General features: G+C 47.4%; 179 protein-coding genes, 3 tRNA genes and 1 riboswitch (2 of these 183 only partly in view). Of the genes, 75 read left to right on the top strand and 107 right to left on the bottom strand.

Annotation, left to right across the window (positions count from 1 at the left end):
* The 6 genes from KW844_RS01175 to gltB form a co-directional block, all read right to left on the bottom strand.
* Positions 1 to 1,280, bottom strand: partial view of a BamA/TamA family outer membrane protein gene (locus tag KW844_RS01175; protein ID WP_218374878.1) — the 5' portion only. 1,027 nt of this gene lie to the left of the window's left edge; the window shows 1,280 of its 2,307 coding nt (coding positions 1-1,280); it begins with the start codon at positions 1,278 to 1,280; its stop codon lies beyond the left edge, outside the window.
* Positions 1,281 to 1,482: 202 nt separating this feature from the next.
* Positions 1,483 to 6,531, bottom strand: a complete 5,049-nt coding sequence (locus tag KW844_RS29360; protein ID WP_218374877.1) for a translocation/assembly module TamB domain-containing protein — start codon at positions 6,529 to 6,531, stop codon at positions 1,483 to 1,485.
* 209 nt (positions 6,532 to 6,740) lie between these two features.
* Entirely contained in the window at positions 6,741 to 7,361 is a 621-nt protein-coding gene (locus KW844_RS01165) for a hypothetical protein (RefSeq protein WP_218374876.1), read from the bottom strand.
* 48 nt (positions 7,362 to 7,409) lie between these two features.
* On the bottom strand, positions 7,410 to 7,547 hold the full coding sequence (locus KW844_RS01160; RefSeq protein WP_218374875.1) for a hypothetical protein: 138 nt from the start codon (positions 7,545 to 7,547) through the stop codon (positions 7,410 to 7,412).
* 243 nt (positions 7,548 to 7,790) lie between these two features.
* A complete protein-coding gene (locus KW844_RS01155; protein WP_218375188.1) occupies positions 7,791 to 9,266 on the bottom strand; it encodes a glutamate synthase subunit beta in 1,476 nt (491 codons plus the stop codon).
* 62 nt (positions 9,267 to 9,328) lie between these two features.
* The gene (gene gltB / locus KW844_RS01150; RefSeq protein WP_218374874.1) at positions 9,329 to 13,858 is read right to left on the bottom strand and encodes a glutamate synthase large subunit; all 4,530 of its coding nucleotides are present in this window, start codon (positions 13,856 to 13,858) and stop codon (positions 9,329 to 9,331) included.
* A 503-nt stretch (positions 13,859 to 14,361) separates the two neighbouring features.
* Here gltB and KW844_RS01145 point away from each other — a divergent pair.
* A complete protein-coding gene (locus tag KW844_RS01145; protein WP_218374873.1) occupies positions 14,362 to 15,432 on the top strand; it encodes a hypothetical protein in 1,071 nt (356 codons plus the stop codon).
* Between the two features lie 23 nt (positions 15,433 to 15,455).
* On the opposite strand, the gene KW844_RS01140 is transcribed toward KW844_RS01145, so the two are convergent.
* The 3 genes from KW844_RS01140 to KW844_RS01130 form a co-directional block, all read right to left on the bottom strand.
* Positions 15,456 to 16,994 (bottom strand): glycoside hydrolase family 10 protein, encoded by a 1,539-nt coding sequence (locus KW844_RS01140; protein ID WP_218374872.1) that lies wholly within the window; start codon positions 16,992 to 16,994, stop codon positions 15,456 to 15,458.
* A gap of 83 nt (positions 16,995 to 17,077) precedes the next feature.
* Entirely contained in the window at positions 17,078 to 18,610 is a 1,533-nt protein-coding gene (locus KW844_RS01135; RefSeq protein ID WP_218374871.1) for a mechanosensitive ion channel family protein, read from the bottom strand.
* A gap of 145 nt (positions 18,611 to 18,755) precedes the next feature.
* Entirely contained in the window at positions 18,756 to 19,208 is a 453-nt protein-coding gene (locus KW844_RS01130; RefSeq protein ID WP_218374870.1) for a methylglyoxal synthase, read from the bottom strand.
* A 174-nt stretch (positions 19,209 to 19,382) separates the two neighbouring features.
* On the opposite strand from KW844_RS01130, the gene KW844_RS01125 reads away from it, so the two are divergent.
* The 4 genes from KW844_RS01125 to KW844_RS01110 all read left to right on the top strand — a co-directional run bounded on the left by KW844_RS01125 (position 19,383) and on the right by KW844_RS01110 (position 22,962).
* Positions 19,383 to 19,979, top strand: coding sequence for a NifU family protein (locus tag KW844_RS01125; protein ID WP_073082557.1), 597 nt, complete (start codon positions 19,383 to 19,385; stop codon positions 19,977 to 19,979).
* A 95-nt stretch (positions 19,980 to 20,074) separates the two neighbouring features.
* Complete coding sequence (locus KW844_RS01120) at positions 20,075 to 21,760, top strand: PNGase F N-terminal domain-containing protein (RefSeq protein WP_255578091.1); 1,686 nt, start codon at positions 20,075 to 20,077, stop codon at positions 21,758 to 21,760.
* Between the two features lie 57 nt (positions 21,761 to 21,817).
* Complete coding sequence (pnuC, locus tag KW844_RS01115) at positions 21,818 to 22,444, top strand: nicotinamide riboside transporter PnuC (RefSeq protein WP_218374869.1); 627 nt, start codon at positions 21,818 to 21,820, stop codon at positions 22,442 to 22,444.
* On the top strand, positions 22,441 to 22,962 hold the full coding sequence (locus tag KW844_RS01110) for an AAA family ATPase (protein ID WP_218374868.1): 522 nt from the start codon (positions 22,441 to 22,443) through the stop codon (positions 22,960 to 22,962). The genes pnuC and KW844_RS01110 overlap by 4 nt, the downstream gene beginning before the upstream one ends.
* Here the strand turns inward: KW844_RS01110 and mtgA are convergent, their stop codons facing one another.
* Entirely contained in the window at positions 22,963 to 23,697 is a 735-nt protein-coding gene (gene mtgA / locus KW844_RS01105) for a monofunctional biosynthetic peptidoglycan transglycosylase (RefSeq protein WP_218374867.1), read from the bottom strand.
* Between the two features lie 71 nt (positions 23,698 to 23,768).
* On the opposite strand from mtgA, the gene KW844_RS01100 reads away from it, so the two are divergent.
* A complete protein-coding gene (locus KW844_RS01100; RefSeq protein WP_218374866.1) occupies positions 23,769 to 24,386 on the top strand; it encodes an L-threonylcarbamoyladenylate synthase in 618 nt (205 codons plus the stop codon).
* 99 nt (positions 24,387 to 24,485) lie between these two features.
* Positions 24,486 to 24,758, top strand: a complete 273-nt coding sequence (locus KW844_RS01095) for a hypothetical protein (RefSeq protein ID WP_218374865.1) — start codon at positions 24,486 to 24,488, stop codon at positions 24,756 to 24,758.
* 118 nt (positions 24,759 to 24,876) lie between these two features.
* On the opposite strand, the gene KW844_RS01090 is transcribed toward KW844_RS01095, so the two are convergent.
* The 3 genes from KW844_RS01090 to polA all read right to left on the bottom strand — a co-directional run bounded on the left by KW844_RS01090 (position 24,877) and on the right by polA (position 29,619).
* Positions 24,877 to 26,022 (bottom strand): aminopeptidase C, encoded by a 1,146-nt coding sequence (locus tag KW844_RS01090; protein ID WP_218374864.1) that lies wholly within the window; start codon positions 26,020 to 26,022, stop codon positions 24,877 to 24,879.
* Between the two features lie 98 nt (positions 26,023 to 26,120).
* Complete coding sequence (locus tag KW844_RS01085) at positions 26,121 to 26,666, bottom strand: GNAT family N-acetyltransferase (RefSeq protein WP_218374863.1); 546 nt, start codon at positions 26,664 to 26,666, stop codon at positions 26,121 to 26,123.
* A 133-nt stretch (positions 26,667 to 26,799) separates the two neighbouring features.
* A complete protein-coding gene (polA, locus tag KW844_RS01080) occupies positions 26,800 to 29,619 on the bottom strand; it encodes a DNA polymerase I (RefSeq protein ID WP_218374862.1) in 2,820 nt (939 codons plus the stop codon).
* 113 nt (positions 29,620 to 29,732) lie between these two features.
* Between polA and KW844_RS01075 the strand changes: the two genes are divergently transcribed.
* Positions 29,733 to 30,062: an arsenate reductase family protein gene (locus KW844_RS01075; RefSeq protein ID WP_073082539.1), complete on the top strand. Its 330-nt coding sequence runs from the start codon at positions 29,733 to 29,735 to the stop codon at positions 30,060 to 30,062.
* A gap of 82 nt (positions 30,063 to 30,144) precedes the next feature.
* On the opposite strand, the gene KW844_RS01070 is transcribed toward KW844_RS01075, so the two are convergent.
* A complete protein-coding gene (locus KW844_RS01070; protein ID WP_218374861.1) occupies positions 30,145 to 31,239 on the bottom strand; it encodes a glycosyltransferase in 1,095 nt (364 codons plus the stop codon).
* Positions 31,240 to 31,575: 336 nt separating this feature from the next.
* Here KW844_RS01070 and KW844_RS01065 point away from each other — a divergent pair, with 336 nt between their 5' ends.
* Positions 31,576 to 31,824, top strand: coding sequence for a hypothetical protein (locus tag KW844_RS01065; protein WP_218374860.1), 249 nt, complete (start codon positions 31,576 to 31,578; stop codon positions 31,822 to 31,824).
* Between the two features lie 117 nt (positions 31,825 to 31,941).
* On the top strand, positions 31,942 to 33,081 hold the full coding sequence (locus tag KW844_RS01060; RefSeq protein ID WP_218374859.1) for a formimidoylglutamase: 1,140 nt from the start codon (positions 31,942 to 31,944) through the stop codon (positions 33,079 to 33,081).
* Between the two features lie 73 nt (positions 33,082 to 33,154).
* Here KW844_RS01060 and KW844_RS01055 read toward each other — a convergent pair whose 3' ends face one another.
* The 6 genes from KW844_RS01055 to KW844_RS01030 form a co-directional block, all read right to left on the bottom strand.
* Entirely contained in the window at positions 33,155 to 33,568 is a 414-nt protein-coding gene (locus KW844_RS01055) for a lysozyme inhibitor LprI family protein (RefSeq protein ID WP_218374858.1), read from the bottom strand.
* A 66-nt stretch (positions 33,569 to 33,634) separates the two neighbouring features.
* The gene (locus tag KW844_RS01050; RefSeq protein ID WP_218374857.1) at positions 33,635 to 34,030 is read right to left on the bottom strand and encodes a lysozyme inhibitor LprI family protein; all 396 of its coding nucleotides are present in this window, start codon (positions 34,028 to 34,030) and stop codon (positions 33,635 to 33,637) included.
* 12 nt (positions 34,031 to 34,042) lie between these two features.
* Positions 34,043 to 35,323 (bottom strand): pitrilysin family protein, encoded by a 1,281-nt coding sequence (locus KW844_RS01045; RefSeq protein WP_218374856.1) that lies wholly within the window; start codon positions 35,321 to 35,323, stop codon positions 34,043 to 34,045.
* A gap of 42 nt (positions 35,324 to 35,365) precedes the next feature.
* Entirely contained in the window at positions 35,366 to 36,532 is a 1,167-nt protein-coding gene (locus KW844_RS01040) for a M16 family metallopeptidase (RefSeq protein ID WP_370626437.1), read from the bottom strand.
* Positions 36,533 to 36,666: 134 nt separating this feature from the next.
* Positions 36,667 to 37,590, bottom strand: coding sequence for an aspartyl protease family protein (locus KW844_RS01035; RefSeq protein WP_218374854.1), 924 nt, complete (start codon positions 37,588 to 37,590; stop codon positions 36,667 to 36,669).
* 13 nt (positions 37,591 to 37,603) lie between these two features.
* Positions 37,604 to 38,851: an aspartyl protease family protein gene (locus tag KW844_RS01030; RefSeq protein ID WP_218374853.1), complete on the bottom strand. Its 1,248-nt coding sequence runs from the start codon at positions 38,849 to 38,851 to the stop codon at positions 37,604 to 37,606.
* Between the two features lie 172 nt (positions 38,852 to 39,023).
* On the opposite strand from KW844_RS01030, the gene mqnC reads away from it, so the two are divergent.
* The 3 genes from mqnC (at position 39,024) to KW844_RS01015 (ending at position 41,736) form a co-directional block, all read left to right on the top strand.
* Positions 39,024 to 40,148: a cyclic dehypoxanthinyl futalosine synthase gene (gene mqnC, locus KW844_RS01025; RefSeq protein ID WP_218374852.1), complete on the top strand. Its 1,125-nt coding sequence runs from the start codon at positions 39,024 to 39,026 to the stop codon at positions 40,146 to 40,148.
* Between the two features lie 332 nt (positions 40,149 to 40,480).
* Positions 40,481 to 41,104 carry a hypothetical protein gene (locus KW844_RS01020; RefSeq protein ID WP_218374851.1) on the top strand — a complete coding sequence of 208 codons (624 nt, stop codon included), beginning with the start codon at positions 40,481 to 40,483 and terminating at the stop codon, positions 41,102 to 41,104.
* 89 nt (positions 41,105 to 41,193) lie between these two features.
* On the top strand, positions 41,194 to 41,736 hold the full coding sequence (locus tag KW844_RS01015) for a GNAT family N-acetyltransferase (protein ID WP_218374850.1): 543 nt from the start codon (positions 41,194 to 41,196) through the stop codon (positions 41,734 to 41,736).
* On the opposite strand, the gene KW844_RS01010 is transcribed toward KW844_RS01015, so the two are convergent.
* A complete protein-coding gene (locus KW844_RS01010) occupies positions 41,730 to 43,184 on the bottom strand; it encodes an amino acid permease (protein WP_218374849.1) in 1,455 nt (484 codons plus the stop codon). The genes KW844_RS01015 and KW844_RS01010 overlap by 7 nt on opposite strands.
* Positions 43,185 to 43,321: 137 nt before the next feature.
* Positions 43,322 to 44,218 carry a hydroxypyruvate isomerase family protein gene (locus KW844_RS01005; RefSeq protein WP_218374848.1) on the bottom strand — a complete coding sequence of 299 codons (897 nt, stop codon included), beginning with the start codon at positions 44,216 to 44,218 and terminating at the stop codon, positions 43,322 to 43,324.
* A gap of 175 nt (positions 44,219 to 44,393) precedes the next feature.
* Here KW844_RS01005 and KW844_RS01000 point away from each other — a divergent pair, with 175 nt between their 5' ends.
* Positions 44,394 to 44,684, top strand: a complete 291-nt coding sequence (locus tag KW844_RS01000; RefSeq protein ID WP_218374847.1) for a hypothetical protein — start codon at positions 44,394 to 44,396, stop codon at positions 44,682 to 44,684.
* 47 nt (positions 44,685 to 44,731) lie between these two features.
* Here KW844_RS01000 and KW844_RS00995 read toward each other — a convergent pair whose 3' ends face one another.
* From KW844_RS00995 to KW844_RS00985, 3 genes are all read right to left on the bottom strand, one after another.
* Positions 44,732 to 46,501, bottom strand: a complete 1,770-nt coding sequence (locus KW844_RS00995; RefSeq protein ID WP_218374846.1) for a carboxypeptidase-like regulatory domain-containing protein — start codon at positions 46,499 to 46,501, stop codon at positions 44,732 to 44,734.
* Positions 46,502 to 46,617: 116 nt separating this feature from the next.
* On the bottom strand, positions 46,618 to 49,533 hold the full coding sequence (locus KW844_RS00990) for an outer membrane beta-barrel family protein (protein WP_218374845.1): 2,916 nt from the start codon (positions 49,531 to 49,533) through the stop codon (positions 46,618 to 46,620).
* Between the two features lie 41 nt (positions 49,534 to 49,574).
* Positions 49,575 to 50,405: a GLPGLI family protein gene (locus KW844_RS00985; protein WP_218374844.1), complete on the bottom strand. Its 831-nt coding sequence runs from the start codon at positions 50,403 to 50,405 to the stop codon at positions 49,575 to 49,577.
* A gap of 141 nt (positions 50,406 to 50,546) precedes the next feature.
* Between KW844_RS00985 and KW844_RS00980 the strand changes: the two genes are divergently transcribed.
* Together KW844_RS00980 and KW844_RS00975 are read left to right on the top strand one after the other, a co-directional pair.
* The gene (locus KW844_RS00980; protein WP_218374843.1) at positions 50,547 to 51,968 is read left to right on the top strand and encodes a sensor histidine kinase KdpD; all 1,422 of its coding nucleotides are present in this window, start codon (positions 50,547 to 50,549) and stop codon (positions 51,966 to 51,968) included.
* Between the two features lie 2 nt (positions 51,969 to 51,970).
* On the top strand, positions 51,971 to 52,654 hold the full coding sequence (locus KW844_RS00975) for a response regulator transcription factor (protein WP_218374842.1): 684 nt from the start codon (positions 51,971 to 51,973) through the stop codon (positions 52,652 to 52,654).
* Here KW844_RS00975 and KW844_RS00970 read toward each other — a convergent pair.
* Positions 52,651 to 53,457, bottom strand: a complete 807-nt coding sequence (locus KW844_RS00970; RefSeq protein ID WP_218374841.1) for a sensor histidine kinase — start codon at positions 53,455 to 53,457, stop codon at positions 52,651 to 52,653. The genes KW844_RS00975 and KW844_RS00970 overlap by 4 nt on opposite strands.
* 134 nt (positions 53,458 to 53,591) lie before the next feature.
* Between KW844_RS00970 and pheS the strand changes: the two genes are divergently transcribed.
* Genes pheS through KW844_RS00955 form a run of 3 tightly spaced genes read left to right on the top strand, consistent with a single transcriptional unit; the run spans position 53,592 to position 56,518 of the window.
* A complete protein-coding gene (gene pheS, locus KW844_RS00965; RefSeq protein WP_218374840.1) occupies positions 53,592 to 54,620 on the top strand; it encodes a phenylalanine--tRNA ligase subunit alpha in 1,029 nt (342 codons plus the stop codon).
* 9 nt (positions 54,621 to 54,629) lie between these two features.
* Positions 54,630 to 55,478 (top strand): 3-hydroxyacyl-CoA dehydrogenase NAD-binding domain-containing protein, encoded by an 849-nt coding sequence (locus tag KW844_RS00960; RefSeq protein WP_218374839.1) that lies wholly within the window; start codon positions 54,630 to 54,632, stop codon positions 55,476 to 55,478.
* Between the two features lie 56 nt (positions 55,479 to 55,534).
* On the top strand, positions 55,535 to 56,518 hold the full coding sequence (locus KW844_RS00955; RefSeq protein WP_218374838.1) for an NAD-dependent epimerase/dehydratase family protein: 984 nt from the start codon (positions 55,535 to 55,537) through the stop codon (positions 56,516 to 56,518).
* Here the strand turns inward: KW844_RS00955 and KW844_RS00950 are convergent.
* The 13 genes from KW844_RS00950 to KW844_RS00890 all read right to left on the bottom strand — a co-directional run bounded on the left by KW844_RS00950 (position 56,504) and on the right by KW844_RS00890 (position 70,171).
* Entirely contained in the window at positions 56,504 to 57,178 is a 675-nt protein-coding gene (locus KW844_RS00950; RefSeq protein ID WP_218374837.1) for a hypothetical protein, read from the bottom strand. The two genes, KW844_RS00955 and KW844_RS00950, sit on opposite strands and share 15 nt — an antisense overlap.
* A 70-nt stretch (positions 57,179 to 57,248) precedes the next feature.
* On the bottom strand, positions 57,249 to 58,196 hold the full coding sequence (locus tag KW844_RS00945) for a UDP-3-O-(3-hydroxymyristoyl)glucosamine N-acyltransferase (RefSeq protein ID WP_218374836.1): 948 nt from the start codon (positions 58,194 to 58,196) through the stop codon (positions 57,249 to 57,251).
* 485 nt (positions 58,197 to 58,681) lie between these two features.
* A complete protein-coding gene (gene hemN / locus KW844_RS00940) occupies positions 58,682 to 60,040 on the bottom strand; it encodes an oxygen-independent coproporphyrinogen III oxidase (RefSeq protein ID WP_218374835.1) in 1,359 nt (452 codons plus the stop codon).
* Between the two features lie 3 nt (positions 60,041 to 60,043).
* On the bottom strand, positions 60,044 to 60,754 hold the full coding sequence (locus KW844_RS00935; protein ID WP_218374834.1) for a sulfite exporter TauE/SafE family protein: 711 nt from the start codon (positions 60,752 to 60,754) through the stop codon (positions 60,044 to 60,046).
* A 5-nt stretch (positions 60,755 to 60,759) separates the two neighbouring features.
* Positions 60,760 to 61,197, bottom strand: a complete 438-nt coding sequence (locus KW844_RS00930) for a FixH family protein (RefSeq protein ID WP_218374833.1) — start codon at positions 61,195 to 61,197, stop codon at positions 60,760 to 60,762.
* Positions 61,198 to 61,228: 31 nt separating this feature from the next.
* Positions 61,229 to 62,617: a cytochrome c oxidase accessory protein CcoG gene (ccoG, locus tag KW844_RS00925; protein ID WP_218374832.1), complete on the bottom strand. Its 1,389-nt coding sequence runs from the start codon at positions 62,615 to 62,617 to the stop codon at positions 61,229 to 61,231.
* A 3-nt stretch (positions 62,618 to 62,620) separates the two neighbouring features.
* Positions 62,621 to 63,688: a cbb3-type cytochrome c oxidase N-terminal domain-containing protein gene (locus KW844_RS00920; protein ID WP_218374831.1), complete on the bottom strand. Its 1,068-nt coding sequence runs from the start codon at positions 63,686 to 63,688 to the stop codon at positions 62,621 to 62,623.
* A gap of 8 nt (positions 63,689 to 63,696) precedes the next feature.
* Positions 63,697 to 63,867 (bottom strand): CcoQ/FixQ family Cbb3-type cytochrome c oxidase assembly chaperone, encoded by a 171-nt coding sequence (locus KW844_RS00915; RefSeq protein WP_218374830.1) that lies wholly within the window; start codon positions 63,865 to 63,867, stop codon positions 63,697 to 63,699.
* 11 nt (positions 63,868 to 63,878) lie between these two features.
* Positions 63,879 to 66,029, bottom strand: a complete 2,151-nt coding sequence (gene ccoN, locus KW844_RS00910; RefSeq protein ID WP_218374829.1) for a cytochrome-c oxidase, cbb3-type subunit I — start codon at positions 66,027 to 66,029, stop codon at positions 63,879 to 63,881.
* A 31-nt stretch (positions 66,030 to 66,060) separates the two neighbouring features.
* Positions 66,061 to 66,219, bottom strand: coding sequence for a cbb3-type cytochrome oxidase assembly protein CcoS (ccoS, locus tag KW844_RS00905; protein ID WP_218374828.1), 159 nt, complete (start codon positions 66,217 to 66,219; stop codon positions 66,061 to 66,063).
* A 194-nt stretch (positions 66,220 to 66,413) separates the two neighbouring features.
* Positions 66,414 to 68,816 carry a heavy metal translocating P-type ATPase metal-binding domain-containing protein gene (locus tag KW844_RS00900; protein WP_218374827.1) on the bottom strand — a complete coding sequence of 801 codons (2,403 nt, stop codon included), beginning with the start codon at positions 68,814 to 68,816 and terminating at the stop codon, positions 66,414 to 66,416.
* A complete protein-coding gene (locus KW844_RS00895) occupies positions 68,816 to 69,370 on the bottom strand; it encodes a hypothetical protein (RefSeq protein WP_218374826.1) in 555 nt (184 codons plus the stop codon). The genes KW844_RS00900 and KW844_RS00895 overlap by 1 nt, the downstream gene beginning before the upstream one ends.
* A gap of 93 nt (positions 69,371 to 69,463) precedes the next feature.
* A complete protein-coding gene (locus tag KW844_RS00890; protein ID WP_218374825.1) occupies positions 69,464 to 70,171 on the bottom strand; it encodes a Crp/Fnr family transcriptional regulator in 708 nt (235 codons plus the stop codon).
* Position 70,172: 1 nt separating this feature from the next.
* Here KW844_RS00890 and KW844_RS00885 point away from each other — a divergent pair, with 1 nt between their 5' ends.
* The 7 genes from KW844_RS00885 (at position 70,173) to KW844_RS00855 (ending at position 75,931) form a co-directional block, all read left to right on the top strand.
* Positions 70,173 to 70,817: a pseudouridine synthase gene (locus KW844_RS00885; protein ID WP_255578089.1), complete on the top strand. Its 645-nt coding sequence runs from the start codon at positions 70,173 to 70,175 to the stop codon at positions 70,815 to 70,817.
* Positions 70,818 to 70,873: 56 nt separating this feature from the next.
* Positions 70,874 to 71,749: a YicC/YloC family endoribonuclease gene (locus tag KW844_RS00880; RefSeq protein WP_218374824.1), complete on the top strand. Its 876-nt coding sequence runs from the start codon at positions 70,874 to 70,876 to the stop codon at positions 71,747 to 71,749.
* 15 nt (positions 71,750 to 71,764) lie between these two features.
* Complete coding sequence (locus KW844_RS00875; RefSeq protein ID WP_218374823.1) at positions 71,765 to 72,253, top strand: gliding motility lipoprotein GldH; 489 nt, start codon at positions 71,765 to 71,767, stop codon at positions 72,251 to 72,253.
* Positions 72,253 to 73,272, top strand: coding sequence for a sensor histidine kinase KdpD (locus KW844_RS00870; RefSeq protein WP_218374822.1), 1,020 nt, complete (start codon positions 72,253 to 72,255; stop codon positions 73,270 to 73,272). The genes KW844_RS00875 and KW844_RS00870 overlap by 1 nt, the downstream gene beginning before the upstream one ends.
* Before the next feature lie 63 nt (positions 73,273 to 73,335).
* Entirely contained in the window at positions 73,336 to 74,046 is a 711-nt protein-coding gene (locus KW844_RS00865; RefSeq protein WP_073082445.1) for a response regulator transcription factor, read from the top strand.
* Between the two features lie 226 nt (positions 74,047 to 74,272).
* Complete coding sequence (locus tag KW844_RS00860; RefSeq protein ID WP_218374821.1) at positions 74,273 to 75,082, top strand: histidine kinase; 810 nt, start codon at positions 74,273 to 74,275, stop codon at positions 75,080 to 75,082.
* A gap of 102 nt (positions 75,083 to 75,184) precedes the next feature.
* On the top strand, positions 75,185 to 75,931 hold the full coding sequence (locus KW844_RS00855; protein ID WP_218374820.1) for a LytTR family DNA-binding domain-containing protein: 747 nt from the start codon (positions 75,185 to 75,187) through the stop codon (positions 75,929 to 75,931).
* 3 nt (positions 75,932 to 75,934) lie between these two features.
* On the opposite strand, the gene KW844_RS00850 is transcribed toward KW844_RS00855, so the two are convergent.
* From KW844_RS00850 to KW844_RS00840, 3 genes are all read right to left on the bottom strand, one after another.
* A complete protein-coding gene (locus KW844_RS00850; RefSeq protein ID WP_218374819.1) occupies positions 75,935 to 76,702 on the bottom strand; it encodes a tetratricopeptide repeat protein in 768 nt (255 codons plus the stop codon).
* Positions 76,703 to 76,735: 33 nt separating this feature from the next.
* Positions 76,736 to 78,652: a BatD family protein gene (locus tag KW844_RS00845; protein WP_218374818.1), complete on the bottom strand. Its 1,917-nt coding sequence runs from the start codon at positions 78,650 to 78,652 to the stop codon at positions 76,736 to 76,738.
* A gap of 106 nt (positions 78,653 to 78,758) precedes the next feature.
* Entirely contained in the window at positions 78,759 to 79,460 is a 702-nt protein-coding gene (locus tag KW844_RS00840) for an SDR family oxidoreductase (RefSeq protein ID WP_218374817.1), read from the bottom strand.
* 62 nt (positions 79,461 to 79,522) lie between these two features.
* On the opposite strand from KW844_RS00840, the gene KW844_RS00835 reads away from it, so the two are divergent.
* Positions 79,523 to 80,218: a YjjG family noncanonical pyrimidine nucleotidase gene (locus KW844_RS00835; protein ID WP_218374816.1), complete on the top strand. Its 696-nt coding sequence runs from the start codon at positions 79,523 to 79,525 to the stop codon at positions 80,216 to 80,218.
* Between the two features lie 92 nt (positions 80,219 to 80,310).
* Here KW844_RS00835 and KW844_RS00830 read toward each other — a convergent pair whose 3' ends face one another.
* From KW844_RS00830 to KW844_RS00810, 5 genes are all read right to left on the bottom strand, one after another.
* A complete protein-coding gene (locus tag KW844_RS00830; RefSeq protein ID WP_218374815.1) occupies positions 80,311 to 80,526 on the bottom strand; it encodes a hypothetical protein in 216 nt (71 codons plus the stop codon).
* 7 nt (positions 80,527 to 80,533) lie between these two features.
* Complete coding sequence (locus KW844_RS00825; protein ID WP_218374814.1) at positions 80,534 to 81,184, bottom strand: phosphatidylserine decarboxylase family protein; 651 nt, start codon at positions 81,182 to 81,184, stop codon at positions 80,534 to 80,536.
* Positions 81,185 to 81,270: 86 nt separating this feature from the next.
* Positions 81,271 to 82,152: a phosphatidate cytidylyltransferase gene (locus tag KW844_RS00820; protein ID WP_218374813.1), complete on the bottom strand. Its 882-nt coding sequence runs from the start codon at positions 82,150 to 82,152 to the stop codon at positions 81,271 to 81,273.
* Between the two features lie 75 nt (positions 82,153 to 82,227).
* Complete coding sequence (locus tag KW844_RS00815; RefSeq protein ID WP_218374812.1) at positions 82,228 to 82,503, bottom strand: DUF2007 domain-containing protein; 276 nt, start codon at positions 82,501 to 82,503, stop codon at positions 82,228 to 82,230.
* A gap of 46 nt (positions 82,504 to 82,549) precedes the next feature.
* Positions 82,550 to 83,461, bottom strand: coding sequence for a CPBP family intramembrane glutamic endopeptidase (locus tag KW844_RS00810; RefSeq protein ID WP_218374811.1), 912 nt, complete (start codon positions 83,459 to 83,461; stop codon positions 82,550 to 82,552).
* Between the two features lie 148 nt (positions 83,462 to 83,609).
* Here KW844_RS00810 and dusB point away from each other — a divergent pair, with 148 nt between their 5' ends.
* Positions 83,610 to 84,677, top strand: a complete 1,068-nt coding sequence (gene dusB / locus KW844_RS00805; protein WP_218374810.1) for a tRNA dihydrouridine synthase DusB — start codon at positions 83,610 to 83,612, stop codon at positions 84,675 to 84,677.
* Positions 84,678 to 84,719: 42 nt separating this feature from the next.
* Positions 84,720 to 85,289, top strand: a complete 570-nt coding sequence (locus KW844_RS00800) for an NUMOD4 domain-containing protein (protein ID WP_218374809.1) — start codon at positions 84,720 to 84,722, stop codon at positions 85,287 to 85,289.
* Positions 85,290 to 85,374: 85 nt separating this feature from the next.
* Here KW844_RS00800 and KW844_RS00795 read toward each other — a convergent pair whose 3' ends face one another.
* Entirely contained in the window at positions 85,375 to 88,689 is a 3,315-nt protein-coding gene (locus tag KW844_RS00795; RefSeq protein WP_218374808.1) for a DEAD/DEAH box helicase, read from the bottom strand.
* An 86-nt stretch (positions 88,690 to 88,775) separates the two neighbouring features.
* On the opposite strand from KW844_RS00795, the gene proC reads away from it, so the two are divergent.
* Positions 88,776 to 89,573 (top strand): pyrroline-5-carboxylate reductase, encoded by a 798-nt coding sequence (gene proC / locus KW844_RS00790; protein ID WP_218374807.1) that lies wholly within the window; start codon positions 88,776 to 88,778, stop codon positions 89,571 to 89,573.
* Here the strand turns inward: proC and KW844_RS00785 are convergent.
* The 6 genes from KW844_RS00785 to KW844_RS00760 form a co-directional block, all read right to left on the bottom strand.
* Positions 89,570 to 90,064: a histidine phosphatase family protein gene (locus KW844_RS00785; protein WP_218374806.1), complete on the bottom strand. Its 495-nt coding sequence runs from the start codon at positions 90,062 to 90,064 to the stop codon at positions 89,570 to 89,572. The two genes, proC and KW844_RS00785, sit on opposite strands and share 4 nt — an antisense overlap.
* 238 nt (positions 90,065 to 90,302) lie before the next feature.
* Positions 90,303 to 92,030, bottom strand: a complete 1,728-nt coding sequence (locus tag KW844_RS00780; protein ID WP_255578086.1) for an amidophosphoribosyltransferase — start codon at positions 92,028 to 92,030, stop codon at positions 90,303 to 90,305.
* 257 nt (positions 92,031 to 92,287) lie between these two features.
* Complete coding sequence (locus KW844_RS00775; RefSeq protein ID WP_218374804.1) at positions 92,288 to 93,670, bottom strand: peptidylprolyl isomerase; 1,383 nt, start codon at positions 93,668 to 93,670, stop codon at positions 92,288 to 92,290.
* Between the two features lie 165 nt (positions 93,671 to 93,835).
* Entirely contained in the window at positions 93,836 to 97,504 is a 3,669-nt protein-coding gene (gene infB, locus KW844_RS00770) for a translation initiation factor IF-2 (RefSeq protein ID WP_370626436.1), read from the bottom strand.
* A gap of 91 nt (positions 97,505 to 97,595) precedes the next feature.
* Entirely contained in the window at positions 97,596 to 98,843 is a 1,248-nt protein-coding gene (gene nusA / locus KW844_RS00765) for a transcription termination factor NusA (protein WP_218374803.1), read from the bottom strand.
* 16 nt (positions 98,844 to 98,859) lie between these two features.
* The gene (locus KW844_RS00760) at positions 98,860 to 99,324 is read right to left on the bottom strand and encodes a ribosome maturation factor (RefSeq protein ID WP_255578085.1); all 465 of its coding nucleotides are present in this window, start codon (positions 99,322 to 99,324) and stop codon (positions 98,860 to 98,862) included.
* A gap of 275 nt (positions 99,325 to 99,599) precedes the next feature.
* On the opposite strand from KW844_RS00760, the gene KW844_RS00755 reads away from it, so the two are divergent.
* Positions 99,600 to 99,857 (top strand): DUF4834 family protein, encoded by a 258-nt coding sequence (locus KW844_RS00755; protein WP_218374801.1) that lies wholly within the window; start codon positions 99,600 to 99,602, stop codon positions 99,855 to 99,857.
* A 38-nt stretch (positions 99,858 to 99,895) separates the two neighbouring features.
* On the opposite strand, the gene KW844_RS00750 is transcribed toward KW844_RS00755, so the two are convergent.
* Complete coding sequence (locus KW844_RS00750) at positions 99,896 to 100,558, bottom strand: HAD family phosphatase (RefSeq protein WP_218374800.1); 663 nt, start codon at positions 100,556 to 100,558, stop codon at positions 99,896 to 99,898.
* A gap of 104 nt (positions 100,559 to 100,662) precedes the next feature.
* Here KW844_RS00750 and KW844_RS00745 point away from each other — a divergent pair.
* The 9 genes from KW844_RS00745 to KW844_RS00705 all read left to right on the top strand — a co-directional run bounded on the left by KW844_RS00745 (position 100,663) and on the right by KW844_RS00705 (position 112,363).
* Positions 100,663 to 100,736 (top strand) — tRNA-Ile (locus tag KW844_RS00745).
* A gap of 157 nt (positions 100,737 to 100,893) precedes the next feature.
* Complete coding sequence (locus KW844_RS00740) at positions 100,894 to 101,247, top strand: transposase (RefSeq protein WP_370626435.1); 354 nt, start codon at positions 100,894 to 100,896, stop codon at positions 101,245 to 101,247.
* Between the two features lie 350 nt (positions 101,248 to 101,597).
* Positions 101,598 to 102,290, top strand: a complete 693-nt coding sequence (locus KW844_RS00735; protein ID WP_218374799.1) for a hypothetical protein — start codon at positions 101,598 to 101,600, stop codon at positions 102,288 to 102,290.
* Positions 102,291 to 102,385: 95 nt separating this feature from the next.
* Positions 102,386 to 102,976 carry an RNA polymerase sigma factor gene (locus tag KW844_RS00730; RefSeq protein WP_218374798.1) on the top strand — a complete coding sequence of 197 codons (591 nt, stop codon included), beginning with the start codon at positions 102,386 to 102,388 and terminating at the stop codon, positions 102,974 to 102,976.
* 72 nt (positions 102,977 to 103,048) lie between these two features.
* Positions 103,049 to 104,236: a FecR family protein gene (locus KW844_RS00725; protein WP_218374797.1), complete on the top strand. Its 1,188-nt coding sequence runs from the start codon at positions 103,049 to 103,051 to the stop codon at positions 104,234 to 104,236.
* A 244-nt stretch (positions 104,237 to 104,480) separates the two neighbouring features.
* Entirely contained in the window at positions 104,481 to 108,233 is a 3,753-nt protein-coding gene (locus KW844_RS00720) for a SusC/RagA family TonB-linked outer membrane protein (protein WP_255578083.1), read from the top strand.
* 11 nt (positions 108,234 to 108,244) lie between these two features.
* Positions 108,245 to 109,696, top strand: coding sequence for a RagB/SusD family nutrient uptake outer membrane protein (locus KW844_RS00715; RefSeq protein ID WP_218374796.1), 1,452 nt, complete (start codon positions 108,245 to 108,247; stop codon positions 109,694 to 109,696).
* A 13-nt stretch (positions 109,697 to 109,709) separates the two neighbouring features.
* Entirely contained in the window at positions 109,710 to 111,041 is a 1,332-nt protein-coding gene (locus tag KW844_RS00710) for a putative zinc-binding metallopeptidase (protein ID WP_218374795.1), read from the top strand.
* Positions 111,042 to 111,046: 5 nt separating this feature from the next.
* Complete coding sequence (locus KW844_RS00705) at positions 111,047 to 112,363, top strand: DUF4302 domain-containing protein (RefSeq protein WP_218374794.1); 1,317 nt, start codon at positions 111,047 to 111,049, stop codon at positions 112,361 to 112,363.
* Between the two features lie 46 nt (positions 112,364 to 112,409).
* Here KW844_RS00705 and KW844_RS00700 read toward each other — a convergent pair whose 3' ends face one another.
* The 10 genes from KW844_RS00700 to KW844_RS00655 form a co-directional block, all read right to left on the bottom strand.
* Entirely contained in the window at positions 112,410 to 113,387 is a 978-nt protein-coding gene (locus KW844_RS00700; RefSeq protein WP_218374793.1) for an MBL fold metallo-hydrolase, read from the bottom strand.
* 150 nt (positions 113,388 to 113,537) lie between these two features.
* Positions 113,538 to 116,009: a TIM-barrel domain-containing protein gene (locus tag KW844_RS00695; protein ID WP_255578082.1), complete on the bottom strand. Its 2,472-nt coding sequence runs from the start codon at positions 116,007 to 116,009 to the stop codon at positions 113,538 to 113,540.
* A gap of 97 nt (positions 116,010 to 116,106) precedes the next feature.
* A complete protein-coding gene (locus tag KW844_RS00690; RefSeq protein ID WP_218374792.1) occupies positions 116,107 to 117,657 on the bottom strand; it encodes a RagB/SusD family nutrient uptake outer membrane protein in 1,551 nt (516 codons plus the stop codon).
* Positions 117,658 to 117,686: 29 nt separating this feature from the next.
* Positions 117,687 to 120,641 carry a SusC/RagA family TonB-linked outer membrane protein gene (locus KW844_RS00685; protein ID WP_218374791.1) on the bottom strand — a complete coding sequence of 985 codons (2,955 nt, stop codon included), beginning with the start codon at positions 120,639 to 120,641 and terminating at the stop codon, positions 117,687 to 117,689.
* A gap of 392 nt (positions 120,642 to 121,033) precedes the next feature.
* Positions 121,034 to 122,635: a DUF6377 domain-containing protein gene (locus KW844_RS00680; protein ID WP_218374790.1), complete on the bottom strand. Its 1,602-nt coding sequence runs from the start codon at positions 122,633 to 122,635 to the stop codon at positions 121,034 to 121,036.
* A 51-nt stretch (positions 122,636 to 122,686) separates the two neighbouring features.
* On the bottom strand, positions 122,687 to 123,151 hold the full coding sequence (locus tag KW844_RS00675; protein ID WP_218374789.1) for a copper resistance protein NlpE: 465 nt from the start codon (positions 123,149 to 123,151) through the stop codon (positions 122,687 to 122,689).
* Between the two features lie 43 nt (positions 123,152 to 123,194).
* The gene (locus tag KW844_RS00670; RefSeq protein ID WP_218374788.1) at positions 123,195 to 124,340 is read right to left on the bottom strand and encodes an esterase-like activity of phytase family protein; all 1,146 of its coding nucleotides are present in this window, start codon (positions 124,338 to 124,340) and stop codon (positions 123,195 to 123,197) included.
* Between the two features lie 90 nt (positions 124,341 to 124,430).
* Positions 124,431 to 125,255 carry a ferritin-like domain-containing protein gene (locus KW844_RS00665; protein WP_218374787.1) on the bottom strand — a complete coding sequence of 275 codons (825 nt, stop codon included), beginning with the start codon at positions 125,253 to 125,255 and terminating at the stop codon, positions 124,431 to 124,433.
* 18 nt (positions 125,256 to 125,273) lie between these two features.
* Complete coding sequence (locus KW844_RS00660; RefSeq protein WP_218374786.1) at positions 125,274 to 125,975, bottom strand: ferritin-like domain-containing protein; 702 nt, start codon at positions 125,973 to 125,975, stop codon at positions 125,274 to 125,276.
* Positions 125,976 to 126,177: 202 nt separating this feature from the next.
* Entirely contained in the window at positions 126,178 to 126,330 is a 153-nt protein-coding gene (locus KW844_RS00655; protein WP_218374785.1) for a lmo0937 family membrane protein, read from the bottom strand.
* Positions 126,331 to 126,586: 256 nt separating this feature from the next.
* Here KW844_RS00655 and KW844_RS00650 point away from each other — a divergent pair, with 256 nt between their 5' ends.
* Positions 126,587 to 127,048 carry a PA2169 family four-helix-bundle protein gene (locus KW844_RS00650; RefSeq protein ID WP_218374784.1) on the top strand — a complete coding sequence of 154 codons (462 nt, stop codon included), beginning with the start codon at positions 126,587 to 126,589 and terminating at the stop codon, positions 127,046 to 127,048.
* 400 nt (positions 127,049 to 127,448) lie between these two features.
* Here the strand turns inward: KW844_RS00650 and thiH are convergent, their stop codons facing one another.
* The 7 genes from thiH to thiS form a co-directional block, all read right to left on the bottom strand.
* Positions 127,449 to 128,555: a 2-iminoacetate synthase ThiH gene (thiH, locus tag KW844_RS00645; protein WP_218374783.1), complete on the bottom strand. Its 1,107-nt coding sequence runs from the start codon at positions 128,553 to 128,555 to the stop codon at positions 127,449 to 127,451.
* Between the two features lie 17 nt (positions 128,556 to 128,572).
* Positions 128,573 to 129,346, bottom strand: a complete 774-nt coding sequence (locus KW844_RS00640) for a thiazole synthase (protein ID WP_218374782.1) — start codon at positions 129,344 to 129,346, stop codon at positions 128,573 to 128,575.
* Positions 129,334 to 129,978 (bottom strand): thiamine phosphate synthase, encoded by a 645-nt coding sequence (thiE, locus tag KW844_RS00635; protein WP_218374781.1) that lies wholly within the window; start codon positions 129,976 to 129,978, stop codon positions 129,334 to 129,336. Before thiE ends, KW844_RS00640 begins: the two co-directional genes overlap by 13 nt.
* Positions 129,975 to 130,751 carry a hydroxymethylpyrimidine/phosphomethylpyrimidine kinase gene (locus KW844_RS00630; protein ID WP_255578080.1) on the bottom strand — a complete coding sequence of 259 codons (777 nt, stop codon included), beginning with the start codon at positions 130,749 to 130,751 and terminating at the stop codon, positions 129,975 to 129,977. Before KW844_RS00630 ends, thiE begins: the two co-directional genes overlap by 4 nt.
* Entirely contained in the window at positions 130,742 to 131,359 is a 618-nt protein-coding gene (locus KW844_RS00625) for a thiamine phosphate synthase (RefSeq protein WP_218374780.1), read from the bottom strand. The genes KW844_RS00630 and KW844_RS00625 overlap by 10 nt, the downstream gene beginning before the upstream one ends.
* A complete protein-coding gene (thiC, locus tag KW844_RS00620; RefSeq protein ID WP_218374779.1) occupies positions 131,356 to 133,212 on the bottom strand; it encodes a phosphomethylpyrimidine synthase ThiC in 1,857 nt (618 codons plus the stop codon). The genes KW844_RS00625 and thiC overlap by 4 nt, the downstream gene beginning before the upstream one ends.
* A 78-nt stretch (positions 133,213 to 133,290) precedes the next feature.
* Complete coding sequence (gene thiS / locus KW844_RS00615) at positions 133,291 to 133,494, bottom strand: sulfur carrier protein ThiS (protein ID WP_218374778.1); 204 nt, start codon at positions 133,492 to 133,494, stop codon at positions 133,291 to 133,293.
* A gap of 56 nt (positions 133,495 to 133,550) precedes the next feature.
* A riboswitch (TPP riboswitch) is annotated at positions 133,551 to 133,652 on the bottom strand.
* Positions 133,653 to 133,722: 70 nt separating this feature from the next.
* Between thiS and KW844_RS00610 the strand changes: the two genes are divergently transcribed.
* A complete protein-coding gene (locus tag KW844_RS00610; RefSeq protein ID WP_218374777.1) occupies positions 133,723 to 134,202 on the top strand; it encodes a lipocalin family protein in 480 nt (159 codons plus the stop codon).
* 13 nt (positions 134,203 to 134,215) lie between these two features.
* On the opposite strand, the gene KW844_RS00605 is transcribed toward KW844_RS00610, so the two are convergent.
* From KW844_RS00605 to dnaN, 3 genes are all read right to left on the bottom strand, one after another.
* On the bottom strand, positions 134,216 to 134,467 hold the full coding sequence (locus KW844_RS00605; RefSeq protein ID WP_218374776.1) for a hypothetical protein: 252 nt from the start codon (positions 134,465 to 134,467) through the stop codon (positions 134,216 to 134,218).
* 20 nt (positions 134,468 to 134,487) lie between these two features.
* Positions 134,488 to 135,285, bottom strand: coding sequence for a sterol desaturase family protein (locus tag KW844_RS00600; RefSeq protein WP_218374775.1), 798 nt, complete (start codon positions 135,283 to 135,285; stop codon positions 134,488 to 134,490).
* Between the two features lie 369 nt (positions 135,286 to 135,654).
* A complete protein-coding gene (gene dnaN, locus KW844_RS00595) occupies positions 135,655 to 136,773 on the bottom strand; it encodes a DNA polymerase III subunit beta (RefSeq protein WP_218374774.1) in 1,119 nt (372 codons plus the stop codon).
* A gap of 383 nt (positions 136,774 to 137,156) precedes the next feature.
* Here dnaN and KW844_RS00590 point away from each other — a divergent pair, with 383 nt between their 5' ends.
* From KW844_RS00590 to KW844_RS00565, 6 genes are all read left to right on the top strand, one after another.
* Positions 137,157 to 138,416 carry a pyridoxal phosphate-dependent aminotransferase gene (locus KW844_RS00590; RefSeq protein ID WP_218374773.1) on the top strand — a complete coding sequence of 420 codons (1,260 nt, stop codon included), beginning with the start codon at positions 137,157 to 137,159 and terminating at the stop codon, positions 138,414 to 138,416.
* 685 nt (positions 138,417 to 139,101) lie between these two features.
* Positions 139,102 to 139,707, top strand: coding sequence for a TetR/AcrR family transcriptional regulator (locus tag KW844_RS00585; protein ID WP_218374772.1), 606 nt, complete (start codon positions 139,102 to 139,104; stop codon positions 139,705 to 139,707).
* Positions 139,708 to 139,716: 9 nt separating this feature from the next.
* Positions 139,717 to 140,331 (top strand): TetR/AcrR family transcriptional regulator, encoded by a 615-nt coding sequence (locus KW844_RS00580; RefSeq protein ID WP_218374771.1) that lies wholly within the window; start codon positions 139,717 to 139,719, stop codon positions 140,329 to 140,331.
* Between the two features lie 28 nt (positions 140,332 to 140,359).
* On the top strand, positions 140,360 to 141,715 hold the full coding sequence (locus KW844_RS00575) for a TolC family protein (RefSeq protein WP_218374770.1): 1,356 nt from the start codon (positions 140,360 to 140,362) through the stop codon (positions 141,713 to 141,715).
* 60 nt (positions 141,716 to 141,775) lie between these two features.
* Positions 141,776 to 142,846 (top strand): efflux RND transporter periplasmic adaptor subunit, encoded by a 1,071-nt coding sequence (locus tag KW844_RS00570; RefSeq protein WP_218374769.1) that lies wholly within the window; start codon positions 141,776 to 141,778, stop codon positions 142,844 to 142,846.
* A gap of 37 nt (positions 142,847 to 142,883) precedes the next feature.
* On the top strand, positions 142,884 to 146,066 hold the full coding sequence (locus KW844_RS00565; RefSeq protein ID WP_218374768.1) for an efflux RND transporter permease subunit: 3,183 nt from the start codon (positions 142,884 to 142,886) through the stop codon (positions 146,064 to 146,066).
* A gap of 222 nt (positions 146,067 to 146,288) precedes the next feature.
* Here the strand turns inward: KW844_RS00565 and KW844_RS00560 are convergent, their stop codons facing one another.
* The 7 genes from KW844_RS00560 to KW844_RS00530 form a co-directional block, all read right to left on the bottom strand.
* Complete coding sequence (locus KW844_RS00560; RefSeq protein WP_218374767.1) at positions 146,289 to 147,203, bottom strand: glycosyltransferase family 2 protein; 915 nt, start codon at positions 147,201 to 147,203, stop codon at positions 146,289 to 146,291.
* Between the two features lie 200 nt (positions 147,204 to 147,403).
* A complete protein-coding gene (locus KW844_RS00555; protein WP_218374766.1) occupies positions 147,404 to 148,819 on the bottom strand; it encodes a nicotinate phosphoribosyltransferase in 1,416 nt (471 codons plus the stop codon).
* An 11-nt stretch (positions 148,820 to 148,830) separates the two neighbouring features.
* Complete coding sequence (locus tag KW844_RS00550) at positions 148,831 to 149,742, bottom strand: NUDIX domain-containing protein (protein WP_218374765.1); 912 nt, start codon at positions 149,740 to 149,742, stop codon at positions 148,831 to 148,833.
* Positions 149,743 to 149,838: 96 nt separating this feature from the next.
* The gene (locus KW844_RS00545; RefSeq protein WP_073082263.1) at positions 149,839 to 150,525 is read right to left on the bottom strand and encodes an NUDIX domain-containing protein; all 687 of its coding nucleotides are present in this window, start codon (positions 150,523 to 150,525) and stop codon (positions 149,839 to 149,841) included.
* A gap of 11 nt (positions 150,526 to 150,536) precedes the next feature.
* A complete protein-coding gene (locus KW844_RS00540; RefSeq protein ID WP_218374764.1) occupies positions 150,537 to 150,941 on the bottom strand; it encodes a hypothetical protein in 405 nt (134 codons plus the stop codon).
* 11 nt (positions 150,942 to 150,952) lie between these two features.
* Complete coding sequence (locus KW844_RS00535) at positions 150,953 to 151,348, bottom strand: nuclear transport factor 2 family protein (protein WP_218374763.1); 396 nt, start codon at positions 151,346 to 151,348, stop codon at positions 150,953 to 150,955.
* 114 nt (positions 151,349 to 151,462) lie between these two features.
* A complete protein-coding gene (locus KW844_RS00530; RefSeq protein ID WP_218374762.1) occupies positions 151,463 to 152,818 on the bottom strand; it encodes a M20/M25/M40 family metallo-hydrolase in 1,356 nt (451 codons plus the stop codon).
* 202 nt (positions 152,819 to 153,020) lie between these two features.
* Here KW844_RS00530 and gcvT point away from each other — a divergent pair, with 202 nt between their 5' ends.
* The 5 genes from gcvT to KW844_RS00505 all read left to right on the top strand — a co-directional run bounded on the left by gcvT (position 153,021) and on the right by KW844_RS00505 (position 159,945).
* Positions 153,021 to 154,103, top strand: coding sequence for a glycine cleavage system aminomethyltransferase GcvT (gene gcvT / locus KW844_RS00525; RefSeq protein WP_218374761.1), 1,083 nt, complete (start codon positions 153,021 to 153,023; stop codon positions 154,101 to 154,103).
* A gap of 109 nt (positions 154,104 to 154,212) precedes the next feature.
* Positions 154,213 to 154,686 carry an SRPBCC family protein gene (locus tag KW844_RS00520; protein ID WP_218374760.1) on the top strand — a complete coding sequence of 158 codons (474 nt, stop codon included), beginning with the start codon at positions 154,213 to 154,215 and terminating at the stop codon, positions 154,684 to 154,686.
* A 16-nt stretch (positions 154,687 to 154,702) separates the two neighbouring features.
* The gene (locus KW844_RS00515; RefSeq protein ID WP_218374759.1) at positions 154,703 to 155,431 is read left to right on the top strand and encodes a 2-phosphosulfolactate phosphatase; all 729 of its coding nucleotides are present in this window, start codon (positions 154,703 to 154,705) and stop codon (positions 155,429 to 155,431) included.
* Between the two features lie 156 nt (positions 155,432 to 155,587).
* Positions 155,588 to 155,761 (top strand): hypothetical protein, encoded by a 174-nt coding sequence (locus KW844_RS00510; RefSeq protein ID WP_218374758.1) that lies wholly within the window; start codon positions 155,588 to 155,590, stop codon positions 155,759 to 155,761.
* Between the two features lie 446 nt (positions 155,762 to 156,207).
* A complete protein-coding gene (locus KW844_RS00505; protein WP_218374757.1) occupies positions 156,208 to 159,945 on the top strand; it encodes a DEAD/DEAH box helicase in 3,738 nt (1,245 codons plus the stop codon).
* A gap of 48 nt (positions 159,946 to 159,993) precedes the next feature.
* Here KW844_RS00505 and KW844_RS00500 read toward each other — a convergent pair whose 3' ends face one another.
* Together KW844_RS00500 and KW844_RS00495 are read right to left on the bottom strand one after the other, a co-directional pair.
* Positions 159,994 to 160,530, bottom strand: coding sequence for a metalloprotease family protein (locus tag KW844_RS00500; protein WP_218374756.1), 537 nt, complete (start codon positions 160,528 to 160,530; stop codon positions 159,994 to 159,996).
* Positions 160,531 to 160,540: 10 nt separating this feature from the next.
* Positions 160,541 to 161,440 carry a hypothetical protein gene (locus tag KW844_RS00495; RefSeq protein WP_218374755.1) on the bottom strand — a complete coding sequence of 300 codons (900 nt, stop codon included), beginning with the start codon at positions 161,438 to 161,440 and terminating at the stop codon, positions 160,541 to 160,543.
* A gap of 419 nt (positions 161,441 to 161,859) precedes the next feature.
* Here KW844_RS00495 and KW844_RS00490 point away from each other — a divergent pair, with 419 nt between their 5' ends.
* The 7 genes from KW844_RS00490 to KW844_RS00460 all read left to right on the top strand — a co-directional run bounded on the left by KW844_RS00490 (position 161,860) and on the right by KW844_RS00460 (position 170,657).
* The gene (locus KW844_RS00490) at positions 161,860 to 162,201 is read left to right on the top strand and encodes a hypothetical protein (protein WP_218374754.1); all 342 of its coding nucleotides are present in this window, start codon (positions 161,860 to 161,862) and stop codon (positions 162,199 to 162,201) included.
* Between the two features lie 193 nt (positions 162,202 to 162,394).
* Positions 162,395 to 164,113: a potassium-transporting ATPase subunit KdpA gene (gene kdpA, locus KW844_RS00485; protein WP_218374753.1), complete on the top strand. Its 1,719-nt coding sequence runs from the start codon at positions 162,395 to 162,397 to the stop codon at positions 164,111 to 164,113.
* A 20-nt stretch (positions 164,114 to 164,133) separates the two neighbouring features.
* Positions 164,134 to 166,167: a potassium-transporting ATPase subunit KdpB gene (kdpB, locus tag KW844_RS00480; RefSeq protein WP_218374752.1), complete on the top strand. Its 2,034-nt coding sequence runs from the start codon at positions 164,134 to 164,136 to the stop codon at positions 166,165 to 166,167.
* A gap of 18 nt (positions 166,168 to 166,185) precedes the next feature.
* A complete protein-coding gene (locus tag KW844_RS00475) occupies positions 166,186 to 166,749 on the top strand; it encodes a K(+)-transporting ATPase subunit C (protein WP_218374751.1) in 564 nt (187 codons plus the stop codon).
* Positions 166,750 to 166,755: 6 nt separating this feature from the next.
* Entirely contained in the window at positions 166,756 to 167,823 is a 1,068-nt protein-coding gene (locus tag KW844_RS00470; RefSeq protein ID WP_218374750.1) for a porin, read from the top strand.
* Between the two features lie 9 nt (positions 167,824 to 167,832).
* Positions 167,833 to 168,957, top strand: coding sequence for a sensor protein KdpD (locus KW844_RS00465; RefSeq protein WP_218374749.1), 1,125 nt, complete (start codon positions 167,833 to 167,835; stop codon positions 168,955 to 168,957).
* Positions 168,954 to 170,657 carry an ATP-binding protein gene (locus KW844_RS00460; protein WP_218374748.1) on the top strand — a complete coding sequence of 568 codons (1,704 nt, stop codon included), beginning with the start codon at positions 168,954 to 168,956 and terminating at the stop codon, positions 170,655 to 170,657. The genes KW844_RS00465 and KW844_RS00460 overlap by 4 nt, the downstream gene beginning before the upstream one ends.
* On the opposite strand, the gene KW844_RS00455 is transcribed toward KW844_RS00460, so the two are convergent.
* Positions 170,633 to 173,239, bottom strand: coding sequence for a PAS domain-containing hybrid sensor histidine kinase/response regulator (locus tag KW844_RS00455; protein WP_218374747.1), 2,607 nt, complete (start codon positions 173,237 to 173,239; stop codon positions 170,633 to 170,635). The genes KW844_RS00460 and KW844_RS00455 overlap by 25 nt on opposite strands.
* Positions 173,240 to 173,534: 295 nt before the next feature.
* On the opposite strand from KW844_RS00455, the gene KW844_RS00450 reads away from it, so the two are divergent.
* Positions 173,535 to 174,236 (top strand): porin family protein, encoded by a 702-nt coding sequence (locus KW844_RS00450; protein WP_218374746.1) that lies wholly within the window; start codon positions 173,535 to 173,537, stop codon positions 174,234 to 174,236.
* A 227-nt stretch (positions 174,237 to 174,463) separates the two neighbouring features.
* Here the strand turns inward: KW844_RS00450 and KW844_RS00445 are convergent, their stop codons facing one another.
* Together KW844_RS00445 and KW844_RS00440 are read right to left on the bottom strand one after the other, a co-directional pair.
* Entirely contained in the window at positions 174,464 to 175,240 is a 777-nt protein-coding gene (locus KW844_RS00445) for an enoyl-CoA hydratase-related protein (protein ID WP_218374745.1), read from the bottom strand.
* Between the two features lie 31 nt (positions 175,241 to 175,271).
* The gene (locus tag KW844_RS00440) at positions 175,272 to 177,260 is read right to left on the bottom strand and encodes a S9 family peptidase (protein ID WP_255578071.1); all 1,989 of its coding nucleotides are present in this window, start codon (positions 177,258 to 177,260) and stop codon (positions 175,272 to 175,274) included.
* 155 nt (positions 177,261 to 177,415) lie between these two features.
* On the opposite strand from KW844_RS00440, the gene KW844_RS00435 reads away from it, so the two are divergent.
* Both KW844_RS00435 and KW844_RS00430 read left to right on the top strand, forming a co-directional pair.
* Positions 177,416 to 178,489 (top strand): carbohydrate-binding family 9-like protein, encoded by a 1,074-nt coding sequence (locus KW844_RS00435; protein ID WP_218374743.1) that lies wholly within the window; start codon positions 177,416 to 177,418, stop codon positions 178,487 to 178,489.
* A gap of 5 nt (positions 178,490 to 178,494) precedes the next feature.
* Positions 178,495 to 179,574, top strand: a complete 1,080-nt coding sequence (locus tag KW844_RS00430) for a family 10 glycosylhydrolase (RefSeq protein ID WP_218374742.1) — start codon at positions 178,495 to 178,497, stop codon at positions 179,572 to 179,574.
* 146 nt (positions 179,575 to 179,720) lie between these two features.
* Here KW844_RS00430 and KW844_RS00425 read toward each other — a convergent pair whose 3' ends face one another.
* Together KW844_RS00425 and KW844_RS00420 are read right to left on the bottom strand one after the other, a co-directional pair.
* The gene (locus tag KW844_RS00425) at positions 179,721 to 181,970 is read right to left on the bottom strand and encodes a GH92 family glycosyl hydrolase (protein ID WP_218374741.1); all 2,250 of its coding nucleotides are present in this window, start codon (positions 181,968 to 181,970) and stop codon (positions 179,721 to 179,723) included.
* A 98-nt stretch (positions 181,971 to 182,068) separates the two neighbouring features.
* Positions 182,069 to 183,283: a glycosyltransferase family 87 protein gene (locus tag KW844_RS00420; protein ID WP_218374740.1), complete on the bottom strand. Its 1,215-nt coding sequence runs from the start codon at positions 183,281 to 183,283 to the stop codon at positions 182,069 to 182,071.
* A gap of 318 nt (positions 183,284 to 183,601) precedes the next feature.
* Here KW844_RS00420 and KW844_RS00415 point away from each other — a divergent pair, with 318 nt between their 5' ends.
* The 4 genes from KW844_RS00415 (at position 183,602) to KW844_RS00400 (ending at position 192,996) form a co-directional block, all read left to right on the top strand.
* Positions 183,602 to 185,086 (top strand): aspartyl protease family protein, encoded by a 1,485-nt coding sequence (locus KW844_RS00415; protein ID WP_218374739.1) that lies wholly within the window; start codon positions 183,602 to 183,604, stop codon positions 185,084 to 185,086.
* Positions 185,087 to 185,102: 16 nt separating this feature from the next.
* Positions 185,103 to 186,926, top strand: coding sequence for an ABC transporter ATP-binding protein (locus KW844_RS00410; RefSeq protein WP_255578070.1), 1,824 nt, complete (start codon positions 185,103 to 185,105; stop codon positions 186,924 to 186,926).
* 843 nt (positions 186,927 to 187,769) lie between these two features.
* On the top strand, positions 187,770 to 191,441 hold the full coding sequence (gene purL / locus KW844_RS00405; RefSeq protein WP_218374738.1) for a phosphoribosylformylglycinamidine synthase: 3,672 nt from the start codon (positions 187,770 to 187,772) through the stop codon (positions 191,439 to 191,441).
* A gap of 211 nt (positions 191,442 to 191,652) precedes the next feature.
* Positions 191,653 to 192,996, top strand: coding sequence for a glycoside hydrolase family 27 protein (locus KW844_RS00400; protein ID WP_218374737.1), 1,344 nt, complete (start codon positions 191,653 to 191,655; stop codon positions 192,994 to 192,996).
* 4 nt (positions 192,997 to 193,000) lie between these two features.
* Here KW844_RS00400 and KW844_RS00395 read toward each other — a convergent pair whose 3' ends face one another.
* On the bottom strand, positions 193,001 to 193,582 hold the full coding sequence (locus KW844_RS00395; protein WP_218374736.1) for a hypothetical protein: 582 nt from the start codon (positions 193,580 to 193,582) through the stop codon (positions 193,001 to 193,003).
* A gap of 129 nt (positions 193,583 to 193,711) precedes the next feature.
* Between KW844_RS00395 and cysC the strand changes: the two genes are divergently transcribed.
* Positions 193,712 to 194,260, top strand: a complete 549-nt coding sequence (gene cysC / locus KW844_RS00390) for an adenylyl-sulfate kinase (protein ID WP_218374735.1) — start codon at positions 193,712 to 193,714, stop codon at positions 194,258 to 194,260.
* On the opposite strand, the gene KW844_RS00385 is transcribed toward cysC, so the two are convergent.
* The 11 genes from KW844_RS00385 to KW844_RS00335 form a co-directional block, all read right to left on the bottom strand.
* Positions 194,194 to 195,126, bottom strand: coding sequence for a hypothetical protein (locus KW844_RS00385; protein WP_218374734.1), 933 nt, complete (start codon positions 195,124 to 195,126; stop codon positions 194,194 to 194,196). The genes cysC and KW844_RS00385 overlap by 67 nt on opposite strands.
* 217 nt (positions 195,127 to 195,343) lie before the next feature.
* Positions 195,344 to 195,417: transfer RNA gene (locus KW844_RS00380), tRNA-Asn, on the bottom strand.
* Positions 195,418 to 195,598: 181 nt separating this feature from the next.
* On the bottom strand, positions 195,599 to 196,660 hold the full coding sequence (locus KW844_RS00375) for a glycosyltransferase family 2 protein (protein WP_218374733.1): 1,062 nt from the start codon (positions 196,658 to 196,660) through the stop codon (positions 195,599 to 195,601).
* A gap of 205 nt (positions 196,661 to 196,865) precedes the next feature.
* Complete coding sequence (locus KW844_RS00370; RefSeq protein WP_218374732.1) at positions 196,866 to 197,300, bottom strand: hypothetical protein; 435 nt, start codon at positions 197,298 to 197,300, stop codon at positions 196,866 to 196,868.
* Between the two features lie 593 nt (positions 197,301 to 197,893).
* Entirely contained in the window at positions 197,894 to 198,775 is an 882-nt protein-coding gene (locus KW844_RS00365; RefSeq protein WP_218374731.1) for an ATP-binding protein, read from the bottom strand.
* A 79-nt stretch (positions 198,776 to 198,854) separates the two neighbouring features.
* Positions 198,855 to 199,553, bottom strand: coding sequence for an ATP-binding protein (locus tag KW844_RS00360; RefSeq protein ID WP_218374730.1), 699 nt, complete (start codon positions 199,551 to 199,553; stop codon positions 198,855 to 198,857).
* 139 nt (positions 199,554 to 199,692) lie between these two features.
* A tRNA-Asn gene (locus KW844_RS00355) sits at positions 199,693 to 199,766 on the bottom strand.
* Positions 199,767 to 199,882: 116 nt separating this feature from the next.
* Positions 199,883 to 201,484, bottom strand: coding sequence for a glycosyltransferase family 39 protein (locus KW844_RS00350; RefSeq protein ID WP_218374729.1), 1,602 nt, complete (start codon positions 201,482 to 201,484; stop codon positions 199,883 to 199,885).
* Positions 201,485 to 201,555: 71 nt separating this feature from the next.
* Complete coding sequence (locus tag KW844_RS00345; protein WP_218374728.1) at positions 201,556 to 201,900, bottom strand: Rieske 2Fe-2S domain-containing protein; 345 nt, start codon at positions 201,898 to 201,900, stop codon at positions 201,556 to 201,558.
* Positions 201,900 to 203,090 carry a GTPase HflX gene (gene hflX, locus KW844_RS00340; protein WP_218374727.1) on the bottom strand — a complete coding sequence of 397 codons (1,191 nt, stop codon included), beginning with the start codon at positions 203,088 to 203,090 and terminating at the stop codon, positions 201,900 to 201,902. Before hflX ends, KW844_RS00345 begins: the two co-directional genes overlap by 1 nt.
* A gap of 52 nt (positions 203,091 to 203,142) precedes the next feature.
* Positions 203,143 to 205,185, bottom strand: a complete 2,043-nt coding sequence (locus tag KW844_RS00335; protein WP_218374726.1) for a M13 family metallopeptidase — start codon at positions 205,183 to 205,185, stop codon at positions 203,143 to 203,145.
* Between the two features lie 134 nt (positions 205,186 to 205,319).
* Here KW844_RS00335 and KW844_RS00330 point away from each other — a divergent pair, with 134 nt between their 5' ends.
* From KW844_RS00330 to KW844_RS00320, 3 genes are all read left to right on the top strand, one after another.
* Positions 205,320 to 206,507 (top strand): DUF5009 domain-containing protein, encoded by a 1,188-nt coding sequence (locus KW844_RS00330; protein ID WP_218374725.1) that lies wholly within the window; start codon positions 205,320 to 205,322, stop codon positions 206,505 to 206,507.
* A 276-nt stretch (positions 206,508 to 206,783) separates the two neighbouring features.
* Complete coding sequence (locus tag KW844_RS00325) at positions 206,784 to 207,011, top strand: hypothetical protein (RefSeq protein WP_218374724.1); 228 nt, start codon at positions 206,784 to 206,786, stop codon at positions 207,009 to 207,011.
* The gene (locus KW844_RS00320; protein WP_218374723.1) at positions 206,968 to 207,291 is read left to right on the top strand and encodes a hypothetical protein; all 324 of its coding nucleotides are present in this window, start codon (positions 206,968 to 206,970) and stop codon (positions 207,289 to 207,291) included. Before KW844_RS00325 ends, KW844_RS00320 begins: the two co-directional genes overlap by 44 nt.
* Before the next feature lie 7 nt (positions 207,292 to 207,298).
* Here KW844_RS00320 and KW844_RS00315 read toward each other — a convergent pair whose 3' ends face one another.
* Genes KW844_RS00315 through KW844_RS00295 form a run of 5 tightly spaced genes read right to left on the bottom strand, consistent with a single transcriptional unit; the run spans position 207,299 to position 215,213 of the window.
* Positions 207,299 to 209,179, bottom strand: a complete 1,881-nt coding sequence (locus KW844_RS00315; RefSeq protein ID WP_218374722.1) for a monovalent cation:proton antiporter-2 (CPA2) family protein — start codon at positions 209,177 to 209,179, stop codon at positions 207,299 to 207,301.
* 1 nt (position 209,180) lies between these two features.
* On the bottom strand, positions 209,181 to 209,786 hold the full coding sequence (locus KW844_RS00310) for an NAD(P)H-dependent oxidoreductase (RefSeq protein ID WP_218374721.1): 606 nt from the start codon (positions 209,784 to 209,786) through the stop codon (positions 209,181 to 209,183).
* Positions 209,787 to 209,809: 23 nt separating this feature from the next.
* A complete protein-coding gene (locus KW844_RS00305) occupies positions 209,810 to 211,660 on the bottom strand; it encodes a chloride channel protein (protein WP_218374720.1) in 1,851 nt (616 codons plus the stop codon).
* A gap of 17 nt (positions 211,661 to 211,677) precedes the next feature.
* Positions 211,678 to 212,586 (bottom strand): transglutaminase-like domain-containing protein, encoded by a 909-nt coding sequence (locus KW844_RS00300; RefSeq protein ID WP_218374719.1) that lies wholly within the window; start codon positions 212,584 to 212,586, stop codon positions 211,678 to 211,680.
* Between the two features lie 26 nt (positions 212,587 to 212,612).
* Positions 212,613 to 215,213, bottom strand: coding sequence for an NACHT domain-containing NTPase (locus KW844_RS00295; RefSeq protein ID WP_218374718.1), 2,601 nt, complete (start codon positions 215,211 to 215,213; stop codon positions 212,613 to 212,615).
* Positions 215,214 to 215,806: 593 nt separating this feature from the next.
* Between KW844_RS00295 and KW844_RS00290 the strand changes: the two genes are divergently transcribed.
* From KW844_RS00290 to KW844_RS00280, 3 genes are all read left to right on the top strand, one after another.
* Positions 215,807 to 225,523, top strand: a complete 9,717-nt coding sequence (locus KW844_RS00290; RefSeq protein ID WP_218374717.1) for a gliding motility-associated C-terminal domain-containing protein — start codon at positions 215,807 to 215,809, stop codon at positions 225,521 to 225,523.
* An 84-nt stretch (positions 225,524 to 225,607) separates the two neighbouring features.
* A complete protein-coding gene (locus tag KW844_RS00285) occupies positions 225,608 to 226,615 on the top strand; it encodes a PorP/SprF family type IX secretion system membrane protein (protein WP_218374716.1) in 1,008 nt (335 codons plus the stop codon).
* 59 nt (positions 226,616 to 226,674) lie between these two features.
* Positions 226,675 to 228,729, top strand: a complete 2,055-nt coding sequence (locus KW844_RS00280; protein ID WP_218374715.1) for an OmpA family protein — start codon at positions 226,675 to 226,677, stop codon at positions 228,727 to 228,729.
* A 163-nt stretch (positions 228,730 to 228,892) separates the two neighbouring features.
* Here KW844_RS00280 and KW844_RS00275 read toward each other — a convergent pair whose 3' ends face one another.
* Positions 228,893 to 229,402 (bottom strand): hypothetical protein, encoded by a 510-nt coding sequence (locus KW844_RS00275; protein ID WP_218374714.1) that lies wholly within the window; start codon positions 229,400 to 229,402, stop codon positions 228,893 to 228,895.
* Positions 229,403 to 229,882: 480 nt separating this feature from the next.
* On the opposite strand from KW844_RS00275, the gene KW844_RS00270 reads away from it, so the two are divergent.
* Positions 229,883 to 230,686, top strand: partial view of a PfkB family carbohydrate kinase gene (locus KW844_RS00270; protein ID WP_218374713.1) — the 5' portion only. Its footprint extends 120 nt past the window's final position; the window shows 804 of its 924 coding nt (coding positions 1-804); it begins with the start codon at positions 229,883 to 229,885; the stop codon falls past the right edge of the window.

Raw genomic sequence — 230,686 nt, 5'->3', positions numbered from 1 at the left:
AATGGCGTCCAGAAACGCGGAATAGTTACCGCCACTTCTGCCCCTAAAGAATAAGAGTTGGACCCACCGGAGCTTTTATTACCGGTTTGCCATTCCAGACCACCACTGATACCAATTTCCAGGAGGTTTGCAGCGTGCAGCCAGTTTCTGTTTTTAGCAGTTACCGAAATTTGCGAACCAACAAAACCATTGGACTTGGAAGTGCCACGGAGCTCTGTTTGTAAGGATCTCCGCTGATAAGGCGTCAGGTAAAATCTTGCATCCAGGTAGCCGGTATCTGAAGAGGAAGTAGCGTAGTAATTACCGTAGGTATTGTAAAATCCGCGACCAGTAGTATCTCTCCTGTTGGAGGAAGTGCTGTCGTTTCTTCTTCTGCCGGTGGTATCACCATAAGCCACCTGGTTACCATAAGTGCGGTTACTGCTATCCCTGATAGTACCATCAGGATTAGCCGGCGCATTAGGATTGCCCATTTCAAAATTGTGCCTGGAAGTATCCCGTACCACTCTGAACTGGCCTTTCACGAACTTAAATACACCGAGGTTAATCAATCGTTGCAGCGTGATATCGTGTGAACTAAGCCGGTACACACTATCCGGGCGAAGGAACACGGATTTGTCGAACACAAATGGTTTAAACCGCTTAGCGGAATCAATCACATAAATGCCTTTATAGTTAACAGGCGTACCGGTAGTAGCGGTTGAGTCATTCTCCAGGCTATAGTCCGGATACAAAATAACATCATGCAGTTTATAAGGCCGCAAAGCCGTTATAGGAGTAGTATTTTTGACTTTTACATAGAGATCTACCTTTCCGTTTTCTGTACTATCCGCCTGTACAATCAGGTAATCAGGTGTAAAATAGTAATAACCTTTTTCTTTAAGAATGGCGTGTATGCGGTTACGTTCTGCTTTGATAGAGTCCAGGGAATAAGATTTCCCTACGATCAGTGAGCTCTCTCCTGCTGTAGCAGCAATGCTTTTACCAATATTAGAGCTGTCGGTTATAAAGGTTACTTTTTTGATGGTATAACGATGGTGCGGTTCTGCGTTATATTGTAAAGATGCCTTCTTACTACCCTTATTTTTTACTTCAGATGTAACCACAGCCTGGAAATATCCATTGTCTACCAGGTATTGTTCAAGTACATCCGAGGTGTATTCAGGTTTAGCCTGGCTTAGCAGTACAGGGGGCTCCCCCCATTTTTTTCTAAGGAGATAGTTAAGGCCTTTTCCTTTCGGTTCTTTTCCGAGATTGTACAACCAAAGTTTAATCGGCATACCGAGGAAACGCCTGTTAGGCTTAGGTCTTATCCTGCTGTTCAAACCGTCGGAAAGATAAGAATAGTCCTTCGGCTTATTTTTTCCTTTCCAGCTTGCGCTGCCGCCTGTATACAATCTGTCGCCCTCAGGCACAGTGCGAGTTGTGCTACAGCCGCTTATTACCAGGATGGCAATAAAACAAATACAGGTGATGATATGACTATTTCTTTTCCGCATTATCTTTTTTCTTGTCGGCACGCAATTTTTTCTTTTCTGTTTTGGATTTGGAACGTTGCAGTATTTCTCTGAATTCATCGTAATCCATTACCAACATAAATGCCACACCTGTTTCCACCAGCTGCCCTTCGATAACGGACTGGCTGTCGTTACGCTGGTATACCCTGATACGGTAGCGACCATCCTTGGATAGTTTGTATTCTACAGATATATCACCAATCAGTGAGCTGGCACTTTGCTGGTTGCCGGTAAGCATAATATTAGAGCCCACAGATACCGTGAGGCGATCATTAAACAGATTTTTAGAGGCACCGATGTTCAGGTTCGTTTGTTCCTGGGCGCTACCTGTGGAGTAATCTTCTTTGCTTTGCAGGTCAAAATTCAGGTCCACACCTTTGATCAGGTTGCCTGCAAAATTATTGAGTTGTTGGGAGAGAATTTTACTCACACTGTTGCGCGCTGCCTGTCCTACGCCACCGCCACTATTGTCCAGTGTATTCATCGGATCATCCGGAATAAAGGTGCCGAGTACCAGTAGGCCCATTACCTGCTTATTCAATTCAGATGGTACCTGGTTAATTTGTTTGATGCGGTTATATACGGAGCCATCGAAGTCGTTCCGCTCTTTCTCCGGCATATCCAGGCGGAAGCTGATATCAGGTTTTTTCAGGTTGCCTTTTATCATCAGGTACACTTCAAACGGAATACGTTGTTTATAGGTATTACGTTTTTGTGCATCCATATTGCCCAGCTGGTCCTGCACGAGATCAATGGCAGGTGCATTCACCGTGTATTTGGCGGTAATGTCCAGGTCGGCGTTCATAGCGTCGCCATTGAAGGTGATCACACTACCTTTCTGAATATCGAAGGAACGTTTAATCAGCTGGTTGAGCGACATCTCATATTTTCCCTCCTCAATTTCATAACGACCGGTGAGGCTCATTTTGCTGCTGGGGTCGAGCGTAGCGTTGATACTGGCAGTACCTTTTGCTTGTACGAAGTCGCCGTTCTGCTCATCTATCACAATTTTTATGGTAGACGCAGGTGTTATTTCTGCTACGCCGCTGAAGTTAATTCCCTTGAGCCTCGGATTTTGGTATTTGATGCTATCCTGGCGGCGCAGTAATGCAGAATCTACCGGGTTGCTCATATCCACAAACTCCACAACTCCTTCCCTGTCGGCCACGCCAGGCTCTTCCTGTGGCAGAATAACGGTAATGCTGGATTTATCGCGGAGTTTAACGGTAGCGTCTATACGTGGCAGATCGAGGTTACCACGAATCTGGATTTTACTGTCGATAAAAGCAGGGCCCCATACCCACTGTTCTTTATTCTGTTGCGGACCAAGGGCCATGAAGTTTTCCGCATTTACATTGAGATTAAAGTTGAATCGGGAGTAATCGCGGGTATTAATTCGGCCGTTCATCACCATCTCATTATTCAGGCTATCTGCAATTACCACGTTATTAAAAGCAATTCCTTTTTCATCGATGAGGATATCTTCGTCTGGCAGGTGGAGGTTAGCGCCGAGGAAGCTCACTACGCCACCGGCATTATTAAAATGCATGTTACCCAGTATTTTGGGAGATGCGGTGGTTCCAGTGATATCAAATTTCCCGGAAATAGCGCCATACATGCTGCTCATGCTACCCATGGTGAATGGCTCCAGCGCTTTCATGTTCAGGTTGCCGATATCGATATGCGCATTGATGGTGCTATCGTAAGTGCCGGTTACGTTCATGTTATTGTCGGCACCGGCGAGGGTAGCATCCAGTTTATATTGATTTGGTGCCGGGTTATTTACCGTAGCATCCAGGGTGCCTAGTGGCGTACTTTTAACTACGAGACTATCGATTTTCAGCTTCGCATCTATGACCGGACTTTTGTCCCAGTTGCGCACATTGGCGTCCGCATTCAGCAGGCCGTTTGCCAGCAGCGTATCCGTTGCCACCAGGGCGGTAAGTGTGGATAACTGGAAGTCCTGTATTTTAAGCTGTAGCGCCGGTGTGGTAGCCGTGTCCTGCCGGGTAAGCAGGTGTATGGACTGATTTCCGTTTGACAGGCGGATATTGGCCGAATCAGGCATACTGTTTTTCAGGCGTACGATATTGTTTTCATCCACTACCCATTCTTGCCTGTTCAGTATGAGTCCTGGTTTCAGCGAAAGCTCCAGCACATTATCAGGCAGGAAGTTCACGAGTCCGCCGAGTTTATATTTAGTTTTATAGGCCCTGTCGCGCAGCACCATATCGAAGTTCACGAGGCCGGTATCCGCGTGGGCAGCAATTTCTGTATGATACAGCGGGAATGTAGGATGGTATAAATGCGCCAGTGAAGCGTTTGCCTGCAAGGCGGTGTCCAGTATGCTGGCCGTTATTAACAGGCTGTCGACCCGGAGGGAATCGTATACAATTTTAGGTGCATCCGCGTGGATTTTCAGCAGACTGCTGTCGCTGTTGAAATGTCCGTGGAGGATCATTGGTTCATCTATACGGAGGCCGGGGGCCAGTGATTCCAGGCTGCGTGGCCAGGTGAGGGAGGCGTACCAGCTCAGCAGCTGGCCAGGAGGCGGTACGATAATTTTCCCTGAATCGGCTGGCTCCAGTGGTTTCGCGATCACGTTCGCAAAAGCGGTTCCTATCTTCCTGTAATCAAATTGCCCCCATGTGTTAATTATTCCAAGTGGCGTACGCAGGTCGATGTATTGCAGGCTATCATAGCGCGCCACAATAGAAACAGTGTCCAGCGGGATCACTTTATCTTCTGTCTGTATCTGCCATTGGGTAAGGAAGGCGCTACCCACAATTTGCTGTGGTGTGATGGTAGGGAAATCGGCCTGAAGTTTACCGATGAGGGTAAGTGGATCGGCATACCAGTTTGTGGTAAACAGATCTGCTTTTACCAGGTCCACATCCGCTTTTATATTGTGGATGGTAGAATCTCCGAGAGCCCCGCTTACCGCAAAGGTGGCGGTAATACTGGTATCCTGGCTTTCGCCGGAGGCGGAAAATTCTCCTTTATCAATGGAGCCTTGTACGTTTACATCGTGGTACGTGTAGCCGTTATAGGTAGCATCGTATAGTGTGGCGTCCGCATTGGCTACCATACCGGTGATCGTATAGCCCTGACCGGTAGCGGAGAGTTTACCGTTGATCCACCCGTAGGTGGTATCCAACAGCAGTTTACCGGGATGTACATGCAGGTAGGGTACATTAATGGTGTAGCTGCTGCGTACACTATCCATGATATTCACCAGCCGTGCTTTCACTTCTGCATTGGCGTAGTCGCTTTTCAGTTTCAGGTTGGTGTTCATGTTTTGCATGCCACCCAGGAAAGAGCCGGTAATGAGCATATTTTCAGGCAGGCGTGGCGTATCCGGCAAGGTGCCCGGAGGCAGCCAGGAGCGCAGCGGTTTATTTCCGGATTGAATGTAGAGGCTGGGCAGGTTGGCACTGAGTTTATCCACATCTGTGGCGTGACTCACCTGACCGTTTTCCAGTTTAATGATGTTGCCACCATGGTCGTTGGCATAAAAGCTTTTTATGTTCAGCTGCCCGAGGGTACCTTTTAGTATAGCCGATAACGTTAGGTCTTTATTCCACAGTGGGGCAAAGTTTTTGTTTTTCCTTGCGTCGGGTACAAATCCGAGCCATTCGCCCAGTGCTACACGAACGGAATCGAGTTCAGCGTCGATACCGATCTTGTCTATGTCTTTGGATACATCGGACCAGGAAGGAACGGTAACGGCTATACGTTTACGCAGTACGCTTTTATTGGTTTGCACCAGGAAGTTTTTCAGCACCAGGCTTTGTGGGGTGAATAAAACATCCATGTTGGCCTTCTTAATTGTGAAGCCGGACCAGTCGCGGGCGGTGAGTGATTTTAGGACGGCGCTGATGCTGTCGGGCTGATATCTCACGTTAGCAACCCTGGTAGATACATTGGTGAGCAGCATATGGTTATAATCCGGGTCCGGGCCAGCCGCTTTTGGTGGCGGGGCTCCGTTATCGTATCTGACAGCGAGTTTTTCCAGGTTGATGGTGGTAGCTACCAGCTTCCACGGGCTGCTGGAGGTATCTACGGGGGCGGGTGTGGTATCTTTGCCAGGCATCAGTAATACCATGCCGGAGGTGCCTCCTATTTTCAGCTCTCCTACCTGAATGCGGGTGCTGTCCTGGTCCAAGCTGGAGTTGGACAGCAGGAGGTGGCCTACTTTCCAGGCGGTGTTAATGCCGATGCCATCGCTGCTGAATTGGAAGGAGCTGTTGGTAATGCTTAGTTTTTTAAGCAGCAGGTGCATGGAGGCGGTACTGGTATCTGCCGGCTGTGGCGGTGGTGCAGCGGCCGCTACTTTAGCGGGAATGTAATATTGGCGGAAATAACCTTTGAGGCCATCTACTTTAATATTTCTGAAAGAATACAGGCCATCGTCGAGGAGGAGGTCGTCCGGGTCGAGGTGTATTTCTTCCCAAACGAGCACCGCGTCCATTCCACCGGGAGTATCATCAAAACGCACGGTGAAGTTGGTCAGGGAAATATCTTTCAGGAGGAACTGCAACGTTGTACCGCTGGAGTTATCCAGTGTGTCGGGTGTTTGTTTGGGAGATACAAATGCGTCTATGGCAAACTGGAAGTTAAAGGTAGAATCGTTTACATGGTAAGCATTTACCAGTACGGAGTCCCATTGGAGCTTATCGATCTTTACCTCGTTATTCAGCAGGGAAAGCAGGTTGTAGTGTACTTTCAGGGAGCGGGAATAGAAGAGCGCCTTATTGGTGGTATCTGCCACAAATACGTCTCTGAGTTCCAGGTACTGCCATCCTCTGGCTCTGAGGTAGCCAATTTTAACGCGGGTATTTAATTTTTTCTGGAGATAGGATTCCCCTTGCTGACGGAGATAATTCTGTACCCCGTCGATCTGAAGCAAAAGCAGCACCATAACGGGCAGTAAGAGCACCGCTACAATTATCCATAATATCCATTTCCACCAGGGGCGGCTGTGATGTTCTCCGGTTTCTGCAGGTTCTGTCACGTGATTTTTTCGGGTATGTTAATTACAGAATTAAAACGCACAAAGGCGTTTATAGTTTACTCCAAAACAGGATTGTGTCATGCAAAGTCAGGGCCACCTAAAGGCCCATACAAATTTCATACCTGGGGCACAGGGTTATGACGCTAGCTGCAAGAATACGTTAAATACGGTAACGGGCATACTTTTTTTCTGTAATTATGGCCAGGAGTCTATATAACGGGGTGGTTCCGCTGGTTGAACCGGCGCACATAATAGAGTAGTTTATCCTTCTTTTCTTTATCTGTCCGGAATTCCTGTAGTAGTTCGGGGTCCTGCGGAAGTATATATTTTTTGAGGTTATAGGCGGATAATTCGAGGATTTCGCCGGTGGTAATGTTGATCACTTTGTAGAGCTGCACGGACACGTTCATGGGGCCGGTGGTCATGGCCGTGGGATTGTAGCTACGGGCGGCGGGCTGCATACGTTGCTGGTAGTAGATGCAGTAGTAACCGGTTTCGATGATTTTATTAAGGCCATTATCGTGCACGTAGAGGTTTTGGCCATCGCAGTAGCCCCAGTAATCTTTGACCTTGCGCTCCCCTGCTCCATCACGGATGACGAGCTGGTTTTTATCCGCCAGCAGGTACATTTGTGCGGCGCTGCTGCGGTCTTTGATCACGAGGTTGCCGTTTTCGGAGGGAGCGTTAGTCTGAAATTCCCGGAAGGAATGGTAAAGCCCCTGTTGATAAGTATTGGCATAAATAATCAGGGGAGATGGCGTTTGTTGCTGCGCTATGGTTACACAGCAGTTCATCATCATACACCAGATACACAGCAGTTTTTTCATCATATGTTTACGTCTTGAGCCGGAAGCATTCCGGCTCTACAGCTGCAGGCATTACCGTTTCACCGTTGCAAGCATGGCGGTTTTACGGCTGTAAGCATTGCCGTTTTGCGGCTGCAGGCATAGCTGCATTACCACTCCCGGTATGGCGATATTACCGCTGTAAGCATGGCGTTTCGCAGCTGCGGTCATTGCAGTTTAATAAATCGACGTAAAGGTATTTTTTCTGTGTGCCGGCGAAACGGGAAATAGCTGAATAGCCTTATTGTTTCTGCTAAGGCAGCTATTACATCTCCCGATATAAAAATAAAAGGCCGGGTAAAAACCCGGCCCGACTGAAGGTTACAACAAAATCTAAACCTGCTTATGAGAAAAGTTAAACAGCCGAAGCTGTAATATGATTCGGACAGGTTGATTATCAACGATAATCGCCTGTTACAAAGCCATGGCTTGTAACGAATGGTCTTTACTTTCCAGCTGGGAGGCTCCCATCAGGAACTCATCTACTTTTCTCGCACACTCGCGACCTTCGCTAATGGCCCATACCACCAGTGACTGACCACGGCGCATATCGCCGGCGGTGAACACCTTAGGGATGGATGTCAGGTATTGCTTTTCAGAGGCTCTGACATTACCTCTTTCGTCTCTTTCAACTTCTAGTTGCTCCAGCATGCCCACGTGTTGTGGGTGAACGAAGCCCATTGCCAGGAAAGCGAGTTCGCAGGGAACATCTCTTTCGGAGCCTGGTACTTCGGTGAATTTAGCCGGGCGACCATCCGGGCTGAGGGACCATTGCAGGTCTACCAGGCGGAGGGCTTTCAGGTGGCCGTTTTCATCACCGATGAACTCTTTGGTAGCGATGGCCCAGTGTCTGTCAGCACCTTCTTCATGGGAAGTCGATGTTTTCAGCACCATTGGATAAGTAGGCCAAGGCATATAATCTGTGCGTTCGCCCGGAGGCTTAGGCAATAATTCCAGCTGAGTGATGCTGATAGCGCCGTGACGGTTGCTGGTTCCCACACAATCGGAACCGGTATCACCACCACCGATTACTACAACATTTTTGCCAGTAGCTAATATATCGGCGCCTTCAACGCTGAGCTCAGCCACACGCTTGTTTTGCTGCTTCAGGAAGTCCATTGCATAATGTACTCCTTTCAGTTCGCGGCCAGGAATGTTGAGGTCGCGTGGAATTGTTGACCCACCGGCCAGGACCACTGCGTTGAATTCTCTCAACAGATCGTTGGCATTAACGGTAACGCCTATATTAGTATTACACTGGAAGGTGATGCCTTCCTCTTCCATCACTTTGATACGGCGGTCGATCACCCATTTTTCCAGTTTAAAGTCCGGAATACCGTAGCGGAGGAGGCCTCCTGGTTTATCGTCGCGTTCAAACACGGTTACCTGGTGACCGGCGTAGTTCAGCTGTGCTGCGGCTGCAAGGCCTGCGGGGCCGGAGCCTACTACGGCTACTTTTTTACCGGTGCGCACTCTTGGGGCTTTGGCTTGCACCAGGCCTTTTTCGAATGCGATTTCGATAATATTTTTTTCTATCTCTTCAATAGCTACCGGTGGCTGATTGATACCCAGTACGCAGGCGCTTTCGCAAGGTGCAGGGCAGATACGGCCGGTGAATTCCGGAAAGTTATTGGTAGATGTCAGTACTTCGTATGCTTCCTGCCAGTCCTGGCGGTATACAGCATCGTTAAACTCTGGAATCACGTTACCCAGCGGGCATCCGCTGTGGCAGAAAGGCACGCCGCAGTTCATGCAGCGGGCTGCCTGCTGATTCAGTTTCTGTTCAGCAAAACGCTCCACAAACTCGTTGTAGTGTTTTATTCTTTCCCGCGGATCTGATTTCCCGGGCAGCTCGCGTGTAAATTCCAGGAATCCTGTAGGTTTACCCATAATAGCCTCCACAAAGTCCCTTTAACAGCAAGGGATATTTTGATGATGAATGTTAATTGTTACTAGTGGCCTACTTTCTGACCTAATGCTTTGCCTGCTTTCAGTGCTGCCTTGTATTCTTTAGGGAACACTTTTACGAAGTGGCGCAGTTGGTTATCCCAGTCTTTCAGGATAAACTTGGCAACGGTGCTGTTCGTATAGGCGTGATGTTTAGTAATCAGGTCCTGCAGTGCTGCTACATCTTCCTGATCCAGTGGATCGAGGTCGATCATATCGCGGTTGCAGTGGTTGGCGAAGTTGCCTTTCACATCGTATACGAAGGCAATACCGCCTGACATACCTGCACCAAAGTTGCGGCCGGTTTCGCCGAGGATAACTGCGCGGCCACCGGTCATGTATTCGCAGCCGTGGTCGCCCACGCCTTCGGTTACAACGGTAGCACCGGAGTTACGTACGCAGAAGCGTTCGCCTGCTTTACCACGGATGTAGGCTTCCCCGGAGGTAGCGCCGTAGAAGCACACGTTACCGGCGATGATGTTGTCTTCCGCCTTGAAGCCTGCTTCTCCGCTTGGATAAAGGATCAGTTTGGCGCCAGACAAGCCTTTTCCGAAGTAGTCATTGGCTTCACCTTCCAGCTCCAGCGTCAGACCTTTGGTGGTGAATGCACCAAAGCTCTGACCAGCGGAACCTGTAAATTTGAAGTGAAGGGTATCTTCCGGAAGACCTTCGCTTTTGTAGCGTTTAGTGATTTCGTTTGATAAAATGGTACCGATAGTACGGTCAGTATTTCTAACATTGAACTGGTGGTAAACGCGGGCTTTCTTTTCCAGTGCAGGCTGTGCTACTTTGAGCAGCTGCCAGTCGAGCACTTCGCGTAAACCGTGATCCTGTTCTTCCTGTTTGTACAGCCCTGTTTCGGCAGCAGCTGGTTCTTTGTACAGGATTGGGCTCAGGTCCAGTTTCTGTGTTTTCCAGTTGTTGATGTCTTCGCGCATCTGCAGGCTGTCTACTTGTCCTACCATTTCATTAACGGTACGGTATCCGAGGTCGGCCATGATTTCGCGGAGTTCTTCCACGAGGTAGTTGAACAGGTTTACCACGTGCTGCGGATCGCCGGTGAAGCGTTTGCGCAGCTCAGGATCTTGTGTGGCAACTCCCACCGGGCAGGTGTTTACATGGCATTTACGCATCATGATACAGCCTTCTACCACCAGTGCGGCGGTAGCTACACCCCATTCTTCTGCACCCAGCAGGGTAGCGATAGCGATGTCGCGGCCGGTTTTCAGCTGACCATCGGTTTGCAGCACCACGCGGCTGCGGAGTTTATTTTTTACGAGGGTTTGGTGAGATTCAGCCAGACCGAGTTCCCAAGGCAGCCCTGCATGTTTGATAGAGCTGATTGGTGATGCACCGGTACCGCCGTCGAAGCCGGATACCAGTACTACATCGGCGTGTGCTTTGGCCACACCGGCAGCGATGGTACCAACGCCTGCTTTGGATACCAGCTTCACACTGATACGGGCGGCGCGGTTGGCATTTTTCAGGTCAAAGATGAGCTGAGCCAGATCCTCAATAGAGTAAATATCGTGGTGTGGAGGTGGAGAGATCAGACCTACACCTGGGGTGGAGTGTCTTACTTTCGCGATCCAGTCGTCTACCTTATGACCAGGCAGCTGACCACCTTCCCCAGGTTTAGCGCCCTGTGCCATCTTGATCTGCAGTTCATCTGCATTGGTCAGATAGTAGCTGGTTACGCCAAAGCGGGCACTTGCCACCTGCTTGATAGCAGAGCGCATAGAGTCACCGTTAGGCAGTTGCTCGTAACGGATTTCATCTTCTCCCCCTTCACCGGTGTTGCTTTTACCGCCAATGCGGTTCATAGCGATAGCGAGTGTGGAGTGCGCTTCGTGGGAAATAGATCCAAAGCTCATAGCACCGGTAGCGAAACGTTTCATGATGCTGGACGCAGGTTCTACTTCATCAATGGAAATAGAAGGGCGTGTACGCTTGAACGTGAACATGCTACGGAGGGTAGCTGCTTTTTCGCTCTGGTCGTTTACGGCTTTGGAATATTTTTTAAACGTGCTGTAATCGCCCATACGGGTAGCCAATTGCAGCAGGTGAATGGTATTTGGATTGAAGAGGTGGAACTCTCCTTTGCGTTTCCACTGGTATACACCACCTTCAGTGAGGCGCTGTACCGGTGTTTCTTTGCGGCCATAGCCCATCCAGTGTTTTGCCAGTGTTTCACGGGCAATATCATCTGTAGTGAGGCCCTGGATGCGGGAAACGGCGCCGGTGAAGTATTTATCCACCACGTTCTGGCTGATACCGAGGATTTCGAATATCTGCGCACCCTGGTAAGATTGCAGGGTAGAGATACCCATTTTAGAGAATACTTTCAGCAAGCCATCGCAAACAGCTTTGATGTAGTTTTTCTTCAGTTTATCTGTATCCTGGTCGGTGTCCAGTTTACCGTTGATTTTCAGGTCACGGATGGTGCTCAGTGCCAGGTATGGGTTGATGGCGGTAGCGCCAAAGCCCAGCAGGCAGGCAAAGTGATGCACTTCCCACACGTCACCGGCTTCTACGATCAGTCCTACCTGGCCACGGTAACCCTTGCGGATCAGGTGGTGGTGTACTGCGGAGGCGGCCATCAGTGAAGGGATAGCGGCGTGCTCGGAGTCGATGGCACGGTCAGAGAGGATGATTACCTCGAAACCGTCTTCCACGGCGTCTACCGCGTAGCGGCAAAGGCGTGCAAGTCCTTTCTCCATGGAGCCTGGCTTACCATCTGCTTTGAAGTAGGTTTGCAGGGTTTTAGCCTGGAACAAACCGGTATCAATGCTGCGGATTTTTTCCAGCTCAAAGTTGTTGAGGATAGGATGACGCAGTGCCAGACCGTGGCAGTGCAGCGGATCTTCGTCGAGCAGGTTACCGTTGTTGCCCACGAAAGTGGCGAGCGACATTACCAGTCTTTCCCTGATAGGATCGATTGGCGGGTTGGTTACCTGTGCGAACAGCTGTTTGAAATAGCTGCTGAGGTGCTGCGGCTGATTGCTGAGTACGGCCAGTGGTGCATCTGTACCCATGGAGCCTACCGGCTCTTTACCATCGATGGCCATAGGCGCGATGATGGTGTTCATGTCTTCGGTGGAGTAACCGAAAGCACGCTGGTATTTAAAGATCTGCTCATGTTCCAGGTGAGAGAAAGTTACACGTGGTTCAGGCAGTTCTTCGAGGCGGATTTTATATTTATTCAGCCATTCGCCGTAAGGTTGCTGAGAGCAGATTTGCTGTTTCAGTTCCTCATCGCCGATGATGCGGCCCTGGTCCATGTCCACGATGAACATTTTACCAGGCTGCAGGCGGCCTTTTTCTTTAATGTTTTTTGGATCAATAGGCAGTACCCCTGCTTCAGAAGCCATGATCACGCGGTCGTCTTTGGTAACCACGAAGCGGCTTGGGCGCAGACCGTTACGGTCGAGGGTAGCACCGATGATTTTACCATCTGTGAAGGAGATAGACGCAGGACCGTCCCATGGTTCCATCAGAGAGGCGTGATATTCATAGAATGCTTTCTTCAGCGGGTCCATGTCTTCGTTGCCGTCCCATGCTTCCGGAACGAGCATCATCATTACATGCGGCAGGGAGCGACCGGAAAGTGTCAGCAGCTCTATCACGTTATCCAGGCTGGCGGAGTCGGACTGGCCGTCTTCCACGATAGGCAGGAGCATTTCCAGTTCTTCTTTGGAGAAGTATTTGGAAACGAAATCTCTTTCGCCGGCGCGGAGCCAGTTGAGGTTACCTTTCAGGGTATTGATTTCACCGTTGTGGGCAATATATCTGAAAGGATGCGCGAGGCTCCAGCTTGGGAATGTATTGGTTGCAAAACGGGAGTGGATCAGCGCGAACGCGGATACCATTTTCTCATCAGACAGGTCAGGGTAGTAATGACGTACCTGGTAGGTAGTCAGCTGGCCTTTATATACAATGGTCTGATAAGAAAGGGAAGCGATATAAAATAAAGCCTTTTCCTTAGGGATGGAATTGCGAACAGTTTTAGAGATGTAGTTGCGCAATACAAACAGCTTACGTTCAAAAGCGGTGGCATCACTAATATGATAAGGGCAGGCGATAAATACCTGCTCAACTTCAGGTTCTACAGAAAGGGCGGTTTCACCGATACCATCGGGACGCACAGGCACCTTGCGGTAGCCAAGAATTTCCAGGCCCAGCTTTTCAGCAGCGCGTTGGAGGATTTCACGGCACTCTTCGCGCCAACGTGGTTCCTTAGGGAAGAAAACCATCCCTACACCGTATTTTCCGAATTCTGGTAAGCGGATACCCAGTTTCAAACACTCATCATAAAAAAACTCATGTGGCATCTGAAGCAGAATCCCTGCACCATCTCCAGTGTTTTGCTCACAGCCGCAGGCACCGCGGTGCTCCATGTTTTCAAGCATGGTCAGCGCATCACTGATGATCTGGTGGGATTTACGCCCTTTAATATGAGCGGTAAAACCTGTTCCGCAGGCATCATGTTCGAATTCAGGACGGTATAAACCTTGCGTTTGCTTCACTTCATCCATTGATTTGATATATTTAATTCTTAGGCACACTTCCCCCATTGACTTGCGCCGTGGGTGATGGTGTACGATATTTTTCGGGAACGGTTTAAAGATACTAAAGGAATGCGACTTTTTTTATACAAACATTTGTTATAGGGCTAAAATTTAGAAAAATTGAAAATAAAACCCGATGTGGTTTGAATTTTTTGAAAAAATGGAGTTGCGCAAAGCCCCCTGGAGCCAGCTGAAGCAGGGGTAAAGCTAAAATCTGAATATTTTTTTAGCAACCAAATGCTAATAATCGACCAGAAATGAGCAAAATATCATACAGTGGCGGGTTTGAGAAATACAAACTTATCTAGTAGTATGTGTGAAAATAATAATAGGTAGATAATAATATATGTATGTGCCGTAGGTATCACGCTCGTTGTGCCGTTTTCCGGAAGTAGCATAACAACATTCATTTCTCTTGATATCTTTGTAACGAAACGCCAACATCTCCCTATATCTATAATAATATAACTATGCCTGTTAAAATGAAATTAGTGGCCTTGCCTGCCCTGCTACTTTTTGCAGTCGCCACCTTTGCGCAGGACACCATGTATTCCGATACAGTAAGCGTATCTAAAAAAACAATCAAGCTCAGCGACAGTAAAAGAACGCTCAATGCAGTGTCTTCAAAAGGTATTAGCAGTATACAGGTCGTGCAATTCCTCTGGGACAGCTCACACATTGGCTATGCGCAGAAAGGAATCGGTAACAGCGTGGTAGTGGCGGAACCGGATCAGCCAGTTACGGCTTACCTGCAAAACCATATCAACAGCGCTTATAGCCATATATTCGAGCCAAATGGTGTACGCGTGTTAATGGTGGTAGAAGCACTGCGGATCGCTGAAAAAACAGGTATGTCGAGCGAGAAAGCGTACATCCGCTTTAAAGGAACCACCTATGGCACACTTGATGGCAGTAAATACCTGGAACTGGCCACCGCAGATATTGTAAGAAACAATGGCGGCCTGGACGTTACCCATAAACACAAAACCAATATCGCCAAAGCTATAGAGGAACTGATGGAAAGCACCCTGGCAAACGTTGATGATGCAATAGCCCAAAATACAGCTGCATTCACAATAGAAGGAATCTTTAACAGCTATACGGCCAAAAGAAACATCCCGGCACTGAAAGATTCCCTGCAAGATGGAGTTTATATGACCTTTTCGGAATTCAAAGCCAATAAACCTAGCATAGCTGAATTTGATGTGACCGAAAAGAAAAGAAAAATATTGGTAGTGGGGAAAGGTGGAAATACGATCAACTGCTGGGGCTTCGTGAAAAATGGAGCCATAGCCAGGCACATCGGCTATACCGTGGTGCCAATATCGCGCTACCAGGATGGTTATATCGTAACCAAATACCTCTCCAACGCGCGAGGCAGAAATGCGGCCGTTCTATGGTCTTCCATCGGCGGAGGTATCATTGCAGGCAGTATCGTAAACAGTACCGTGAATCTCGTTCCTGCGGATGCATTTCGCTCGTTATCACCTGCGCCCGCCGGCACTGCCATAGACATGGAAACCGGTGCATTCATTTTCTAAATGCACCGGCAAAATCGTTGTGGTTAAGGCTCGAACTCAAACATCGTTTTGACGCCGGGCCTTACCCTTAGCGGTTCGCTGGCCAGGCTCTCGTTTTGCAGCCGATCCAGCGCAGTTACTACATACGTATAACCTCTCCCCTTCACATACGACAAGTCCCTGAACTCAGGATCCGGCGCCTGCTGTACAATCGCGATGATTTTCGTAGGGTCGGTGAGGTTAATTACCTCGTTTTCTGCAAACCGGTATAGTACATATTGTTTCGTATGGGCCAGTGTATCATTATCGGACCAGTGAATTTCCAATCCCCAGCTGCGCTCAAAGGCATCCACGAAATAAGGGGCCTCTGGTGCTGTATTCGGCAGCCACGGCATGGTAGGAATCAATGCCGGATACCTGTACAGGTGATTGCGCAGCGTATCCTCAATGCCCAGCGGGTTACCGGCAAATGATTTGGCACTGTAAAAGAAACTTCCCTGCACGGTGTTGAGTGTCCGTGCTTCTTCTATCTGCAAAGGAATTTCATTCGGATTGCGCCAGATGCTGTTGCTGTTAATTTTATACACGCCATGGCCGATATACACATGCTTATCATATCCATGCTGGCTCCACCAGTTGAGCAGAATTTCATAGGCAACCAGGCGGTGCCCTCTTTCCCAGTATAGCTGTGGTGTTACATAATCTATCCAGCCTTTCTTCAGCCACTTCACCACGTCGGCATAGAGATCGTCATAGTTGGACATACCCCCACGGGTATACGAACCTTCCGGATCGCGGTCGCGGTTGCGCCAAACGCCAAACGGACTGATACCAAATTTTACATAGGGTTTTTCTTCCTTGATCGCCTTGCTCAGCATTTCGATGATGAGGTCCACATTGTGGCGGCGCCAGTCGTCCCTGTTCATATTGCCACCATAGGTGCGATAGGAGTTGTTATCCGGAAACTCTTTACCAGGCGCACGATACGGATAAAAATAATCATCAAAGTGGATGGCGTCCACATCATAGCGTTTTACCACATCACGGATGATATTGGTAACATATTCCCGTACTTCAGGCAGTGCAGGATCAAAATATTTTTTACCATCGTAGTTGAGGAACCATTGCGGATTACGGCGGGTGATATGTTCAGCGCTCACGCTGCTGCGACTAACGTTGAAGACTGCACGATAAGGGTTAAACCAGGCATGGAATTCCATGCCGCGTTTGTGCGTTTCCTCAATCATAAAAGCGAGCGGATCGTAATATGGATAAGGCGGCCGGCCCTGGGTGCCGGTGAGGTATTCAGACCAGGGTTCGTAAGGCGACATATAAAACGCATCTGCTACCGGGCGAACCTGTACCACCACTGCGTTCAAGCCATTTCTGCGGGCCTGTTCCAACAGGTTAATGAATTCCTGCTTTTGTTGATCAGAGCTGAGCCCACGCCGGGATGGCCAGTCGATATTTTCTACCGTGGCTATCCACACCGCCCTCATTTCCCTTTTGGGTGGCAATTGTGCCCATACCTGCTGCATCAGGCCTATCCATAAGATTGCGCCAGCTATTAATTGCTTCAACATCTTCGTCTGTTAAATCCGTGAAATGCGAAAATAGGAAAACGTATGCGGAGAGTGTTTAATTATTTGATTAGCAGTTTTTTTGCTTAATCTTTCCCGGTAATGTTCACATTAAAAGGTGGGGCCTGATAGTCCTTCGGCAGCTGGTCCGCACTCACGGTGGAGTGGTTGCCATCGCGGTGTGCGTAATAGTTTGGTGACATGATCTCTACCCCTGCTTCATTAAACGCAATGTGTATCTGCCGGTGTAGTTCAGAGTAAATCACCGCCATTTTCCCAGGCTGGTCGGTGTATACGTTGATTTCATAGGCAACGGCAAAATCGTTTAAAGCAGTCTGGAGTACAAACGGTGCCTTGTCTTTTATTACACCGTCCGTAACCATGGCGGCTTTTATCAGCAGTTCATGCACGATGTTCCAGGGTACCTCATAGCCAATGGTAACGGTGGTATGGAGAATCAGGCCCAGGTCCTGCGAGGAAGTAGAGTAATTGATGGTATGCCCGTTTAGAATACTGGCATTGGGTACGGTAATCTCTTCATTTTTGATGGTCCGTAAACGCGTTACCAGCAGGCTTTTTTCGATGACGTCCCCGGTGATTTCTCCCAGCCTGATACGGTCGCCGATCCGGAATGGCCGCATGTAGGTAATTACGAAACCCGCAATGATATTGGAAATAGCTGAAGAAGATCCCAGTGAAAACAGGATGCCCAGGAATACGGATACCCCCTGAAACACTTTGGAGTCCGAGCCCGGCAGGTATGGGAAAATGATCACGAACATGAATGCATACAGGAGGAACTTGATGCCACTGGCCGTGGGCCTTGCCCAGTCCGCATAAAAGCCTTTGATCACCAGGTTGCCGTTAGCCACTTCTTTTGACAGGAATCCCACCAGTCGCACCAGTCCCCGGGTGATCAGGTATATCACCAGTATAGTTAATAATTTGGGAAGATAGGCAAGTGTTTGTGTCAGTATGGCTTTTAGCGGGTCGAGTGTCCAGTGCAGGAGTGTATCTGCCAGCCCTTCTGTCCAGGGGAAAATGCTGAATATGATGGGAAGGGTGAGGTATAATATAAGGAGAATAACGGCTATGCGGATGATACGCAGTATCGTAAAGGCAAATGCCAGTTGCCGGGAAGGGTTCATGAGGGCGTACCCGCTGACGTGCAGGCCTTTGAACAAACTTTCCTTCCGTTTCACCAGCCGCAGCTTTATCTTCCGGAAAATGAAATTGATAAGGATCACGATGCCTGTAAAGGCGATGAGTACCGCTGCCAGCCATAAAAAGCGGTGTAGTAGTGCTTTCCAGCCAAACTCCTGCTGGTAGTTGCTAACGGCGCTGCCTATACGGGCGGTGTTATACCTGGCGATGGAGTCTTTGCTGAGATGCAGTACTGCAGAGTCTTTGGCTGTTACCGAGAACAGAATTACGTCTCCATAACTCACATCCAGGTTGGCTTCATTGGGAGATATAAACAGGGAATCGGGGCTGAACAGCGGATTTTCCGCCAGCCGCTTTATTTTCCGCTCAATCTGAGCGACGCGTTCGGCGGGCACAAGGGGCCCGATCTGATTATAGATGAAAAACAGGGTGTCGCCAAAGGGTTTGACCGGCACACCCGATTTCAAATGAACTGTGGAGTCTGACTGTGCGAAGCTATTGAGTAGCAGACAGCAACAAATAATGGAGCATAACAATCGCATTCCGAACCTTTCTATTAAAATACGGAAAATAATTGATGTTAGCTGCCATTGGCTGCTGTTATACCTTTCTGGCGAGATATTGCTTATAATCCGGCAGGATTACTTCGTAGTCCTGGTGCATCAGCGGCGACGTAAGCAGGAAGTCAGCGGTAGAACGATTGTTTGCAATCGGGATATTCCACACCACGCCCAGGCGTAGCAGGGCCTTAATATCCGGGTCATGTGGGAGTGCTTCCATCGGGTCCCAGAAGAAAATGATCACATCCAGTGCGCCTTCGGCCACCAGTGCGCCAATTTGCTGGTCGCCCCCGAGCGGACCGCTCAGCAGTTTACGAACAGAAACGTCCAGCGCCTCCTCTATCAGCTTGCCGGTGGTTCCGGTAGCATACAGCTCATGGCGACTGAGCACAGTTTTGTTGTAGGTAGCCCACTCAATCAGCTCTGCTTTTTTGTGGTCGTGTGCGATTAACGCGATGCGTTTGCGTGCTTTAAGCGTTTTAACTGTTTGCATATGTACCACAAAAGTAATATAGGATGTGGAATAAATAAATCACGATTATTTTTAATATTAATAGAGAAATCATTTTTCCCTATAATGATATTGTAAAATTCGATCCCTAAACAGGAATTCCATCGGGGAAAACTCCCCTAAAAAGGTTACCTTTGTTGCGTAAAATTGGATACAATGATTAAAACAGGAAATCCCATTATCAGCATATACACAGAAATGACGCCTAACCCGGAAACAATGAAGTTTGTGGCAAACAAACTGTTGTATCCAGGCAAAAGCATTGATTTTCCGGATGAAGCCAGTGCCAAACCATCCCCGCTTGCAGTGGAGCTGTTCAGCTTCCCTTTCATCAGAGGTGTGTTTATCATGGCTAACTTTATCACTTTAACAAAAACTCCGGAAACGGATTGGAACGATATTATCCCTACAGTAAAAGCTTTCCTGAAAGAATACCTGGAGGATAACCGTCCTGTTGTGAATGAGGATGAAGTGGTGGTGACCAAAACTTCCGCCACCAATACGGTAAGTGCAGATGACAGCGATGTGGTAAAACGTATTAAGGAATTACTTGAAAACTATGTGAAACCAGCAGTAGAAATGGATGGCGGCGCTATCCAGTTTAAAGACTACAGCGAAGGTACGGTTACACTGATGTTACAAGGTTCCTGCTCAGGCTGCCCTTCTTCCATGATTACGCTCAAAGCCGGCATCGAAGGCATGATGAAGCGTATGATTCCGGAAGTGAAGGAAGTAGTGGCAGAAGCAGAATAAGCCATAGTTGAGTGAATGATAGTGTTAAATGAAAGCACAGTCTTAGTGGCTGTGCTTTTTTCTTTTATACCCGATCCAAAAAAGCAATGAAAAAAATGAAAGGACTACTCGCCTTTATTTGCCTCGCTGCCGCCCTGCCAACTGCGGCCCAAAAGAAAAAAACCGATAGTACTGTTGCCGTTATCACCTACGGATTTGTGAACAATGGAAAGTCATCCGGCGGTGAAGGGCTGCGCATGGTGGTGGACCACAACCAGGTACACATCCTGCCTGGCGGAAAAGCACAAAAAGAACAGCAATACCTGGACTACCACGATCAAACCACCCTGCAGGTGCTTTCCCTGGCCAACGGTGATGTATACACGCTGCAAAAACCGTTCGGCGAGCATCCGCAACCGGAGCTGCTCCCCGATACTGCCACCATCCTCGGCATCCCCTGTAAAAAAGCGAAACTCTTTGTGCGCTCTAACACCATTGAAGTATGGTATACCAACGCACTCAAAATAAAAGGTACCCCCACCCTAAGCTATGGCCCGGGCCTGGGCCTGGTGCTGCGTATCATCAGAAACGGTAACAGCGAAACCGTTGCACGCAAAATCGAATATCGCAAAGTAACGCCGGAAGAACTGGCGTGGCCGGCCAACAAAGGCAATGTGGTGAACGATGCAGCGTATATGCGTGCCGTGATCGACAGTCGCTACACCACCCTGCCGGTATTTGAGCAGGAGCAGATCAGCTGGGGCAACAACACCCCTAACCCGGAAGGCGAACAGCTCAACAAAACGTACCATTACGCCGGCGGCACCATCATCCTCAAAAAAGTGAAACTGCCGGAATGGAAAAAAGGCTACAACCTGTTTGCCGAGCTGGTACAGTACTCCAACGGCGATGCCTACGACCGTACCGGCTCCGTATTCATGGTGCCTGTAGGTACGGATACCACCTTCCTCGACGGGCTTAAAAAAGGTGCTGCCGCGCTTCCACTCTATCATGCACGCAACGGAAAGGCTTATCAGGGTATGGTGAAAACAGCCTCCTTTACGCCACCGCTGGAAGTCATCCGCTTCTTCACTCCTTTCGGCGTACGCCAGTTTAACAACCAGGTACAGATTCAGGGGTACCACTGGGCGGATTCCGTAATATACAAGCAGGATATCACCGAGCTCTCCAGCGCCCTGCAGGGAGAAGTATGGCTGGGTGTTTATATCGGTAACTACGACAAAGGCGGCCATAAAGTAAGCCTGTCCTTTAAGTACTACCCTGGCTATGATGAGGAAGAGCAGGGCGCCGGTACCAACTTTGTAATGCCGGTGTTCAATACTACCAACGTAATGGAGATGGCTGGCCAGGAATACGCTACCCTGTTTGATAAAGATTCGCTGACCGTAACGGTGGATATCCCTGCAGGTGTTAAAAAGCTGCAGCTGCGTTACCTCACCACCGGCCATGGCGGCTGGGGCGGCGGCGATGAGTTCAACCCCAGGCAGAACGAAATTTTTGTGGATAACCAACGGGTATATCATTTCATTCCATGGCGCACGGATTGTGCTACCTACCGATATTCCAATCCGGCTTCCGGCAACTTTGGCAACGGATTGTCGTCGTCAGACCTGAGCCGTTCCAACTGGTGCCCTGGAACGCTTACCACACCTGTGTTTATCAATCTTCCGGATGTAACGCCGGGCAGGCATACTTTCAAAGTAGCCATCCCGCAAGGTTTGCCGGCAGGTACCAGCCAGAGCTTCTGGAACGTTTCCGGTACCCTGCTCGGAGAAAAATAATTGCAGTATGGAAGCCGTATCCGTGCGGCTTCCATATTTTCGTTTTAATTTTAACCCATGAACGAAATATACCAGGGCCTGCTGAATGGGTTTCATGAGATGACCACCTTAGAGATCATTGCTGTTTTTTTTGCAGTGTTGTCTGTCATCTTCCAAAAGAAAAATAATATTCTCGTATACCCCACCGGGTTAGTCAGCACTGGTATTTACGTTTATCTGCTCTCCCATTCCCATTTTAAATTATATGCAGAAGCAACGCTGAACGCTTATTATTTCATTATGAGCGTGTATGGCTGGATTTATTGGGCACGCCGCAGTGGTCAGTCGCAGGAGCCGGTGACGATCACCTTCAGTTCCCCGCGCACCATGGGCATCGCCATTGGTATCGCAGCAGTTGGCTGGGCGATATTTTATTTCCTGCTATCCCATTATTCCGATTCTACCACGCCCACGATGGATGGTTTTGTATCCGCTACCGCCTGCGCCGGCATGTGGTTGCTGGCTAAGCGTAAGGTGGAAAACTGGATATTGCTCAATATTTCCAACCTCGTAGCCATCCCGCTGTTATTCTATAAACATTTGTACCTGACCTCGTTCCTGACCATTTTCCTATTCATCATCGCGATATTCGGCTATTTCAGCTGGAGAAAGGAAGGGCTGGCAAATGAAAGCGCACAAGCATGAAAAAAGTAGTTGTAATAGGGCCTGAGTCGACCGGCAAAAGTACTTTAAGTGAGATGCTGGCCACGCGCTTCCACACCGTATGGGCGCCGGAATACGCACGCGAATACATTGAATACCTGGAACGCCCCTACGAAAAGGATGACCTGTTAAAAATCGCCGAAGGGCAGGTGGCGCTGGAACAGCAGCAGCTGGCAAAAGCGACGGATGTGCTGATCTGCGATACGGACCTGTATGTAATCAAAGTTTGGAGTGAGCACAAGTATGGCGACTGCGACAACCGCATCCTGGCGATGATTGCGCAGCAGCAGTGTGATTTATATCTCCTCACTAATATTGACCTCGCCTGGGAAAATGATCCGCAGCGGGAGCACCCTGAGCCGGAGATGCGCAGTTACTTTTACAATGTATACCGGGATATTGTAGTGCAATCGGGCGTACCGTTTGTGGATATCAGCGGCAGTTATGCACAGCGGGAAATTACCGCAGCAGCCGCTGTGGACAAGCTCCTGCGGGGATAGTTACTTTTCTTTTTTCGTGGTTTCGATACCTGTCACCAGTTCAGCGATATCCGGGTCCGGTGCAATATTGCGCATCTGGATAAGGATTTTACGCTGGCGATAGGCGGTAGTCCTGGAAGGAGGCACCACCGTGTATTTGACCGGGTTAGGCAGCGCCGCGGTAATCATGGCAGCTTCTTCCCGGTTCAGGTTAGCCGCTGGTTTATGGTAGTATTCCTGTGCGGCGGATTCAAAGCCGAAGATGCCCTCGCCGGTTTCAGCCACGTTGAGGTATACTTCCAGGATGCGCTGTTTACCCCAGATTTTTTCAATCATAAAAGTAAAATAGACCTCCAGGCCTTTGCGGACCCAACTTCTCCCCTGCCATAAAAAAACATTTTTTGCCACTTGCTGACTAATGGTGCTGGCGCCACGAATTTTCTTACTCTTGGCGTTGTGCTTCATGGCCTTTTCTATGGATTTGAAATCGAACCCGTCGTGGTCGGTGAACAGCTGATCCTCGCTGGCAATCACGGCCAGCTTGGCGTGCTGGGAAATCTCATCGTAGCTGGCCCAGCTTTTATGCAGCTTTTTGTCTGTTCCCCACAGGCTAAACCAACTGGAGATTTGCGTAAGGGTAATAGGGGGATTCACCCACTTCGTTAAAATGATATAGGCAAATTGGGCAATAATTAATACTAATAACACTCTCTTCACTCTCCTCCACATTCTCGGAACAATTCCTTTAAGCTTCATCCAAGTAGGTTTAGAAAAATCGGCCGAAAGTTAGGAAGATAATTTGACATCCATTTTCGTTAAATTTGAATATGCTTTTACAAGTTCACCCTGATAACCCGAATCCCCGCAACATCAAAACGATTGTTGAATGCCTGAAAGACGGCGGTGTGATTATCTATCCCACCGATACCGTGTACGGGCTGGGTTGTGACATTACGCAGCAAAAGGCCATTGAGCGGGTAGCGCGCATCAAGCAGATTGATCCTAAAAAGGCTAATTTTTCCTTCATCTGTTACGATCTGAGTCATTTATCGGACTACGCAAAAAGTGTGGATACGCCCGTTTTTCGTATGCTGAAAAAGGCTTTGCCCGGGCCATATACTTTTATTTTGCCGGCCAGTAAGCTGGTGCCCAAGTTGTTAAAAACCAAGAAAGATACAGTTGGTATCAGGGTGCCGGATAATAATATTTGTCGCACAATTGTGAAGGAGCTGGATAATCCGATCATGAGTACTACGCTGCCGATCGACTACTACGTGGAAGAATATACGGACCCGGAAGTGATTTATGAGAAGTTTGGGAAGCTGGTGGATATTGTGGTAGATGGCGGCCCTGGCGGGATGGGATTTTCCACGGTAGTGGATTGTACCAGCGGTGAGCCGGAGTTGATTCGTGAGGGGATCGGAAGTTTTGAGGCGATAGCATAACCTTTTATTTTGGAGGGATCGGGAGCCTTCGGCCCCCGATCCCTCCAGATCTTCCACAGCCGAAGGCTGTGGAAGATCTGGAGAAAAAAAAATTGTAAAATGAAGAGACTGACATTCCTACTCGTGCTGGCGGCCTTTGGACCTGTTGCCTTTGGCCAGGAGTTCAAATTAAAACCTGTTCACATCATACCGCCGCCGAAGCAAACAACGGAAAAGAAGGTGGCGCCGCTGGCTCCTAACCTCTATTACAATCAATGTTTCGGGTTTTTCTGCAAGCAGGAATGGAAGGTGCAGCAACGCACCGGGCTGCCGGTAAAAATCCGGCTGGGCGACTACTCAACTACGCAACGCATTGAATATAAGCATTATTGACTAAGTCAACTATTATTGATTGACGGTGTCAATTATCTGAAATGGCATAAAAAAATCCCGCCGGAGCGGGACTTTTTTATGGGAAATATCTTACTCAAACAAAGCCGGTATAAGGACCTTATTTAATTCCCAGCTTCTTTGCGATATCTGCAGGCAGTGCTTTTTTGTTAACCATGTAGCAGGTAGTTTTGTACTGGAAGTAAGGCAGGGAAGCATAGAAGTAGCCCTGACCGAAATTATCAGTACCCCATGAATTTTTCACACGGAAGTATTTTTTACCTGTCTGGTCTTTTACCAGTCCTACGATATGCATACCGTGGTCGTCCTGGGTTTCGAAGTTATCGAAAGCTTCCTGACGTACTTCGGCAGTGATATTTTTTTCCTGGATAGGTTGCAGGAATGCGTTTTTCTTTTCGTCGGCAGACATATCAGCAAAGTCCTTATCCGGAACGATAGCCAGGCCTTCTCTGAAGTTGAAACCTTTTTCGCTCACGTCAGCAGCCCATGCGAGGGTGTAACCGTTGGTGAGGGCGTTTTCAGCGATGGTGGTGAAATCTGCCAGGTTTACGTTGTATACTTTTTCCCAGTTCCAGTTATCCGGTACTTCCAGAACGAACTGTGAGTTGTATGGGTGGTGGGTAAAGGAAGAGATGTAGATATAATCGTCGGCATTAAGGCCCAGTTCTTTGGCAAAAGCCTGCGGCGTGTATTGTTTACCGTTATACTCAAATTTAGCAGGAGCTTCGCCCATGTAAGCGTTCAGCACACCATCGTAGGCTTTTTTCCAATCCGGATTGATAGTACCGTTAGCGGCGCCGATTTTAGTTACCAGGCCTTCCAGCAGGCTAACCATTTCAGCGTGGTTGTAAGTTTTCTGACGGTTGCCATCGTATGCACTCTGAGGAACCAGACCGAATTCGCGGAGGCAGAGAATATCATCAGGGAATCCGCCACCTTCACCGAAGTTGGCTTTACCGTGCATGCGAACGTAGTTAGCAGCTTTTAAAGGATACATGTTGCGTACTACGTACATTTCGCTCAGGTTTACACCTTTGCCTTTACCAGCGCGCAGTGCTTCAGACTCCAGGAAGGACATGCCGGAAAAAGACCAGCAGGTACCAGTGCGACCCTGGTTTTGAACGTCAAAAGCATCCATGTTTTTAATGGTGGTAAACTCTAATTTGCTACCCTGTATGTTGGTGGTGGTTTGTGCAAATGCAGCCGTAGAGCAAAGCATTACGGCGCCTAACATCCAATTCTTCATGTGGTTAGATTCGTTGTAATTTTTGTAACAAAGGGCCAAATATAAGGGAAACAGCCTTCTTTGCCGACTAAAAGTTTGATGAGCGGATAGGGAACCTGCTATGCATTTACTACCCCTTGTTGTGCTTTTTCGAACTGTTCCCGGGTGATTTTCCACTCCCACAATTCCTCGTTGTCCTTGTTCCTGATAGCTCCCACGAATGACATTCCTACTTTTTGTAATATCTTAACAGAGGCATTGTATTCTTCTTCCGTGTGGGCAATCACGTTGGTCACATAAGAGTGACCAAAGGCAAAATTGAGGAGTGCCTGGGCCATTTCGGTGCCGTATCCTTTTTCGCGGTGGTCGGGGCTGATCTCATAGGCTATTTCCACTGTACCATCGGCACTGGGTTTGCCTTTGAAGCCCCCCGCTCCTATCAGCTCCCTGCTGTCTTTAAGGATTACCATATAAAAGAACCAACCCAACAGGGTGGGGTCGTTCCGTAATTTATCATAAGTAACCAATATCACTTCCGGAAACTCAATCCAGTTGTCCGCTATCGTAATATCCAGTTGGCTCGCAAGTACATCACTACCCTGTAAAAACAGTTCGAAATGGTGTAGTGTGCACGGCATCAATTGCAGGTGCTTAGTAAGAATCATGTTGGTAACGAGTAAATGCTTTGGGAATATACAAATTAGGTTTTTGGGATTTAAAATGCAATAAGGGGACAGAATGTACAGCATCGTGCGATACACAGTAACATCCTATCCCCTTAAAAAATGAATTACAGTATTAATGCGCTTCCAGCCAGTTGTTGCCGATTCCCATTTCGGCTTCCACCGGTACAGCCAGTGGCAGGGCGTTACGCATACAATCCAAAATAATAGGTTTAATAATCTCCAGTTCCGACTTATGTGCATCAAATACCAATTCGTCATGCACCTGCAGGATCATTTTTGATTGCAGGTTATGTGCTTTGAAAGCCTTGTGAACGGCTATCATAGCCAGCTTGATCATATCGGCTGCAGTACCTTGTATGGGCATATTGATGGCATTTCGTTCAGCGAAACCCCGCACCACCGCATTGGAGGAATTGATATCCTTGAGCCAGCGTTTACGCCCAAGTATTGTTTCCACATAGCCTTTTTGCTGCGCTGATTTCACCTGGTCCTCCATGTATTTTTTGATGGATGGATATTGGGCGAAATAGTTATCGATCAGCGTTTTGGCTTCACTGCGGGGAATACCCAGGTTTTCGGACAAACCAAAGGCGCTCACGCCATAGATGATGCCGAAGTTGACGCTCTTCGCATTGCGGCGCATATCCGAGGTCACTTCCTCCAAAGGTACGTTGTAGACTTTTGCAGCCGTTGCAGCGTGAATATCGGTGCCGCTACGAAACGCTTCCATCATCTGCTCATCCTTGCTGATGGCGGCAATGATGCGCAATTCGATCTGTGAGTAGTCGGCCGATAACAGTACGAACTCTTCATTCCTTGGAATGAAAGCCTTGCGTATTTCACGGCCACGGTCCGTACGGATTGGTATATTCTGCAGGTTAGGGTTATTGGAACTTAAACGACCGGTTACTGCCACTGCCTGGTTATAGGAAGTGTGTATGCGGTTGGTACGTTTATTCAGCAATAACGGTAACGCATCTACGTAGGTGGATTTCAGTTTGCTCAGCTCGCGGAAGATAAGGATATCTTCTACGATCTGGTGCTTGGAAGACAGCTTCTGGAGCACATCTTCGCCGGTGGCGTATTGGCCGGTACGGGTTTTCTTTGCTTTAGGATCGAGTTGTAATTTTTCAAACAGTACTTCACCCAGTTGTTTTGGGGAGGCGAGTTTAAAACGCACACCTGCCTGTTCATATACACTCTCCTCTGCCCTCCTGATCTCTGTTTCCAGCTCTGCGGAGTAGTCGGCCAGGGCCTTTGTATCAATGGCGATACCTTCGTACTCCATATCCGTCAGCACTTTCGTGAGTGGGTTTTCCACTTCGTAAAATACTTTTTCTACTGCTTTTGCCGGCAGCATAGGGAGGAATACCTCTTTCAGCTGTAAGGTCACATCTGCATCTTCTGCTGCGTAGTTGGCTACTTTTTCCACTTCTACATCACGCATGCTCAGCTGGTTTTTGCCTTTTCCAATCAACGTTTCTATGGAAACAGGTTCGTAGCCGAGGTATTGTGCGCTGAGGTAATCCATACTGCGGCGTCCTTCCGGCTCCACGAGGTAGTGGGCCAGCATGGTATCAAATACAGGGCCTTTGATGGCAAAACCATACCATTTGAGCATGATCATATCATACTTCAGGTTTTGACCTATGAAGGTGATGGCTTCGTTCTCAAAGAGGGGCCTGAATTCTTCCAGGATGCTGATCACGCCTGCTTTATCAGCCGGCAGGGGGATGTAGTATGCTTCCCCGGATTTGAAGGAGAAGCTCATGCCTACCAGGTCGGCCTCATTCGGATCTTTGCCGGTTGTTTCCGTATCAAAGGAAAGCTGCGGCTGCTGTTGCAGTTGGGCTATCAGTGCGCTGCGTTTTTCAGCTGTATCGGTGAGGTGGTAGGTATGTGGAGTATTGTTGATATTTTTTTCCGGATTAATGAAGCTGCTGCTGCCTTCCTGTTCTGCTGGGGCAGCTGCTTCTTCGGTGGCCGTCACACTGCCAAACAGGTCGGTTTGTACTACCCCTGGTTTTGTCACTGGCGCGGCGGCACCGGAAGCTGCAAAAGAATCTCCCAGTATACGTTTGCCGAGTGTTTTAAATTCCAGTTCGGTAAAAATTTCCACGAGTACGTCGCGGTTATATTCCTTGAGGCAAAAATCCTCTTCGTGGAAGGAAACCGGAACATCGGTGATGATGGTCGCCAGCTGTTTGGACAGCAGTGCGTTTTCGCGGCCTGCCTTTATTTTTTCGGCCATTTTACCGCCGATGGCATCTGCATTTTCCAATACATTTTCCAGTGTTTCGTATTGTGCCAGCAGCTTCATGGCTGTTTTTTCGCCTACGCCGGCAATGCCGGGAATGTTATCCACAGCATCACCCATGAGGCCAAGGATGTCAATTACCTGGGACACATCTTTGATCTGCCATTTATCACATACTTCCTTAGGGCCCATAATTTCTTCCTTACTGCCCATGTATGGTGGTTTGTAGATGTAGATGTTGTCTCTTACCAGCTGCCCATAATCTTTATCCGGCGTTACCATGTACACGGTGTAACCTGCATCAGCGGCCTGCCAGGCCAGGGTGCCTATCACGTCATCGGCCTCATAGCCGTCTACCTCCAGCAGTGGAATATTGAATCCCTGCAGGATGCGGCGGATATCAGGCAGTGCGTCCAGCAGGTCTTCCGGCGCATCTTCGCGATTGGCTTTATAGTCGGTGAAAGTAGTATGACGTTCAGTGGGGGCATGCGTATCAAAAGCCACTGCCAGGTGCGTCGGCTTTTCTTTATTGATGAGATCCAGTAATGTTGTAGTGAATCCGAACTGCGCATTGGTGTTACGCCCGGTGCTGGTCATGCGTGGATTTCTGATCAGGGCGTAATACGCCCTGTAGATCAATGCCATGGCATCCAGTAAAAATAATTTCTTTTGCATCGCTAAACCTACAAGAATTAATTTGAATGTACAAAATTAAGGGATGCCTGTGAGTATTCCCTTTACAGAATATCTGAGCGGAAAATTTACATTTGCTACCAGAAAAAACTGATATGAAAAAGATATACCATCTTTCCACCTGTGGTACCTGTAAAAAGATCCTCGAAGAAACGCAGGCTGCTGCCCGGGGCTTCGTATTACAAGATATAAAAAAGGAAAAAATAACGGATGCCCAGTTAAAAGAAATGAAAGAACTAGCAGGAAGTTATGAGGCGCTTTTTAGTCGCAGGTCACAGAAGTACCGCCCAATGGGACTTCACGAAAAAGAACTGACGGAAAAAGATTATCACGATTTGATTTTGGAAGAGTATTCTTTCCTGAAGCGTCCGGTTGCGATTGCGGACGGAAAGATATACATCGGGGCGGATGTGAAGAATTTGTAGCCATTCGAATTTAAGGGATCGCCTTCGGCGATCCCTTAAATTCGAAAAAGCTCCGGCCTTTGGCCGGAGCTTTTTCGATAAACTATAATGATTTGATAAAGTCCTGAACTACCGCTTTGTACCGCGTCATATCCTGTTGTTGGAATGACTTAAACGGAAACTTCGCTGCATCCTCCAGGGCCGTTTTCAACTGAAATTTTTCTTGCGGGAGAGAATAGAAGTAGCCTTTTTCCATGAGGTACTCGCCCAGGTACACCTGCTCCGATTGGCCGGGGGTAGGCACCAGTATTGCTTTTTTATCCAATTTCACCAGGTCCATCAGGGTAGTATAGCCGGAGCGACTCAACACCATCTCCGAGGCTAGCATGGCTTTGTTTAACTCCGTGGCGTTCAGGTGGTTAACCTGTGTGATGCCGGGGGCAATTTCTACCTGTTGCGGTGTGCCTGGTTTACCACTTACAATCAGTGCGGTGAGCGAGAGGTCTTTTATCTGCGAGAGCACCATTTTTTCCAGGTTCGAGCGTTGCGGTTCCGGACCGGATATCAGTACCAGCAGGTCATATTTTTTCTGCACATTTTCCTGCGGTTCAAAACGGCTCAAACAGCCGAGGTACGTAGTTTTGGTGGCGGGTAAGGTGGCAGGGTGCGCCAGTTCTCCGGACAGGTTATTATCTCCCTGGATATCAGGAATCCAACAAGCGCTGTATTTGCGGATATAACTGTAGTTGATGCGCTGTAAAGTGCGCTCAATCCAGCCCCCGAAAGGGGTCTTGATAAGCAACTGGTGTGTAATGAAAACGGTAGGGACAGACTTGTGATATAATCCGAAGCGATTGTCGGAAATCACAGCGTTTATCTGGTGTTCCTTTACGATCTTTTGCAGCCAGCGTTGCTCGTTTTTGATAGCCCCGATAATTTTCGGAATCTGCTGCATAATTTTCACACCAAAAAACTTGCCTTTCTGTGCGTACTGTATGCGATATCCGGGCAAAGGAAAGATGGTGATGTCAGGAAATTCCTGTTGCAAAAGTGCCGCATGTTTGCCTTCCGCAGCAATAAAAACTTTGCATCCTGCGTTAAGCATTTCATGGATCAGGGGAATATCCCTGGTAGCATGTCCAAGGCCCCAATCCAGGGGAACAACAAGAATTTTTTTAGGAGAGAGGTTTGTGGACAAATATTTGGATTTTTTTTGCGAATTTAGCTTAAATTACAAAAGGGCATTGTTAAGAAAAGGTAAAGTCTGAGCTAGGAATAAACAATTTAGATTAAGCATATAATCAACAGTATGAATAAGATAAAATGGGTGGTAATTATTCTTCTTTGTGGAAGTTTGGCGATGGAGAGTTGCAAGGTGTTTAAGAAAAATGATTGCGGTTGTCCCACCATGAACAAAAAAAGAATGCATTAATACCCACGTTTTGAGCAAAACGGCCACGATTAACCTTATCTTTTGGGTTATCCCATGAATACCTGACCAAACAATATTTTCGGGGAATTTCAAATTTTTTTCATGAAACCTGTAGATAGAGATTTACTGATCCTGCTACACGAAGATAGGTACACTGAGCAGCAAATTCAATCTGCCGTTAGACAGATTAGTGAGATGCTGACGCTCATCGAAACGATGGATTATCTCTGTGCCGTGATGGAAGTAGCCAACTGCAATAAAAGCAAAGTAACCAACAAGAGACCTGTGCTGGAAAAAGCCATCTCCCGTAAGGCCCACAAACCTTTCGAATTCATTATCCACAAGAACTGATTGTTGCCAACGCTGTATATTGTGCCTGTGCATTTTATGCCCATACTTTCGTGTTTTGCTTTGAGGTTAAATTAAAATTCTTGTTGTACGTTTGCCATCATTAATTCCTATAAACTGATGGCTGATTTTTCGCACCTTCAGGATTTTTTGAATCCTATTTCCAAAGACTATCTTAATGACGACCAGGAATACGACGCATTCCAGGTAGGTGGCGTGATTGATGCCTATCAGGCAAATCATATTCCTGATATTGACAGCGCAGATATTATTCTGCTGGGTGTGGGAGAAGAGAGAGGCAGCTATTCGGGCAATACCGGCACCAACGGGCCGGATATGATCCGTCGTGAATTTTACCGGCTGTATAACTGGCATCGCGATATTAAACTCGCTGATGTAGGCAACCTCCGTTCCGGCGCCTTTCTGGCAGATGCATATGCCGCCATGAAAGCCGTAGTGGGCGATCTCATACAAGCCAGTAAAACGGTAATTATCCTGGGCGGCTCCCATGATCTCACCTATGCCCAATATAAGGCCTACGCCTCACAACAACTGATCATAGAAGCTACCGTAGCCGATGCGCTGATCGACCTGAAAGAAGACTCGACCATCCGCAGCGAACGCTTCCTGATGGATATTCTTACCGAACAGCCTAATTACCTCCGCCACTATAACCACCTCGGCTTCCAAAGCTATTTCGTACATCCGAGGATGTTAGAAACGCTGGATAAACTGCGGTTCGACTGCTACCGCCTGGGACGTATCCGGGAAAATATGGAAGAAGCTGAACCCGTGCTGCGGCATTCGGATCTTTTCAGCCTGGATATCAACATCATCCGCCATACCGATGCGCCGGCCAATCACCTCTCCCCCAACGGTTTCAGTGGAGAGGAAAGCTGCCTCCTGGCACGCTATGCCGGTATGAGCAGCCGACTCACCAGCTTCGGCATTTATGGCTACCGTGCAGAAAAGGACAAGGAAAACCTTACCGCCCGGCAGATATCACAAATGATCTGGTATTTCATGGATGGCAGAGCCGTGAAGAATAAGGAAGCATTGCTGGAACACCGCGACGCTTTCTGGGAATTTCATATAGCCTTCTCCGATATAGATACCGTGTTTCTGAAAAGCAAGAAAACAGGCCGCTGGTGGATGCAGCTGCCGGACAGGGAGTTTGTGCCCTGTGCGTATAACGACTATCTGCTGGCGAGTAATAATGAAATTCCGGAGCGGTGGTTACGGCACCAGGAGCGGTTTTAGCCCGTTTTATTGATGGGCCGTTGGCCCATCAATAAAACGGTTTTCCGTCCGGCGAAGTCGGACGGAAAACCGTTTAGCCAAGTGGATAATCTCTATATAATTCCAATAATCTTTCCTTCAGAAATGCTGCCTTGTTATCCGTTGAAATCATGTCATCATCCAGCCCCTGCATGGTGCTTTTATGCAGCTTTTCCACACGCTCATCTATCTTTTTGAAATAAGCTTCTTTCTTTTCTTCCCAGGCTATCTGATCCAATTGTAACTTATTAACAGAGCTGGCATTCAAATGACCGTATAAATGCTGAATAGTAGCAGATAAGGCGCTGTCTATCGCCTGATAATAAACGGTGGCACAGCTGTACATGTTGGAACCTTGGGCAATGCAGCGTTGGTAGCGCTCCTCAATGAGGTCTACGGGGTCCTTATGCTGTTGCGCATAAGCCGTTATACTGCCAAAGATGGCAAGGATAGCAAGTAGGTGTCGCATAGGGATAGTGGATAAATATGCGGCAAACCTACGAAATATATATGGATTTTAAATAATTCGTGAGGACTACTGCTTCACGCCTATTGATCCCGTACAGGTTTCTCCTGCGGGAAGTCCGTTTAGCCATACCCGTAGTGACTCTATACGCTGAGTGGTTAGCAGGGTGAGATAATTGGATTTGCACACCGGAAACATGCTGCCATAGCTTTTAGCAGCTTCCGGAAACATGGCTTTCAGCTGGGCATCCCTGAACTGTACCCACAGCCGTTGTGCATCACGGAGATTGTCGAGGAACTTTTTATTGGCGGCATATTCCTTTTGAATAGCCTGGTAGATATCATTCAGCTCTTTGTCGGCCTGCCGGTAGGCTTCCGTCGCTTTCTTATTCATCTCTGCCTGTGACTGTGCAAAGCCTTTGCTGGTGGCAGCGAGCAGCAACAGGCAGATGATGAAATATTTCATAAAGTGTGGCAATTAGATAACCACCAGCTCAAAGAAGTCTGCAGGCGTGAAATATTGTTTGGCAACATGCTGCAGCTCATCTGCTGTAATGGTCTTGATCGTTTGAATGTTATTGTAGAAATAATTTTCGTCCAGATCGTTGAGGATGAGGTTTTTCCAGCGTTGAATAATCTGGAAGGCACCATCCAGATCGCCCAGTATAGAACCGATCATGTAATTGCGTACCAGGTCCAGTTCTTCCTGTGGAACGGGCACATTTTGCAAGGTTTGCAGCTCTTTGTAAATCTCTTCAATGGCGGACTCACATACATCCCTGCCGGCTTCGGTCTGGATGTTGATAGCGCTCACCTGGCGGAAATTATAGAGTTGCGAGTAGATACCGTAGGTATAACCTTTCTCTTCTCTGATATTACTCATCAAACGGGAGCCAAAATAACCGCCCAAAATGGTGTTGAGTACCAGCATTTTAGGGAAGTCGGGATGGTAGCGGTTCGGGAACGGACGCGCTACGCGCACGGCACCCTGTACCCCGTTTTCATCGTTGAAGATCCTGAACTTTTTCTCTTCGGCAGGCTGAATAGGCAGGTCCAGTCGATGCAGGTGCGACTCCCCGTTCCATTTAGTGCTGCCAAGAAACTGGTTCAGCAACGGGATCATATTTTCCGGCAGGTTGCCGGCAACAAATATTTTACAGTTGTTGTACGTGTAGTGCTTTTTGTAGAATCCTTCCAGTGCTTCGGTTTGCAGGGCATCATAGCCCATCATGGTGCTCACGCGGCCATAAGGATGGAACTCCCCAAACAGGTACTGATCAATGAAGCGATTGGCTACAAAATCGCATTTCTGCAGGTTTACAGCCAGTTTCTGCTTTTGGTTTTGTGCATATACACTGAGTTCTTCTTCGCGGAAAACAGGGTCTAAAATCACCTCTGTGAGCACCGGCAGCAACTGCTCAATATGTTTGGTGAGGCAGTGCAGGGTGTAGGTGGCGTTTTCGTGGAAGGTATTGCGGTTCAGATAGGCACCGTAATACTCAATACTTTCATTGATTTCGAGGGCCGTATGCTTGCTGGTACCGGTTTTCATGAGAAAGTTGGTGGCCAGTGCCAGCATACTCTGGTTTTCGTACCAGGTGCCTGCCGGGAATACCAGTTCCAGCTGTAAAGTCTCCTGTTCGTCGGACTTCACAACGTACACGGGTATACCGTTATCGAGTGTAAATTTTTCGTATGGTTTGAGCTTCAGATCAAACTCCACAGCATCTTTTATGGCAGGAGGAATACTTCTGTTCATCTTTTGAATTTTTGGGCCGTTGCTTTAAAACACTTATCAGTATTAGTTTTCGGCGTAATAGTATATGGTGTTGGAGTTCTTTTCGTCAAACAGTAGTTTGGCTTCCTGATGCAGTTCTTCAGCAGTCACTCTTTCGTAGTTGCTAAATTCCTTGTTCATCATGCCGGCATCGCCCAGCAGTTCGTAGAAAGCGAGGTTGGTGGACCGGTTGAGCAAACTCATATCTTCAAACGCGAGCAGACTTTCCACCCTGTTTTTTACTTTCTGCAGTTCTCTTTCCGGAATCACTTCGTTTTGCAGTTTCTCCAGTTCCTGCTGGATGGCTTTCTCTGCGTCTTTCATCTTGACGCCTTTCACGAGCTTGCCTTCGATGGTGAGCAGTCCTGCGTCGAGACTACCAAAATGGTAGCACTCCACATTGGAGAACAATTTCTTCTCCTTTACCAATACCTGATGTAAGCGGGAAGAGCCGCCGCTGCTGAGGATATCAGAGAGCAGATCTGCTGCATAATAGCGCTTGTCAGATCTTGGCTGCATGTGATAGCATTTGTAGATAGCATCCAGCGGCACATTGGCTTTTACTTCCAGTTTATGCGCTTCCGTTTGCTCCGGCTCCAGCGGCAGGTTACGGTTGTATTTTTCGCCGGATGGGATGTCTCCAAACCATTTCTCAGCAAGGGTTTTCACCTGTTCCAGGGTGATGTTGCCTCCTACGGAGAGAATAGCGTTCACCGGGCGGTAGTATTTAAAAAAGAAAGCCTTCACATCTTCCAGTTTCGCATTTTCTATATGCGATAATTCCTTGCCGATGGTCATCCAGCGGTAAGGGTGCGTGGAGTATGCCAGCGCTCTCATTTTATGCCATACATCACCGTAAGGTTTGTTGATGTAATGTTCCTTGAATTCTTCCGATACTACTTTACGTTGCACGTCCAGGCTTTTTTCGCCGAAAGCGAGTGACAGCATGCGGTCGCTCTCCAGCCAAAAGGCTGTTTCGATGTTTTCTGCCGGAAGGGTGATATAGTAGTTGGTGAGATCGCTGGTAGTGTAGGCATTATTTTCGCCGCCGGCCATTTGCAGCGGTTCATCGTACTCCGGAATGTTGACAGACCCGCCAAACATCAGGTGCTCGAAAAGGTGTGCAAATCCTGTTTGTTCGGGGTTCTCGTCTCTTGCTCCTACGTCATACAATACGTTCAGAACAGCCATGGGCGTTGTATGGTCCTCGTGCACAATTACCCGGAGCCCGTTCGCTAAAGTAAATTTATTATAATGAGTCATAAGCCAATTGATGTTGTGGATATTAGTAAAGATAATCTCTTCTCGTCAACGATGCGTCAACGCTACTCAATAAACAATTCTTTCTTGTTGTAATTGATGGTGAGGGTAAATTGTTTCCATACGGAATAGCCAATTGCGCCTGCAATTTCAACGAATGCGCCTACGTCATCCACATCTTTGCTATAGCTGACGGGTACATTGTTCAGCTTTTTGCCGGCCATTTGCAGCTCACTCACGGTGCTGTTGATATAGTACAGCACTTTCACCATGTCCTGCACCTTATCCGTGTTGATAGTGGGCAGCAGGGTATTTAGTTTATACTTTTCCACATAGGGCCAGTTAAAGAGTACGCCGTAGTCGCCCCCGCTGGTAACGTGGTATTTTCCCATTAACGTAGCGCCGTTCGGAAGCCTGATTACAGCGTCTATCACAGGTGTGGTGAAGTTAAGGGTAAAGTGCAGCAGTTGCCCCGCGGTGTTTACTTTCGTTTTGCCGTTGGGGTAGAGGGTTAGCTGCTTGTTGCGATAGTCGATTTTTACGATGTAAGCCTTCATAAGGGCTACGCCAATCACGCCGTCAACGGTGGTGGTTTCATTGCCCATATCGCGGAGGTCTTCCAGGTAGGCCGTTACAAATGGCATCCTTAATTCCTTGATATATAGTGCATTGATGGTAACCACCGGCACCTGTATCATGCCGTTGTTTACCCCACTCATAAAAGCCTGACGACCGCTGTTCAATTTCATTTTTTCTGCGGTACGTATATTCATCACCGTAATTTCCGCGCCACTGTCGAAGATAAACTGCAGGGTGTCGGTGCTACCGGATACGGTAACAGGGAATACGATATGGTTATTCACCAGCCTGAAGGGGATAACCGCCGCAGGTTTGGTATTGTCAGGTTCCGCCGTTGTGTTGTTTTTGCGTTGCGCGCTTACTTGGGTACAGGCAGCGATCGCAAATAATGTCCAAAAGAGTCGCCACATGCCACAAATAACGTTAAAGAATACTTTTTATTGGTAATTTTTTAACTGCCAGTTCATTATCTCTTTTGATCAGCACAAATGCTCGGGTGCCAATGGCCTTTAAGAGTTCGCGAAAGAGCTGGAGGTTATTGCCCATATTGTTGTTGATGCCGAGGATGATATCTCCTTTTTGCAGACCTGCTTTTTCAGCGGGCGAGCCTTTGATGATGTCGGTTACTTCTACCTGTCCGTTGATCAGGTATATCACCAGGCCGGTATAGGAGTAGTCAAATATATCCCTGTAGTGGGTATTGGGTAAGAGATATATTTCTTTTTTGGCGTAGTTAAGCGTAAGGTTAAAACGCCGCAGCAGGTCGTTTCCTATCATGCCGCCCAGGTAGGGGTACGACGTGACATTGTACGTATCATCAAACAGATAGGTAGGAACGTTACGGAAGCTATAGGTGCCTATACGAAATTCCTGGATGGTGGTGAGCGACATGGTCATTCTGCCACCAAGGCCCTGGGCCTCGGTTTGGATTACTTTTGCCCTGCGCTTTTTATCTGCCAGCAGGTTACTGTCTTTTACAAACTGGTTGGACAGCAGCAGGCACATACCCGCACCGGTATCAAAGAAAAAGCGGTTGCTGGTGCTGGTCCTTCCGTTTTTCACAGGGGCGTATACCAGCGGAATTTGTGTCAGGCTGGGTTTTAGTAACATGCCGCCACGGGGGTAATTAAATTTTCCCCTTGTGAAGATGCCGATTTCCTCTTTGTCGTAGTCCACCGTCACTATATATCTGCTTAAAAGACTATACCCGATAATACCATCCACCTGGAGGCCGTACACCTGGCTGATCAGCTCATAATCGTTGACGTGGAAATCCAGGCTATCCACTTCCAGCCCCGGCAACAGCAGGGACTTATTTTCTGCAAATGATACCTGTTTGGAGCCGGCGAGACCTTTCACCACCTTATCGGAGGGTACCAGCTTGAGTCCTAGTCGTACACAGGTGGCTGTATCCAGGGAGATGCCGGCGCTGCCGGTGTCGAGAATAAACTGAAGGGTATCAGGGTAGCCTTTGAGTACCGCCTGTATGATGACCACGCCGCCATAATACTGCTTAAACTTAAAGCGGGTGATGAGTACGGAATTGATGGTGGTATCAACTTCAGTAAATAGCGTACGGGGATTGTCAGCATATAACGTGGTGGCGGTGGCTTGCTGGCAAAAAAATGTTCCGAGGAACAGGGTAATGCTGAACAGAAATAGCTTAAACATGTCGGGGGCGATGTAGGTATCGTATTTATATAAATTTAACGTTTAAAAGCTTTCGTATAAAATATTTTTATTACGGACGGTATTATAATTACTTGCGCAATCAATCGCATTAGATATATGCATTTACACTACCTTTGTTCCGGTTTAGCCGTCAACTTTTAAGGAAAGCATAATGGAACTACAGGATTTATACAAAAAGGCGCAACAATTTGAATTCCTGACAGCAGAGGAAGGAGTATTCATGTTTGAAAATGCGCCGTTGGCAGAGCTGATGCAAATCGCCAACGAGCTGCGCAAGATACAGGTGCCTCATGGTAAAGTGACCTGGCAGATAGACAGAAACGTTAATACCACCAACGTATGTACTGCCAACTGCAAGTTTTGTAATTTTTACCGTATTCCGGGGCATGCAGAAGCCTATATTACCGGCATTGATGAGTATAAGCGTAAAATAGAGGAAACCCTGAAATATGGTGGCGATCAGCTGCTGTTACAGGGAGGCCACCATCCTGAACTGGGACTCAGCTTTTACGTGGATCTGTTCAAGCAACTGAAGCAGCTCTACCCTACCCTTCGTTTGCACACCCTCGGACCACCCGAGGTAGCACATATCACCAAGCTGGAAAAAAGTACCCACATCGAAGTGCTGAAAGCACTGCAGGAAGCGGGTATGGACAGCCTTCCGGGCGCCGGCGCTGAAATCCTGAACGACCGTGTACGCCGCCTGATCTCTAAAGGTAAGTGTGGTGCACAGGAATGGCTGGATGTTATGCGTGCTGCCCATAAACTGAATATTGCCTCTTCTGCCACCATGATGTTTGGCCACGTAGAAACAGTGCTGGAGCGTTTCGAGCACCTGGTGGATATCCGTCAGGTACAGAGCGAAAAGCCGGAAGGGCACTATGGCTTCACTGCCTTCATCCCATGGACTTTCCAGGACGTGGATACCCTGCTGGCCCGTATCCGGGGTGTACATAACATGACCACTTCCGAAGAATATATCCGTATGATCGCGATGAGCCGCATCATGCTGCCTAATGTGAAAAACATCCAGGCATCGTGGCTCACCGTAGGTAAGCAGGTGGCCCAACTGTGCCTGCACGCCGGCGCCAACGATTTCGGATCTATCATGATTGAAGAAAACGTAGTAAGTGCTGCCGGTGCCCCTCACCGCTTCACCTACAAATCCATGCAGGACGCTATCCGCGAAGCAGGCTTTGAGCCGCAGCTGCGTACACAGTTGTACCAGTTCAGGGATATTCCGGCAAGTATTGAAGAGCAGGTAATAAATTACTAAAATATCGCAGGTTGGTAGGCTCCACGTCTGGCGTGGTACTCTTCCAAAAAGAAAAGGTTGTGCCTGTGGCGCGACCTTTTCTTTTTGGAAGAGTACTCAGAAGCAATATACAGGCGCGGAAAACCGGGTAATCGCGGCTTGGTTCCATCGCCTGCCTGAGAAGATGAATTTTTTGAGTCAGCCCTGGAAAACAACACCAAACAATCAAATAAATTGTTCATTAGCAATACATTAACAACCCTAAAAGTATTGTTAAAACCCAGTCTCCCATGTTACAAAACAGCCTCTTCTCCGTCTAACAGGTACACACATACTAAATCAAAGGAGGGTATATGAAAAAGCTGGGTTTAATGATCGCCGCCATTGCCATTTTTGCAACGGCTTGTACAAGCACAAAAGTTACTTCTTCCTGGAGGGCGAATGACGCGCAAAAAATTCAGAAAGACCAGAAGGTAATGGTGATTGCCCTGGTGCCTGAAAAAGACCGCACACTCCGCAGCCAGATGGAAAGCTATACAGTAGCAGAGTTGAGGAAGAAAGGATATAACGCGGTGTCTGCATTCCAGGAATATGGTCCGCAGGGATTTGGTAAACTGGGTGAAAAACAGGTGGTAAATAAGCTGAAAAGCAGCGGTGCCAGCCAGGTTCTCACCATAGTAATGCTGGAAAAAGGTAAAGAACGGCAGTTTGTTCCGGGCTCCATGTATTCCCCATACGGATACTATGGTTTCTGGCCTTACTACTCCTGGTATAACAGGATGTACGCCCCTGGCTATGTGGCCGTAAATACCAGGTACCAGTGGGAAGGTAACCTGTATGATTTGCAGAGCGGACAAATGTTGTATTCCGTTCAGTCAAGGTCATTCGATCCGCCAACCACCGAAAGAATGGCTGTGCTCTACGCACAACAGGTAGTGAAAGATATGGCTAAACAACAGCTGCTGGCCAGCAACTAAGAAATTTGTGCACGTGCAAAAAGGCGGGAACAGAACCAGTCAGTTCCCGCTTTTTTTTGTAAGTTAGCCCCCTTTATTCCTTTCCCGCTATGATAGAGATACCAGTTAACGATGATATACACCTGAAACAATTGCAGCCCACGGATGCGTCTGCGCTCTATCACCAGCTTGATATCTCCCGCAAACAACTCAGAAAATTTTTACCCTGGGTAGATTACAACACTAAGGAAGAACATAGCCTGCGTTTTATTGAAATGATGCAGCGCAAGGCCGAAGAGCAGGACGCCGTTGCTTTCGGCATCTGGTACCGTAATGAGTTTTGTGGCGTGATAGATATCCACAGCTGGGATCAGGAGCTCCATATTGCTGAAATAGGCTACTGGCTGGGCGCCGCCTATCAGGGCAAAGGTATTGCTACCACCGCTGCCAGGGCCGTAGTAAGTTTTGCTTTTAAGCAATTACATCTCAATAAAATAGAAATCCGGTTCGTCATGCAAAACGAGCGCAGTGGCCAGATTCCGATTAAACTGGGCTTCTGTAAAGAAGGGGTACTCCGCTCCAGTGCCAGGCTGCATGGGCAGTTTGTGGACATGGTAGTGATGGGTATCCTCCGGGAAGACTGGCCTTACTGATTCAGCGTAGCTCTGACACGACTTCTTTTCTTCCCGTACGCATAGTAAATCACCATGCCCAGCGCCATCCAGATAATGAGGCGCAGCCAGGTATCCAGCGGCAGCGACACCATCATGGCCAGGCAGGAAATAATGCCCAGGATGGGTACCAGTGGCACCAATGGTGTTCGGAAGGCCCGCGGTGCATCCGGCATGGTATACCGCATAATCCATACGCCGGCACAAACCATGACGAAGGCCAGTAGCGTACCTATGCTTGTCATCTCCCCCACTACCTTCAAAGGCACAAAAGCGGCAAACACACTGATGAAAATACAGAAGAGGATATTGGATTTCCACGGGGTGCGGTAGCGCGGGTGGATGTCGGAGAAAATTTTTGGCAGCAGCCCGTCTTTAGACATGGCGTAAAACACGCGGCTCTGGCCCAGTAAATCCACTAGGATCACCGACGTGTAACCAACTATAATAGCCAGCAATATTGCCTGCCCCAGCCAGATATACGGCGTGTGTGCGATGGCGATAGCTACCGGGGCGCCGCTGTCTTTAAATTCCTTGTAGGGCGCCAGGCCGGTCATTACATGGGCAAATAAAATAAAGAGTACGGTACATATGGCGAGAGAGCCAAGAATCCCTATGGGCATGTTTCTGCGTGGATTCTTTGTTTCCTGCGCCGCAGTACTGATGATATCGAAGCCCAGGAAGACGAAAAATACAATCCCTGCCCCTCTGAATATGCCTGATATGCCGAAGTCACCAAAGGAACCCGTGTTGGCAGGGATATACGGGACATGGTTGGCCGGGTTAATATACTTCCATCCCAAAGCAATGAACACCAGTACCACACCCACTTTCAGCGATACTACTATCGCGTTCCAGATGGCGGAACCTTTGGTGCCCCTGATCAGTATAAGCGACATCAATACCACTACCAGAGCGGCTGGCAGGTTCATGATACCGGATAGTGTTTCGCCGTTTTGAGCCACAAATGTTTCGAAGGGTGAATGCAGCCACCTTTCCGGGAGGTAGATGCCATAGTTATGCAGAAACGTTACCAGGTAATTGGACCAGCTGATGGATACCGTTGCCGCCCCTACGGAAAACTCCAGGACGAGGTCCCAGCCAATGATCCAGGCAAACAGCTCCCCCATGGTCGTATAGGCGTAGGTGTAAGCTGAACCGGCTACGGGGATCATGGACGCAAATTCGGCATAACATAACCCTGCAAAGGCGCAGCCGATGGCGGCTACAACAAACGATAGCGTTACCGCAGGGCCGGCGTGGTTAGCCGCGGCAATGCCAGTCAGGGAAAACAGGCCGGCACCGATGATCACCCCCAGCCCCAGCATGGTGAGCTGGAAGGCGTTGAGTGTGCGTTTCAGCGTTTTGGAGCTGTCGTCTTCCGATTCGGCCAGCAGCCAGGCCAGCGGCTTTTTGTAGTACTGTTTCATTATTACCCTACTTGATTTGTGGACTAATTGGCGGCAAAGGTAAGGGGCCGTATATAACAAACAAAATAAACATCCGTTTGAGCAGCGTGGTTCAAACGGATGTTATTGGTATTTAAAGAGATGTAGTGTTATCAGGGTTAGCCGATATCGCAGATATGTACGGCATTTTTAAGAGAAGCCAGTTTATCGGTCTGCTTTGGTATGAACTCCTGTGCTACAAAGCCGGTGTAACCGGTAGCGTAGATGGCTTTCATAATAGCAGGATAATAAAGCTCCTGGGTTTCATCGATCTCATTACGACCAGGAACGCCACCGGTATGGTAATGCGCGATGTATTGGTGATGATCCTGGATATTGCGGATCACATCCCCTTCCATGATCTGCATGTGATAGATGTCGTACAGCAGCTTGAAATTTTCCGAACCGAGGGATTTGCATAGTGCCACCCCCCATGCGGTGTGGTCGCACTGATAATCCGGGTGGTTCACCTTACTGTTGAGCAGCTCCATCACCAGGGTCACGTTTTTCTTTTCGGCGTAACCGATGATGCGCTTGAGGCCTTTGGTGCAGTTCTCGATGCCTTTTTGGTCGGAAAGACCATTACGGTTACCGGAAAAGCAAATCAGGTTTTTAAAGCCTGCTTTGGCGGTGGCGTCAATGTATTCTTTGAAGTAAGCCTCCAGTTTTTCGTGGTATTCCGGGTTGTTGAAACCACGGGTAATACCCCATTCCGGGCCGTTGCTGGCCACCATGGCGCAGGTAAGACCATGCTTTTTCAGCACATCAAAATCTTTGGGATTTACCAGGTCGATGGAGGTAATTCCTATTTGATTGGCAGCCTGGCAGAGTTCATCCAGGGAGATGTCGTTATAGCACCATTGGCAAACGGAGTGGTTGATTTTTCCTTTCAGTTTTTCTTCCATAACGTTTTCATGTGCCGATACTCTGTTGGCCAGGGAAGGGATAATAGTGGAAGCAACCGCCATGGTGGCTACTTTCTTTATCATATCGCGGCGTGAGTTATGTTGTGGCATATTAAGTGTTTAAAATACGATTAAAAATAGGGGAAATAAATCGTAAATGCAACTAGGTATATACAGGCGGAAAATTACAGACTGTATCACTGAAACGCCCTAAAACCGTAACTTTGTTAAAGATTACCAATTCTGGTAAGTTATTTGTTTATGTATTGAAAAGCGGAGGTTGAATATGGATAAAAAGTATACCCCCAAATTATGGATTTGCGTGGCGCTGGATCTCCTGGGATGCGCCAGTTATGCAGTCCCCATGTTAGGCGAAGTAGCCGATATTATTTGGGCCCCGGTAGCTGCCATTATTTTTTACCGCCTCTTCGGCGGCACCTTAGGTTCCTTTGGCAGTATGTTTACCTTCATAGAAGAGCTTTTTCCGGGAACAGATTTCATCCCTACTTTCACATTATCCTGGGTGATCAGGCGCATATTTGTTGCGCAGCACCGCAGTAGTGTGGTTTCCAGGTAAAACCGCATTAAAGGAGGAAAGGCGCGCCAACCGGTGCGCCTTTCCTGTTAATTGTTCCTTTTTACTTTGAACGATCCGTTAATGGGTGGTGCTGGATTGGTGCTTGTACTATCCCTGTAATCACGAAGAGAACCGGAGATGCTACCAACCACAAACTGACCGGGGTTTCCTGTTTGAGAGATCTTGACAGTAACCGTACCTGAAAAATAGCTGTTGAGCGTTTGCATGGAAGCCATTACGGAATACGCACCTACAGCAATGGAACTCAGTTGCCAATTGATGGCTCCATCAGGGCTGCGTTTATCCGAAAAAGAAAAATTAAATGGCTCGCCTGGTGCATCCTGGTATAGCAGCAATGTATCGGTAACACTGTTAAAAGAGTAGGTTTTCCCATTAAAAGTGTATTCAATCGTTCCCACCTGTGCATTTTCGCATGCGGTTAAGTCGGCAATATAGTCCCCGGGAGTAATATTCATCCTGCTGGTAGCTTGTTTGCTATTGTCCAAATCCACCGCGGTAATGGCTATATTACTGCTGGCCTGATCACACCTTAAAATGGTAGCCTGATACTTCCCGTCTTTCACCGTACTACCGTATTTAATACTATCCAGCACAACAGCTACTGCGCCGTTTTTTACCGGTGTATTATTGCAGGTAAATAGATTTCCGGAGAGATGTATATAGCTATTTGCGGGCAGCGGTGCAGCGATAATGCCCAGATCGGAGGTGGAATTAAACGGACCGATCTCTTTGGAAAAATAGGCTTTACCACAATCATTATGCAGTATCAGCGTGACTTTTTCATTTGCAGGTATCATGCCGGATACGGTGCCCTGGAAGTCCGTATGGCCGTAGCCTTCGGACTTATTGCTCCTTACAATTTTTACCGGGCTGTTTGCAATAGGCGAGCCGTTCTGATCTTTCAGTATCGCTTTAAATTCTATGATAGGAAACTGCGCATCACAGTTCCAAAATGAAAAATGTTTCACTTTTCCAACGTAGTTGTCGCCCGATTTGATGGCCAGGCCTTCCTCTTTCCAAAGGCCGTCTTTTTCATCTAAATGCCAAAGCGGAATAGTAGCGGGAGCCGAAGCGCGCAAGCTGGCAGGAATCGACATTTTAATATCCACCGTCTTTTGGCCATCCAGGTGCAGCACCTCTCCGGCTTCACTTTGTATTTCTACCGCCATCATACCAAAGGACTGCAATCCTACCTGTCGGTTTGCAGCATTGATGCCACGCAAATCACTTGGCAGCATTTTGGCAAAGTCACTATTTTCAGGATTGATGGGAGCATAAAGGAGAGATACGCTGCCACTAAAGGGTTTGTTTTTGCTGTCGAGTACCATGCCTGGCCCGAAAGTGAACTGCGCATTGCTGGTCGTTACAGTACCTCCGGTGCTGGCTTCAAAAGTTCCTGCCGGCTCCTTGGGTAGTAACTTGATTGTTACAAACTGCACCTGATCTTTTCCTGTTACCACGATGGTGCGAAGGCCATTAAAATATCCAGGTTTCTTTACGGTTACTACCGCCGCATCTTCCAGCATTTTTGCAGTGGCTATCAGGAAAGTGCCGGCACTATTGGTGGTGGCATTACCATTGCCGCAGGTAACAATAGCTCCCGCCACAGGATCATTGTTTTCATCCATTACTATACCCTGAACGCCGGCAGTCACCTGCTTGGTCGAAATGGGTGATTGCTGATTAGCCGGAGGATCATCCGGAGTGAGGTCATAATCCCGGGGAATGCTGGATTTGTCGCAGCTTACGGAGAGTATCAGGACAAACGCGAGGGAGAAGCGTAAATACTTTCTCATGATTTTGAGGTTGAAAAAATGTGATGATCAGGTAAGAAAAACCCCAAAATAACAAAACCTGTCAGGATTAGTTCACTGACAGGTTTTCTGAAAATATATTGTTATGGTTTAAAGTACTAGAATCGGCCACCAGGGCGACCTCCGCCCGTGCCTCCCCCGCCTGGTCCCTGGAACATACGCATGTTACGTTCCATACCTCTTTCCATCTGACGTTGTTTGTCGTTGCCATTACGATTGTTGGAACCGCCAAACCTGTTCAGGAAATAGGTTACGCTTACCATGAAATACTGCTGTAATACATTGGAACGGGTATCTCTGATAAAGTTATCTGTAACAGAGCGGGATACCGATGCATATTGTTTCAGCAGGTCAAAGCCCTGCACCTTCAGCAGCAGCTGCTTTTTAGGCAGGAAGTATTTGGCTACGTTCGCATTCCACAGCGTAGACCCGATGTTGTTACCATCAGATAAGCCAGTGCTCATGATGTAATTGATATCAGTACCTAACATGAAACCCAGGGGCAGCGTAACGTTTACATCTGCGTTGAGAGAGTAGTTCAGGTAGTTTGCATTGGAAGATTTAGTGAGAGAATAACGGATAATGTTATACGAAATGCTACCACCTGCGGACAGATCCAGCCACTCCTTGTACATGTAGTTTACGCTGGCGTTTTGTGACAGGTTGATGGAGTTGCTGAAATTCTTCTGCATATCGTTAAACGACACATCCTTGTTATAGGAGATGTTGGTGCCGGTATTCAGGTTCTGACCGGGTGTTTTTGATAGCGGAATGGAGTTGTGCATGCTGGCCCCGATAGTATAATAGCCGTTTACGTTTACCGGTGTACTGATAGTTTTACCTGTTACGGAATCATAGCGGTTGGCATTGATGATTTTATTACTTCCGAAATTAGAGTTCATCTGCACGAACATGCCCGTGAAATTCTGGAAGTTGAAAGTGTTATAGTTTACGCTGATATTATTGTTGTACGCTGGTTTCAGATTAGGGTTACCCTGCTGAATGTACAACGCATCACTGTTATCCGGTACCGGTTGCAGCTGTTGAACCGTTGGCTGCGTGGTTTGACCGTTATAGTTTATTTTCAGGCGTTTGTTTTTAGAGAAGGTGTAATTGAAATACGCGTTCGGTGCAAAGTTGACCGTACGTTGGGTAATGGTGCTATCTCTTTTTGTTCTGAAGGAGTAGGTATTGTTATCAAGATGATTGAATACTACATCCAGACCAATGCTGTAGTCATACTTGAGTTTTACTGTTCGTATAGCCAGCCCCGTGCTTTGGTTGATGGTACTGTTATCGAATATGTTACTCAGTGAATCGTTGCGGTGGTTGTATTCGTCTTTGTTGGTATCGTAGTCGTAGGTGAAGCGTTCCGCATTGCTTTTGTAATGCGTGATCCCGTAGTTTACTTCCAGGAAGTTATCCTTGAATAAAGGCTCGGAATAGGTAGCTTTTAACGACATGTTTTTACTGTTGCTGTTGTTGGTGTTACGCTGGTTATAAGCAGAATCTCTGCGGTTGCCGTTATTGTAGAACACCGTATTGGAGATTACCGTTGATATCTGGTCATTGGTGTTATCGTTATAACCCAGGTTGATACTGAAGGCGCGACCTTTCTTTTTAAACCGCTGGCGGTACAGGAGCTGGCCTCCGAAGGTGGAGGTATTGCCCTGGCCATCATTTCTGGTGATACCGCTGTTGATCGTGTCTTTGTTGTTATTCGCCAGTGTGGTGTAATCGTTGAAAGAGGTGCTGTTGGCATTTGTCAGCGAGTACGTAGGCGTAAACACGATGGAATGGAATGAGTCGATATTATATTCCAATCTTACGTTGAAGCGGTTATTGGCATTCTCAGTGTTAGAGGCGCTGTTAGTATACTGGTAGTTGGAATAGCTGGGCTGAATGTTTTGCTGGGTGGTACTTTGCAGTACGTTTACTTTGTTATCATTGAAGAAGTAGCTGCCATTCAGTGTTAGTTTATCCGTATACGTTTGGTTGAAGTTTACGCCGGCATTCCAGTTGCTGGTGATACCCGCGGGTACGCTGGTGCTGGCACCGCCGCCAAAGCCACCACCGCCTCCGCGGCCGCCGCCACTTATTCTCATACCACCGCCGCCACCACCACGGCCACCGCCCCCGAAGCTCATCTGGCCCATGGGACTGAATCCGAGGTTATTAACGTTGTTGCCTCCACCGAGTACAGACATCTGCTGGTTTTCCCGGAATCGGTTTACGTTGGCGGTAAGGCCATATCGGTCGTCCGTACCATAACCGGCGGTACCGCGGCCGAATACGCCTTTACGTTTATCTTTTTTGATAACGATGTTGATAGCTTTTTCTGTTTGCCCGTCATCGATTTGGGTAAATTCAGCCTGATCGGATTTTTTGTCAATCACCTGTACCTTATCGATGATATTGGCGGGCAGGTTTTTGGTAGCGAGTTTAGGGTCGCTGCCAAAAAACGGTTTACCGTCTACCAGTACTTTGGTAACGGTTTGTCCTTGTGCGGTGATAGCGCCGTCTTTATCTACTGTTACGCCGGGTAATTTCTTGAGGAGGTCTTCTACTACTGAGTTTTCTCTGGTTTTAAATGCGTCGGCATTAAACTCGAGGGTATCTTTTTTGATGACGATAGGTGGCTTTTCTTCGAGGATTTCTACTCCTTTCAGGTCTACGCCGGTATGTTCCATGGCGAGGTTGCCAAGGGCAATGACTTTATTTTCAGGGGTAATGTTGATAGGTTTATAAACGGATTTATAACCCATAAAGCTCAGGAACAGGCGATAGGAACCTTCGGCGATGCCGGAGAACTCAAAGTTTCCTTTATCATCGGAAACTGCAGTGTTGGCAACAGAGGAGTCTTTAGCGTGCAATAGAACGACGGTGGCAGCGGGCAACGCTTCTTTGGTTGTCTGGTCGGTTAGTTGGCCTTTAATCTTTCCTTGTGACGACTGAGCCTGGGCGCCTAAAACGCCCAAACTCAATACCAGCAAGATGCTTAGAATTTTCTTCATATAGTGATATAACAGGAAAGGTGGAAAGTTATTAATGTTTTTTAGTTCTGTTGTTGCCGCTTACGTAATTTTTCCATCTCTGTCCTGCGAATCTCTCTCAGTTGTTCCGGGGTTACTTTCTGTGCATCTGCGGGCACTGAAAGGTCTGTATCCGTAACGGGTTTCAAGGAAACTTTCTTGGCGGTAAACGAACGGGAACTACTTTCTGCGGATAATACCACTCCATTGCTTTCGGGCAGCAGGCCGTTTATCGGCGAGTAGCTAAAAGGCAATTCTGTGGTATACCACACCGTATAAGTATCATCTTTCAGCTTTACAGTGGCCTTTTTGCAGGTGTAACCGGCGATCTTTTTGGTTTTATCACTTCGTTCTGCATTTGGGGCAATTACATAATCTTCCTCTGATAGATACGTTTTCTTTTCGTCTACGGATGTTGAAAACAGTGTTTCGTACTTTTTATTTTGAAGATCCACCAACTGGCCGCCACCAAAGCCCCTCTGAGGGCCAAATCCGCCAGGCCCTCCCGGGCCACTGCCTGGTCGGCCTTCGCCACCCGGACCATCAGGGCGCTGCCGGCGTTGGCGGGTGCTGTCTCCATCCTGGTTTCTTCTGCCGCCGAAGCCCTGGCCGCCGAAATCCGGACGATCGGTAGTTAATTTGCCTATACCGTTATTGAAGGTGAAATGTTGCTGCAGGGTAATTACATCCGGCACGTCTGCCCCTTCCCCATTGCCGCCCTGAAAGCGCGCCATGCGGGATGCGTCTATCCGCTGGGTAACCTCATAGTCTATAACGCCTGATTGCTGCGCAAACAGGGCAGAGGAAACCGGCAGCAGGGCTGCCGCCATGATCAGTCGTGACATCAGATTCATAATCGCTAATTTTTATATGCAAAATTCTTTATTCGTCCAGTCAATTTGCGTTAAAAAGCATTATTTACTGTTAATTATTGTTAAGGTTTTAGCCGCTTTCCCGGCGGATTAGATAGCTTTGTTATAACTCAAAGTCAATTAATGCGCCAACGTATACGAATTATTCTCACCCTCATGATCGTCTGCATCCTTGGAATTTTTCTTTTTCAGGGATACTGGCTGTATAATTCATATAAGCTAAATCAGGACCAATTCGATAAGGAGATTAACGACGCATTAAGAAATGCTGTCTTTAATCAGAACTTCCAGGACGTCCGCCGCTACATCAGGTACTATGGGAAGGACAAGGACTCACTGAAAAAGCCCATCAAAGGGTATGTAATGCAGTTGGAAGAGATAGGAATGCCGAGGGATAGCAGACCTCCTTCCAAAAACAGGATGCAGCGTCATGACAGCCTTCCACCCCGTATCTACGCTGATACGCTGGCCCGGCAGGTGTCGGAATACCTGGTTACCAACCATTACAACGACAGCGCTGCACTGGTGAAACTGGATTCTATATTCAAGGCTGAATTAAGCAGCCGCCAGATTATTTCCAAATATACACTGGATACCTTCCATATGAGCTTCAGTGGATTTGAAAGGGGCAGCTTCAGAGATAGCATCAGACGCCGCGAGTCAGGCCAAACCCGTAAGGTTCCGTTTAATCCGGGGACTAATCTTTTCGTGCAGGCTACCTTTGAATCACCACTGGAATTTATCATCCAGAAAATGCTCGGTATCCTCGTGGCTTCCGTGATACTGCTTGTGCTCACTATCCTCTCTTTCGTTTATATGCTGCGTACTATTCTGAAGCAAAAGCGATTGTCAGAAGTGAAAAATGATTTCATCAACAACATGACCCATGAGCTCAAAACACCCGTAGCTACAGTGTCAGCAGCTGTTGAAGCCTTGCAGAATTTTAATGCTCTGAACGATCCTCAGAAAACACAACGGTATCTCGACATATCAAAACATGAACTGCAACGGCTCTCAGACCTGGTTGAAAAAGTATTGCATATCGCCGCCGAAGAAAAGGAAGAAATAGAACTCTTCCGCGAAGACACCGACCTGAATGATATCATCGATAGCATCCTGTCTAATCATCAGATTAAGTCCGCTCCTCTTCAGCTACGATATGACAACAATCTAAAACGCGAAACTGTTTACGTCGATAAATCTCATATCTCCAATGCCATCAATAACCTGATTGATAACGCGATTAAATACTCAGGTGATGCACCTGTCGTACACATCCGCGTATGGGAAGAAAAAGGCATGCTCAAAATCCGTGTAAAAGACAATGGTATTGGTATTCCCAGGGTTTATCAGGATAGTATCTGGGACAAATTTTTCCGCGTACCTACCGGAAACCTTCACAACGTAAAAGGTTTTGGCCTTGGCCTCAGCTATGTAAAGAAAATTGTGGAACTGCATGGCGGCACCATCAGTGTTCACAGCGAGCCGGACAAAGGAAGTGAGTTTACCATCACCATTCCGGCATCTAAATCTGCAATAAAATAAATATGGCAAAAGTATTACTGATCGAAGATGAATGGCAGCTCGGACAAATTGTGAAAGATAGTCTGGAAATGCGTGGCTTCCACATGCTATACGCTTCCGACGGCAAAGAAGGACTGCAGCTGTTTAACCAGGAGCATCCGGATGTGGTGGTGCTCGATATCATGATGCCGCATATGGATGGCTTTACGGTAACCTCAGAAATCAGGAAAGTGGATAAGTATACCCCTATCATCTTCCTGACAGCAAAATCACAAACTGCGGATGTGGTTAAGGGCTTTGAGCTGGGAGGTAATGATTACCTGAAAAAGCCTTTCAGCATGGATGAACTCATTGTTCGTATCAAGGCTTTATTGAAGCGTTTCGACGATCAGCCGGTTCGCAACCTGGAAGAAGGTGCGGTTGCTATCGGTCAGTATATGTTTAACTACGCCAAACAAACACTTACCCGTAATAACAGCACTGAATTTATTTCGCACCGGGAGGCTGAAATCCTGCGTCGTTTGTATGATCACCGCAATGAAGTGATGGAACGGAAAGCAGTGCTGCTGGACCTTTGGGGCGACGATAACTTTTTCAATGCCCGTAGTATGGACGTGTTTATTACAAAGCTGCGCCGCTATCTGAAAGATGATACAAAAGTCTCGATTGTAAACATCAGGGGTGTGGGATATAAACTGATTTTTTAGGCGGTCAGCGCCTCCTGCATGGCCGCGCCGACTTCAAAAGTAATACTTACCCTGGTACCTTCCGGGGTATTGCTGGCGTCAGCCAGGTCTTCTATTTCGATATTACATTTCGAGTTAAAGGTGTTCCTGTAAAGCTCTATCCGTTCCAGGCATATTTCCATGCCTTTGGACTGGTGTGGCGCGCCTGCTTTCAGGTCCACGTTACAGCGCAGGGCTGCCAGGTTACGGCCAATCCCATTATCTTCCACTACACAGTGTAACAGGTTGTTGTCCAATTGTTTCCATCGTATGGCTACATGTCTGCTGCCTTCTTCTTTGGCCATGAGTCCGTGCCAGATGGCATTTTCAAGGAAAGGTTGTATCAGCATGCCTGGCACCAGTGTGTCGGCCGGGCTGATGGCCGGATCGGTAAACAACGTATAGTCGAAGGCTTCGTTGGTTCGGAGCCTTTCAAGCTTCAGGTAATGTTCCAATATTTCTATTTCTTCTCTCAGGGAGATGAGATTGCGCCCGGAGAGCATCAGCACCATGCGCAGCAGTTTCGCAAAGCCGGAGATATACTCTTTGGCTCTGGCATTTTCGCCGGTGATTACGGCGCTGTGGATACCGTTGAGGCAATTGAATACAAAGTGCGGATTTATCTGGGATTTGAGAGATGTCAGTTTCATATCTGCCAGTTGCCGGCGTAACAGGGAATGTTCTGCTGTGAGGAAATTGCTTCGGCTGGAGGCTGCTTCCAGGTTCACCCGGAGTTGTTTCAGGTGATGGCGGCTCCGGAAATATAGCACGAAAAATACAACCATAGCGGCTGTAGTGGATAAAAGCAGAAGGGTATAGCGCTCGGCAGACATATGGTAATTTGCGAATGAAAATATACGACTTTTCGCGTGTTTTAACACTTTGCGGAAAATGTCCTAAACACTTATCTTTGTTGTTTATGGAACAGTTAGTACAGCAAATAGCCACTCACAAGGAAGAAATATTGGGCTTCACCCCTGCCTCCGCAGCGGACCTGGAGCAATACCGTATAAAATTTTTGGGTACAAAAGGCATTGTCAAAGCCCTTTTCGGGGAAATGAAGCAGGTGCCGAATGACCGTAAAAAAGAATTCGGTCAGATCTTAAATGACTTTAAGCAGCTGGCTGAGTCCAGGTACGAGCAGTTTGCCGACCTTAAAGAAACCGCTGGTGCTGTAGCTGACGACGTGGATTTCACCCTGCCTGCCGAACCGCATCGCCTGGGTACCCGCCATCCTATCAGCCTGGTACGCAACAAAATCATTCATATCTTCGAAAGACTGGGCTTCAGCATTGCTGAAGGTCCGGAAATCGAGGACGACTGGCATAACTTCACGGCATTGAACCTGCCGGAAAACCACCCTGCACGTGATATGCAGGATACGTTCTTTATCAGTAAAAATCCGGACTGGCTGCTCCGCACCCAAACTTCCTCTGCGCAGGTACGCGTAATGGAAGAGGGCAAGCTGCCTATCCGTATCATCAGCCCGGGCCGTGTGTACAGAAACGAAACTATTTCTGCACGTGCGCACTGCTTCTTCCACCAGGTGGAGGGGCTGTATATAGACGAAAATGTATCTTTCGCGGACCTGAAGCAAACGCTGTATCACTTCGTGAAAGAGATGTTCGGAGAAAACACCGGCATCCGTTTCCGTCCTTCCTACTTCCCATTCACTGAGCCTAGCGCTGAAATGGATATTTCCTGCTTCATCTGCGGCGGCACCGGTTGTAATGTGTGCAAGCATACCGGCTGGGTAGAAATCCTCGGCTGTGGCATGGTGCACCCTAAAGTACTGGCCAACTGCGGTATTGATCCGGAAAAATACACCGGCTTCGCTTTTGGTATGGGTATCGAACGCATTACCATGCTCAAATACCAGATCAAAGACCTCCGTCTCTTCTCCGAAAACGATACCCGTTTCCTGGAGCAGTTTCAGGGGACAGTATAAAGTACAAATATGATTCAAACCATCGCAGTATGCGGCGCCGGCACTATGGGCGCCGGCATTGCTCAGGTAGCCGCTTCCAGCGGTTTTTCCACTATCTTATTTGACATCGCTCCCACGATGCTGGACAGGGCCAAAGCTCAGATTGAAAAGAGCCTGGCCCTGGCTGTTGACAAGGGCCGGATTACCCCCGAAATCAAGGCAGAAACCCTGCAAAAACTCCGTTTCACCAGCAATATCGAGGAATGTATAGCCGATGTGATTATCGAGGCAATTATCGAGAAAACAGAAGCAAAGGTTTCCCTCTTTAATCAGCTGGCAGAAGGCAACCATGCAGATACCATCTTTGCCACCAATACCTCTTCCCTGTCGGTGTCGGCTATCGCAGCCGCCATCAGCGTCAACCCTTCCCGCGTGGTAGGCATGCATTTCTTTAATCCCGCCCACGCCATGAAGCTGGTGGAGGTGATTTCAGGTGCGCAAACTTCCGAAACAGCCGCAGGCACCATCTACACATTGGCAAAACAAATGGGTAAAACACCGGTGAAGGTGAAAGACTCACCCGGATTTATCGTAAACAGAGTAGCACGGCACTACTATCTCGAAGCAATGAAAATTGCAGAAGAAGGAACGGCCGATTTCAGCAGCATTGATCAGCTCCTGGAAGCTGCCGGGTTCAGAATGGGACCGTTTGCCCTGATGGACCTCATCGGCAACGATATCAACCTGGCCGTATCCCAATCCCTCTACAACGCTTTTGAACAGGCACCCCGCTTTAAACCGAATCACCTGCAGGAACAGCGGGTAAAAGACGGGAAGCTGGGCAGGAAAACCGGCATTGGTTTCTACCGGTACGAATAATATCCAAACAAACAGCCTATTTTTGAGCCTGCGATTGTAAAAAAGAAACACTTCACATGATTTTAGTAACCGGCGGAACTGGTCTTTTAGGTAGTCAACTTATTCGTTCACTTGTGGAAGCAGGAAAGCCTGTACGCGCACTATACCGGAAACAGCCGGCTGCGGCGCTGCACGATATCCAACACAAAATAGAATGGGTAAAATGCGATATCCTGGACGTAATCGAGCTGGAAGAAGTGATGGAAGGTATCGAACAGGTGTACCACTGCGCAGGTGTTGTCTCTTTTACTCCCGGTAATAACAATCTGCGACTGGTGAATGTAACCGGTACCGCCAACGTGGTCAACCTGGCCCTCGATGCCGGCGTGAAAAAACTGGTGCACGTGAGCTCTGTAGCCGCACTCGGCCGCGTGAAAGAAGGCATTCATATCTCAGAAGAAAGTGAATGGGAACAAAGTAAAAACAACTCTAAATACAGCGTCAGCAAATATGAAGGGGAAATGGAAGTATGGAGAGGTATCGCCGAAGGGCTGCCTGCCGTTATTGTAAACCCTTCCATTATTCTCGGTGCCGGTAATTGGGAAGAAGGTTCCAGCGCACTCTTTAAAAATGCATATAAAGAATTCCCTTACTATACTACTGGTGTAAACGGTTTTGTAGATGTACGCGATGTGGTGAAAGCCATGATGCTGCTGATGGACAGCCCTATCACCGAAGAACGATTTATCCTTTCTGCGGAAAACTGGACCTATCAGAAGCTGTTTACCACCATGGCCAAAGCCATGAATAAAAAACCACCCATGAAGGAAGCTACACCCTTCATGACAGGCCTGGTGTGGAGAGTGGAAAAACTGAAACACCTGTTTGGCGGCAAATCCCCGTTGATCACCAAAGAAACGGCACATACCGCACAGATGAAAGTCTACTACAAAAACGATAAAATCCAGGAATGTTTACCGGGTTTCACCTTCCGTCCGCTGGCTACCACGGTGGAAGAGCTGAGCAGGCAGTTTCTGAAGGATAAATCAGCGCAGCAGTAGCGCACCGATGGCGGCCGCCAGCACCTGCACGGTTGCCGTATCCACCCCTTTACGTACCCATACCTGTGGTACATCGCCGGGAATCACCGCGGCAACAGATTTCTTACCGATCTTGAATACATAACAGAGGCGCTCGTACGAATTGGCGGGCCCAAAACGGTTATTGGCAGTAATACGGATTTGCGCTGCTGCGGTGCGCAGGATGCCGACGGGTTTGTCCGCATTCAGTTCCATGTAGGTAGCTGATTTTACTATCAGCTCCCAGCGGCTGAGTACCTCGTTTGCAGGTATATCAAACAGTGCGTAATACAAGGTGGCCTTGTCCGACGCTATAGCCAGGAAATCAGGAAGGTTGCTGTTCAGGAAGGCAATATGTGTCACTTCTGCTGTTTGTACGGTAATAGTGCTGCCGTTACCGCTTACATCAAAATGAAATGCCTTACCCGGTGTTTTGATGGTGGGCGCCAGTGCGGGGGCTATCCCGTTTTTCCGTGAGGAGGTAGTATAATCACCATAGGTGATGGTTTTTGCGGTAAACCATCCATCGTCTATGGATACACGCCATTGGTTAACGGAGTCGTACAGGTCGTCTTTGGGAAAACGCTGGGCCGCTGCGGTACCTGTAATGAGCAGCAATAATATAGCGATCAGAGAGCGCATAGCATAGCTTTAAAAAGACAGAGGAGCACTAATTATGCTCCTCTGCGAATGTAATATTTTGTGGCTGATATCAGGAAAGGTGTTTGACCTTTTCCCAGATTTCCGGGATACGTTTGATCCAGGCCAATTCTTTTTTCTTGGTGCGGGCTTCTTCCACCGGAGAGCCAAAGTAAACTTTACCTCCTTCGATGGAGCTGGGTACACCACTTTGTGCGAGCACAATAGCGTTTTTACCGATTACCAGGTCTTTGGATACACCTACCTGACCCCAGAGTATCACATTGTCCTCAATGAGTGCTTTACCACCAATACCTACCTGTGCAGCAAACAGGCAGTTTTTACCGATGATGGTGCCATGACCGATGTGGATCATGTTATCCAGCTTGGTACCTTGTCCGATGATGGTATCACCGCTCACACCTTTGTCGATGGTGCAGCCGGCGCCGATTTCCACATCATTTTCCAGGATCACCCTTCCGCAGCTTTCCAGTTTGTCGTACATCACTTCCCTGTCTGCCCTCTTCTTGAAATAAAATGCATCTGCACCAATCACTGTTCCTGCCTGGATGATCACATTATCTCCAATCACCGTATGGTCGTAAATAGTCACATTTGGATGGATGATACAGTTACGTCCGATGCGCACATGATTGCCAATGAATACGTTAGGTTGGATTACAGTTCCTTCTCCTATTAGGGCAGTATCACTGATCGCTTTGGATGCCGGCTCAAACGGACGATAAAACTTCACCAGTTTCACGTATGCACTGAACGGGTCGTTTACCACAAGCAATGCTTTTCCTTGCGGACAATCCACTTTTTTGTTAATGATGATGATGGTAGCTGCAGAATTCAGACTCGCTGAATAGTATTTTTCAAAGTCTACGAAGGAGATATCTCCTGGAGTAACTTTATGTATCTCGTTGATGCCGGTGGCCATCAACTGGCTGTTACCAACCAGCTCCGCGCCTATCATGTTTGCGATCTCCGTTACGGCAACAGGTGCTTCGAACTTCATATGAACTGAATTATAGAATATGTTTTAAAGAGAAACAAAGGTAGTAAATCGGAGATTGTAATGTAGTTTTTCAGACAGGAAGTTGAAGATGCATTCTGTTGTTATCCACAATTATTTTAGTAGTGTGAATAAAATTTTTTGTAAATTTTTTCTTTTGTCATGAAATTATTTTTAATATTGTGTAGGGAATTTTGTTTCCCTGTACTTACTAACCCATTCACATAATAAGAAAGTCTGATTGTCTACACGGTCAGACTTTTTTTATTCCCTCTGAAACACGCTGCAGCACTACGTTTCAAGTTAAAGTCATTTTACACTTCATATTTTGCTCACGAATAATGCACTCAATTTTCCTCTTCTTAGTAAAGTTGAACCTGCCGGTGGATAACTATTAAAATTTGATTTTTGGGGAGATATGGATGCCAGACAGCCCGATTTTTTTCTTATTCTGAAAAATCGGGCTTATCCGGGAGTATATATCTGGTTTATATAGCGCTGCTGAAGAGTTGAGATGCAGGGAGTTTACGCCATAATCTTGCATCGAAAGCCATGCAAATGTTTCTGATGAACGTTCTGCCATGTGGCGTTACAGCCACCTTACCAGGAAGTACATTTACCAGTCCGTCCTTCTCCAGTTCCTGCAATCTTTCTATACCATCCACAATGGCATCGCACTGTGTATCCGCTTTATGCCAGCTGGTAGAAAAGTTACACATCAGATCATGGATGTGACCACGGATCAGTAAGTCTTCCTGGTTAAGCAAGTGTCCTCTTACCACCGGAAACTCTCCTTTGTTCACTTTCTCCTGGTAAGCGACGGTGTTCTTTTCATTCTGTACGTAGGCATACCAGTTATCTCCAATGGAAGATGCGCCCAGGCCCACCAGCAAAGAAGTATGCAACACGGTATAACCCATGAAGTTACGGTGCAGTGTGCCGTTATTCCGCGCGTGATACAGCTCATCATCCGGCAACGCAAAATGGTCCATCCCGATCTCCGTATATCCTGCTTCCACAAATAATTCCTTACCGGTTTCATACAGCCGGCGCTTCTCTCCCTCCTTAGGTAAATCTGCCTCATCATATTTACGCTGCCCCACTCCTTTGATCCAGGGAACATGTGCATAACTGTAGAAAGAAATCCTGTCAGGGCGCAGCATCATCACTTTCTTAATTGTGTCTGTTACACTCGCTACAGTTTGCAGCGGCAGTCCGTAGATCAGATCGAAGTTCACAGAAATAAAACCTATCTCTCTGGCCTGCTGCATCACTGCTGCTACGGTTTCAAAATCCTGCACCCGATTAATGACCTCCTGCACAGCAGGATCAAAGTCCTGAATGCCCAGGCTGATTCTCCGAAAACCAAGTTGATGCAGCAACTGTAAATGCGCGCTGGTAGTATTGCCGGGATGACCTTCAAAACTGAGGGCTGCATCCGGCAGTAGTTCTGCCTGTTCAAACAATCCGTTCATCAGTTGCCCCAGGTGCTCCGCACTGAAAAATGTAGGAGTGCCGCCTCCCAGATGTACCTCCCTGATTTTAGGCTTGCCGCCAAAAGCAGCTGTGTATAATTTCCACTCTTTCAGTAAAGTGGAGATATAAGGTTCTTCTACGCTGTGGTTCACCGTAATATGCTTGTTACAGCCACAGTAGGTACAGAGTTTTTCACAGAAAGGAAGATGTATATAAATGCTGATGCCTTCTTTGTCGTTCGACTCGTTGAATGACCGCTGAAGCAAAGCCTTCCATTGGTCCAGGTTAAAGCCTGCTTCATCCCAGTAGGGAACGGTAGGGTAACTGGTATATCGTGGCGCTGCCACATTGTATTTCTGTAGTAGGCTCATGGTTCAAGGTTTATGACAGTGAATAAATTCAGTGGGTGCCTGTTCGTTTAACTGCGGACTGATGTAAGGAATTCCCAGGTTCATGCCGCGCATGATCAGCATAATCGCCATTATAGCCACCATCAGGGGTATCATTTTGCGCATCTTGTTGCGGATGCTTATACTGAGCAGATGTCCGAACCAGGTGGCTGCTACCATCGCAGGCAAGGTTCCGGCGCCGAATGCTGTCATGAAAAGCATTCCCTTTTCTACAGTGCCCGTAGATGCAGCGCCGGCGATTCCCATGTATACTAACCCGCAGGGTAACAAACCATTCAGCACACCTATTGTGAAAAGCGTATGAAATCGTTGCGCTACGAGTAATTTTCCCAGGTAAGACTTTATAGCCTCCGTAAAAATTCCGGGGGCGGATAAACGAAGTTTACGATGGGTACTGATGTATTGCAATAAAAGACCGGATAACAGGAGCAGGCCCGCCGTAACGGACAGCCATTGCTGAAACCCTGCCAGGGACACCTGTTGGCCGAGCCAGCCGAAAAACAGCCCTAAAACAGCGTAGGTGAATATCCTCCCGGCATTATATAGCAGGATCCCTCCCATCTTCCTACCACCCTCCAGGTGCCTTACCGGAAGGGTAAGCGCAATAGGTCCGCACATTCCCACACAATGGAAACTTCCGGCAAAGCCTATGAGGAAAGCAGTGAATGTAAACATGGCGATTAATTGATGTGTAAAACCTGTTCGTGGTAATAAGGCTTGCTATTCATTTCCCAGCTCACCTTTACGCGGTAATTACCACGGATAAATTTTTCTCTCCCAACTACCTGAGTGCCAGTGCCGTCAGGCTGTAGCGGCACACTAAAATCCTTGCCGGCATCGGAAGGTCTGTAAAAATTTACCGTACCTGTCAGCCGTGTGCCCACTAACTCCTGCGGCACCTGAATGGTTACCTCCGCTGCGGGCTGGGTGATTTTTACGAGAGACGAAAGACTACCGGCATTGTTACGGCCTTCGATTACTTCCTGGTATTTCAGTTCTTCGCTGTAGTAATCTTTGGTGACCATGTCGATTTTAGTACGCATACTTTTGGTCACCAGTGTGAGGATGCCTACGGCAAACAACACAAAAACGATAATGATGCTATGTCCCCAGTTCATGATAAATAATTGAAATTGTGTATATTAGCTATTACTCCATTGGTCCTGAAAACGTGGTGGTAATAGTGGCTATTTTTTGCTGCTGTTGATAAAGCCCCACTTTGATCTTCGATTTCCTGCCATGCACTTCCGTACGGGGCAGCACGATAAAGAATGTCCCTTCTCCCTGTCCTTCCTCTTTTACGGCTATATTTTCTTTTCCAATCATTTCTATTTTGCCGGACTCATTTTCCAGCTGGAGATGGAGTGGTATTTCCACAGAGGTTTTGTTAATAAGTTTAATGCGATAGAGGTTGGAGATACTGTCGGTGCCTCGTTCCTGGTACAGCATGCCGGCGGTGCGGATAATGGTGCCCGTTACCGGCTTACGGCTGCCAGGCATAAAGCTGATGGCGCAAAGTATGAGCACCAGGAGGGTGCTGTATACTTTCATGCGCGGTGTAAAGTGCAGTGGCTCTTTTTGGGCAATGCCGTTTTCAGAGGCATAACGGATAAGTCCACGGGGACGCCCTGTTTTCTCCATCATAAAATCACAGGCATCAATACAGGCGGTACAACTAACACATTCCATCTGTGTACCGTTTCGTATATCTATCCCCGTTGGACAAACCCTTACGCACTGCATGCAATCAATACAGTCGCCCTTATCATGATTCCCGTTTTTGGTGTATTTACTGCGGGGTTCTCCCCTGTTGTAGTCGTAGGCTACCACTACCGAGTTTTTATCCAGCAAAACGCCTTGCAGGCGTCCGTACGGGCATATAATGGTGCATACCTGCTCCCGCAGGAACGCATATACGCCGTAAAACACGCCAGAGAACACCAGGATGGCCACAAAGCCGCCTGTATGTGCTGCGAAAGGGCCGGTAATTATTTTTCCCAGTGCTTTGGCACCAATGATATAAGCCAGGAAAATGTTGGCAATAATGAAAGAGATGGCATAGAATACCATATGCTTCGCGGATTTGCGGAGGATCTTCTCAGTATTCCATGGTGCTTTGGCGAGCTGCTGTTGTTTGGCGGCGCTGCCTTCTATCCAATACTCTATTCTGCGGAACATCATTTCCATGAAAATGGTTTGCGGGCATGCCCAACCGCAGAACAGGCGCCCGAAGGCCATGGTAAAAAGTACAATGAACAATATAAAAGCCAGCATGGCGAGCCCGAAGATGAAGAAATCCTGCGGCCAGAAAATGACGCCGAAGAGGATGAACTTTCCTTCCAGCACGTTGAGCATAAACAAGGGCCTGCCATTTATGGAAATAAACGGCAGGCTGAAAAATGCAATGAAATAGAAAATGCTGAGTAAAGTGCGGATGTTATAGAAACGGCCTTCGGGCTGTTTCGCAAAAATCCACTTGCGTTTTCCTTGTTTATCAACTGTGGCTATGCTATCTCTGAATGTCGTACTGTCTTCCATCTGCTACTGTGCTTTTTCGCCTTGTGGTGCTTTCGGATTAGGAGGATTGGAGCCCTGGATAGATTCGATGTAGCTGGCCAGCATTGCTATCTGCCTTGGGGAAAAGTCTTCCTGCCAGGCTTTCATCCCCTTTTCAGGAACACCGTATTTAATGGTTTTAAACACCTCGTTTATTTTCCCGCCGTGCAGCCAGTATTCGTCGGTAAGGTTAGGTCCTACCACGCCCTGGCCCTGTGGCCCATGGCATGGTGCGCAGCTGCTCACAAACAGCTTTTGGCCACCTGCCAGCTCATCAGCGGAAGTGAGTAAAGTGACCGTATTTTCGTCTACGTTATTGGCAGCATTTTTCAGGAACTCGGCTTTGGCGGCAGCGGCCTCCTGTTCGGCCATGGCCAGCTCTTCGAGCTGGGTAGGTGCGGTGCCGGATACATACCCTCTCCATAGGTACACCACCCCAAAGGCGATACAGAAATAGAACGCCCAGTTCCACCATGGCGGAGTAGGATTATTCAGCTCCCGGATACCATCGTACTCATGTCCCATGTCCTGCTCGGCTTCAGAGGCTTCATCCAGGGTTCTGGTATTATTGAGCTTCTCAAACCAGTTCACCCGTGGCTTGCCCGGCACGGGCGCTTTCTTAGGTTTACGCTTGCGCTGAATGCCTACGAGGTGCTTCAGTGTATAAAGCAGGCTAAGGATTACGAGGATTTCCAAAAGGATTACGGTAACGAGTGTCCACAGGGAGGATTTGGACAGTAGTCCGCTGGTAGGTGCTTCCACCAGGGCGTCGGCAGCATGTGCCTGTAAAGCACCGGACATAGCCAGTAATATCACGCCAATGGTGATCATGGCTTTGCCTGCATCTTTTTTCATTCTTTCCCGGAAGATGTCCATGGCGCCTATCACTGCATTGCCGAGTACTGCGATCGCTATCAGCAGGAAGCCGGCAATGATCAGCAGCACCAGCGCTACCGGATCAGCAAGCTCGGAAGGTTGCGGCTTTCCGTTGGCCAGTGCCGGCACGCTCATAAGCGTACCGGCCGTAAATATAATGAGTGGTCTGAAGTTCATGATGGTGATTAATTTTCTTCTTTGTCCAGTGGAATACGACTTACATGATCCATCATTCTCTTGTCGGAGCTGAATGCCAGAAAGGCCGCTGCCACAAAGAAAATGGAGAATATCAACAGGGATGCAAGCGGGTAAATGCTTACCCCGGTGATGGATTGCAGATAGTTGATGAATTTCATGATTACTGGTTTTAAAAGTCAGTGGATTCAGTGGTAGCAGTAGCCTTTGGCTTAGGCGCATCTTTGATGTCTTTGCCAAGGCGCTGCAGATAAGCGATCAGCGCTACGATCTCCCGATCCTTGCCAACCGGCAGCTTATCATTTTTCAGATTGACAACTATACCATTTGCCTGTGCCTCCAGATCTGCGTTGGCTTTGGTTTCATAACCATTCGGGTATGGTACGCCCAGCTTACGCATTACGTTGATCATGGCTGGCGTTTTGCTCTTGTCGATGCGGTCCTCAAACAACCATGGATAGGCTGGCATGATAGAGCCGGGCGACATAGAAGTAGGGTCCAGCATGTGGTTGAAATGCCAGGAGTCAGGATACTTACCACCCAGGCGTGCCAGGTCCGGACCTGTGCGTTTGGAACCCCATTGGAACGGATGGTCGTACACAAACTCACCTGCTTTGGAATACTCCCCGTAGCGCGCTACTTCATCGCGGAATGGGCGGATCATCTGGGAGTGACAGGTATAGCAACCTTCTCTCAGATAAATATCGCGTCCATGCAATTCCAGGGGGGTATAAGGTTTCACGCTGGTGATGGTGGGAATGTTACTTTTTACGAGGAAGGTAGGCACCATTTCGAGCAGGCCACCAATACCTACTACTATCAGACTGAATACTACCATTTGCACCGGCCGGCGTTCGATCCAGTTGTGCCAGTGTGATTTTCCATGTGTGGTAATTTCTTTCGGTAACGGTGCGGCTTCGGTGGCTTCGTTGGCCACAAAGTTTCCGCGACGGATTGTTTTGGTCAGGTTCACCATCATCAGGATCACACCACTCACATAAAACAGGCCACCTACTGCGCGCAGTGCATACATAGGAAGGATAGCGCTTACTGTTTCCAGGAACTGGTATTTTAAAGTACCCTCTTCGGTAAACTGTTTCCACATCATGCTCTGGGTAAATGCAGCCCAGTAGAGCGGAATAGCATAGAAGATAATACCGAGTGTGCCCAGCCAGAAATGTGTGTTAGCCCATTTGCGACTGTATAACTGCGTAGAAAATATTCTTGGGATCATCCAGTACAGGATACCGAAGGTGAGGAATCCGTTCCAGCCCAGTGCACCTACGTGTACGTGTGCAATGGTCCAGTCGGTATAGTGGCTGATCGCATTCACATTTTTCAGGGATAACATAGGCCCTTCGAATGTAGCCATACCATAGCAGGTAAGGGCCACTACAAAAAACTTAAGGATAGCATCTTCCCTAACCCTATCCCATGCTCCACGAAGGGTAAGTAAACCATTCAGCATACCACCCCATGATGGTGCAATCAGCATGATAGAGAAAACGGTACCGAGTGACTGTGCCCATTCCGGTAATGCAGTATATAACAGGTGGTGAGGTCCCGCCCAGATATAAATAAAGATCAGTGACCAGAAGTGTATGATAGACCAGCGGTAGGAATATACCGGCCTGTTGGCGGCTTTAGGTACAAAGTAGTACATCAGTCCCAGGTAAGGCGTGGTAAGGAAGAAAGCCACGGCATTGTGACCATACCACCACTGTACCAGTGCGTCCTGCACACCTGCATACCAGCTGTAGCTTTTAAATAACGCGATCGGATACTCGAAGGAGTTGATAATATGCAGCATTGCAATGGCCACCCATGTACCTATATAGAACCAGATCGCAACGTAGAGATGTGCTTCGCGGCGTTTCAGAATAGTACCCAGCATGTTGGCCCCAAACACCACCCAGATAAGGGTAATAGCGATATCAAAAGGCCATTCCAGTTCGGCATATTCTTTACCTGTAGTGTAACCGAGGAATAAGGTGAGCGCACCACCGGCAATGATGGCCTGCCAGCCCCAGAAGTGAATTTTACTCAGCAGGTCGCTGTACATCCTGGCTTTACACAACCGCTGCAGCGAGTAGTAAACACCCATAAAAATACCGTTACCCACAAAAGCAAATACAACAGCGTTGGTGTGTACCGGGCGCAAACGACCAAAAGTGGTGGGAGCATAACCGAGGTTAAGGTCTGGAATAACCAGCTCTGTGGCAGCCCACAGCCCGGCCAGCATGCCTATAAGGCCCCAGAATACACAGGCGTAGGCAAACCATTTGACCGTTCGGTTGTCGTAGTAGAAACGTTCTAAAGACATAAGTATGATGGATTGAGATGCGGAATTACGTTTAGTCGTTGTTGTTAGTGTTTTTTTCTTCAAACAGGATACGGTGTGCGGGAGAAAAATCATCTTCAAACTGGCCGTGCTTCACAGACCAGATAAACGCGGCCAAAAATCCGAGGGCGACGGTAAGACTCGCTCCCAGTAAGAGTATGATGACGCCCATAGCAACAGTAGTTTGGTGATAGTAAGCTTCCGAAGCGACAAGGGTTACCCGTTGCCCCGCAAACGGTTGTTTGCGGGGCCCATTTCAACTACGGGCATTAATACTAGCGCTTTGGAGTTATTACTATGTATATGTTTCGTGTCGTTAGCAAAGGTAATTTTGGTGGGGAGGTAGTACAATGATATTGCTCAATCTCAAACATGATTTTTATCAGAAAGTCTTTTGCCATAGATTTCACTCATACTGTAAGTAAGCAGAATAATGCTGATAGAGCTGGCCGGCATCAGGATAGCCGCTACCAGTGGGGATAATATGCCTTGTACCGCAAAATAGAGTCCGGTAATATTATAGGCGAGCGACATAATAAAGCTGATGATAACAATGTGCTTGTTGGCCTTACATAAACGTATAAACGCCGGTAACATTTTGAGTTGCTGTGCTTCAATAATGCCGTCGCTGGCGGGTGTAAAATTGTTGGTGCTTTCTGCTACGGAGATGCCAATATCACTTTGCCGCAGTGCGCCGGCATCATTGAGGCCATCCCCTATCATCAGCACTTTTTCACCGTGCTGCTGTAATTGAATAATATAGTCGAGCTTGTCCGCCGGCTTTTGCTCAAAATGCAGTGTGGCACTGTTTCCCATGAGTATGCGTAAGCTGGCTGCCTCCCGTGTATTATCGCCGGAAAGCACGGATAGGTTGTAATAGTTGCGGATATTTTCCAGCATGCTGCGTATGCCTGGGCGGTAGCCGTTGCGGACAGTAAATAATCCTACCGGCTTTTCATTTATTCCTACATAAACAATGCTGCCGTCGTGATTTTCTTTTGGTTGAATGCCTACAAATTCGGCACTGCCCATGCGGATGTATTGGTTTTCTATCCATCCGGAGATGCCATTGCCTTCGGATTCTTTAAACTCGCGTACTGTATAACTGCTGCTGTTGCCACAGTAATTATTAATAGCGTTGCTTAACGGATGGGTGGAATGAGCCGCCAGACTGCTGATCATCATTTCCTGAATGGGGCTGAGGGTACTGCCAAAGTAGCGTACCTCCGTGCCTGACTTGCCGGTAAGCGTACCGGTTTTATCAAAAACGATATGCGTGGTATTCGCCAGATTTTCAATGGATTGCGCGTTGCGCAGGTACAGCTTGTGCCTGGAGAGAATACGTAAAATATGGCCGTTGGTAAATGAGGAGGCCAGCAGTAAAGCGCAGGGGCAGGCGATAATTAAAATAGCCGTTACTGATGGCCATATACGTGCCGGATCATTTACGGCCCACACAGCTGCTGTTACTACTGCAATGAGGAGTACCACCCAGGTAAAATACTGGCTGAGCAGGTGTACAAACGAAGTGCTGCTGTCATTTTTCTTTTGCAGTTCGTCACGGTTCCAGAGGCTGGTGAGGTAGCTCTGTGCTACCTCTTTAATGGTGAGTACTTCAATGTTGCCACCCATCTGCCTGCCCCCGGCGTACACGATTTCCCCGACGGACTTTTTCACTGGCGCAGCCTCGCCGGTAACAAAGCTGTAATCAATTAACGCTTCGCCGCGGGAAATAATGCCGTCAGCCGGAATCAGCTCCTGGTGATGAATCAGCAGGGTGTCGTTGGTGTGGATATCCGGCAAAGTAGTAGGTACGGGAGTGCCTTCCTTTATAACGGAAACGGCTATGGGAAAATAGGACGTATAGTCGCGATCAAATGATAATCCCTGGTAAGTTTTTTCCTGTAAAATGCGACCGATGAGCATGAAGAATACGATGCCCGTCATGGAATCGAAATAGCCGGAGTTGCCGGCGGCCACTTCTGTTAAGCTGCGGATAAATGTTACTACGATTGCCAGCACTATAGGGACGTCGATATTGAGGAAGCCGTGTTTAAGGCCACCCCAGGCGGATTTATAAAATGCCTGTGCGCTGTAAAAGAATACAGGCAGGGACAGTGCCAGGTTCATGTACTGAAACATCCGGTTCATGGCCACATCTGTATGCCCGGAACCGGAAAAATATTCCGGAAAACTAAGCAGCATAATATTACCAAAGCAAAATCCGGCTACGCCCAGCTGGTACACCAGTTTACGTTGCACCTTTGGTTTTTTCTCCTTCATATCATTCAGGGAGATGTAAGGTTCGTAACCGATGGATGTCAGCACTTCCGCTACGGCGCGAAGGCTGGTAGTTTTAATCCCGTAAATGATACGAGCTTCTTTTTTACTAAAGTTAACGGTTACACGTTGTACACCATGGTTCAGCTTATGCAGATTTTCCAGCAGCCAAAGGCAGCTGCTGCAGTGGATTTGGGGCAGGTAGAAAGTAACGTGTACCTGCTCTTCATCTTTGAACTGGATAAGGTGTTGCTGTACCTTTTCATCTTCCAGAAAAGCAAATTTATCTCTCCTTACCTGCATTCGCTGGTTAACGCCAGGCTGAGCGTTCAGGTCATAATATTCGCAGAGGTTGTTCTGGTGCAGTATCTCATACACGAGTTTACAACCTTCGCAGCAAAAAATTTTTTCTGCCATCATCACCGGGTTGTTGTGGCATTCTTCGCCGCAGTGGAAGCAGGCGACCTGTGTTTGCATGGTATCGGACATCAGTCAATGCTTGAAGAGTGAGGCAAATCGTCCTGCTGAATCAGTATGGTACCGGGTTTGGTAACGGCGGGATACAGTATGTTCTGGGTCACGTACATCCATTGGTGTACGAGTTGTTCCAGTACGTACATATCGCCTATACAGATTTTATAAGCGTTGCTCCAGGTGGGCTGCAGCTGATAGTTGCCGGTTACCTGACGCAGCTTTTGCAGCAGCAGGGTTATTTTCTGGTAAGAGGACCGGATGGTTTGGTAAGTGGTGGGTTGTATGCATCGGGGATCTTCCTTGTTTTCGCTGGCTTTTTCTATTACGGGAAAGAGTATGGTGCTTTCCTTGCGGATAACCTGGAATATTTCAGCCTGCAAACGGGAAAACAGGAGATGTTGGATATTTGCTGCTGCCGGTGCTTTTCTGTCATCCTGCAGGTCGTGCAGAAAGTAGGATATCACCTGGTCGGCGGTTTGTTCTACCGGCGTATGAAATTTATGGACAGTGACCTCGCATAGTTCTGCGGGGCATAGTTCATGAAAGTTTATAATGGCAAAAGGCAGCATCAGTACGGATGTATTTTTGATGCAACAAATTTACCGGGAGCCGGAGGGGCATCCAATGACTTGTGTCAAGCTGAAAAATGATTTTTATCAGGATTAGTCGTGCAGGTTCGCGGTGCGGATAATCTCCGGCATGTCGAGCAGGCGGATTTTTTTACCTTCCAGTTCGATCATACCATCTTTTTTGAATTCGGAGAGGAGTCGGATAGCGGATTCGGTGGCAGTGCCAACGAGGTTAGCAATTTCTTCGCGGGAGAGTCGTACGCTGAGGGTATGACCATCTTCTTCGAGGCCGTAGGTTTCCTTAATAAACAGCAGTGTTTCGGCGAGGCGTTCGCGTACCGGCTTCTGGGCCAGGTGGGTGATTTTGAGTTCTGCTTTGCGCAGCTCGCTGGACAGGATGCGCATCATCTCAAAAGAGAGGGACGCATCTGATTGCAGTATGTTGAGAAACAGGTCTTTAGGAATAAAGCAGATGGAGGAATCTTCCAGGGCGGTAGCGGTGGCGGTGTAGCGTTCGTTACTGAGCAGTGCTTTGTAACCCATGATATCACCGGCTTTAACGAGGCGTACGATTTGTTCGCGGCCATCGTCGCCACTGTGCGACAGTTTGATCTTACCGTCGTTGATACAGTAAACGCCGAATGGGTAGGCGCCTTCGTGGAAAATAACCTGACCTTTTTTATAGGATGAGCACACCTTTGCCGCATCAATCTGTTCAAGATTGTTTTGGTCCGCTTTGCAGAATATAGACGAGAAGCGGTCTTTACAGTTTTGGCATGATGGATTTAACGGTATACTCATAATGAATTGTGCAAATGTACTAATTTACGGCTCCTTAACCAAAGCAAAAGCAGTTGTGGCGCTTCATTATTATGTAATTTATAAACCATACGAAGTACTGACCCGGTTTACTCCCGAAGGTAATAAGGCTTGTCTGGCAGATTTCTTTAAAGTACCTTCAGATGTATATCCTGTGGGGCGCCTTGATTATGACAGTGAGGGGCTATTATTGCTTACGAACGATAAAGCATTGAATCACCGGTTGTTATCTCCTAAATACCAGCACGAAAGAGAGTATTGGGTGCAGGTGGACGGTGCCGTAACGGAAGAGGCAGCCAGGAAACTGGCGCAGGGAGTACAAATAAATGTGGATGGTAAAATGTACCTCACGAGAAAATGCAAAGCTGAAATTTTTGAAGAGGAACCTGTTTTACCACCACGAAATCCACCGATCCGTTTTCGTAAGAGTATTCCTGCTCCCTGGCTGCGGATGACGTTGCATGAGGGAAAGAACAGGCAGGTAAGAAAAATGACGGCAGCTGTAGGCTTTCCTACGTTGAGGCTTGTACGTTATAGAATGGAAGGGCTAACGATTGCCGGTATGAACGCCGGGGATATGGTGGAATTAAGCCGTGAAGAGGTTTACCGGAAGCTAAAACTGCTGTGATGCTTTTTGGCTTTCTGGTCTTATTTAACTAGGTTTGTTGCCTACAAATTTCTATTATGCTGAAATCAATGACTGGCTTCGGAAGGGCGGAGAGCACAAGAGGCGAAACAACTATTGTGGTGGAGATCAAATCGCTCAATGGAAAACAGTTTGAGGTGAATCTGAAATTTTCTCCTTTGCTGAAACCCTATGAGTTTGATATCCGCTCCCAGATGCAGCAGGTGCTGCAGCGTGGAACGCTGGATGCTACCGTCAACGTACGTCAGAATGGCGCTACAAGGCCTGTGGTGATCAACACCGACCTGGCGAAGTACTACTACCAGTCCATCACTATGCTGGCTAACCAGCTGGAACTGCCGCAGGGCGACATGCTCAACATCCTCATGAAACTGCCCGAGGTAGTAACCCCTGCCACGGAGCAAATCACCGAGGGAGAATGGAGAGATGTGGAAGAAGTATTACAGGCTGCCTTGCAGGACCTGGATTTGCACCGTCAGGACGAAGGCATCATGCTGGAAGCCGACCTGATTCAGCGTATTGAAAATATCGAAACCTATATGGGCAAGGTGAAAGAGCTGGACCCGCTCCGTAAGGATCGTATCCGCCAGCGCCTCGAAGGCCTGCTCGCCGAACATGTAGGAAAAGAAAATGTAGACAGCAACAGACTGGAGCAGGAACTTATCTTCTATTTGGAAAAACTCGATATCTCCGAAGAACTCTCCCGTCTGGAAAACCATTGCCGTTATTTCAAAGAAATTTTGAAAGAAGCAGATCCTGCCAAAGGTAAAAAACTCGGCTTCGTGCTGCAGGAAGTAGGCAGGGAAATCAATACCACCGGCTCCAAAGCCAATGACGCCGGTATACAGCAATGGGTAGTGCTGATGAAAGACGAACTGGAAAAAGCCAAAGAACAAGTATTAAACGTTTTATAGCAAGGCGTAAACCTTATGAAGAGACTACTCCTGGTAACCGCAGGCCTTTTAATACTGGCTGCAGCCTGCAAGCCGCCTAAACTGGACGTCTACGAAAAAAACCTGGAAATCCCGGGGCATGACTGGACCTACGACTATAAACCAGCGTTCGAAGTTAAACTGGAACCGGAAGATACTGCCTGGCTGTACAACATATACGTAAACGTACGCCACTCGGCCCCCTACCCTTACAGTAACCTCTGGATCATGGTAGGTACACAATACCCGGGTGACAGCATCCCTGCCCGGCAACGCGTGGAACTGCCACTGGCAGATCCTTCCGGAAAATGGCTCGGCAGCGGTATCGATGATATATTTGAGCATAGAGTGCCTATTCAGCAAAATGCTATTTTCAGTAAACCAGGCACCTATAAAATCACTTTTGAACAAAACATGCGGCAAAATCCGCTTCCCCATGTAATGAATGTTGGTTTGCGGATAGAGAAAGCCGGTAAACGGCCTTGATGAAAAAAATTTATAATAAAATGCAGGAAGGAAAATCAGTATCCTTCCTTTACTTTTTAGTACTGTTCTATACAGTTGCTGCACTGGTATGGTGGGGAATACTCCTCTTGCGCCAAAGCCACCAGATCACCGGTTTTGAAGTGCAAAACCTCGCCCTCCGCATCGATAGCCTGCAAAAACCAGTGGAATTCCAGCTGGAACTTCAGCGTATCGAAAAAGACGAAAAAATGCGCTTCATCAAATATCTCGGCGAAGGCCTCACCTTCCTCGGCATATTACTGGTAGGCGCCGGATTCGTATACCGCGCCATCTGGAAGTACATGAAACTGAGCCGCCAGCAGCAAAACTTTATGATGGCAGTGACGCATGAACTTAAATCACCCATCGCTGCTGCCAAGCTAAACCTGGAGACTATACGCCGGCACAGCAGCCTCGACGAAGAAAAAAGAACGCGGCTTATCGATAATACCATCCGGGAAACCAATCGCCTCGACCAGCTATGTAACAACATCCTGCTGGCAGCGCAACTGGAAACCCACCGCTATCAGCTGTTTAAAGAACCCCTCAACGTTTCCCAGCTGATGGAGTCAGATATTAAAGAAATTGGCGGACGAATTGGCACTCACAATATTCAGGCAAGCATTTTGCCAGGGGTATGGATGGAAGGTGACAAGCTGATGCTGCACATCGTACTGAGCAACCTGGTGGAAAACGCTGCCAAATATGCACCCAAAAACACCGCTATCCAGGTAAAACTGTTCGAATCCAATCATCAGCTCAAACTACAGGTAGTGGATGAAGGTCCTGGTATCCCTGACGAAGAAAAAGAAAGAATCTTCCTCAAGTTTTACCGCGTAGGCAATGAAAATACCCGCAAAGCCAAAGGCTCCGGTCTCGGACTGTTCCTGACAGCTAAAATTGTAGAACAACACAACGGTTTCATACAAGTGCGCAATAATAAACCTACCGGCGCCTGCTTTGAAATAACATGGGCTGATTATTCCATACAAACGGCGTAAATTTAAACCGGATTAAATGACAGCCTTTAATCCATCATTTGACTTACAATCAAATATTAACACATGAAGGAAGCTACAAAAGCATCAATACTACTGGTTGAAGACGAAGAAAATCTCCAGGAGGCGCTTAAGCTGAACCTGGAGCTGGAAGGCTATGAAGTTACTGCCGTTGACAATGGGACCGCTGCCCTCAAAGCAGTCAAAAATGAATATTTTGACCTGATCATACTCGATATCATGCTGCCAGAAATGGACGGCATCGCTGTGTGCGAAAATATCCGCATCCAGAACAACGAAGTACCCATCCTGTTCCTCAGCGCCAAAAATAGCAGTGCCGACAGAGTACTGGGCCTTAAAAAAGGTGGGGACGACTACATGACCAAGCCCTTCAACCTCGAAGAACTGCTGCTGCGTGTAGAGAAACTGATCGTAAAAAATAAAAAAATCCAGGATAAAGACAGCGTACCAAACGTATACCGCTTCGGTAATAACACCATCGACTTCGCCGCACAGGAATGTATCGGCAAAGATGGTAAGCACTATGAGCTCAGTAAAAAAGAAGCCATGCTGCTCAAACTCCTCATCGAAAACAAAGGAGAAGTTGTTACCCGCGAAAAAATCCTGCAGGTAGTCTGGGGATATAACGTATACCCTACCACCCGTACCATCGATAACTTTATCCTCAACTTCAGGAAATACTTTGAAGAAGACAGCCGCAACTCCAAATACTTCCATTCAGTACGTGGAGTAGGTTATAAATTCACTGAAGCATAATTCATTACATAGCAAAGCATTAGATGCTTTGTAGCCAACGCAAAAAGAGAAAGAGCCACCCGCCCTTTCTCTTTTTGCGTTTTGGCCAGGCTTCTGGCCCCCTCGAAACACAAGCTAAATAGCCAAACACCAAATTTCCTCCAAATCTCGCCGCTTTCCTGTTATTTTCTGCCTTGTACAAAATGACACTTTCTCCTAGCAGTGATTTACACGATATTTAATTATCGTGGCATATATAACTTTAGCATTGGTTTTTGCTGCAGTCTGGCCGTACTGGGTATTCTTCGTGGTTAGCCTCATTACGATCCTGCTTTTTTTCTTCATAAGAGAGAAAAGAATACGCCGTGCCGCCAAAGAAGCGCTGCACCGGCAGCAGGCCATGATCAACCTGGAACTCAATGCCTTCCAGGCACAGCTGGACCCGCACTTTATCTTCAACAGCCTGAATGCTATTCACCATTATATTCTGGCCACCAGCACAGATATGGCCTCCCTCTACCTCACCCGCTTTTCGAAACTGATGCGGCTCATGATGGGAAATTTTAAGAAAGAATGGATTACTCTCCAGGAAGACCTCGACGCCCTGGAACTCTACCTTCAGCTGGAACAACTGCGGTTTGAGCAGCAGTTTACCTACCGCCTGGTGCTGGAGCCGGAAGTAGAACCCATGCACACACTTATTCCTCCTCTGATTATACAACCCTATGTGCAATATGCCATCTGGCACCGGCTGCTGGTACGCCCGCAGAAAAGCGGTGGACAGCTGGATATCATCATCGGGCTTAAGGGCGAAAGGCTTTACATTAAAGTTGAAGACAACGGTAACCCCACCGCTTCCCTGCTGGATGATACCGCTGCGCGACTCGCCAATGGCATCGATATCGCCTCCGAACGCCTGTACCTCATGAGTGAGCGTTACCATATGAAAGCCAGCATTTCTGCCCAGCCCATCCTCGACAGTGCCAGCCACCCCTGCGGAAACCGGCTCGTCATCAGCATGGAGCACAACCCCGCCCGACAGGAGCTAACAGGCTGAATGCTTGTACAGCAGCAAAAAAAAGCGTAATTTTTCATTGTCAAACAGAGGTATTTCACCCTCTCTTTGTTTTTATACCATCTATCAACTATTTCTACCTTCATGCGCGCCATCATTGTGGACGACGAGAAGCACAGCCGAGACGTACTTCGTATTCTTCTTGAAAAAAACTGCCCGGACATAACGGTAATGGCTACATGCAATAATGGCGAAGCCGCCCTGGACGCAATTGCAATGTACGACCCTCAGTTGCTGTTTCTTGATATTGAAATGCCCGGACTGGACGGATTCCAGGTACTGGAAGCCACTAAACGCGGCTCCTTCGCTGTGATCTTTACCACCGCGTACGACCACTATGCGGTCCAGGCCATACGGCACAGCGCACTTGATTATCTCCTTAAACCAATAGATGCCGCAGAACTAAAAGAAGCAGTGATAAAGGCCACCGAACGCACAGGGCAACCGGTTACCAAAAAGGTGGATAACCTCGTGGAAATGCTGCAGCAGCATATAAAACAGTCGGAGCGACTGGCACTGCCCACCACAGAAGGCCTGCGCATGGTGATTGCCCATGATATCCTCTATTGCGAATCCAACGGCGCCAATACCAATGTTTACCTGCGTTCACAAGAAAAGCCTTTTCCCGTAACCCGCACCATGAAGGAAATGGAAGAAGTTCTGGAAGATAAAGCCTTCTTTCGCGTGCATAACAGCTTCCTCGTCAACCTCTCCTTTATGGATAAATACATCAAAGGCGATGGCGGTGAAATTATCATGTGCGACGGGCACAGAGTCCCCGTTTCCCGCCAGAAAAAGCAGGACTTCCTGTTACGGATAGAGAAAATGTAATGATTACAAACGCTTGATGGCAGCGCAGGACACCCAGCCGTTTTTGCCGTCGTTGAGCTCTACCTTGCAGTATTCGCTGGTAGCATCCACCAGTTTCACTTTCATGCCTTCATGGAGTTCAAACAGCTCTTTGCTGTTATCATCCGGCGCGGCTTTTACTTTGACGGTGCCTGTCAGCACAATACCACTGTTGTGGTTATTGGCAATGCTGTAGGTGTCTATCGCCATTAGCAGGTACACCAAAAACAGCACGCCGAACAGGTAGTTGGCCCATTGGAGATATTTGTTGTGGAGGCCCGGAATCTGGGAGTTTATAATAAGAGATGCGATGAGTATCCATATGAAAATGACCGCGCCCACCGCCCAGCCGTTGGAGCTGTGGAGGTGTTGCAGCTGGAGCCACCAGCGCTGGAAAAATACCAGCGGGAGATCCCCCACATAACCGTTTACCTTTTGATTGGCCACACTCAGATTATGTTTGATGGCAGCATCTTCCGGCGAAAGTTGCAGGGCTTTTTCATAGTTATAGACTGCCTGCCCCGTTTTGCCAGCCTTATACCATGCATTGCCTGCATTGAGGTACAAAGGGCGCGCGGTGTAGCCGGCATCTATTAGTTGCTGATAGATATTGGCTGCTTCCGTAAACTTGCTTTGGCGATAGAGGTTATTGGCTTCGTCAAAGCGTACTTGTGGATTCACGTCCTGTGCAATGGCCGGTGTGAAGCAGGCCATCATCAGGAGGCCTGCTGCCAGGAAAATCGATTTGAACATTCTGCAATAGAACATTTGCCTGGTGGTTAAAAATTAATTCTTCAGTGCGTCTTCCAGGTTGGTAATGATGCTGACAGCTTTTTCATACGTGCCCTGCATCCGGCGGTTATCCTGGCCGGGGGCATACAATGCAACCTCACAATTGTCTATCAGCTCAAACAGCTCAGAAGTATTGCTGCCATTGATACTACGGGCAGTCAGTTTCTCCTGTACCAGTTGCTTGCTAAGGTCAGCAAATGGTATTTTGAGCTTATGGCTTAAATAGCCCCATACGGCCCTGGAGGTTTCTTCGTAGAAAGCCTTGTCCTTCCCTTCTTTGAGGTAACGGGCGGCCAGTTCCAGGCGTTTGAGTGCTACCTTGTTTGCAAAGCGGTGTTTAAGCACAGCTGCATTGGTGGTGTTATAATCCTTGCGGCGTTTGTAGAATACTGCGCCAGCATAGATCAGCACCGGTATCAGCAGCAGTAGGTAGAACCAGACGCTGCTTACAAACCAGGTATGTTTTTTCACCCATGGCATAATGCCGGACTCAATGCCAACCAGCTCATTTCTACCTACGCTGTAATCCTGCTTTTCGGATTTAACTTTTTTTCCTTGTGTGATATTAATAGGGAAAGATGCAGATTTTATCGTTTTATACGCGTTCGCGGAAGGATCGAAGTAGGAGAACTCCACCGGAGGAATCACATGTTCCCCGGCTTCTGTAGGCATGAGTACAAACTCAAAGGTACGGCTGCCGGACAGTGGATTACTGTTCTTTTCAATATTGTCGGTTACTTTCGGATCATAAGCCTCAAATCCGGAGGTAACATCTATTTTAGGATTATTGAGCAGGTTTACGTTACCCTGGCCGCTGATCGTCACTTTGAGGGTGAGCGCTTCGTCGGTGGAAAGCTTGCTCTTATTTACCTCAGCAGTCATGTTGAAGCGGCCTACTGCGCCATTGAAGCTGGTAGGGCGGCCATCTACCGGCAATGGTTTTACGGTAATCTTTACCGGGTTACACTGGGTCTTGTATGGTACATCTTCATACTCTACATCAGGGCGATTAAAGAAATCGTCAAAGAAAGGATCTCTGAAGGAAGGATCGTTAAAGAATTCATCGAACGGATCTTTGCCCCGGCGCTTGTTTTGCACCAGCTTTACCAGGCGCACCTGGTTATCCACTTCCACGGGTTCCAGTTCCAGGTTGCCGGATTGTAGCGGGAACAGCAGTGTTTTACGGATGGTAAACACCTTAAACAGCTGGCCATTCACCATTTCTTCGGTGGCCTGCGGCGGGTTGGGAAGTTCTATATCTTTTGCAGAAAAGCCTTTGAAGGCCGGTACTTTTGTTACACTGGAATTGGTGGGCAGGCGGGTATACAGTTTATACGTGGCCGTAAGCTGGTCGCCCTCGTAGAGATTGGTTTTATCCACATCTACTTTCACAAATATGTTCTTGCGGAGTTTTTCGTTGATGTTCTCCCCTTTCTTCAGCACACCGTCTACCGATTCATCGCGGCCACCACGTGGGCCATAGCCTCCGGCGGAAGGTGGTTGTTGCGGTGCCTGTTGCTGGGAGGCGCTGGCGCCTCTGCGCACTTCAATCAGTACGGGATTGGATTTCACCACATTCCCGTTTACCCTGGCCTGCGCGCCGGCAATGGTAAAACTGCCCACACGTTTAGCCTGGAGTACGTATATAAGCGCGATGTATTCGGATCTGCGACCGTTCATGATGGACTGACCCATACTTTGACTAGGGCCTTGCAGCAAGTCAAAATCTTTGAAATCAGGCGGGTTAAAGCTGGTTACATTCACCCCGTTCTCTATCATGAATTGAATCTGAAATGGCTCGTCCAGCGCTACAGGATTACTGCTCACAGTGGTAGTAAAGCGGAAATCCTGCGCAAATGCGCAGTTCACCAGCCCTACTAAAAACAATAAGGAGAAAAGAAACTTTCTCATACTAAATCTGACCATCATAATTACGTCAACAAATTTAACCTAACCCGCCATGGATGCGGTAGAAGCGCCGTTAAAAGTTAGTTAAAAAATTATGAATATGTGATTGTTAAATATCTCCTAAAACTGGCCGTAGTACGATGTCTTCGACTACCGTTTGCTTTGCGAGGGTATAGGCCGTCCACACAACAGTGGCGATATCTTCAGGAGGCATCATTCTGTCGGGCGGCGCTTCAAAGCCATCCCAGGAGGCGGTGAGGGTAGCGCCGGGGCTGATACTGGTCACCCTTACGCCGTAAGGTTTCATTTCTTCACGCAGGTTGCGGCTAAAGCCCAGCAATGCGTGTTTGGTAATGCTATAGGAGCCGCCATTGGCGTAGGCTTTATGGCTGGCCACCGAGCAGAGATTAAAAATATGTCCGTTACGGTGATGCATCATTTCCGGCAGCAATGCCCTGGTGAGGTGGTAAGCGCTATACAGGTTTACCGCCATCAGCTGTTCGAGGAGGCCTTCGGCTTCTTCGTACAGGGCGCCTGGGGTAAATATGCCGGCATTATTAACCAGGATATCCACATGACCAAAGGTATTTTTAACGGTTTCGGCAAAACGCAGCACCTGGGCTTTATCGCCCATATCCACCTGCTCTGCCAGCACGGTTACTGCGCTGTTCTGAGCCTGTATACCGGCTTTAGCATCTGCTAGGGCCGCGGAATGGCGGGCACATATGGCTACATTAAATCCTTCTTTAGCTAATCTTTCAGCTACTGCCCTGCCAATACCCTTACTGGCGCCGGTTATTACTGCATTCATGGTTATGTCCTGTATTAAGGCGGTAAAATAGTAAAAATTGTATTTCGTAACTTTGCGCGATCATGAAATATAAACATCTTTTCTTTGACCTGGATCATACACTCTGGGACTTTGAAACCAACGAACAGGAAACACTGCTTGAATTGTACGAGCAGCATGCTTTGGAAAGTAGAGGGGTGCCATCATTTCAGGAGTTTTCCGTTGCTTATGTCGACATTAACGAACGCCTCTGGGACCGCTTCAGAAAAGGCTTTATCAACCGTAAGGAGCTTCGGTATAAACGATTTAACATGACTTTGCTGGCTTTTAAAATCGGTGATGAAAAGCTGAATGCAGCGCTGTCTGACCAGTTCCTGGAAATTTTGCCAACTAAAAAAAGGCTCTTCCCGCACACGGTGGAGGTGCTGGACTACCTGGCGGGCAAAAATTATCCTATGCATATGATCACCAATGGGTTTGAGGAGACGCAATTGCTGAAGATGAAAAATTCAGGGATAGATAAATATTTTACACATATCATCACCTCCGAACTGGCTGGTAGCCTCAAGCCGTACCGCGAAATTTTCGATTTTGCCATGGCCAGGGCGGTAACGTCGGCCCCGGAGAGTATTATGGTGGGCGATGCGATGGAACTCGATATTAAAGGAGCGCACGGTGTAGGAATGGATCAGATCTATTTTAACCCGGCAAAGCCTCCGGTGGACTTCACGCCTACTTATACGGTGAATTCACTGGCTGAGATAATGGATATTCTTTAGAGAAAGTACGCCTGGATGCTAAACGAAAAAAGAATCGCTACCAGCGATTCTTTTTTCGTTTTACTCCCTTTGGGAGCTAATATGGTAATGGCTTATTTAGTAGTCTTTTTTCCTGCCTTCACACGCATAGCAGCGGTTTTGGAAGGTTGTTTACAACAGCTTTTCGCCGTTCCTTTGCTTTGACAGGAGGGGTCCTCCTTTTGTGCTGTTTTGGCTTCCTTTGCAGGAGCTTTCTTAGTATTGTCTTGCGCAAATGCGGTACCTGCAAGGAGCAGGGAGGCGATAGCCAGTGTAAATAACTTTTTCATAGCCCGATTAGATTTTTGCAATTACTGTTTGGCCGCCTTTTACAACCTGTTCCAGTTGTACGGTGACTTCTGTTCCTAAAGGTAAGTAAAGATCCACCCTTGACCCAAATTTAATGAAGCCCATTTCTTCGTTCTGGCTTACCTGCATACCTGGTTTGAGATAGTTTACGATACGACGTGCCAGGGCACCGGCGATCTGGCGGATCAGGATATCGGTTTTGCCGTTGCCGATTACCACAGAATGTCTTTCATTTTCAGTGGAAGACTTCGGATGCCATGCCACCAGGTATTTACCAGGGTGGTATTGGGAGAGTTTAACGGCACCGCTGATAGGATTTCTATTTACGTGAACGTTGGCAGGGCTCATGAAAACGGATACCTGCAGGCGTTTGTCTTTGAAATATTCAGGCTCGTATACTTCCTCAATCACCACTACTTTACCATCGCATGGGGACACCACCAGGTTATCGCCTTCAGTATTTTTTCTGGTAGGTAACCTGAAAAAGGATACGATGAACAGGAAAAATACGACGGAAATGGCCAGGAGGCTCCAGGTGAGCGCTGGTGAGTCGAACCAGTAAAATACTGCTCCGTTAATAACTAACAGTACCAGGAACACAAGGGAAATGGTAGCAAATCCTTCACGATGGATCTTCATTGTTTTCTATTTGTTTGTCGGTTTATTGGTTTAATCGCAGAGCAAAGTTAGTTCAATTCAAAAAATTCAGCATACGAATTTCTGTTTTACAGCATAAATGACTGTACATAGATCCAGGCAAAGGGTGCTGCCAGGAGCATGGAATCGAACCGGTCGAGGAACCCACCGTGGCCGGGCATGATGTTGCCGGAATCCTTTACGCCCGCCATGCGCTTGAGTTTGGACTCGATGAGGTCGCCAATGGTTCCAAACACGGCGGCGATCCCTGCCAGTACCAGCCAGTGCTGTAAGGCAAGGTAGCTGCTACCCCAGAAATGCCCGTATACGCCGGCGGCGGCTACTGCCAGGATCATCCCTCCCAGTGTACCTTCTATGGTTTTTTTAGGGGAGATGGCCGGTGCAAACGGGGTACGGCCAATCAGTGAACCTACGATGTAGGCCATGGTATCATTGATCCAGATGAAAATGATCAGCAGCAAAGGAATCAGCCAGCCGGGGGCGGTGCCCACCTGGTCGGCGGTGTAGTGTATATCAATCGCATTCAGGCGGATATTTACCAGCAGACTGAATGGAATCGTAACATACAGCAGTCCCAGGGCGGAGTAGCCGATATTTTTCAGAGAAAAATCTTTGCTGAACAGGATTTCGCCTAACGGGAGTACCATCAGAAAGATAATGGCGAGCCACCATCCGATAAAGCCGGCATTTATGTCTCCCAAAATAAAATTACTACCGGTAAAAGCCAGCATAATGGCGCAACTGGCAATGGAAACGCCATAGCGGTGCAAACCGGAGGTATTGGCAAAATCAGCATCGATCAGCCTGATCAGTTTGAAATATTCCTGCAGGGCGAAGAAGTTCACCAGGAAAAACAGCAGGAAAAAAGTAAAGGGACTCCACAGGATACCACCCAGCATCACTGCTACAAAAACCAGTGCTGACGCGGTGCGGGTAAAAAATGTTTTCATTATCGAAATTGCTGTTAGTTGATTTTAGAGCCGCAAAAGTCTGCAAAAATTTGAGCAAATGCCAGACCGGGCTCTTTATTCATGGTCTTCCGCCTTGTTACCTTCCTCTTCATCCAGCTCATACGGATCTCCTGTAGGCAGATTATTGTGCTGTGAAACCAGTGAATTTGCCGTTTCTGCCTGCTCATCGGGCACGTACAGCTCTACCTGACCAGGGATGGTAAAGGTATAAGAGGAAGATTGTTTGTTGAGAATAACCGCGTCAATCCCGTTTTCGATCAACATGCCTTTCACGATTTCTGTTTCGTATGGTCGGTCGCTTGCGAATACTTTAGTCCAGCCTTTTTCCATGTTACAGTTATTTTGTTAGTAAGTTAAGTTACTATTTTTCTGCCGTTTAGCGTTGTGTGTCGGCCTGCTCCACTTCCAGCGGTTCCGGCGAACGCTTCATCAGTGCCCATATCAGCCCTACTGTTACTAAAGCGCTGGCCACGCCCAGGTACCAGGTTACCCCCTGCTCTACGGCCGGGTCGGTTTTAGTATAGCCGTGCTGGAAAAGGTAGTACTGGATCACGAGCATGCCGTTATTGATCAGGTGGGCCAGGATGGCCAGCCAGAGGTTGCCCGTTACCAGGAAAATGGTGCCGAGGATAAACCCAAGGGCTATACGAGGTAATACCGCCTGCATTTCAAAGTGCATGGCCGCAAAAATGATCGCTGTTACCAGTACGCCTGTCCATCGTAAGCGGGTGAGGTTGATGAAAATCCGTTGAAACACGCCTCTGAAGAATACTTCTTCCGCAATGGCCGGTACGATGGCCATGAGGACCAGGTTCATTACCAGGTCCGTGATGGTGGGCATCTGCAGCAATGCCTTTGTCATTTGTTCATTGCGCTGCTGCGCCTCAAGGGCTGCCTTCGGCAGGTCCCAGTGCAGGTTCCATTCTGCCAGCACGCCCACAAAAGGCAGGCAGCAGTAGAACAGCACAATGGTGAGTATGACCTGTATCCAGGAGGCCTTGGTTCTCAGGCCCAGGTAGCGCATTGGCTCCGGATGCCAGAGATAGGCAAAGATGGCCGCTGGTAAAAGATATGTTAAAGTTGAGTAGAAAAACTGTAACCATTGCTGCATCCGCAGAAACTTAGGATCAGTAAGCACTCCCACGGATATATCATACGCCGTATAGCCGGTAAGTTTAGGAGTGACCAGGGCCGTCAGCAGCAGGAAAACCCCTATGGAGCCTGCATAAAAGCCGAGAATGGTGATGAACTGTAGTAAAGGAGGGTGCTGCTTAAGGTAGCCTCTCATAATTAAATACTGTATTAAAATGCGTAAATTTACAGCGTGAAATTAAGCATTGCAGCAACAGTATCACAAACTACTGCGCTGCATTTAGCAAAAATATATAAGTTAATACAATAATACCTGGTGCCTTGTTGGCCGTGGTTCTTACTTTATGGTGAAGATAGGAAATATAGAACTGGGAGAATTTCCCCTTTTGCTGGCGCCCATGGAAGATGTGAGCGATCCGCCTTTTCGTGCAGTATGCAAGGATGGCGGGGCAGATCTCATGTACACGGAATTCATTTCTTCCGAAGGCCTCATCCGCGACGCTATCAAGAGCCGTAAGAAACTGGACATTTTCGAATACGAGCGCCCGGTGGGCATCCAGATCTTCGGTGGTGATGAAGAACCATTGGCAATGGCCGCACAAATTGTAGAGGCTACCAATCCGGATCTGCTGGACATCAACTTCGGCTGCCCCGTGAAAAAGGTGACCTGCAAAGGTGCCGGCGCCGGTATCCTCAAAGATATTCCCAAAATGGTGAAGCTCACCGCTGCCGTAGTAAAAGCAACCAGGCTGCCGGTAACCGTGAAAACCCGCCTCGGCTGGGACGATAACACCAAAAATATTGAAGAGGTAGCAGAACGCCTGCAGGACGTAGGCATTAAAGCCCTCACCATCCACGGCCGTACCCGCGTACAGATGTACAAAGGCCACGCCGACTGGACCCTCATCGGAAAAGTTAAAAATAACCCGCGCATCAACATTCCTATATTTGGTAACGGTGACATATGCACGCCGGAACAAGTAATTGCTGCACGCGCCAAATACGGCGTGGACGGCGTTATGATCGGACGCGCCGCCATCGGGTATCCATGGATTTTCCGCGAGATAAAGCATTTTATGCAAACCGGCGAACATTTACCCCTTCCATCTGTTTTGGAAAGAGTACAGGTTTGTAAAAGACACCTGGAACAATCTGTAGCCTGGAAAGGTGATATCGTTGGCATCCTCGAAATGCGCCGCCATTACACAAATTATCTCAAAGGGTTACCTCACATCAAAGAATTCAGACAACAATTAGTAACTTTAAAGTCGCAAGCTGAAATAGAAGAGGTATTAGACGCGATCGTAGTACAATACAAAGATCATATTTTTGAAAGGACAACTCCCCAATGGGCCGCAAACGAGCATTTACCGGCCTCTGATGAAATGGCCGGATGTAACGTTTACGGTTAAACGATGACCCCGGAAATACAATAAATCATAAATTACTTTCACATGACCACAATTAAAAATCTGAAAAATGAAGTCTGGAAAGACTTACAGATTAAAAACAAATCTGCCCTGCGTAAGAAATATGCGGTTTCTAACATGGGAAGAGTGATCAGCTATCATGAAAGTATTGAAGATGGTAAGCTTCTCACGGGTTCTACCGTGGAAGGCTATACGGTTTTGAATGTAAAACCGGCAGATACCTATCAATCACTCTACCTGCACAGAGAAGTAGCCAAGCTCTTCAACAAAAGGCCAGGGCGTACGCACAGGTATGTGATCCACCTCGACTACGATAAGAAAAACAATAAAGCCAGCAACCTGGAATGGGCTACCAAAGAAGAAATGGAAGGCCATCAGCAGAACAGCCCGGCTAAAAAGGCATATAAAGAAAAACAAAGGAACAGGCTGAAAGGTCTGAAACTGAACGTGACCAAAGTGAAGAGCATCAAACGCCTGCTAAACAAACCTGGTAAAAAAACCATGAAGCAGATAGCAGAACAGTTTGATATCAGCGAAATGCAGCTCTACCGTATTAAAAGCGGTGAAAACTGGTCGCACGTTACATTGGATTAATGCCTGGTTTGCCAGGAATGATCTATATATGATGTTGTCTGACATAGGCCATACGTACGTGTGGCCTTTGTTATCTCCTATATTTTCAGGTACTGGCCACCGCTCCTGCCTCTACCCTGACCATCTCCCCCAATACCCGCCTGTAATGGGCACTCTCCTGCAACACCGGTTCATAGCCCATCATGATCACCTGTTTTCGTGCACGGGATAACGTTACCAATAGCTTCCGATCCACCTCTATCTGCTCAGTATTCCATTGAAACTGGCCAAGGCACTGCAACGTATGTACCTGCCCGATATGATATACTGCCAACGAAACAATAATAATATCGTTTTCAGAACCCTGGAAACGCTCCACGGTGTCAATATTTACGGCCTGCAGGTCCTTATCATCTGCAATCAACTCCCTTATCAGGCTGATCTGCGTGCGCCAGGGTGTTACCACGCCCACCGTATCCTTGTTGAATGCAGGGCCATACTGTTGCCGCAGGTATCGCAGTAAATCCACTACCCTGGCGGCTTCGGTGCTGTTCATTTTAGAAGTAGGCTCGTATGGGCTGGGTATAAATACTTTTCTGCCGAGAGATAAAAGCCGGTCCCACTGGGTATTGCCATCGGGGTGGGTAAAATCTTCCTGCTGCTCCGTGCGACCAGCAGTCAGCTGCCCTGCATAATATGGGTTGACCATGCTGGCAATGCTTTCGTGCATGCGGAAATGCGTATTCAGCATGCCCCAGGCATGCTGCCAGTTATGCTGTTTGCATTGGCGCATCAGTCGCTCAAAAATAGAACAGCGGAGGTCCGAAATGCCTACCTGTAGCAGATCTTCCTGCTTCGTTTCGCAGAAAAAACTTTCCTGTGCCACCACCGGCGGCAGCTGATTCTGATCCCCGATAAGTATGAACTTACGGAAAGGCATCAGTAGTCCTAACAATTGCGGCTCTGTGAGCTGTGAGGCCTCATCGGCGATCAGCACATCCATAGGAATGCCCATGGTGATGAGCAAATCCAGCCTGGTAGCCATTGTAGCCACCGTGCCTACAAAAATGCGATGGCTGGTGATGTACTGTTTTGCATCATCCAGGGAACCATTCATGCACAGCTCTTTCAACTGCACCGCTGATGCCGTATTGCGACCGCCCATGCGCAGATAGGAAATATTTTTTGCATCCAGCTTCAGGGAAATTTCTTCCACCGCCTTATTGGTAAAGGCTACAATCACCACGTGGTTATTTCTTTTTACCAGTTCATCCGCAATGGTGGTGAGCATGGCCGAGGTTTTGCCTGTACCCGGCGGCCCTTGCAGGAGGTAGTAATCTTCCGCCTGGATGGCGTTGCGGACAATCTCTTCCTGGTTGCAGTTGAACATCGCCGGCAGCGGAACTTCCAGCTCGCGGCTGCGCGGTGTTCTGAGTCCCAACAGCGTTTCTGCCTTGTTGCGGTACTGCGGCGCCAGCATGTAAAACAGTGATGACGCGGCAATCCAGTAGTTGGACTCATAGATATCATGCTCGATGATCCATTCGTCGTGCTGCCGGAAGAAATCGAGGGTCATTTGCCTGTTATTCAGGGAGAAGATAAGGTAGTCCTTGCCCAGTTCATCGATACGGCCCTTGAGCAGCTGCTGCTGTAATGGCTTCAGCTCCGCCCCGGTTCTGGCGTAGATGATAGCGGTATCTCCTACCCTGAAATTGTGACTAACGGTGGCGACTATATCAAAAGTAACCGAGCTGGCGTTGCTGTTAAATTCGCGGAATTGCAGCCCGGGAATGATATTAAACCGGTCAGCCTTTTCTTCTTCCTGCTGCAGCCATAGGGCGGCAAACCCGTCGGCATCGTCTTCCCGGTGCACTTCGGAGAACATGCCGCATTTGGCTTGTAAAAACTCCCGGAGGATGAAGGAGAGGAATGTTTTATAGTAGATTTTAGTGATGTCGGGTGCCTCGTTCCAGGCTTTTTCAAAACCCATGAAAGGCTCCATGCTGAAGGATGGCAGCCCAACGGCGGAGGTGCTGTTGATATCCGATAAAACATCATATTCACCGGCAGCGAGCCGCAGTATCATGGCCACTACTTCATTGCGGAGTTGCAGCAGGGCGTTTTCGCCGGCATGGGTGCTGCTCACATTTCGAAGTGGCTCCGCTTGGGCGGCAGAATACAGGATGGCACTACTCCCCTTACGTTTACGGCCAAACGCAGACCGCAGTAGGAGGTTATAGCCGATTACCTGCATTTCATGGTTTTTCCAGGTATTAAAATCCGGGGCTTTACCACTTTTCAGCTCAAAAATTTCTTTCCTGGCGGGATCGGTTTCGTCTTCTGCCATGAGGTCGAGTCGCCCCTGGATACCGTAGTTGGACGAGAAGAAGGTGGGTTCAATACGTACCGGCTTATCCTGGAGATCGCGCACCGTTTGTTGGAGGTTGCCCCAGTGCGACTGCCGGATATCCCGGAACATTTCGTTAATCTTATCGCGGCCATAGGCCGCGGCTTGTAGCACATTATCCGCCACAGCCTCCTTGAAGGAAGTTTTGAAGTCGATTTCTTTATTGCGCAGCATTTCATCCAGCAGGGCATTCACGAGGTTTCCCTTGAATGCGGCAGGGCTGGAGGTTTGTGGCACCAGCTTCTTCACCAGATACAGGAGTTTATTGGTTCCTTTATGGTTAAAGCATTCTGCCAGGTCGCTGATGTCGATCAGCAGGTCTGGTTCCAGTACCAGCTGACTTTCGGTGGTGGTTGTATATAACGGTGTTTGGTGTTCTTCTGTTTCTTCCTGGCGGCAGTGGATGACGTGGAGGGAATCGTATGGGCGAAGCTGCCCGTGCATTACCATTACGGTGGCGGAATCCAGGCCATCGAGTGATAATTCAAAGTCGCCCTGTTCATCATTTTTTACCAGCAGTACGCAGGAATATTTTCCCTGGTGGTTGGTGGCGAGTGGACCCACGGCAGTGATCATACATTTCAGGGAAACGATGCTGGCGGGGCGGTTGCGGATATTACGGGAGAGAGATTTGTCTCCGGCGTCGTAATAGGTTTCGGAGAGGCGCAGTGGTACTACTGCTGAATAGAACCATGCTACCGACTCCGCGAGGGCTTTGATGCAGAGGGTGTGTTCTTCTCCCTGTAAAGGAAAAATAGTACGTGTAGCCCTGGCAGTTAGTATCCGCAACGCGGTCAGTTGCTGCTGGATATCGGCGGGCACTATTTCTTTATCGAAATAGAACTGCATCCTGGCAAAGAGGTTGCCAAAAGAGCGATGCTCCTGGCGGGTAAGATCACGGAAAAGGCTTTCCAGGATGAGCTTATAGAGCCGGAGCTTATCGGTTGGCTGCGGGGTATTTGCTGCTTCCTGGATACGTGCGAAAAATGCGGTTGCTTTTTGTGAAGTGCCCATTTATGCAAGATAATGCAATGCTGACTTTTTGCATCAATGGCGCATTTGTTTTACCTTTCTGAGGATTTATAATGTAAACCTTTTTTATGTCAGCCAAGAAGATAGCCATTATAGGTGGTGGTAATCTGGGATCGGCCATTGCCCAGGGATTGCTGAAGAGCGGTTTTTCACAGGCCGGAGATATTACCATTACCAAGCGTAATACTGATACCCTGGTAGCCCTGAAAGAAGCGGGTGTGCAGGTGGAAAAGGATAATGCGGTTGCCATCCGAGGTGCGGAGGTGATTATTGTGGCCCTTAAACCCTATAACGTGCGTGAGGTACTACAGGAGTACAGCGCAATATTTGACCCCGCCAAACAGATTTTAATCAGCGTGGTAACCGGTGTAAGCATTGATGACCTGGAACGTATTGTTCCCGGCATGGCCGTGGTGCGTGCGATGCCCAATACCGCCATTGCCATACAGGAATCCATGACCTGTTTGAGTTTCAAGCATGCTACCCCGGCGCAAACGAATTTCGTTACCGATATGTTTAATCAGCTGGGTGCAGCCGTTACCATCGATGAAAAGCTGATGGATGCTGCAACGGTGTTAGGTGCATGTGGTATTGCCTATGCGCTTCGTTTTATCCGGGCTAATATCCAGGGAGGTATTGAAATCGGCTTTGACGCGCGTACGGCCAGCCTGATTGCAGCGCAGACTGTGAAAGGTGCTGCTGAGTTGCTGATCCGGGGGAACACCCATCCGGAGGCAGAAATCGACAAGGTAACAACCCCTAAAGGCTGCACTATTGCGGGATTGAATGAAATGGAACACCAGGGCTTCAGTTCTTCGCTGATCAAGGGTATTACTGCTTCTTACGACAAGATTGTAAAAGGTTAATCTTTCCGGGGGTAATCGAAGAACAGGAATGTTTTTTTAGCGCGATCGAATTCCTGCCAGGAGTCCGTATTGGCTTGTATTGCGAATACGCCGGCAGTGGGTACGTTATCGATCCTTATCTCTTCTGTGAGATAATTAGCGAAGTCTGTTATGCCGGGGTTGTGTGCGAAAATGGCTACGGCGTTGAAATCATCATCTATTTTAGTGATTACTTTGAGGAATGTGGAAGCATAGCAGAGGTAGAGCTCATCTTCCAGGAGGATGGCCTGTTTAGGGTAATGCCATACGTCGGCCATTAGTTTGGCGGTTGTACGGGTTCTCTTTGCGGGACTGGCAATGATCAATTCTGGAACTACACCTTTGTCCAGGAGTCTTTGGGCCATTTCCGGGGCGTTATCTTTTCCCCTTTTGTTGAGTGGCCGGTCAAAGTCGTCTGTGTTTGGATCGTTCCAGCTTGACTTTGCGTGTCGGATGAGTAGCAATGTTTTCATGGGCTGAAAACTTACGTAAATACTTATTTTAAAGAAAGTTAATAGGAACGGGGCAAATAGGAATCGTTGTGTGATTCATTTAAGATAAAATTAACATAGAAATACGGAAAATGTTGTTTTCCAAGGGATTTTATATGTTAATGGGGCCTTCGGTGTTATTCGTCGGGGGCAGGGGCAAAAAAAGGAGCACCGGTTTGGTGCTCCTGTTGTATCTCTCTAAAAAAAATTAATTCAATTCTTAGTAGCCTCTTTCGTTTTTACCTTCCATGAAGTTCATGAAAGCTTTATTTACTACGCGGTTACCACCTGGTGTAGGGTAGTTACCGGTGAAGTACCAGTCGCCCAGGTTATTAGGGCAGGCTTCGTGTAGGCTTTCGATGGATTGGTAGATTACTTCGATTTCGGCATTGATACCGCCAGGGTTGAGGATCTGAGCGATTTTCGCGGAGATCTCTTCCGGTGTGAAGAGTTTGTACACATTTTTCACCACGTTTTGTGCGTGGAGGGTATTGGTACGTTCCAACTCTTTACAGAGGCCATAGGCTTCCTGGAGGATGTGTTCCTTGCCTTGTTCTTTCAGCAGTGCGATGGCGGCCTGGAAGGCAACGAAATCGCCCATTTTACTCATATCGATACCATAGCAGTCAGGGTATCTGATTTGTGGTGCGGAGGAAACGATGATGATCTTTTTAGGACCGAGGCGATCCAGCATTTTCACGATACTTTCTTTGAGGGTGGTACCGCGAACGATGGAGTCATCGATCACTACGAGGGTATCCACACCCGGACGAACCGTACCATAGGTAATGTCGTACACGTGTTGTACCATTTCGTTACGGCTGGAATCCTCTGTGATGAAGGTTCTCATCTTCACATCCTTGATCGCGATTTTGTCGATACGGATACGGCGGTTCACCATTTCGGAGAGCTTTTCCGGATCTACTTCGTTACCCCAGGAGAGGATACGCTCGATCTTGATTTTGTTGAGGTAGTCTTCCAGTCCTTTCAGCAGGCCGTAGAAGGCTACTTCTGCTGTATTTGGTATAAAGGAGAAGATAGTATTTCTCAGGTCGTTGTCGATGGCTTTCAGTACGGTACCTGAAAGATTACGGCCGAGGGAAGTACGTTCTTTATAAATTTTTTCGTCGTTACCTCTGGAGAAGTAGATTCTTTCGAAGCTACAGGCTTTTCTTTCTTTTGGTTCGATAATTTTCTCGATGGCGTATTCACCGTTTGGTTTAACGATGAGGGCGTGGCCTGGCATCAATTCCAGTACTTCGTTTTCGCCAACGTTGAAAGTGGTGCGGATAGCAGCTCTTTCGGAGGCGGCTACGATTACGTCTTCATTTACGTAGTAGTAAGAAGGACGGATACCGTTTGGATCGCGGATTACGAAGGCGTCACCTGTGCCGATAAGGCCGGCAGCGTGGTAACCACCATCGAATAAGGAGAATGCCTGTTGGAGGATATGCTTGATGTCGAGGCCGTTGCGGCGTTCTTCGTCTTCTTTGGAGAGGAAGTGGTGCACGGTTTCGAGCATGGCAGCGAGGTCGCTGTTTTTGTGTACTTCGCCTGGGTTAACGTCGGTGAATTTGAAGAGTTCATCTGCGTTTACCAGGTTAAAGTTACCTGCCATAGCGAGGTTGCGGGCAGGGATGGTATTGTATCTTACAAAAGGGTGGCAGAGTTCCACATTGTTTTTACCCTGCGTTGCGTAGCGAAGGTGACCCATGAGGAGTTCGCCGAGGAACTTGATATGACCTTTCATCAGTCCCGGATACTTGGTGATCTCGGGTTGATACTTTTCGATTTCCTGAATTTCGTCCCTGATTTTGCTGAAAACGTCGCCGATGGCTTGTGGAGCGCTACTGCGTACGCGGTGCATAAAGGGGACACCTGGTTCAGTGTCTAATTTTACAGCAGCTACACCAGCGCCATCCTGGCCCCTGTTGTGCTGCTTTTCCATGAGCAGATATAATTTGTTCAGCCCATAGAAAACAGTTCCATACTTCTGTTGGTAATATGAGAACGGTTTTCTCAATCTTATAAATGCCAGTCCGCATTCATGCTTGATCGCATCACTCATGCCTGAAAATTGAAGATGCAAAGTTACGGCAATTAAAACTAATTCGCGTCATCTTAGCGTAACTACGGGATGAGTGGAAATGAAAAGCGGCGCGGAGATCATCTCCGCGCCGCTTTTCTAAAAAGTTAAAAGTGGTTTTACTGTTTGGCGAGCTGTGCCATCCACTGGTTAATATGCTCACAGTTTTTGTACTCAGGATCTACGTGTACATAGAACGTAGGGATCTTTTCCAGGAGCCATTTATTGATTGCTTCAGCCTGCTTGATCATGAGGCAGCGTTGCTGAATGCGTGCGTAGTCGTCGTTGAGGTTTTCCCTGTGCGGCTGTGTACGTGTTTTCAGGTACACGATGCGTACGGCGGTATGGCCTTGTTCATCCACGAAAGTGGTTGGTTTGGAGATGCTGCCTGGCTTCAGGGTGTCGAGCATCATTACGATTTCTTTTTCGGAAGGATCTTCCAGTTGATCGACCGTGATCAGGGTACCTTCGCCTGTTTTGGACTGCAGCATACCGCCTGTGAATTTAGCGGAAGGATCATCGCTATAGTCACTTACTGCCTGGGCAAAAGTGGTTTTATTGGCGAGGATCTGGCTGCGTACAGAATCCAGCTTTTCGGTGGCTTTCGCCAGGTCGGATTTGGTTACTGCTGCCCGGATGAGGATATGCTGAACGGTGATGTTATCGCCCTGACGTTTCAGCATCTGGATGATGTGGTAACCGTGAGCGGATTTAACCGGGTTGGAGATCTCCCCTTCTTTCAAACGGAAGGCGGCGGCCATAAAGTCCGGGTCCCAGGTATTTTTATCGTTACGGTTCATCGGGTAGATGCCTTTATTATCTTTTACGCCCGGATCTTCGGAGTAAAGGATGGCGAGTGAGCTGAAGTCTGCTTCTTTATTGATTACCCGTTTTTTGAAGTCCTGCAGTCGCTCGATGGCATAGTTATCCATTTCGCGGGTCGCTTTAGGAGTGATTACTACCTGGCCGATTTCCAGTTCAGATTCATAGAATTTGAGGCTGTCTTTAGGAATGGCGTCGAAGAATCGTTTTACTTCGGAAGGGGTTGCCTTCACCTGTTCGATTACTTTATTGCGCATGGCTTGTGCCAGCAGATTTTCTTTAATAGGTGTGCGGAAGCGTTCGCGGAGCTGGTAAACGGTGTAGCCGGTTACTTCCTTCATTTTTTCTTTGGAGCCGTAGAGCTGTTCGAAGTAGCGGATACGGTTTTCCATCTGGCCTTCGATGTCGCCATCGCTTACCGGGAGGGAGTCGCGTTCTGCCTGAAGTACCATTACCTTCTGGGAGATGAGCATTTCCAGGGTATTGCAGGAGGCGTTGGGAGGTAATACACCGTCAATGGTGTTGCGCTGCTGATCTGCGAGTGCACCTTCCATATCCGATTGCAGGATTATTTTGTCCCCTACTATACCAATTATTTTATCTGCTACAAGTTTCTGCTGCGCTGAAACAGCTTGCAGGATGGTAAGTGATATAGCAGATAATACCAGAAGTTTCTTCATACTAAATTCGTAAAGTTCAAAAATAACCAAATAAAGATCAGTCCCCTACTAAATTTCGATGGATTTAACAAAAGTTTAGATCAGGCCGGGAAAAAAGCGGACTGATCTAAAAAAAAGTGCAGCGAAGTGGACCTCGCTGCACTTTAAGATTATGGAAAAGAGTTCTTATAAAGTTCTCTTAACTTCTACTTCTTCGAAGCCTTCGACGATATCGCCTGGGCGGATATCGCTGTAGTTACGCAGACTCAGACCGCATTCCATGTTGGAGGCTACTTCCTTCACGTCTTCTTTATAACGTTTCAGGGAGCCGAGGTCTCCTGTGTGGACTACGATACCATCGCGAACGAGGTTCACGCGGGTATTTCTTGTCAGCTTGCCATCGAGTACGAAGCAACCAGCCACTGTAACCTTGTCGAATTTGTAGGTTTCGCGTACTTCGACGTTGCACACCACTTTCTTTTCGATTTTTGGTTCCAGCATCCCTTCCATTGCGGATTTGATCTCTTCGATCGCATCGTAGATGATGGAGTAGTTGCGGATTTCGATGTTTTCTTTCTCGGCGAGTTTGGCTGCCTGAGAAGACGGACGTACCTGGAAACCGAGGATGATAGCATCGGATGCGGTAGCGAGGAGAACATCGGATTCGGTGATCTGACCCACTGCTTTGTGTACGATACTGATAACGATTTCTTCGGTAGACAGTTTCTGGAGGGAGTCGGACAGCGCTTCCACGGAACCATCAAAGTCGGCTTTGATGATGAGGTTGAGCTGTTTGAAGTTACCCAGTGCCAGACGGCGACCGATTTCATCCAGGGTGATATGTTTCTTGGTACGGATACCCTGTTCGCGAACGATCTGAGCGCGGCGGTTGGCCACTTCTTTGGCTTCAGATTCGTTTTCGTACATTCTGAATTTCTCACCTGCCTGAGGGGCACCGTTCAAGCCGAGCACCTGTACTGGCATGGAAGGACCAGCTTCGTCCATTTTCTGACCACGTTCGTTGAACATGGCTTTAATTTTACCGTAGAAGGAGCCGGACACGATGGTATCGCCCTGACGGAGGGTACCATTTTGTACCAGGAGGGAGGCAACGTAACCGCGACCTTTATCCAGGGAAGCTTCTACGATTGAACCGGAGCCTTCGCGGTTAGGGTTGGCTTTCAGTTCGAGCAGTTCAGCTTCCAGGAGGATTTTCTCCAGGAGTACATCGATGTTCAGACCGTTTTTAGCGGATATTTCCTGGCTTTGATATTTACCACCCCAGTCTTCTACCAGGAGGTTCATACCAGCGAGTTGTTCTTTAATTTTCTCAGGGTTGGCACCGTCTTTATCAATTTTGTTGATTGCAAAGACCATTGGGAGGCCAGCTGCCTGTGAGTGGGAGATTGCTTCACGTGTTTGAGGCATGATAGCATCATCTGCTGCCACTACGATTACGGCGATATCCGCTGCTTTGGCACCACGGGCACGCATGGCGGTAAACGCTTCGTGACCTGGCGTATCGAGGAAGGTGATTTTTTTACCACCTGCGGTTGTCACCTGGTAGGCACCGATGTGCTGGGTGATACCGCCGGCCTCACCAGCTACTACGTTTGCGTTACGGATATAGTCGAGCAGGGAAGTTTTACCGTGGTCAACGTGACCCATGATGGTAACGATTGGAGCGCGGGGTTCCAGATCTTCCGGTGCGTCTGTTACTTCTTCTTCTTCAGATTCTTCTGCTGCGTCCAGGCCTATGAATTCTACTTCGAATCCAAATTCGCCGGATACCAGCTCGATTACTTCTGCGTCGAGGCGTTGGTTAATGGAAACCATGATACCGAGTCCCATACATTTTGAGATGACTTCGGCGAAGCTAACATCCATCAGGTTAGCGAGTTCGCTAACGGAGATGAATTCGGTAACCTGGAGTTTGTTGTTCTCCAAGTTTTGGTTAGCTCTTTCATTGGCTCTCTCTTCGCGTTTTTCACGGCGGTGTTTAGCTTTTACGCCCTTACCGCGGGTGTTGCCGGAGAGTTTGGCCATTGTTTCCTTAATCTTATTCTGGATTTCGTTTTTGTCGATTTCCTTTTCTTCAGCGGTACGTTTATCAGGACCGCTGTTGCCGTGGCGGTTATAGCCACCACCCTGACCAGGGCGGTTGAAGTTACCTCTGTTCTGGCCACCACCTTGCTGACCACCTGGGCGGTTGTATCCACCACCACCTTGCTGGCCACCTGGGCGATTGTATCCACCACCTTGCTGACCACCAGGACGGTTTTGTCCGCCGCTGTGTTGTCCGCCTGGGCGGTTTTGACCACCTGTGTGCTGACCACCAGGACGGTTTTGTCCGCCACCGTGTTGACCACCCTGGCGGTTTTGACCACCGTGTTGGTTGCGGTCGCCGTGTTGACCACCTGGACGATTTTGTCCGCCACCGTGTTGGTTGCGGTCGCCGTGTGGGCGTTCATGGCGTGGGTGATCACCTGTACCTGTGCCACCTTCCTTGTTTTCGCCACCTTTGAAGTCGCGCGGTTGGATAGGTTCAGGTTTCTTTTCAACGATGATGCGCTTACGTTTGCGTTTATCGTCGCGATCTTTGTTGAAGTTGCTTTTATTATTGTCTCTTCTGTCGGATTGCACCGGCAGTTCGATTTTGCCAATTACTTTAGGGCCGGTTAATTTTTCGGCCTGAATGTTTTCGATAACGGCACTGGCTTGCTCATCTGCATTATTTTGTGCAGCAGGAGCTTGGGCGGGCGGCTCGTTATTGGCGGGTTGTTCCTTAACAACAGGTTGTTTGACAGGAATAACCGTAGGTTTGGTTGCAGCAGCCGGTTTTGCCTCTTGTAATACTTCTTCCACTTTGTTAACTAAAGGTTTATCTTCAACCGGTGCGGCTTTTTCCGTTTTGTCTTTCGTCGTATCGGTTTTATCTGTTTTTGCTGATTGCGCAGGTTGAGGAGCCTTAGCAGGTGCAGCTTCGGGAGCTTTTTCTGCGGGTTTCTCTGTGCTGGCTGCCGGTTTTTCCGGTTGCACCTGAGCTGGAGCGGCTGGTTTTTCAGCGGCGGGAGCTTTAGGTGGTTCGGGTTGAGCGGCAGGCTCTTGTGCTGCAGGTTTTTCAGCGGCGGGTTGTTCCTTAGGCTGAGTTGCTGCTGGTTTTGTTTCCGGAGCTTCTTGTTTAGGCTGCTCTTTCTGGGCGGGTTTTTTACCGCCGCGGTTGAGTGCATCGAGGTCGATCGTAGTGATGACGCGCGGGCCGTTAATTTTAGGAGCTTCGGTTTTAACCACTTCCGGTTCGGCAGGCGGGGCCTGAGTTTTAGGCGCTTCCGCTACAGGGGGAGGTGGTGCAACGGGCGGTTCAACCTTTTCTTTTTCCTTAACCGGCGGGTTTTCCTGAACGGGAGCTTTAGGTTCCGGTTTAGGGGTTTCCTTCACTGGTTCCGGCTTAGGTTCGGGTTTAGGTGCTTCTGCTACTGGAGCAGTTGGCTCTTTTTCTTCTTTAGGAGTGTTCTTTTTAGCCACAGCTTCCGCTTCCTCGTTTCCTTTCTCTTTCTCTGCTTCTTTCTTCTTCGCTTCTAACACGCTTCCTTTGGGCAGGGCTATCTGATCGCTTTTGCGTTTGTTAGCCTTGTCCTGTTGGAACTCCGACTGCAGCGCTTGGTACATAACAGCCGTGAGGCGGGCATTTGGCGAACCAAAGCCGCCAATATCGAAGCCTTTATTGGAAAGAAAGTCGATAAGTGTTTCTTTACCAATATTAAACTCTTTGGCTGCGGCCAGCAATCGTGGTGTGTTGTTTGTTGTTTCAGGCATATCGTAATTCGGGCCTCCCCTGTTTCCCGTTTCTTCCAAACGGGCTGTTTTTTTACGTTTAAACAATAACTCGAAAAAATCAATTCCCCTTCTAATAAGCCCTTTACCTGGGAAGGGTTCTGGCTGGGCTTTATTCTTTGTCAAACTCTTCCTGTAATATTCTTCTTACATCCTGCACTGTCTCTTCTTCAAGATCCGAGCGGCGGACCAGTTCTTCTGTGGTCAGCTCCAATACGCTGCGGGCAGTATCACAACCTATGCGCTTCAGTTCATCTATGATCCATTCTTCGATTTCGTCTGAGAATTCTTCCAGATCAATATCAAATTCGGCTTGTTCCTGTTGTTCATCGCGGAATACGTCAATTTCGAATCCGGTGAGTTCGCAGGCGAGTTTGATATTAACGCCTTTTTTACCGATGGCCAGGGATACCTGATCTGGGTTCAGGTAAACGGAGGCGTATTTATTTTCCATATCTACTTCCATGCGGCTGATTCTGGCAGGTGTGAGCGAGCGTTGAATCAGGAGTTGGATGTTGGTAGTATAGTTAATGATGTCAATGTTTTCGTTTCTGAGCTCACGAACGATACCATGGATGCGGCTACCTTTCATACCCACGCAGGCACCTACCGGGTCGATACGGTCGTCATAAGATTCAACGGCCACTTTAGCTCTTTCACCTGGTTCGCGAACGATTTTCTTAATAACGATCAGGCCATCAAAGATCTCAGGAACTTCAATTTCCAGCAATTTAGCCAGGAAGGATGGATGTGTCCGGGAAAGAATGATGAGTGGGGCATTATTCTTCATTTCTACCTTTTTCACCACCGCTCTAACGTTCTCCCCTTTCTTGAAATAATCGGTGGGGATTTGTTCGGCTTTAGGCAAAATTAATTCATTCCCTTCATCATCAAGCAATAAAACTTCTTTTTTCCAAACCTGGTATACTTCACCGGTTACAATTTCGCCGGCTTTATCAGCATATTTCTTTACGAGAATATTCTTTTTGAGGTCGCCGATGCGTGCCGACAGCGTTTGTTTTGCTGCGAGGATGGCGCGGCGTCCGAAGTCCAGGATCTCTACTTCTTCGAAGAGTTCCTCTCCGATTTCGAGATCCTTTTCAATGGCAGTAGCCTCTGTGAATGCGATTTGAGCATTATCATCTTCCACTTCTCCATCTTCCACTACGGTACGTCGGCGAAATATTTCAAGGTCTCCTTTTTCTGTATTTACAATGACGTCAAAGTTCTCATCAGAGCCATACTTTTTCCTCAGCAGGGTTTTGAAAACATCTTCCAAAACCTTCATCAGCGTAGGGCGGTCAATGTTTTCCGCCTCCTTAAACTCCGTGAATGACTCAATCAGGTTAATACTAGCCATGTTTATTTATTATATTTTAGAACACAATGCACACTTTCGTATGCTTGATTTCATTGAATTTTATTTCGGTAGATATTTTTTCTTTTTTCTTTCCAACCAGCTCTTCGATGGTAAAACCTTCCTCAGATACTGCGGTCAGGGTTCCTTCTTTAGAAGTACCGTCCGGGAAAGTGGCTTCCACTTTTCGACCAATATTTTTTAGATATTGTCTGTGCAGTTTCAGGGGTTCATCCAGTCCGGGGGAGGAAACTTCCAGGGAGAAGTCACCATCCGGGAAAAGGGCTTTTTCCTCCAGCTGTGCATAAAGGGCGCGGTTAAAAGAGACCAGTTTGTCGACCGGCACACCTTTATCCCCATCCAAAAAGAGCTTAATATTATTTGTGGGCTTAATTCTGATATCTACCAGAAAATTATCGGGATCGTTTGCCAGCAGGCCTTCTGCCAACTCCCTTATTGCTGTTATCACGAGTTCGTTTGCCATACAAAAAGCGCGAAGGGGCCGATATCTCGTCCCCTTCGTTTGAATCATTTTTCCTACGCAAAATTAGGGTTTTATATTGGATAAAGAAACAAAATCTCTTTTTCCAGTAATATTTTTCTGATAAGATTAGTTGTATGTTGATTTTGTGTTATGCGTTTGGCAGTTAAAGTAATGGTTACAAGGAGCTGAAAGTCGTATTATGAACGTTAAAGAAAACTTAAAATGCCGGGAGGATTTAATGGTCGGGAAAGATTATCTGCTACCTTTGCACCATTATGTTGAAGACGCTAATATATCTTTTTCTTGCCTGGTTGCTTTACAAGCTGGTGTTTGACTTCATCATACCTATTTACCGCTCTACGAAGGTGGTAAGGAGGCAAATGTCGGACATGCAAGAAGCAATGCGCCAGCAATATGAGCAGCAACAGGCTGCGCAGCAGGGATACAGTTCGCAGCAGAAGCAGCCTCCGGTATCCCGTCCGGAATCCAAGCCCGATAAAGGCGATTACATTGATTTTGAAGAAATTAAATAAAAAAACCTCACGTCTCCGTGAGGTTTTTCTTTTATAAGTTATACCGCGAGCGGCTTGAAAATATCCAGAATGGTTTTCGGCGCTTCGAGGTGGATAGTATGAATACCCACTTTTTTAGCCCCTTCTATATTAGGTAAGGTATCATCGATAAATACCGTCTCCCCTGCTTTTAGTCCATTTTCGTCCAGCACTACCTGGTAGATCTCCGTTCCGGGCTTCCGGTATCCCATAAGGTGGGAGTAATAGGCTTTGTCGAAAAATTCCGCCAGCGAAGGGATGCCACGGGTATCCATCAGTATTTTATTGAAGTAGTCGAGATGGATAGCATTGGTATTACTAAGGAGATATAAATTATACTGCTGCCTTAACTGCTGCAGTAATTGGAGTCGCTGCAGAGGGAAATCCAGCAGCATGGCGTTCCAGGCGGCTATGATCTGCTCATCGGTGACGCTTTCCGGGAGGTGTTTATGCATTTCAGCCAGGAACTCCTCGTTGGTGACATGGCCGGTTTCGAGGTCGTTGAACAGGTTGGAGCCTTTGAACTGGGAATATAGCTCATGGAAATTTTCAGCACCGAGACTTACAAAAGCGTCGTTGGTTTTTTTGTAGTCGATGTTTAGGATAACTCCACCCAAATCGAAGATGATATTTTTAATTCCCTGCATATGTGCGTATTTACTACAAAGAAACACGTTTTTCATAAAGTATAGGCGTTTGAGTTACACTGCAAAATATTTTTTAGGTTAATTGAATAAAATAATTAATTTTGCCGTCCCTCGAAAGAGGGTTTGCGTTCTTCGGAACAGCTCCTATAGCTCAGTTGGTTAGAGCACCTGACTCATAATCAGGGGGTCACAGGATCATGCCCTGTTGGGAGCACGCTTCTATAAAGGCTTTCAGCGTTTTGTACGCTGGAAGCCTTTATCGTTTGATACATGTTTTGATACACGTTTTTAATGGTAGAGTCGGATCAAGTTGAATACCTGGGGGATTGTTGTAAAAATCGTTGTTTTGCAGTTTAACTAGACAGGAAACAGTGGATAAGAATTTGAATCTTCTCTTAGAAGCCCTTCTACCAGAGGGGATTTTGTATTATTTCGAACTTACAGATGCTTCACAAACCGAAGCAGAGATTAGTATTTACTTAGAAGAAAAGAATATCGCTCCAGCCGAGCATCAACACAAAAAACTGCATGCAAAAGACTTTTTGCCCCCCGTTGCAGTTCAGGACTTCCCTATCCGCAGAAAGAAGGTTACACTCTTTGTGAAGCGGCGCCGCTGGGAGGTTGTAGGAACAAATGAGATAGTAACAAGAGATTGGGAAATTGTGAAAAAGGGAACGCGGATGACTATGGAGTTCGCGGCTTTTTTAAAAGGATTACTTAGATAATCATCCAATAAGCCCAGTACAGCTAGGTAAATTCTTCCATGTTGATGGTAAGCAGCTGGGACAGCAATACAAGCATCACCTTAGCAACTTTAATAACTGGGATCAAAAAGAACATGCCTGTGAATGGATGCTATTCCAACGGAACATAGGCCCAGCCTTGAGCATAGACGAAACTGCATTCTCTAGCGGGGAGCTTTATACCATTGTCACCAATAAGCAGGCAAAGGGCCGTAAAGGCTCTATAGTAGCGATGATAAAAGGAACCGCCTCCGATTTTCTGAAGCAGATTTTAAACAAAATACCGAAGCGTCTTCGGCAATGTGGGTTTTCAATGTTATTTTGATATCATTATGGCTGCATCCATTGTAAAATATCCTGTTATCATGAAATATACGACCTTCCTATTGGCGGTTCTATTGTTCAGCTGCACCGCCGCCCCACGCATATCTGGTGAATATGCGCACTACTCAATGCCTTGGATAGAATTGAATTTCAATCCGAAGGATAGTACTTTTACCTATATCAATAGAACAAAGTGGGGCATCATTGATTATGCTAACGGTAATTGGACCCAACAGGGAAGATTTGTTTTAATAGATGCCTACAATCACAACGATATCCACAAAGTGCCGATTGTCAGCAAGCTGGTTGCCACCCCTGACAGCGATAGGGACAGCATCATTATTAAAAACAGCTCCTGGCCAGGTAATGATCCCTTAATCAATAAAACGCTTTTTATCAATGACTCTCTGCAAATAGGTATTAGTCTGGACACGGCCTTTTCGGTAGGTGTAGTCGTCAACAAGCTATTTTTATTATTCGAGGAAAACAGGGAATATGAGGCAGCACATCCTCTTCATATTCATCACCTATACTCAGACACCTTGAATATAAATAGCCCAGGTCATAAGCAGGTGCACATAACCTTCGATGGGTCAGCCTGCGATTTTTTCAGAAAACAGATGAAAGATACGTTGATAATCAAGGATGAGGCAACCCTTAAATTTGGAACTGAAGAACTCCGCCGAACCCGGAAAAAATAATCCCTTCCCCCTCCCCCATTGCTCCCCCCAAAAAAAATCCTTAGCTTTAGCTCAGGCCTGAACCGCCATTGTCCGGAAATTGTAGTATCGCCATTTTGTCAACTGAAGAATTATATAACGAACCACACCTTATACTCCTCGTATCACAAGGAAACCGTGAAGCATTCACCCAGCTGTATTCCCGCCACCTGGATGCTGTAACGCAATATATCCGCCTGTTTACCAACTCGGAAGACGAAGCCGATGAGGTCATTCAGGACGTTTTCGTACGCATATGGGAACAACGGGACAAACTCAGCACAGTCACCGCATTTAAAAGCTATGTAGCTAAGGCTGCCCGCAACCGCCTGCTCGACCACCTACGCCACCTTGCCGTCAGAAAAGCCGCTATCATCGACCTGCAAACAACCGCTACAGCCGAAACACCAGAGGATGTATGGCATTACCGCTACATTTATGAAAAAGTACAACAACAAATTACCGCCCTCCCTGCCCAATGCCAGCACGTATTCCGCCTCAGCGTGGAAAAAGGCATGTCCCTGGACGAAATAGCCGCCGAACTGCGTATATCCAAGTCCGGCGTAAAAAACCAGCTCTATAAAGCCCAAAAGCTGGTCCGGCAATGCTTTGAGGAAACTGACAACCACCTTTTCCTCGTTCTCCTCCTTACAATCCCATTTTTCTAAAAAATTTTTTTTGGACCGACGTGTCCTTTCGATTCCTTCAAACGTCCTTATACCGGATACACATTCCAGGTTATGACGAAGGAACAATTAAACGCTTTTTTAAAAGACTACACCGCCGGTAATTACTCAGAGCAGGATTACCTCGCCTTCCGCCATTGGCTTGATAACGCCGCTATGGAGGAAAAGCTGGCTGTACTCGATAAATATAGCGATCAGTTCCCTGACCTCGCCGCCCAGCCATCGGCCGATGCACGTCGTGTCGCCATGATTGAAGCCGCCCTGGATGAATCCACAATCGAAGCACTGCGTAAACCTGCGAGAGTACTTAATATCAGAAGATGGAGCGCCGCCGCGGCAGCTGTACTGTTGCTGGGCACCGGCGCCTGGTGGTTACATAAAGAAAGCAAATCTAAACCTGCTACTGTAGCTCAACATGTAAATGTTGCCCCAGGAAAAGCCGGTGCCATTCTTACGCTCGGCGATGGATCACAATTGGTACTCGACTCCGCCGGTAACGGCGTAATCGCCATACAGAATGGTGTCAATATCGTGCTCGACAGCGGCAAAATCGGTTACGGAAAGGATCAGCTCAACGGGGAACCACAGGTAAATACCCTGTCCACGCCCATCGGGCGACAGTTTAAAGTAGTACTGCCGGATGGTACCCTGGTATGGCTCAACGCCGCCAGCTCCATTCAATACCCTACCTACTTCGCCGGGAACAACCGCGAAGTAACCGTTACCGGTGAGGTATATTTGCAGGTAGCAACCGATCAAAACCACCCTTTCCGTGTCACCATCATGAGCGATGGTCACAACGAAGGAACGGTAGATGTATTGGGTACGGACTTTAACATCAACGCCTACCCGAATGAAAATGCTACCAAAGTCACGCTCATCAGCGGCGCCGTAATGGTGTCCGCAGGTAGCCCCGCACAAAAAGAAACACTACGGCCCGACCAACAGGCCGCCATACACGAAAATAGTAAGATCACCATCCAGCACGTAAACACAGATAATGTAACCGCCTGGAAAAATGGGTACTTCGATTTCGATGAAAACGACCTGACCATGCTCATGCGCCAGCTTACCCGCTGGTACGGCATAGAAACAGAAATTGGAAAAAATGTTCCTGTAGATATTCAATTCGGAGGTAAGATCAGCCGGAACCTGATGCTCTCCGAAGTAATCAAAGTCTTAAACCAGGCAGGTGTGCACTGCTACCTGACCAATGAAAGAAAGCTTATGGTAATGCCTTAATGAACGATGTTATTTGTTTTTAGTCTGGCAGATACACTGCAGTCAACCAAAATGAGTAAACGCGATGTAAATAGCGTCACCTCTCAATGCTATTATTTAACAAGTAAATAGGACGAAAGTAAACAGACCGTCAAAGAAAAACCGGAAGTGTTACGACCACCTCCGGTAAGTGATTTGACTGCCGTTGGCTGAATGAAACCAATTTTTTAAACAACCATTTAAACAGATCAAACTAATGCAATTTATGCAAAAAAATGCTAATTGTAGTTGGTATGCTATGCCCGGAAATGTAGCACCGGACGGCTTCCAGAAAGGATCGGCCATCGCCGCCGATACCCCGGAAGCAGTGCTGGCAGAACGGCATATTCCACAAAAGGGTATGGGTACCAGCCTAAAAAAACTGCTGATTACAATGAAATTAACAGCATTGATTATCCTGGTATCTATCATGCAGGTTGCAGCTGAAGTGAAAGCGCAGCATGTCACATTTACCGGCCAGCGAGTGAGCCTCCAGCGTGTACTTTCTGCCATAGAAAAACAAACCGGATACCTCGTATTCTATAAAAAAGAAGTGCTCCAGCGCTCCCACGATATCTCTGTGAATGCACAGGATGTTCCGCTGAGCGACTTCATGGAACTGGTCCTTAAAGACCAGCCGCTGGACTATGAAATGGTGTCAAAAACCATCATCCTAAAACTAAAGGAAACACCAACCGACAAAGTAAATGCCGTCGCCTTTCAACAGGAAAAGCGCACCGGCCGGGTTACCGATAAAAAAGGAAATCCCCTCATCGGCGTTTCCGTACAAATTAAAGGACAGTCCAAAGGCGTTATCACCGACGCCGACGGCCGATTTTCCATATCCGCCAACGCATCAGACGTACTGGTATTTAACTTTATGGGATTCAAGTCCCAGTCGTTACCGGTAGCAGACCGTGCCAGCTTCAACATCGTTCTGGAAGACAACGTTTCCGGCCTCGGTGAAGTGGTAATTACCGGTTACCAAAACGTAGCCAAAAAACTCTTTACCGGCTCTGTAACCAATATCTCCGGCGCTGACGTGAAACAGGATGGTATCCTCGACGTTAGCCGTATGCTGGAAGGTAAAGTAGCCGGCGTATCCGTACAAAACGTATCCGGTACCTTTGGCGCCGCTCCTAAAATCCGTGTAAGAGGCGCCACCTCTATCACCGGTGAAAACAAGCCTTTATGGGTGGTAGATAACGTAGTACTGGAAGATATCGTAAACATCAGTAACGACCAGCTCTCCAGCGGCGACGCCCTCACGCTGATCAGCTCCTCCGTTGCCGGTATCAACGCGGATGATATCGAGTCATTTACTATTTTGAAAGATGCTGCCGCCACCGCGCAATACGGTGCCCGTGCCATGAACGGCGTAGTCGTGATCACTACCAAAAAAGGTCGTGCAGGCTCCACCCAGGTAAACTACAGCGGTAACTTCTCCACTTTCCTCAAACCAGACTACAGCACGTTCAATATTATGAACTCTGCTGACCAGATGTCGGTTTACGCGGAAATGTACCGCAAAGGGAACCTGACCTCTAACATCGCCAATGATAACACTGGTGGCGTATATGCCAAGATGTACCGACTGCTGAAAGAGTATGATCCGGCAACAGGTAAGTTTGCCCTGGAAAACACACCGGAAGCAAGAACCGCTTTCCTCGAACGATACGCTAAAGCAAATACGGACTGGTTTGGGTTGTTGTTTAAGAACTCTTTCGTACAGGAACACTCGCTAAGTATCTCCTCCGGTACCGAAAAATCCCAACATTATATCTCCCTGGGATATTATAACGATAATGGCTGGTCCATTGCCGACCGCGTAAGCAGATATACCGCCAACCTCCGTGGTACATACAATATCACGAACCGCCTCACCGCTAACGTGATCGTGAACGGATCTATCCGGCAACAGCGCGCACCTGGTACACAAGGCCGCTCCAGCAACGTAGTAGAAGGTGTATACACACGCGACTTTGATATCAACCCATACAGCTTTGCACTGAATACCAGCCGTACGCTTACCGCCTACGACGAAAATGGTGAACTGGAATATTTCAACAGAAACTACGCTCCTTTCAACATCATTCACGAGCTGGAAAACAACTACATCAACCTGGACATGCTGGATACAAAAATCCAGGGCGAGCTGGGGTATAAAATTTCGGAAGACTTCAACTTCAAAACACTCGGTGCTGTCCGTTTCGTAAAAACGACACGGGAAAATATTATTACCGAACATTCCAACATGGCAGAAGCATACAGATATATGCCCAATGCTACCGTAGCTCAAAACAACAGATTCCTCTACCTCGATCCGGACCATCCGGAAATCACTGTAAAAGTGCCTACCCTCCCATACGGCGGTTTCTACAATCTTAACGAGGATAAACTTGTGAACTACTATGTAAGAAACCAGCTTGAGTATAAGCACACTTTCCAGGAAAAACACCTGGTATCTGCGTTCGCAGGTCAGGAGCTTAAATACACCGATCGTCAGAATACGTTTAACAACGGGTTCGGCTACCAATACGATAAAGGTGGCACCCCATTCACTGACTACCGTATCGTAAAAATGTTCCTCGAAAGCGGCAACAACTATTATGGAATGCAAAAACAATATGACAGATACCTGTCGGTTTTTGGTAACGCCAGTTATTCCTACGATGGTAAGTATGTGTTTAACGGAACGGTGCGTTACGATGGCTCCAACCGCATGGGTAAATCCAGACAGGCACGCTGGTTGCCTACCTGGACGGTAAGTGGTGCGTGGAATCTGGATCAGGAAGATTTCCTGAAGGATAACCGCAATATCGCATTCCTGAAATTACGCGGATCGTATGGACTGACCGCCAGCATTGGTAGTGCTACCAACTCCACCGTGGTATTTGAAAACAGCTCTACTATCCGTCCCCGCCAGACAGAACTGGAACCAAGAATTCAGATAGATAATCTTGAAAACTCTGAGCTTACCTGGGAAAAACAATATGAAGGTAATATCGGTGTGGATGCAGGTTTCTGGGGTGATAAGCTGAGCGTTTCCGCAGATATTTATCAGCGTAATGGTTTTGATCTCATCAGTAATATGCGTACCTCCGGTATTGGTGGTGAAGGTACCAAGATGGCCAACTATGCAGATATGAAATCACGCGGTGCGGAATTGACTATTGGCGGTCGCGTGATTAAAACAAAACGTTTTAACTGGTCCACCAACCTGACTTTTGGCTATAACAAAAACGAGATCACCAACCTGAAAAGTAAACCACGCATCTATGACCTCATCATTCCTGAAGGCGGAGCAACAGAAGGACATGCCGTTCGTGGCCTGTACTCTGTTAACTTCCAGGGGCTGATGGCTGGCGGTATGCCATACTTCCTTGATGAAAACGGTAAGCTGTCCACCGGTGTATATGTACAAAGCACCAACAGGGATTACCTGATTTATGAAGGTACAGTAGATCCTACCATCACCGGTGGCTGGAATAATACCTTTAGCTACAAAGGGTTTGTGCTGAACTTCTTCTTCTCCTACCAGGCAGGAAATAAAATCAGGTTGAACAACGAATTTGCGCTCAACTACTCTGACGCAAACGCAATGCCGAAGGAATTCCTTGACAGATGGACCTTACCACAGGATGAAAAAGTAACGAATATACCATCCATCGCGGATTATTTAACACGCGCCTACATAGGATCCTATTATCCCTATACTGTTTATAACTACACCTCTAACCGGGTAGCTGACGGAAGTTTTGTAAGGCTGAAACAATTATCCCTGGCTTATAATATTCCCGCAAGCGTAGCTAAACTGATCCGCGCCAACAACATTGGTGTGAAACTCCAGGGTAATAACCTCTGGCTCGCATATGCGGATAAAAAACTGAAAGGTCAGGACCCTGAGTTCGTTACTTCCGGTGGTGTAGCAATGCCGTTGCCACGACAATTTACATTCTCCCTGAAAGTTGGATTTTAATTGTAAAAATTATGAAGAGAAATTACCTATATATAGCAATGCTCGCTTTGGTAGCCGGTACCAGCTGTAGTAAATACCTGGAGCATGCACCTGATCAAAGAGCAGAATTAAACACCCCTGAAAAGGTGGCTGAATTGCTTACTTCCGCCTATCCCCGGGCCAACTACTTTGCTATGGCGGAAGCAAGGTCTGATAATCAAATGGACGTTAGTGTTACTGGCGTTCAAAATCCCGTAAACTCGGATTCTTATTTTTGGAGAGATGTAACTTCCACCAGCCAGGACGGCGCCACGTACTACTGGAACGCCTGCTACGCTGCAATTGCGGCCGCTAACCAGGCCCTGGAGGTTTGCAATAGTGCTGCTAATCCAAAAGAATACGAAGGGTCTAAAGGCGAGGCGTTGTTAGCCAGAGCTTACGCGCACTTCATGCTGGTAACCTTGTATTCAAAAGCCTATGATCCTGTAACCGCTGCTACAGATCCCGGTGTTCCTTATGTTACCGTACCGGAGAGCGTGGTAATTAAACAATACGATCGTAAAACCGTGGCTTATGTGTATGAGATGATCGAGAAGGATATTACCGAAGGTATGCCGCTGATCAACGACAAATACGTAGTGCCGGCATATCACTTTACCAGAAGAGCAGCCCACGGCTTCGCTTCCAGGTTCTACCTGTGGAAAAGAGACTGGGCAAAGGTGGTTGAAGAAGCCAATGCAGCATTCCCGAATAATGACTTTGCCGCAAACGTAAGACCATGGCTGAACTACCAGGGTGCTACGGTTACCACCAACGACCTGCAGGCATTTTACACCAATGCCACCAACCCGGGTAACCTGTTGCTGGGTGAAACAGTGTCTTCCTTCGGTCAGTACTATCCCCGCTATCAGTATGCGATGACACAGCCAAGGCTCAACCAGATCATTGCACCTATGGGCGTAGGATGGAGCGCACTGAAAACATATAGCAACAGCTCTACTTTTTATTTCGTAATGAAATACCTGTCGTACTTCAAACGCACTAACCTGAACGCCACTACGGGTACGTATTATACCATGGTGCCGTTACTGACAACAGAAGAGGTGCTGCTGAACAGAGCAGAGGCTTTGCTGATGAGCGACAAATACCCTGAAGCACTGGATGACATGAACACCATGGTGAAAACGCGTATTAATAACTTCAACGCCACCACGCAAAGTGTTACCGATGCCAAAATCCTTAAATACTATGAAACAAGAACTGCCGAGAAAAGAGAAGCCTATCGCATGGCACTCCTCGATATCAAACGTGCAGAATTTGTGAGTGAAGGAATGAGATGGCTGGATATTCTCCGCCTGCAAATGCCGGTAACACATACCACCTCCAAAGGGGAAGTATTTGAACTGGCTGCGGACGACAAGAGAAAATTGTTGCAATTGCCGGAAGAAGTAACCTTATCCGGTATTCCTCTTAATCCCCGTTAATCTGATTGATCGTATGAAAAAATATTGCTTATCTATATTAGCATTTGCTGCCATCTGCCTGGTTTCCTGTAAAAAGGAAGATGATTTAAACAAGCCTTTGGTAGGCCTTGGTGGTGATACCTGGGCAAAAACACCACTTGATAACTGGTTGTATAGCATCTTTACACAACCCTACAACCTGGAAGTAAAATACAGGTGGGATGGCTCGGAGCTGGACCCGTCAAAAGTGCTGGTACCACCGGATACCAGCAGGGTAAGACCACTGATGGAAATAGTAAACTCCGCATGGATTGAGCCTTATGTGGCTGAAAAAGGTGCTGACTTTATTAAACTTTATTCTCCCAAACAATATATGCTGGTTGGAAGTGTGGAGTATAATACCGGCGGAACGGTAAAGCTGGGTGAAGCAGAAGGTGGCTTCCGGGTAACCCTGTATAATGTGAATAACTTTGTGAAATCCAACCGGGCCAATGTTCAACAGGTGCTGAAAACGATTCACCATGAGTTTACACACATTCTGCACCAAACAGTAGAAATCCCGAAAGAATATCCACTGCTTACAGGTGGTGGCTATACCTCCGACTGGAATAACCAGACCCTCACGGAGGCACTGCAGCTGGGCTTTATTTCCCAGTATTCAAGAGCCGCTCCTAATGAGGACTTCGCGGAAATGGTTTCTATTATGCTTACGCAAGGTCGCGGCGGGTATGAAACCCTGTTGCGCACTACCGGTACCAACTTAGCCATCATTCGTAAAAAAGAATCGATCGTAGTAGGATACTTCAAGCAAACCTGGGGTATTGACTTTACAGCGCTGCAAACCAAAGTGCAGAAGGATCTGAACAGCTACTCCAAGGCGGCGTCATTTTCTCACATCGGCTTCAGTAAAGCTTTTTCAACTGTTACTATCAACCCCGCGCAGGTTGGAGGACAGTCGGATAAATTCAATACCGCCTGGGAAACATCCAAAGCCAGCTTTGCAAAGGCCAGCAGTACTGCCCTATACGCCCTGGAAAGTATCAATGTGGTATTCAACACGGCTACTACCATGCAGTTGAAAGTAAATTTCCGCGCTACAGCAGGTGCTAACCTGGGAACACTTTACACAGGCACCTATACTTACAATGTAACAGCGAATGCAACGGCTGAAACCTATGCATTTGCATACGCCAGCGCGGATGCCAATGGTACCAGCCTGGCCGCATCAGCAAAGCCGCTGACTGATTACTTTACCGGCACCTTCCTGACGAAGTACTTCTACGACAGTAACTTAAAAGCTGAATACGGCGGAGTGCAAAAATCAGATGATGCCAACTCATTTACATTCGGAATATTAAACCTGTAATGAACATGATTAAAAAATTAGCGCTATATACTATACTTTCCGCACTGGCCTTTTCAGCCTGTAAAAAATCGGATGATCCTTTTATGGAGGACCCGGATAAACGACTGATCGCCCGTTTGGCAGAGAATGAACAGCTGCTTACCAGCGCTGAATTTGGTTGGAAAGCAACGATCTATCCGATAGGTGGAAAAGGATTCAGTTATTACTTTAAATTCGGGAAAGACAATTCAGTGGAAATGATGGGAGACTTTGATGCCACTACGGCCACCACTCCCAAATCATCCACTTATCGCTTAAAGGCGCTCCAATGGCCTACCCTGATTTTTGATACTTACAACTACATCCATCTGCCAAATGATCCTGCTCCCGGAGTGAGTGGTGGTACAGCTGGAGCGGGACTACAGTCAGATTTCCAGTTTGTTATGGATAAGATGGTTGGAGATACCTTCTTCCTGGTAGGGATCGATCGTTCTAACCTGATGACGATGGTGAGACTGACCAGCGCGGAACAAAAAGAAATCCTGGCAGGAAAAGTAGCAGAGAGTATGAGTAATGTAAATGCTTATGCTGCTGCGGTACGTTTTCCAACTATTACTTTTAAAGATGGGAAACTGATGGACCTGTCTATTGCTCCGGCTACACGTCGTGTACGTATCGGCTATATGCTGGATGAAACCAATGTATTCAGCAAAACAAGGGCTTTTGCATATACCAGCAAAGGAATCATCCTGGATGAAGCGGTATCATACAATGGCTTTGATATCAGGGAACTGATATGGGATGCGGAGAAGAAAAATTACTATGTAAAAAGTGGGGAAACTACCTATTACCTGGGAGCAGGTGCTACACCGGCAGTACCGTTGGCAGCTGTGTTTGGCGGTGGTAAGGACTATACCGCCATCGACTATACGCCGGCTACCCTCAAAGGTACTATTGGCACTGACTTTGACGCGGCATTTACAGCCAGTTCCAACCTGTTCAAAGGTGCCAGCGGTACCCTGAATACAGTAAAGGTGATACTCAACAGTGATAATACCTATACGCTTCGCGTAAACTATGTGACATCCGCGGCATTTGTGGCGAACCTGACATTTACCATCGTTAAAAATCCGGACGGCTCATTTAAACTGGTATTCAACTCACAGGATGGAAATGCCACCACCAGAGCATCGCTCATCCTGCCACTCAAAACGTATTTTGAAAGCAGCAGCTTCAAAATACGATGGGTGACCAATACTATTCCAGGTTCTGTACTTACTCTCGGAGGGCTTGCGAAAGCCAACGACGATACACAGTTTTTCTATGGTGTTGTAGGCAATTAAAATTCAATAAAAAGTAAAAGCTCTCAGGTTTTCCTGAGAGCTTTTTTTATGCGGGAAAAGCATACGTTTCTGCTACCCATTCAAACCCATTATCCTTTTTTCGCGCATGACCAATTCCAGGCCATGGCAGGTGATAGGCGAATATCGGTGTAGCCGATGTCGTTAGCCTTGCCAATACTTTTTTACGGGTGGCTGCTGCTAACTGTAAATCTGTGTCTCCATTAAAACCCCACTCCGGATGCGGAAACAGCAGCACATCAGAATGTATAAGATCTGCTACGTGTACAATGGAATTACCACCTGAATATATATGTGTGATAGCATGCCCTGGCGTATGGCCCGGAGCTATTTCCAGCTTGATGCAATCGTGCAGCACCAGCCCGTCTTCAAATAAATGCAGTTTAGGTTTTATGGTAGTTAATACCTGCTGGGTGGCTTTGGTAAATACTTTCAGCAGCGCTTTATCCTCAAAGGCAGACTTACTGAAATCCTGCTGATCAGCCATCCAAAAGTCATGCTCAATGCGGGAAATATAATATTCCGCATTCGGGAAGTTCAGGGAACCATCTTCTTTCAGCACACCACCAATATGATCAGGGTGGCCATGGGAAATGATGATAGTGGAGATGTCGGTGGCTTGTATGCCGGCGTCTGCAAGGGAGTTTAGCAGCCAACCGGAATTTTTACCGAAGGCATTACCAGTGCCGGTGTCAATCAATATTATCTGATCCTGCTTTTTTACGAGCAGCATATTCATGCCAAGGTCCACATGATCTGTGGGGCGGAAACTCTTTTGCAGCAATTCATTCACCTGCTTAGCCGCCACACCCGGTGCAAAGTTGGGCTGTACTTTATCCATGTGGATAAACCCATCCGTAACGGTAATCAATTCAAGCTCTCCCAGCTGAAACTTATGAAAGGGGCGCGCAACGGGCGTTGCAACCGAGGCCAGCAAACTTTTAAGTGGTAAGGAGGCTCCCACGCCTGCCAGTATCATATTTCGGATTAACGATCTTCTGTTCATCTATATGCAATTTTCACCAAAGGTATTGGCATCGCCTGGCTGCAACAAGTAGTTACTAAAAAGAAAGCTACTTACTAAGAGGGTACTGATACTGATTATCAGCCAGATAAAGTAAGGGCCTCCCTGAAAGCAGGGAGGCCGTATCCCTACTTATAAATCCACGTTAATAAGCTGATTGGAATTGGCAATGGTTAACTGCTGTACCGGACAACTATCAGCGGGAACAAATGATCCCTGGGGATCAAATCTGGAAATGGGCGACAGGAAGGAAAAGGAAAACTGCTGTAATGGCTGCGCGGTTCCATTTACTTTCAGCTCCTGCTTTTGTTCAAAGCCATGGAGCATCAGTTTAATGTACCGGAACTGGCTGGCCATACTTCCTGAAGGTGCTTCCAGCGTCAGCTTTGCGGCCGACGGCTGATAGGTGATACTACGCTTGTAGAAACCGCCTTTTTCATAATCGAAGCTTTCTCCATCATCTTCATAATACACGAAAGTGTTCGCGTCCGAACCCTTGTAAATATGAAGCGAAAGCGTGTCTGTGGGCTTTTCCGATGTACTTTGTACAAGGGATTGCATAGGGAATATGCTGCTGCCCTTTACATATACGGGCAATGATTTGTTATTCAGTTCAATAGTACTTTCCTGGTTACCTGCTACCGGTTCATCGTTGTACAACTTGTACCAGTTGCCGGCAGGTATAAATACTTTACCAAAGGCAGCAGTGCTTTCGAAAGGTGCGATCATAAAGGCATCCCCAAAAAGATACTGGTTCTGGTAACGCGTCTCATAAACCCGCGGTTCGAAGGTGTTATCCATAGCCAATGTGCGCATAATGGGAACGCCTACACTAGATGACTCATATATCTTGCTATAGATATATGGGAGAAGACGATAACGCAGGTTGATATAATTACGGGAGATTTCAAGCACCTCTTCCCCAAAGGCCCACGGCTCGGCCGATTTGGTATTTACCTGCGTGTGATTGCGATAATAGGGAATGAATGCGCCAATCTGCATCCAACGGGTATACAGCGCTACAGAAGGGTTGCCGGAAAAACCACCGATGTCCATACCGGCAAAGCTGAATCCACCAAGGCCCAGACTATTCAGCAGTCGCACGCCAAGCAGCATGTGATCATCTTCTGAGCGGTTATCGCCCGTCCAGATGGCGGTAAAGCGCTGCGCACCTGCATATGCCGCGCGGGTGAGCAAAAACGGACGCTTCTTCATTTCTTCGCGGGCGCCTTCGTAGCTGGCTTTGGCCATGGCCAGGCCGTACACGTTGTGTGCCTGCATATGCGTAACGGGCTTGCCTTCGAAGCTGAACAACACATTATCCGGCATTTTCTGGCCCCAGGTAGCGATTTCATTCATGTCGTTCCATATACCCTCCACACCTGTACGGATATACGATTTCAGCTGTCCTTTCCACCAGTCGCGCCCTTTCACGGAAGTGAAGTCAGGGAAGTGACACCAGCCCGGCCATACCTGGCCGGTATAATAGCCGCCATCAGGGTATTTGACAAAGATGTCGGCCTGCTTGCCGCTTTCGTAGGCGTGGTAACCGTTTTCAACCTTAATTCCCGGGTCTACGATTACGGTCAGGTGCAGGCCTTGATCTTTGAGTTTTTTAGCTAACCCCTGCGGATCAGGGAAACGTTCCCTGTTCCAGGTGAACAGCTTGTAAGCATCCATGTAATGGATGTCGAGGGTGATGCCATCGGCCGGTACTTTCTTTTCGCGAAGGGTTTGTGCTATCCGCATTACTTCCGTATCGGGATAGTAGCTATACCTGTTTTGCTGGTAGCCCAGGCTCCAGCGGGGAGGCAGGGGCATACGCCCGGTAAGCGCAGTATATTCAGACACTATATCAGCCATACGGGTATGGTAGATGAAAAAGTAGTTCATCTCTCCTCCCCTGGCGCCAAATGAGCTAAAGCGGTTGTTGCTGGCGCCAAAATTGAAATCACTTTGAAAACTATTGTCGAAAAAAATACCATAGTTCAACCGGTGGTGAACACCTATATAAAAAGGGATAGTAGCATAAATCGGATCTTTGTCTACCCGATAGGCAAATACATCTGAGTTCCAGTTCGTATAGGCTTCCCCTTTACGATCCAGGTTGCCGGTTTTTTCGCCCAGGCCCAGGAATCGCTCCCCGTCCTGCATGTGTTTGTAGGTAGTTACCTGGTCATTGATCCAGGAGGTGGTGAGGCCCGGCTCGTCCTGGTTGATCACTTCTCCGGCAGGCGTTAAAAATGAAATGGCAAAAGGTGCTTTGCTGATCTTCACCTGCAGGGAGTCGGTCGTAATATTTATCTCCTGGTTATTTTGTGAGATGCGGGCGCCGCTGGTTTGCGGTTGCCCTATTACTGCATAGGAAAAATCGGCCGGCAACGGGTCCTTATCCATTCTCACTCTTACCATCGACGGGCTATACACCGTAACCACAGCATGTGCATTGTCCAGCGTGATGTTTACCTGTTGGCCGCTGATGGCGGCATTTTTTACATTTCCGGCGGTTCGTACAGGCTGTTGAGCCGCAGCCTGCAAACCGGCCAGAAAGAGCATGCCTACGGCTATATGCCTGCTTTTTTGCAGCACGTTCACATTATACATTGGCAATAAGATTAGTAGAAGGAAATTAGTCAGGACCCAGGGCCCTGACTAATTTCCGGACAACAGGGTGCCCTGCTGTCCGGAAAGAGGAAGAAGGTTAATATCCCGGGTTTTGCGTGAGGTTTTTATTCACTGCCAGATCACTGGTTGGAATCGGGAACAACAGGTTTCTTTTATTATCTGTTGTTTTCAGCTGCCATGGCTCCAGGTATTTGCCGAAACGGATCAAATCCTGTCTGCGCCAGCCTTCCCAATATAATTCACGACCTCTTTCATCAAGTAGGTTAGCAAGGGTAAGGGAACCAAAAGCGGTAGCACCTCTTTTTGTCCGGATCTCATTTACGATTGTTAAGCCTGCATTGCTGCCGGTGCGGAGCAGTGCTTCTGCTTTCATCAGCAGTACATCTGCATACCGGAAGAAAACGTAGTCGTTGCTGGCTTCCTGGCCATCTTTACTGCTGGCAGAAGAAAGGAAATCAGGAGGATACTTGATTACGCGGATACCGGTTACTTCCAGGTTAGCACCCGTTTCTTTGATCGCTACTTCCCTGGTAAATGCCAGCGGGTTTCCTTTTCTGTCTTTAATGGCAACGCCGTTCTGATCGTACTGCTGGCCAACGAGGAAGCCTACACGTAATCCGGAAATATCCGTAACGCCGGTATAGCTGCCACCTCTGCGGGTATCAGTACTTTCAAATTTATCGTAGAAGTCAGACAGCGTAGCAAAGCCATTCCATCCGCTTGGATTCATATTGTAGTGCAGGGTAAATTTCCAGCGTGCAAAGGCGCTGTTACCGGCACGTATGGTGCTGAAACCCGCACCGTTCCGCTGTGTAAAGATGTTCTCTGTGGATTTAACATCGTTATCACGCGCAAAGTTATCGAAGTAGTTATCTGCAATTTTATATCCGCCTGTACCATTGATGATCTGATCAGCATAGGTGATTACCTGCTGCATATCGCCGGCATCGAAGGTGGGGGCTTCTCTGTTGATAAAGGTGCCTTTGTTCAGGTAGCATTTCATTAACAGGAAACGTGCAGCATCTTTATTAGCAACATAAGCGGCGGTGGTAGGTCTGTCAGGCAGGTTGGGCAGTATCTCCTTCAACTCTGCGATGATGAAGTCCACCGCTTCAGCAGCTTTCAGCACCTTTGGCGCCTGGAGTAAACTTTCTTCCGGCGTACGGAAAGGCACTTGCCCCCAGAGGTCTACGGTAGTAAACATGGACAAGGCTCTCAGGAAGCGGGCTTCAGCCGCCTGGCTGTCGCTGGGGCGGAAATTGAGCACGTTAGTGGCAGAAAACTGCAATTGCAACAGGCTGGAAAATGCGCTCTGGATATGCGCATGGTCTGCGTTCCAGGTATGTTCATGGAGTGCACGCCATACACCGTTATCGTCCCAGTCGCCGGCACGGGTAGGCCCTACGGCTTCATCCGTGCTATGCACCATCATGCCCCAGGTATTGGAAAAATCCTGATATGGCATCTGCAATCCATCATAAGCATTTTTTAGCAGGGAAGGCACGGTGATTACGGAATCGGCCTGCTGCTTGGTTAGCGTAGATCCCAGCTCTTCTTTCAAGCTGCAGGAGCCCATACCCAAAGTAATAGCAACTGCCAGCGAGGTTCGGAATATATTCTTAGTCATGTTTTTCAGTTTTGTGGTGAATGGGTGGTTTACAGGGAGAAGGACAAGCTGAACATTACACTTCTGGCTGTTGGATATGGTGAATATTCAATACCAAAAGAGCTAATGCCATTCACGCTTTTATCGGTGTTTACTTCCGGATCAAATCCTGAGTATTTAGTGATTACAAACAGGTTCTGACCAGTTACCGTAAGGGTGGTACCTCTAAATATTTTCGCTACGTCGCCAAAGTTGTAACCAACGGATATGTTATCCAGTTTCAGGAAGTTACCGTTTTCAAGATAGCGGGAAGATACTGTGATCGGGTTTGACAGTGATTCGCCGTTACCCAGCAGTGCTTTTGCAATATTCCTGGACCCCAGGTTGCCGATAGGTAATACCGTGTTGGCGGTGTTGTTATACACCTGGTAACCGAAAGCACCATGAGAGCTGAGTCTGAAGGACAGGTTTTTATACTCCAGTGAAGTATTGATACCCAGCATGGTTTTAGGGTTAGGGTTGGTCAGGTAATACAGTTTGTCACCATTATCTGCATAGGTTGCCTGGCCTTTATCATCAAAGCCCTGGAATTTACGCATATAGAAGGTGTTGAGTGCATAGCCATTGGCCAAACGCTGTGAGGTAGCACCAGATACGCCCTGTCCGCTGATGGAGCCTGTAAGTACCGGAGGACCGTCGTAGTTTTTCAGCTCGTTGGTCAGGAAGGTACCGTTAACACCTATTGTCCAGATCAGGTTTTTCTTGCGGATAACGTCGCCGCGTACACTGAACTCCAAACCTTTGTTCAGCACATTGCCCGGCATGTTGATCCAGTAGGAAGATGCCGGTGCCGGCTGTATAGCAGGGAAGCTAAACAGGAGGTTGGTCGTGTTTTTATTGAAGTAGTCGATGGTACCGGTAATTCTGTTATCCACTATGCCGAAATCAATACCTACGTTGAGCTGTTTGGAAGTTTCCCATTTCAGGCCGGGATTGGCTACGTTGCCAAGGCCGGAAGCGCCGCCAGAGTTGAGCATATATTGCTCTTCGGAAGCACCTGCGGGAAATTCCTGGTTACCGGTCATACCCCATCCTGCACGTAGTGCCAGCGTTTGGAACAGTTTGCCGCCTTTCATGAAATTCTCATTGTTGATGTTCCATTTAGCAGCGAAAGATGGGAACGTACCATAATGGTTGGAGCTACCAAACTTGCTGGAGCCATCCATTCTTACGGTAGCATTCAGCAGGTATTTATCATAGAAGTTCATTTCTGCCCTTGCAAAATAAGATTGCAGTTTGCTGGTTGGGTTTTTAAATGAGCTCATGAAGGTGTTAGCCTGTGTAGGCGACTGCAGCTGATGCACGTAATCAATGGCATAGGTAGGGAAGCCCAGGGCGCCCAGGTTCATACCTTCATAATCAAATTCCTGGTATTCATAACCCACCAGTGCTCTCAGGTTGAAAGCGGAGGTTACCTGTTTGGAATAGGTAAGGGTAGAGTTAAAGAGCTGTGTATTCAGTTCGCTGTTGCCATAATAAGCCTGTCCGAGGTCCTGCACACCTGCAATATTGATGAAGGAGGCGATTTGTGACTTACGGATACCCACCTGGTGGTTGATACTGTACATTGCCCGTAACTCCAGGTTGTCATTGAATTTGAAATATGGCGACACGCTTCCTAATACATAAGTAATGTTAGCGTTGTCATCATATGCTTCTGACATAGCCAATGGGTTGATGGAGCTGCCGGCGCCTAACAGGTAAAAGGAACCATCGGCATTGCGCAGGGGCATGGTAGGGTTCCATTGGAGGGCCTGACCAATAAGGCTTCCTGTAAAGCCGGCGTCATTACTGATTGGTGCCAGTGTTTCCAGGGTTTGGGCAGTCATCACGTTATAGTCAACACCCAGTTGATTTTTGGATAAGAAGGTATTTTGTCCGTTGAGGGTTGCTGTGATTTTTTTCAGGCCTGTTTTACGGATAATACCCTGTTGATCCTGATAACCAAAGGAGGCGCGATAGCGGCTGGTTTCGCTGCCACCGCTGAGGGCCACATGGAAATTCTGTGATACACCGGTGCGAAGGATAGATTCCATCCCATCAGAGTTGGAACCATAGTCGCCGGCGTTGAGGTTATAGTCTTTCAGTGCAGAGCGATATTCATCTGCATTCAGCACTTCCAGCTTTTTCATGATATTGCTTACACCGGCGCTGTAGTTAAAGTCTAACCGGGCAGGACCTGCAGAACCTTTTCTGGTATTAATCATGATCACACCGTTGGAACCACGTGAACCGTAGATGGCAGTAGCGGATGCATCTTTTAATACGTCCATGGAAGCGATGTCGAGTCCGTTGATGAAGTTCATCGGGTTGGCATCCGGTGTTTGACCGAGGCCGGCGGCGTTAACGGCGGGGCGTGCCACGCGGCCATCCAATGGTACTCCGTCAATTACGTACAGCGGCTGGTTACCTGCGCGTGGGGAGCTAAGACCCCTGATGCGTACGGTAGAGGCAGCGCCAGGTGCGCCACTGTTGTTGAGGATCATAAGGCCGGATACTTTACCCTGGATCAGCTGATCCGGAGCGGTGGTAATACCACCGTTAAATTCGGCCGACTTAATAGAGGCTACCGCACCTGTGAGGTCCTTTTTACGGGTGGTACCATAACCAACCACCACTACATCGGACAAGGTGGAGCTTTCAGGTTGCAGGCTGATATCAGCCGATGCTTTACCGGCGGTGCTTACTTCCTGTGTTTTATAGCCTACGAAAGAAATAACGAGTGTGGCATTGGCCGGTATGCTGGCCAGCTTGTAATTACCTTCAGGATCTGTTGCGGTTCCTGATTTGGTGCCTTTAACGGCAATGGTAGCACCTGGGATGGGTGAGCCTTTTTCGTCCGTAACCTTTCCGGTAAAGCTTTTGTTTTGGGCAAACGCTACGGTTTGCACCAACACCGCAAACACCGCAATAAAGAGGTGACGAAGGAGTCGTGATTTGGTCATAAAATGGAATTTTGATTCAGTAATGAAACAAGTACTGTGACGTGGATTTCTAATAAGGTGAACGAAATAGAGTTTTTTTAATGACTGAACATGATGAAGCTGACAAAAGGCCGTCGCCTTATTTTTTACGTGGATTCATATCATCAGGCTCAAACTGTAATGGAATGTTTTTAACGTGGTGAATAAATAGAGCTCAGTTTTCCTTTTGTTATTTGGTTGTTGAATTTATTCCTAAGATCAAAGTAATATATCCCTGATCAGGCTAACAATTTATAAAGACAAAATATAGAAAATATTGACCACAAAATCTATATTATTTTAGTTAACTATCTATAAATCAATCTTATAAAAAAGAATATTATTTTTGAAAATATCGATTACGTCAGCCGGTTTTATAGCGCTTTTATGGCCATTATACGCTCTTCAAAGGCCTCGTTCGGTATCAGCGACCGCTTCTTGATTTTGGTTTTATAGGCGTAAATCGTATTCACAGAGTATTCCAATATACGGGCAATTTGCTCATTGTCGGTGATGCCTATACGTATCAGTGCAAAAATGCGTAAATCAGTATTTAACAGCTCATTTTCCTTTAATTGTACTTTGTTGTCAGCGTCAAATAGTTTGTTGAACTCGTCAACAAAATGGGGGAAGATCCGCAGGAAAACCCGGTCAAAATTGGTAAAGAGCTCATCACGCTCCTGCCGCACATTGATGGAGTTGATCAAAAACCGGAAATCAGTAGCGCTTTTGCTCTCTGCCAGTTTCTGCTCCAGCAGCTGCTTGATTTTTTCAATCTTCCCGATGTATTTGGCGTTACTGTGAAAGAAGTAGCCAATGTATTCTTCCTTGATCTTGTTGGCTTCTTCCAGCTGGTTATTGGCTTCCTGCTGTCGCATATGCGCCTTCGTGATGGCTAATTGCGCCTGTTTCAGCTTCCTGATCTGGCGGAATACGATGATCGTCATGGCTACCAGCGCCAGGAACAGCAGGGTAACAATGGCCGCATAAATAATTAAGGAACGGTTTTGCTGCTCGGCGGTGTTGATACGCTCTTCTTCAATGATCGGTAATATATTACTTACCATCACTTTCCTTTGCCGGGCGCCGTAAAAAACGGCCTCGGTCATGGCACGTTCAATATACCGCGATGCGGTTTTTATATCTCCCAACTCAAACAGAAAAGTAGCCAGCGTATAGGCTGCCATCGTTTCCTTCGTGGAAGTGCGTATATCCGCAATAGCGGAGCGGGCCATCAGGTAAATGGCCGTATCCCGTTGCTGGTTTTTCTGGTACATGGACCCAAGGCTGCAGGCAGCCACAGCCACCTGCCGCTCGGTAATTGCCGGATCGTTCAGGTTGGGGAAAGTGGCGAGCGCACCGAGGATATCGCCACGCTTATACAGTTGCTCGGCTTTATGAAACAGGTATTCAAACCCGGTGGAGTCCATCAGCTGTAAGGCGGAATCCATGGCCGCAATGGCCTGCCGCATATATTCCGGACTAAAAAAACGGTCCTGATTATAGGCAGCCATATCGGAATAAAAGCGGCTTTTTAATTTATAGTATTCTACCCGCAGGTCGTCGGGCTTGCCGTTGATATCTACCGTACTGATGTAACCGGATGCTTCCATAAACATCCCGGAGGATAGCAGAATAAATCCCAGTTTAACCTTGGCATTGGCAATGCGCACAGGATCGTTGAGCTGGTGGCCCAGCTGCTGCATTTTACTGCCGTACGAAAACGCAGAATCAAAGTTGAAGATTTTATAGGCCTCGTACAGTTCCTGGTAATAATTATAGGTCAGCTCCGGACTACCCTGCGGCCTCTGGCGCCTGATACTGTCAATTTTTTTGATCTTGATAGAATCGTAGGCGGCGGCACGTTCAATCGTTTGATTCAGGGCTTGCAGTATACTGTCCGTATACGGTTTGCCCTTAGCATGGGCTGCCAGCGATAACAAAGTGAAGAACAAACCACCGAAAATACGCCTCATAGAGTTGGTCAATAATTTTGCAGGATGATGAGGCTCAATTTAAGGCAAATTTTATTGTTTCTTCAGGGTATAATTCAGGTTGCTCTGGATATTTTTTTGTTCCCCGTCGAGCATGCGTAATTCGTCCGCGCTCACTTTCTGGAAATAGCGTTGCAGGTTTTTGTCCTTGTCGGGGTTGAGTACTATCACTTCTGCATTAGGATCGCTGGCACTGCCTTTTATCACGGTATAGGCGCCTTCTGAGTTAAAGTCCTGGTCCCCGTTTTTAGTGGCCTGATAGGTTTCGGTGAGTTTAAACCGCCTGTTGCCATCGGTTTCGGTTTCGTTGATGGATAGTTTGGTGAGTATGCCGCCGCAGTCGGCGCAGGGCAAGGTGCCGGTGTAGGTGACCCATTGGCCTTCTGTGGTGCCGCCGGCGATGATGGTAGAATCAGCAGTGCTTTTTTGGGTATTGGCCTGGTTGCAGGCGGTAGTCAGGAGGAATAGTAAGGCTGTTACCAGTGTCAGGTATTTCATAATCAGAGGTTTTACACTAGTAACAGCAATTGTGCCTGCTTGTTTATGGAATGACCTCAAAAACAAAAAACTGGCTTTCTTCGGCTGCCGAAAAGTTATTGTCGGCCGCAAATACCAGGCTCGGATGTCCGTTTGGTAATATCGGTCCGAAAGTAACACCTTCAATATTATCGATATAGGTTTGCAGGCTTTCGAAATTGTACAGCAGCTGCTTTTTTACCGGTGTATAATTTTTATTTTCAGAGAGAGAATTAATCCCGCTTACGTCTGTGGCCGCGGTGAGGTCGGCAGTGTATAGTTTGATGGTGCAATCCTTTACGCCTACAGAAAAGGACCGTTCCAGTACCAGCAGTTTATCAGCGCCGAGGTACATAATATCGGCGATACCATTAATCCGGAAGCTGTCTTTTGATACCGGCGGATAGGCCACGGGGTCCAGCTGATAGGCGTATTGTGCCAGCGGTTGCCGCGAGGCTACGTCGTACCGGAGGATGCGGGTAACCGCATTATGAACATTTACATCCGCGCGTGGACCATCTTCATACCGGGGCTCTTCCAGGCTCACGAACATCTGTTTGTTATCGGCAGAAAAAGCGAGGCCTTCGAAGCCGCCATTCCTTCTGGGGCCTTTGTTGCCGGCTTGCATCCGGAATATTTGCGGTAGAGTAAAAGTATCTACGTACTGGCCGTTGCGCTGCATGATGGTAAGGCTGGGATTTGCCAGGATAGTATCATTTGCGTTTACGATGCGCTCTCCTTCGCTGCTCCACACCATAAAATCATGGGCAGGATTATAGCGCAGTGCTTCCGGATCAGGGGTGCGTGCCGGGTTCGTGAACTTATTCGGATATGGTTTACCATCTCCCTGTAATAAAGTGGTAACATGGGTAATGCGTACACTATCGAATGAATGCTGGCTGAAGTAAAGTTTAGCCGTGTAAAAGCGTGCGGGGTTCAGGTCCGAGCGATCATCGCAGATCAGGTAATACTGCTGCCGCTTTGCGTCGTAATCAATACCGGAAAGGCCGCCGGTAGTGGTGCCTTCAAACGGCATATTATGTGGAAGTACCTGTTTGCCTATCAGGCGCAGCTGACCAATAGCCGGAGGCGTTTTCACCATTTTACGGGAAGTGCTGCAGGAAAAGAAAGTGAGTGCGGCGAGCAGGCAAAAAAGCAGGTTCTTTTTCATGGCGGCAATTTACTCCATTCCTGTTTAATTACGATAGGCCGGTGCGGAAGCACCAGCCTTAACTCCTATTGACCAACTATTATAAGCGTACTACGCTTTAATAAATAATTTAGCGATGGCTTCTACTTCCATCCTGGAGAGTGGTTCGTCAAAGGCTTCCGTAGCAGCATCGGAACTGATTTTAGCTGTGGTCGCGATATTTACGGTAGCCTGCACGCCATTGTCTTCGCCGGCATACACGGCAGCCGCTGCGGCCACTGGAATGAAGGAGGTGTTTTGTGTGATCCATGGTTTCAGTGCAGGATCATTCAATCGCTTACTGCGTACCATACGTACATGTGCCGCATGCCTGGCTTCCACCGCGTGTATACCCAATGCGGCGGTGAGCACGGCGCCTTGTTTCAGCAATACACCGGCCTGACCTTTATAGGCGCGTACACCGGTATCCTCAAAGGCTTGTGATAAGGCGAGGAAAGTATCGTATTTGGTAAACACATCTGCAAATGTGCCACCTGCGGTGAAGTCGAAAGTGGGTTTAGCCACCGGCGTAGCGCCGGCCCCCAGCAGTGCCGATTTCAAAAATTCGACATGCGCTACTTCATGGCCTTTGATAGTATTAAAGGCAGCGGCATCTTCTCCGGGAATCAAGCCGGCAACGGCTACTCCTTTGGTGTAGAACTCCGCTTCCAGGTATTCGAGGGTGAGTGCAAAGTTGAGGGTGGAGTATACATCTGCGCTGCTGCTGATAGCATATGCTTTGTTAAACATGCTGCCAAGTGCCAGCGGAATGGCTGCCAGCGCTATTTTCCCGCTGATGTTGGTGAAGCGTTTCATCGCATCGCGGCGTGTATCCAGCTTGTCGTATACTTCCGGATCTACTTTTTCTATTTGTTGAAGAATATTCAGAAAGTCCATGGTGTCAGTTTTTTGAGATTACTTAGGCAATGTGTTGGTATCGATTTGTGTTTTGATATACGCGCCTGCGGCGGCAAATACGGCAGCAGGTGTCATTGACAGGTTGATGCCGTTGGCATCCACAATATCGCTGCCGGAGGAGAAGGAGCCGGGTGTAACAAGGTCGCGCAGATAGGCGGCGTGCCTGGCTTCCACACTTACAATCTTCCCTGCCAGTGCCAGGTACTTTTCATCTGCAATAAAGTTGCCTGCACCGTTATAAGCCGCCACGCCGAGGTCTTCGAATGTTTGTGCTGTTTTAAGCACTACATCTCTCTTAGTAAAATCTATTTTACTGAAATCAATGGTTAATGTAGGAATGGCCGCAGTGGCGAGAGCTGCTTTAAAAAATTCGCGGTGCCCGATTTCATGATCGCGGATATCTGTTAATAATTTCAGTTCACCTGTGGAAATACCGCTGTATGGCGTAGCCACAACCTGTGTATAGAATGCCGCTTCCAGCTGTTCTAACGCGTACGCATAATTGAGTACGGCAAAGTCGCCACTACCCAAACTCACCCCCATGGATGGGCTTGAATCCTTGTCCTTACTACAGGATGCTATGCCAATGGTGGTGAGCAAGCCTGCGCCCAAGCTGAGTTTTTGCAGGAACTGTCGTCGCTGCGGATGGGCAATACTTTCTTTATCCCCTTGATGGGAACGGGTTTTCGACAATTGCATACAAAAATTATTTAGGTGTGATGAATGGGATTGAATGGCTTTGCGCAATGCCTGATGATTAGCACTTACGGAGTACCGGAGATTTTGGTTTGGTCTTTTAAATTTTTTTAGGGAGACATTAATTCTCTCCATAAAAAAAGTCCTTTAAACGCTTATTGGTAAAGCATTTAAAGGACTTTTAAAATGAGGGTTTGGGAATATATTAGACAGCCCTGCCTCTGATGATGTTGATCAATATGGCAATGATGGCCAGAACAAGCAAGACGTGTATGATAGAACCTGCTGAATAAACGAAAAATCCGAGTAGCCATCCTATTACCAGTATTACGGCGATTAAATACAATAAGCTGTTCATATGTCACAATTTTGATTCGTTAATACCAATGGAAAATGCGTGCCAATCTGCATCGTATTCATTTTAAAATATTAATGGCTCATCGGAATGGTAAATTGTGGATGGGGTTCCACCATGCGTGAAAAAAAAGGACAGTGGCAAGCCGTGCAGTGTCATACACAAACCCATTATTATAAGGCGTTTGCGCGAAATGGTCGCATTTTTGGAAGCTATTCCATAGCAAACAAATATTCGTGACCATAAAACTTTATTGATTATGCAACAGCAGGAAAATCTTAAAACGCTCTTGAATGATTTAGTGAAAATCAATAACGACCGGGTAGCAGGATACCAGAAGGCTTTCGACGCTACGGATGATGCAGACCTTCAGATATTATTCAAACGCCTGCAGCAGGAAAGCGAAGGGTACTCCAGCCAGTTAAATGCAGAATTGCTGAAACTGGGCGACGAGCCGCAAACTGATTCCACCGTGTCCGGTAAACTCTACCGTACCTGGATGGATTTGAAAATCGCATTTACCGGCGAAGACCGTTATGCCATATTATCTTCCTGTGAATATGGGGAAGACGCTATTAAAAAAGCATACGAAGATGCCCTGAAGTCAGATACCTCCATGCCGTACACACTGAGGGAACTGATCGCTTCACAGGCAGCTTCACTGCGTAAAGCACACGATACCATCAAGGCTGGCAGAGACGTTGAAAAAATCAATCACTAGCCTGATCGTTTTGTGCAGCAATATGCAAGCTGTTCTTTTTGTTCATTCCTTGTGTTTGCATGGTTGTTCAGAATTACCGTACTACATTTGATTACACGGTATTCCAATCATACTTATTTTCATAAGTAATATGGCAACTACGGGATTTTAGGTACAGGGCTGCTTCTACGACGTAGAGGCAGCCTTTCTTTTGCTGGTGATTTTTCAGATCAATCTGATATTTTTATTCAGAAAGCCCGGGTTTTGTTCATTTTGATAGGGCGCTGTTCAGTTTGTTCATTCCAGATAATTATTGTAGAGCTTACTTATATTTACACAGATTGAGAGAAGTCTTATGTAATATATTTTAGACCATCTATGAAAAGCAAAAAGAGGGCGGTTTCTTCCACCCTCTTTCTTTTTATGACAGAACGGAGTCCCAGTCCTTCCAAACAGCCTCATAGCCTTGTTGTTGCAGCATTGCAGCTATCTCCGCGGCGGAACGCTCATCGGAAATTTCAAACTGCTCCAGCGACTGCCGGTCCACCACATACCCACCCGGATTGGTTTTACTGCCGGCACTCATCGCCGTAACTCCCAGCTTTACCAGGTGGTTACGAAATGCCTCTTCTTCCCTTGTGGAAATACTAAGCTCTATCTCCTGGTTCAGCAGGCGGTAAGCGCAAATGAGCTGTACCAGCTCCCGGTTGTTCATCTCTACCTTTGGCGCCAGCCCGCCACTAAAGGGCCGCAGGCGGGGAAAGGAAATGCTGTACTTCGTTTGCCAGTAAGTTTTTTCCAGGTATTGCAAATGCAAGGCGGTGAAAAAGCTATCGGTACGCCAGTCCTCCAACCCTATCAGCACCCCCAGTCCCATTTTGTGAATGCCCGCTTTCCCCAGCCTGTCCGGCGTTTCCAGCCGGTACCAGAAATTCGATTTCTTTCCTTTGGGATGGTGCAGTTTATAATCGGCCTGGTGATACGTTTCCTGGTACACCAGCACGCCGTAAAGTCCCAGCGGAATAAGCTCCCGGTATTCGGCCTCCTCCAACGGCTGCACTTCCATGGAAATGTTGGAAAAATGCGGCCGTACCAGTGCCAGCGCCTTGCGGAAATAGTCGATTCCTACCATCTGCTGCGCCTCCCCTGTTACCAGCAGCAGGTGATCGAAGCCCATGGCTTTGATGGCGGTGATTTCCTGCAGCATTTCCCCTGTGCTCAGTGTTTTACGGGCAATTTTATTGTTGAGACTAAAGCCACAATAAGTGCAGATGTTCTGGCATTCGTTGGACAGGTACATGGGGATATAGAGCTGCATAGTGTTGCCGAAGCGCTGCAACGTGAGCTGGTGGCTCAGGCGCGCCATATCCTCCAGGTAAGGCGCCGCGGCCGGACTAATCAGCGCCGCAAAATCGTGGAGGGTACGGCGGGTAGCGGATAAGGCGTTTTCCACGTCCCTGGGCGTTTTCTGGTAAATGCTGGCCTTTACTTCGTCCCAGTTGTACTGGTTGAATATTTCAGTAAACATAATTTTCTCTTTAATGGTCAAAGCTCATCCAGGAAGGCAGTGAGCGGACTGGAAGCCATGGCCTGCCTGGAAACCGCGGCCAGTCCTGATTCGTAGGCCTGCCGCCCTGCTTCCACTGCCAGCTTAAAGGCCAGCCCCATTTTTACCGGGTCTTTAGCCACGGCAATGGCGGTGTTTACCAATACGGCATCGGCACCCATTTCCATGGCCTGCGCCGCATGGGAAGGGGCGCCAATACCTGCATCCACAATCACAGGCACCTTGCTCTGCTGGATAATGATTTCCAGAAAATCGAAAGTTTTAAGGCCTTTGTTGCTGCCTATGGGAGACCCTAACGGCATCACCGCAGCGGTGCCGGCATTTTCCAGGCGCTTACACAACACAGGGTCAGCGTGGATATAAGGCAACACCACAAAGCCCAGGCGTGCCAGTTCCTCCGTAGCCTGTAAAGTTTCTATTGGGTCCGGCAGCAGGTAACGCGGGTCGGGATGGATTTCCAGCTTGATCCAGTTTGTTTCCAGGGCCTCCCGGGCTAACTGTGCCGCATACACGGCTTCTTTTGCCGTACGCACACCGGAGGTATTAGGCAGCAGATTTAAATGCGGATGCTGAAGATGGGTAAGGATATCATCAGTTTTCTGTTGTATATCCACACGCTTGAGGGCTACCGTCACCAGTTCAGAGCCGGATGCCAGCAAGGACTCTTCCATCAATAGTGCGGAAGAAAACTTTCCGGTACCGGTGAACAGGCGGGATCGAAACTGCTTGTCGGCTATGGTTAATGGTTGCATGCGAATGAAGTATTTAAACGGTTATAAAGTAGTTCCACGAGCATGGCTTTGTCAGGAGCACCGGTTATCAGGCCGCTTACTGCAATACCGTGTACACCTGCGCGGAGGAGCGCTGTAATATCTTCCGTAACTACACCACCAATAGCAATGACGGGGATTTGTATACCCAGGCCGGATAATTTTTGCATCACCGCCTGGTAGCCGGTCAGACTCAGAATAGGACTGAGTTTTTTCTTGGTTGGTGTAAACCGGTAAGGTCCCAGGCCTACGTAGTCCGCCCCTTCCGACTGATGTTTGACAATGTGCTCCCAGGTGTTGGATGTTCCACCCACAATCATCTTGTCGCCTACGATAGCCCTGGCTTCGGCCACGGTATTGTCTTCCAGCCCTACATGCACGCCATCAGCCCCTGCGGCCACGGCTACTGTGGGGTGATCGTTGATGATGAGGGTAACATTATAGGGGGACGTGAGCCGGCGTGCCGCCACTGCATGTGGCAACAATTCTTCGGCAGTTAAGTCTTTAATGCGGAGCTGCACCCAGGTGCAGCCTGCATCACAGGCGCTGCTGATGTTTTGCAGATGATCCGCAGGCGTAACGCCCTGTGAGATATATTGTAATCTGTTGATCATGTGATGGAATAATTTAAAGCTGCATGAAATCCTAACGGAGACACATTGCTGGAAAGGAAATTTTCCGTGTATGCTTTAGCGTTAGTGCATGCGGTAATTAATGACTGCCCATTCGCAAGGTTGGCAGTGATAGCAGCAGATAATACACACCCAGAGCCGTGTTTGGCAGTAATGGCCGTTGTTTGCGGTAGTATTTTTTGAGGAGATGGCAGATACAGGGTATCCACGCCTGCCTGTAACGGATGGTGGCCACCCTTGAGCAGCACATGGCAACAAGTGGCGATGGCTTCCGCTGCTGCTTCCCCGGTATCATAGCCGGCGAGCAGTTTCGCTTCGTCATAGTTGGGGGTGAGCAGGTAGATGGCTTCCAGGACCTGCTTCCAGCCCTCCCAGTGTACAATGCCATGGAAGTTGAATCCTGCCGTGGCTTTCAGTACCGGGTCCAGTATGATGCGGATAGTGGGTTGCAGTTGCCGCAGCTGATGCACCAGTGATGTTAAAGTGTAAACATCCTGCACGATACCGATTTTACAATAGGTGACAGGATAGGTTTGAAGCAGCGGTTTTACCTGCGCTATAATCTGGTATAACGGTATCCATTCTACGCTGTGGAACTGGGTACCTGTTTGTACGGTGATAGCGCTGCAAACACCCAGGCCATAAGTACAATGCTGTTCAAAGGTTTTGACGTCCGCCAGCAAGCCTGCGCCCCCACTGGGGTCCAGGCCTGCTATGCTGAGTACAAATGGTCGCTCCGATTGTATTATTTCCATGCTTGCCTATGTTTTAATACGGCCTCCTGCCAGCAGTGCTGCAATAGTAAAAATTTCGGGACAGCCTGCTGTGGCTGTTGCCAGATGGAGCCCAGCACCGCAGCGCCGCTGAAGTTGCGGGCCGGCAGTTCACCTATGTTGTGTACATCAATTCCTCCTAATGCTAATATGGGTGCTCCTGATTCAGGAGCAGGTCCTGTAAACGTGGCCTGGTAATCAGGCTTGGAGATGCTGTTGTAGACAGGGCTGAGCAGCAGGTAATCGAACAGGATTCCTGCCTCCTCCAACTCGCTTTGGCTATGCACACCTGTACTGCTGGCGGGATGGTTCCTGACCCAGTTATGTAATTGCTGTGGCGAGAGGGCCGCTCTGGCGTTACCGCTCCAGTGTACACCTGCCAGCTGGTAGGTATTGTAGATCCAGCAGTTATCGCGCACGAGTAATTGCGGATATATTTTTGGATCGATCTTATCCAATAGCTGGCAGTATTGCGTGGCATCCCAGTTTGGTTTGCGCAGCAATATGCGGCTGGCGCCGGCGGCGGCGAGTTCCTGTATCAGCAGGGCCTCGCCGGGCACAGCTTCCGGAGCGGTAATCACCCAGATCATGCTTCGTTGTTTAAAGTGGAATATATTTCTGAGCCGGCGGCTTTAAAGGTAGCTGCCTGGTGTTGCATGCCAGCGCTGATGGCCTCACTTTCTTCCAGACCTTTGGCGGCAGCAAACTCGCGTACTTCCTGAGTTATTTTCATGGAGCAGAAGTGTGGTCCGCACATAGAGCAGAAGTGTGCGATTTTAGCTCCTTCTGCCGGCAGCGTTTCATCATGATAGGAACGTGCTGTTTCGGGATCGAGGGAGAGGTTGAACTGATCTTCCCATCTGAACTCGAAACGTGCTTTGGAGAGGGCGTTGTCGCGCACTTGCGCGCCGGGATGTCCTTTGGCGAGGTCGGCAGCGTGTGCGGCAATTTTATAGGTGATCACTCCCTGGCGTACATCTTCTTTATTGGGCAGGCCCAGGTGTTCTTTTGGTGTAACGTAGCAGAGCATGGCACATCCGAACCAGCCTATCATGGCGGCGCCTATGCCGGAGGTGATATGGTCATAGCCGGGTGCGATGTCAGTAGTAAGGGGTCCTAATGTATAGAACGGTGCTTCCTGGCAGCACTCCAGCTGCTTATCCATGTTTTCTTTGATGAGCTGCATGGGTACGTGTCCGGGGCCTTCAATCATCACCTGTACATCATGTTTCCAGGCAATTTTGGTGAGCTCGCCCAGCGTTTCCAGTTCTGCGAATTGAGCAGCGTCATTGGCATCAGCGATGCTGCCGGGGCGTAGTCCGTCACCGAGGGAGAAAGAAACATCGTAGGCTTTCATGATCTCGCAGATTTCCTCAAAGTGTGTGTAGAGGAAGTTTTCTTTGTGGTGTGCGAGGCACCATTTAGCCATAATGGAGCCGCCTCTGGATACGATGCCGGTGGTACGTTTAGCCGTTAGCGGTACATAACGCAGCAGTACGCCGGCGTGGATGGTGAAGTAGTCCACTCCTTGCTCTGCCTGCTCTATGAGCGTATCACGAAAGAGTTCCCAAGTGAGGTCTTCCGCTTTGCCGTTTACTTTTTCCAGTGCCTGGTAGATAGGAACGGTGCCGATAGGCACGGGTGAATTCCGGATGATCCATTCGCGGGTGGCATGAATATTTTTTCCGGTGCTGAGGTCCATGATGGTATCAGCGCCCCAGCGGCAGGCCCACACGGCTTTTTCTACTTCTTCGGCGATGCTGGAGGTAACGGCGCTGTTGCCGATGTTGGCGTTAATTTTCACGAGGAAGTTACGGCCAATGATCATGGGTTCACTTTCCGGGTGATTGATATTGGCGGGGATGATGGCGCGGCCTGCGGCGATTTCATCGCGTACAAATTCCGGGGTAATCAATTTTTTAGGGGTGCGTGCGCCGAAGCTGTTGCCGGTATGTTGCTGGCGTTCATCATCGGAAACGGCTTCCAGCAGCTGGTTTTCGCGGATGGCGATGTATTCCATTTCCGGTGTGATGATACCTTTTTTAGCGTAGTAGAGTTGTGTAACGTTGGTGCCGGGCCTGGCTTTGCGTGGTTTGATGTTGTGGGTCATGCCGGGCAGCTGTGCGGTGCTGAGGCTTTGTGCGTAGGTGCTGGAGTTGCCTTCCAGCTGTAGTGTGTCGTTACGGTCGGCGATCCACTGTTCGCGGAGGCGTGGTATACCGTGGTTGACGTCTATTTCAACGGAAGGATCGGTGTAGGGGCCGCTGGTGTCATACACCACTACAGGTGTGTTGGGGGTAGTGATGTCTTTACTGTTATATTGACGTGTAGGCGTGAGCGTTATTTTGCGCATGGCTACCTGCACCGGATGTAGTTTTCCGGGCACATAAATTTTTTCAGACGCGGGAAATGGAGCCCGGCTTACAGGTGTTTGTGGTTGCATAAATAGCTTAATTTAAAGTCAATAGGATGCCTGTCCGTTAGGTAATAACGGAAGTGGTTATACGAAATAATTGATTAGTTATCCGCCTTGTGTAGCGCGGATGATGGTGATGTTGTCGGCGGCGGACAATGCCTGGTGATCCCAGCTGGTTTTGGGTATGACCTGGTTATTGACGGCGATGGCGATGCCTTTGTGACTGGATAATTGAATAAACTGAAGCAATGCAGCAATGGTAGTACCAGGCTGCACCGCGTAAAGTTTATTGTTGACAAGTACTTCCATGATGATGGAAATTAAAATGGTGAACAATAAACTTTAGAGGATGCGTGGTAAATGAAGAGGAAGTTATTACTTTTTCCTACGGCAGTATGAACTGCTTCAGGTACCGAGGGTATCATCTCAGCTTATGCCCTAAGGCATAAACACCCCTAAAGTGATTGTAAATGTAGTAATTATTTCTAAATTTCAATATTGAGTTGGTAATTCTGTTAACTATTGTATTTTTAGTCCATGTTGAACGTATTTCAGAAAGCAGGGCTGCTGATGTTGATGATGGGAATGGTTGCGTGTGGCAATAGTGGAAAGGAGGAAGAGACGTATGTGCACGACAGCAGTTTATTGAGTATTGCAGACAGCAGTAATGCGATCGTTTCCGACAGCACTACCGCTGTTGCAGATACGCTGCATATTGATACAGCGAAGCTCATAGGAAAGTGGATACAGCCCGTACAGGGCCTGGATAAAGAGATGCAGGGTTTTCAACTTAAGAAGAATGGCGTAGCCAGGTCCATCAACATGTATACTTTGGTATACGAGCGATGGCAGGTGCTGCGTGACACGCTTTTGTTATGGAATCATTCCGATGGTGTCAGAGATATTACTACCATTGTGGATACAACTATTATCAGGGAGCTTACGGATACTTCACTGGTATTATTTCCTGTTAAGGCAGCTGAGGGATATACGGAACGATATCGCCGCAGCAAATAACCCCTTTTTTTTATCAGCCATAGATCTGCCATAAGCCCACCAGGCATCCTACAACGGCCATGAATATACCGGCAGTAGCAAGTTGCATATCCTGGATACTTTTTCTGCCTGCGTAGAGGGATGCAAATCCCAGTACGATAGCGGCTGCGCCCAGTACTACGGCATTAGCAGGCGTTTTAGTGATAAATGCGAATGCGGCAGACATTACCCCGATGATGAGCGAACTGATACAGGCGGTTTTTGTCAGCGTTGTTGAGTGTTGCATATATGTTGTTTTAAAGATTGCTATTGTTTGTCCCACGGCAATTTCAGCAGTGGTCCTATCTGTTGATATTTATTATCCTCGTATTCATCCAGTCCGTATTTGATGGAAGTGGTGTCCGGTATGATTTTGAACGTACCAAACAGCCGGTCCCATATGGAAAATATATTGCTGTAATTAGAGTCCGTTTCCGGTTGGAGGTGGCTATGGTGGACCTTATGCATATCCGGTGAGACGATAATCCAGCTGAGGCCATTATCCAGCCATTTGGGCAGGTGTATATTGGCATGATTAAACTGCGACATCAGTACCGAGAGGGATTGGTAAAACATCACCATCCAGAACGGTACGCCAGCCACCAGTACGGCAATCAGTAGCGCGGCAATGCGAAAGAGGTTTTCTACCGGGTGGTGACGGAGTGCGGTGGTGGCGTCAATCTCTTTATCGGTATGATGGATTTTGTGAAACTGCCACATCCATGCGGTTTTGTGCTGCACGAGGTGCACGAGGTAGGCGCCTATGAAGTCGAGCAGTAACAAGGCGAGGATGGTATGTAGCCACAAAGGCAGATTAAACACATATAAGAGGCCGAATTTTGCCTTGGTAGTCCATATGCTGGCACTAACAATAGCAAAGGCGAAAGCGGTGTTTAAAACGGCTGTGGTGAGGGTAAGGAAGAGGTTGGTACCTGCATGGCGGTATTTGTTTCCCCGGAAGGAGAAGCGTGGTATGATTCCTTCCAGCATCCACAGGAGCAGCAGGCCACCAAGCATGATAGCGATGCGCCAGGGCGTAGGAATATGTTCAAAAAAAGTCACCATATGCAGGTGTATATAGGTATCAAATGAATATTAGCGGACTAAACTGGCCAACAACAAAACCTGCTCTGCATGGGATATGGGAAAAACTATGGGATTATAACGGATGGAACCCTCTTTCATCGTAAGTGCAACGTGTATGCGCCATCGTTATCCAGGGCTGATGATTACAAACGTGGTATTGATTCTTATAAACTGCTTAACTGTCTTATTTTCCTGTTGAAAAATTACGACTATTTGTGGAGTATACAAAGGGCTGCCGGCGGAGTTGGGTAAACAAAAAAGCAACCTCTTTGTGAGAGATTGCTTTATGTATTATCATTATGCTTCAAGCAAAAAACTTTTAGCAAAATATTAATGCGTGTATGCTTATTAGTTATTCAGCATGAGTGGCATTACCAGCATGAGGAGGTCTTCATTTTCTTCTTTTTCGGAAGGTTTGAGGATACCTGCTTTAGTAGCGGTGGCCAGTTCGATGCTGATTTCATCACCTTCGGCGGCGCCGAGCATTTCGATGAGGAATTTGGCGTTGAAGGCGATTTGCATATCGTCGCCGGAGTACTGGCAGTTCATGCGTTCGTTACCTTCGAAGGAGAAGTCAACGTCTTGCGCGGAGAGTTGCAGTTCACTACCGGTGATATTGAGTGCTACCTGGTTGGTGGATTTGTTGGCGAATACCCCTACGCGTTTGAGGGCGTTTTGGAAGTCGCTTTTCACCAGGGTGAGGCGGTAAGGATTGTCCTTAGGGATTACCACTTTATAGTCCGGGAATCTGGCGTCGATGAGGCGGCAGATCATTTGGGCCCCTTCGTGTTGTACGAAGAAGTGGTTCTGGCTGTAGGAAACTTTGATTTCAGAATCGTTATCCGGCAGCAGGGATTTGAGCAGGTTCAGCGGCTTTTTAGGGACGATGAAGGTGTCGGCCTGCGGGCATTTAACGTCTGTTCTTACGTATTTCACGAGGCGATGAGCGTCGGTAGCTACGAAAGTGAGGCTGTTGGGAGCCAGTTCAAAGAAAACACCTGTCATAGCCGGACGGAGGTCGTCGTTGCTGACAGCGAACAGGGTTTTGTTGATAGCGGTTACCAGGCCGGTGGCGGACATGGTAAAGGAGGTGGTGTCGTCTGCAGCCGGTTCTTTAGGGAAGTTCTCCGGGTTTTCGCCCATTACTTTGTACTTACCGTTGTCAGACGTGATTTCCACAGCGTAGGAGTTCAGATCGATGTGAAAGGTCAGCGGCTGATCAGGCAGGTTCTTCAGGGAGTCCATCAGAATTTTGGCCGGAATACATACTTTTCCGTTCTCTTTCGCTTCCACCTCCAGCTTCACCCGCATAACAGTTTCCAGGTCTGTGGCAACTACAGTCAGTTCGTTCTTATCAATCAGGAACAGGAAGTCCTCCAGTATCGGTAATACCGTATTGGAATTGATAACACCGCTGATCTGTTGTAATTGTTTTAGTAAAGTAGAGGAAGAAACAATAAATTTCATGATCTAAAAAGTTTGCTTGTCATTCGTTGGTTATGTAAACACCTTCCTGAAACATTCATGCGGGTTCACATGATACCTGAATTAAAGGTGTAAAAGTACTGTAAACAAAGATAGAAAGTTTTGTCAATCAGCCTAATTTCGTCACATCTTATACCCATTAATCCCCTCTTTTTTCACACTTTTCCAGATCGCTGCACACATTATGGGATAGTGTAATATTGGATGTTTGGTGCGAAAATCTCGCCTTAATTAGATATCACAACGATTTTTCGGCTGTTTGTTGAAGAATATGAAAAGAATCAATTGTTTCTTTTAAATTATATGCAAATGGGTTAGTTTTGCCGCGCGAAAAAAAATTCCAAAACCAACAAAAATAGCAGGTTATGAAACTGTCTCATTTAGCCGAAACACTGATAGGTTCCGAAATCATCAAACTGGCAGCTGAAATTAAGGAGAAGCAGGCCAAGGGCGAGAAGATTTACAACTTTACCATCGGCGACTTTGATCCAAAGGTTTTTCCCATCCCGGTTGAGTTTGAACAGGAAATCATAACTGCCTATAAGGAACACCTGACTAACTACCCTCCGGCGGATGGTATCCTGGAGCTGAGAACAGCAGTAGGTGATTTTATCGGACAGCGTGAGGGACTGCAATATGATCCTGCCAGGGAAATCGTGATTTCCTGCGGAGGCCGTCCTATCATTTACGCTACTTTCAGAACGATTGTAGACCGTGGTGAGAAAGTAATTTACGCCACTCCTTCCTGGAACAACAATCACTACACCCACTTCCTGGAAGCGGAGCACGTAGTATTGCAAACCACTCCTGAAAACTTCTTCATGCCTACGGCTGCGGAACTGAAGCCGCTCCTGAAAGGTGCTACCCTCCTGGCGCTCTGCTCTCCGCAGAACCCTACCGGTACTGCCTTTGGTAAGCAACAGCTGGAGGAAATCTGTGACCTGGTACTGGCCGAAAACAAAAGCAGAGGTGCTGATGAAAAGCCGCTCTACGTTATGTTTGACCAGATGTATTGGGTGCTGACCTTCGGTGATACACACCACCATAACCCGGTTTCCCTCCGTCCTGAAATGAAGGATTACACCATCTTCATCGACGGTATGAGCAAAGCCTTTGCCGCTACCGGCGTACGCGTTGGTTGGGCGTTAGGACCAGCTCACGTGATCGGTAAAATGAAATCTATCCTCTCCCACGTAGGTGCATGGAGCCCAATGGCTGAGCAAAAAGCCGCTGCCCGCTACCTCGTGCAAACAGAGAATGTGGATAAATACCTGGCTCATTTCAAAGCTGAGATCGAAGAGCGCCTCGTAAATATTTACAATGGCTTTGATAAACTGAAAAAAGCAGGTTATCAGGTAGATGCCATTGCCCCACAGGCTGCGATTTACCTGACCATCAAATTTGACCTGGTGGGTAAAACAACCGCAGAGGGCACCGTACTGGCAGATCAGGCGGCTGTTACTTCTTACATCCTCAACGAAGCTAAACTGGCACTGGTGCCATTCTCTGCTTTCGGTGCTGATAAAAATGCGCCATGGTACCGCCTCAGCGTTGGTACTTGCGTGAAAGAAGAAATCCCGGCTATGTTCGAAAAACTCGAAGCTGCACTGGCGAAACTGAAATAAGTATATTTAAATAATCCTTTTCCATTTAGGGGGTACAGGGCGTTTGCTTTGTACCCCCTTTTGTTTTGATTGGGGGTAAAGGGATTACACCTTCATTATTATATTTCACTTAGGGTCCAGGGTGTTTATGTTGTATTCACTTTTTATAGTGGGAGTTATAAGAGGGTGTATCAAAAGTACCATACACCCTCTTTTTATTCGGGTACCTGATGGAGGCATGTCGTCATTTAGACAACTCTCAGGCGCTTAATTTATTTTTGATTCATCCTCGGAAGGGAGGGTGCTTCGCACGCCTGGCCCCGGTCGGGTTTTGCTGGTTTTTGTAGCAGCTACTTTAGTTGGGTTGACCTCTTTGATAGGCGGTGGGCTACCCTGCCAAGCCTGGGGTATACCTTTTAACAAGGGCTGGCTTAGCCCCCCACTTTTTCTGGTTGACCCCATTCGGTAGCTTCCTGAACCTCCTTTCTCTCCTGTGTGTTTACCGGCACCCGCCGGCAAACACACGTCCAGCAGATGCCTTCGGCATCCGGTGGACGTAAAAAAGAAACTCCGTAAACCATCCCGGTTTTTGACTTCCTGACTTTTAAGTTCAAAAAGTTAAATACTTGTTAAACAGAATTTCCCCTTTTCTTATTAAAAAAAACTGTCTAATTTTGACCTTGAAACTAAAAAAGTCAAAAAGTTAATGCAAGCAGAGAACAAGGACGAAATGCGGGATAAGATCCTCGAGGCGGCTTTGAAGCGCTTTACCATTTATGGCGCCGGTAAAACCACCATGAACGAGATCGCCGACGACCTTCGCTGTTCTAAAGCATCCCTCTATTATTATTTTCCTGATAAAAACGGGATGCACCAGGCCGTACTGGAAAGAATTGGCGAAACCTACTTCCAGGAAATGGAGAAAGAAGCCAAAACCGCCAAATCGGCCAGCAAAGCATTGTACCAGCTGATCGAAATACGCAGGAACTTCGTGATGAAATTCTGTCGTCTCGAATTATTCAAACTGCTCAACGATAGCAACAGCCGCGTGCAGGAACAAATGATCGCCGCCAAAAAACGCGATATCGAACTCCATGCGGAAATAATAAAATACGGGGTAACCACCGGCGAATTCAAAGTCAAAAACCCGCATAAAACTGCCGAAATACTCGTGCAGGCCATGATGGGACTACGATTCACCGTGCCGGATGTTGTCACCGCCAACAATGACCTCGACGACGCCATCTTTGAGGAAATCATCGAACAACAAAAACTATTACTCGAAATTTTTATAAAAGGCATAAAAGCATAAACGGAAACCATGGTAGTGAGAGAAAGGATAATGGACGCCGCCAGGAAAATGTTCAGGTCTTATGGCGTCAAAGGTGTAACCATGTTTGATATAGCACGCGACTGCGGCATATCCAAAAAAACACTGTACGAGCATTTTGAAGATAAACAGTCCCTGATCAGCGAATCCATGCGCGAACTGCTGGACGATCATATCAGGTTCAATGCCACTAACCAGACCGATTCCGCCAATGCCATCGAGGAACATATGCACCAAATGCAGTTCATACGTTCCAAAGCCAGGACACTCAATCCTGTTATGCTTTACGAAATCGAAAAATATCATCCGGATACCTGGAAGGAAGTAGTGAGTTTTAAGACAGATCGTATCCTGTACAGCATAAAAGAAAATCTCAGACGTGGTATCACCGAAGGTCTGTACCGCAAAAACCTGGATATCGATATTGTTGCCCGCATGCGCCAGCTACAGCTGGAAGCAGCTTTCGATCCATCGCACTATCCGGCAGACCAATACGAAATTCACAACGTAATGGATGAAGTAACCACCCACTATATCATGGGCATTACCTCATCACAAGGCCAACAGGTAGCATACCAATATCTGCATTTTAAAGAAGAAGTTTAAAAAACACTACAAGGCTAATCTAAACAGTATGAAGCGATTAAAGTTGTCGCTTATCCTCCTGGTGGGGATAGGTGTATCTCATTGCTATGCCCAGGCACCACTCACGCTACCGGAAGCATTGAAATTTGCCATCAATAACAACCAGGGCCTCGCCAGAACTAAAATGGAAGAGGAAATGGGTAAGTTCAAAACTGACGAAGTGCGCGCCCAGGCACTCCCGCAAATAAATGGTAATGCCAATTATACAGATAACTTACAACTGGCTAAATCCATCCTGCCAGGAGATGTTATCGGCCAGCCCGGAAAAAATTTGGCAGTAGCCTTTGGTGTTAAATACAGCACCAGCGCAGGTGCTGAACTCAACCAACAATTATACAACCAAAGCGTTTTTACCGGCCTCAAAGCCGCTAAAGCGGGTGAGGATTATTATAAACTGCAAACACAGCAGTCCACCGAAGACCTGATCTATAACGTTTCCCAGCTCTATTATCAACTGCTGATCACCCAGGAAAATATCAAAAGCCTGGACTCCAATGTGCAGAAATTATCAGCACTGGTAACCGTTACCAAATCCCAGTTCGATAACGGCCTCGCCAAAAAAATCGACCTGGACAGAATCAAGGTAAACCTGACCAACTATCAGACACAACGCATTCAACTGATCAACCAGTACGCCATGCAAACCAACAACCTGAAAAGAGTGATGGGCATGCCACTGGAATCAGCCTTCGTAATACCTTCCGCTTCCCTGAAAGATATCGAAAACAACGCGGCGCAAGTGCTGCAACATGAAGATATCAGCCTGGAAGACAGAACCGAAATGAAAGTGCTGAAGAAACAGGAAGAACTGCAACTGTTCCAGAAAAAAGCATATCAGGCAGAGAATTATCCAACCCTCTCCCTCTTCGGAAGATACTCCTACAACGGGATGAGTAACCACTGGCTATACGAAAAAGGAGATGCCAACAGTACCCTCTGGTACGGTACCTCCGCCATAGGCCTCACCCTGCGTGTGCCCATCTTCGATGGTTTTGGCCGCCGCTCCAAAGTGAGCCAGGCAAACGTGGCTATCCGTCAGCTGAAATATACCATGGACGAAACTAAACTCGCCCTCAATATTCAGTACGAAAATTCCAAGCTGACCATGCGCACCAACATCACCGCCATTCAAACCCAGAAAGAGAATATGGAACTGGCCAACGAAGTATACTATTCCACACAGAATAACTATAGCCTCGGCCTGGCTGGCCTTACCGACCTGCTCAACGCAGAAACCTCTCTGACGGACGCCCAGAACAGCTATAACGCAGCACTCCTGCAATATAAACTGGCCGAACTGGATATGATCAAGAGTAAAGGCAACCTGAAATCTCTTCTAAACTAAACGTATAAACGAAAATTACCTGCTGTAAAGCAAGAAATAAAACAATCAAACATTTTGCAGATGAAAAAAATTATTATCTGGGGACTGGTTACTGTAGGAGCTGTGGTACTGATAATGTGGAAACTGAACGCCAATAAAAAAGCGAACGAAGCCAAAATTGAATTCGTAAAACAAAGCAACATAGGTGATATTCCTGTACTGGTACAGAAAGTATCCCGCAATGATTTTGCCGGCGGCTTCCTGGCCAACGGTAACTTCACGCCTATCCGCGAACTCTCCTACCTCGCCGAAACCTCCGGCCGTATCACCAAACTGCTGGTAGACGAAGGTAGCGTAGTGAAACAGGGGCAGGCCATCGCTTACCTCGACGGTGAAATCATCAGCACCGACCTGGAGTCCGCAAAAGCCAATCTGCAACAGTTGAAAGTAGATAAAGACCGCTATGAAGCTGCCTTTAAAACCGGTGGTGTTACCCAGAAACAGGTAGACGACGCACGGCTGCAGTACGACCTGGCTAAAACCCGCTATGATGCAGCCAGCCGCCGCGTAAGAGACACCTACGTGAAAGCACCTATCTCCGGTGTGATCAATAAAAAATATATCGAGCAAGGTGCCTACCTCTCACCAGGTAACAAAATGTTTGATATCGTAGACGTTACCCGTCTGAAACTCGCCGTAGCCGTGCCTGAAACACAGGTAGTTGGACTTAAAAAAGGCCAGAAAGTAGAAGTGACTTCTTCCGTATTCCCGGAAACGAAATACAATGCCGTGATCACCTTCATCGCAGCTAAAGGCGATAACTCCCTCAACTACCCGGTAGAAATGGAAGTGACGAACGTATCCGGCAAAGAACTGAAAGCGGGCATGTATGGCACTGCGCATTTTACATCTCCCGAAACAGATCAAACCATATTCATTGCACGCACAGCCTTTATTGGTGGTGTAAACAGCAACGAAGTATATGTAATGGATAACAACGTAGCCAAAAAACGTAAAGTTGTTGCCGGCCGCATCATCGGTGACCAGGTGGAAATCCGTGAAGGCCTCAGCGACGGTGAAACCGTTATCACCAGCGGCCAGATCAACCTGACCGAAGGTGCAAAAGTAGCGGTACAGCAGGCTGCCAAATAAAACATGCGTAACAGGTGACTGATCAAATTCTTGGAACATGAAGATTACTGAAGTATCGATAAAACGGCCTACCATAGTGGTGGTGGTATTTACCATCCTCACCCTGCTGGGTATCATGAGCTATAAAGCGCTGAACTATGAGCTCCTGCCTAAGTTCAGCTCCCCGATCGTAACCATCGCCACGGTATACCCGGGCGCCTCCCCTAACGAGGTGGAAAGTACGATCACCAAAAAAATTGAAGATGCGGTGGCATCCATGGAAAAAGTAAAGAAGATCATTTCTAAATCTTCTGAAAGCCTTTCCGTTATTACTGTTGAGCTGAATAACGATGCCAACGTGGACATCGCCCTGCAGGACGCACAACGTAAGGTAAACGCCATCCTGGCCGATCTGCCAGGTGATGCCAAACCACCTTCGCTGAATAAATTTTCTATCGACGACCTGCCGATCATGACGCTGTCTGCCACCGCCAACATGGACGACAAAGCATTCTACGATCTGATGGACAAGAAGATACAACCTATCCTCTCCCGACTGCCAGGCGTAGCCCAGGTATCCCTCATCGGTGGCCAGGAACGTGAAATCCAGGTAAACGTAGATCCTAAGAAATTACAGGCATTTGGTATGTCCATCATGGAACTCCGCCAGCTGATCACCAATGCCAACATGGACTTTCCTACTGGTAAAGTAAAAACCGCCGACCAGCAGATCCTTATCCGCCTGGCCGGTAAATATAAAAACGTAGATCAGCTGCGTAACCTCGTGGTAAAAACTACAGACGACGGTACACAGGTACGCCTGCTCGATGTGGCAGATGTACAGGATTCACAGAAAGATGCTGAACGTATTGCCCGCGTAGACGGTATCAACGCAATCGCCCTCCAGGTACAGAAACAAACCGATGCCAACGCAGTAACGGTATCTGAAGAAATGAAAAAGTCGATTGATAAAATCCAGAAAGAATATGCAGCCAACAAACTGCAGATCCTGGTGGCAAACGACTCTTCTGAGTTTACACTGGAATCAGCCAACTCCGTAATTCATGACCTTATCCTTGCGGTAGTGCTCGTGGCAATAGTAATGCTGTTGTTCCTCCACAGTATCCGCAGTGCACTGTTCGTAATGATTTCCATCCCGGCTTCACTGGTGGCTACTTTCATCGGTATGAAACTGATGGGTTTCTCCCTCAACCTCATGTCGCTGCTGGGGCTGTCGCTGGTAGTAGGTATCCTCGTGGATGATGCGATTGTGGTACTGGAAAATATATACCGACACATGGAGATGGGTAAAAACCGCGTACGCGCTGCGTTTGAAGGTGTAAAGGAAATCGGATTTACCGTAACCTCCATTACCCTCGTAATCGTGGTGGTGTTCCTGCCAATCTCTTTAACCAATGAGCTGGTATCTAAAATCCTGCGTGAGTTCTGCGTGGTGGTAATGATTTCCACGATGCTGTCGTTGCTGTCATCGTTTATGATTGTACCGCTGCTCTCTTCCCGCTACGGAAAGCTGGAGCATATTACCGGTAAGAACGTATTCGAAAAATTCATTCTCTGGTTTGAAAAACAATTAGGCAAATTCACCAACTGGATGACGGGCCTGCTTCGCTGGTCGTTGGGCCATAAACGTTATGCGTTAGGTTTCTCCATTGTGTTGCTGATACTGTCTTTCATGCTGGTAGGTAAAGGTTACATCGGTGGTGAGTTTATCCCTAAGGGCGACCGTGGTCAGTTTATCGTGATGCTGGAAATGCCAAAAGATGCATCTGTTCAGCAGTCTAACCTGAACACACGTACGGCGGAAGCATATCTGAATAAGAAAAGTGAAATTACCCGCTTGATTACCACCGTAGGTCAGACTTCTGAAGATGGTTTCGGTACTTCACAGTCCACCGCGTACAAAGCAGAGATCACCGTAATGATGGTACCTGCGGAAATGAGAACTGACGGTTCTGACATCTATGCAGCAAAAATTAAAAAAGAACTGAAAGCCTTACTGCCGGGTGTGAAAGTAAAAACCACGGATGTGAGCATCCTCGGTACTGCTGAACGTGCACCGGTAGAACTGGTGGTGATGGGTTCTGAACTGGACAGTGTAATGGCCTTTGCGAAAAAAGCGATGGACACGCTCAAAACCGTGCCTGGTGCGAGTGAAGTGAAACTGTCGGTGGAAGAAGGTAACCCGGAAATCAACGTACAGGTAGACCGTGATAAGATGGCTGCGCTGGGCCTTACCCTCGATAATGTGGGTGGTACTATGCAAACTGCCTTCAGCGGAACTGCAGACGATTCTAAAGTGAAATTCCGTCAGGGAGATTATGAATATGACATCAATATCCGCTTCGATGATTTCAACAGAAAGAATCTGGAAGACGTTGCGAATATTCAGTTCAGAAATAATAAAGGACAACTCATTAAATTATCGCAATTTGCAGCCGTAACCGAAGGTTCCGGACCGAGCCACCTCGAGCGACGTGATAAAAACACCTCTGTTTCTGTACAGTCGCAGGTAATGGGACGTCCTTCCGGTACTGTTACACAGGATTTCCAGGCTAAGCTGGAAAAAATGAAACGACCAGCAGGTGTTAGCTACCTGTTTGGTGGTGATGCGGAAAACCAGGGCGATTCCAACAGCACCTTAGGTGTGGCACTGTTGATTTCCATTGTGATGGTATACCTGATCATGGTGGCGCTGTACGACAACTATATTTATCCATTCGTAGTATTATTCTCCATTCCGTTAGCGGTTATCGGTGCATTGCTGGCATTGGCACTGACCAATAATACGCTCAATATCTTCACTATCCTGGGTATGATCATGTTGATTGGTCTGGTGGCGAAGAATGCGATCATATTGGTGGACTTTACCAACCAGATGAAGGAACAGGGCCAGAGCACCTTTGATGCGCTGATTCATGCGAACAACGCACGTCTTCGCCCGATCCTGATGACTACCATTGCAATGGTGATCGGTATGTTGCCGATTGCGCTGGCAACAGGTGGTGTGGCCTCCATCAATAACGGTCTGGCATGGGTAATTATCGGTGGTTTGATCAGCTCCATGTTCCTGACGCTGATTGTGGTACCGGTGATTTATATGATTGTGGATAAGATCATGGCCCGATTCGGTATTGGCAAGCTCTCCAAGAAACGTTACATCCGTCAGCGGATGGTCGCTTCTTACGATGAAGTGCCTTTAAACGAAGCACATATGAACTAAAATGCAGGCTGGTTGATTATACCAGTATGCTCGATAATATTTAAGTCTTGTTACTAACAGTGTAACAGTTGTAGGTTTAGGTAATAGCCGGAATAATCTTATTCCGGCTTGTTTTTTTATACCCACTTTCAATTTGGGGCCTTTGGCCCCAAATTGAAAGTGGGTCATTCCCGTCGCCATTGGCGACGGGAATGACCCACTCAAAAAATGGCTTGCTATTTACTAGCTAATCAGTTTATAATTCTTGTACTCTCCAATTCTCCAGCCAGTGATTTTTTCAATCTCGTGCAATACACGATGTCTTGGTTTGAATCTGCCGCGGGAAGGATCGTATTTAAACTCCCAGTTTTGTTTAGCGATTACCTCGTTCATTACCGCCGGATGTGTACCCTCAAATGGTGCGAGGATATCAATTACACCGTGGAAATCGAATGCTTCGGCTTCTTTACTGAACTCAGGAGAAGCGGAGCCCTGTGAATAGTAGCTGCCGAACTTTTTCAGCTTACCGCTCAGCAGGTAAGGGTTACGGCAATACGAATAGTGATAAACGCGGGCATCCAGCATTTTTACTTTCAGCTTGGTACCATTTTTCCGTTCGTCTTCCATGTAAGCGGCCTCGGAATCGTAGAGGCGGAAGCCCTGGGAGTCGCGATAGCTAAATACTTTTTGGTCGTTGCGGGTAATGCGTATTTCCTTGCTGTGCCATTTACGGGTAGGCCCGATATGTTTATAGTCTCCAATGAAATGATAGAAAGGAAACAGGAAGCCATCCACTTTTTTATCGTGGAGATGCTCCTGCATAGCCTGTCTGATTTCAGGAATATCTTTTTCGTGTATTACCTCATCCGATTGGATATGAAAAGCCCAGTCCGCATCCGGAGCAATGGCTTTCAGGCCGATATTAGCCTGCTGTGCAAAGATTTTTCCACCTTTGGTCATGGCAGGGTCCCATTCCGTATCGATGATGCGGATTTTAGGTGAGCCAATGGCCGCAATGGCTTCACGGGTGCCATCGTCGCTTTTGCCGACTACGGCAATGAATTCGTCTACTAAGGGTAATACCGAAGTGATAGATTGAATCACCGGGTAACCGTACGTAAAGCTGTTACGCATGTACGAAAATCCACTTACTTTCATAGGATGACAGTTTTAGAATATTTTAGTCGCATGTTGATATCTAAAGTTTGTTGCTATTGGCATAGCGCCCACATTGTAGGCCGTGACAGTTGTAATCTTTCCAAAATTAACTAAAAAAGCAGCAATAAGGTAGCAGATAAGGTTAAACGAGGCGGGCCGCTCCATTGGAAGCGGCCCGCCTGGTACTTTTAAGGAAACTGTTAAAATTTCGCGTTATGCCTCACCTCGTCAAAGGTAATATTGGTGGTGAGGTGCCCGTTTTCGAAAACGGTGATCAGCTGGTCTTCCAGTTCCGGACGTTCGTCCTGGCGCATGGTAACCAACTGGCCGTTTTCCGCTACCAGTTTGAGTTTGCCGGCTTTTGATTTTTTGAAAGATGTGCGCAGGTTGCCTTGTGCGTCCAGCTCCACCGGGCTTTTCTGTACATCAATGTGCTGGCCGTTTACCTGTGCGTAGGAGCATTTGAGTGCAAACTCCTGTGTATCACGGTTTACGCGTTGTAATAGTGCGCCGCCCATGCCCAGTACCAGGTTTTCGGCGCTGATGCCGGCTGTGTCAAGTGCGGCAAATATGCCGGGGATGGAGCTGTAGCTGATACCGTCGCCCTGTATTACGCGTACCTGCGGTGGCAATACTTTGTATCCTTTTTCATTCACGGTGTATCCGAATTTGTTCATCAGGATGTCGAATACGCGGAGCAGGGTTTGCACGGGGTCGCCGCTGTCGGGGCGGATTACGAGGGTACCTTTCCGGGCCAGGATCTGATCTCTTAGTTCAGTGCCCCAGTATTGTTCGCAGGCCCGGAAGATGTTGTAAGAGTCTGATACGCAGGCGATAGTTCCGGTTGGGAAGGTGTTGAGTACATGTTTGAAAATTTCCAGTTCACCTTCTTCGCCGAGCAGGGTACAAATGCTATGTTCAGTAGCGGGGATGGAAAGGCCGGGGGCGGTTTTTGCCTGGTAGTATCTCTTAGCGTAGGTAGATCCGGCGATGGTATCGCTTCCGGAGAAGCTTACCAGGTGGGCGCTGCCACCGATGCCGGCACTTTCTACAGAGCTGGCGCCGCGGAAACCGAAGTCGTTCAGTACGAAGTCGATACCGGCGAAAGCTGCTGCAGAGGCAGTTTTCTCGTAATATTGTTTCACTATTTTTTTAATCTCCCGGGATACAGAAGCCACGGTACAAGGGTACCAGACCTGCATCAGCAGTGTTTCCAGGAAGTTGGTGAGCCAGTAGCATTCCGGGTCAGTATTTTCGATGGTCATGAGTACGTTCCTAACGGGAACGACTGTACCTTCTTTTACGGCTTTGATGCGTATAGGCAGCTTGCCACCGTGTTGGTTGATGATGTATTCGAAGCGGCTGCGGTCAAAAATATCGTCGCGACCAAACACCTCCAGTAGTTCTGTGCTGGCTTCATCCAGTTTTTCTTTGGTGATCACTACACCTTCCAGGTATTCTTTCAGGAAATATTGTAGTCCATAGAAAACGGTTTCGTCGAATTTGCCTCCTCTGCTTTCCATGTATGAATAGATGTATTCAGTACCGGGAATGTAGAATTTATGGTGGGAGTACTTATAGGCGTCTGCGAGGAGGAGAAGATTTTCTTTTGTCATGGCCGGTGTATTTAAGCTTGGATAAAGTATTTATTGAACAGTTGCTGTAGTAATGGTATATGCGTATCCGTTATGGTGCCGTCTTCAATCAGCTGGGGAATGTCTTTTACGGTAATCCACCGGAGTGCTTCGAGGTCGTCGCCTGCGGCAGGTTCGCCATAAACGAGGTTGGTAGCGAACAGCGTGGTGATGATTTTATTGGTTTCGTTGCGGTAGCGCCAGTCGTTTACCCGGAGGGAGGTAACGTATTCCATTGCGCTCACTTCAAAGTCGCCGCACTCTTCCTGTAGCTCCCGCCTGGCGGCTATTTCGAAAGATTCATCCGTAGGGTCAGAGAACCCGCCGGGGAGGCGCCATTCGCTTTCGTTTGGCTTTTTGCCGAGGAGCAGTTCCTGGTGGTTGTTCCTGAATACGGCGATGTCTACGGTGGCGTATACAGAAGGGAAAAGGCCGTAGGTATTATAGATGATGCCGGCTCTGAATTCTTCCGTATCAAATACCTTATCGGAGATGGCCTCCCGCAGGGCGGTGGCGTTGTAGTCCTTCACCGGGGCGAGGGCTACTGTTTTATATTTGCCGCTGTAGGCGTTGATAAAGCTATCGCGACTACCATACAACAGGAATGATTCGTGTGGGAAGTTGGTGCGGAGCAGGTCATCCAGTTTGTTGGACCAAACTTTATCGGATTTCTGGTCGCTGATCGGGAGAACGATTATTTCCGGGAACAGCTGTTTGATCATCCGTTCGCGGGTGTAATAGTCCAGCGGATTTTTGCGGCTGCCTTTAACGGGGCTTACGCCTAATACAATCAGTACACGGTTGTGGTGTTCCTTTACCTGTCTGATTATTTCCAGGTGACCTTCGTGTAAGGAGGGTGTCTGAAACCTGGCGATAATAACTCCTGTGGGCTTTGTTACTTGCATCTTCGAGCTATTTTGTGTAATTGTTACACAAATATAATAAGGTATTTGAATCTACCAAAATAATTTTTGTAAAAAATACACAAAATAGACTTCGGGTTATATTTCGAAGGCCATTCCGTCTTTTTTCAGCTGGAAGTATTTTTCTTCATTGAAGCTGAAAAGCTTTGCCGGGCGGCCCTGCGACACTTGTTTCTGCTTCTCGTTATGTGCGATGAGGATGCCCAGGTGATTTATTTTTTTCTGGAAGTTGCGGCGATCGATGGGCCTGTCGAGCAGTGTTTCGTACAGCTTTTCGAGGTCGGCGATCGGGAATTTTTTATCCAGCAGCTCAAATCCGATGGGCTCGTACCTGATTTTGTTTCGGAGTCGCCCTACGGCCAGGTTAATAATGGTAGCATGGTCAAAGGCGAGGTCTGGCAGGTCCTTGATATTGAACCAGGAGGCGTCTTCTGCATCGGAGCTGGCGGCCAGCTTGAAATTGGTGGGATTTACCAGTCCGAAATAGGCGATGGACACTACGCGGCCGCGGGGATCGCGGTTGGGCATGCCGAAAGTATATAATTGTTCGAGGTAGTTGATATTCACACCGGCTTCGGTGAGGAGTTCTCTGGTAACGGCATGCTCGAGGGATTCTTCGTCGCGTACGAAGCCTCCGGGCAGCGCCCAGCTGTGCAGGAAAGGTTCGATGGTACGTTTGATCAGCAGGACCACGATACCTTCCTTGGGTATATATCCGAATACAACTGCGTCTACGGTAAGTTTTATTTGCTGTCTGATGGCCAATGTTAACCGGATTATTTATTAAGGTAATGATCTAATTGAGCAGTTCCTTTGTGGAGATTTATAAACAGCGGGTTTTTAGCCGGATCGAAAACGATGATGGTATTCATTTCCCAGATATCCTGCGGAGCAGGCAGTTCGATCATCACTTCCTGGTTGTTGCTTCTGACAAACAGGAGGCTGTCTTTTCCGGCCATATGAGGTTTGAATCCCTGTTGCTGCAGGTATTCAGTGATTTGTTGTTTGAGGGCCATTACGGAGTCGGTCAGCGGACCCGGGGCTGGCTTATGTTCGCGGTAGATGTAGCTTTTTTCAGTGATCACGTCATACCTGGATCTGTCTGTAGTGCCTTCGCGCTGAGGGTTACAAGCAAACAGCAGTCCGGCTGCCAGGGCCAAAAGCGATAATATCTTTCCCATATCTTCCAATGTTAATGTTCGTAGCAATCATAATTCCGCTGGCGGTATATTTTACCGTCGCGGAATTCAATTATAGTGCAAATAAACGCTTTCATGGTCTGACCGCGGCGAAATTTTCCTGCGTCCACACCAATTTCTCCTCTCCATTCGGCCTCCACTACCAGTGTATTCCCGTTTTCAAAGGCCTTGAGCACGCTGTAGTGCTGGGTTTTGAGAATGAGCCGGGTAGTGGCCATACTTTCCAGTATGATGTCGAAATTCCTTTGTTTAATATCACGCGACATCTGATTGGGGTATTCAGTTTGAATGATATTTGGATGAAAGATGCTGGCAAATTCAGCCGCGTCCACTGAAAAGTTCTCCAGCAGCTGAAAGTACCGGTATACTACCGCCAGTTTTTCGTCCATTCAGGAATTTGATTACGAATTACAAATTACGCAATACTGCCCAGCTATGGTATAGTCGGACAGAAACGAATTGCGAATTTATAAAATTCGTTAGTATATCAGCATCAGCTTTGATTATTTGATGGCTGCGGTGGTAGGTTCCGGGGTAGCGGTAAAGGCCAGTTTTTCCAGGTTATCGGTTTTTTCCATCAGTTCAAATACCAGTTTCATCACGGTGAGGGTGCCTTCGTAATTGATTTTATCTGCGCTGTCTTCCGGCAGGTGGAAATCATCCAGCCCGGTAAAGAAAAACAATACAGGGATCTGTTTCCGGTAAAAGGAAGTATGATCTGAGTTCCCTACCCCGCTGGCTTCATACACTACTTTAGTTTCCTTGTCAGCGTTTTCCAGCAGTTTTGACCAGGAAGGGCTGGTGCCCATGCCGGCAATCTGCAGGCCATGGGATGGATTGAGGCGGCCTATCATATCCAGGTTGAGCATGTAGTTAGCCTGACTCAGGTTTATCGGAGGATGGCTTGCCAGGTATCTGGAGCCGCTGAGCGACTGCTCATTGCCCGAAAAGGCCACAAACAGGTAGTTGGTATTTTTTAATTTGGAGGCTTTCACCTGCCTGGCCAGCTCCAGCAGTGCTGCAATACCGCTGGCATTGTCATTGGCGCCATGGTAGAGCATCTTGCCTTTGGTGACGCCGTTGTTATCCTCTCCGTAGCCCAGGTGGTCGTAATGTGCCCCGATGATCACCGTGCGTGCGGCTTTATTATCTACATAACCAATTACGTTGGTACCGGTTCTCTTAACCGGTTTGAGGGCTACGTTAAGCTGAATAAGGAAGCTGTTGGCCTCTTCATCGGCCAGTATTTTGCTGATCTCTTTGCTCACCCATACTGCCGGGATGGCCGCTGCTGTTTCATTGGTTTCCAGCCAGCTGTTTATTTCGGGGAGAGATTCAGTGCCGTTAAAAAATATGATGCCCGTAGCGCCCGCCTTCCCAGCTTCGGCGGTTTCGCGCTGGTACATCTCCCGGCGCGACGCGTACTTCGCGGTGTCCAGCTCTGCCACATTGATCAGCCAGATGTTATCCGGTTCGTTTGCCTGGGGCAGCACCTCTCCTTTTGCCGCTTTGATAGCCGTAAATGGCAGCGGCACATATTGGGTACCCGCGGCAAGTGCTTTGTGATTAAGCTCAAAGCTGCAGGTGGCCGCAGGTTCGCGACCTTCCTTTACAGAAAAGGTTTGCAGAAATCCTTCCGTTCCCATGGGGAGCAGGCCTATCTGCTGCATCTGACTCTGGATGTATTCAGCAGCCAGTTTTTCGCCGGGAGCGCCGGTAAGGCGGCCTTCCAGCTTGTCGCTGCTTAAATAGCTGATGTGCTGTTGCAGGTTTGTCAGGGTTTTTCGGTCGCTCTTTTTCTGTGCGCTTACTAACACGGTAGTAACTACCAATGGTAAAAGCCAGGTGATCTTTTTCACAGCAAACTGGTTTTGGGTGTGAAGGCAAAATTACGAATTACCTCCTTGCAATAAAGAAATTCATGCCAGTTCTTTTTTACTATCCATTGTATATTAGCTAATTATAATATAACCCTTCGGTCTGTTAATCGTCATTCGTAGAACGGGGTTTGCTGTTGGTATAAGTCAAAGTGCTATTTTTGCCGCGTTTTAAAAAATAAGTATGAAAAACACGCCTTTTACAGAAAAACACATTGCGCTGGGTGCGAAAATGGCTCCATTCGCAGGTTACAACATGCCAATATCCTATACAGGGATCAACGACGAACACCAGGCCGTACGCACCAATGCAGGAGTTTTTGATGTGAGCCACATGGGCGAGTTCATGCTGAAAGGGGAAAACGCACTGGACCTGATTCAGCGTGTAACCTCCAACGATGCCTCCAAACTCACTGCAGGTAAAGCGCAGTACAGCTGCCTCCCTAACGACGATGGCGGTATCGTAGATGACCTGCTGGTGTATTGCATTGAGCCAAACAACGTGTATATGTTGGTGGTAAACGCCAGCAACATTGAAAAAGACTGGAACAGAATCAGCCAGTTCAACACGAAGAATGTGGAAATGCACAATATTTCCGATAAAACCTGTCTCCTCGCCATCCAGGGGCCTAATGCTACCAGCATGCTGCAGCCGCTGACCGAGATTGACCTGGTAAACCTGAAATATTACACTTTCGCTAAAGGCGAATTTGCAGGTGTGCCTAATGTACTGATCAGCGCTACCGGTTACACCGGCGCCGGTGGTATTGAAATATACTTTGAAGATGCAGACGGTGCGGCCAATAAAATCTGGGATGCACTGTTTTCATTGGGTAAAGGTCTGAAACCAATCGGCCTGGGTGCGCGTGATACCCTCCGCCTGGAAATGGGCTTCTGCCTCTATGGTAATGATATTGACGACCGCACTTCCCCTATGGAAGCAGGTTTGGGCTGGATCACCAAATTCACTAAAGATTTCCCTTCCCGCGCTATTTTCGAAGCTCAGAAAGCTAACGGAGTGGCACAGAAACTGGTAGGTTTTGAAATGGTGGACAAAGGTATTCCCCGTCACGACTACGAAATTAAAGACGCTGCCGGCAATGTGATTGGCCGTGTAACTTCCGGTACCCAATCCCCTAGCCTGCAAAAAGCTATCGGCCTCGGATACGTTAAAACCTCCCATGCAGCGCTGGATGGAGAGATCTTTATCGCCGTACGTGATAAGCTCCTGAAAGCAAAAGTGGTGAAGGTTCCTTTCCTGGGATAAGCATAAAATTGTTGTACCGGCGAATTGAAATATGAATAGCCGGTTAATATTATTAATTTCGGTGCCTGGAATTTCCGGGTACCGGAATTTTTGTAATTACACCATATCTATGCCCACTATTCATCTGACGACCGTCATCCACGCACCGCGGGAACGGGTCTTTGACCTTAGCCGTAGTATAGGACTCCATAAAAAGAGTATGGAGCGCACAAGGGAAGAGCCGATTAAAGGTAAAACCAGCGGACTTATTTCCTATGGAGAATCCGTGACCTGGCAGGCCAAACACCTGGGGAAACTCAGGCAGCTGACCACCAAGATCACCGCCATGGATAAGAATGTTCACTTCACCGACGAAATGGAGGAGGGAGATTTTACATTTATGAAGCATGATCACTATTATAAGGAGATCGGCAACGGCACCGTCATGATTGACCTGATGGAGTTTGGCACGCCTTACGGCTGGCTGGGCAGAATGGTGGAGCGTTTTTACCTGGTGAACTATATGACGAAGCTGTTATGCCTTCGCAACGATACTATTAAGGAGTATGCGGAATCTGACAAGTGGCGGGTGATCCTTGATTAATGCTAAATGCAATTGAATGACAGAAAGTAACAAACCGAGTCTGGAAGTATGTTTATCCCCGGCTCTGCTGCATCTGTATGATGTAAAAAACAGCATCGTAGTAATTATTGACGTACTGCGTGCTACCTCCACGATTTGCACGGCCCTGTACAATGGGGCGTCCCGGGTGATTCCGGTAGCTACCGTGGAAGAGTGTGTGAATATTGGTCGCGCTATTGGCGGCATCACCGCCGGCGAGCGCGATGGAAAAGTGGCGGAAGGCCTGGTACATGGCAACTCCCCTTTTGAGTATCCCCGCGACTTTATTGAAGGAAAAACATTGGTACTCACTACTACCAACGGTACTAAACTGCTGCACATGGCCAAAGATGCCATCCAGATTGTTACCGGTTCTTTCCCTAATATCAGCGCTGTTTGCGACTACCTGATAGCCCAGGGACAAAATGTAATTCTTGGCTGCGCCGCCTGGAAAGACAGGGTAAACCTCGAAGATACCCTCTTTGCCGGCGCCGTGGTAAGCAGGATTAAAGCGCATTTTGATGTCAACTGCGACTCCGCACTCGCTGCCGAAACCATGTATGAAGCAGCAAAAGGCGATGTGTTTACTTTTATGAAACAGGCATCCCACTACCAGCGACTGGCTAAATACGGGCTGGAAAAAGATATTCAGTACTGCCTCACTCCTGACAGCGCGAACGTGCTGCCGTTGTTTAAAAACGGGGAGTTGGTAGCGGAAGAGTTTTAGTAGGGTGCCTCCGGCACCCTTTTTATTTTTGGAGAAGCAGGCCACCAGATTGTGTTCCCAGAGGACTATCCCTAAAATGTGCATCTACTGCCATGATGGATTAATATCTTCCTAAGCAGGTTTTAAAAAACACCATGGTCATCCGGTACATCTTCCATGAACACAGGACCTGCTGCCATGATGGATTATCATCTTCCTAAACAGGTTTTAAAAAAACCACAGTCCTCCGGTACATCTTCCATGATCACAGCACCTACAGCCATGATGGATTATCATCTTCCTAAACAGGTTTTAAAAAAACACGGTCCTCTGGTACTTCTTCCAAGATAACAGCACCCTGCTGCCACGATGGATTAATATCTTCCTAAGCAGGGGTTAAAAAGCACCACCGTCCTCCGGCACATCTTCCATGATAACAGCACCTGCAGTCAGCATGCAGCATGACCTTAAGAACCATTTCCCACAAAGGAAAAACCGGCGATAGCCACCCGCGCGCAGCGCGGAATAACACCGGCAAAACCGAAGGTTTTGCCTCCCCAAACTCAAAAACTAAAGATTTTTATACAATTCTTTACATTGGAAATCAACCTTTTTAAAATTCATTTTTTTACTTATTTTTAAATAAAAGATGTGTCTTCGGCCGTAGGCTTGAATCTTTTTCATTGGAGATTTTTTGCTTACTTTTGTGGATTGCCTTTTTACCAGCTGCCGAAAGCTTTTTTTTCTTATTTTAACCCTTTGGCTGGTAAATCAAAACCAAGGCAACAACAGATAGTATGTCGCTACCCCATTTGCTAAAATATGTTTACAATAACGGCACTGATGAAGTGATCCGCAGGGGGAAGCGTATATTTTCGACCGGGGGTGTTGAACTAATTGAGGCAGACCCCGTGCTTAAATCAGCGACCTTCCGCGTAAAGAGCGACACGCATGCCAACTACTATCGCGTATCCATCAATAAATACGGCGATAACTCAGGAATGTCTATCCGGTGCCAATGTCCTTATAACCTGGGAGACATCTGCCGCCACGAGGCAGCAGCATTGTTCCAGCTACAGGAAATGCTGGATAAGAACCAGTTTGAGAGCTTCGACTCACAGTTTGATCAGCAACATACCCTGATCAAAATGAAATCCATCGACATTAAGACAATTAAACTGCTCACTTCAGGCAGCATATTTGCCACCGCAGAAAAACTGGCCAAAGAAAAACCGGCCAAGGTTACCTATGCGAAAGATGAGAAAGTAGAAGCTACGCTTATAGTCGACAAACAGGAATTCCCACTCATCATTCAACGAAACGAAGAGCGCTTTTTTGATACCCATTGCACCTGCGATGAAACAGAACATGCCCTCTGCGTACATAAAGCCACACTGTTCCTGCAACTATTGCAGAAACACGGTCCCTTTTATTTTGATACGCTCCGCAACTGGGATAAGGAAAAGAACAAACTTCTCTCCCTCTACGGTTACTCCTTAACTGATGACCTGGACGGGAAATTTGCCTTCTCCTATAATGAAGGAAAGCCATTCCTGCGCGTGCTGGACCCCAGCATCAAACGTGTAGACGGCTCGGCCATAGGCCGGCAGCCGGCGGCACCTGTTACTCCACCCGCGGACGAAACCATTACCGTTTCGCAACGCCTCGCCGTTGTGTTTAACGCCAATGAACCGCTGTACCCGTACTTCAGGCTGGACCTGGTAAGCGGCGAGGCAAACGATGAACAAACGGAATTCGTATCTCTCGCCAGCAAACTAGACCTCACCAAATATGTGGACTTTTACCAGTTCAAGGAAAAAGACCGGGACCTGATTGCACCGGTACGTAAACTTCAGAATGCTGAAGTGAGCAAGTTCCTCAGCAAAAACTCGCCCTTTGCCGGTATCTGGGAAAACATCACGCATGAAAATGCAGAAGAACTCCCTACCGAAACCAAAGAGCTGATGCTGGAATACCTGCATCCCAAACTGGCCAAACTGTTTCCGCAACTGGCCGAACAGGGACTCATCTTCCTGCTGCCCAACCGCCAGCCATTCAAGACCAAAAGTCTGGTGCCGCTCCAACTGGGCGCAGAACGACTCAAGCTCATTATCAAAACACATACTGGCAATACCCACGTAGAAGTCGAATGCTTCGTGTCTATCGAAGGCGAAGAAGTAAACGTTTCCAAAAATGCATGGGAAAGCCCCCTGCTGTTCCTCCATCAGAACGTGGTATATATGTTCGAAAATCCGCAGGATGCCCTTCACGTGGAACTCTTCCGCCAGAACGGTAAACTGCGTATATCCAACAAGGAATGGCCGGTATACCTGAAAGATTACCTGCTGCCACTCAGCAGGCAATACGATATTCAGTTCGACAGCGGCCTGCTGGCGGAAGTGAAAGACCTGAAGCCGGAAAACAGGGTATACCTCAAAGAAATGGGCGAAACATTCATCATCCAGCCAGGCTTCGCATACCGCGGCCAGGAGGTAGAATGGAATGATGAAGCCAAAATCACCGTGCAGGAAGGAAATAAGGTGATCGTTATCCAACGAAATAAAGAGGCAGAAGAAGAGTTTGTAAATAAACTCCGTACCCTGCACACCAACTTCTCCCAGCACGAAAACCATAACTACTTCTACCTGCGTGCAAAAGAAGCACTGAAGAACAACTGGTTCTTCCTGTTCTTTGATGCACTCAAGGAAATGGATGTACGGGTGTTTGGCTTCGATAACCTGCGAAACTTCAAATTCAGCTCACATAAGCCGGTTACGAACCTGCAGATCAGCAGCGGCATCGACTGGTTCGATGCACAGATCGAAGTACTGTACGGCGACCAGAAAGTGTCCATTAAGGACATTAAGTCTGCCCTGGCTAACAAACAAAATTATGTACAGCTGGCAGATGGTTCCCTCGGTTTGCTGCCCGAAGAATGGCTCCGCAAATACTCCCTCCTGTTTAAAGTAGGTGAGGAAAAGGATAAAGGGCTGAAGCTCAGCAAGTATAACTTCTCCGTAATAGATGAATTATATGAATTCATTGACGATGAAGCGGTAGTGATTGAGCTGGAACAAAAGCGCCGTAAACTGCTGCAGTTCGATGAAATCCGTAATATTGACCTGCCGGCCAACCTGCACGCGCAACTGCGCCCTTACCAGGAAAGCGGCTTCCAATGGCTCAACTACCTGGATGAAATCAAATGGGGCGGTATCCTGGCAGATGATATGGGTCTTGGTAAAACCATTCAGGCGCTTACCTTCATCCAATACTACAAAAACAAACATGGCCAGTGTATGACCCTCGTGGTATGCCCTACCACGCTGATATATAACTGGGAAAATGAGATCAGGAAATTTACGCCTGAAATTACCCATCATATCCACCACGGGCCTACCAGGCTGAAAAGCAGTGAGGAACTGGCGAAATTTGATGTGATCATCACCACCTACGGTACCCTGCGCAGTGATGTGCAACTCCTCATGAAGCTGGAGTTCGACTACGTAGTGCTGGATGAATCCCAGGCCATTAAAAATCCACAGTCCAAAGTAACCAAGGCAGCACAGCTGCTGCATACTAAAAACAGGCTGGCACTGAGCGGTACCCCGATGCAGAATAATACTTTCGACATTTACGCCCAGATGAACTTCCTGAACCCTGGTATGCTGGGTAGTGTGGACTTCTTCAGAAACGAGTTTGCCACACCGATTGATAAATTCCAGGACGAAGAAAGAAAAGAACATCTCCGTAAGCTGATCTATCCGTTTATCCTGCGCCGTACCAAGGAGCAGGTAGCGAAAGAACTGCCTGAAAAAATAGAAACGGTGATCTTCTGCGAAATGGATGCAGAGCAACGTCATATTTATGACGCCTATCGCAACAGTTATCGCTCCAAGATCCTTGGCGTTATTGAAGATCAGGGTATGGAACGCAGTCAGCTGACCATCCTGCAAGGCTTGATGAAGCTGCGCCAGATATGCGACAGTCCGGCCATCCTCAATGATACCGAACAATACCCGAACCACTCTGTAAAACTGCATGAGCTCACCCGCGAAATCGCAGAAAACATCGGTAACCATAAAGTGCTGGTGTTCTCTCAGTTCCTCGGTATGCTGGGCCTGATCCGTGAAAGACTGCAACATATGAAAATACCATACGAGTATTTTGATGGTAGCACCTCGACCATGGATCGTGAAAAGGCTATCCAGAACTTCCAGAACAACGACGACTGCAGGGTATTCCTCATATCACTGAAAGCCGGTGGTGTGGGTTTGAACCTCACCGCAGCCGACTACGTATACATCGTAGATCCATGGTGGAACCCGGCCGTAGAGCAACAAGCTATCGACCGTACTCACCGTATCGGACAAACGAAAAATATCTTTGCTTATCGTATGATCTGTAAGGATACTGTAGAAGAAAAAATATTGCAGTTACAGGAGCGGAAAAAATCCCTTGTAAAAGAGATTATAGCTGACGATAACGGATTTGTGAAGAAACTGACGAAAGAGGATGTGCTGTATCTGTTTAGTTAATGCAATACCTGATAAAGAAAAAAGCTCGCCGGTACCGGCGAGCTTTTTTTATACGATAAATTTAAGGAGGAACATTGGCAGCCAAATCGTTACAGCTATGCCGTAGAGCAGATCCAGCCAAAAAAATGAGCCAATTGCCCCGAGGTAAATAATACAGCAAATGGGCAGGCAAATAATTTTCAACCACAAGGGTGTGCTGGGCTCATGCCATACGATACTCATAATATTATTGGCATCTCCAATAGAAGGAAATGCATGCATGGCAATGCTTACCCCCAGATACATCAGGAAATAATCCGTGATATTTAAATGCCCTATATGTGCATATGGGATGATCGCAGGAAAGGCGATGAGAATGCCCAGCAGTGTATTAAGGAAAAACGGTCCTATGCTGATAAATAAGCTGTGGACAGGGTTTTTGGGAATTTCATGAATTACATATCCCGCAGGATTCCCTACCTGAAAATATTTCACTTCATATACGGCTACGCCAAATAGGCGGCAAAATAGCTGATGGGCCAGTTCATGAACCACCACGCCGGGAAAGGTGGCTACTGTGACTACGATACCTGGTACAAAAAACATAAGGTTCAGTTTAAAGGTGTATTTGATGAGTGGAGTCAGCAGTTGCGTTTTTGTTGGCGTGATAAGCCTGCACGTATTCCAATGCTTCCGGGTCTTCCGGGTAATGTTGCAGAATGACTGAATAGATGGAGTCTGCCTCCTGATAACGCTCCTGTGCATTCAGACTGCTTGCATATATTCTGCTGATGTCCACACTTCCAGGATATTTTTTTAGCAGATTTAACAGGATCGTATCGCAGGTTGAAAAATTGCCCAGGTTAGCATTTAGAACGGCTTTGGCGGTTTTCAACCCCACTACTTCCGGATTGTTTTCTAACAGGGAGTCAACAATATGTAGTTGAGCAACATCATCATCAGGGTGGGCATCCAGCAGCTCGTTGAAGTCGTTGGCGATATAAAGGAAGCTTAACTCAGCGCTCACGCGCTCTGCCTGAGCCAGCAGATCTCTGTCTTCAAAGTACATGTTGCCAAGCACGCGATTGATGCTATCGGCAGCTTCCTGATTACCATCTCTCAGCGCTGCTTCCATAAAGGCTACGCGCAGTTTCAGATTGTCGTCATACTTTTCCAGCAAAGGTTCCAGCAGTACACGTGCAGAGTGAAAGCGGTGTTCTTCCATCAGTTGCTTTGCTTTTTCGAAATTTATGTAAGTACGCAGTCGCTCAGGAACCAACGTCAATGAATAAACGATCACAATCCCAACCAGTATGGCGGCACCCTTAATTTGTTTATGAATGGGATATCGGCTGTGCGCTTTTCTGCATTCCGCGCAAAGGCGGGTGGCATAGCCTTCTTCGGCATCGGGGCTATTACAGTTTTCGCAGTAACGCGTCCATGGAGATTTGTCAGCAACGGGAGTAGCAGCGGAATTCACTTGTTCCTGCTCCGCCGATTCCGGATTAACGTGCATAGGTATACGGATAATTTCGGCGCAAGATATTTGTTTTTTTACACCTGCCTATTACCACTATGTGGCATTTCTCCCCAACTTACCATGTGAATTATATTTGTAAAATTGAAATTAAATAATTGAAATCTATATATATATTGCGTTGCTTTTTCTTTTATTAACCTGTACTGTCTAGATAATTCTTTGGGAGTGTCTCCCGTTTTTTACACTGCCGGCTTCTTCATTGAAGCCGGCTTTTTTATTTGCAGAAACGGTAGGAACCATGCAGATTCTGCATGGTTTTTGGGTTTGGCACCAGTAAATACTGGCCCTGGAAAATAATTTAAGTAGATGTTAATCAATGCTTTGTGGCAATCGTTAGCCCTTGTCAGCACATATGGCATCCCAATAGCTTATACCCGCTACATAAATCATTTACCATGTTACCAGATTCTAAAATCTCCCAGTTGTTAGGCCATCAGATACAAGGCCTGGCCGTTGCCATGGAGCAACACAACGGGAGAGGTAAAGTAAGCAAGGTGATACACAGTTTTGCTGATTACACCGGCCAGATGATACGCCTGGGTAAAACAGCAGAAGTGCAACGTTGCTTTACAATGGCCGCCGTACTGTATCATAACGGTAGCGCGCTGTTGAAAAATGCCATCGAAAGCGTGTATATATACGCGTTATCCCCGATGATGCAGTACCAAACGAAAAACCTGCTGCCGGCTACCCTCCGCAGGATCAGAACACACCACCTGCAAACCGCAGGCGTGTAAACCGCTAAAACTAACGATTATGTTGACTTTGATGTTGGTCGTTGCAGGACTCGCCTGCTTTGTAATCTTCTTCAGATCTGTAGACTACTTCGAAAATATTTGACCATGATGACCACACTTTTTGTCTTATCCATTTTGGTTTTTTGCTACATGGTATATGTACTGCTGAAACCTGAAAAATTCTAAACGGAAAATGAACACAGAAATTCTGGGCGTAATCGCCACCTATGGACTTACATTACTACTTGCCTGGCCGTTAGCAAGATATATTGTTAAGGTTTTCAAAGGAGATAAAGTTTGGTCAGACTTCCTGCTGCCCATCGAAAAGCTTTTCTATAAAATATCCGGCATCAATCCTAAAGAGGAAATGGACTGGAAGCAACACATGAAAGCGTTGCTCACCATTAACCTCGTATGGTTTGTATACGCATTTTTTGCACTGTTTTTCCAGGATAAGCTGCCGCTTAATCCGGATGGAAACCCGGGGCAGTCGCCTGACCTGGCTTTTAACACCGCCATCAGTTTCCTTGTAAACTGTAACCTGCAGCACTATTCAGGAGAAACCGGTGTTACCTACTTCACACAATTATTTGTGCTGGCATTCCTGCAGTTCGTAAGTGCCGCCACCGGTATTGCCGCACTGGTAGTAGTATTCAAGGCCTTTAAAGATAAAACAGTTACCAACCTCGGTAACTTCTGGGAGATATTCCTGAAAACTATCACCCGAATTTTACTGCCACTGAGTATAGTCATTGCCGTTATACTCATCTTCAACGGTTCACCCGCCAGCTTTGCCGGCAAGGATACCATTGTAACCCTCCAGGGCGACACGGTGAACGTATCCCGCGGCCCTGCTGCCGGATTTATTGCTATTAAGCACCTGGGAACCAACGGTGGTGGCTGGTTTGGCGCTAACTCCGCCCATCCTTTCGAGAACCCCAGTTATGTTGGCTTTATCACAGAAATGGTAGCACAGGTAGTGATCCCTATCGCTATGGTATTTGCGCTGGGTATGTTTATCCAACGCAGAAAATTTGCCAACGTCATCTTCGCCATCATGACCATTGGCATGATATGCCTGCTCATACCCACCATGCAGGCGGAAATGGCCGGTAATCCTGCGCTGTCGCACATGGGAATCCAGCAATTGACGGGGTCCATGGAGGGTAAAGAAGTCCGGTTCGGCCCTGCGGCCACGGGCTACTGGAGCACTGTTACCACCATTATCTCCACCGGTTCCATCTGTGGCTTCCATGATAGCATGATGCCAATGACAGGCCTGATGCAGCTGCTGGGTATGATGCTCAACTGCCTGTACGGCGGCTGCGGCGTGGGTATCCTGAACTACTACATCTATATCATCATCGCGGTGTTTATATCCGGACTGATGGTGGGCCGTACCCCTGAATTTATGGGGCATAAGCTGGAAGCCAGAGAAGTGAAGATTGCCGCGTTGATTACCCTGCTCTCCCCTTTCCTGATCCTTGCAGGCACCGCGCTGGCGGCTTATGTGCTGGTGCACCATCCGGATGCGGATTGGGCAGTAAAACCGGGAGCATGGCTCAATAACCCAGGCTACCACGGGTTTTCGGAAATGCTGTATGAGGTCACCTCTGCCAACGCCAACAACGGTTCTGGTTTTGAAGGTTTGGGAGATAACAATGTATTCTGGAACGTGAGCACCGGGTTTATATTGATTTTAGGGAGATATTTGCCGATCCTTGGACCGGTGGCCATTGCGGGCCTGATGGCTAAGAAAAAATATGTTCCGGAATCTGCCGGCACATTGCGCACGGACTCTGTCACCTTCGGCGTCATGACATTCGCAGTAATCGTAATCCTCAATGCCTTGTCCTACTTTCCTGCACTTGCACTTGGACCGATCGCGGAATATTTTTCTCTCTATAAATAATTACTAAATAAGATTTTGAGATGAATAAAGATAATAAACTGTTTCCGAGAGAACTGGTTATGGAAAGCCTGAAACAGTCTTTCGTGAAGCTGAACCCTGCGCTGATGATCAAAAACCCGGTGATGTTTACCGTGGAAATAGGCACCGCCGTAATGCTTGTAGTGGCCTTATACGCGCTGTTTACCCACCATACAGATCAGGGGAGCGCCGCATATAATATAGCCGTATTCGTTATACTTTTCCTCACCGTGCTGTTTGCCAACTTTGCAGAAGCCATTGCGGAAGCCAGAGGTAAAGCGCAGGCGGAAAGCTTACGTAAAACCCGTGAAGAAACACCCGCTAAAAAACTGGAGCAGTCCGGTAATGAAATCAAAATAGTGTCCTCCTCACAGCTGCGTAAGAATGATATTTTTGTTTGTGATCCGGGAGATATTATCCCTGCGGATGGAGAAATTGTAGAGGGGCTTGCCAGCATCGATGAGTCAGCGATTACCGGTGAAAGCGCACCGGTAATCCGCGAAGCGGGTGGCGATAAATCCAGTGTGGTAGGCGGTACCAAGGTATTGTCGGATCATATTAAAGTAAGGGTAAGTACCGAACCCGGTGAATCCTTCCTCGACAAAATGATCGCCCTCGTAGAAGGCGCCAGCCGTCAGAAAACACCGAACGAAATTGCATTAACCATCCTGCTGGCCAGCTTCACCATCGTGTTTATCATCGTGTGTGTAACGCTGAAACCTTTTGCAGACTATGCTAATACACCTATCACCATCGCCGCATTTATTTCCCTGTTTGTATGCCTGATACCTACTACCATCGGTGGTTTGCTTTCGGCCATCGGGATTGCTGGTATGGACCGTGCGCTGAGAGCCAACGTGATCACCAAATCAGGGAAAGCAGTGGAAACCGCCGGCGATATTGACGTACTGCTGCTGGATAAAACCGGTACCATCACTATCGGTAATCGTAAGGCGACTAACTTTTACCCTGCTCCCGGTGTAAATGAACTGGAATTCATTCGCTTATGCGCCATCAGTTCCCTCTCCGACGAAACGCCGGAAGGTAAGTCCATCGTGGAGCTGGCAGGGAAAGATATTGTGAGTACACTCAATACCTCCGGCGGTACCCTCATCAAATTCACCGCAGAAACCCGCAGTAGCGGTATCGACATGCCGGACGGTAACAAAATCCGTAAAGGCGCCTACGATGCCATCCGCCACCTGGCCGAAAAGGCCGGTAACCCTTTTCCCCAAGAAACATCCACCCGCGTAGAAGCCATCGCAAAAGACGGTGGCACCCCGCTGGTAGTAGCACTCAACGGAAAGGTGCAAGGGGTAATTGAACTGCAGGATATCATCAAACCCGGTATCAGCGAACGTTTCGAACGACTCCGCAAAATGGGCGTAAAAACGGTAATGGTAACCGGCGATAACCCACTCACCGCTAAATATATCGCTACCAAAGCCGGTGTGGACGACTTCATAGCTGAAGCCAAACCGGAAGATAAAATGAGTTACATCCGCCGCGAGCAAAATGAAGGCCGCCTCGTAGCCATGATGGGCGACGGTACCAACGACGCACCCGCCCTGGCACAGGCAGATGTAGGCGTAGCCATGAACTCCGGTACCCAGGCGGCTAAAGAAGCCGGCAACATGGTGGACCTGGATAACGACCCTACCAAGCTGATTGAAATTGTGGAAATCGGGAAACAACTACTGATGACGCGTGGTACGCTTACCACCTTCTCCATCGCCAACGACGTAGCTAAATACTTCGCCATCGTTCCCGCACTGTTCGTGGCTTCTATCCCGGCTTTGCAAGGTATCAATATCATGAAGCTGCACAGTCCTGAAACAGCGATACTCAGTGCCGTTATCTTCAACGCCATCATCATTCCGCTGCTGATACCGCTGGCATTACGTGGCGTGGCCTATAAGCCAATAGGCGCCAGTGCGCTGCTTCGCAGAAACCTGCTGATATACGGTGTAGGCGGTGTGATCGCGCCTTTCATCGGTATCAAAATCATTGATATGCTCATCGCATTATTCATGTAATTATTTAAACATCCAATCATGAAAAAATATCTTTTGCCTTCTATAAAATTGACAATTGTGCTGGTAGTACTGTTAGGCGGCATATATCCGCTGCTGCTGGCAGGCATTGCTAAAATGGCCCCCGGTAAAGGCGATGGTGTAACGGTAATGCATAATGGAAAAGTAGTAGGCTACGAACAGATTGCACAGAAATTCACGGAAGATAAATATTTCTGGAGCCGCCCGTCGGCCGTGGATTACAACGCCGCCGGCTCCGGTGGTTCCAACAAAGCTCCCGGCAACGAAGACTACCTGAAAATTGTGCAGGAACGCATTGATACCTTCCTGGTGCATAACCCGGAGGTGAAAAAATCAGAGATCCCTGCCGAGCTGGTCACCGCATCTGCGAGCGGTTTAGACCCGCACCTGTCCCCTGCTGCCGTGTACATTCAGGTGGCACGCGTAGCAAAAGCAAGGGCCATATCTCCCGAAAAAATAAAACAACTGGTAGCAGCAAACACTAAACAGCCCCTGCTGGGGATGCTCGGCACACCTACGGTGAATGTGCTGAAACTCAATGTAGCATTAGACGAATTGAAATAAGTAATCATGAAAAAGACTATTCTGCTTGCAGGCATGCTTGCTGCAACTATCCATAGCTATGGCCAGGACTCCACAAAAAATGGTACGCTTACCATCTCCGGCTATGCGGAAGCCTATTACAGCTATAACTTTGCAGAACCCGCCAACCACCAGGCTCCCGGATTCCTGTACAGCTATAATAAACACAACGAGCTAAATATCAACATGGCCATGGTAAAGGCCAACTATACCAGTGATCGTGTACGCGCCAACGTTGGACTCATGACCGGTACTTACGCGCAATATAATCTCGCCGCGGAACCATCCATTTTCCAGTATGTATATGAGGCCAATGCAGGAGTGCGCGTAGGCCAGGTGTGGATTGACGCTGGTATTATGCCCTCCCATATCGGCTTTGAAAGTGCCATTGGGAAAGACTGCTATACCCTTACCCGCAGTATTATGGCGGAAAATACACCTTACTATGAAGCGGGAGTAAAAGCGACCTGGGCGCCCAACGACCAATGGAGCTTCGCGGCCATGTACCTGAACGGCTGGCAACGCATCAAAAAAGTGGATGGTAACCAGACACCCAGCTTTGGTACCCAGATAGTGTTTAAACCATCGTCGAAAGTATTGCTGAACTGGAGCACCTATATCGGAAGTGATACCCCGGATTCTACACGTAAAATGCGCTACTTTAACGACCTTTATGGTACGTTCAGCATCACGGATAAATTCAGCTTCACCGCAGGCTGCGACTACGGCCTGCAACAAAAAGAAAAAGGATCGGGCGATTACTCCAGCTGGGTCAGTCCGATCATAGTGGCCAGGTATGCCTTTACGCCCAAATTTGCACTGGCAGGAAGAGCGGAATACTACGCGGATAAAGATGGTGTGATCATCGCTACCGGCACGCCCAATGGCTTTAAAACATCCGGCTTTTCCCTGAACGCTGACTTCACACCAGTTAATAATGTAATGTTTCGTATAGAAGGACGCGTGTTTGACGGGAAAGATAAAACGTTTATTAAGCAGGAAACACCTAAAAACACCAACGGGGCCATCACTGCTTCCCTGGCAGTATGGTTTTAAAATAACAGCATGACAGAAAAAGAACACTCGGTTGCGCGCTACCTGCAACTGGCTGGCCAGTCAGGCAGAGGGAAGTTTAAAATCTACATCGGCATGAGTGCCGGTGTAGGTAAAACTTTCCGCATGTTGCAGGAAGCGCATTCCATGGTCAGAAACAATGTCAATGTACAGATCGGTTATATAGAAACACATAACCGTAAAGAAACTCATGCGCTGCTGGAAGGACTGCCCATGATCCCACGCAAGCAGGTGTTTTATAAAGGCAAGCTGCTGGAGGATATGGACCTCAACGCCATCCTGCTGCTATCACCGGAATGGGTACTCGTAGATGAGCTGGCGCATACCAACATACCGGGCTCAAAAAATGAAAAGCGCTGGCAGGATGTGGTAGAACTGCTCAATGCTGGTATCAATGTCATTTCTGCCGTTAACATCCAGCATATTGAAAGTATTAATCAGGAAGTAAAGGCAATCACCGGCGTAGAAGTACAGGAGCGAATTCCGGATAGTATGCTGCAGATGGCTAATGAGGTGGTGAACATCGACCTTACTGCTGATGAGCTGATTACAAGGCTTAAAGAAGGTAAGATCTATGATCAGTCAAAGGTGGAAACAGCCATGCGCAATTTCTTCCAGGCCGATAAAATTTTACAGCTCAGGGAGCTGGCGCTTAAAGAAGTAACGAACCAGGTAGAAAGAAAGGTTGAAACGGAGATTCCGCGCAACCAGCAAATGCGCCATGAGAGCTTCCTCGCCTGCATCTCTACCAATGATGAGGTAGCCAGAAAGGTGATCAGAAAAACCGCCCGGCTGGCGGCTTATTATCATGCCGACTGGTATGTGGTTTATGTGCAAACACCCGGCGAAAGTGCCGATAAAATTGCACTGGCCGCCCAGCGGCACCTGATCAATAACCTCAAGCTGGCTACAGAGCTGGGCGCCGAAGTAATACAGGAACACAGTGCCGATATATCAACCGCTATTATTAAATTGGCGTTAGAAAAGCAGGTGACTACCGTATGCATTGGTAAACCACATATCAGCCTGTTTCGCATAATTTTGCAGACAAGCATGTTTAACAAGCTGCTGAAAACACTTTCTTCCAACGATATAGACCTCATAATACTATCATGAGTAAGTTCAGGCTGAAAACGAAGATCACCCTCGGGGTATTGTTTCTTTACATCATGCTACTGTTGGTAAGCGTGTTGGGATATTACTACCTGAACCGGCTAAACGAAAAGGCAAAGATCATTCTCAAAGACAACTATGAATCGCTTGAATACAGCAAGAATATGCTGGTGGCACTCGAAGAGCTGCCGCAGCACCGCGATACGGCGATACGAACCTTTGCAGCCAATCTACATAAGCAACAGGTAAATGTTACCGAACGTGGAGAAAAGGACGCCACAGCAGAGGTGAGTTCCATATTTGCACGTATCAGCAAAGATACTGCCTACTCCCCTGCTGATATTGCAGCTATCAAGCGAGGCATCTACCAGATCATGGACCTGAACATGAATGCCATCGTCGGTAAAAATGAAACGGTGAAAAAGGCGGCAGATCACGCTTTATGGTACATCGCTATCATCAGCGGGGTGTGCTTTCTCGTAGGATTAACTTTTGTGTATAACTTCCCCGGTTACATTGCCAACCCCATTCATGAGTTGACCGAAGGGATCAAAGACATTGCCAACAAGCAATACAGCAAACGCCTGCACTTTAAAACCGGGGATGAATTCGGTGAGCTGGCTACTGCGTTTAATACCATGGCGCAGCGCCTGGATGAATATGAACATAGCAACATCGCCCGTATTCTGTTTGAAAAACAGCGTGCAGAAGCAGTTATCAGCAGCCTGAAAGACGCCACCATCGGCTTCGATAATAATAACGTTATTCTTTTTGCCAATGCGGAAGCACTACAGTTGCTCAACATGAAGGAAAAAGACCTGGTAGGCCAATCCGCAGCCGATGCGGGTAAGTACAACGACCTGCTGCGATACCTTGTTGGTAGCCAGGATACATTACCACTCAAGATTGTGGTAGAAGGAAAGGAATCGTTTTTTACCAAAGAAGTTGCGAATATCAATCATGAAAATGAGCGTATCGGCTATGTGATCATCCTCAAAAATATTACGGCATTCAAGGAGCATGACCTGGCTAAAACACATTTTATTGCTACCATTTCCCATGAATTAAAAACGCCGCTGGCATCGTCAGACTTCAGCCTCAAACTCCTCGAAGATATACGTGTAGGACAGCTTTCGGAGGAACAGAAAGAATTAGTCGATAGCCTGAAGCAGGACAACCGCCGGATGATAAAAATAGTGAGTGAGCTCCTGGATCTGTCGCAGGTGGAAAGCGGTAACATACAGCTGCAACCGCAGCCGGTAGCGCCGCAGCAAATTGTTCAATATGCGTTGGATACGGTACAAAAACAGGCAGCTCAGCGCAATATTACCATTGATGCCGATATAGCTGCGGACATGCCACCAGTGCTGGCGGACGTGGAAAAAACGGCCTGGGTGCTGGTAAACTTTCTGACGAACGCGATTCGTTATTCTCCCGAACAAGCGCAGATCAACCTGCAGGTAACTGCGGATGATGGCATGGTGCATTTTACCGTAAAGGACCATGGCAAAGGCATTCCGGCAGCGTTTACCGAAAAAATATTCGACCGTTTTTTCCAGGTGCCGGGGGCAAGCGGCTCCAAAGGCAGCGGCCTGGGGCTGGCTATCTCAAAAGAGTTTATTGAGGCTCAGGGCGGGCGCATTGGGGTTAGCAGCGAAGAAGGGAAAGGCAGTTCCTTTTACTTTTCATTGCCGAGAGGTTGATTGGCAGCCGCCTGCAGGCTGGGTAAGAAGGCGTTGTATGCCGTTATCAGACTACTTACCCGGGCAGGGATTGTAACAAGATTTTCAGACCGGTTCGCATCGATCTCAATAGACTCGCACAAATCTGCGGCGGCGTTATACTGCAATAGTTTAAACAGCGTTTTTATCTGATGGGCCATAATGAAAGTATTTTCCCAATCCTGCTGTTGCACATGTTGTTGCAGCACTTCCATTTTCGCCGGAAATTCCAGTAACATATCCTGGTAAAGCAAGATAATTTCCTGGTCGTCCAGGCCTACCTTTTCGCGGAGGTAGTTACTGTCGGGGCTGTTGTAGGGTGTGTTTGTCATGGTGAATAATTGTTGGGGTGCCGGCATGGACGTGCCGGTGGACTTTAGAATGGTTGAAAATAATTCCTGTTGTTCGTAAGGTTTGGAGATGTAGGCGTTCATGCCGGCTTCGAGGCATCTTTCTTTTTCTCCTTTTAAGGCGGATGCGGTCATGGCTATTATCACGGTGTTGATGCCATTTTTCCGGATAGTACGGGTGGCTTCGTAGCCATCCATGCCGGGCATTTGTATATCCATGAGTATGCAGTCGTACGACTGTAACAGCGTAAGTTCCACGGCTATCTGGCCATTTTCCACCATATGTACCCTGGCGCCACCTTTTTGAAGTGCGTGGAAGGCTACCTTTTGGTTGATCAGGTTATCTTCCACTACCAGTATAGATTTCCCGAGCAGGTGTTTGCTGTTCAGTTGTTGGCGTGTTAGCTTTTCCCCCTCCGGGGAGATGTTATCGTCGTAGCGGAACGGCAGTTCTACCGTGAACATGGCTCCTTTGCCCAGCTCGCTGATCACCCTGATTTCGCCTCCCTGCATTTCCACGAGTTCCTTACAGATGGCCAGTCCCAGCCCGGTGCCGCCAAAGTTTCGGTTATTGGCACTGTGTGACTGGGTAAAGCTTTCGAAAACGAATTGTTGTTTTTCAGGGGCGATGCCGATGCCGGTATCTGTCACTTCAATGCGTAATTGCAGGGTATCCGGGGTGATGGCTAACGGGTACAGGTGTACGCTTACGCTGCCCCTGGCAGTAAACTTAATGGCGTTTTCCACGAGGTTTACCAGTACTTGCATTAATCTTATCTTGTCGCCGATCAGTATTTGCGGAATACGTTCATCAATCAGCACATTGAAAGCCAGTTTTTTTTCCTGTATCTGTATTCGGAGAGGGTACATCGCTTTTTCAACTTCATCTCGCAGGTGGAAGGGGGTTTCTTCAATTTTTAGTTTTCCGGCTTTTATTTTGGAGAAGTCGAGGATCTCGTTGATAATGACCAGCAGGTTGGCGGCGGATGTTTGGATGGCCGATACAAACTCCTGTTGTTGGGTGGATAGCTTAGTATCCTGCCGGAGCAGTTGGGTCATGCCAAGGATACCGTTCATGGGCGTACGAATTTCGTGGCTCATGTTGGCGAGGAAGGTTTCCTGTGCCCGGCGGGCTTCTTCGGCTATGCGTTGTGCCTGTACGAGGGCTTTGATGTGGTTCTTTTTTTCGGTAACGTCGTGGGCAATGCCGCAAACCCCTATCATTTCGTCGTGTGCGTTGCGCAGGGGGAACTTGGTAACGTAGTAGTGTACTTGTTCGCCGTTTAGTTCCAGGGTGTCATCCAGGCTGGCAGCGGTTCCGGTGCTTATTACCGCCGAGTCCAGTTCTGCATACCGCGAGGCCCAGGGATATTGTAGGTCAGCATCTATCCTGCCAATCACTTCTTCTTTTTTTACCTGCATCACATCGGTAAACCGTTGGTTTACGAGGATGTAGCGGCCTTCCATGTCTTTGATAAACATCATGGAGGGCGTGAAATCCACTACGGCCTCCAGGCGGTCCCGCAGGTAATCCACGCGGTAGTCCCGGCCATTGCTGTGGTATAGCTCTTTCACGATGCACTGGAATTCCGTTACGCGGCCTTCGTCGTCCCGGATGATGGACACCATCTGTTCCACCCATTTTTTTTCACCGGAGCTGGTGATGATTTCAAACTGGATGGAAGAATAATCCAGGTAGCCTTTCATCTGTGATACGTAGTAGTCCTGCAGCTTGTTATAGGTGCGGGTATCCAGGAACATGGAGTAATGTTTGCCGATCACCTGTTCGGGTTGGTAGCCGGTAATGGTGGCCACGCCTTCATTTACATAAGTGAAAAACCCTTCGGGAGAGGAGGTATACATGATGGGGCCTGCCTGTTGGGCCAGGCGTTTGTACGACTGGGTATTTTTATACAGGCGGTTGGCCCTGTCCCGCAGCTGGCGGAAGTGCAGGGCAATGTAGCGGCCTTCTACGGCCAGGAATATGATGGCCACTGCTACTGCCATCAGGATAAACCAGAAGCTGTAGTTGGTATAGTATTGGGTTTTTTCGAGATAATTATGCAGCAGCCTTGCGTTTGCCGCGTCTTTGCGGGCAGCCTCAATGGTGATTTCCATTCTTTGACGGATGCTCCAGGCATAATAGAGCAATACGCACAACAGTAAACCTATTGTAACGAAGAGCCAGATTACGCTATTAACAATTTTTTTCATCGAGAATTATGTTCATAAACTCTTAAAAATTGTACAACTATAAATAGTCAGCGTTGGCAGTGGTTAAGGACCTGGTGGGAGATTTTATTTCAAATTAAGGATTATTTGTCCCATTTTGCCTGTTCATTTTGTTCATTTTACAGGAAAAGAATATGGTTATCAATTTCAAATTTATGTAACTTCCGGCATTGGAATGGCTCATGTGGATCTTGCTTTTTGCAATATTTTAACCAATTGTTTTACAATCATTCCATTAAATTTGCCTAATATTCTTTTTCTTAAGTATTAAGATTTTATGAAAAAAATACTCTTTACCCTTGGACTGATAGCCACTTCTATCGGAGTTTTTGCGCAGGACGGAGGTTCTCCAATGAATAAAGCGATGAATTCCGTGACTCATTCCAGGGACTTCCTGATGATCCAATTGTCGTACGACGGCTGGGCAGGATCTCCGGATAGCATCAAATCCGGCTTCAACAGGGGCTTTAATGTTGCTTTCATGTATGATATTCCTCTCAATAAGTCTAAATTCAGCATTGCTCCCGGTTTGGGCATCAGCACCAGCGGTGTGATGTTGAAAGACCACTCTATGGATGTAGCGGGCAGAACGAACAACAGCGAGATCACCTTCCCTTACACTACCGCTAACAAGCGTTATAAAGTGGCTACCACTTACCTGGAGATTCCTATTGAGCTGAGATACCGTTCCGTACCTGATAATGCCAATAAAGGCTTTAAGGCAGGTTTGGGCGTGAAATTGGGTGCCCTTATGGACGCACACACGAAAGCTAAGACTACCGGCCCTAACGGCGGTAAAACTACCGACAAGGTTAGAAACAAAGAGTATTTCAACTCCTGGCGCATGGCAGCTACTGCCCGCATCGGTTATGGAAACATCGGCCTGTTCTACAGCTATTCCATCACCCCACTGTTGAAAGACAACGACAAATACGATATCAGACCATACCAGATCGGTATCGTAGTGAGCGGATTATAATCTTATCTACCTGATATAAAAAAAGCGCGTCCTGCAATTTACAGGACGCGCTTTTTTTTATATGAGTCCGGAAGTGGTTACCCGCGCGGAGTGCGGACCCCATTAAGAAGATATATCAAAAGTAATTTTTACTCGATTCCTGCTGGAGAGAATTTTCATATACCCAATTCCGGGAGTCTTCAGATTACGCTTGATGCATCGTCTCGAAAATCTGTCCGCAAAAGGCGTTATTCACCGGTAAATACCGGCGTTCTCTTCTCAAGAAACGCCGTCACTCCCTGGGTATTGTCCTTCGAATTCCCTGCTATCTCCTGGCAATAAGCCTCATATTCCAATGCTTCATCCAGGCTTTCGGTCATGCCCTTAGTCAGCATTTTTTTCATGAGGGCGATGGCCTTCGTAGGCGCGTTAGCGTAGTATTTAGCCTCAGCGGTCACGGCTTCATCCAGCTCAGAGGCCGGCACCACTTTGTTTACCAGCCCCAGTTGCAGTGCTTCTTCCGCACTAACCTTGGAGGCTTTAGTGGCCAGCTCAAATGCCCGGTGATAGCCTACAGTACGTGGCAGGAAATAGGATGATCCACTATCCAGCACCAGGGCAATATTCACAAAAATCTCAATCATACTGGCGGTTTCGCTGGCAATGATCAGGTCGCAGGCCAGTGCCAGCGAACAGCCGGCGCCGGCCGCCACACCGTTCAGCTTGCAGATCACCGGCTTAGGCATATTGCGTATAGCCCTGATGATAGGATTGTATCTTTTGTGCAGCGACTCGCTCAAATTCCGCTTTCCGCCCTCCATGGCTGCCTTAAGATCCTGCCCGCTGCTAAAAGCCTTACCGGCTCCGGTTAATACCACTACGCGCACACTGGCATCGCGTTCGGCCTGTTTAAGGGCATCCTGTAGTTCGTAACTAAGCGGGTCATTGAAGGCATTATAAACTTCCGGCCTGTTCAATGTAATGGTGGCTATGCCATCCTGAATGTCAAGTGTTAAAGCAGTCATGGAGTCGGTTTTGGTGATGATATGTGGTAAGTTACAATGTTTCTTTCAGCCAGTTGAAGAACTCACGTTGCCATACAATCGCATTCTGCGGCTTCAATACCCAGTGATTTTCTTCAGGGAAGTGCAACAGTTTGCTCTTGATCCCTTTCAGCTGCGCCAGCTGGAAGGCTTGCAACCCCTGCTCGATAGGTACGCGGAAGTCGATGCCCCCCTGAATGATCAGTATGGGAGTATTCCATTTATTGGCCAGTTCACTCGGATTAAAGTTTTTGTAGGTATCCGCGTTGGCTTTATCCCAGTAAGCCCCGATATCCCAGTTGGCAAACCAGAGTTCCTCGGTAGTGCCATACCAGCTTTTCAGGTCAAATAATCCGTCGTGCGCAATGAAAGTTTTAAACCTGTTTTCGTGTACGCCTGCCAGCATATACACGCTGTATCCGCCATAGCTGGCGCCTACCGCTCCCAGCCTGTTTTTATCCACATAAGGTTCTTTGGCCACGTCGTCGATAGCACTCAGGTAATCGCGGATTGGCTGACCGCCCCAGTCCTTACTGATAGCGGCATTCCATTCCACCCCGTGGCCCGGCATACCCCGGCGGTTAGGTGCTACCACAATGTAGCCCTGTGCAGCCATCAGCTGGAAATTCCAACGGTAGGAGTAAAATTGTGATAAGGCCGATTGAGGTCCACCCTGGCAATACAGAAGGGTAGGATATTTTTTGGCAGGATCAAAATCCGGTGGATAGATCACCCATGCCAGCATCTCTTTGTTATCGGTAGTTTTGATCCAGCGCTTTTCCACTTTGCTCATGCCTATTTTGTCGTAGGTAGCTTTGTTTACGGAAGTCAGCGGTTGTACGGCGCCTTTCGCCAGGTCCACCGTAAATACTTCGGCCGCATGATTCATATCAGTGCGGGTTACTACCATGGTAGTGCCTTGCTGGCTCACCATATCATTGATATCGAAATCACCACTGGTAATCTGACGGATGTGTTTTTCATTGGTAGCCGCTACATCTTTCTGTAAAGTAATTTCCAGCAGTTGCTCTGTACCTTTGATAACAGCAAGGAAGTAGATTTTTTTACCGTCGGTGCTGAAGCGTGCAGCGGATACCGTACCATCCCAGCCTTTAGTGAGGTTGGATTTCTGGCCGGTAGCCTTGTTGAGCAGAATAATATCGTTTTTATCTGCTTCGTAACCATCATGCTCCATGCTCAGCCACAGTAAATATTTTCCATCAGTGCTGAAAGCTGGCGTTACATCGTAGCCTTTCATTCCTTCGGAAAGGTTGCTGGTGGCTTTGGTATCGAGGTGGTACTCATACACACCGGTATTGGTGCTGAGTGCATATTCTTTACCGTATTTCTTTTTGCAAACGTAGATGATGCTTTTGCCATCCTTGCTCCAGATCAGGTCTTCCGCACCGCCGGCAGGCATCTGCGGGCAGTCGTATGGCTCATTGGCCATAATGTCTACCGGTGTACCTACCTTACCATCTTCATACGTAGCATAAAACACGTGTGAAAAACTACCATCTTCCCAGGTATCCCAGTGGCGGTAGTTCAGGTTATCATAGATCTGCACATTTGATCTGGTCAGATCCGGATAGAAGTCTTTACCACTCACCTTGTTCACCTTTACTTCGTTGGAAAACAGGATGTGTTTTCCATCAGGAGAAATGCGGATATTTTGCATACCGCCGGCTACATTTGTTTTCTGTACCGGGTTGGAGCCATCGGCATTCATTTCCCACCATTGTCCTTTTAGGGAGAAACCAATTTTGTTGCCGGGTAATGCCACCACATCTCCTTCGGCTCCCGTTGCGGTAGTGAGTTGTTTGGGAGTGCCTCCTGCCAGTGGAATAGCAAACAGGTTTTTCTCACTTTTATTTTCGGTTAAATTTACCTGGGAAACGCCGTAGATAACGGTTTTGCCATCTTCTGTCACAGTTTCACCACTCACTCTGCCTAGCTGCCATAGGAGCTCAGGCGTCATCTTTTCCTGGGCTGATGCTGCCATAGTTGTAAATAATAATCCTGTCAGTAAAATTGATTTGTACATGATCTGAAAGGTTGTTTTGAATCGTATAAATGTAGGAATAATTGATGGTCTGGGATTCATAATTTATTAAGATTAACTTAGTGCCCTTAGTTTGGAATCAAACCCGGTTGCTTATGTTCTTTAGATTTGGATTGCTAGTCTTATTACTAAATGGATGCCTGTGGCCCGAAATCAGTGTGGCACAGACTTTTTCTACGGCCTTTAAGCCTTTCAGCGGTACGCCCCGCAACTATGTAGTAACGCGTGCCAGCGGCAGTGTTGCGATCGATGGTCATTTAAATGAAGGTGCATGGCAACATGCCGCCTGGTCGGAAGATTTTACGGATATAGAAGGCAGTCGCCAACCTGCGCCTACTTACCGCACACGTATTAAATTACTGTGGGATGAAAAGTATTTATACATTGGCGCAGTGCTACAGGAGCCGCACGTATGGGGTACACTTAAAAATCATGATGCTATTATTTTTAATGACAATGATTTCGAAGTATTCATTGACCCCGACGGAGATACGCACCAGTACTATGAATTAGAGATCAACGCATTGAACACTGTGATGGATCTCTTTATGGTAAAGCCTTACCGCAATGGTGGTAATGCTATGCTCAACTGGGATACCAAAGGATTGCTGACGGCTGTAAGCGTAAATGGTACGCTGAATAATCCGGCTGATACGGACTCCTCATGGACGGTTGAAATGGCGATCCCATTCAGCGCACTACGCTTTTTCGGTGATGGTATCCCGGCAAATGGCAGCACCTGGCGCATTAATTTTTCACGGGTAGAATGGGATACTGACGTAGTGGACGGTAAGTATGTAAAACGTAAAAAACCGGAACACAACTGGGTGTGGAGTCAGCAGGATATTATAAATATGCATGCACCGGAGAGATGGGGTTACCTGCAGTTTACTACTGCACAAGGTACAGGAAAAGTACCCGCGTTCATTGCCCCTGCCGACGATGCAGCAAGGAAACAGCTATGGGAAGTGTACTACGCACAGCAAGCCTATCATGCACAAAACAGGCGGTTTGCTACAAAGGCTGCGGACCTGAAACTGCCTGCCGGTAAGTATCAGCTGGAAATGGAAGGCATCAGTCAGCAGTTTACTGCCAGTGTACAGGTACCCGAAATGGCTGCCCGAATTTATATTAATCAGGAAGGTAAAATCTGGTCAGATAAAAAATAACGTAAATGGATAAACGTAATTTTCTCAAAACACTCAGTATTGGTGGTGTGGCGCTCGCAGCGCCCTCCCTGCCTGTAATTGCCGCTGAAAAAGCAGCAGCTGCACAGCAAAAACGCAAAGTATCTCATCGCGTGTGGATCAACCCTGACCACAAGGAAAAATATGACGACCTCGTAAAAAGGTATGCAGGTTATAAGAAAGCAGGCATCGCTGATATCATGTTCGAGGCCGACAGTGAACAACATTTCAAAGCCGCCAAAGCCAATGGCATCAAAGCCCACCGCTGGATGTGGACAATGAACCGCGGCGAAAAAGAACTGCTCGCCAGTCACCCGGAATGGTATGCACAAAATCGCAAAGGTGAGTCCTGTGCCAACCACCCTCCTTACGTCGACTACTATCGCTGGCTATGCCCCAGCAAACCTGAAGTAGTGAATTACCTGAAATCGCAGGTAGAGCAAATCCTCCAGAAAGATTATGTAGATGGTATTCACCTGGACTATGTACGTTTCTGCGATGTGATCCTGCCGGTAAACCTCTGGAGCCATTATGGTATTGATCAGTCGAAAGAACTGCCTGAATATGACTTCTGCTATTGCGATACCTGCTGCAAAGGCTACAAGGAAAAATATGGTGTTGATCCAAAGGATATCGAACATCCGGATCAAAGCCCGTCCTGGCGTAAATACCGCTACGACCGCATCACCAACGTGGTAAACAACCTTGCCGGTGTAGCAAAACAACATAAAAAAGATATTACTGCTGCTGTATTTCCAACGCCTGAAATCGCAAAACGCATTGTGCGCCAGGACTGGACCAACTGGCCATTAACGGCAGTATGCCCCATGATCTATCACGGATTCTACAAAGAAAAAGTGATCTGGATCGGTGATGCCGTTGCGGAAGGTGTAAAAGCACTGCATGGTGCATTCCCGCTGTATGCCGGCTTGTTTGTGCCTGACTTCCACAACAACTATGATGATTTCCGTACTGCGGTAAAACTGGCTGTGGAAAATGGTGCTGCGGGTGTGTCTGTGTTTGGAGATGTGTCGCCGGAGATTTTGAAGGTGCTGGCGGAGGTATAAATGCATTATCCGTGAAGAGTCGCCATGCCGGCGACTCCTCGCTTAGGTCTTCCCGGCAGCTCCGCTAAATACATTTCGTTACTTAACATTATTACATAAAAAAGGACGGTCCATGACCGTCCTTTTTTATGTAATAATGTTATAAGTTAAAACCTGTTAAAAGGCCTATCTGCCGCAGCTTTTCCGAAGTTTACATTAGGTTTGTTACCCATGGTAATCTCCATCGTTCCGCCTTTTACAAGGTCGCTGTGCAGGATATAACTTTTCGTATAAGCTTTACCGTTAAGCTTTACACTTTGAATGTAAATGTTGTCAGCGCTGTTATTCACCGTTTGTACAGTGAATTTCTTACCATCTTTCAGAGAAATGGACGCTTTGCTGAACAGCGGGCTACCCAGCACGTACATGCCATTGGCAGGATTCACCGGATAAAACCCGAGTGAGCTGAAGATGTACCAGGACGACATAGCGCCGCAGTCTTCATTACCTGCAAGGCCTTCCGGCTGATCGAAGTAGAAGTCTTTCATTACCTGGCGTACTTTTTCGGCCGTTTTCCATTGGTTACCGGAGAAAGCATACATGTAGGTAACGTGGTGACTAGGTTCATTTCCATGTGCATACATGCCAATGAGTCCGGAGATGTCGCTGGACGCTTCGGTACCCATGTCCCCTTTAGCGGTGAACAGGCTGTCGAGCTTGCGGGTGAAGGCGTCGTCGCCACCCATCAGACTAATCAATCCCTCCACATCCTGTGGCACCAGCCAGGTGTATTGCCAGCCGTTACCTTCGGTGAAATCACCTTTTTCGTGGATGGAGTTAAACGGATCATAAGGTGTTTTGAAGCTGCCATCGCTCATACGCGGACGTACAAATTTAATGGTGCTGTCGAAGTAGTTCTTATAGTATCCGGCGCGTTTTTTATAGTATTCAAAATCTGCTGTTTTGCCGAGCTTTTTGGCCATGGCGGCAATGCACCAGTCGTCGATAGCGTATTCCAGTGCTTTTGATACAGACTCGTATTCTTTATCCGCAGGGATGTAGCCTCTTTCTTTTACATATTTCACGCCCAGGTCGTCGCGGGTAGAAGATGCTTTCATGGCTTCGAAAGCTTCATTGGCATCAAACCCTTTGAAGCCTTTCAGGTAAGCGTCTACAATCAGTGGGACAGCGTGGTAACCCACCATACAGTTAGTTTCGCTACCTACCAGTGGCCATATCGGAAGTTTTCCCTGTTGTTTGTGGATGGTAACCATGGAGTTTACGAAGTGACTCACTTTTTCCGGATGCAGGATCGTGTTGAGTGGGCCCCATGAGCGGTATACATCCCAGAGAGAGAATACGGTGTAATTATCGAAGCCCGGGTTAGGATATGCTTTCTTATCCGTTCCGCGGTAGCTGCCATCATGATCGTTGAAGAGGATAGGCGCTATCATGGTGTGATAGAGTGCGGTGTAGAACGTGCGGCGGGTAGCAGCATCGTTTGTTTGGATGTCCACGCGCGACAACTCTTTATCCCATTTGCCGTTGGCGGCATTTACCACTTTTGCAAAATCCCAGCCTGGCATTTCAGTGCTGATGTTGGCCGCAGCATTTTCACTGCTGACAGGAGAAATACCAACTTTCAGCATAACCTGTTCTGGTGACTGCTTAAAGCTGATCACTGCTTTAGCCGCTACTGCTTTGACTTCCTGCCCATTAACTTTACTATCTCCATCAAAAAGATTTACATCTTTCAATGGCACATTACTTTTAATGGTAAACCACAAGCGTTGGTCCACTGCCCATCCTTTGGAGTAGCGATAGCCGACGAGCGTATAATCGTCCTTTTTAGCAATATGCGTTTCTACAGGTGCATCCCAGCCAATCCCTTCTTTCAGGTCCACGATGATGTTAGCCTGCTGGTCCTTTGGGAAAGTATAGCGGTGCAGTGCCACCCGCTCTGTAGCGGTGAGTTCTACATCTGTATTATAATCATCGAGGTGTACATAGTAATATCCCGGACGTGCTTTTTCCCTGCTATGGGAATAGTGGGAACCATAGCCGGAAGTTGGATTTTCCTGGGTGCCGCGGTTGGTTCTCACATTGCCGGTGTATGGCATGATAAGTACATCGCCGAGGTCGCCGATACCGGTTCCGCTCAGGTGTAGCTGAGAAAAGCCTATAACCACGCTATCGGAATAATGATAGCCGGAGCACCAGTCCCAGCCCTTTACAATATTAGTAGGACCTACCTGTACTGCACCAAATGGAACGCTGGCACCTACAAAAACGTGTCCGTGTCCTCCCGAGCCAATCAATGGATCTACTGCGGCAAGGGATTTACTCTCTGAAAATGTGTTGGCAGCAATCGGTTTATTTTGTGCGCCTGCCTGAATGCCGCAACAAACAAGCGCCATAAGCGCAAGATTGCGGCCTGTCTTGATTCCCGGTAACATAAACAAAACCTTTAAGTCCGGCAATATACGTCGCTCTGCTGTATAAAATTTGCTAAATTTTATGTGTGCATTAGCGGAGCAAGTGCTGATTGGGACTTATTTTGCTCGTTTTCAACGGGCGACTGAAACTGTCTTGTAAGTATCTGATAAACTAACATTACATACAAAACCAGGCAGGGTAAGGCTTTGATAGCATAAGGCACTGCCACATGCGTTCTGAACCAGGGAGTGAGTAAATCTGAATGAGAGAAGCTGACGAGCAATATCGCGAAGAATAAAAAAATATTTTTCCAACGGGCAGGAGTCTGAATCACATACCAGATGCATATCGCCGGGATGGCAATAATATAGGTAGGCGATTCAGAGCTGCTGCTAAACAACACAGGAAAGAGTAAAACGCTGCTCAACAGATATAGACGATAATTGGGATCGGTTTTATAGTTTAACCGGAGATATTGCAAGGCGAAAAGTATTACGCCGGAAGCCAGTACCAGCAAGTCATTCAGCTGCGGTATCCTGAACAGGCGCTTGATAAATCCACCAGCAGATATGTCCTGGAAGCTGCGGAGATCCGCCTGGTTTATTTCATTTTTATGTACCAGCGCAGCAAACCATTCCTGGTACGATTGCACGATAAATGCAGGGGATGAAATCGCCATAGGCAATACAAACAAAACGCCAGACCAGAGGAAAAGGCCTGCAATAAAGCGCTTGGGATGACTACTGAAGAAAAAGAAACTCAGCCCCACGATACCATAAAATTTGGTTAGGGTGCCTAATATAATACAAAGAGTGGCAAGATAGTCTTTTCCACGAACGGTAAATGCAAATGTGAGCAGGATGCCGGCGAGTATAAACTGGTTTAACTGAAACCAGCCGCTGGCTCCCAGCAGTTCCTGGCTGCAGAGCAGTAAAATGATGTTTTGCTGCAATTTTTCCAGCGGCAATTGCCGGATAGCATAGAAGATGGCGCCCGCCCCTGCCATGGACCATAGCAACGCACCTAACTTAACCGGCAGCACCGCAAACGGCGCTATCATCAAACTAAATACAGGTCCGTAAAGGTTTACATCTAAATATTCAGCGGGATATTCAATATAAAGGGGCTGCTGATGAATCAGGTGAAAGAATACATTCTTAAAAATCAGGAAGTTATTGTAGTTCCCCCTGGAGATTTCAGTGATAGCACCTACAAACGCCAATCCAAACCAAACTATTACAATCAACCAGTCTTTTCGTCCAAGAAAAGCCAGGATATTTCTTTTTGCAGGCATTTCGATTCAGTTGTCGGTAAAAATGATGCTACAGTACAGATTAAAGGTTGCAAATGCACAACCTAATAACGCACGGTAGTCACTACCCCTCTAGTGCCTCAAAAAAATTATTCGTTATTGGAAAACCACTCGCTGGATTGCTTATTAATCACGGTGATAGCTATGTAAATGATGAATACCAATGAAATACATATTGCGGAGATTATTGCTGCAATCATTTTAGGAACATTTAAACATTACAATCTTTACTCAAGTTAAAGTAATTAGCTGGATATTTCTATAATTTCACCGCTACAAACCACCATTAAAAAAAGAACCGTGAAAAAATTATTCCTGTATGCAGGCATGTTCCTGTGCCTGGGGCATCGTGTACATGCTCAGGATGCGGCCACCGTTGTGAAGTCACTCGAAGCGGCTATACGCCAGAAGAGTGTGGAACAGGCGAAGCCACTCCTTTCTCCCTCCTTTCATATCGGATTTTACCCGGCGCCTTATGCTTACGGCATGCTGGACAGAGCCTTCCGGAAAGACAGTCTTCAAAAGCTGGTACTTAAAAAAGAAGAAAAAACTGCCGATGGTAAGCGCCTCAAAGTTAAATACTACAATGTAGGCCAGCAGCCCTTCGAGACTTACCTGTACCTCAACGCCAGCAACCAGCTAGAAAAAGTGCAGTATTACGATCTGCTGGCCGGTCTCAATATGGACAAGCCTTCCAGGCTGGCAGCAGTAATCCCGTTTACCTATCAGCGAAACAGAATAGTGATCACCCTCACCCTCAACGATTCCAGGAAGCCACTGCGCCTGTTGTTTGATACCGGCGCCGATGGTATGGGATTGAAAAAGAGTGTGGCAGATGAAATTGGCATCACCGCCAACCGTCAGCAAAATGCAAGCGTAGTAGGTGCTAGTACACAAATCGGCATTGCCAGTGGTATTGTTATGCACCTGGATACGCTCACTATTCCTAATAATAACAGCGCTATATTCCCTCAGTTTGACGCCGATCTCGACGGGCTTTTTGGTGCTAACTTCCTGAGGAACTATATCACCGAAATTGACTTCGATAGCTCGGTGATCCGCCTGTATACCTTTGGCAAATTCGATTACAACGGGAAAGCATCCCTTATACCCCTGGATTATTCCCTGGGAGTGCCTGGTATTAAAGGAAAAGCGACGTTAAATAATGGCAAGGTGCTGGATGGGGAATTCCATTTTGATACTGGTGCCGCCTATCCGCTGATCCTGTTCGGCCCTTCTGTACACCGCAATCTGCTGGATGAAAACTTCCAGGTGAGCTCTCACAGTACTACTACCAGCATGGGTCACTCCTCCCCTGTGGTGAACGGGGTGTTCAATGGTGTGGATATTGGCCAGTGGCACCTCAACAGCTTTACCGGCACTTTACAAACCTACCGTGAAGGCGATGAGAAATGGTCGCCAAAGGGCGATGGTAGCTTTGGTATTGAGCTGATCAACCGCTTTAACTGGGTCATCAACCTGGCTGATCACCAGTTTGCGGCTATCCCTAATCAAAACTTTGCGATGCCTGCTAACTTCTGGATGAAAGATATTGAATGGGGTTTTGCAGCTGGCAAGATGATTGTAAAACGTGTGGCGCCCGGTACTGGTGCGGCAGACAGTGGCATCATGGAAAACGACGAGGTGATGGCGATCAATGGCGTTAAAGTGGCTGACCTCAGCAACGAAGCGAATATTAAGAAGTACAGCGAAGAATGGAAAGGCCGCGAAATGAAAGTAGAGGTCAACAAATTCGGGAAGCCCTGGAAAATAGATATCCCTTAATTCGTAATTTCAGGTCATGAGAAAAAGGGATAAGCCAAGCATGACCTTCCGGGAAAGGCTGGCAGCATTGAAGAATCTGCCGGCCTTTTTCAAAATGGTATGGCAAACGAGCAAGAGCCTTACCATCGCCAATGCGCTGCTAAGAATTGTACAATCTGCCATGCCGCTGTCGATTCTCTACGTTGGCAAGCTGATAATTGACCAGGTAGTACAACTGGCGCAACATACCAATACACATGATACCACTTACCTCTGGCAGCTGGTGGCGCTGGAGTTTGGCCTGGCCATCATTTCAGATGCATTAAGTCGCGCCATCTCGCTGCTTGACAGTCTGCTGGGCGATCTCTTTGGTAACCATACTTCTGTGAAAATCATGGAACATGCTGCCACACTGGATCTGGATCAGTTCGAAGATTCCGAATTTTATGATAAGCTGGAACGCGCCAGGCAGCAAACGGCGGGTCGCACGGTGCTGTTGTCGCAGGCACTGAGCCAGGTGCAGGACCTGATTACCATGGGCTTTCTGGCAGCGGGGCTGATTGTTTTTAATCCCTGGTTGATCCTCCTCTTGCTCGTAGCGGTTATTCCCGCCTTCCTCAATGAATCCCAGTATAATGATAAAGTGTACCGCCTCACCTGGGGGCAAACGTCCGACAGGCGGGAGCTTGACTATATCCGTTACCTGGGCGCCAGTGATGAAACGGCCAAAGAGGTGAAAGTATTTGACCTTTCCGGGTTTCTTATAAAGAGATTCAAAACCATCTCTGATAAATTTTATGTAGATAAAAAGGAACTGGAGGTAAAGCATGTGGGATGGGGTACTTTCTTTGCACTGATTGGTAGTGCGGGCTATTATGCTGCTTATATAATTATCATACTCCGTACGATCGACGGGAGGCTATCCATCGGTGATCTGGCCTTCCTGGCTGGCTCATTCCGTCAGTTGCGTACAACTTTCCAGGGTATTCTGATTCGTTTTTCCAGCATCACACAGGGTGCTATTTATTTGAAAGATCTGTTTGATTATTTTGAGATAAAGTCCCGCATGGTGGCGCCGCTGCAGCCGCTGCGCTTTCCGGAACCTATCCGGGAAGGATTCGTTTTTGCGAATGTTGGTTTTAAATATCAGAACTCCGAGAAGTGGGCCATCCGTAATCTGAGCTTCACCTTACATGCCGGCGAAAAGCTGGCGCTGGTGGGCGAAAACGGGGCCGGAAAAACCACACTGGTGAAATTACTGAGTCGCCTCTACGACCCGGTAGAAGGCCGTATTTTATTGGATGGCCGGGATCTGAGAGAATATGATTTAAAGGATCTGCGTTTACACGTTGGCGTTATATTCCAGGACTTCCAACGTTACCAGATGACGGTGCAGCAAAACATCGCCGTCGGTAACATCTCCCAGATAAACAATCAGCAGCTGATTGATGAATCAGCGAAGCAAAGCCTGGCCTGGCCATTGATTGAGAAAATGCCGAATCAATACAACCAGATGCTGGGACGCCGCTTCCATCAAGGGATTGAACTCAGTGGTGGGGAATGGCAGAAGATCGCGTTGGCAAGAGCATATATGAAAGATGCGCAGCTGCTGATCCTCGATGAACCTACTTCAGCATTGGATGCCCGTGCAGAATACAATGTATTCCTGCATTTTGCGGAGCTTACAAAAGGCAAAACAGCGGTGTTGATTTCACATCGTTTTTCAACCGTACGCATGGCTAACCGGATATTGGTATTAGACAGAGGGCAGTTGCTGGAAATTGGTAGTCATGAAGAATTGTTGGAGAAAGATGGCCGCTATGCGGAGTTGTTTCATTTGCAGGCCGCTGGTTATCAATGATATAGTAAGCAGGAGCAGCTTCGGGGGTGAAGCGTGCTCCTAATCTCACTTATATTGCCCGTGTAACCGGGAACGTTATCCCACGCTTGCCTTGGGGACAACAAATATCATCACAGGGTCGTATACCCGGCAGAGTTAGTATATGGTTCGGAAATAATATATTGAACGTCAATGTATAGAACTTGATATGGTGTTTTCACATTAGTTTTCAATAGTATCCACTGGCGGACACAGGACTAGCATACCCTTCATTGTTCCGCATTTCAGAATAAAGATACTATTTCCCTGCATATTATTGCTTTTTCGGCCTACCACTCATCAATTCGCGTACCGGAAATTTTTGCAGTGGTATTTTTTTGTTGGAAACTGATGGTAATTGGAGTGATATAACAATTATGTATACACGTAAAATTTTTCTTAATATAAAAAACAAGGCCGGCAATTTCGCCGGCCTTTGTTTTCCTGTTTGACTTATAAATCTATCTATTTCCGCAGGTACAAAAAAAGCGCAAAATGCGGAGGGATGGATGCGCGCAGCACACCGCTCCCCAAATGACACCGAAGGTGTCATTCAATCAAAACCTGATACTTAATTTCCTTATATCAATTTAATTAAACATCAAATCCACTTATATTAATAAATCCTGCTATGTATTCGCCTTTTTTATCATATTATTGAGAAAATAATGTAAGATCTCCCTGTTTGTAACCTTCCTTTGCCAGCCCTGCTGGGCGCTGGTTTTCAGGATAAAACCTGCGAATCCACTGCATTCCTTGCCTGTTTTTCCGAAATCATTTCGTAATTTTGCGCTTTCGTAACAAAGACATCATAACCGCACTATAATGATTCATTTCTTTGTGAACCAAAAAGACACCGTCTATTGTGTTCAAACAGGAAACCACCCTTCAGAAGCAGATATCCAAAAGCTTAACTGGCTCTTCGGCAACGCCACCAAATTAGATGCGCTTACTGTAAACCGTACTTATGTGGGCCCGCGCGCAGCAATGGTAACACCATGGAGTACCAACGCAGTGGAAATTACCCAGAACATGGGCATCAGCGGCATTATTCGTATCGAAGAGTTTGAACCAGTGCCTGCAGATTTCAACGAGTTCGATCCGATGATATCTCAGAAATACAATGCACTGACCCAGGAACTGTATACCATCAACATCGAACCGGCTCCCATCCTGGAAATCGACGATATTGATGCCTACAACAAACAGGAAGGGCTGGCCCTCAACCCGGAAGAAGTGGAATACCTGAACAACCTCGCGGTTAAAATTGGTCGTAAACTCACTGATTCTGAGGTGTTTGCGTTCTCTCAGGCCAACTCCGAACACTGCCGCCACAAAATCTTCAATGGCACTTTTGTGATCGACGGTCAGGAAATGCCTACCTCTCTGTTCAAACTGATCAAAAAAACTTCTGAAACCAATCCTAACGAGATCGTTTCAGCCTATAAAGACAATGTTGCCTTCGTAAAAGGGCCTACAGTGACCCAGTTTGCGCCTGCTTCCCCAGATAAACCTGACTTCTATGTAGAAAAAGAATTCGAATCGGTTTTATCCCTGAAAGCAGAAACGCATAACTTCCCTACCACCGTAGAACCATTTGCCGGTGCAGCTACTGGTTCTGGTGGTGAAATCCGGGATCGCCTCGCAGGTGGTCAGGGTGCCCTGCCTTTAGCAGGTACCGCCATCTACATGACTGCTTACTCCCGCCTCCTGGAAGACAGGCCATGGGAAAACGGCATGGAAGAGCGTAAATGGCTCTACCAAACACCGATGGACATCCTTATCAAAGCATCGAACGGTGCTTCTGATTTCGGTAATAAATTCGGCCAGCCACTGATCACCGGTTCCGTACTCACCTTCGAACACGAAGAAGATGGCCGCAAGCTTGGTTACGACAAAGTAATCATGCAGGCAGGCGGTATCGGCTACGGTAAACTGAGCCAGGCTAAAAAGCACACCCCTAAAACCGGCGATAAAATCGTTATCCTCGGTGGTGAAAACTACCGCATCGGTATGGGTGGTGCTGCTGTATCTTCCGCAGATACCGGCGCATTCGGCTCCGGCATCGAACTGAATGCCATCCAGCGCTCTAACCCGGAAATGCAGAAACGCGCCGCCAACGCTATCCGCGGCCTCGTTGAATCTGATAACAACCCAATAGTTTCCATCCACGACCATGGCGCAGGTGGTCACCTGAACTGCCTGTCCGAACTCGTAGAAGAAACCGGCGGCCTGATCGACCTCGACAAACTGCCTGTTGGCGACCCTACCCTCTCCGCAAAAGAAATCATCGGTAACGAATCACAGGAAAGAATGGGCCTCGTGATCGGTGAAAAAGATATCGACACCCTGCACAAAGTAGCAGAACGCGAACGCGCTCCTATGTATACGGTAGGTGATGTTACCGGCGACCACAGATTTACCTTCCAATCCGCCTCCACAGGCCTGAAACCAATGGATTACGCATTGGAAGACTTCTTCGGCTCGTCGCCTAAAACCATCATGAAAGACAGCAAGGTAACACGTACCTATGCTGACCTTTCCTATGATGTGAAAAATGTGCCTGCCTATCTCAACCAGGTGTTACAGCTGGAAGCCGTAGCTGCTAAAGACTGGCTGACCAACAAGGTAGACCGCTGCGTAGGTGGCCGTGTTGCCAAACAACAGTGTGCCGGTCCTTTGCAGTTGCCCCTCAATAATGTGGGTGTAATGGCGCTGGATTACAAATCCACCGAAGGTATTGCTACCACTGTGGGTCACTCCCCGCTTACCGCGCTGGTTGATCCTGCTGCAGGCTCACGCAATGCAGTGGCGGAAGCACTGTCTAACCTCGTGTTTGCACCCATTAAGAATGGCCTGAAAGGTGTTTCCCTTTCTGCAAACTGGATGTGGGCATGTAACAACGAAGGAGAAGATGCCCGCCTGTACGAAGCTGTAAAAGCTTGCTCTGACTTCGCGATTGCCCTGGGCATCAACATCCCTACCGGTAAAGACTCCCTGTCGATGAAACAGAAATACCCTGACGGCAGCGTGATTGCACCGGGTACTGTGATCATCTCCGCAGGCGGTAACTGTACCAACATCAATAAAGTGGTGGAACCAGTGCTGCAGAAAAATGCCGGCAATGTTTACTATATCAATCTGTCGAAAGATGCGTTCAAACTGGGCGGCTCTTCTTTCGCGCAGATCAATAATAAGATCGGTTCACAAGTGCCTGACATTAAAGATGCAGCCTACCTTGTGAATGCTTTCAATACCATTCAGGAGCTGATCAACAATGATCAGGTAGCTGCTGGTCATGACGTGGGTTCCGGTGGTCTGGTAACAACATTACTGGAAATGTGCTTCGCAGATGTTAACCTCGCAGCAGATTACGACCTGAGTAACCTCAACGAGGCTGATACCGTAAAAGCATTGTTCAACGAAAATGTGGCGGTAGTGCTGCAGGCCAGAGACAACGCAGCTTTCGAAGCAGCGCTGAAAAATGCCGGTGTGGAAGCTGTGAAAATCGGTACAGTGAAAGAAGGTGAAGAAGTAAGCATTCAAAACAATGCAGATGCTTTCACTTTCAACATTCCTGCTACCCGTGATACCTGGTATAAAACATCTTTCCTGTTAGATTCCAAACAATCTAAGCATGGAATGGCGCAGGAACGTTACAATAACTACAAGTTACAACCACTGAGCTACAATTTCCCTGCTCAGTTCAATGGTAAGAAACCTGTGGTAGATGCTTCCAAACCTCGTCCTAAGGCGGCTATCATTCGTGAAAAAGGTTCCAACTCCGAGCGTGAAATGGCTAATGCGATGTTCCTCGCAGGCTTCGACGTGAAAGATGTACATATGACAGACCTGATCTCCGGTCGTGAAACACTGGAAGATATTCAGTTCATTGGTGCAGTAGGTGGATTCTCCAACTCTGACGTACTGGGTTCTGCCAAAGGATGGGCAGGCGCCTTTATGTACAATGAAAAAGCTAAGAAAGCGCTGGACAATTTCTTCGCCCGTCCTGATACAATGTCTGTTGGTATTTGTAATGGTTGCCAGCTGTTTATGGAACTGGAAATGATCAACCCTGATCATAAAGTTCACGGTAAGTTGTTGCATAATACCTCCGGCAAACACGAATCTAACTTCGTATCCGTGAAAGTACAGGAGAACAACTCCATTATGCTTAAAACCCTTGCCGGTGCTACGCTTGGCGTTTGGATTTCGCATGGTGAAGGTAAATTCAACCTGCCAAATACCGAAGATCAATACAACATCGTTGCTAAGTACGCATACGACAAGTATCCGCACAATCCAAACGGCTCCGACTTCAATACCGCTATGATGTGTGATGCTACGGGCCGCCACCTGGTGACCATGCCGCATATCGAGCGTTCTATCTTCCAATGGAACTGGGCACATTATCCAAAGAACCGTAAAGATGAAGTAACACCATGGATCGAGGCATTCGTGAATGCTAAAGCATGGTGCGAAACAAATAAGAAATAATAATTAGTAAGTAAAAACCAGCGTCAGGTTTCACCCGAAGCCTGACGCTTTTTTTATGAACAAATGGCCGCTTCCCTACGCACAGCGCCGAACTCCTTATCGGTACTGAAGGACTGAACTGAATATCCTCCGCTAAAATCTTCCCTATAAAATCTCGCCGAAAATTTAGATATTTGATAAATGTCTATTTGACAATTATAATCACCACGTTATGAAAAAGATGCTTCTCCTCGCAGCTATGATAGCCTGCTATGTCCACGTGCAGGCGCAGAAAGACTTTCATCAGTGGGCCGCCACCCCGCCAATGGGCTGGAACAGCTGGGATTGCTATGGCCCTAATGTAACCGAAGCGGAAGTGAAAGCGAATGCCGACTACATGGCCAAACACCTGAAAGCATATGGTTGGGAATATGTAGTAGTGGACATCCGCTGGTTTGTGGCTAATGACAAAGCGCATGGTTACAATCAAAAAGACCCGCAATATTCCATTGATGAATATGGCCGCTTTATGCCGGCAGTAAATCGCTTCCCGTCTGCCGCCGGTGGCAAAGGATTTAAGCCCCTGGCCGATTACATCCACAGCCTGGGATTGAAATTCGGCATTCATATCATGCGGGGGATTCCGGTAATCGCGGTTAACCAGGCGTTGCCTGTAAAAGGCAGCAACGCTACTGCAAAAGATATTTATTCACCTGCCGATCAATGCCTGTGGCTGCGCGACATGTATACCATTGTTCCGGGAAAACCCGGCGCACAGGAATATTATAACGCTATATTTGAGCTGTACGCCTCCTGGGGCCTGGATTTCGTGAAAGTAGATGACCTCTCCTCCCCGATCTATTTTACCCAGGAAGTAGAAATGATCCGTAAGGCTATTGACAGAACGGGCCGGCAGATTATATTGAGTACCTCTCCTGGTGAAACACCTATTGATAAAGGTGCGCACGTTCAGCAACATGCAAATATGTGGCGCACCGTGGGCGACTTCTGGGATAACTGGAAACAGCTTAAAGAGCATTTTGAAGTATTTAGCAGGTGGAATAAGTACCGCGCACCCGGTGCTTATCCCGATGGCGATATGTTGCCACTGGGCCGACTGTCCATCCGTGGTGAACGTGGTAATGACCGTATGACGGGCTTTACCAAAGATGAGCAGTATACCCTGATGACCCTCTGGTCTATTTTCAAATCGCCCCTGATGTTTGGCGGTGACTTTCCCAGCAATGATGCGTTCACCAATTCCCTGCTTACTAACCGGGATGTGCTGGCAGTTTTGAAGTACAGTACCAATAACAGGGAGTTGTTCCGTACCGCAGATAAAGTAGCCTGGATAGCAGATGATCCTAAAACGGGAGATAAATACCTTGCGCTGTTTAACACAGCTGACGTAGCCGCGGAGATTTCCGTGGAATTGAGCACGGCAGGCTTTACATCTCCCGTAAAAATAAAAAACTTATGGACAGGGAAAGAGTTGGGGAAGATAAAGGGAGTGTTTGGAGAGAAGCTAAATCCGCATGGGGTGGGGCTGTACAGGCTTACAACTAAGCGGAAATAAATGGTCAGATAGAGTTACCCAATACAATCAGATGCGAATTCAACTTTTTAACCAGTGTATCCGCCAGTTTATTAAAGTATTTTTTAGAGGCGAGGTTAGTAGATATATCCAGTGGGAACTGTCTGATAGGCCGGTTGGGATCAGCGTCATACATCAGGTGAAAGGTTGACTGCTGATGGGAATATTCATTTGGATATAAATTTTCAGTATTGCGATTACCTCCTATCGCCATATTGTTTCGAACATAAACGATTGTGCAGTCTCGCACTAAATTAGGCGTTATGAGCAGTATTGCATCATGCGGATGTGTTTTAGCTGCTGCCTGAATACTAATTGGCTCACCATTTTGGAATTTTCCAAGGTGTACAAATGTGGAGGAAAAACCGGCATGCTTATACTTTTTGTCTAGTGCGTATTGCAGGTCTTGTGCAATTTTCCTGCTGGACAGCGTGCCTGTAGATAATATTAACAGCTTGCTAATATAAGTTACAGTTGAGCTATCAGTGTCAGAATTGGTATTAATTACTTGTGCGTATGCAGGCAGCATGCCGGCAACCAGCAGCAGTGCAAGAATAATATTTTTCATGGTATAGCGTCCGGGAGGCAAGTTATTAAATCTCTGCAACTATTTATTATCCTTGCCCGGGTGCTGGCAAAACCTTTTTGAATACTTTTGATGTCAGGAACTTCCATCACCCCCTTTAACAGCTATACTATGATCATCCAACTTACCGGACTGTCCGGCGCAGGGAAAAGTACATTGGCCGAAGGTGTAAAAACCTTGCTAGAAAACCATTCGCTGAAAGTAGCGATCATTGACGGTGATGTATACCGAAAAACCCTTTGCAAAGATCTTGGTTTTTCTAAGGAAGACAGAATGGAAAATATCAGGCGACTTGGCAAAGCGGCCTGGGAGTTAAAGGCTGCGGCAGATATTATTTTGATTGCCGCTATCAACCCATTTGAGGCCATCAGGAAGGAGTTGAAGGATAACTATGACGCCAAAACGGTGTGGATAAAATGTGATATCCCCGTACTTACTACAAGAGATACCAAAGGGTTGTATAAACGGGCACTGTTAAACGATGATCATCCGGATAAAGTTTTCAACCTCACAGGGATCAATGATACCTATGAACCACCGGTTTCCCCCGATCTGGTCATTGACACCTCCACGGAAGTCGTTGAACAATCGATTCAGAATTTTTTTGAATTTCTTATTTTCTCCAGGGCTTCATATTTTTCAAACGCAGCACGGCAGTAGTCAGGCACCGGATCTTTTATTTCATCTTCAGCAAATACCTGATCAGGGTATTTTGCATGAAACGTGGCCCGGCTTTTTATTTTGTCCATTTGATCATCGCTGATAGGCGTATCAGTTATACGCGCTATCTTTTCTACCATTGCAACGGGACCTTCCTTGTAATTTATAGGAAAAGCAAGAGGATCTTTTTCCAGTACCTGCAAAAATGCCTGGTTATATTTATCCAGTACTTCGCCCAGGTATGCTTCCATATTCATTTGCCGCACATCGTTTTCAAATCCGAACAGCGTGGGTTCGATTAAGCCCGGTATGGCGTGCATTCCCCTACGTTTCTGTTGTGATCTGGCCACCTCGTCGGGCCGGCGATAGAGTAAGATAAAAGGCGTTTGCGGGTATAGCGCCCTTAATTGATTATAAAAGAAGATATGCCAGCTGTCAGTTTTAATGAACAAACGTTTTCTATAATCTTTTGCTGGCGCATGTAAAGCGATTGCGTCTTTGAGGTACTCATATGGAACGGTATTCCCTGCTCTTAGCACTGCATCAAAAAAAGGAACTTCTGAAAGCACAATATTGCTGCGATCTTCCGCCAGTAGTTGTGAGGCTAAAGTAGAACCACATCTGGATACATGAAAAATAAATGCTGATGGCGCCACATCTTCAACTTCCTGCCTCCACGCTGGCAATATATCCATACCGCTTACGCTTCTATAGCTCCGACGATTTGTTTGCCGGCAGATGCTGATAGTTTCATCAAAGAAAGGTTCCGTAAACTCTTTACCATCCGTGTAAAGCCATTCACAATGCGGGATGCCCTCGTTGAATGAAAGTTTGAAAGGGATCCAGTTTTCCAGTGCTGCCGCCATATTGGTATTATTTAAGGGTTTATGTTGTAAGATAGGAAAAACAGTTTCAATAACATCGGTGAGCGATATTCATTCCAGGACCGGCTAAAAAGTGTTACCGAAGTGTTACCGATTAGAAAATAGCCACACAGTTGAGGTGATAAAGTTAGGAAATACTTGGTAGGAAGAAAAAGCGGAAAGCCTTACCATTGAAGACTTTCCGCTTAGTTTTTATTCGCTCCCCCTGCTGGACTTGAACCAGCGACCCTCTGATTAACAGTCAGATGCTCTAACCAACTGAGCTAAGGAGGAGTATAACTGCTATACTTCTGGAAATCTGATGGTTATCAGACGACCGGGTCGCAAATGTAATAAATACCTTAAAACTTCAAAGAAAAATTTTGTGCTATTTGTAAAAAAAACTTCTAAATCACCTATGGTATTGAGTTGTAGCTGATGTTTTTTCCATGGTTTTATCAAAAATTCCGGTATGTTAGGCCAGTAAATGCGTTTTTTTTGTGACATATTCCTGTACTGTACCTTTTCCATAGCCGTTACTATTAATGATTTTAGGCTGATTTCTGTTGGAGAGATAAATTTTTTTGCTGAGATACATAGCCCGCTGAAACAGGAAGTTTTCGCCTAATTCCCCGGGATATATCGGTTGAAATACCCGCTCATCCTGACTTAACAGGGACCCATCTCCGATCGGTGATAAGGTCAGGTAGTTTTCGTTATTCTTTTTATAGAGATGATATTTGTCTTCTTTATAAAGAAAATTACCCGCATAAATTTTCTTTATGGGAGTTTTCAGAAAGGTAGTAGCGTCATTGCATAATAAGTGGTGATCTACTGTTACTTTTTCGTACATATTATTATCCTGTAAATAGATAATCTCCGGAACAGGCGCCTGGCAATAGAATAGCTTCTGCAGCTTCCAAAGCGCCATCCCTCCTTTGATGCGCATACGGTCCTCATGTGGGATGGCTTGCAGGTAAGTTTCAGCTTTAATAATGTGTTTGGAGCATCCAAGTAATTGTAGTCGTTTTTTGAAGTCCTGATCTTCAAACCCATATTCCTGTACTGCTTCATCATAGCCGTGTACCGCATGAAAGTCATCACGGTGAACTGCCACGCGGCCCTGTACATCCCAATATTTTTTAGCATCACCTATAGCGGGCGGCTGTAAGTAAATCTGCCGGTTATTTACAAAGCGCTCATTCACATATTCCGCGAATCCAGGGCCGGTAAAATTATCCGCATCAATACCGCAAAGTATATCCCCGGCAGCTAGCCGGAATACCATATTTTTGGCATGACTCATCTGGAAAAATTGTGGCTCCCTGGTGTGATAATACTTGAGAATGCCCTGCTCCAAATATTTTGCCATGGCGGTTTGCACCCATTCATGTAAATCGTCGGAGGAATTGTAATTGAGTAGTACAAACTCAATATTACCATAGCCAATATTGTCTGCTATGTTCCGTGGAAAGGTTTCTCTCAGGTGCATGGTACGGTTCATACAAACCGTGCAAAGTGATAACTTATACTTCATTTCAAATGCTTTAACGGCATCGAGGGATGAAAGTATAACGTTGGGGAGGGGGGATTGTTGAGTGGGTTATAAACCCTACTAGTTACCTCGCGCAGCCCTGTCTTGTCAGGGATTAGCAGTCAGATTGCCTCCCAGATCATTAGGAAGGGACATTCTGGGAGGAATGGTAGTCATTACGAGTTATAGGTACACGAAGGACTATTTATCATAATATTTGAAAGAGGTTAAAAGGTTCAAAACTAGCCGGAATGGTAGTATTTATCGTTGCTAATGTCGCAAGTAAAGGATCATTGTTAACAGAAGATGGAATATTCTTGGGTCTTGCAACTAAGTGGAAAATGGGGTTATCACAGTTTCCAGGATAAGTTTTGTCATATGAATAGAATCCACATTTAGCCATTCTGACAAAGTCGTTCAAATAGTTCTGTAGGTTATTAACAGATATATCCTTCAGGCGTGTTAGATTGGGATTTATTTCGACTTCAAAGGATTCTGTTATCAATGGCAGTTGTAAGGAAATAAAAGCTTCATTACTAAGATCGATATCAGCCAGTATAGGTGGAAGTATACCTCCAGCAGAGGCAATATGAATAGGCTTTTGCAGGTCAGTAAAAAAGATATCTAAATCTCTGGTTTGCATTTCTATTAGAGAATATGCCATAATTGTTTCAAGTAAAAGTTAGCTTGCAATTTTTGCACATTGAAATTATTTGCATTGTCCTGGGCCTTATTGTATTCGAAAATATTATGTCATAAGGTTGATGCCATGGATTATAGATTCTTTAGTACTAAGAAATGGAAACTGACAACAGTTGGTCCGACAAAATTTCTATTTTCTTCGTAAAATAAAACTCATCACGCTCATAAGGATTGGCGTGATTAAAAACAGTACTATGGTTATGTTGATTTAGGGAGTTCTATTGAGATGAAAAATTTAAAGGATATAAAAATGCCTGCATCACTGCAAGCCTTCTCTTTCGCTCCCCTAATAGGACAATTATCGAACCAATGGCTACAAGATTTACTCGCATTCAGCGAATTATCATGCAGCCAAATACAAATCAACTAGTCTTGAATATTAGAGATATTAGACTAATAAACAATTAACCCTACAAGAAAAATAAGTTGATAATCAATAACTTACAACTACCTTGCACAACTCATTCTAATTAACGCTCTAATTAACTCTAATTAAAATGTCACAATATCTCTAAATATCAAATGATTAATTCTCTAGACTAATACCCATTTAGGAACTGCATCAGACCCAACATTTTTAACTCTTCCTTGTTTCCTGAGAGAGGAAAGTAAATTATTAATCTTAATTTTCTTCTGCTTATCATCCATCCAATCTGGCAATTTCTTCCATAGCAGATCATCAACGTCTTTCCTATTTAAATGGCCATGCTCCTTAACTGATTTTTCAATAAAGTCAAGATAGTATGCATCATCAAATCCTTTATTTTTCGAATAATCTGCCTTTTTCCCTATTTCCTCCGCAACCTTTTGAGCAATATAAAAATTCGGTTTCCGTCCTTCAATAAGGCTCTTTGACTTTAAATGTTTTTCTTCTTCAATACTTAACGGCAATCTTTTTTGAACTTTATCAAGAAGAATTATTTCTGCTAACGTAAGATCCGAATTAGAAGCAAGAATACGTGCATAAGCTTGATTTAAGATCTTTCCAGTCAATGTAACTTTGACTCTTTCATTACTCAAATCATAATCAGGTAACGGGAAAAATCGATCCCGCTGATAGTTATACATCTTTCTAATCCCGCCTCCTGCAGTATCAACCATTTTCAGATTAAACATTGCATTAGCCAAAAAATTATTTCGATACTGTTCTTCAGGAGCATTATCAATTATAACCTTTTCTACTGATCCGGGAATAAAAGTACCTACGTTAGTGAATGTCAACTGATCTTCAGACTCAATCACATTAATTCGTCCCGCTTTAGTATAGTCCTGGTGAGCAATACAATTATTTATAGCCTCTCTGATTGAATAAGGCTCATATTGGTCTATTTCTTCAGGGAATAAAGTACCATCTTTTATATAACGATACTTTAAATTCCTAATTTTGGCATACACCTTATCTACAGCAAGCAACATTGGAGGTCCAAATATTGCATAGTCTTTATCATTGCCTGAGCTATCTTTTAAAAGCCAGCGAATTTTTACTTCTGCGGGATTAATGTAATGCTCGGATTCTTCTTCCCAATAAAATAATTGCAGTTCGTGTAATTTTTCCTTTGATAAGGAGCTTCGATTTATTTAAAAAGGTTACATCATCCCACTTGTCAACTTCTTTAGCACTTGAAGTAAACTTACTTGTATAATTTAACCTTGCTACCTGAATAGCCACAGGATCCAAATCGTCTATGGTAGCATCAGGAATTATAACCGCACTCCAATCCACCGCCAAAGCTTGAGATCGGATCCTATCAATTTCCTCAATATTTAAAGGGTTCAGTTCTTCATTATCCCGACCATAGTAATGACCTTCCCATGCAATCGGAATTCCTTTTGGAGCCGCCGGAATTTGAAACATTATTACTCTACCTTCTTTCAAAAGGACCTCATAAATGTCGATAAATGTAATTCTATGGGTTGCTTTATTTGCAATTTCAGATTTTAGACTATCCAAATCCTTTCTATTAGGCCGAAATTGGGACCCAACTATACCATGATGCTTATTTTCAACCCCGAATACTAACCATCCATATGGCTTTCCCTTTAAATTGGCTTCATTCGCAATTGCAGAAAAATACTTCCCTAGTTTATTAAAATCATAGTTAGCTTTTGCCTCTTTAAATTCAACGACTTCAGTTTCTGCGGGTAAATTGCGCAAATCAGCTAATATCTTTATTAACTCAAGCTCGTTTTTCATTAAATGAAATTAAGGAAACCAGATAGAAGAATTACATTGACCACGTAAAAGTATTTTTACTTGATCACCAATATGTGAATGGGGTAAATTGTACCCAAAAACAGAAAAAGGCCTGCATCACTGCAAGCCTTCTCTTTCGCTCCCCCTGCTGGACTTGAACCAGCGACCCTCTGATTAACAGTCAGATGCTCTAACCAACTGAGCTAAGGAGGAATTTCCCGTATCGTTTGTGCGATTTGGGATTGCAAAAATAGGTAAATTTTCATTTCTGCAAAATCTAATGGCATATTTTTTTAAAAAATATTTGAAAGGCCCTGTGGTAAAGGACTTTAAAACACTTCTACCAGGTATCTCTTCTGTAAAACACCCTCCCGGGTGGCTTTTCTTACAAACGGTAAATCCAGCTTGCTCACCCAAAACTGCGGGAATTCCTTAATAATATGATGCGGTGGTAACTGCTTCAGGCTTTCCGCTGCTGTGAAATATAAGCCCGGTGCCACTACCGTATCACACACACTTACCGGTGCATCGCTGTAAAATTCCAGTGAATAACTATGCGCTTGGTACATGCATACCGGCTGGCCCGGCAACTGCTCATTAATATATTTTGCAGCTGTGGACCCGCTCTGGTATTGCATCATATCGGGGTATAATATTGTAAAGAGATAGAAGTTTAGCAATATGCCCATGGCAACGGAACGGTAAAACACCGCTTCCCTCGTAGTTTTGTTTAGCCAGTTGTGCAACACCTTATACAGAATAATTAACACTCCCACTGGAATAAGCCACAACAAATGCATGGCAGGCCGGTATAGCAAATCTATGACCACAGCCAGTATCGCCACTAGGATGATGATGGTATACTGCGTGATCCGAAAAAATTTCAGCCCTTTTTCTGTATGCAAGCCCAATATATACCTGGCGGTAATAATGCTGAAAAAAGGAAATATGATATTGATATAATGCGGCAGCTGAAACCGGGACAGGGAAAACAACCCGAACGTCACTAAAGCACCTGCGATACAGTAATATTCCGGTTGAGATTTCCATCTCCCTATAAAAACTACCATACCCGCATATAACATAACAGACCAGGGCAGAAACGCCCATTGCAGCGTATGAAAAAAGAAAAACGGATCACCCTCCCCACGGATAGGCCCCGTATTCATAAAGCGCCCAAACTGACTGTCCCAGAAGAAAAACCGAATGCCAGAAACCCCGGTGCTGCCAAACACCACTTTCTCAGGATGTGCATCAAACTGCTGGTATAACGACCATAACTCAGGCGTGATAAACAATAACGTCAATACCGCCGCTACCAGCCAGCGCCAGTGAAACAGCTCCTTCCAGTTACGTGTAATCAGCAAATGCCCGCCAATAGCCGCTCCTACGGGTACGATAGCAAATATCCCCTTCGTCATCACCGCTGCCGCCAGGAACAAGGCCCCCGGTAACACCTGCTTCTTATAAAAATGAAATACAGCGGCTATAATCAGCCCGGTCAGATAAGGCTCCGCACGCACATCGTTGTTGGATAATACCAGGTGCTCCGCCGTCAGCAGTATACACACCGCCCAGCGGGCTGTTTGTTCATCATACAGCTCCCGCGCAAAACGGAAAGTATACCACGCCCCCGTCATCAGGAATAATATCCCCGGCAGCTTATACGACCAGGTATGCATCCCGAAAATCTGAAAGCTCAAGGCAGTAACCCAGAAAGGGAAATGAGGCTTGTCCAGCCAGTCGCGGCCATCAACAAATAAATTCCAGTAGTCGTGCCGCAGCACCATATTTTTGGCAACAACGGCGTATAAAGTAGCATCAGGCTCCAGCAGGGGAACAAATAAAGCACTGAACTGAAGCAATACCAGTAATACAATGAATAATTGCCATACCTGCTTTTCATTGATAGGGTAACGAGTTGTAAGCATAGCGAAAAGTTACTCTCCGCCTGCATAATGGTCAATAACCGCTGGTAGGTTTAACAGAATGATAATGGGGCTTACCAGAGCCAGCCGCTGCTCTTTTCCATGCCCAGGAAAGTACCTTCTGGTCGCTGCTCCACCGGATAGGTTTTCAGAAAATACCCCTCCCCGCTCACATTACGGCCATTGCGGAGGTCAAATTTATAGCGGTGCAGCGGACAAACCACGTTTCCCGCCCCATCAATAAAGCCATCCGCCATAATGCCGCTTGCATGCGGACACTTATACGCAAAAGCAAAAAGCTGCCCGCCATATAATGTGCAGCACAGCTTTTTACCATTTACTTCGAGGATCTTTAAATCCGATGCTACCGTTGGCAGACTGGCATCATCCAGCCTGTGCCAGGTGTATTCTTTGGACATTAATAGAAGAATTCAGTTTTGTACGGATAACGCTCCCGATACAACTGCGCTACTTTATCCATAATGGTTTTACGCAGTTCCTCAATGTTACGCTTCTCTGTAGCAGCGATAAATACAGTGTTACCGTTGGTTTTGGTATCCCAGTCAGTTTTCAGCTGACGTAGGATGTCCTCCTTAATTTCCGGTGCCAGCCACTCGTCAAAGGTATTGGCCTCATACAGATCCATTTTGTTGAAGATCATGATAGTAGGCTTGTCAAATGCCTTTAACTCCTGGAGTGTACGGTTTACCACTTCAATCTGCTCCTCGTACTGAGGATGGGATATATCCACTACATGCAACAGGATATCGCTTTCACGTACCTCATCCAGCGTGGATTTGAAGCTCTCTACCAGGTGGTGCGGGAGTTTACGGATAAACCCTACGGTATCACTGAGAAGAAAAGGCGTCTGATCAAAAACGACCTTACGGGTAGTGGTGTCCAGCGTTGCGAAGAGTTTGTTTTCGGCAAATACTTCACTTTTGCTGAGCATATTCATGGTCGTGCTCTTGCCTACGTTGGTATAACCTACCAGGGCCACACGTATGAATTCACCACGTTCTTTACGCTGTGTGAGCGACTGCTTGTCGATTTCCGCCAAACGCTTACGCAGCAACGTAATTTTGTCCTTTACGATACGACGGTCCGTTTCGATCTCGGTTTCACCCGGACCCCTGCTACCAATACCACCTCCCTGACGCTCCAGGTGACTCCACATACCACGCAGTCGCGGCAGGATATACTGGTACTGTGCCAGCTCTACCTGCACTCTCGCCTGTGCCGTACGCGCCCGGCGGGCAAAAATATCCAGAATAAGGTCACTGCGGTCAATCACCTTTACTTTCAACACCTTCTCGATATTTGAAATCTGAGAGCCGGTAAGCTCATCGTCAAATATGACCAGGTCTATATTTCTGCCAGCTACAAACTGATGGATTTCTTCCAGCTTCCCCTTCCCAACAAAGGTGGCCCTGTCGGGATGTGCCAGTTTTTGAGTAAAACGCTTTACAGTCTGGGCGCCGGCTGTTTCAGCCAGAAAAACCAGCTCGTCCAGGAACTCCTGTACCTGGCGCTCGCTTTGGTCTTTCGTGATTACTCCTACAATCACGGCCCGCTCCTCTTGTTTTACTAATTGTTTTTTCTCAATCAAGGTATTATAATTATTAGACAGCAAAATTAGCAAGAAAATCGCTGATCTCCGCCTACCAGATGCGTACCCGTAAGCTGTCGGGGCGATACATTTTGTCGCCCGGTTTCAGGCCATATACGTCATAAAACGCATCCACATCACTGAAAGGCCCGTTCACCCTGAATTTAGCCGGAGAGTGTACGTCGGTGAGTACACGCCTTGCCAGTTCCTCTTTCTTGGTGTGACTCAGCCATCCCAGGGAATATCCCAGGAAATAGCGCTCTGATGGGGATAGTCCGGAGATTTTCTCGTTTTTCTTAAACTGTTCGGTTTTTTGAAATGCATCCCAGCCAAGCAAAATACCACCCAGGTCGGCAATGTTCTCGCCCAGGGTAGCCTGGCCATTAATGCGCAAACTATCTACTACTACATATTCATTGAACTGCTGCACCATTACGGCTGCACGTTTATTAAACTTCTCCTCATCTTCCTTGCTCCACCAGCTTTTCAGGTTACCATCGGCATCAAACTGGCGCCCCTCATCATCAAAGCCATGGGTGATCTCATGACCGATGGTGGAAGCTCCGGCATATCCATATACCAGCGCATCATCCAGCTCCTCATCACGTTTACCCGGTACCGTGAATATTCCCGCCGGCAGCACAATTTCATTGTTGCTAGGGTTGTAGTAAGCGTTGTAAGTCTGTGGCGTCATCTCCCAGATAGTACGGTCCACAGGCTTGCCCAGCTTAGCCACCTGATATTGATGCCACCATTCCATTGCACGGAGGTTATTCTCAAAGTAGCTTTGCGCTTTGATGTCCATGGCAGAAAAATCTTTCCACTTATCGGGATAACCTACTTTCTTAGTGATCTTCGACAACTTATACAGCGCCTTTTCCTTGGTGCTGTCGCTCATCCAGGTTAGTTGCTGAATACGTGTTTTCAGCGCACCGCGAATATCCTCTACCAGGGTCTCATACCTTTTCTTGGCATTGGCATTGAAATATTCCTTTACGAATAATTGTCCCAATGCCTCTCCCATGGCTGATTCCTCTGCATCCAATACCCGCTTCCAGCGTACCTGCTGCTTTTCCTGGCCGCGCATCAGCTTACCATAAAACGCAAAGTCGGCCGCGCTGATGGTATCACTTAAATACGGTGCTGCCGCATTGATCACCTGCCATCTGAGGTAGTTTTTCCAGGTATCCAGCTTTTGCGACTTAATGGCATTGCTCAGCGTGGTATAAAACTCCGGTTGCCCTACGATCACCGTATCTGCAAATTTGCTGATGCCTTGCTGCTCCAGGTAGGCCTTCCAGTCTATATTCCCGGCAATTTTATTCAGCTGCGCCACCGGCATTTTGTTATAGTTGGCATTAGGATCACGCAGCGCTTCCAGCTTGCGACTGGATTTTGCCAATACGGTTTCCAGTGCTACAATGTCCGTGGCAGCTGCATCTGCCTGCCCTGCCGGCATGCCTGTGAACTGCAGCATTTTGGAGATATGCGAAGGATAAGCCGCGCGTATTTTAGCCGTTCTGTCGTCCGTGTTGAAATAGTAGTCGCGGTTAGGCAAACCTAAACCTCCCTGCCAGAACTGGACGGCCATGAGTTCCGAGTTTTTGGCATCTTGCCCGATATATACGCCACAAAGCGCGCCGGTAAATACAGACAGCTTTGCGCTCAGCGTAGCAAGCTCCTGTACATTAGTAACGGCATCAATGGCCTGTAACTGAGTGGCAATAGGTTTAATGCCGTCAGTATTCAGTTTGGCAGAGTCCATACCCGATTGCCAGAAAGCAGCAATCTTATTGGAAATAGCATCGCCGGGGTTATCAGCGGCTTTTTCGTTGATGGTCCTGAGCCGGTTGTACAACTCTTCTTTTACAAGGTTGCCAATTCCCCAGGAGCTATATTCGGCAGGGATAGGATTGGCTTTTATCCAGCCGCCATTGGCATAGTCAAAGAAATCCTGGCGGGGGGCAACCGTAGTATCCCGGTGTACAGCCAGCGGATCAGGGCTGTCCGCAGCGGCTTTTTTATCACCCTGGTTGCAAGCCAGGAAGAATGCCATGGCCGATACACTAACGCCGGCCAGTAAATAATTCTTCATAAGCGAGATGATAGTTTAAATGAAGATACCGGTTTTTGCGGACCCGTCAGGTTCCACTCATGTATAATTATTAACAATAATCCATTTGATATTGTATTTTGTTTGATGCTCACTTTATCCCCCGCAATTCCATTATGATTAACAACTTAACAAAAGGGCGTATCCTTTCAATCGACGCCTTCAGAGGGATTACTATCCTGGTGATGATCTTCGTAAACAATGTGGCTGGTGTATCCGGCATCCCGGAGTGGATGCAGCATGCCCATGGAAATGAAGACCGTATGACCTTCGTGGATGTAGTATTCCCGGCCTTTCTTTTTATTGTTGGTATGTCTGTACCATTCGCTATTAACAGCCGCCTCGCCAAAGATGATACCTTCTGGAAACTACAATGGCACATCTTGTGGCGTACACTCGGATTACTGGTGCTCGGCCTTTTTATGGTCAACACAGGTGAATTAAATGCAGCAGCTACCGGTATGTCTATGGCCCTCTGGGCACTTTTATTTTATGCCGGCGCCATCCTCGTGTGGAACGTTTATACGTTCAAACAAGCCTGGATCAGCTATTGCTTCAAAGCTGCCGGTGCAGCATTACTCATTTACCTCGCTGTGATTTACCGGGGAGGCGACGATGGCAGTCGTCACCTGGAGCCACAATGGTGGGGAATCCTGGGACTTATTGGCTGGGCTTACCTTTATGCCTGCATTATTTATCAGCTGGTACGCGGGGCCTCCGGTGGCGTGTTCCTGATGATTGCCGTATGTATGGCTTATTATGCCCTGGCGCATCAACCGTTTATCCGTGACAGTGAGTACAGCTGGCTGGGTGCCCAGTCCGGCAACGCTATTCATACTGCCGTAGTACTGTGTGGTATGTTGCTGTCGTTATTCTTCTTCGACGAAGACCTCGATCTCCGGGGTAGTAAGCTGGTATCAAGAGTAACCGGTTTCTTCATTATTCTTGTAGTGGCCGCAGTTTGCCTGCGCCCGCAGTACAAGATTTCAAAAATCCATGCTACTCCAAGCTGGGCCCTGTTTAGCGCCGCCAGCTGCGTAGCCGTTTTCGCCGTACTGTATTACCTGATTGATGTTAAACGCATCAGCAAATGGACGGAGTTTTTCAGGCCCGCAGGCGCTAATCCGCTGCTGACTTATATTCTGCCTGACATCGTTTATTTCCTGCTGATCTTCCTGGGGTTACACCTGCCGGATGTGGTAGGCCACGGCTTGCCTGGAATTATCTGGAGCGCGGTGTACGCCGTGTTAATGCTGTTCCTGGTAAAAGGGTTGAACAAGCTGAATATCAGACTGCAACTTTAAAACAGTCCCTATACAAAAGAGGAGTGCGGCCAGTTGGCTGCACTCCTCTTTTGCATTTAAAATACGCCGGAGGCCTTTTCCCCGCGATTTTAAAGGATGCCGGAGGCATTGTTTAAAATCGCCTCAACTCCCCTAATAAAAAGTTACATTCTGTAGAAAATAATTCTCTGAACAACATCCCTTACCCGCGCGTTTACGTATATATAGCAGGTGGCACCTGGTTTGCGAAATCCAATATTGACAGCGTATTATTCAGTATCCCAAATTGTAACTCCCATGAAAAAAATAGCAATTGTATTCGCAGCGGCAGGAGCTTTTTTGGCTATCTTAGCACAGCAAGCTGACACAAACGAATGGGTATGGGCTTCATTCTTCCATACACTCGGTTTCGTCGGCTATATTTTTGTAATCAGCGGCTTGGCCTACCTTTCCCTATGGTATATTCACCAACTGTCCAGAGATGAAAAACATCGGATCAGACATTATTATCACAAGGAAAAATAAGCAGCGCCTCACAGCGGTAACCATTATGCACACAGCTAATTTTACATTGAAATTTGAATACAAAGGACAGCCCCATATCCTCGAAGTACGCACTGCCGAATCGCCTTTTAAAACGGTGTACAGGGTGGATATTGCCGAACAGGAAATCACTTTCGAACCAGACGAAGAAGGCTATGTGAGAGCAGTATCCAGCAAACCGCTGCACGACCAGGTGAAACAAGTGGACGTAGAATTATTGCACCATGTGGCAGAAATGATCATTGCTCATATCAACAAATAACCGGCTATTACTCCGGTTCTCCCTTTACCTCATCGCGGATAGAACTGGAGTCCCAGCCCTCTCCCTCATCCAGCCAGGTCTTAATTTTGTCGGCAGAGATCAGTTGCTCCATTTCAGCAATCCTGTCTTTCATGACGCTGACAAACTCTTTCTTATTATCACGGGTAGCGGATAAACTTTTCAGACTCAGCTCGTCCTGCCTTAAAAAGGTACGGGCAGCCCGGTGATTGTGATAGGAACGCATACCCAGCATGTTCAATGCGTCCACGCCTAAACGAAGCGAGGTATCCACCGTTTCGCGGTAGATATGCAATACCCCCATGTCCATCAGCTCAAACGTATCCTGGCTGTCCTTTGCCCTTACCAGCATTTGCAGATGCGGAAAATAGCGCTTTACCATTTTTACCACTTCCGTGGTTTTTTCATAGTCATCCATGGCTACTATCAGCACCTTGGCCTTATCAGCCCCGGCTGCCACCAGCAAATCGTACCGGGAGGCATCTCCGTAATACACTTTAATTCCCAGGTTATGTAAGGCATCCACGCGGTCGGAATCCATGTCCAGGATGGTGGCGTTTACACCATTAGCACGCAGGAAACGCCCTGTGATACTGCCAAAGCGGCCAAAGCCCGCGATAATAACGGGGTTGTGTTCCTCAATCTGATCCTGCTCACGATCTGTGGTTTCATTGATGGTGAAGCGCGGCTGTATCAGCTTTTCATAGAGTAGCATCAGCAACGGCGTCAGTGCCATACTAATGGCCACTACCGCGGTGAGCATGCCTACCATCTTATCATCCAGAATCCTGCTTTGCTCGGAAAGGGAAAGCAACACAAATGCAAACTCTCCGATGTCGCATAAAGCAAAGGAAAACAGCAGGTTCTGATCTGTGCTCAGCTTAAATATCTTCCCTAAAAAGAAAAGTATCAATCCCTTCACGGTCATCAAACCGAATACTAAACCAAATATTATCCAGGGTTCCTGCCTGATTAAACTAAAATCAATGGAAGCGCCTACTGCAATAAAAAATAATCCCAGCAGCAATCCCTTGAAAGGTTCAATATCACTTTCCAGCTCATGCCGGTATTCGCTGTTAGCCAGTACCACACCGCCTAAGAATGCACCCAATGCGGAGCTCAGGCCTACAAGATTCATTAGTACAGCAATAGCTACCACCATCAGTAAGGCAGTGGCGGTAAACAATTCGCGTACTCTCGTGCGCGCTATGATATGCATGATCGGTTTTACCAGGTAGCGGCCACCAATTACAATCGTAGCTACCGCGCCCAGTACCACCAGGGTCTGGCCCCAGGCGGGAAGATTATCCCGGATAGATGCGGCATGTGCCGATTCCGTTTGCACTGCATTCACTGCCAGCAGCGGAAATATCGCCAGCATAGGAATTACCGCAATATCCTGGAACAACAAAACGGCGAAAGAGCTCTGCCCCGCTGCGGTGGACATCCACCCTTTTTCATTCAGCGTCTGTAATACTATCGCGGTGGAGGAAAGTGACATGATCATACCTATTGCCAGTGCAGCGTTGATGGGCACGCCCAGTAATAAAGCGATGCCGGCAATGGCAGCACTGCTCAGCAGCACCTGCAGGCCGCCAAGCCCCAGGATGGCCGATCGCAGCCGCCACAACAGCGTCGGTTGCAATTCCATCCCGATCAGAAATAACATCATCACCACCCCAAATTCCGCGAAGTGCATGATATCTTCCCCTTCTTTCCCTATAAAACCTGTAACAGAAGGACCAATGATCACCCCCGCCAGCAGATACCCCAATACCGCGCCCAGTCCCATTTTCTTGGCCAGCGGAACAAATATGATCGCCGCTGCCAGGTACACCATTGATTGAAAAAGTAATGAATGCTGATCCATATTATGAGGTTTGTACAGGTTCTTTTATCAATTCATTCAGGTTGGAAATGCTATCCAGTGTAGCCAGGTCAAAGTCCGGCGCCTTCAGTATTTCCAGCATGGCACGCAGCTTTTGCACCTCCTCTATTATATCTGATTTGTCCATACGGTGTACACCATAAATATTATAGGGAGAGACATAAGTCATCTTACAGATAACGGCCGTTTGAATGAACGGCAGCAGGAAATGCTCAAGCGGGAAACCATGCCGGCCCCCTTTCTGATATTCTTTCTCCTGACTTCCTGTAGAGATAATGTTACTGATATACTTTCCTTTCAGCGCCTTGCCACTATGACCATATGCCCAGCCATGCTCCAGCACCAGGTCCTGCCACTGCCGCATAATGGCAGGGGCGCTGTACCAATACAGCGGATGCTGCATCAGTATAATATCATGACGTGCCAGCAGGTCCTGTTCTCTGGATATATCAATGTCGAGGTCAGGATATTTCTCATATAAGTCGTTAAAAGTAATGCCCTGCATGTTCCTGATCATAGGAACAAGGTGGGCATGCATCCTCGACTTCTCCAGCGCAGGATGCGCAAATGTTATCAATACACGGGCCATACAGCCAATTGGTTTTAGGAGCGTTATAGGTCTGAATATTCCTGTAGTAATTTACGATAACGGTTCAGTATCCGGGATTTTGAAATCATCCCTACCAGCCGCTTATCCTTCACCACAGGCAGGTGCCAGGCATTCGCTGCGTCAAATTTGCGGATTACCTCTTCAATGTTGTCCTCCGCTTTTACTACCGCTGCCGGCGCCTTCATCAATTTCTTAACAGTCATGGTATCATATAGTTCCGGATCAAACATAATTGGCCGGATACTGTCCAGTGGTATCAACCCTTCAAATAATCCCAGTTCGTTCACCACTGCTATGTTGCTGCTGTCGCCTTCCTTGATCAGTTCTATCAGTTCACGGAGGGTGCCATTGTTTGAAATGGTCTGCACTTCGGTTTCCAGGAGGTCTTCCATCTTTATGAGCGATAAAATGTTTTTATCATGCGCCCTGGTAAACACCTTTCCTTCCTCCGCCAGCTCCTTAATTTCCGGTGATATAGGAGAAAACCATTTACTCATCAGGTACGACCCTGTTGCTACAATCATTAACGGTATAAACAGGTCGTAACCGGAGCTGGATTCTGCAATCAGAAATATAGCCGTCAGTGGGGCATACATTACGCCGCTCATCACACCGGCCATGCCTACAATAACCAGGTTGGTAACCGGTACATTGGAAAAGCCCAGCTGCGTGCACAACAGCGCAAAGAAAAATCCAAGAAAGCCACCTGAAAACAGCGAGGGTGCAAAGTTCCCGCCATTACCCCCGCTCTGGATGGTAATGGAACTGGCAAAGGCTTTTAGTAAACATATACATCCTGTGAAAATCAACAACATCTGATTTTGTTCGGGGATGTACCGGAAAAAACTGTTTTGCAGAATCGTTTCACCGTGACCGTTAGCCAGCGATTTCACCACCGTATACCCTTCTCCAAATAAAGGCGGCATGGCCACACAAAGCGCGGATACCAACACTCCACCCAGCATAGCCCTTTGTACAGGCTTCCATTTGAGTTCCTTAAAAAAATGTTCCACCTTTTGGGAGATGACCACATAATAGCGGGCATAAAATCCGCATAACACGCCCAACACAATATAATACGGGACATTCATGTAGTTAAACGGCGTACGCGACTCAAAGTGAAAAAGTACATCTTCCTGTAAAATGATTTTGGATAACAAACTACCGCAAACGGCAGCCACAATCAAAGGCATGAAATCTGAAAATACCACGCCGGTCAGTAATATCTCAAACGCAAACATCATCCCGGCAATCGGCGCATTAAATGCAGCAGCAATGCCGGCGGTGGCACCTGCTGCCAGCAAGAGGGTCCGCTCCTTATAGCCAAGATTATAAGTTCTGGCATAGTTGGACCCCAGCGCCGCACCGGTCACGGCAATCGGGCTTTCCAGTCCTGCAGAGCCTCCAAGTCCTACTGTTACGGCACTTTGCAATACCTGGGAATACATTTTCACCGGCGGTATCATGCTCGAGTTCTGGGCTATTTCGTGCAGGATGGCTGGTATGCCTTTGCGCGACTGCCCCTTGAAAAACCAGACCACTATCAATGTAGTAAGCACGATCCCCAGAAACGGGAAAAGGGCATAGAAAAAAACCTGTGTGGAAAAATGCACTTTGTACGTAATTACAAAGTGGATGTAGTGAACCAGCATTTTCAGGACTACACCTGCCATTCCCGCTCCGCAACCCACCAGCACCCCGGATAGCAGCAAAAACTGATTCCTGTTGAGCTTGCTGTGCAGCCAATGAATGACAATCTCGTAGCTCCTTGCTTTCCTGACACTGTAGGTTTCGAAATCTTTCTTGAATCTAAAAAAGCTATGGTATCTGCGTAAGTTCTTAAACTTGCTCATATGGCAAATTTAGGGCATCAGAGCTCAATGAGTGCGTAAACTTTATCATTCAGGTAAGGACCACCGGGATGGCGGGCCGAATAATCGAGGTTTATCCAGTACTCTCCCTTCAGCTCGTGGTAATAGATTTCTTTGATGGCCGGCTTAGGAAAAAGCAATATGATGGCCTGTTTCATGATTTCAAAGTCTTCCTTGGTGCCACAGTAAAGCTCCGGATAAGCATGCCCTTTGATCAGTACAATGCGGCAACGTGCCCCGATGGATTGCAGGCAGCTGGTCATCAGCAGGGAGTGATCATCGCAATCCCCGCCCAAACCATTCATAATCGTTTCCCGCGGCGTAGCAAAATACTCATCCCTCCGGGAGTCCAGCACATACTTGAAATTGTAGTTGATATATTTAAAAAGAGAGAGAAAACGTACGATTTTGCCGTATTTGTACCAATAAGCATCAAAATATTCGAGGGAATGCTGCACAGAAAAATTGCGCACCAGGGAGTCCTGGTAGTTGATCCGCTCCCGCATGCCCCGCACAGTCTTATCGCGATAGCTTTCCACTTTACGCGGGTAAAGACTGAGGATATCTATCTGTTTGCTATCCTTAGCGCCCCAGTTGCCCCTTACCATACCCTTATAGTCGTTCATGACGTGGGTAAAGGAATAACCTTCCACTAACCGGTTAGCTACCAGCAGCCCGCATACCATCAAAAAGGCCGGTATGACCAATGGCCGGAATACCCAGCGAAGGAGGTATACAAAGGCAAATGCAATGACTACCGCCACAACCAGGTCCACGTGCAAGCCGCCCGCCTTGATAGGAGGCAGAAACCTGTTTATAAACGGTGCCAGTACCAATAAAGTCAGTAAACTTAAAATATGCAGTACCAGCTTTTGAGAAACGGAATATTTGCTTTCGTCAATAGCCATCTACCCTGCAAGAAAGCAAAATTATGTCAGACTTTGCGTGCAAAATTTAGTGCTTCGTGTTTGAAAGAAGTATTTGCTTTAATGGTATCTATTTGAGTCTGTGTATCTTCCATCTTTCCGGACATATTCAGCTTTGCGTATAAGCTCTTCAGTAACGTCAGATTCCTGAGTGCCAGGATCTTAAAATCCAGTTTCTGAGCGGTTTCAACAGCATTTTCAGCTGTTCTCATTGCCCGCATCAGGTCCTGTTCCTTGTAATAGTAATCGGCAGAAATCATTTTTTGCAGCGACTCCACGTATTTGCTCGAGAAGTAGTCGGATGCGTAATTCCTGATAATGATATCTGTATGTCTGCAAACCCGCTCTGCGGTGCGCATATCTCCCATGCGGGCCAGCGCATGTGTTTGCCAGCAAAGGATCTGAAGTCTGAACGAATCCGTTTTCCTTCGCAGTAGCGATGGATGGGCTGCAAATACCAGTTTGGTGAATTGGAGCAGGTTGCCGTAATCTTCCATCAGTGCCAGCGCGTAACCCATATTGCGGATCACGATTTCCTGGGGAATGCTGGTAGCAGGCTCTTTGCCGGTAGTGGAGCAGGGTATCAGGTAGTGGTGATAACTGTATATTTTCTGCAATACCTGTTCATCCGCCACCCCAAACTTCATGCGCTCATATATAAACAGTAAAATCTCATGCGGCGTCACCCATAAGTCCTCCAGCTCTCCGGGGCCATAGATCTTTTTAATGGCCTGCAGGTGCATTTCACATTCCTCTGCTTCCAGTTGAAGTAGGGAGATGGTAAACAGCATACTGCGGATCTTCAGCTTGTCCTCTTGAGTGTCGGCCAGGGGAAGTAGCGCCCACAGCACTTTCTTTTTCCTGAAGTGGATAAACTCATCATTGATAAAGCTGCCGATAGGGTTCTTTTTAAAGAAACCCGCCGGGAAAATGGAACGCAGCTCCATCGGGTCATTACCATCCAGTTGATAGTGGAGTACGAGGTATTCCAGCAGATGGGATTTCTCCGTCATCGATAACTGCAGGTGCAGCATTTTGATGATGCCGTCTGTTTGTTTGTGGTTGATGGCGAACCGGAGCAGCCATTTAAATACCCCTACCCGGTAAGGGGAGGCAGGAAGGTAGGATAATACGTCTTCCAGGATGGTTTCCCCTACCTGCTGACTGTTTTTCTGCAGGTAGTGCATGGCCACAAAGTATTCCAGCAGGAAGGCATGCGCAAAACGCACCTTCACATGGTACATAATCTCCTGGCTGAGGTTTTCTTCTACCAATATATTATCAGCCAGCAGGTCCTTATAGGCCGGGAACAGTTCCGGGTTTTTGTCCAGGAGTTCAATTTTTTCCACATACATGCCGTTCCTGCCCATATCCAGCAGGGTCAGTAGTCGTTGTATGATTTTGATTTTAAATGAACTGGTTGGGGAGATGAAAACCTTATTCTGAACAAACCGGGAGATAATTTCAAACAGACTCAGGTTTTCGTCTATAAAAGACGTTTTCGGGTCCGGGTTTAGCTGGCAGAAGAGCTGTAGATAATACGGATGCCTGAGTTTCTGAAAAAATGATTCGGAGAACTGCTTAAGTACAGATTCCGGGTACTCATGTTTTTCCAGTACGTTTCTTATTTCCTGGTCAGAGAGTTGTTTTACGTTGATATTGGTTTCCTCGTCCATTTCGGAACCCACGTACCAGTAGCGGCGGAAGGCCGAATAGTCGTTAGGGCGTTGAAACAGCTCATTCCAGGTACTGCTGCGGACGGATAGGATCACCTTTATCCAGGGGAATTTTTCATTGGTATAAATGAAGTCTTCCAGCTTGGTATATATAAGTTTGAGTTTCTCGGCCGATACGGCGATTTCATCAAACCCATCGATGATCATGACCAGCCTGGAGCCATTTTTCATGAATTCGGCTGCAAAGTGTTCCCGGAAGTTATCGCCGGTGCCATGCGTCAGTTGCTGATCGAGCCAGGTGGAGAGGGAGAATCCCTTCAGCAGCAGGCTGCCAGCGGCGTGTGCATGGATAAAGAAGCAGATGTCGTCCTTGAATTTGGGGTGGGTGCCATGCCAGAAGTGGTCCGACATATGCACCAGCGAAATGGATTTACCCCATCCGGAGGGTGCAATGAGGGCGGTGGCCGTGTAGTTGCTTTCCAGGAACTTTTCCACATGATTTACCATGTACTGGCGCTTCACGGTGTGTTGGAAGTTAATGCCCGACCTGTTCTGCAACGTCAGCATGGTGTAATGCGACACGGCAGAAGCTTTGGTCCTCAGCTCCTGGATTTTCACTTCAATGGGGCTACCATTTTTAGCATTGGCTGCCTGTGGATTATTCAGCATATAGTGGTGCTGCTGGAATGATTCCCAGTCCTTATAATCACAGTACTGAGCGAGGGTGTTGAGGGTAAAGCGGGAAAAGCTGTGTTGGGCCACAGCAAATCCAAACACTCTTTTGAGGGTGGTTTCGCTTATCAGCTGCGTTGTCTTCTGCAGAATTGCCCTGCTCAGGTTTTTACATTCTCCTGGCGACATGACCTCTATCCCAAAATGCTGCAAAACTTCCTTTTGCAGGGATAGTATAAAGTCATAGGATATATCTATCATAGGGGACAATAATGGATTATGGAATTTAGGTACAAGAGTAATTACGTAGAGATCAGCTATTTAGATTTCGAAAAAAAGGGAATGAACAGGAAATTGCTAGCCATGATTATTTGTTATATATATGAAATTGTACAATGTGACTATTTTGTTAATTGATGAGTTTGCTTTTAGTTTAATTTAAAGAGATGATAATTAAATAATTAGGAAGTCTAATAGTTCTGTTTATACTGCTACTGGGTAGCACCTGGATCTGCTAAATGTTTAGCTAACTTTTAGTAAAATATTTTTTGAACAGCCCCAAAATTGATTGAACACGGTGATCCGAAATTTTAAAAATGAACAAAATGAACAGAGTCTTTAAAAAATGAACAGGTTGAATGCGCCAAGAGAAATGAACAAAAAGGCACATACATAAACGACGCCAGCACTATACTTTCGTATCATAGATTGTCAAAATATATCTAGGCAGAAAGGAGTTCATAATACTTTATCAACCAGAATCCCTTTCCCCAAAACACTTGCTTAACCGCTGCCTCCAATAGAGTTTATTGAAATCAATAAACAAGACTTCTTATTATCCAAATACTGATGCTATGCATTCAAAAGCTACTCCTACTAGCCCTTTTAGTGCTTCCTTTGTTATCCTTCGAAACCGGGATGGGTCTGCTATTGACGATCCTCTGCCACGTAAAAACCTGCGTGTTGTTAATTTCCTGAAAGGATTTCTGGTATTAATGCTGCTAACACTAGTAGCAGGTACTAACGCCAACGCACAAACGTATTATCAAAGGGTATACGCTAACAGTCAATCTGTTGGCGAAACCCCTTTGTTATGTACCGTGTGTAGTGTTACCGGTGCCCCCAACGCGGTGGATGGAAATGTTACCACATTTGCATCTGTTAATAACACCGTGGGCGTCGCGGGATCCGTTTGGCTGGATGTGATATTTCCGGCTGCCATTCCCGTTACTCAGGGTGTAACCCTAAGAATTGGAACTGGCGCTTTAGTAAGCGTGTCCCTTGGTAACATCACCGCCCAACCAATGTCGGTAGCTGCCAATAGAGGGACTGCTACCAGTTTGAATTCCACGCTTGCGAAATTGCTCGTCAGCAATAACCAGTCAGAAATATTCCTGCCTGCCCCTTCAGCATCAGGTGCCACCGGCACCTACGACCGCGTACGCATCAGCGTTTCCGGTTTGCTGAACGTAGCCACCAGCATTAATATATATGAGGCCTATTATAATGTGCCGGCTACCGGCACTCTTGCCTGCGATAACCCAATCGATATAATCGGCGGCGTGAAAAGCCTGGTGGATATTGCCAGCCTCGTGAACCTCGGTACCGTGACCAACCCGCAAAATGCAGTTGACCTGAATACCAGTACTGCAGCCACCATGCAAACAGTTGCCAACGTAGCAGGATATACCCGTTTAAATGCCATCTTCCCTGGCCTCGCAAAAGCGGGCGATTCAGTTCGCATTACCCTCGGTACAACAGGTGGCCTGCTATCCCTTACTGCATTGCAATCCATCACCTTCCTTACCTATAACGGAGGAACTGTTGTGGATAGCATCAACGGGGGGAATAGCCTCCTGTCACTTAGCCTGCTCGCCGGCCCTGGCACACCACAGGTTGTTACCTTCGCCTCCACCGCCCCTTTCGATCATGTGGAAATCAGACTCGGAGGCCTCGCCAATGTGCTTAACAGCCTGAATGTTTACGAAATTTCCCGATTCATTCCCAGCCCAACCGTTACTGCGGTTGGCGGCAATCTAACCACCTGTCTGAACACCCCGGCAACATTTACCATCTCTAACCCGGATGCTGCCTTAAATTATACCTGGTACAACAGCGCCGGTACAGTCGTACAAGGCCCTGCCACTACCTCCACATATGCTCCACCGGTAAACACCGCTGGTACATTCACCTACTCCGTAGCGGCCAACAGAACAATGTGTACCACCGGTTCACAACGTACGCCGCTCACCTTAAAAGTGAATCCATACACAACAGCCGCTGATCTGAATTTTGCAGATACTGCTTTCAGCTGCTCCGGTGATACCGTGCGCATCACCCCTACTTCCACCTTCCTCACAGCTAACCCTGTGTACAGCTGGTGGAAAGATGCTGCTAAAACAACACCGATCACCAATGGCCTCGTAGAAGGTGCAGTACAATATTTTGTAGACGCCACTACCGGCCGCCTCACCATCGTAGGCCTTACCGCCGCTTCCGCTGACTACTACATCAGCGCCAGCGACGCTAACCATTGCGATAACCTGGCCAATACACTCAAGAAAGTTACCGTGCTGCAAACCAGCAAGGCACCTATACCTACACTCGGCGCATCTACTGTATACGCCAGCGTAGGTCAGCCAGTGGTTCTCCGCGCTACCCCTCCGGGTGGAGGTACCATATTCTGGTATAGCGATACTACCCAGGCACCAATAGGCTCCGGTGATACCCTCCGTGTGGGACCATTCCCTGCCGCAGGTACACATATCTATTATGCTGCTGCACGCCTCAGCGCCAGCGGTGCCTGCGAATCTTACAGAGTCGCCGATACTGCTATAATTATTCCACTGGTGACTAACACTTCCTGTAACGCACCAACTACCACCGCCACCGGTACTACACTCGGTTGCGTATTGTGTAGTGTAACTAATCCAAACGGCGCCGTAGATACCGCCGCTGCCAACTTCAGTACCCTTAATATTCCTGTAGGACTGCTCGGTGGTAGTGTTTATCAACAACTCTTCTTCGCCAGCCCTGGCGCTGCCACTGATAGCCTTCGCGTGATGTTCGGCTACCCTGGCGGTATCGCCGATGTAGGCCTGCTCGCCGGTGTTGAAATCACCGTAGCAAACGGTACTACCGTGGTAAGAAGAGATACCCTCGCAAATCTGCTCAACCTCCAGCTGCTCAGTGGTGCCGGTCCTTATACGATCACCATCCCAGCCGGCGGTGTATATAATACCGTACAGGTAAGGCTCACCGGAGTGGCAAATCTCCTTACATCCCTGCAACTGTATGGTGTAAGAGCAGTAGCGCCAAATCCAACATTTACCGTTAATACAAATGGCACTGCCTGCGTAAATGAAACAGCCACCCTCACCGCTAACGGCCTTGGCGCCAACAGCATCAGGTGGTACGCGGATTCTACTACAGCTACAGTAGCTGGTAGTAATCCTACCTTTACCACACCGCAGCTCAGCACTGCCGGTGTAGTAACCTACTATGCACAGGTAGTTGCAGCTAATGGTTGTGCTAATCCGGAAAGACTTCCGGTGCGCATCACCGTGAACCCGCTCGGTACACCTGGTGATATCATTGTAAATGATACCACCGTTGCTTGTACCAGTAACAGCGCAGTAATTACTCCAACGGCGAATAGCGCCTCCGGTATCACTAACCCGGTGATCAAATGGTACTTCGATCAGGCTAAAACACAGCCGATCGCAAACGGTACCACCGCTGGCATCACCTACGCACTGGACTCAGTGGGTAAGCTGACTATCACCGGGCTCGCCGCTGGTACCTATAATTATTATGCAGCGATCACCGGTAGTAACCGTTGTGAAAATCCGGCCAATACACTCAAGCCAGCATCTGTTAAAGTAGTAACAGCACCTGCAGGTCCGGTAGTGCCTGGTACTGTTGTAGCTACTACCGGCCAGCCGGTAGCACTCACCGCTACTCCAGTCGCCGGAGCTACCATCACCTGGTACGCTGATTCTACTACCACTACTGCCCTTGGCACCGGTACTCCATTTAACGTGGGTCCGTTTACCAACCCTGGCACTTACACCTTCTTTGCAGCCATGACCGTTCTTGGCGCCTGCGAATCCAATCGTGTACGTGTAACCGTAGTAGTTACCGGTCCGGTAATTATCTCTCCTGATTGTAATGTTCCTGTCAGCCAGAACTCCGGTACTACCCTCGGTTGTATCCTCTGCGCTGTGCTGGATCCTAATAATTCTATTGATAGCGTAAAAACCAATTTCACCCGCCTCAGTATGCCGGTTGGGCTGCTCGGTGGTTCCATCTACCAGCAACTGGTCTTCGCCAATCCAGGTACTGCTACCGATAGCGTACGCGTTACATTCGGTGCACCTGGTGGTCTGGCAGATGTGAGCCTGCTCGGTGGTATAGTGGTAAGCGTTTATAATAATACTACCCTGGTTAAAGCAGATACCATTTCTAATCTGCTCACACTCCGCCTCCTCAGTGGTCAGCAGTTTACCGCTACCATCCCTGCTACCGGCGTATATGACCGCGTGGAAGTGAGACTGACCGGCGTAGCCAACCTGCTCCATACCGTCGATATTTATGGCGCAAGAATAATCTATCCACGTCCTACAGTAAATACACCAAATGATACTGTTTGCGTAAATACAAAAGCAACACTCACCGTTACACCTGTTGGTGGTACCGGTGTCCGCTGGTATGCTGATTCTACAGGTACTACTGTACTGGCATCTACCAGCACTTATACTACAGATACGCTCCGTACTCCTGGTACTGTGAAATATTGGGTAGCTGTTTATGGCGGCCCTGCTAATTGTGAAAATCCGGAAAGATATCCGGTAAGCGTTACCGTAACACCGCCGCCAGCTGTCCCTGGTACTGACCAGGCAGTTAGCGTGTGCTCCGGTTCCAACGTAGTACTGCGTGTCAATAATCCGGTGCAGGGATTAACCTATAACTGGTTCAACGCTGCACAAGGTGGTACCAAACTGAATTTAGATTCAGGATTAACCTTCCCTGTAAATGGTGTTACCAGAGATACTACCCTGTATGTAGAGGCACAAAGCTCCTGCGGTGCTACCTCTACTACTCGCCAGGCATATCGTATCACTATCAGTACAGGACTGCAGGCACCGGTAGTGTCGCCAAACCCTGCTATTGTACGACTCAACGAATCTGCAGTACTTACTGCTACCCTGCCAGTAGCTAATGCTACCATCGCATGGTTCAGAGATGCTACTACCACAGATACGCTGGCATTTGGACCATCATTCGGCGCACCATCCAAAGCCGTACCTGATACCTCCATCTACTACGCACAGGCATTCATTGCCGGCGGCGGTAGCTGTCAGTCAGTTCGTGTGCCTGTTACCGTTATTGCACAGGTAGGCGACTCACTGGAAGTACCTTGCGAACGCGCCATCAGCCAAACAATTGGTGGCGGCGGATTGCTGGTACTGGGTAACGTTTACAACCCAACCTTCGCAGTAGATAATAACCAAAATACTGGCTCTTCCCTCGTAATAAACCTCGGTGCATTAAACGCGGTCGTATGGCAACGTGCAGCATTCAACGGATTGTCTGCTCCGGGCGACAGCGTTCGCGTCAGACTCTCCAGCCCAAGCCAGGTGCTGTCGGCAGGTGTGCTTTCCAGCGTACAGCTCACCGCTTATAATGGTAACACACCAGTTGATTCAATCGTGCTGAGTAATCCATTACTCCATGTAGACTTATTAACCGGCGGTCGCACAGGTGACTACACCTTCCTGCCAAATGGTTTATATGACGCGATCGAAGTAAAATTGAAATCCGGTGTGCTCGGCGCGCTGACTGATATTAACTTCAACTCCGCACGCAGAATAATTGCAGCACCTAAAGTGCAGGCATCCACAGTAACTGTCTGCAGCGGTGGCACAGCTACGCTTAATGTGGATAATCCATCCGCTAACGTCACTTACCGCTGGTACAACTCCAATGGAGTTTACCTCACCGGTAAAGACGGTGCATCACTGGTAACGGGTGCTATCACTACTGATACTTCCTTCCTGGTAGAGGCTTACAGAGCTGGCGCAGATTGCCCAAGCAGTGCCAAAACACCAGTAACGGTGAAAGTAATTGCTACACCACTTGCCCCTGTAGTAACACCTGATACAATTGCGGTATGCCCTGGCTCAAACGCCAGTGCCGCTATCAGCAACCCTGTTAGTGGTTATACTTATGGCTGGTACAATGTGGCCAGCGGTGGTACTAAACTCAACGCCGACAGTGGCTTTATCTTCACCGTAAATAATGTTACAGCGCCTGTAACCTACTACGTGGAAGCTAAGAACGATAGCTGTGGCATTACTTCAGCTACCCGCTCCGCTGTACTGTTTACCACTGCCAGTCAACTGGCGGTGCCTGTAATCACTCCGAGCAGGGCTGTAGTAGATACCGGTAAGAGTGCCATCCTGGTGGCTACCCCACCAGCTGCAAACGCAAACGTTTATTGGTTCCGTACCCAGTTCAGCACTGATACACTGTACAAAGGATTACAGTATATCTCTGAACCAAGATCTGTTCAAACAACAGATACTGTTTGGGTAGAAGCCGTGCTGGGTGATAACTCCAGCTGTAAATCCGCCAGAGTGCCGGCACTGATTGTGACCGTTCCAATACCACCAAATGCAGTGCCTTGTGAACGTGCAGTAGCACAAACCAATAGTAATACTACCGTCGGTGGTGGTATACTGGTACTCGGTTCTGTAGTGAACCCGGATAGAGCCGTTGATAACAATACGGTATCTGCTTCCTCCCTGGTACTCAACCTCGGTGTACTCAACGCCGCTGTATGGCAACGCGCTGCCTTCACCGGATTGTCTACCCTCGGTGATACAGTGGAAGTAATGCTCTCCAGCCCTGGTCAGGTGCTGTCTGCAGCACTGCTGGCCAGCGTACAGCTGACAACTTATAATGGTGTTACCGCTGGTGACAGCCTCCTGACCAGTAACCCACTCCTGCATGTGAAACTGCTCAGCGGTACAGAAGGTGCTGTGCTCTCCTTCGTGCCAACCAAACAGTTCGATGCAGTAGAAGTGAAACTGAAATCAGGTATACTCGCGGCGCTTACCGCTGTCGACTTCAACTACGCACGTCGTGGTATTGTAGCACCTACAGTAACTACCAGCGACTCCAGCGTATGCGTAGGCACTCCGGTAACATTGCGTGTAAACAACCCGGTTGCTGGTGTAACCTACACCTGGTACAACCAGGATGGTACTAAACTGCTGGATAGTATAGCTTATGTAGTACCAACATCTAATCCTGCTGGTGTATATAACTATACTGTAACGGCTACCAGAGACAACTGTAATATTCAGACATCTGCCGCCGCAAGAGTGAGCATCCAGGGTATCCCAACTGCTCCGGTGGCTGATTCTGCCAACCCAACTACTGTATGCGTAAGCAATCTGCCGGCCACACTCCGTGTGATCGCACAGGCAGGTGTAACCTACACCTGGTTTGATGCAGCCGGCAATCAGCTGACCGCTAACAATAACGCTTACACTACACCAAACCCAATGGCAGTAGGTACTTACAACTACTTTGTAAGAGCCAACAATGGCAATGGCTGCGCTAACGATACCGCACGCACGCAAATTACACTCACCGTGTTTAACAATGCAACGCCTGCGGACATCACCATCGATAGTATACAGTCCATCTGCCTGGGTGATACAGCACGACTGACACCAACAAGCACTGTAGTCAATGCTGTGTTTAAATGGTATACCAGCCAGCAGAAAACAACACCTATCACTACAGGTGTAGATGCTGCCGGTGTACTCACCCTGCCAGGCCTCGCAGCGGGTACTTACAATTACTTTGTGAGCGTAAGCGCCAATGGTCAGTGTGAAAATGCTGCCGGTAATCTCAAACAGGTAACGGTGAATGTAGGTACGCCTGCAGACAGTACTGATATCCAGGCTGCCAACGCCAGCACCTGCGTGAATACCGCCGCTACTATCACTGCTTCCAGCACCACAGTAACCAATCCGGTGTTCAGATGGTACCGCGATGCTGCACTGACTCAATTCATCAGAAGCACTGCCGTATTTACCACTGACACCCTGAATACCACCACTACCTACTATGTAACCGTACAAGGTGTGAATAAATGTGAAAACGCGCCTGGTGCAGCCAAAGCTGTAACAGTGACCGTGGATGCCTTTACCACACCAACAGCCATCGGAGCAGCCATCTGCGCTGGTCAGGCAGCTACCGTAAGAGTAGCCAACCCTGATGCTACTGTCACCTACAGATGGTACAACAGCAGCACTAAAACGCAGCTCCTCGCTACTGCGGATACATTCAGAACAGGTGTACTCAATGCGGACACCTCCTTCTACCTCGAAGCAGCCAAAGGCCAATGTGCACTGGCACTCATTAAAGTAGATGTAACCGTAAACGGTGCACCTACACCTGGTGTAGACAGCATCCAGACTGCCTGCGGTGGTTCAAGAGCAACGCTCACCGTTAAAGCGCCAGTAAGCGGAGTTACCTATAAATGGTACAATGTAGCAACAGGTGGTACCGCACTTAATACAGATGCTGGTATCAACTTCGTAACCGATACGCTCACCACTTCAACTATATTTTATGTTGAATCTGTGGGTCAGGCAGGTTGCGTAGGTACCTCTGCGAGAGTGCCGGTAACAGTAGTCATCGCACCAACACCAGCTGTACCAACACTGGTTACTAATTATCAAACAGTGTGCGCAGGCGGTAACGTAACGTTCACTATCAATAACCCTGACGCATCTGTTACCTATCGCTGGTTTGATGCAGCAGTAAATGGTACTGAACTGACACCTGCTACACCTACCACCTTCACGGCATCGGGTGTAATAACTACCACCACCTACTACGTGGCTGCATTTAACAGCGCTGGTTGTAGCAATGCAGGTGGCAGAGCAAGTGCAACGGTGAATGTATTACCGGCGCCAGCTACACCAACCGTTGTTGTGGCAGATCAGGCAGCTTGTGTGGATAACATGCTCACCTTCCAGATCAGCAACCCTGACGCACAACTCCGTTATGTATGGTTTAACTCCCTCACCAATGATAGCCTGACTACAGGTACTGCCTTCAGTACCGGTCGACTCAGAGCAAGCTCGGATTACTATGTAGTAGCCAAGAATGTATCTGGTTGTGCAAGCCTGTCCAGAACAGCGCTCCGTGCTACCATTGTGGATTCACTGGTTACGCCTGCTGTAGCACCAAATGCAAGCGTATGTCTGGGTCAGGCACTCACCCTGAGCGTAATCAATCCTGTAAATGGAGTGGTTTACCATTGGTACACCAGCGCCACTTCTACCACACCGGTAGCCACCGGCGCAACGGTAAATATCAACGGGGTAATCACTAATACCAGCTACTTCGTAGATGCAAGCATCGCCGCAGGTAACTGCGTAAGCAGCAGCAGAGGCCAGGTGAATGTAACAGTTAGCAGTGTACCGGCAACACCGGTTGTAGCTAATGGAGCAGTCACCACTTGTACTAACAGCCTCGCTGTACTGAAAGTAGCGAACCCTGATCGTAGCCTCACTTACAACTGGTACACTACTGCACAAGGCGGTACACCGGTAACCACCGGCGACAGCGTAACAGTTGGTCCTGTAACGGCAAATGGATCTTACTATGTAGAAGCTGTAAATACAAATGGCTGTAGCAGTGCAACCCGTACGCCGGTAAGCGTATCCGTGGGTAATGCGCCTGGTGCACCACAAGTTGCCGGCAACGACATCGGTAAGTGTCCTGGTGAAACATATGTACTCACCGCTACTTCCACTACTCCGGGTGCATCCTTCGCATGGTACGCTACCCCGAATGGAACAACGCCGGTGAGCACCAGTGCACAGTTTACTACACCGCCGATCAACCAGGATGTGGTTTACTACGTAGAAGCTTCCATCGGTGCCAATTGTGCAAGCGCCACCAGAACGGCTGTACCAATTACAGTACTGAAAGCGCCGGCTGCACCAGTAGTGACCGTAGCCGAACGAACTGCTACCAGCGTCACATTTACATGGACTGCGGTTCCAGGAGCTGAACGCTATGTAGTGGCTGTTAACGATTCTATGGCCAACTTCCTGGCTCCAAGTTCAGGCATCAACGGTACTACACATACCGTAACTAACCTGCAACCAAACCAGAATGTAACGCTGTATGTGAAAGCAGTTGGTGCAAGCTTGTGTCAGATCAGCCTGATCAGAGAAATAACTGACAAAACAACCAATCCGCAGGGTAACAATATCTATGTGCCAAACCTCTTCAGTCCAAATGGTGACGGGGTGAATGATATCGAGTATGTATACGGTACAGCTATCGCACAGCTCGAATTCAGGATCTACAACCAATGGGGTCAACTGGTGTTCACTTCCAAAGATCAGCGCCAGGGATGGGATGGTACCATGAGTGGTCAAAGACAACCAGTAGGCGTTTACGTATACATCGTGAAGGCTACTATGCAGGATGGCACTGTGATTACGAAACAAGGTAACGTCACCCTCATGCGATAATTAACATTATTAAACCCGTAGAAAAAATAAAACCGGGATGCTGCAAGGCATCCCGGTAATCTTCAACAAGTAAATTATGTTCCTATGAAGAGGATTTCTATAATTATGATACTTTTATGGAGCAGTTTGTTGCCCCGTTTAGCTGTAGCACAGGTAGATCCGCACTTCTCACAATATTATGCCTATCCTTTGTGGCTGAATCCTGCGCTTACAGGTGTAATAGATGGTGACTTCCGTGTGAATGGTGATTATCGTAACCAATGGGCCAACTATGGCAAACCTTTCTCTACTGCCGGTGTATCTATTGATGCCGCTACAGATAAAAATATCGGTGTTGGCGCCAATGTGATTAATATGTCAGCCGGCGATGCCGGGTATAACTACCTCAACGCGATGGCTAGTGTTTCCTATACTGGTGTTAAGTTTGGTAAAACTAAAACCAGTCAGCTTACATTCGGAATACAGGCCGGCCTGCTGAACAGACGGGTGGACCCTGCCAAGTTCCAGACAGGTAGTCAGTATAGTCCTACCATCGGGTATGATCCAAGCATCGCCAACGGTGAAAACGTAACCACTACCTCTTCCAGTTCATTTGACGTAGGAGCAGGTACGGTATTCTTTGATGGTAACCCCAACCACCGGTTTAATCCTTTTGTAGGCTTTGCAGCTACACATCTTACCAAACCAAAAGATCCATTTGCAGCGGCAGGAACTGAAAGAAGTCTTCCTGTAAGATGGCTGTTCCATGGCGGTACTAAAATTAAACTCAATGAGCAGTTTAGCCTGACACCTACCGGATTGTATATGCGTCAGGGTAATGCAGAAGAAATTGTTGCCGGTGTATACGCGCAGATGGCGGTGAATCCGGAATTTGATTTTCTCCTCGGTGGTAACTACCGGTTTAATGACGCCGCTATTCCATTCGTAGGCTTTCACTTCAAAAGCTTTGTGCTTGGCTTCAGCTACGATGCCAATACTTCTAATATGAAACGCCTGGTAAATGGCAGCCAGAGCTTCGAAGTTTCCCTGTCCTTTATCAGTCGCAAGAGAAGAGTGCTGAACGAAGAATATTTTATCTGCCCTAGATTATAAAAAAAACATCAATGATTGTAAGAGCGGAAAAATTTGATGAATTAAGAAAAGCACCCCTCATGAAAAAATATACACTCTGCCTGTTACTTGTCTTATCCGGGCTGCTAAATACTGTCCAGGCGCAATATGTTTACGACTATAAACATACGGCCGATATTTACTACAATGCCAAAGATTACTATTCTGCAGCACAGTATTACAATAAAGCCCTGGGTACTTTTAAAATTAAAAATGACCAGGTACTGCCCTATGCTGTTGCCGGTGCTGCTCCCCCATCCGGTAAGCTGAAAGATTATCAGCAGGTAGTTGCCCGTCTGGCAGAATCCTATCGACTATACAACGATTATGGTAATGCCGAAACCTGGTATGCCCAGCTGGTAGGCTTTAATAATCCCCAGTTTCCGCAGGCCCGCTACTGGTATGCCGTCTGCCTGAGAGCAAATGGAAAATACCATGAAGCATTGGAACAATTCACAAAATTCAAGGAAACGTATACAGCGGCCGATGACATCTCCACAAGAGCCAGCCTGGAAATACAATGTTGTGAATTTGCTATCGCAGAAGAAAAGAAACTGCCAAGATATACCATCGTTAAAACAGCGGGAAATATCAATGAAGGTGGTGCTAACTATGCACCAGTGATCACGGAGCCCAATACATTGATGTTTACTTCCTCCCGCCCGGATACACCGCCGTTGCCGGATAATGCTAGTGAAAAAGAAAAAAAGGAAAAAAATAAAAAAGGTAACCCTTATGTAAATACGTTATATACCGCGTCTGGGCATAACAACACTTACAATAACGCTACTAAGCTAACGATCCCTGACCCGCCAAAAGGCACCGATCAGGGCGTGTCTGCTATCTCCCCGGATGGCAGAACTTTATACCTCACCCGGTGGACGATTAAAAATGGGGTGAAGCAGTCCGCTATTTATCTCAGCAGTAAGCAAAACGGCTCATGGTCAGAACCCAAAGCACTGGGAACAAATGTGAACGTTGACGGTTACAATTCCATGCAACCGTATCTTACAGCAGATAATAAATACCTGCTGTTTACCTCCAACCGTCCCGGTGGTATGGGTAAAAACGATATCTGGTATTGTGTGATGACGAATGGAACGCCAGGAAGCGCCAGAAACATCGGCACTGCCATCAACACAAAAGAGGAAGAACAAGCGCCGTTCTATGACGCTGAAAAAGGATTGCTGGTATTTAGTTCCGATGGCCGCGTGGGCCTTGGCGGACTCGACTTCTTCCAGAGCGAAGGAGACTTCGGCAGCTGGTCAGAACCTAAGAATATGGGCAAGCCCCTGAACTCGCCGAAGGATGATATTTACTACACTGCTTTGGATAACTCACGTCCTTTTGCAGCAGGCTTTATCAGCTCCGACAGGGAATCCGTATGCTGCCTGGAAGTATTCGGCATCAAACGTATACGCAAAATTGCAAGCGGTCTGATTATCGACTGTGATACCCATAAACCGCTGGAAGGTGCTACCGTAACGCTGATGGATACCATTCGCCAACGTATTATCGGTAAGGTTACCCTGGACCAGACGGGCAGATATACCTTTGAAGTAGATCCTAACCGTCAGTATAAACTCGTGGCTGAAAAGGAAAACTATTTCACCAAATCGCTGCACTTCAAAACAGACCAGTTGGAAAACACCGATTCGCTGGATAATCCAACACTTTGTATTAAACACTATGAAGTAGAAAAACCAATTGTTCTGAATAATATCTATTACGACTTCGGTAAAGCTACCCTCAGAGAAGAATCGAAAATAGTGCTGGATACAGTGGTGGATCTCCTGAACGAAAATCCGAAACTCACCATCGAAATGAGTGCGCATACGGATAGCGTAGGTTCGGATAAGTTCAATAATAAACTGTCTCAGGAACGTGCACAGTCCTGCGTGAATTATCTTATCAGCCGTGGCATTTCCCCTACACGACTGATCGCAAAAGGTTATGGTAAAACCAGACCAGTGGCACCAAACTCACTGCCTAACCATAAGGATAATCCTGAGGGCCGCCAGCTGAACAGGAGAACAGAATTTTCGGTGTTGAAAAAACAAGTAGAAGCACCTACATCTAATTATCAGACAGAATGATACAACACAACATTCTGAACCCATCCATATCCTAGAAAAAGTCACCAGAACCAGGAATAGCCCACGCAGTTGCGTGGGCTATTTGATTTATCACACTTTTAATGAACTATCTTTCTATTCGATGGATAGTACATTTCTATCTAAATTAACCAGTACCTAAGGCTTATTTTTTACCTACCACACCAATCGCCAGGGTATCTTTTTTCTCACCAGTCAGTACTTTCATGTGTGCAGCGTAAGCCAGTACGTCGGCATAACGGAATGCAACGTCTTTCTGACCTGCAGCAGTGTTAGCTTTGATAGTTTTTACATTTTTGAAAATGTTAACAGTCATCGCAGCACCAGTACCTTTGATATCAGCAGCAGTATTCAGATACAATGTATCAGTAGTAGGAGCAGCAGCAGTACCACCAATCAGGTAGATCGCCTGTTGTGCATCTTTGGTAGTTTTATTCAGCTTCAGGCTCAGATTGATAGAGCTGTCTGCATTTTCAGTCAGTGTTACTACACCGTTGGTAGCAGCAGCATCAGCACCAACACCTTTCAGGTCGTAGCTGGTAGTACGGGCAATAGGTGCATTGTCATCATCTTTCTTGCAAGCAGTGAAAGTTACAGCCATAGCAGTAGCCATCATAACTCCCGCTGTGAGAGCACGTTTCTTGGAAATCGACATGATATAAATTTTAATTGAAGATTGTTAGAATGATATAAGTCTTATTTTCTTATTGCAATAGGTTTTCAGCGCTTACTGAATTGTTAAACGGAGATGAAATCTTTATGTTACAGTGAAAAGTTAAATTTTATTTTTTCAGAAGAGTGGTAGTGTTCTGTAATCCTTTGTTGTTAAGGGTTACAGGTGGATAAAAAAAAATTTAAAAATATTTCACGATAAAAATAATTTAAAATCTGTGTAACATTTTTGGTGAGGAGTACTTTATATAAGCTGCTGTTTTTATTTGCATCATACTATTTTCGTATAGTCGTTAATGTTATATTTTTTTATGGTTTTTTTAGGGAGATGCAAATGCTGACCCGGCCATATTGTACCAGAAGGTGCCATAAATATTATCTGTCGTGTATTTATGGCAGATATATTACCTTTGCGGGGTTTTGTATATCACATTAACTAACTAAACCAGTAACTAAAAATAGTATGTCACTTACAGTAGTAGGCACAATGGCATTCGACGAGATCGAAACGCCCTTTGGTAAATCAGGTAGAATCATCGGAGGTTCCGCAACATATATTGCGTGGGCGGCATCCAATTTCGTGACACCTATTAACCAGGTTTCCGTGATTGGTGGCGATTTTCCAGCATCCGAACTGGCAGACCTCAAAGCTAAAGGTGTAGCTATGGATGGTGTACAGGTTAAGCAGGAAGAGAAAACTTTCTATTGGTCCGGTAAATATCATATGGATATGAATACCCGCGACAGCCTCGCGACCGATTTGAACGTATTGGCTGATTTTCAGCCTGTTATACCTGAAAGTTACCAGGGCTCTGAATTCCTGATACTCGGTAACCTGACTCCACAGGTACAAATGAGCGTAATCGACCAGCTGAAAGAAAGACCTAAGCTCATCGTAATGGATACCATGAACTTCTGGATGGAAGTAGCCTTGGACGACTTGCTGAAAGTGCTGAAAAGAGTGGATGTACTGATGGTAAACGATAGCGAAGCCCGTCAGCTGAGCGGTGAATACAGCCTGGTTAAAGCTGCCCGCAAAATCCTGACCATGGGTCCCCGTTACCTGATCATTAAAAAAGGAGAACACGGTGCCCTCCTGTTCCACGAAAACCACGTGTTCTTTGCACCTGCAATGCCACTGGATGATGTATTCGATCCAACCGGCGCCGGCGATACCTTCGCAGGTGGCTTCATCGGATACCTGGCTAAAACCAAGGATATCTCCTTCGAAAACATGAAAACTGCAATCATTGTAGGCTCCGCCATG

The sequence above is a fragment of the Chitinophaga sp. sic0106 genome, assembly GCF_019219075.1.
In the GTDB taxonomy this organism is placed as follows: Bacteria; Bacteroidota; Bacteroidia; order Chitinophagales; family Chitinophagaceae; genus Chitinophaga.
Note: the sequence above shows the minus strand (reverse complement) of the source record. Positions and strands in the feature narration are given on the sequence as shown.

What these genes read in the sequence shown, in the direction of transcription:
- KW844_RS01165 (WP_218374876.1), bottom strand. Translation starts at nt 7,361, where the DNA reads ATGATGAAAAAACTGCTGTGTATCTGGTGTATGATGATGAACTGCTGT.
- KW844_RS01160 (WP_218374875.1), bottom strand. Translation starts at nt 7,547, where the DNA reads ATGACCGCAGCTGCGAAACGCCATGCTTACAGCGGTAATATCGCCATA.
- KW844_RS01155 (WP_218375188.1), bottom strand. Translation starts at nt 9,266, where the DNA reads ATGGGTAAACCTACAGGATTCCTGGAATTTACACGCGAGCTGCCCGGG.
- gltB (WP_218374874.1), bottom strand. Translation starts at nt 13,858, where the DNA reads ATGGATGAAGTGAAGCAAACGCAAGGTTTATACCGTCCTGAATTCGAA.
- KW844_RS01145 (WP_218374873.1), top strand. Translation starts at nt 14,362, where the DNA reads ATGCCTGTTAAAATGAAATTAGTGGCCTTGCCTGCCCTGCTACTTTTT.
- KW844_RS01140 (WP_218374872.1), bottom strand. Translation starts at nt 16,994, where the DNA reads ATGTTGAAGCAATTAATAGCTGGCGCAATCTTATGGATAGGCCTGATG.
- KW844_RS01130 (WP_218374870.1), bottom strand. Translation starts at nt 19,208, where the DNA reads ATGCAAACAGTTAAAACGCTTAAAGCACGCAAACGCATCGCGTTAATC.
- KW844_RS01125 (WP_073082557.1), top strand. Translation starts at nt 19,383, where the DNA reads ATGATTAAAACAGGAAATCCCATTATCAGCATATACACAGAAATGACG.
- KW844_RS01120 (WP_255578091.1), top strand. Translation starts at nt 20,075, where the DNA reads ATGAAAGGACTACTCGCCTTTATTTGCCTCGCTGCCGCCCTGCCAACT.
- pnuC (WP_218374869.1), top strand. Translation starts at nt 21,818, where the DNA reads ATGAACGAAATATACCAGGGCCTGCTGAATGGGTTTCATGAGATGACC.
- KW844_RS01110 (WP_218374868.1), top strand. Translation starts at nt 22,441, where the DNA reads ATGAAAAAAGTAGTTGTAATAGGGCCTGAGTCGACCGGCAAAAGTACT.
- mtgA (WP_218374867.1), bottom strand. Translation starts at nt 23,697, where the DNA reads ATGAAGCTTAAAGGAATTGTTCCGAGAATGTGGAGGAGAGTGAAGAGA.
- KW844_RS01100 (WP_218374866.1), top strand. Translation starts at nt 23,769, where the DNA reads ATGCTTTTACAAGTTCACCCTGATAACCCGAATCCCCGCAACATCAAA.
- KW844_RS01095 (WP_218374865.1), top strand. Translation starts at nt 24,486, where the DNA reads ATGAAGAGACTGACATTCCTACTCGTGCTGGCGGCCTTTGGACCTGTT.
- KW844_RS01090 (WP_218374864.1), bottom strand. Translation starts at nt 26,022, where the DNA reads ATGAAGAATTGGATGTTAGGCGCCGTAATGCTTTGCTCTACGGCTGCA.
- KW844_RS01085 (WP_218374863.1), bottom strand. Translation starts at nt 26,666, where the DNA reads ATGATTCTTACTAAGCACCTGCAATTGATGCCGTGCACACTACACCAT.
- polA (WP_218374862.1), bottom strand. Translation starts at nt 29,619, where the DNA reads ATGCAAAAGAAATTATTTTTACTGGATGCCATGGCATTGATCTACAGG.
- KW844_RS01075 (WP_073082539.1), top strand. Translation starts at nt 29,733, where the DNA reads ATGAAAAAGATATACCATCTTTCCACCTGTGGTACCTGTAAAAAGATC.
- KW844_RS01065 (WP_218374860.1), top strand. Translation starts at nt 31,576, where the DNA reads ATGAAACCTGTAGATAGAGATTTACTGATCCTGCTACACGAAGATAGG.
- KW844_RS01060 (WP_218374859.1), top strand. Translation starts at nt 31,942, where the DNA reads ATGGCTGATTTTTCGCACCTTCAGGATTTTTTGAATCCTATTTCCAAA.
- KW844_RS01055 (WP_218374858.1), bottom strand. Translation starts at nt 33,568, where the DNA reads ATGCGACACCTACTTGCTATCCTTGCCATCTTTGGCAGTATAACGGCT.
- KW844_RS01050 (WP_218374857.1), bottom strand. Translation starts at nt 34,030, where the DNA reads ATGAAATATTTCATCATCTGCCTGTTGCTGCTCGCTGCCACCAGCAAA.
- KW844_RS01045 (WP_218374856.1), bottom strand. Translation starts at nt 35,323, where the DNA reads ATGAACAGAAGTATTCCTCCTGCCATAAAAGATGCTGTGGAGTTTGAT.
- KW844_RS01040 (WP_370626437.1), bottom strand. Translation starts at nt 36,532, where the DNA reads ATGGCTGTTCTGAACGTATTGTATGACGTAGGAGCAAGAGACGAGAAC.
- KW844_RS01035 (WP_218374854.1), bottom strand. Translation starts at nt 37,590, where the DNA reads ATGTGGCGACTCTTTTGGACATTATTTGCGATCGCTGCCTGTACCCAA.
- KW844_RS01030 (WP_218374853.1), bottom strand. Translation starts at nt 38,851, where the DNA reads ATGTTTAAGCTATTTCTGTTCAGCATTACCCTGTTCCTCGGAACATTT.
- mqnC (WP_218374852.1), top strand. Translation starts at nt 39,024, where the DNA reads ATGGAACTACAGGATTTATACAAAAAGGCGCAACAATTTGAATTCCTG.
- KW844_RS01020 (WP_218374851.1), top strand. Translation starts at nt 40,481, where the DNA reads ATGAAAAAGCTGGGTTTAATGATCGCCGCCATTGCCATTTTTGCAACG.
- KW844_RS01015 (WP_218374850.1), top strand. Translation starts at nt 41,194, where the DNA reads ATGATAGAGATACCAGTTAACGATGATATACACCTGAAACAATTGCAG.
- KW844_RS01010 (WP_218374849.1), bottom strand. Translation starts at nt 43,184, where the DNA reads ATGAAACAGTACTACAAAAAGCCGCTGGCCTGGCTGCTGGCCGAATCG.
- KW844_RS01005 (WP_218374848.1), bottom strand. Translation starts at nt 44,218, where the DNA reads ATGCCACAACATAACTCACGCCGCGATATGATAAAGAAAGTAGCCACC.
- KW844_RS01000 (WP_218374847.1), top strand. Translation starts at nt 44,394, where the DNA reads ATGGATAAAAAGTATACCCCCAAATTATGGATTTGCGTGGCGCTGGAT.
- KW844_RS00995 (WP_218374846.1), bottom strand. Translation starts at nt 46,501, where the DNA reads ATGAGAAAGTATTTACGCTTCTCCCTCGCGTTTGTCCTGATACTCTCC.
- KW844_RS00990 (WP_218374845.1), bottom strand. Translation starts at nt 49,533, where the DNA reads ATGAAGAAAATTCTAAGCATCTTGCTGGTATTGAGTTTGGGCGTTTTA.
- KW844_RS00985 (WP_218374844.1), bottom strand. Translation starts at nt 50,405, where the DNA reads ATGAATCTGATGTCACGACTGATCATGGCGGCAGCCCTGCTGCCGGTT.
- KW844_RS00980 (WP_218374843.1), top strand. Translation starts at nt 50,547, where the DNA reads ATGCGCCAACGTATACGAATTATTCTCACCCTCATGATCGTCTGCATC.
- KW844_RS00975 (WP_218374842.1), top strand. Translation starts at nt 51,971, where the DNA reads ATGGCAAAAGTATTACTGATCGAAGATGAATGGCAGCTCGGACAAATT.
- KW844_RS00970 (WP_218374841.1), bottom strand. Translation starts at nt 53,457, where the DNA reads ATGGTTGTATTTTTCGTGCTATATTTCCGGAGCCGCCATCACCTGAAA.
- pheS (WP_218374840.1), top strand. Translation starts at nt 53,592, where the DNA reads ATGGAACAGTTAGTACAGCAAATAGCCACTCACAAGGAAGAAATATTG.
- KW844_RS00960 (WP_218374839.1), top strand. Translation starts at nt 54,630, where the DNA reads ATGATTCAAACCATCGCAGTATGCGGCGCCGGCACTATGGGCGCCGGC.
- KW844_RS00955 (WP_218374838.1), top strand. Translation starts at nt 55,535, where the DNA reads ATGATTTTAGTAACCGGCGGAACTGGTCTTTTAGGTAGTCAACTTATT.
- KW844_RS00950 (WP_218374837.1), bottom strand. Translation starts at nt 57,178, where the DNA reads ATGCGCTCTCTGATCGCTATATTATTGCTGCTCATTACAGGTACCGCA.
- KW844_RS00945 (WP_218374836.1), bottom strand. Translation starts at nt 58,196, where the DNA reads ATGAAGTTCGAAGCACCTGTTGCCGTAACGGAGATCGCAAACATGATA.
- hemN (WP_218374835.1), bottom strand. Translation starts at nt 60,040, where the DNA reads ATGAGCCTACTACAGAAATACAATGTGGCAGCGCCACGATATACCAGT.
- KW844_RS00935 (WP_218374834.1), bottom strand. Translation starts at nt 60,754, where the DNA reads ATGTTTACATTCACTGCTTTCCTCATAGGCTTTGCCGGAAGTTTCCAT.
- KW844_RS00930 (WP_218374833.1), bottom strand. Translation starts at nt 61,197, where the DNA reads ATGAACTGGGGACATAGCATCATTATCGTTTTTGTGTTGTTTGCCGTA.
- ccoG (WP_218374832.1), bottom strand. Translation starts at nt 62,617, where the DNA reads ATGGAAGACAGTACGACATTCAGAGATAGCATAGCCACAGTTGATAAA.
- KW844_RS00920 (WP_218374831.1), bottom strand. Translation starts at nt 63,688, where the DNA reads ATGAACTTCAGACCACTCATTATATTTACGGCCGGTACGCTTATGAGC.
- KW844_RS00915 (WP_218374830.1), bottom strand. Translation starts at nt 63,867, where the DNA reads ATGAAATTCATCAACTATCTGCAATCCATCACCGGGGTAAGCATTTAC.
- ccoN (WP_218374829.1), bottom strand. Translation starts at nt 66,029, where the DNA reads ATGTCTTTAGAACGTTTCTACTACGACAACCGAACGGTCAAATGGTTT.
- ccoS (WP_218374828.1), bottom strand. Translation starts at nt 66,219, where the DNA reads ATGGGCGTCATCATACTCTTACTGGGAGCGAGTCTTACCGTCGCCCTC.
- KW844_RS00900 (WP_218374827.1), bottom strand. Translation starts at nt 68,816, where the DNA reads ATGTCCGATACCATGCAAACACAGGTCGCCTGCTTCCACTGCGGCGAA.
- KW844_RS00895 (WP_218374826.1), bottom strand. Translation starts at nt 69,370, where the DNA reads ATGCTGCCTTTTGCCATTATAAACTTTCATGAACTATGCCCCGCAGAA.
- KW844_RS00890 (WP_218374825.1), bottom strand. Translation starts at nt 70,171, where the DNA reads ATGAGTATACCGTTAAATCCATCATGCCAAAACTGTAAAGACCGCTTC.
- KW844_RS00885 (WP_255578089.1), top strand. Translation starts at nt 70,173, where the DNA reads ATGAATTGTGCAAATGTACTAATTTACGGCTCCTTAACCAAAGCAAAA.
- KW844_RS00880 (WP_218374824.1), top strand. Translation starts at nt 70,874, where the DNA reads ATGCTGAAATCAATGACTGGCTTCGGAAGGGCGGAGAGCACAAGAGGC.
- KW844_RS00875 (WP_218374823.1), top strand. Translation starts at nt 71,765, where the DNA reads ATGAAGAGACTACTCCTGGTAACCGCAGGCCTTTTAATACTGGCTGCA.
- KW844_RS00870 (WP_218374822.1), top strand. Translation starts at nt 72,253, where the DNA reads ATGAAAAAAATTTATAATAAAATGCAGGAAGGAAAATCAGTATCCTTC.
- KW844_RS00865 (WP_073082445.1), top strand. Translation starts at nt 73,336, where the DNA reads ATGAAGGAAGCTACAAAAGCATCAATACTACTGGTTGAAGACGAAGAA.
- KW844_RS00855 (WP_218374820.1), top strand. Translation starts at nt 75,185, where the DNA reads ATGCGCGCCATCATTGTGGACGACGAGAAGCACAGCCGAGACGTACTT.
- KW844_RS00850 (WP_218374819.1), bottom strand. Translation starts at nt 76,702, where the DNA reads ATGTTCAAATCGATTTTCCTGGCAGCAGGCCTCCTGATGATGGCCTGC.
- KW844_RS00845 (WP_218374818.1), bottom strand. Translation starts at nt 78,652, where the DNA reads ATGAGAAAGTTTCTTTTCTCCTTATTGTTTTTAGTAGGGCTGGTGAAC.
- KW844_RS00840 (WP_218374817.1), bottom strand. Translation starts at nt 79,460, where the DNA reads ATGAATGCAGTAATAACCGGCGCCAGTAAGGGTATTGGCAGGGCAGTA.
- KW844_RS00835 (WP_218374816.1), top strand. Translation starts at nt 79,523, where the DNA reads ATGAAATATAAACATCTTTTCTTTGACCTGGATCATACACTCTGGGAC.
- KW844_RS00830 (WP_218374815.1), bottom strand. Translation starts at nt 80,526, where the DNA reads ATGAAAAAGTTATTTACACTGGCTATCGCCTCCCTGCTCCTTGCAGGT.
- KW844_RS00825 (WP_218374814.1), bottom strand. Translation starts at nt 81,184, where the DNA reads ATGAAGATCCATCGTGAAGGATTTGCTACCATTTCCCTTGTGTTCCTG.
- KW844_RS00820 (WP_218374813.1), bottom strand. Translation starts at nt 82,152, where the DNA reads ATGAAAACATTTTTTACCCGCACCGCGTCAGCACTGGTTTTTGTAGCA.
- KW844_RS00815 (WP_218374812.1), bottom strand. Translation starts at nt 82,503, where the DNA reads ATGGAAAAAGGCTGGACTAAAGTATTCGCAAGCGACCGACCATACGAA.
- KW844_RS00810 (WP_218374811.1), bottom strand. Translation starts at nt 83,461, where the DNA reads ATGAGAGGCTACCTTAAGCAGCACCCTCCTTTACTACAGTTCATCACC.
- dusB (WP_218374810.1), top strand. Translation starts at nt 83,610, where the DNA reads ATGGTGAAGATAGGAAATATAGAACTGGGAGAATTTCCCCTTTTGCTG.
- KW844_RS00800 (WP_218374809.1), top strand. Translation starts at nt 84,720, where the DNA reads ATGACCACAATTAAAAATCTGAAAAATGAAGTCTGGAAAGACTTACAG.
- KW844_RS00795 (WP_218374808.1), bottom strand. Translation starts at nt 88,689, where the DNA reads ATGGGCACTTCACAAAAAGCAACCGCATTTTTCGCACGTATCCAGGAA.
- proC (WP_218374807.1), top strand. Translation starts at nt 88,776, where the DNA reads ATGTCAGCCAAGAAGATAGCCATTATAGGTGGTGGTAATCTGGGATCG.
- KW844_RS00785 (WP_218374806.1), bottom strand. Translation starts at nt 90,064, where the DNA reads ATGAAAACATTGCTACTCATCCGACACGCAAAGTCAAGCTGGAACGAT.
- KW844_RS00780 (WP_255578086.1), bottom strand. Translation starts at nt 92,030, where the DNA reads ATGGAAAAGCAGCACAACAGGGGCCAGGATGGCGCTGGTGTAGCTGCT.
- KW844_RS00775 (WP_218374804.1), bottom strand. Translation starts at nt 93,670, where the DNA reads ATGAAGAAACTTCTGGTATTATCTGCTATATCACTTACCATCCTGCAA.
- nusA (WP_218374803.1), bottom strand. Translation starts at nt 98,843, where the DNA reads ATGGCTAGTATTAACCTGATTGAGTCATTCACGGAGTTTAAGGAGGCG.
- KW844_RS00760 (WP_255578085.1), bottom strand. Translation starts at nt 99,324, where the DNA reads ATGGCAAACGAACTCGTGATAACAGCAATAAGGGAGTTGGCAGAAGGC.
- KW844_RS00755 (WP_218374801.1), top strand. Translation starts at nt 99,600, where the DNA reads ATGTTGAAGACGCTAATATATCTTTTTCTTGCCTGGTTGCTTTACAAG.
- KW844_RS00750 (WP_218374800.1), bottom strand. Translation starts at nt 100,558, where the DNA reads ATGAAAAACGTGTTTCTTTGTAGTAAATACGCACATATGCAGGGAATT.
- KW844_RS00735 (WP_218374799.1), top strand. Translation starts at nt 101,598, where the DNA reads ATGGCTGCATCCATTGTAAAATATCCTGTTATCATGAAATATACGACC.
- KW844_RS00725 (WP_218374797.1), top strand. Translation starts at nt 103,049, where the DNA reads ATGACGAAGGAACAATTAAACGCTTTTTTAAAAGACTACACCGCCGGT.
- KW844_RS00720 (WP_255578083.1), top strand. Translation starts at nt 104,481, where the DNA reads ATGCAAAAAAATGCTAATTGTAGTTGGTATGCTATGCCCGGAAATGTA.
- KW844_RS00715 (WP_218374796.1), top strand. Translation starts at nt 108,245, where the DNA reads ATGAAGAGAAATTACCTATATATAGCAATGCTCGCTTTGGTAGCCGGT.
- KW844_RS00710 (WP_218374795.1), top strand. Translation starts at nt 109,710, where the DNA reads ATGAAAAAATATTGCTTATCTATATTAGCATTTGCTGCCATCTGCCTG.
- KW844_RS00705 (WP_218374794.1), top strand. Translation starts at nt 111,047, where the DNA reads ATGATTAAAAAATTAGCGCTATATACTATACTTTCCGCACTGGCCTTT.
- KW844_RS00700 (WP_218374793.1), bottom strand. Translation starts at nt 113,387, where the DNA reads ATGAACAGAAGATCGTTAATCCGAAATATGATACTGGCAGGCGTGGGA.
- KW844_RS00695 (WP_255578082.1), bottom strand. Translation starts at nt 116,009, where the DNA reads ATGTATAATGTGAACGTGCTGCAAAAAAGCAGGCATATAGCCGTAGGC.
- KW844_RS00690 (WP_218374792.1), bottom strand. Translation starts at nt 117,657, where the DNA reads ATGACTAAGAATATATTCCGAACCTCGCTGGCAGTTGCTATTACTTTG.
- KW844_RS00685 (WP_218374791.1), bottom strand. Translation starts at nt 120,641, where the DNA reads ATGACCAAATCACGACTCCTTCGTCACCTCTTTATTGCGGTGTTTGCG.
- KW844_RS00680 (WP_218374790.1), bottom strand. Translation starts at nt 122,635, where the DNA reads ATGAGGCGTATTTTCGGTGGTTTGTTCTTCACTTTGTTATCGCTGGCA.
- KW844_RS00675 (WP_218374789.1), bottom strand. Translation starts at nt 123,151, where the DNA reads ATGAAATACCTGACACTGGTAACAGCCTTACTATTCCTCCTGACTACC.
- KW844_RS00670 (WP_218374788.1), bottom strand. Translation starts at nt 124,340, where the DNA reads ATGAAAAAGAACCTGCTTTTTTGCCTGCTCGCCGCACTCACTTTCTTT.
- KW844_RS00665 (WP_218374787.1), bottom strand. Translation starts at nt 125,255, where the DNA reads ATGGACTTTCTGAATATTCTTCAACAAATAGAAAAAGTAGATCCGGAA.
- KW844_RS00660 (WP_218374786.1), bottom strand. Translation starts at nt 125,975, where the DNA reads ATGCAATTGTCGAAAACCCGTTCCCATCAAGGGGATAAAGAAAGTATT.
- KW844_RS00655 (WP_218374785.1), bottom strand. Translation starts at nt 126,330, where the DNA reads ATGAACAGCTTATTGTATTTAATCGCCGTAATACTGGTAATAGGATGG.
- KW844_RS00650 (WP_218374784.1), top strand. Translation starts at nt 126,587, where the DNA reads ATGCAACAGCAGGAAAATCTTAAAACGCTCTTGAATGATTTAGTGAAA.
- thiH (WP_218374783.1), bottom strand. Translation starts at nt 128,555, where the DNA reads ATGTTTACTGAAATATTCAACCAGTACAACTGGGACGAAGTAAAGGCC.
- KW844_RS00640 (WP_218374782.1), bottom strand. Translation starts at nt 129,346, where the DNA reads ATGCAACCATTAACCATAGCCGACAAGCAGTTTCGATCCCGCCTGTTC.
- thiE (WP_218374781.1), bottom strand. Translation starts at nt 129,978, where the DNA reads ATGATCAACAGATTACAATATATCTCACAGGGCGTTACGCCTGCGGAT.
- KW844_RS00630 (WP_255578080.1), bottom strand. Translation starts at nt 130,751, where the DNA reads ATGGAAATAATACAATCGGAGCGACCATTTGTACTCAGCATAGCAGGC.
- KW844_RS00625 (WP_218374780.1), bottom strand. Translation starts at nt 131,359, where the DNA reads ATGATCTGGGTGATTACCGCTCCGGAAGCTGTGCCCGGCGAGGCCCTG.
- thiC (WP_218374779.1), bottom strand. Translation starts at nt 133,212, where the DNA reads ATGCAACCACAAACACCTGTAAGCCGGGCTCCATTTCCCGCGTCTGAA.
- thiS (WP_218374778.1), bottom strand. Translation starts at nt 133,494, where the DNA reads ATGGAAGTACTTGTCAACAATAAACTTTACGCGGTGCAGCCTGGTACT.
- KW844_RS00610 (WP_218374777.1), top strand. Translation starts at nt 133,723, where the DNA reads ATGTTGAACGTATTTCAGAAAGCAGGGCTGCTGATGTTGATGATGGGA.
- KW844_RS00605 (WP_218374776.1), bottom strand. Translation starts at nt 134,467, where the DNA reads ATGCAACACTCAACAACGCTGACAAAAACCGCCTGTATCAGTTCGCTC.
- KW844_RS00600 (WP_218374775.1), bottom strand. Translation starts at nt 135,285, where the DNA reads ATGGTGACTTTTTTTGAACATATTCCTACGCCCTGGCGCATCGCTATC.
- dnaN (WP_218374774.1), bottom strand. Translation starts at nt 136,773, where the DNA reads ATGAAATTTATTGTTTCTTCCTCTACTTTACTAAAACAATTACAACAG.
- KW844_RS00590 (WP_218374773.1), top strand. Translation starts at nt 137,157, where the DNA reads ATGAAACTGTCTCATTTAGCCGAAACACTGATAGGTTCCGAAATCATC.
- KW844_RS00585 (WP_218374772.1), top strand. Translation starts at nt 139,102, where the DNA reads ATGCAAGCAGAGAACAAGGACGAAATGCGGGATAAGATCCTCGAGGCG.
- KW844_RS00580 (WP_218374771.1), top strand. Translation starts at nt 139,717, where the DNA reads ATGGTAGTGAGAGAAAGGATAATGGACGCCGCCAGGAAAATGTTCAGG.
- KW844_RS00575 (WP_218374770.1), top strand. Translation starts at nt 140,360, where the DNA reads ATGAAGCGATTAAAGTTGTCGCTTATCCTCCTGGTGGGGATAGGTGTA.
- KW844_RS00570 (WP_218374769.1), top strand. Translation starts at nt 141,776, where the DNA reads ATGAAAAAAATTATTATCTGGGGACTGGTTACTGTAGGAGCTGTGGTA.
- KW844_RS00565 (WP_218374768.1), top strand. Translation starts at nt 142,884, where the DNA reads ATGAAGATTACTGAAGTATCGATAAAACGGCCTACCATAGTGGTGGTG.
- KW844_RS00560 (WP_218374767.1), bottom strand. Translation starts at nt 147,203, where the DNA reads ATGAAAGTAAGTGGATTTTCGTACATGCGTAACAGCTTTACGTACGGT.
- KW844_RS00555 (WP_218374766.1), bottom strand. Translation starts at nt 148,819, where the DNA reads ATGACAAAAGAAAATCTTCTCCTCCTCGCAGACGCCTATAAGTACTCC.
- KW844_RS00550 (WP_218374765.1), bottom strand. Translation starts at nt 149,742, where the DNA reads ATGCAAGTAACAAAGCCCACAGGAGTTATTATCGCCAGGTTTCAGACA.
- KW844_RS00540 (WP_218374764.1), bottom strand. Translation starts at nt 150,941, where the DNA reads ATGGGAAAGATATTATCGCTTTTGGCCCTGGCAGCCGGACTGCTGTTT.
- KW844_RS00535 (WP_218374763.1), bottom strand. Translation starts at nt 151,348, where the DNA reads ATGGACGAAAAACTGGCGGTAGTATACCGGTACTTTCAGCTGCTGGAG.
- gcvT (WP_218374761.1), top strand. Translation starts at nt 153,021, where the DNA reads ATGAAAAACACGCCTTTTACAGAAAAACACATTGCGCTGGGTGCGAAA.
- KW844_RS00520 (WP_218374760.1), top strand. Translation starts at nt 154,213, where the DNA reads ATGCCCACTATTCATCTGACGACCGTCATCCACGCACCGCGGGAACGG.
- KW844_RS00515 (WP_218374759.1), top strand. Translation starts at nt 154,703, where the DNA reads ATGACAGAAAGTAACAAACCGAGTCTGGAAGTATGTTTATCCCCGGCT.
- KW844_RS00510 (WP_218374758.1), top strand. Translation starts at nt 155,588, where the DNA reads ATGAACACAGGACCTGCTGCCATGATGGATTATCATCTTCCTAAACAG.
- KW844_RS00505 (WP_218374757.1), top strand. Translation starts at nt 156,208, where the DNA reads ATGTCGCTACCCCATTTGCTAAAATATGTTTACAATAACGGCACTGAT.
- KW844_RS00500 (WP_218374756.1), bottom strand. Translation starts at nt 160,530, where the DNA reads ATGTTTTTTGTACCAGGTATCGTAGTCACAGTAGCCACCTTTCCCGGC.
- KW844_RS00495 (WP_218374755.1), bottom strand. Translation starts at nt 161,440, where the DNA reads ATGCACGTTAATCCGGAATCGGCGGAGCAGGAACAAGTGAATTCCGCT.
- KW844_RS00490 (WP_218374754.1), top strand. Translation starts at nt 161,860, where the DNA reads ATGTTACCAGATTCTAAAATCTCCCAGTTGTTAGGCCATCAGATACAA.
- kdpA (WP_218374753.1), top strand. Translation starts at nt 162,395, where the DNA reads ATGAACACAGAAATTCTGGGCGTAATCGCCACCTATGGACTTACATTA.
- kdpB (WP_218374752.1), top strand. Translation starts at nt 164,134, where the DNA reads ATGAATAAAGATAATAAACTGTTTCCGAGAGAACTGGTTATGGAAAGC.
- KW844_RS00475 (WP_218374751.1), top strand. Translation starts at nt 166,186, where the DNA reads ATGAAAAAATATCTTTTGCCTTCTATAAAATTGACAATTGTGCTGGTA.
- KW844_RS00470 (WP_218374750.1), top strand. Translation starts at nt 166,756, where the DNA reads ATGAAAAAGACTATTCTGCTTGCAGGCATGCTTGCTGCAACTATCCAT.
- KW844_RS00465 (WP_218374749.1), top strand. Translation starts at nt 167,833, where the DNA reads ATGACAGAAAAAGAACACTCGGTTGCGCGCTACCTGCAACTGGCTGGC.
- KW844_RS00460 (WP_218374748.1), top strand. Translation starts at nt 168,954, where the DNA reads ATGAGTAAGTTCAGGCTGAAAACGAAGATCACCCTCGGGGTATTGTTT.
- KW844_RS00455 (WP_218374747.1), bottom strand. Translation starts at nt 173,239, where the DNA reads ATGAAAAAAATTGTTAATAGCGTAATCTGGCTCTTCGTTACAATAGGT.
- KW844_RS00450 (WP_218374746.1), top strand. Translation starts at nt 173,535, where the DNA reads ATGAAAAAAATACTCTTTACCCTTGGACTGATAGCCACTTCTATCGGA.
- KW844_RS00445 (WP_218374745.1), bottom strand. Translation starts at nt 175,240, where the DNA reads ATGACTGCTTTAACACTTGACATTCAGGATGGCATAGCCACCATTACA.
- KW844_RS00440 (WP_255578071.1), bottom strand. Translation starts at nt 177,260, where the DNA reads ATGGCAGCATCAGCCCAGGAAAAGATGACGCCTGAGCTCCTATGGCAG.
- KW844_RS00435 (WP_218374743.1), top strand. Translation starts at nt 177,416, where the DNA reads ATGTTCTTTAGATTTGGATTGCTAGTCTTATTACTAAATGGATGCCTG.
- KW844_RS00430 (WP_218374742.1), top strand. Translation starts at nt 178,495, where the DNA reads ATGGATAAACGTAATTTTCTCAAAACACTCAGTATTGGTGGTGTGGCG.
- KW844_RS00425 (WP_218374741.1), bottom strand. Translation starts at nt 181,970, where the DNA reads ATGGCGCTTGTTTGTTGCGGCATTCAGGCAGGCGCACAAAATAAACCG.
- KW844_RS00420 (WP_218374740.1), bottom strand. Translation starts at nt 183,283, where the DNA reads ATGCCTGCAAAAAGAAATATCCTGGCTTTTCTTGGACGAAAAGACTGG.
- KW844_RS00410 (WP_255578070.1), top strand. Translation starts at nt 185,103, where the DNA reads ATGAGAAAAAGGGATAAGCCAAGCATGACCTTCCGGGAAAGGCTGGCA.
- purL (WP_218374738.1), top strand. Translation starts at nt 187,770, where the DNA reads ATGATTCATTTCTTTGTGAACCAAAAAGACACCGTCTATTGTGTTCAA.
- KW844_RS00400 (WP_218374737.1), top strand. Translation starts at nt 191,653, where the DNA reads ATGAAAAAGATGCTTCTCCTCGCAGCTATGATAGCCTGCTATGTCCAC.
- KW844_RS00395 (WP_218374736.1), bottom strand. Translation starts at nt 193,582, where the DNA reads ATGAAAAATATTATTCTTGCACTGCTGCTGGTTGCCGGCATGCTGCCT.
- cysC (WP_218374735.1), top strand. Translation starts at nt 193,712, where the DNA reads ATGATCATCCAACTTACCGGACTGTCCGGCGCAGGGAAAAGTACATTG.
- KW844_RS00385 (WP_218374734.1), bottom strand. Translation starts at nt 195,126, where the DNA reads ATGGCGGCAGCACTGGAAAACTGGATCCCTTTCAAACTTTCATTCAAC.
- KW844_RS00375 (WP_218374733.1), bottom strand. Translation starts at nt 196,660, where the DNA reads ATGAAGTATAAGTTATCACTTTGCACGGTTTGTATGAACCGTACCATG.
- KW844_RS00370 (WP_218374732.1), bottom strand. Translation starts at nt 197,300, where the DNA reads ATGCAAACCAGAGATTTAGATATCTTTTTTACTGACCTGCAAAAGCCT.
- KW844_RS00365 (WP_218374731.1), bottom strand. Translation starts at nt 198,775, where the DNA reads ATGTTGCTTGCTGTAGATAAGGTGTATGCCAAAATTAGGAATTTAAAG.
- KW844_RS00360 (WP_218374730.1), bottom strand. Translation starts at nt 199,553, where the DNA reads ATGAAAAACGAGCTTGAGTTAATAAAGATATTAGCTGATTTGCGCAAT.
- KW844_RS00350 (WP_218374729.1), bottom strand. Translation starts at nt 201,484, where the DNA reads ATGCTTACAACTCGTTACCCTATCAATGAAAAGCAGGTATGGCAATTA.
- KW844_RS00345 (WP_218374728.1), bottom strand. Translation starts at nt 201,900, where the DNA reads ATGTCCAAAGAATACACCTGGCACAGGCTGGATGATGCCAGTCTGCCA.
- KW844_RS00335 (WP_218374726.1), bottom strand. Translation starts at nt 205,185, where the DNA reads ATGAAGAATTATTTACTGGCCGGCGTTAGTGTATCGGCCATGGCATTC.
- KW844_RS00330 (WP_218374725.1), top strand. Translation starts at nt 205,320, where the DNA reads ATGATTAACAACTTAACAAAAGGGCGTATCCTTTCAATCGACGCCTTC.
- KW844_RS00325 (WP_218374724.1), top strand. Translation starts at nt 206,784, where the DNA reads ATGAAAAAAATAGCAATTGTATTCGCAGCGGCAGGAGCTTTTTTGGCT.
- KW844_RS00320 (WP_218374723.1), top strand. Translation starts at nt 206,968, where the DNA reads ATGAAAAACATCGGATCAGACATTATTATCACAAGGAAAAATAAGCAG.
- KW844_RS00315 (WP_218374722.1), bottom strand. Translation starts at nt 209,179, where the DNA reads ATGGATCAGCATTCATTACTTTTTCAATCAATGGTGTACCTGGCAGCG.
- KW844_RS00310 (WP_218374721.1), bottom strand. Translation starts at nt 209,786, where the DNA reads ATGGCCCGTGTATTGATAACATTTGCGCATCCTGCGCTGGAGAAGTCG.
- KW844_RS00305 (WP_218374720.1), bottom strand. Translation starts at nt 211,660, where the DNA reads ATGAGCAAGTTTAAGAACTTACGCAGATACCATAGCTTTTTTAGATTC.
- KW844_RS00300 (WP_218374719.1), bottom strand. Translation starts at nt 212,586, where the DNA reads ATGGCTATTGACGAAAGCAAATATTCCGTTTCTCAAAAGCTGGTACTG.
- KW844_RS00295 (WP_218374718.1), bottom strand. Translation starts at nt 215,213, where the DNA reads ATGATAGATATATCCTATGACTTTATACTATCCCTGCAAAAGGAAGTT.
- KW844_RS00290 (WP_218374717.1), top strand. Translation starts at nt 215,807, where the DNA reads ATGCATTCAAAAGCTACTCCTACTAGCCCTTTTAGTGCTTCCTTTGTT.
- KW844_RS00285 (WP_218374716.1), top strand. Translation starts at nt 225,608, where the DNA reads ATGAAGAGGATTTCTATAATTATGATACTTTTATGGAGCAGTTTGTTG.
- KW844_RS00280 (WP_218374715.1), top strand. Translation starts at nt 226,675, where the DNA reads ATGAAAAAATATACACTCTGCCTGTTACTTGTCTTATCCGGGCTGCTA.
- KW844_RS00275 (WP_218374714.1), bottom strand. Translation starts at nt 229,402, where the DNA reads ATGTCGATTTCCAAGAAACGTGCTCTCACAGCGGGAGTTATGATGGCT.